Annotated in this window: 143 protein-coding genes (1 of these 143 cut by a window edge); 78 read left to right on the top strand and 65 right to left on the bottom strand. The window is 70.4% G+C overall.

Annotated features, from left to right (window positions below):
- Both ACIBCK_RS25725 and ACIBCK_RS25720 read left to right on the top strand, forming a co-directional pair.
- A partial coding sequence (locus ACIBCK_RS25725; protein ID WP_399393908.1) for a type I polyketide synthase occupies positions 1–5,687 on the top strand: 5,687 nt, incomplete at its 5' end.
- 68 nt (positions 5,688–5,755) lie between these two features.
- On the top strand, positions 5,756–8,878 hold the full coding sequence (locus tag ACIBCK_RS25720; RefSeq protein ID WP_399393906.1) for an amino acid adenylation domain-containing protein: 3,123 nt from the start codon (positions 5,756–5,758) through the stop codon (positions 8,876–8,878).
- A gap of 20 nt (positions 8,879–8,898) precedes the next feature.
- Here the strand turns inward: ACIBCK_RS25720 and ACIBCK_RS25715 are convergent, their stop codons facing one another.
- The 5 genes from ACIBCK_RS25715 to ACIBCK_RS25695 all read right to left on the bottom strand — a co-directional run bounded on the left by ACIBCK_RS25715 (position 8,899) and on the right by ACIBCK_RS25695 (position 13,438).
- Positions 8,899–9,591 carry an ABC transporter ATP-binding protein gene (locus tag ACIBCK_RS25715; RefSeq protein ID WP_399393904.1) on the bottom strand — a complete coding sequence of 231 codons (693 nt, stop codon included), beginning with the start codon at positions 9,589–9,591 and terminating at the stop codon, positions 8,899–8,901.
- Between the two features lie 132 nt (positions 9,592–9,723).
- Positions 9,724–10,386, bottom strand: coding sequence for a LuxR C-terminal-related transcriptional regulator (locus ACIBCK_RS25710; RefSeq protein ID WP_399393902.1), 663 nt, complete (start codon positions 10,384–10,386; stop codon positions 9,724–9,726).
- A complete protein-coding gene (locus ACIBCK_RS25705; protein ID WP_399393900.1) occupies positions 10,371–11,696 on the bottom strand; it encodes a sensor histidine kinase in 1,326 nt (441 codons plus the stop codon). Before ACIBCK_RS25705 ends, ACIBCK_RS25710 begins: the two co-directional genes overlap by 16 nt.
- Before the next feature lie 186 nt (positions 11,697–11,882).
- Positions 11,883–12,563, bottom strand: coding sequence for a 4'-phosphopantetheinyl transferase (locus ACIBCK_RS25700; RefSeq protein ID WP_399393898.1), 681 nt, complete (start codon positions 12,561–12,563; stop codon positions 11,883–11,885).
- On the bottom strand, positions 12,560–13,438 hold the full coding sequence (locus tag ACIBCK_RS25695; protein ID WP_399393896.1) for a metallophosphoesterase family protein: 879 nt from the start codon (positions 13,436–13,438) through the stop codon (positions 12,560–12,562). The genes ACIBCK_RS25700 and ACIBCK_RS25695 overlap by 4 nt, the downstream gene beginning before the upstream one ends.
- A 244-nt stretch (positions 13,439–13,682) precedes the next feature.
- Between ACIBCK_RS25695 and ACIBCK_RS25690 the strand changes: the two genes are divergently transcribed.
- A complete protein-coding gene (locus ACIBCK_RS25690) occupies positions 13,683–13,997 on the top strand; it encodes a hypothetical protein (protein WP_399393894.1) in 315 nt (104 codons plus the stop codon).
- 114 nt (positions 13,998–14,111) lie between these two features.
- Here ACIBCK_RS25690 and ACIBCK_RS25685 read toward each other — a convergent pair whose 3' ends face one another.
- The 4 genes from ACIBCK_RS25685 to ACIBCK_RS25670 form a co-directional block, all read right to left on the bottom strand.
- On the bottom strand, positions 14,112–16,307 hold the full coding sequence (locus ACIBCK_RS25685; protein WP_399393892.1) for an MMPL family transporter: 2,196 nt from the start codon (positions 16,305–16,307) through the stop codon (positions 14,112–14,114).
- Positions 16,308–16,416: 109 nt separating this feature from the next.
- Positions 16,417–16,857: a hypothetical protein gene (locus ACIBCK_RS25680; protein WP_399393890.1), complete on the bottom strand. Its 441-nt coding sequence runs from the start codon at positions 16,855–16,857 to the stop codon at positions 16,417–16,419.
- A 431-nt stretch (positions 16,858–17,288) separates the two neighbouring features.
- The gene (locus ACIBCK_RS25675) at positions 17,289–17,678 is read right to left on the bottom strand and encodes an integrase core domain-containing protein (RefSeq protein WP_399393889.1); all 390 of its coding nucleotides are present in this window, start codon (positions 17,676–17,678) and stop codon (positions 17,289–17,291) included.
- A 357-nt stretch (positions 17,679–18,035) separates the two neighbouring features.
- Positions 18,036–18,653: an SHOCT domain-containing protein gene (locus ACIBCK_RS25670; RefSeq protein ID WP_399393887.1), complete on the bottom strand. Its 618-nt coding sequence runs from the start codon at positions 18,651–18,653 to the stop codon at positions 18,036–18,038.
- Positions 18,654–19,461: 808 nt separating this feature from the next.
- On the opposite strand from ACIBCK_RS25670, the gene ACIBCK_RS25665 reads away from it, so the two are divergent.
- Positions 19,462–20,133 carry a hypothetical protein gene (locus ACIBCK_RS25665; protein WP_399393885.1) on the top strand — a complete coding sequence of 224 codons (672 nt, stop codon included), beginning with the start codon at positions 19,462–19,464 and terminating at the stop codon, positions 20,131–20,133.
- Positions 20,134–20,268: 135 nt separating this feature from the next.
- Complete coding sequence (locus ACIBCK_RS25660) at positions 20,269–20,943, top strand: phosphatase PAP2 family protein (RefSeq protein WP_399393883.1); 675 nt, start codon at positions 20,269–20,271, stop codon at positions 20,941–20,943.
- Between the two features lie 29 nt (positions 20,944–20,972).
- On the opposite strand, the gene ACIBCK_RS25655 is transcribed toward ACIBCK_RS25660, so the two are convergent.
- From ACIBCK_RS25655 to ACIBCK_RS25540, 24 genes are all read right to left on the bottom strand, one after another.
- Positions 20,973–22,301, bottom strand: a complete 1,329-nt coding sequence (locus ACIBCK_RS25655; RefSeq protein ID WP_399393882.1) for a glutamate-1-semialdehyde 2,1-aminomutase — start codon at positions 22,299–22,301, stop codon at positions 20,973–20,975.
- 7 nt (positions 22,302–22,308) lie between these two features.
- On the bottom strand, positions 22,309–22,860 hold the full coding sequence (locus ACIBCK_RS25650; RefSeq protein WP_399393880.1) for a dTDP-4-dehydrorhamnose 3,5-epimerase family protein: 552 nt from the start codon (positions 22,858–22,860) through the stop codon (positions 22,309–22,311).
- Positions 22,857–24,083, bottom strand: coding sequence for a polysaccharide pyruvyl transferase family protein (locus tag ACIBCK_RS25645; protein ID WP_399393878.1), 1,227 nt, complete (start codon positions 24,081–24,083; stop codon positions 22,857–22,859). The genes ACIBCK_RS25650 and ACIBCK_RS25645 overlap by 4 nt, the downstream gene beginning before the upstream one ends.
- A complete protein-coding gene (locus ACIBCK_RS25640) occupies positions 24,080–25,027 on the bottom strand; it encodes a glycosyltransferase family 2 protein (protein ID WP_399393877.1) in 948 nt (315 codons plus the stop codon). The genes ACIBCK_RS25645 and ACIBCK_RS25640 overlap by 4 nt, the downstream gene beginning before the upstream one ends.
- Positions 25,024–26,316, bottom strand: a complete 1,293-nt coding sequence (locus ACIBCK_RS25635) for a hypothetical protein (RefSeq protein ID WP_399393875.1) — start codon at positions 26,314–26,316, stop codon at positions 25,024–25,026. The genes ACIBCK_RS25640 and ACIBCK_RS25635 overlap by 4 nt, the downstream gene beginning before the upstream one ends.
- Before the next feature lie 5 nt (positions 26,317–26,321).
- Entirely contained in the window at positions 26,322–27,596 is a 1,275-nt protein-coding gene (locus tag ACIBCK_RS25630; RefSeq protein ID WP_399393873.1) for a DUF4910 domain-containing protein, read from the bottom strand.
- Positions 27,593–28,618 (bottom strand): NAD-dependent epimerase/dehydratase family protein, encoded by a 1,026-nt coding sequence (locus ACIBCK_RS25625; RefSeq protein ID WP_399393871.1) that lies wholly within the window; start codon positions 28,616–28,618, stop codon positions 27,593–27,595. The genes ACIBCK_RS25630 and ACIBCK_RS25625 overlap by 4 nt, the downstream gene beginning before the upstream one ends.
- Before the next feature lie 3 nt (positions 28,619–28,621).
- Positions 28,622–29,284 carry a PIG-L deacetylase family protein gene (locus ACIBCK_RS25620; protein WP_399393869.1) on the bottom strand — a complete coding sequence of 221 codons (663 nt, stop codon included), beginning with the start codon at positions 29,282–29,284 and terminating at the stop codon, positions 28,622–28,624.
- Positions 29,281–30,075: a glucose-1-phosphate cytidylyltransferase gene (locus ACIBCK_RS25615; RefSeq protein ID WP_399393867.1), complete on the bottom strand. Its 795-nt coding sequence runs from the start codon at positions 30,073–30,075 to the stop codon at positions 29,281–29,283. The genes ACIBCK_RS25620 and ACIBCK_RS25615 overlap by 4 nt, the downstream gene beginning before the upstream one ends.
- A complete protein-coding gene (locus tag ACIBCK_RS25610) occupies positions 30,072–31,322 on the bottom strand; it encodes a class I SAM-dependent methyltransferase (RefSeq protein ID WP_399393866.1) in 1,251 nt (416 codons plus the stop codon). Before ACIBCK_RS25610 ends, ACIBCK_RS25615 begins: the two co-directional genes overlap by 4 nt.
- A complete protein-coding gene (locus ACIBCK_RS25605) occupies positions 31,319–32,530 on the bottom strand; it encodes a glycosyltransferase (protein WP_399393973.1) in 1,212 nt (403 codons plus the stop codon). The genes ACIBCK_RS25610 and ACIBCK_RS25605 overlap by 4 nt, the downstream gene beginning before the upstream one ends.
- Before the next feature lie 2 nt (positions 32,531–32,532).
- The gene (locus tag ACIBCK_RS25600; protein ID WP_399393863.1) at positions 32,533–33,834 is read right to left on the bottom strand and encodes an O-antigen ligase domain-containing protein; all 1,302 of its coding nucleotides are present in this window, start codon (positions 33,832–33,834) and stop codon (positions 32,533–32,535) included.
- Position 33,835: 1 nt separating this feature from the next.
- Positions 33,836–35,356, bottom strand: a complete 1,521-nt coding sequence (locus ACIBCK_RS25595) for a right-handed parallel beta-helix repeat-containing protein (RefSeq protein WP_399393862.1) — start codon at positions 35,354–35,356, stop codon at positions 33,836–33,838.
- Positions 35,353–37,338: an alginate lyase family protein gene (locus ACIBCK_RS25590; RefSeq protein WP_399393860.1), complete on the bottom strand. Its 1,986-nt coding sequence runs from the start codon at positions 37,336–37,338 to the stop codon at positions 35,353–35,355. The genes ACIBCK_RS25595 and ACIBCK_RS25590 overlap by 4 nt, the downstream gene beginning before the upstream one ends.
- On the bottom strand, positions 37,335–39,524 hold the full coding sequence (locus ACIBCK_RS25585) for a bi-domain-containing oxidoreductase (RefSeq protein WP_399393858.1): 2,190 nt from the start codon (positions 39,522–39,524) through the stop codon (positions 37,335–37,337). Before ACIBCK_RS25585 ends, ACIBCK_RS25590 begins: the two co-directional genes overlap by 4 nt.
- A 47-nt stretch (positions 39,525–39,571) precedes the next feature.
- The gene (asnB, locus tag ACIBCK_RS25580; RefSeq protein WP_399393855.1) at positions 39,572–41,500 is read right to left on the bottom strand and encodes an asparagine synthase (glutamine-hydrolyzing); all 1,929 of its coding nucleotides are present in this window, start codon (positions 41,498–41,500) and stop codon (positions 39,572–39,574) included.
- 3 nt (positions 41,501–41,503) lie between these two features.
- The gene (locus ACIBCK_RS25575) at positions 41,504–43,063 is read right to left on the bottom strand and encodes a Wzz/FepE/Etk N-terminal domain-containing protein (RefSeq protein WP_399393852.1); all 1,560 of its coding nucleotides are present in this window, start codon (positions 43,061–43,063) and stop codon (positions 41,504–41,506) included.
- Positions 43,060–44,430: a polysaccharide biosynthesis protein gene (locus ACIBCK_RS25570; protein WP_399393851.1), complete on the bottom strand. Its 1,371-nt coding sequence runs from the start codon at positions 44,428–44,430 to the stop codon at positions 43,060–43,062. The genes ACIBCK_RS25575 and ACIBCK_RS25570 overlap by 4 nt, the downstream gene beginning before the upstream one ends.
- The gene (locus ACIBCK_RS25565; RefSeq protein WP_399393848.1) at positions 44,427–45,704 is read right to left on the bottom strand and encodes a glycosyltransferase family 4 protein; all 1,278 of its coding nucleotides are present in this window, start codon (positions 45,702–45,704) and stop codon (positions 44,427–44,429) included. Before ACIBCK_RS25565 ends, ACIBCK_RS25570 begins: the two co-directional genes overlap by 4 nt.
- Positions 45,694–47,013: a nucleotide sugar dehydrogenase gene (locus ACIBCK_RS25560; RefSeq protein WP_399393846.1), complete on the bottom strand. Its 1,320-nt coding sequence runs from the start codon at positions 47,011–47,013 to the stop codon at positions 45,694–45,696. The genes ACIBCK_RS25565 and ACIBCK_RS25560 overlap by 11 nt, the downstream gene beginning before the upstream one ends.
- A gap of 82 nt (positions 47,014–47,095) precedes the next feature.
- Positions 47,096–48,589, bottom strand: coding sequence for a sugar transferase (locus ACIBCK_RS25555; protein WP_399393845.1), 1,494 nt, complete (start codon positions 48,587–48,589; stop codon positions 47,096–47,098).
- Positions 48,590–48,995: 406 nt separating this feature from the next.
- Complete coding sequence (locus ACIBCK_RS25550; RefSeq protein ID WP_399393842.1) at positions 48,996–49,280, bottom strand: hypothetical protein; 285 nt, start codon at positions 49,278–49,280, stop codon at positions 48,996–48,998.
- 179 nt (positions 49,281–49,459) lie between these two features.
- Positions 49,460–50,140 (bottom strand): alpha/beta fold hydrolase, encoded by a 681-nt coding sequence (locus tag ACIBCK_RS25545; protein WP_399393839.1) that lies wholly within the window; start codon positions 50,138–50,140, stop codon positions 49,460–49,462.
- A gap of 94 nt (positions 50,141–50,234) precedes the next feature.
- Positions 50,235–52,208, bottom strand: a complete 1,974-nt coding sequence (locus tag ACIBCK_RS25540) for a hypothetical protein (protein ID WP_399393836.1) — start codon at positions 52,206–52,208, stop codon at positions 50,235–50,237.
- A gap of 618 nt (positions 52,209–52,826) precedes the next feature.
- Here ACIBCK_RS25540 and ACIBCK_RS25535 point away from each other — a divergent pair.
- The 16 genes from ACIBCK_RS25535 (at position 52,827) to ACIBCK_RS25460 (ending at position 68,980) form a co-directional block, all read left to right on the top strand.
- Positions 52,827–54,986: a hypothetical protein gene (locus tag ACIBCK_RS25535; protein ID WP_399393834.1), complete on the top strand. Its 2,160-nt coding sequence runs from the start codon at positions 52,827–52,829 to the stop codon at positions 54,984–54,986.
- Between the two features lie 228 nt (positions 54,987–55,214).
- Positions 55,215–56,750 carry a GT4 family glycosyltransferase PelF gene (gene pelF / locus ACIBCK_RS25530; protein ID WP_399393832.1) on the top strand — a complete coding sequence of 512 codons (1,536 nt, stop codon included), beginning with the start codon at positions 55,215–55,217 and terminating at the stop codon, positions 56,748–56,750.
- Positions 56,747–58,165: a hypothetical protein gene (locus ACIBCK_RS25525; RefSeq protein WP_399393830.1), complete on the top strand. Its 1,419-nt coding sequence runs from the start codon at positions 56,747–56,749 to the stop codon at positions 58,163–58,165. Before pelF ends, ACIBCK_RS25525 begins: the two co-directional genes overlap by 4 nt.
- An 84-nt stretch (positions 58,166–58,249) precedes the next feature.
- Positions 58,250–59,251, top strand: a complete 1,002-nt coding sequence (locus tag ACIBCK_RS25520) for a GDP-mannose 4,6-dehydratase (protein ID WP_399393828.1) — start codon at positions 58,250–58,252, stop codon at positions 59,249–59,251.
- A 101-nt stretch (positions 59,252–59,352) separates the two neighbouring features.
- Positions 59,353–60,066, top strand: coding sequence for an NDP-sugar synthase (locus tag ACIBCK_RS25515; RefSeq protein ID WP_399393826.1), 714 nt, complete (start codon positions 59,353–59,355; stop codon positions 60,064–60,066).
- Positions 60,067–60,073: 7 nt separating this feature from the next.
- Positions 60,074–61,036: an NAD-dependent epimerase/dehydratase family protein gene (locus ACIBCK_RS25510; RefSeq protein ID WP_399393823.1), complete on the top strand. Its 963-nt coding sequence runs from the start codon at positions 60,074–60,076 to the stop codon at positions 61,034–61,036.
- Positions 61,033–61,695: a spherulation-specific family 4 protein gene (locus ACIBCK_RS25505; protein ID WP_399393821.1), complete on the top strand. Its 663-nt coding sequence runs from the start codon at positions 61,033–61,035 to the stop codon at positions 61,693–61,695. The genes ACIBCK_RS25510 and ACIBCK_RS25505 overlap by 4 nt, the downstream gene beginning before the upstream one ends.
- A complete protein-coding gene (locus ACIBCK_RS25500; RefSeq protein ID WP_399393819.1) occupies positions 61,692–62,480 on the top strand; it encodes an endo alpha-1,4 polygalactosaminidase in 789 nt (262 codons plus the stop codon). The genes ACIBCK_RS25505 and ACIBCK_RS25500 overlap by 4 nt, the downstream gene beginning before the upstream one ends.
- Positions 62,481–62,579: 99 nt before the next feature.
- Positions 62,580–62,966: a hypothetical protein gene (locus tag ACIBCK_RS25495; RefSeq protein ID WP_399393817.1), complete on the top strand. Its 387-nt coding sequence runs from the start codon at positions 62,580–62,582 to the stop codon at positions 62,964–62,966.
- 81 nt (positions 62,967–63,047) lie between these two features.
- Positions 63,048–64,247, top strand: coding sequence for a sensor histidine kinase (locus tag ACIBCK_RS25490; RefSeq protein ID WP_399393815.1), 1,200 nt, complete (start codon positions 63,048–63,050; stop codon positions 64,245–64,247).
- Between the two features lie 2 nt (positions 64,248–64,249).
- Positions 64,250–64,924 carry a response regulator gene (locus ACIBCK_RS25485; protein WP_399393813.1) on the top strand — a complete coding sequence of 225 codons (675 nt, stop codon included), beginning with the start codon at positions 64,250–64,252 and terminating at the stop codon, positions 64,922–64,924.
- Positions 64,925–65,009: 85 nt separating this feature from the next.
- The gene (locus ACIBCK_RS25480; RefSeq protein WP_399393812.1) at positions 65,010–65,969 is read left to right on the top strand and encodes an ATP-binding cassette domain-containing protein; all 960 of its coding nucleotides are present in this window, start codon (positions 65,010–65,012) and stop codon (positions 65,967–65,969) included.
- On the top strand, positions 65,966–66,778 hold the full coding sequence (locus ACIBCK_RS25475; RefSeq protein ID WP_399393810.1) for an ABC transporter permease: 813 nt from the start codon (positions 65,966–65,968) through the stop codon (positions 66,776–66,778). Before ACIBCK_RS25480 ends, ACIBCK_RS25475 begins: the two co-directional genes overlap by 4 nt.
- 104 nt (positions 66,779–66,882) lie before the next feature.
- Positions 66,883–67,290: an N-acetyltransferase gene (locus ACIBCK_RS25470; protein WP_399393809.1), complete on the top strand. Its 408-nt coding sequence runs from the start codon at positions 66,883–66,885 to the stop codon at positions 67,288–67,290.
- Positions 67,291–67,364: 74 nt separating this feature from the next.
- On the top strand, positions 67,365–68,045 hold the full coding sequence (locus tag ACIBCK_RS25465) for a hypothetical protein (RefSeq protein ID WP_399393807.1): 681 nt from the start codon (positions 67,365–67,367) through the stop codon (positions 68,043–68,045).
- Positions 68,046–68,146: 101 nt separating this feature from the next.
- Entirely contained in the window at positions 68,147–68,980 is an 834-nt protein-coding gene (locus ACIBCK_RS25460) for a DUF1206 domain-containing protein (RefSeq protein ID WP_399393805.1), read from the top strand.
- A gap of 31 nt (positions 68,981–69,011) precedes the next feature.
- Here ACIBCK_RS25460 and ACIBCK_RS25455 read toward each other — a convergent pair whose 3' ends face one another.
- The 5 genes from ACIBCK_RS25455 to ACIBCK_RS25435 form a co-directional block, all read right to left on the bottom strand.
- Positions 69,012–69,800 (bottom strand): VOC family protein, encoded by a 789-nt coding sequence (locus tag ACIBCK_RS25455; protein ID WP_399393803.1) that lies wholly within the window; start codon positions 69,798–69,800, stop codon positions 69,012–69,014.
- 104 nt (positions 69,801–69,904) lie between these two features.
- On the bottom strand, positions 69,905–71,494 hold the full coding sequence (locus tag ACIBCK_RS25450) for a sigma-70 family RNA polymerase sigma factor (RefSeq protein WP_399393801.1): 1,590 nt from the start codon (positions 71,492–71,494) through the stop codon (positions 69,905–69,907).
- A 240-nt stretch (positions 71,495–71,734) separates the two neighbouring features.
- Positions 71,735–72,883 carry a serine hydrolase domain-containing protein gene (locus ACIBCK_RS25445; RefSeq protein WP_399393799.1) on the bottom strand — a complete coding sequence of 383 codons (1,149 nt, stop codon included), beginning with the start codon at positions 72,881–72,883 and terminating at the stop codon, positions 71,735–71,737.
- Positions 72,884–73,186: 303 nt separating this feature from the next.
- The gene (locus tag ACIBCK_RS25440) at positions 73,187–74,149 is read right to left on the bottom strand and encodes an electron transfer flavoprotein subunit alpha/FixB family protein (protein ID WP_399393797.1); all 963 of its coding nucleotides are present in this window, start codon (positions 74,147–74,149) and stop codon (positions 73,187–73,189) included.
- Between the two features lie 38 nt (positions 74,150–74,187).
- The gene (locus ACIBCK_RS25435; protein WP_399393795.1) at positions 74,188–74,973 is read right to left on the bottom strand and encodes an electron transfer flavoprotein subunit beta/FixA family protein; all 786 of its coding nucleotides are present in this window, start codon (positions 74,971–74,973) and stop codon (positions 74,188–74,190) included.
- 108 nt (positions 74,974–75,081) lie between these two features.
- On the opposite strand from ACIBCK_RS25435, the gene ACIBCK_RS25430 reads away from it, so the two are divergent.
- Together ACIBCK_RS25430 and ACIBCK_RS25425 are read left to right on the top strand one after the other, a co-directional pair.
- A complete protein-coding gene (locus tag ACIBCK_RS25430) occupies positions 75,082–75,816 on the top strand; it encodes a TetR family transcriptional regulator (protein ID WP_399393792.1) in 735 nt (244 codons plus the stop codon).
- Between the two features lie 175 nt (positions 75,817–75,991).
- Positions 75,992–76,321: a Zn-ribbon domain-containing OB-fold protein gene (locus ACIBCK_RS25425; protein ID WP_399393971.1), complete on the top strand. Its 330-nt coding sequence runs from the start codon at positions 75,992–75,994 to the stop codon at positions 76,319–76,321.
- 9 nt (positions 76,322–76,330) lie between these two features.
- On the opposite strand, the gene ACIBCK_RS25420 is transcribed toward ACIBCK_RS25425, so the two are convergent.
- The 3 genes from ACIBCK_RS25420 to ACIBCK_RS25410 form a co-directional block, all read right to left on the bottom strand.
- Positions 76,331–77,866, bottom strand: coding sequence for an AMP-binding protein (locus tag ACIBCK_RS25420; RefSeq protein ID WP_399393790.1), 1,536 nt, complete (start codon positions 77,864–77,866; stop codon positions 76,331–76,333).
- 74 nt (positions 77,867–77,940) lie between these two features.
- Positions 77,941–79,257, bottom strand: coding sequence for a SufS family cysteine desulfurase (locus ACIBCK_RS25415; RefSeq protein ID WP_399393788.1), 1,317 nt, complete (start codon positions 79,255–79,257; stop codon positions 77,941–77,943).
- Positions 79,244–80,632: a family 2B encapsulin nanocompartment shell protein gene (locus ACIBCK_RS25410; RefSeq protein WP_399393786.1), complete on the bottom strand. Its 1,389-nt coding sequence runs from the start codon at positions 80,630–80,632 to the stop codon at positions 79,244–79,246. The genes ACIBCK_RS25415 and ACIBCK_RS25410 overlap by 14 nt, the downstream gene beginning before the upstream one ends.
- Positions 80,633–80,984: 352 nt before the next feature.
- Here ACIBCK_RS25410 and ACIBCK_RS25405 point away from each other — a divergent pair, with 352 nt between their 5' ends.
- A complete protein-coding gene (locus ACIBCK_RS25405) occupies positions 80,985–81,842 on the top strand; it encodes a GNAT family N-acetyltransferase (protein ID WP_399393784.1) in 858 nt (285 codons plus the stop codon).
- Between the two features lie 84 nt (positions 81,843–81,926).
- Here ACIBCK_RS25405 and ACIBCK_RS25400 read toward each other — a convergent pair whose 3' ends face one another.
- Entirely contained in the window at positions 81,927–84,092 is a 2,166-nt protein-coding gene (locus ACIBCK_RS25400) for a glycoside hydrolase family 3 N-terminal domain-containing protein (protein ID WP_399393969.1), read from the bottom strand.
- 343 nt (positions 84,093–84,435) lie between these two features.
- On the opposite strand from ACIBCK_RS25400, the gene ACIBCK_RS25395 reads away from it, so the two are divergent.
- Positions 84,436–86,316: an ABC transporter ATP-binding protein gene (locus ACIBCK_RS25395; RefSeq protein WP_399393782.1), complete on the top strand. Its 1,881-nt coding sequence runs from the start codon at positions 84,436–84,438 to the stop codon at positions 86,314–86,316.
- 267 nt (positions 86,317–86,583) lie between these two features.
- Complete coding sequence (locus tag ACIBCK_RS25390) at positions 86,584–86,931, top strand: hypothetical protein (protein ID WP_399393967.1); 348 nt, start codon at positions 86,584–86,586, stop codon at positions 86,929–86,931.
- Between the two features lie 51 nt (positions 86,932–86,982).
- Here the strand turns inward: ACIBCK_RS25390 and ACIBCK_RS25385 are convergent, their stop codons facing one another.
- From ACIBCK_RS25385 to ACIBCK_RS25375, 3 genes are all read right to left on the bottom strand, one after another.
- Positions 86,983–87,381 (bottom strand): DUF5994 family protein, encoded by a 399-nt coding sequence (locus ACIBCK_RS25385; RefSeq protein WP_399393780.1) that lies wholly within the window; start codon positions 87,379–87,381, stop codon positions 86,983–86,985.
- Between the two features lie 477 nt (positions 87,382–87,858).
- Complete coding sequence (locus ACIBCK_RS25380; protein ID WP_399393778.1) at positions 87,859–88,278, bottom strand: hypothetical protein; 420 nt, start codon at positions 88,276–88,278, stop codon at positions 87,859–87,861.
- On the bottom strand, positions 88,275–88,901 hold the full coding sequence (locus tag ACIBCK_RS25375) for a hypothetical protein (RefSeq protein WP_399393777.1): 627 nt from the start codon (positions 88,899–88,901) through the stop codon (positions 88,275–88,277). The genes ACIBCK_RS25380 and ACIBCK_RS25375 overlap by 4 nt, the downstream gene beginning before the upstream one ends.
- A 675-nt stretch (positions 88,902–89,576) precedes the next feature.
- Here ACIBCK_RS25375 and ACIBCK_RS25370 point away from each other — a divergent pair.
- Positions 89,577–89,846 (top strand): hypothetical protein, encoded by a 270-nt coding sequence (locus ACIBCK_RS25370; protein WP_399393775.1) that lies wholly within the window; start codon positions 89,577–89,579, stop codon positions 89,844–89,846.
- A 554-nt stretch (positions 89,847–90,400) separates the two neighbouring features.
- Positions 90,401–91,453: a fatty acid desaturase family protein gene (locus ACIBCK_RS25365; protein WP_399393773.1), complete on the top strand. Its 1,053-nt coding sequence runs from the start codon at positions 90,401–90,403 to the stop codon at positions 91,451–91,453.
- 61 nt (positions 91,454–91,514) lie between these two features.
- Here ACIBCK_RS25365 and ACIBCK_RS25360 read toward each other — a convergent pair whose 3' ends face one another.
- Together ACIBCK_RS25360 and ACIBCK_RS25355 are read right to left on the bottom strand one after the other, a co-directional pair.
- Entirely contained in the window at positions 91,515–92,243 is a 729-nt protein-coding gene (locus ACIBCK_RS25360) for an ANTAR domain-containing protein (protein ID WP_399393771.1), read from the bottom strand.
- A 5-nt stretch (positions 92,244–92,248) separates the two neighbouring features.
- Entirely contained in the window at positions 92,249–92,965 is a 717-nt protein-coding gene (locus tag ACIBCK_RS25355; RefSeq protein WP_399393769.1) for a GAF and ANTAR domain-containing protein, read from the bottom strand.
- A gap of 271 nt (positions 92,966–93,236) precedes the next feature.
- Here ACIBCK_RS25355 and ACIBCK_RS25350 point away from each other — a divergent pair, with 271 nt between their 5' ends.
- From ACIBCK_RS25350 to ACIBCK_RS25315, 8 genes are all read left to right on the top strand, one after another.
- Positions 93,237–94,022 (top strand): ABC transporter substrate-binding protein, encoded by a 786-nt coding sequence (locus tag ACIBCK_RS25350; RefSeq protein ID WP_399393767.1) that lies wholly within the window; start codon positions 93,237–93,239, stop codon positions 94,020–94,022.
- A 41-nt stretch (positions 94,023–94,063) separates the two neighbouring features.
- A complete protein-coding gene (locus tag ACIBCK_RS25345) occupies positions 94,064–94,849 on the top strand; it encodes an amino acid ABC transporter permease (RefSeq protein ID WP_399393765.1) in 786 nt (261 codons plus the stop codon).
- Between the two features lie 11 nt (positions 94,850–94,860).
- Complete coding sequence (locus ACIBCK_RS25340; protein ID WP_399393965.1) at positions 94,861–95,673, top strand: amino acid ABC transporter ATP-binding protein; 813 nt, start codon at positions 94,861–94,863, stop codon at positions 95,671–95,673.
- A 109-nt stretch (positions 95,674–95,782) separates the two neighbouring features.
- The gene (gene panD / locus ACIBCK_RS25335; RefSeq protein ID WP_399393763.1) at positions 95,783–96,223 is read left to right on the top strand and encodes an aspartate 1-decarboxylase; all 441 of its coding nucleotides are present in this window, start codon (positions 95,783–95,785) and stop codon (positions 96,221–96,223) included.
- A complete protein-coding gene (locus ACIBCK_RS25330) occupies positions 96,220–96,567 on the top strand; it encodes a GNAT family N-acetyltransferase (RefSeq protein ID WP_399393761.1) in 348 nt (115 codons plus the stop codon). The genes panD and ACIBCK_RS25330 overlap by 4 nt, the downstream gene beginning before the upstream one ends.
- Positions 96,561–97,220, top strand: coding sequence for an aspartate/glutamate racemase family protein (locus tag ACIBCK_RS25325; protein ID WP_399393759.1), 660 nt, complete (start codon positions 96,561–96,563; stop codon positions 97,218–97,220). Before ACIBCK_RS25330 ends, ACIBCK_RS25325 begins: the two co-directional genes overlap by 7 nt.
- A gap of 72 nt (positions 97,221–97,292) precedes the next feature.
- Positions 97,293–97,739 carry a nitroreductase family deazaflavin-dependent oxidoreductase gene (locus ACIBCK_RS25320; protein ID WP_399393757.1) on the top strand — a complete coding sequence of 149 codons (447 nt, stop codon included), beginning with the start codon at positions 97,293–97,295 and terminating at the stop codon, positions 97,737–97,739.
- A 96-nt stretch (positions 97,740–97,835) separates the two neighbouring features.
- Positions 97,836–98,030, top strand: coding sequence for a hypothetical protein (locus ACIBCK_RS25315; RefSeq protein ID WP_399393755.1), 195 nt, complete (start codon positions 97,836–97,838; stop codon positions 98,028–98,030).
- 99 nt (positions 98,031–98,129) lie between these two features.
- Here the strand turns inward: ACIBCK_RS25315 and gndA are convergent, their stop codons facing one another.
- Positions 98,130–99,572 carry an NADP-dependent phosphogluconate dehydrogenase gene (gene gndA / locus ACIBCK_RS25310; RefSeq protein WP_399393753.1) on the bottom strand — a complete coding sequence of 481 codons (1,443 nt, stop codon included), beginning with the start codon at positions 99,570–99,572 and terminating at the stop codon, positions 98,130–98,132.
- 99 nt (positions 99,573–99,671) lie between these two features.
- Between gndA and ACIBCK_RS25305 the strand changes: the two genes are divergently transcribed.
- Both ACIBCK_RS25305 and ACIBCK_RS25300 read left to right on the top strand, forming a co-directional pair.
- Complete coding sequence (locus ACIBCK_RS25305; RefSeq protein WP_399393751.1) at positions 99,672–100,643, top strand: acetylxylan esterase; 972 nt, start codon at positions 99,672–99,674, stop codon at positions 100,641–100,643.
- Between the two features lie 115 nt (positions 100,644–100,758).
- The gene (locus ACIBCK_RS25300) at positions 100,759–101,973 is read left to right on the top strand and encodes a transglycosylase family protein (RefSeq protein WP_399393749.1); all 1,215 of its coding nucleotides are present in this window, start codon (positions 100,759–100,761) and stop codon (positions 101,971–101,973) included.
- 76 nt (positions 101,974–102,049) lie between these two features.
- On the opposite strand, the gene ACIBCK_RS25295 is transcribed toward ACIBCK_RS25300, so the two are convergent.
- The gene (locus ACIBCK_RS25295; protein WP_399393747.1) at positions 102,050–103,060 is read right to left on the bottom strand and encodes a DMT family transporter; all 1,011 of its coding nucleotides are present in this window, start codon (positions 103,058–103,060) and stop codon (positions 102,050–102,052) included.
- A 353-nt stretch (positions 103,061–103,413) separates the two neighbouring features.
- Here ACIBCK_RS25295 and ACIBCK_RS25290 point away from each other — a divergent pair, with 353 nt between their 5' ends.
- From ACIBCK_RS25290 to glgC, 4 genes are read left to right on the top strand one after another with little or no spacing between them, the layout of a single operon-like run.
- Positions 103,414–104,151, top strand: coding sequence for a class I SAM-dependent methyltransferase (locus ACIBCK_RS25290; protein WP_399393745.1), 738 nt, complete (start codon positions 103,414–103,416; stop codon positions 104,149–104,151).
- Between the two features lie 11 nt (positions 104,152–104,162).
- Positions 104,163–104,903, top strand: coding sequence for a (2Fe-2S)-binding protein (locus tag ACIBCK_RS25285; protein ID WP_399393743.1), 741 nt, complete (start codon positions 104,163–104,165; stop codon positions 104,901–104,903).
- A 52-nt stretch (positions 104,904–104,955) separates the two neighbouring features.
- On the top strand, positions 104,956–106,122 hold the full coding sequence (glgA, locus tag ACIBCK_RS25280) for a glycogen synthase (RefSeq protein ID WP_399393741.1): 1,167 nt from the start codon (positions 104,956–104,958) through the stop codon (positions 106,120–106,122).
- A gap of 22 nt (positions 106,123–106,144) precedes the next feature.
- Positions 106,145–107,365 carry a glucose-1-phosphate adenylyltransferase gene (gene glgC / locus ACIBCK_RS25275; protein WP_399393739.1) on the top strand — a complete coding sequence of 407 codons (1,221 nt, stop codon included), beginning with the start codon at positions 106,145–106,147 and terminating at the stop codon, positions 107,363–107,365.
- A 28-nt stretch (positions 107,366–107,393) separates the two neighbouring features.
- On the opposite strand, the gene ACIBCK_RS25270 is transcribed toward glgC, so the two are convergent.
- The 5 genes from ACIBCK_RS25270 to ACIBCK_RS25250 form a co-directional block, all read right to left on the bottom strand.
- Positions 107,394–108,383: an ABC transporter permease gene (locus tag ACIBCK_RS25270; RefSeq protein ID WP_399393963.1), complete on the bottom strand. Its 990-nt coding sequence runs from the start codon at positions 108,381–108,383 to the stop codon at positions 107,394–107,396.
- Between the two features lie 29 nt (positions 108,384–108,412).
- A complete protein-coding gene (locus tag ACIBCK_RS25265; protein ID WP_399393737.1) occupies positions 108,413–109,375 on the bottom strand; it encodes an ABC transporter permease in 963 nt (320 codons plus the stop codon).
- A 260-nt stretch (positions 109,376–109,635) separates the two neighbouring features.
- Positions 109,636–111,156 carry a sugar ABC transporter ATP-binding protein gene (locus tag ACIBCK_RS25260; RefSeq protein ID WP_399393735.1) on the bottom strand — a complete coding sequence of 507 codons (1,521 nt, stop codon included), beginning with the start codon at positions 111,154–111,156 and terminating at the stop codon, positions 109,636–109,638.
- A 1-nt stretch (position 111,157) separates the two neighbouring features.
- Complete coding sequence (locus ACIBCK_RS25255) at positions 111,158–112,255, bottom strand: ABC transporter substrate-binding protein (RefSeq protein ID WP_399393733.1); 1,098 nt, start codon at positions 112,253–112,255, stop codon at positions 111,158–111,160.
- Between the two features lie 144 nt (positions 112,256–112,399).
- Positions 112,400–113,413, bottom strand: coding sequence for a LacI family DNA-binding transcriptional regulator (locus ACIBCK_RS25250; RefSeq protein ID WP_399393731.1), 1,014 nt, complete (start codon positions 113,411–113,413; stop codon positions 112,400–112,402).
- 226 nt (positions 113,414–113,639) lie between these two features.
- On the opposite strand from ACIBCK_RS25250, the gene ACIBCK_RS25245 reads away from it, so the two are divergent.
- The 5 genes from ACIBCK_RS25245 (at position 113,640) to ACIBCK_RS25225 (ending at position 122,684) form a co-directional block, all read left to right on the top strand.
- Positions 113,640–116,249, top strand: coding sequence for a PA14 domain-containing protein (locus ACIBCK_RS25245; protein WP_399393961.1), 2,610 nt, complete (start codon positions 113,640–113,642; stop codon positions 116,247–116,249).
- An 81-nt stretch (positions 116,250–116,330) separates the two neighbouring features.
- Positions 116,331–117,041: a hypothetical protein gene (locus ACIBCK_RS25240; RefSeq protein ID WP_399393730.1), complete on the top strand. Its 711-nt coding sequence runs from the start codon at positions 116,331–116,333 to the stop codon at positions 117,039–117,041.
- Positions 117,042–117,151: 110 nt separating this feature from the next.
- Positions 117,152–119,521 carry a GH92 family glycosyl hydrolase gene (locus ACIBCK_RS25235; RefSeq protein WP_399393728.1) on the top strand — a complete coding sequence of 790 codons (2,370 nt, stop codon included), beginning with the start codon at positions 117,152–117,154 and terminating at the stop codon, positions 119,519–119,521.
- Positions 119,522–119,716: 195 nt separating this feature from the next.
- Positions 119,717–121,099 carry a wax ester/triacylglycerol synthase family O-acyltransferase gene (locus tag ACIBCK_RS25230; RefSeq protein ID WP_399393727.1) on the top strand — a complete coding sequence of 461 codons (1,383 nt, stop codon included), beginning with the start codon at positions 119,717–119,719 and terminating at the stop codon, positions 121,097–121,099.
- A gap of 70 nt (positions 121,100–121,169) precedes the next feature.
- Positions 121,170–122,684 (top strand): SDR family NAD(P)-dependent oxidoreductase, encoded by a 1,515-nt coding sequence (locus ACIBCK_RS25225; RefSeq protein ID WP_399393726.1) that lies wholly within the window; start codon positions 121,170–121,172, stop codon positions 122,682–122,684.
- Between the two features lie 16 nt (positions 122,685–122,700).
- On the opposite strand, the gene ACIBCK_RS25220 is transcribed toward ACIBCK_RS25225, so the two are convergent.
- Positions 122,701–123,531 (bottom strand): SDR family oxidoreductase, encoded by an 831-nt coding sequence (locus ACIBCK_RS25220; RefSeq protein WP_399393724.1) that lies wholly within the window; start codon positions 123,529–123,531, stop codon positions 122,701–122,703.
- Positions 123,532–123,836: 305 nt separating this feature from the next.
- On the opposite strand from ACIBCK_RS25220, the gene ACIBCK_RS25215 reads away from it, so the two are divergent.
- The 8 genes from ACIBCK_RS25215 (at position 123,837) to ACIBCK_RS25180 (ending at position 130,607) form a co-directional block, all read left to right on the top strand.
- On the top strand, positions 123,837–124,010 hold the full coding sequence (locus tag ACIBCK_RS25215; protein WP_344526424.1) for a hypothetical protein: 174 nt from the start codon (positions 123,837–123,839) through the stop codon (positions 124,008–124,010).
- A gap of 105 nt (positions 124,011–124,115) precedes the next feature.
- Complete coding sequence (locus tag ACIBCK_RS25210; RefSeq protein WP_399393722.1) at positions 124,116–125,099, top strand: YihY/virulence factor BrkB family protein; 984 nt, start codon at positions 124,116–124,118, stop codon at positions 125,097–125,099.
- 96 nt (positions 125,100–125,195) lie between these two features.
- Positions 125,196–125,636 (top strand): phage holin family protein, encoded by a 441-nt coding sequence (locus ACIBCK_RS25205; protein WP_399393720.1) that lies wholly within the window; start codon positions 125,196–125,198, stop codon positions 125,634–125,636.
- Positions 125,633–126,070, top strand: a complete 438-nt coding sequence (locus tag ACIBCK_RS25200; RefSeq protein WP_399393718.1) for a DUF3618 domain-containing protein — start codon at positions 125,633–125,635, stop codon at positions 126,068–126,070. Before ACIBCK_RS25205 ends, ACIBCK_RS25200 begins: the two co-directional genes overlap by 4 nt.
- Entirely contained in the window at positions 126,067–126,333 is a 267-nt protein-coding gene (locus ACIBCK_RS25195; protein WP_399393717.1) for a DUF4235 domain-containing protein, read from the top strand. The genes ACIBCK_RS25200 and ACIBCK_RS25195 overlap by 4 nt, the downstream gene beginning before the upstream one ends.
- Positions 126,334–126,503: 170 nt before the next feature.
- Positions 126,504–128,402 (top strand): family 20 glycosylhydrolase, encoded by a 1,899-nt coding sequence (locus ACIBCK_RS25190; protein WP_399393959.1) that lies wholly within the window; start codon positions 126,504–126,506, stop codon positions 128,400–128,402.
- Between the two features lie 58 nt (positions 128,403–128,460).
- Positions 128,461–130,101: an alpha-L-fucosidase gene (locus ACIBCK_RS25185; protein WP_399393715.1), complete on the top strand. Its 1,641-nt coding sequence runs from the start codon at positions 128,461–128,463 to the stop codon at positions 130,099–130,101.
- A 107-nt stretch (positions 130,102–130,208) separates the two neighbouring features.
- Entirely contained in the window at positions 130,209–130,607 is a 399-nt protein-coding gene (locus tag ACIBCK_RS25180) for a DUF4440 domain-containing protein (RefSeq protein WP_399393714.1), read from the top strand.
- 70 nt (positions 130,608–130,677) lie between these two features.
- Here the strand turns inward: ACIBCK_RS25180 and ACIBCK_RS25175 are convergent, their stop codons facing one another.
- Positions 130,678–131,694: a LacI family DNA-binding transcriptional regulator gene (locus tag ACIBCK_RS25175; RefSeq protein WP_399393711.1), complete on the bottom strand. Its 1,017-nt coding sequence runs from the start codon at positions 131,692–131,694 to the stop codon at positions 130,678–130,680.
- A gap of 256 nt (positions 131,695–131,950) precedes the next feature.
- Between ACIBCK_RS25175 and ACIBCK_RS25170 the strand changes: the two genes are divergently transcribed.
- The 5 genes from ACIBCK_RS25170 (at position 131,951) to ACIBCK_RS25150 (ending at position 139,794) form a co-directional block, all read left to right on the top strand.
- Complete coding sequence (locus ACIBCK_RS25170) at positions 131,951–133,252, top strand: extracellular solute-binding protein (protein ID WP_399393957.1); 1,302 nt, start codon at positions 131,951–131,953, stop codon at positions 133,250–133,252.
- A 23-nt stretch (positions 133,253–133,275) separates the two neighbouring features.
- Positions 133,276–134,226: a carbohydrate ABC transporter permease gene (locus ACIBCK_RS25165; RefSeq protein WP_399393709.1), complete on the top strand. Its 951-nt coding sequence runs from the start codon at positions 133,276–133,278 to the stop codon at positions 134,224–134,226.
- 138 nt (positions 134,227–134,364) lie between these two features.
- Entirely contained in the window at positions 134,365–135,186 is an 822-nt protein-coding gene (locus tag ACIBCK_RS25160) for a carbohydrate ABC transporter permease (protein ID WP_399393955.1), read from the top strand.
- Positions 135,187–135,291: 105 nt separating this feature from the next.
- Positions 135,292–136,551, top strand: coding sequence for a glycosyl hydrolase (locus ACIBCK_RS25155; protein WP_399393708.1), 1,260 nt, complete (start codon positions 135,292–135,294; stop codon positions 136,549–136,551).
- A gap of 213 nt (positions 136,552–136,764) precedes the next feature.
- Positions 136,765–139,794: an alpha-mannosidase gene (locus ACIBCK_RS25150; protein ID WP_399393707.1), complete on the top strand. Its 3,030-nt coding sequence runs from the start codon at positions 136,765–136,767 to the stop codon at positions 139,792–139,794.
- Positions 139,795–139,902: 108 nt separating this feature from the next.
- On the opposite strand, the gene ACIBCK_RS25145 is transcribed toward ACIBCK_RS25150, so the two are convergent.
- The 3 genes from ACIBCK_RS25145 to ACIBCK_RS25135 all read right to left on the bottom strand — a co-directional run bounded on the left by ACIBCK_RS25145 (position 139,903) and on the right by ACIBCK_RS25135 (position 142,430).
- A complete protein-coding gene (locus ACIBCK_RS25145; protein WP_399393705.1) occupies positions 139,903–140,907 on the bottom strand; it encodes a HEAT repeat domain-containing protein in 1,005 nt (334 codons plus the stop codon).
- 43 nt (positions 140,908–140,950) lie between these two features.
- Complete coding sequence (locus ACIBCK_RS25140) at positions 140,951–141,622, bottom strand: HEAT repeat domain-containing protein (protein WP_399393703.1); 672 nt, start codon at positions 141,620–141,622, stop codon at positions 140,951–140,953.
- Between the two features lie 106 nt (positions 141,623–141,728).
- Entirely contained in the window at positions 141,729–142,430 is a 702-nt protein-coding gene (locus ACIBCK_RS25135) for a FadR/GntR family transcriptional regulator (RefSeq protein WP_399393702.1), read from the bottom strand.
- 178 nt (positions 142,431–142,608) lie between these two features.
- On the opposite strand from ACIBCK_RS25135, the gene ACIBCK_RS25130 reads away from it, so the two are divergent.
- Genes ACIBCK_RS25130 through ACIBCK_RS25095 form a run of 8 tightly spaced genes read left to right on the top strand, consistent with a single transcriptional unit; the run spans position 142,609 to position 150,708 of the window.
- Entirely contained in the window at positions 142,609–143,694 is a 1,086-nt protein-coding gene (locus ACIBCK_RS25130) for a sugar ABC transporter substrate-binding protein (RefSeq protein WP_399393701.1), read from the top strand.
- Positions 143,695–143,702: 8 nt separating this feature from the next.
- Positions 143,703–145,307, top strand: a complete 1,605-nt coding sequence (locus ACIBCK_RS25125) for a sugar ABC transporter ATP-binding protein (RefSeq protein ID WP_399393699.1) — start codon at positions 143,703–143,705, stop codon at positions 145,305–145,307.
- Positions 145,300–146,337, top strand: coding sequence for an ABC transporter permease (locus tag ACIBCK_RS25120; RefSeq protein ID WP_399393697.1), 1,038 nt, complete (start codon positions 145,300–145,302; stop codon positions 146,335–146,337). The genes ACIBCK_RS25125 and ACIBCK_RS25120 overlap by 8 nt, the downstream gene beginning before the upstream one ends.
- Before the next feature lie 49 nt (positions 146,338–146,386).
- Positions 146,387–147,727, top strand: a complete 1,341-nt coding sequence (locus tag ACIBCK_RS25115) for an L-fuconate dehydratase (RefSeq protein WP_399393695.1) — start codon at positions 146,387–146,389, stop codon at positions 147,725–147,727.
- Entirely contained in the window at positions 147,724–148,515 is a 792-nt protein-coding gene (locus ACIBCK_RS25110) for an SDR family NAD(P)-dependent oxidoreductase (RefSeq protein WP_399393693.1), read from the top strand. Before ACIBCK_RS25115 ends, ACIBCK_RS25110 begins: the two co-directional genes overlap by 4 nt.
- A gap of 5 nt (positions 148,516–148,520) precedes the next feature.
- Positions 148,521–149,534: an aldo/keto reductase gene (locus ACIBCK_RS25105; RefSeq protein WP_399393691.1), complete on the top strand. Its 1,014-nt coding sequence runs from the start codon at positions 148,521–148,523 to the stop codon at positions 149,532–149,534.
- Entirely contained in the window at positions 149,531–149,845 is a 315-nt protein-coding gene (locus tag ACIBCK_RS25100) for an L-rhamnose mutarotase (RefSeq protein WP_399393688.1), read from the top strand. The genes ACIBCK_RS25105 and ACIBCK_RS25100 overlap by 4 nt, the downstream gene beginning before the upstream one ends.
- The gene (locus ACIBCK_RS25095) at positions 149,842–150,708 is read left to right on the top strand and encodes an amidohydrolase family protein (RefSeq protein ID WP_399393687.1); all 867 of its coding nucleotides are present in this window, start codon (positions 149,842–149,844) and stop codon (positions 150,706–150,708) included. The genes ACIBCK_RS25100 and ACIBCK_RS25095 overlap by 4 nt, the downstream gene beginning before the upstream one ends.
- Before the next feature lies 1 nt (position 150,709).
- Here ACIBCK_RS25095 and ACIBCK_RS25090 read toward each other — a convergent pair whose 3' ends face one another.
- Complete coding sequence (locus tag ACIBCK_RS25090; RefSeq protein ID WP_399393685.1) at positions 150,710–152,131, bottom strand: lipase maturation factor family protein; 1,422 nt, start codon at positions 152,129–152,131, stop codon at positions 150,710–150,712.
- A 494-nt stretch (positions 152,132–152,625) separates the two neighbouring features.
- Here ACIBCK_RS25090 and ACIBCK_RS25085 point away from each other — a divergent pair, with 494 nt between their 5' ends.
- From ACIBCK_RS25085 to ACIBCK_RS25075, 3 genes are read left to right on the top strand one after another with little or no spacing between them, the layout of a single operon-like run.
- The gene (locus tag ACIBCK_RS25085; protein WP_399393683.1) at positions 152,626–153,699 is read left to right on the top strand and encodes a DUF6777 domain-containing protein; all 1,074 of its coding nucleotides are present in this window, start codon (positions 152,626–152,628) and stop codon (positions 153,697–153,699) included.
- A gap of 42 nt (positions 153,700–153,741) precedes the next feature.
- Positions 153,742–155,811, top strand: a complete 2,070-nt coding sequence (locus ACIBCK_RS25080; protein WP_399393681.1) for a SpoIIE family protein phosphatase — start codon at positions 153,742–153,744, stop codon at positions 155,809–155,811.
- A 10-nt stretch (positions 155,812–155,821) separates the two neighbouring features.
- On the top strand, positions 155,822–156,682 hold the full coding sequence (locus ACIBCK_RS25075) for an Fpg/Nei family DNA glycosylase (RefSeq protein ID WP_399393679.1): 861 nt from the start codon (positions 155,822–155,824) through the stop codon (positions 156,680–156,682).
- 37 nt (positions 156,683–156,719) lie between these two features.
- On the opposite strand, the gene ACIBCK_RS25070 is transcribed toward ACIBCK_RS25075, so the two are convergent.
- Together ACIBCK_RS25070 and ACIBCK_RS25065 are read right to left on the bottom strand one after the other, a co-directional pair.
- A complete protein-coding gene (locus tag ACIBCK_RS25070; RefSeq protein WP_399393677.1) occupies positions 156,720–157,373 on the bottom strand; it encodes a zf-HC2 domain-containing protein in 654 nt (217 codons plus the stop codon).
- A 178-nt stretch (positions 157,374–157,551) separates the two neighbouring features.
- Complete coding sequence (locus tag ACIBCK_RS25065; protein WP_399393675.1) at positions 157,552–158,067, bottom strand: hypothetical protein; 516 nt, start codon at positions 158,065–158,067, stop codon at positions 157,552–157,554.
- Between the two features lie 289 nt (positions 158,068–158,356).
- Between ACIBCK_RS25065 and ACIBCK_RS25060 the strand changes: the two genes are divergently transcribed.
- Positions 158,357–159,601, top strand: coding sequence for a CapA family protein (locus tag ACIBCK_RS25060; protein WP_399393673.1), 1,245 nt, complete (start codon positions 158,357–158,359; stop codon positions 159,599–159,601).
- 92 nt (positions 159,602–159,693) lie between these two features.
- Here ACIBCK_RS25060 and ACIBCK_RS25055 read toward each other — a convergent pair whose 3' ends face one another.
- Positions 159,694–162,618 carry a glycoside hydrolase domain-containing protein gene (locus ACIBCK_RS25055; protein ID WP_399393671.1) on the bottom strand — a complete coding sequence of 975 codons (2,925 nt, stop codon included), beginning with the start codon at positions 162,616–162,618 and terminating at the stop codon, positions 159,694–159,696.
- A gap of 110 nt (positions 162,619–162,728) precedes the next feature.
- Between ACIBCK_RS25055 and ACIBCK_RS25050 the strand changes: the two genes are divergently transcribed.
- The 4 genes from ACIBCK_RS25050 (at position 162,729) to ACIBCK_RS25035 (ending at position 167,639) form a co-directional block, all read left to right on the top strand.
- The gene (locus ACIBCK_RS25050; RefSeq protein WP_399393669.1) at positions 162,729–163,856 is read left to right on the top strand and encodes an ROK family protein; all 1,128 of its coding nucleotides are present in this window, start codon (positions 162,729–162,731) and stop codon (positions 163,854–163,856) included.
- 152 nt (positions 163,857–164,008) lie between these two features.
- A complete protein-coding gene (locus ACIBCK_RS25045; RefSeq protein WP_399393667.1) occupies positions 164,009–165,010 on the top strand; it encodes an ABC transporter permease in 1,002 nt (333 codons plus the stop codon).
- Positions 165,007–165,945 carry a carbohydrate ABC transporter permease gene (locus ACIBCK_RS25040; RefSeq protein ID WP_399393664.1) on the top strand — a complete coding sequence of 313 codons (939 nt, stop codon included), beginning with the start codon at positions 165,007–165,009 and terminating at the stop codon, positions 165,943–165,945. The genes ACIBCK_RS25045 and ACIBCK_RS25040 overlap by 4 nt, the downstream gene beginning before the upstream one ends.
- 62 nt (positions 165,946–166,007) lie before the next feature.
- Entirely contained in the window at positions 166,008–167,639 is a 1,632-nt protein-coding gene (locus ACIBCK_RS25035; RefSeq protein ID WP_399393662.1) for an extracellular solute-binding protein, read from the top strand.
- Between the two features lie 4 nt (positions 167,640–167,643).
- On the opposite strand, the gene ACIBCK_RS25030 is transcribed toward ACIBCK_RS25035, so the two are convergent.
- Together ACIBCK_RS25030 and ACIBCK_RS25025 are read right to left on the bottom strand one after the other, a co-directional pair.
- Entirely contained in the window at positions 167,644–169,077 is a 1,434-nt protein-coding gene (locus ACIBCK_RS25030) for an amino acid permease (RefSeq protein ID WP_399393953.1), read from the bottom strand.
- Positions 169,078–169,200: 123 nt separating this feature from the next.
- Positions 169,201–169,662 carry a universal stress protein gene (locus tag ACIBCK_RS25025; protein ID WP_367047186.1) on the bottom strand — a complete coding sequence of 154 codons (462 nt, stop codon included), beginning with the start codon at positions 169,660–169,662 and terminating at the stop codon, positions 169,201–169,203.
- Between the two features lie 108 nt (positions 169,663–169,770).
- Here ACIBCK_RS25025 and lysX point away from each other — a divergent pair, with 108 nt between their 5' ends.
- The gene (gene lysX, locus ACIBCK_RS25020; protein WP_399393660.1) at positions 169,771–173,073 is read left to right on the top strand and encodes a bifunctional lysylphosphatidylglycerol synthetase/lysine--tRNA ligase LysX; all 3,303 of its coding nucleotides are present in this window, start codon (positions 169,771–169,773) and stop codon (positions 173,071–173,073) included.
- 105 nt (positions 173,074–173,178) lie between these two features.
- A protein-coding gene (locus tag ACIBCK_RS25015; RefSeq protein ID WP_399393658.1) for a polysaccharide deacetylase family protein crosses the window boundary here: on the top strand, positions 173,179–173,384 show its start. The gene runs 640 nt beyond the window's last position; 206 of the gene's 846 nt are visible here — the first part of the coding sequence; the start codon lies at positions 173,179–173,181; its stop codon lies beyond the right edge, outside the window.

Here is a 173,384-nt window from a genome sequence, read left to right as displayed (position 1 = left end):
GGCATGGGACGGGTACGCGGTTGGGTGACCCGATCGAGGCGCAGGCGCTGCTTGCGACGTATGGGCAGGGCAGGGCTGAGGACCGCCCGTTGCTGCTGGGTTCGGTGAAGTCCAACATCGGGCACGCGCAGGCGGCGGCTGGTGTTGCGGGGGTCATCAAGATGGTGGCCGCGATGCGGCACGGGATGGTGCCTGCGACGTTGCATGTGAATGCGCCGTCGCCGCATGTGGACTGGGATGCGGGTGCGGTGCGGTTGGTGACCGAGGCGACGCCCTGGCCCGAGGCGGGTGGGCGTCCCCGGCGGGCGGGTGTGTCGTCGTTCGGCTTCTCCGGCACCAACGCGCACGTGATCATCGAGCAGGCCCCTGATGACGAAGCGACCGCACCTGATGGTGCGGGTGGTGTGGTGTTGCCGGTGGTGCCGTGGGTGGTGTCGGGTCGTTCGGCGGCCGGGCTGGCAGGGCAGGCGGATCGTCTTGCCGAGTTCATCGAGCAGCGTCCGGAAGCGGACGTGACCGACGTGGGCTGGTCGCTGGCGACGTCGCGAGGGGCACTGGAGCACCGTGCGGTGGTGCTGGGCGGCGACCGAGACGAACTGGCGGCAGGGCTCCGGGCGTTGGCCGTAGGCCGTGAGGTTTTGGGTGTGGTGTCCGGCGCGGTCGACCGCGCCGGCAAGGTCGGGTTTGTGTTCACTGGCCAGGGTGCTCAGCGGGTGGGCATGGGGCAGGGGTTGTATGCGGCGTTCCCGGTGTTTGCCGAGGCCTTCGACGCGGTGTGTGCGGGGTTGGCCGAGCATGTGGACGGCTCGCTGGGAGCGGTGATCCGGGGTGAGGGCAAGGAGTCCTGGCCGGGCGGGGGACGGATCGGCGAGACCGTATGGGCGCAGGCGGGCCTCTTTGCAGTTGAGGTGGCGTTGTTCCGGTTGCTGGAGTCGTGGGGTGTGGGCCCGCAGGTGGTGGCGGGGCATTCGATCGGTGAGTTGGCGGCGGCGCATGTGGCGGGGGTGTGGTCGCTGGCGGATGCGTGCGCGGTGGTGGCCGCGCGTGGTCGGCTGATGCAGCAACTGCCCTCCGGTGGCGCGATGGTGGCGGTCGAGGCGGACGAGCAGCAGGTCCTTGCGGTGATCGCTGATCGTGCGGGTGTGGGGATCGCGGCGGTGAACGGCCCCAGGGCGGTGGTGATCTCGGGCGTCGAGGACGAAGTCCTGGCCGCGGCGGAAGCCCTCGCCCAGAGCGGCGCGCGCACCCGTCGCTTGCGGGTCTCCCACGCGTTCCACTCACCCCTGATGGAGCCGATGCTCGAGGAGTTCGCCCAGGTCGTCGGCTCCGTCGATTCCCGGACGCCCCGCCTGACCCTCGTCTCAGCCCTCACCGGCCAGCTGGTGAGCGCCGAGGTGACCGATCCCTCGTACTGGGTACGGCACGTCCGCGAGGCAGTCCGTTTCGCGGACGCGGCCTCCGCACTACGCGACCACGGCGTGCGTACGTTCATTGAGATCGGCCCGGACGGCGTGTTGTCGGGCATGGGCCCGCAGACCCGCACCGGCCCCGAGGACGAAGAGGCCACAGCCGAGACATGGCTGCCCGTACTGCGGCGCGGTCGTGACGAGCCCCGCGCCCTGCTCACGGCACTGGCGAAGGTGTTCGTACGCGGAGTGGCCGTCGACTGGGACAAGGTCTACGCAGCTACCGGTGCGAAGCGCATCGCCCTTCCCACCTACGCCTTCCAGCGGCAGCGCTACTGGCTGACCTCGAGCGCAGGAAGCCGTGCAGAGGACCTCGGTCTGCAGAGCCCGGGGCACCCGCTTCTCGGGGCGGCCGTCGAACTGCCCGCGACCGGAGGCGTGGTGCTGACCGGACAGCTCGGCGTACCGACGCAACCGTGGCTGGCCCAGTCGCTTGTGACGGGGCGCATGGTGGTACCCGCCACGGCGTTGATGGACATGGCGGTACGCGCCGGTGACGAGACCGACTGCGGCGTGGTCGAGGAACTTGCCGTCGAGGCGCCCTTGGTGCTGCCCGAGCGAGGCGACGTACGGGTGCAGGTAACCGTCGGGGAGGCCGGTCCTGCCGGGCGGCGGGAAGTCACCGTGTTCGCACGGGCCGCCGAGGGGGAGTGGGTGCGCCATGCGTCCGGCACCCTGGCTCCGGCCGAAGGGGACGGTGGCGTCGGCGCGGATACGGCGGCCTGGAGCACGCAGTGGCCACCGGCGGGTGCCGTGGCGGCGGACACGGACGGGCTGTACGAGGGGCTGGCAGGCGAGGGGCTCGAGTACGGGCCGGTGTTCCAGGGGGTGCGGGCGGCCTGGCGGCGCGACGACGAGGTGTTCGTGGAGATCGCACTGCCGGAGGACGTGAACGCGACCGGCTTCGGGGTGCATCCGGCGCTGCTCGACGCCGCGTTGCATGTCGCGGGTCTGGAGCAGGCGGGCGAGACGGGTGCGATGGGTGAGCTGGGTGCGGCGGGTGAGCTGGGTGTGATGAACGAGACCGGGCCATTGCTTCCCCTCTTCTGGAGTGACGTGCGCGTGCACGCCTCGGGCGCGACAGCGGCCCGCGTGCGGGTGGCGCCGTCGCTCTCGGGTGAGGGCATGTCCGTGACGCTCGCCGACGCGGCTGGACAGCCGATCGCCTCGGTGGGAGCGGTGACGCTTGGGCCGCAGGCCATCGGCGCTCTCGACCGGACCGCGGGATCGGCCCACGAGGGTCTCTTCCGGGTCGAGTGGGTCCCGGCCGCGGCGGCGGAGGGAGCCGGGGATCCGGGCCGTACATGGGCGGTGCTCGGCGAGGACGGCCGACTGGGCGTGCCGGGCGCGGCGGTGTACGCGGATGTCGCGGAGATGGTCGCGGCGGTCGAGGCGGGCGCCGCGGTGCCCGACACCGTGGCGACCTGCTGCGTCCCCGTCCCCGTCCCCGTTCCCGTCCCCGCTCCCACCCCCGGCCTCGGACGCGGCCGTGTCGAAGACGCGGCACAAGCCGCCGTACTCCGCGTGCTCGGCGTCGTACGGGAGTGGCTCGACGCGGGCGTGCTCGACGGGTCGCGGCTCGTGGTGGTCACGGAGCGCGGCGTGGACACGGGACCGGGCGTGGGCGTGCGGATGGACAGCGCGGGCGTCACGGGACTGGTGCGCGCGGCGGCGGGTGAACATCCGGAGCGGATCGTGCTTGCGGACGTGGAGGCGCTCGAAGGCTCAGGACCGCTGGTCGTGGCCGGAACGGCCCTCGGCGAGCCCGAGTTCGCGGTGCGGGACGCACAGGTACAGGTGCGTCGCCTCGCGCGCGCCTCCGGGGACGGCCTGCCGGTGCCGGACGGGACGGACTGGCGGCTCGGGATCTCCGAGCGCGGGGCGGTCGAGAACCTGGTGCTCGCGGAGTACGCGGACGGGCGGCGGCCCCTGGAGGGCAACGAGGTGCGGGTGGCGGTGCGCGCGGCAGGCGTGAACCCTCGCGACGTACGGAACGTGCTGAACGTACCGAACACGCAGGACACACAGACGCAGAACATGTATCCCGCTGAGCCAACGGCAGCCCTGCTCGGCCTCGAAGGCACCGGCATAGTGCTTGAGACCGGGCCCGACGTGGTCGAGCCCGCGGTCGGGGACGCGGTGATGGGGCTGTTCCCGGGGGCGTTCGGGCCCCTGGCGGTGGCTGACGCGCGCACCGTGACGCGGGTGCCCGCGGGCTGGTCGTCGGCGCAAGCGGCCGCCGCACCTATGGCGTTCCTGACCGCCTATCACGCGCTGACAGAGCTGGCCGGGCTGCGGCGCGGCGAGCGGGTGCTGATCCACGCCGCTGCGGGTGGTGTGGGGATGGCCGCCGTGCAGGTGGCCAGGCACCTGGGCGCTGAGGTGTACGCGACGGCTTCGCCGTCGAAATGGCGAGCGTTGCGCGAACTCGGCCTAGATGACAGCCACTTGGCGTCGTCGCGGACGACGGAGTTCGAGGAGGCGTTCCGGACGGAGTCCGGTGGGCGCGGGATGGATGTGGTACTGAACTCCCTGACGGGGGAGCCCGTGGACGCGTCGCTACGGTTGACCCGTCCCGGCGGGCGATTCGTCGAGCTGGGAGAGCTGGGAGAGCTGGGAGAGTCGGGCGAGTTCGGCAAGGCCGACGTACGCGACCCCAGCCAGGTCGAGCGGGACCATAGGGCCGTCGCCTATCGGACGTGCGATCTGCCGCTGAAGGTGCTGAACGACCCGGGTGCGATCGACGGGACGCTGTCGTCGCTGTCAGGGCTGTTCGCGCAGGGCGCGCTGACGCCGTTGCCGGTGACCTGCTGGGACGTACGGCGAGCGGTGGAGGCCTTCCGGTTCCTGAGCGGGGCCCAGCACATCGGCAAGGTCGTCCTGACCGTTCCCGCGCTTCCGGCTCACGTCGGCCGCGAGGGAACCGTGCTCGTGACGGGCGCGTCAGGCGCGCTCGGCGGCCTCGTCGCCCGGCATCTGGCGTCGACCGGGCGGGCCCGGCGCGTGCTGCTCGCCTCGCGGCGCGGCATGGGCGCATCCAGGATGTCGGAACTGGTCGCCGATCTTGCGGGCTCCGGCACGAGCGTGCAGGTGGTGGCCTGTGACGTGGCGGACCGGGAGCAGTTGGCAGAGGTGATCGCCGGGGTGCCGTCGGTGGCACCGCTGACCGGGGTCATCCACACGGCGGGTGTTCTTGACGACGGTGTCGTCGGAACACTCACCCCGGACCGGGTACGGCACGTCATGCGGCCGAAGTCCGACGCGGCGTGGCACCTGCACGAGTTGACCCGCCACCTCGACCTCGACACCTTCACCCTCTTCTCCTCGGTTGCCGGAGTCTGGGGCACCCCGGGCCAGGCCAACTACGCGGCGGGGAACACCTTCCTGGACGCCCTCGCCGCCCACCGGCGTCACCAGGGGCTGCCCGCCGTGTCGTTGGCGTGGGGGCCCTGGGAGCAGGGTATGGCCGGTGAACTGACGGACGCCGACCGGCAGCGCATGGGCAGGCAGGGGCTGCGGCCCCTTGCCACACCCGACGGGCTCGCCCTGCTCGACGCGGCAGCAGGCCAGACGGACCCGCTCCTCGTGACGGCCCGCCTCGACCTGCCCGCGCTGCGCCGTCTGGGAAGCGCCGTCCCAGCCCTGGTGACCGGCCTCGTCCGGCCCGGCCGGCGCACCGCGGCGGCGGCGGCGGGTCCGGAGGTGAGCAAGAGCCTGGCGAACCAGTGGGCCGCGCTGCCGCCCGAGCAGCTCGACGGCGCGCTCCTTGACCTGGTCCTGACTCAGGCGGCCCTCGTACTCGGCAGGCCGGGACCGGAATCCATCGAGTCCGCCCGGTACTTCCGTCAGCTCGGCTTCGACTCACTGACCGCGTTGCAGTTCCGCAACCGGATCAGCGGCGCGATCGGCCTGCGGCTGCCCGCCGCCGTGGTCTTCGACTACCCCACGCCTGTCGAGCTCGCCGGATATCTCAGGGAAAGGATCGCCGATCTTGAAATCGACTACGAGCCGGTGCTCGGCGAACTCGACAAGCTCAAGGTCCTTCTCTCCGCGATAGCTCAGCGAGGCGGAAAGAAGGCGAAGATCATGAGCCGCCTCGAGGTCATCGTGGAGGACTTCCGCGGCGGCGGGGATGCGGACGGCGCGTTCATCGACGAGGACATCAGCGGGGCGACGGACGACGAGATATTCGATCTCATCGAAAAAGAGCTGGACATTTAGGTGGTCGGGCGGTCGGGCGTTCAGGGGAAATCCCGGCGGATTCAACGGACTTGTGAAGGAGCGACGTGATGAATTCCGCGAACGCGAAGGGGATTGCTCCCGCGGAAGGGGGCGACGGCAACGGCAACGTGTCCGTGGCGTTCGCCGTCGACGGCCACCTGGACCCGTCCCGGCTCGGCGCGGCCCTCGCCATGGTGCTGCGGCGTCATGACGCGCTGCGCACCGTCTACCGCGCCGACGGCGCCCGGCTGGTCGAGCGCGTGGTCGACCCGGACGAGTTCCGGCTCGACGTGGAGCGCGTCGAAGTGCCGGACGAGCCGGGCGATGACGACCTCACCACCGTGGCCGCCGCCCCGTTCGGCCCGGACGGCGGGCCGATGCTGAGGGCGGTGCTCTTCCGCGCCCCGGATACGGACGTCTTCTGTGTCACGGCGCACCACCTGATCTTCGACGAGGTGTCCTCCCCGGTCTTCCAAGAAGAGCTGGTGTCCGCGTACGAGCATGTGGGCGGAGCCCCTCAGGAGGTTCAGGAGATTCAGGAGGCTCTGCCCCCTGTGCCCCACTGGACCGAGGCGCCCCCGAGCCAGGAGAGCCTCGCCTTCTGGCGCGAGGAGTTGGCCGGCGCGGACACCGGCGCCCAGGAGTTGTCGTGCGCCGCGCCCGGTCCGGACCGGGCGACATCGGCGCCACCGTACCCGGCGGTCGACCAGATCGACCGCGTACTGCCGCCGCGTACGGTGGCCGCGGTCCGGCGCCTCGCCGATGAGCTCGCCGTGGCGGAATCCGCGGTCCTGCTCGCCGCGTACTACGTGCTGTTGGAGGCGCACGGTGCCGGGCCCGACCTCATCGTCGGCTCCCCGGTCGGCGTACGGCCGGAGTACGCCGCTCGTACGATCGGACACCACGTCACCCACGTGCCGCTGCGGCTGCGCGTCGACCGGCGGGAGAGTGTCCGTGGCCTGGTGCGCCGCAGTGGCGAGCGACTCCTGACGGCCGTGGCGCACGCCGACGCGGCAGTGGAGGCGCACCCCTCACTGCCGTTCCGGCACGGGTTCGACCATCAAGAGGTGGATGACACACGCGAGTTCACCCTGGACGGCCTCAAGGCCAAAGCCAGAAGAATCCCCGCCACGAACGGCTCCGGCGGTGGCGGCCGGTACGACCTCCACCTCCGTGCCACATCCACGGACGACGGCGTCTCGGCAGTGCGGGCCGTCTACCGCACCGACCTCTTCGAGCGGTCCGGCGCCGAACTGCTCCTGTCGCGCTACGAGTCGGTGCTGTCCTCGTTCACCGACGACCCCGGACGCGCGGTGGGCGACGTCCATTGGTGGAGCGACCGCGACCACGAGATCATCGCGACGGCGAACGACACGGACGGGCCCGTCGAGCCCGCCTCGGTTCTCGACGCCGTCCACACGCACGCCCTGCGGTCGCCCGATGCCGTCGCCGTCGTGGACGGTGAACGGTCGGTCGGCTACGGTCAGTTGTGGAGTGCCGCCCACGCCATGAGCGTCCTCATCGGGGGCGCGGGCATCCGGTCGGGTGACGTGGTGGCGATCGCCCTGCCGCGTGGACCCGAGCTGGTCGCGGCGGTGCTCGGGACCTGGCTGGCCGGCGCCGCGTACCTGCCCGTCGACGCGGCGCACCCCGAGGAGCGGATCCGTTACCAGCTCTCCGACTCGGCCGCGAAGGTGCTTGTGGCGACCGAGGATCTCGCGCACTTCGCCGACGATGGCATCGAGGTCCTGACCGCGTCGGCGGCCGACACCGCACCGCCCCTGAAACCGGCCGACGCCCCGCCCATGACGGTGGACCCGGCATCCTGCGCCTACCTGATCTACACCTCGGGATCGACAGGGCGGCCGAAGGGAACCCTGATCACGCACGAGGCCCTGGCCAACGTGGCCGCGCACTTCACCGAGCAGCTCGCGGCTTCGCCCGGCGACACGATGCTGTGGACGACGACGTTCGCGTTCGACATGTCCGGCATCGAACTGCACGTGTCGCTCGTCTCTGGCTGCCGCCTGGTGGCCGCCCCCGATGCGGCAAGGAGCGACGGGCGGGTCCTGCGGGACCTTGTGGAGCGGTACGGGGTGCGGTTCGTCGAGGCGACACCGACGACCTGGCGCCTTGTCATCGACCGGATGGAGGGCTGCCTGCGGGGGCTCGGCGTCATCGTCGGCGGTGAGCCCGTGCCGGTGCCCCTGGCCCGGCGGCTCGTGGCCGCGGGCTGCGTGCTGCACCATGCCTACGGGCCCACGGAGACGACCATCTGGTCGACATCACGCGTCGTGACGGATGAGCCCGGGGCCCGCCTCGACGTCGGTCGGCCGATCCGCAACACCCAGGTCCACGTGGTCGATCCGCGCGGTCGCGAACTGCCCGTCGGCGTCCGGGGGGAACTTTGCATCTCGGGCATCGGCGTGGCGATCGGCTACCACGGACGGCCGGAGCTCAACGCGGAGCGCTTCGGGGAACACCGTGAGTACGGCCGCTTCTACCGTACGGGCGACCTCGCCTGCTGGCGTGCGGACGGAAGTCTCGACCTGTTCGGCCGGAGCGACCGGCAGGTCAAGCTCCGGGGGAACCGTATCGAGCTCGGCGAGATCGAGTCGACGCTCCTCGCGCACCCCCAAGTCGGCGCTGCCGCAGTGATCATGGTCGGTGACCCGACGTCGGACGCCGTGCTCATCGGCTGCCTGGAGCCGTCCGAGCGATCCGAGCGGTCCGGTCCTTGCGCCGACTCGCTCGACATCTCGGCCGTCTGGACGCACGCCCGTGCCCGGCTGTCCCGGTCGATGCTTCCCGGCGACCTCATCACGGTCGACCCGATGCCGATCAACGCCAGCGGAAAGGTCGACTACCCCGCCCTGGAGCGGATGTTCGCCGACCGCCGAGCGGACCTCGCGTCGGTGCGAACGCTGCTGCCCCACCAGGACCTGGCAGACCTGACGGTTCGACTGACCGAGTTGTGGCGCACCCTCCTCCAGCGCGACGACGTCGACGCCGACACGGACTTCTTCGCGCACGGGGGCAACTCCATGCTGGCCGCTCTGGCGATGCAGGAGCTCCAGGACATGAGCGGCGTGTCGCTCAGCCTCACCGAGGTGTTCGAGCGGCGCACCCCGCGCGAACTGGCTGCCCGCGTACGAGAGATGGAGGAACACGCGGAACCGGCCGCCGGTTGAGCCACCGCGACCCGAGAAGCTCAACGGCGCCGGTTCGACGCGGGCTGCCGCTTCCGCTCGATCAGTCCGGACGGTGTGCCGACCCTCGCCACATGGCCCTCGCTGATCAGGGCGATCCGGTCGCACAGCTGCTCGGCCTCCCCTATGAAGGGCGTGGCCAGCAGGATGGTGACCCCGCTGGCGCGGACCGTCTCGATCAGCTCCCATGTGTCGCGCCGGGACTGTGGGTCTAGGCCGGTGGTGAGCTCGTCGAAGACCGCCACCTGCGGATTGCCGACCAGTTCCAGCGCGTCCAAGAGACGCTGCTCCTGGCTCTCGGGCGATACGGCTGAGGGGGCGTCGGCCTCGCCGGGCGGCACGAGTGACTCCATGAGGCGGCTCCAGTCGGCGGGGTCGCGGTAGAAGGAGCTGTAGAGGGACAGCGCCTCTGCGACCCGCAGTCGGTCGGGCGGCGCGTTGTGCCCGAGCCGCCCCTCGAGCCGCCGGGTGATCTCGGCGCGCTGTGCGCGAGGGTCGCGGCCAAGGACGCGGATCTCCCCGCCGTCGCGCTCGCGCAGCCCTTCGATGCATTCCAGGGACGTGGTCTTGCCCGAGCCGCCCGGACCGACGATCCCGAAGATCTCGCCTTCCTCGACGGTGAAGGAGACGTCGTCGACCGCCACCAGGCCGCCGTAGTTCTTCTGGAGATGCTGGACTTCGATCACTGCGGACATGTGGTCGCCTTCCGTGTTTTGATCACTCGATGTCATGAACAACTCGCTGTAAGTAACCAAGCGAGGTATGCGGGAGCCTTCCGGCCTCGTGCTCAGGAATCGGCACGTGCCGGGTCTGGTGGGTCAGTGCTCTTAGTCGTCGGAGAGTGAGTCGGCGCCAAGATAGGCGAGGACTGCCCGGACCCGGCGGTTGGTGTCGTCGTCGGTGGCGAGGCCGAGCTTGGCGAAGATCGTGGTCGTGTACTTGCTGATGGCGCCTTCGCTCAGGAACAGCTGAGCCGCGATCGCCGTGTTGGAGAGGCCTTCGGCCATCAGCGCGAGGACCGAGCGCTCCCGCTCGGTGAGCGTGCCGAGCGGATCGGCCCGCATGGGCCGGCCGAGGAGTTTCGCCACGACCGTCGGGTCGAGCGCCGTACCGCCGTCGGCGACGCGGCCGAGGGCGTCCATGAACTGACCGGCGTCGAGGACGCGGTCCTTGAGCTGGTAGCCGACGCCGCCGTGCCCATCGGCGAGCAGCTCGCGCGCGTACAGCTGTTCCACGTGCTGCGAGAGGATGAGCACGGGCAGTCCCGGAATCTCACGGCGGGCGGCGAGGGCGGCCTGAAGCCCTTCGTCGGAGAACGTCGGCGGCAGTCGGACGTCCACGATCGCGGCGTCCGGCTTCAGGGTGAGCAGCGCGTCGAGCGTGGCGGGCCCCGTGTCGACCGCCGCGACCACCGTATGCCCGTGGGCCTCGACGATGCGGACCATCCCGTCGCGAAGCAGGTAGAGGTCTTCGGCTACGACAACGCGCATGGCACCGCCACAGTGATGTGAGTAGGACCCCCGGTGGGGCTGACGATCTCCAGGCGGCCACTGAAAGCCGCCATCCGACGCTCGATTCCGCGCAGCCCCGAGCCCGCCGACGCGACGGCTCCGCCGACTCCGTCGTCGGTCACCACCACGGAGAGCGTCTGCTGCGTATACGTGAATGCGACCGTCACCCGAGCGGCCTCGGCGTGCTTGGCGACATTCGCCATCAGTTCGGCGACGGCGAAGTAGACGGCCGACTCGACGGGACGCTCGACTCTGGAGGGCACCGTGCTGTGCACGGTGATCTTGACGGGAGCGTCGAGTGCCAGGGCCCGTACGGCGTCCACCAGGCCGCGCTCGGCGAGTACGGGCGGATTGATGCCGCGGACCAGCGAGCGCAGCTCGGCGAGCGCGGTCGCCGAGGCGCCACGAGCCTCGGCCAGGAGTGCCTTCGCCGCTGCGGGATCGGTGTCGACGAGTTGCTCGGCGGCCCCCACAGACATGCCCATGGCGAGCAGCCGGGCCTGGGTGCCGTCGTGCAAGTCCCGCTCGATGCGCTCCAGTTCGGCTGCCTGGGTCTGGGTCAGGTCCGCCTGGATGGCCTCAAGTTCCTTCACTCGCCTGCCGATCCATGAGCGCGGGATCGGTCCGAGGAACCGATGCGCCGCGGGCCGGAAGATCCGCCAGGCGAACGGGGCTGCGGCCAGACCGGCGACGATCAGTGCGATTCCGTATCCGAGGAGATCCGGCGTCAGGACCATGTACACGCCGCCGGCGAGCCCGAGCAGCGGCAGGGCGGCGACCGGCAGCACGGTCACACCGGCGACCAGGCCCCACAGTCCGTCCCAGTGCAGTTGCGGGTCGTGGAACCGGGCGTGCACCCTTGCCCGGCGGCGGGCCTCACGCTCGGACCTGTGGTACTCGTGGCCGTCCCACCAGTAGCCCGTCGACATGCGACTGACCTGGGGAACGGCGCGGTAGGTCACCTCGAGCCGCTCGCCGAGCCAGCGTTCGGCGCAGCGGCGCGCGGCCTTGGCGAGCGGGCGGCTGGTCGCCGGGTGCACGACCCAGGCGGCCACGACGATCCACAGCGTCACCATCAACGTCTGGCCGAGTCCCACCAGCACCCGGACGGCCAGAGGGGCGCTCAGTCCTTCGGACCATGAGCGGACCACCTGGGCGCCGCCGATCCCGACGGTCAGGCACACCGCGGGCATCAACCAGGTCAATGCAGTCAGTACCGCGGACCGGTACAGCCCACGTACGATCTCGACCGCCCAGCGCAGTGGGCCGCTTACCGCAAGCAGCCTCATCCGTCTGATCCTTTCGCCACGACGCCATTCTGTCAGCCGGGAATGGATGTACCCGACCACTACTGAAAAACGTATGGCCGGGCAGCTCGTGGAGGTATCCCGTTACGCCCCGTCGGCGGTGGGGCTAGCCCCACCCGGCCCCGCCTTCCGGGCGCGGCGCCAGCGGGAGAACGCGCGGGAGTGCGATCAGGGGTGGGGCACCGTCAGCGCGCTGATGACCAAGCCGTCAAGGGCGATCCACCGTCCCTCGAAGTGCCCGAGGCGTCGTCCGCCCACCAGCGGTCCGGGGACGAGCAGTTCGGCACGGAAGCGGCCGTGCGGCGCCGTTCCGGGGTCCTGGTGGATCTCGATGTCCGCGTCCTCGAAGCCAAGCCACTTCCCGGTCAGCGGGAACCACGCCTTGTAGACGGACTCCTTGGCGCTGAACAGCAGCCGGTCCCAGTGGACGGCGGGCTGCCCGGCGGCGAGGAAGGCCAGGCGCTGCCGCTCGGCGGGGAGCGCGACGGAGTGCAGGATGCCGCGCGGGAGCGGGCCGTGCGGTTCGGCGTCGATGCCGAGGGAGGCCAGGTCAGTGGCGCGGACGAGGGCGGCGGCGCGGTAGCCGTCGCAGTGGGTCATGCTGCCGAGCAGGCCGTCCGGCCAGCGCGGGGCACCGCGTTCACCGGGCAGGACGGGCTGCGGCGGGACGCCGAGCTTCTCCATGGCCTGGCGGGCGCAGGCGCGCACCGCGGTGAACTCCCGGCGCCGCTTGTCCACCGCCCGTGCCACCACCGCCTCTTCTTCGGGGTGTAGCAGGGCATGGTCGGCCTCGTCGTCCCCTCGGCTCTCCATGGCCACCACCGAGTCCGGGAGCAGTTCCTCGATCACCGGCTGCGCACTCCCGTCGGCCTCGATGTCCTTGTCGGGGCCGTCGGCAGGATGCGGCGCAATCTGCCGGGCGCCCCCGGGCGGCTACGCCACTCACGCGGATAACCCACCGACACCTCTTCGAAGCGGACGCCTTCGTGCCAGGTGGTCCGGGGGATGTGGAGATGGCCGTAGACCATGGCGGCCACCCGGAATCTGCGGTGCCAGTCGGCGGTCAGCCGGGTGCCGCACCACATGGCGAACTCGGGGTACCACAGGACGTCCGTGGGGTGGCGGTCCAACGGGTAATGATTGACGAGAACCGTGGGCAGGTCCTCGGGAAGCTCCGCAAGCCGGCGCTCGGTCTCGGCTACCCGGTCCCGGCACCAGGCCTCACGGGTCCGATAGGGGTCGGGGTGCAGCAGGTACTCGTCGTTGCAGATGACGCCGGTCTTGTGGGCGTAGGCGAGCCCCTCCTCCTTGGTGGCGCAGCCGGACGGCAGGAAGCTGTAGTCGTACAGCAGGAACAGGGGCGCGACGGCGACCGGGCCGCCGGGGCCGTCCCAGACCGGGTAGGGGTCCTCCGGGGTGGTCACGCCCAGGTCGCGGCAGAGTTCGACGAGGTGCTCGTAGCGGGCGGTGCCGCGCAGGGTGACGGTGTCCTTCGGGTGTGTCCACAGTTCGTGGTTGCCAGGAGCCCAGACGACCTTGCGGAAGCGGCTCGCCAGTGTTTCGAGGGCCCATTGGATGTCGGCCACCGTCTCGGCGACGTCGCCGGCCACGAGCAGCCAGTCGTCGTCGGAGGCGGGCGCCATCTCCTCTACCAGGGCACGGTTCTCGGGGTGACTGATGTGCAGGTCGCTGATGGCCAGCAGCTGCCCGGTACCGTCGGCCATCGATGTCCCCTTCGTTCCGTGCACGTGATCGCATCCACGACAACACGCCTCACGGCAGTCGGGCAAGCGTTCAAGTGCCGCACAGCGCCGGTGTGATGGCGCTACGGGGAAGCGGGAACGGGGAGTGGGGCTGGACCCACCCGTGGAGGGGCTTAGCGGGATATCAGGCGTGGGCCCGGAGGCCTTAGGTTCTGCGGCGACTGAGCGAACCAAGCGTCCAAGCGCCAGACGTCAGGAGATCTCAATGCCCCGCTCCGCACGTGCCGTTGCCTACGTCCTCGTGCTTGCTTCTCCGCTGCTCGTGATGACCGGCTGCACCCCTGAGGAAGCCGATGCGCACTGTGGGAAAGGCTCATGCACCGTTCACGCGCGTTCAGGGACGTCGATCGAGGTCCAGAACCTCGCCCTTGACGTCAAAGAGGTGAGCGAAAGCTATGTGAAGCTCAGTTCACATGGCGTGAGCCTGAAACTGGCCAAGGAGCTCGACCTTCACCTGGGGAGCCACCGGCTCCACCTGGTCGGTACGCAGGACGGAACGGCGAACATCCGGATCGAGTAGAACGCGGCCGAGTCGCGTACGACGTGGCTCTCACGACCGACAGCCGTCCTGCCCGGTGGTAAGTACCCGGGGCGGGACGGCTGTCGGCGTGGCGCGGCGTGAGCCGGGGGAACTCTAGCCGCGCGTTCGGGATGGATCGTGTGTGAACTGATCCTCGTTCTGGCTTTGGCTATGGCTTTGGTTCTCGCTCTCCGCGACCGTGTTGCCGGCCGCAGGCTCCACCGCGCGGTCCCCGTGCCCCGGCCACCACGCCGCGTGGCCGATCAGGGCGGTGAGGCTCGGAGTGAAGAACATCGACATGACGAAGGCGGCGATCGCGATGCCGAACGAGACGGCGAAGCCCATCTCCGTGAGCAGTGCGTTGCCCGCCAGCATCATCGTGGCGAACGTCGCCGCCAGGATGAAGCCGGCCGCGGCCACGGTCGGCCCGGCGTGCCGCAGCGCCATTCCGGCCGCCTCGCGCGGACTGCGGCCCTCCCGGGCCTCCTCGCGGAGCCGGGCGATCATCAGGATGTTGTAGTCCGTGCCGATGGCGACCACGAAGAGATACATGATCACCGGGAGCATGAACATCAGACCCGAGTGACCCTGCCACGTCTGGAAGACCCACACCGTGGCGCCGAGGGTCGCGCCGAAGCCGAGGCCCACCGAGGCCATCAGGTACCACGGGGCGACGACGCTGCGAAGGAGCAGCCCCAGGATGACCATGATGAGGAGAGCGGCCACGGGGAACACGGTCCGGTAGTCATGGGCGACCGCCGTGTCGATGTCCTTGAAGATCGAGGACATTCCTCCGACGACGGCCTCGGTTCCCTCCGGAGCGTTGGCATGCGCGACCTCACGTACCTTGCCGACACGGTCGATCGCCTCGTCCGACGCCGCCTCGTACTTGAGCGTGACGGTGAAGTCGGCGGTGGTGCCTGCCTTGTTCACCAGTGACATGCGGGCGTTCGCGACCCCGTCCACGGCGTTGAGCTTCTTCGTGTACGCGGCGAAGAGTGCCTTGTCCAGGGGCTTGCCGTCAGTGCTGGACAAGTAGACGTCGGTCGGAGCGGCGGCGCCCGCCGAGTACGCCGTCTTCATCCTGTCCTGGACGACCATGGACTCCTTGGTCTTGGGCATGGAGCCCGACGACAAGTCGAACGTGGCGTTGAAGCCGAAGAGGCCGAGCGAAAGCGCGACGAGGACGAGACCCGAGAGCGAGGCGGCAAGCGCCGGGCGACGCTGCACCCCGCGGCCGAGGGCTGCGAACCGGGCACCGTCCGGTTCCTGCTTCCAGGACTTGGAGGGCCAGAAGACCTTCGGTCCGATGAGGGAGACCACGGCCGGGATCAGGGTCAGGCCCGCGAGCAGAGTGGCGGCGACCGCGATGGCGAGCGCCGGGCCCATTTGCCGCAGGAAGCCGAGCGTGGAGAGCACCAGCGCGAGGAAGGCGATGATGACGGCTCCGGCGGCGCAGGCGATGGCCTCGCCGACCCGGCCCACCGCGTTGATCATGGCCTGTTTCGGTTCGTCACCCGCGCGCAGACATTCTCGGTATCGGAACATGAGGAAGAGGAAGTAGTCCGTGCCGACACCGAACAGCACGACGATGAGAATCGACGAGATCGAGCTGTTGGCCTGCAGGCCGAACAGCTTCGTCGCATACGCGATCAGCCCGTTGGCCACTGCAGAGACGATGCCGATGAGGACCAGCGGGAGTACGGCCAGGATCGGCGCCCGGAAGATGATCAGCAGGGTCACCAGGATGATGGCGAAGGTGCCGATGCCGATCAGTGCCTCGCCGCGCTCGGACGACTCCTGCTGGTCGAGGGCCTCCGCGGCGGGGCCGCCGAGCCGGGCTTCGAGCCGCGTGCCCTTGGTCAGCCTCTTGACGTCATCGCGCAACACCTGGGCCGCGTCGGCCTGTTCCGGCTGGCCGGCGCTCTCGTCGTTCATCTGGACGAGGGTCATCGCGTACTTGCCGTCCTTGGACGGCGGCCCGGGGACGACCTTCTGCACCTGGTCGATCTTCTTCGTGCCCAGCGCGGCGGTGATCCGTGCGACGTCCTTCTTGTCGGCGGCGGTCAACTTGCCTTCGTCGCCGCGCTGGTAGAGCGCGGTCGCGGTCGGCGTGAAGGAGTCGGGGAACGCCTCGTCCTGGATGCCCGCAGCTTTGATGGACTCGTAGCTCTTGGGCAGGAAACTGCTCTCGTCGCTGTTCGAGGGCAGCCCCGGTGCGGTGGCGACGATGGCGACCGCCGCGATCAGCCATGCCACGATCGTCCAAACAGGGTGTCGGACGACAGTGGTCCCTATGCGTCGAAACATGCGGAAGGGTCCTCCTGGTGGGAACGTGCTCGCCTGCTCGCCTCAGGGGCATTGCTCCCGCCTGCGCCCTGCGACCTCGCAGGGGGAAGCGATGCCCCGAGGGCTCCGCTCAAGCGGTCTTGGGGAACGTGGCGCGCAGGGCCGCACCCCGGGTGACGACCGCGCCGAGGACGAGGGCCAGGGCGGACACGCCCTGCATTACGGCGAACCACGCCGGGCAGAGGCCGGGGATCAGGTCGACGCCGATGATGGCGATCGGCAGGATGACGGTGAGGGCGCTCAAGCGCTCGTACGCCCGTCGCGATCCCTTCGAGACGTCGACGGCCATCTTGTGGATCAGCGCGGTGACCGCGAGGAGGAGTGCGGACCGCACCCACATGAACGAGGACACCGAGTGCCCGCTGATCGCCATCACGGCGACCGTGGCGAGAATGATGGCACTGATGGTGCCGTAGAGCACGATGCTCTTCTTCAACGTATCGACGGCTTCCTGGACCTGCGGCGTGCCGAGCTGTGCTTCCTCGACCCTGGACTCGGTGGTCTTTCCCATGACGTTCTCCTCCGTCTCGTGGTGACGATGAAGACGCTACGGAGGGCGCGAACGGCGCGGTATGGGTCTGAACGTACGGGTGGGTGGGTCCAGCCCCACCCTTGCCGGCCATGCCCTTTCCCGTCGGCATCGCCGCACGATACGAGTGGGCTGGGGGGCAAGGGGTCGCAGGTTCAAATCCTGTCGTCCCGACGAAACGTCGCAGGTAGGGGCCATCTTCGAGTGGCCCCTACTTCGTGTTTGGAGCGGTTTTGGGAGCAGGGATCCGCTCCCTGTGCTCCCAGGGAGCGGAAGCCTGGGAGCGACGTCAACCGGCGGTCGACCCGGGATCCCCCGATCCGGTCGCTCCCACGGAACATCTTCGCTGCACAGCCCGGTGTATGAGGTAAGGGGTCGCGACGTTCGCCTGGGGTGCCCGAAACTCGGCCGCCCTATGCGACCTGCGTGTATTCGTGGATCACGCCACCGAGTAGATCTCGACGGATGACCTTGCCGTCCCTGTCGACCGGGTCGGGGAGCGGCCGCCGGGGTGCTGCTTGACGGAGGGCTCGGTGTGGGCGGTGGGTGTTGAAGTGCGTTTCAACCGCGGCCAGCACGTTGCGCAGGTGCCGTTCGTTGATGATCAGTGTGCGGTCGAGGAGTTCGCGGCGGCATCCGCCGATCCAGCGCTCGATGTACGCGTTCGCCTGAGGTGCTCGGACCGGAGTGAGCAGGACCTGTACGGCCTGGGACGCGAGGACGGCGTCGAAGGCGTCGGTGAACTTCGCGTCCCTGTCCCTGATCAGGAACCTGACTCGGTCGACGCGGTTGTCCAGTGCCATGAGGAGCTCACGTGCCTGCTGGACTGCCCAACTGCCGGTCGGAGTGATCGAAGGTGCCGAGAGAGGGCTGTGACGAGTAGGGCCCGGTCATGGTTGCCCCGGCCGGAAATGAATGCGGCCTTTAAGTCTGCGATGGACTCGCCGAACCGCCCGGGTGGGCCCTGCGGCCCGCCGCCTGGCGGGCCAGCTGGTGTATAGCGGCTCGACGGTTCGTCGTGGGTTCGGGTGTCTACGCCCGACAGTGCTTGCAAAGCGCCTTCGAGCTTGCCCAAGCTTCATACCTTGCGGGCCTCAGCGTCGGCATCACGATCGCAGTAAGCGACGGGCGCTTATGGGAAGGGGCTACTGGCTGAGGTCCTAGGGTCCGAGTAATCGCGCCTTCTGTTGGTCGAACTCCTCCTGTGTGAGAACCCCTTGGTCGACAAGTGCCTTGAGTTTCCCGAGTTCGTCGGCCACTGACTGGGGCTGTGGTTGAACTGCCTCGGACGGCTGGGTAGAGCCTTCCTCGTTCGCCAACTGCGCAGCGAGCGTGTTGAATGCATTCACATACTGGTTGGCCGCTCGCAGGTTTGTGGAGTCGGGCGTCACGCTGTACGTCTGCGCAGCCCCGTTGCCGAAGGTCAGGTTAATGACCGCCGCGCCCTTGTTCTTGCGTCCCGCCAAGGCGGACAGACCACCTGTTGCGACGCCGCCGGCGAGCCTTGTGGCCGTCCACGCCTTATGAGCGCCGGCATCCACGAACTCGGCTTGGCCGCCGAGCACTGGTCCTTGCCCGGTCAGGCCGAACTTCGACGAGGGCCACAGATGCATCATCGCTGCGGTGTTCATCGTCTTCTCAGCAGGGTGCAGCTTGCGCCAGTCCTTCAAGGCTTCTTTGTCCGCATGCCGTTTGTCCGCTGCCTCCGTCCGGGCGCGCTGCTTTTCCTCGCGCTCAGCGGCTCTCTGCACAGATTTCTCCGGGTCGCGCTTGAACATGATCCTCATCAGCCCCCTTGGAGGATGGGAGTGGCCCCGTACCTCGGTCCACTATCCCGCAGAAGGGGAGACGGGCCCAGGCTGATGACGGCGACTTACCTCCGCCCGTGCGGAGGAGCTCAGCCGAAACCCATCGAGTCGATGGTGCTTTCGATTACTTGCAGTGGCGCGGGGCGACGAGTTGCTCCCACTTGGTGGAGCTCGTAACCGACTCGAAGGTTACGAACGAGGCCCGCGCTTTGCTGGTGGCGCGGTATTGGCGGATGGCACCGACGCGGGTTCCCACCCTTCCCGTACGCCGTGAGGCGATAGCCCCACCGCGCTGATAGACCCGGATCGAGGAGGATCCAGCGGGACCGATACAAGTGGACATGCCTGGTTCGCCAGCGAAACCGCAGGTGAGGCGCGTCAATGGAGGGGGTGCGAGTCCCCTATCTTAACTCCATGAGGCCTACGAGCTGCCGCGAAGTGCAGCAGCAGGAGATCGCCGCCGGTAAGGGCCAGCGGCGCCGTACTTCGCGTATGGCGTCGTACGGCCGTCAACAGGGCTTCAGAACTCCGAACCGGAATTGAGCACTTGACTGGGGGTCAAGGGGTCGCAGGTTCAAATCCTGTCGTCCCGACGGAAACGTCGCAGGTAGGGGTCACCTTCGGGTGGCCCCTATTTCGTGTTTCCGCGCCCAGGTGAGGCTGCTGGGCCCTGCGTGATGGGTGGGGCAGGTGAGACGAATGGGCTTCCTGCGCGTACGTGACGGCACACGGAAATCCATCCGGCGGTGGCGTACAGCGCCGGGGACAGGAGTCGCACGTGTCGCGCAAGAAGACCCTCAGCCGTAAGAAGAAGGTCGCCCTCATGGTGGGCGCCGCCGCGCTGGTGGCGGGGACCGCGGTGGTGATGACCGGTACGAGCCAGGCCTCGCCGGCGTGTGACGGGCTGGCCACCGCGCTGAGCAACAACGAGAAGTTCATCGCGGGTCAGCGAGCGAATCCCGACGCGCAGTCCGCGGCGCGGATCGCCAATCGGGAAGCCGTCATCGAGGAGATCAGGCGGAAGCAGGCGGCGTCGGGATGTGACGCGGCTGGAGGAGAGGGAGCGGGAGAGGGAGAGGGTGCCGGCGCGGGGGAGGGTGCGGGTGACGGGGCGGGTGCTACCGCCACTGCTACCGCCACCGCCACCGCCTCTGCCACTCCGCCGCCGCCCGACGACGGTGGAGACGCGGGGGCGGAGGAGGGTGAGGTCGTCTGTGACGGGGCCACCGTCACGTTGTCCGGTGAGGGCGGCGCGCCCGCCGCATCCAGCAACGAGTTCCCGGTCGGTACGCAGCTGAAGGTGACGAACCTGGACAACTCCAAGTCCACCACGGTGGAGGTCACTTCGACGTCGGGCAGCTGTGTTCTGCTCAACAATGCGGCGTTCGAGGAGGTGCGCGAGGCCGGGAAGTCCCTCATCCGCGAGGCGCGGATCGAGCGCGTCGGGTAGTCGTTAAGGTGGCGGAGTGGCCTGGCGGTTCCGGGCCGCTCCGGACGGCACGGCCGCTCCGGACGGTGGCTCCTGCGCGGGCCAAGTGCTTACGGCGGGGGCCAAGTGGCCTACGGCGAGGGGGTGTTGGGCTTGGTGGAGTGCTTGGATCGGCCCCCGGCGCCGCCCCCGTCGTTGCCCCCGTCACTGCGCGCGCCGCTCGGGTTCATCGCCGTCCTCGCCGCGCTGGTGGTCGTCACGCTCGGGGTCCTGTACGCCGGTCACGGTCGGTCCGGCTCCGTGGACAGGTGGTTCATCCAGCCCACGGACGACAGCGTGCGGCCACCATGGCGCGGCCTCGCCCTGGCCACGGACTTCTTGGCGGAGCCCGCCGGAGCGGCGATGCTGCTCGTGCTTGCCGTGACGGGCTGTCTGCTGCTTCGGTGGCCCCGCGCAGCGGTGCTCGTCGTGGCCGGGGTCGTCGTGACCGTGGGGGCGACGACACTGGTCAAACCCCTGGTGGGGCGCACCATCCACGGCGACGGCAACCTGTCCTATCCGAGCGGGCACACCGCCTTCCTCACCGCGCTCGCCCTCATGGTGGCGCTGCTCGCGGCCGGGCGGCTCGGCCTCGGCAGGGCGGCCGGCGTGCTGCTCGTGCTCGGAGCGGCGCTGGTCACCGGCGCCGCCATGGGCTGGGCGCAGGTCTCCCTGGGCGCGCACTACCCGACCGACGTACTCGGCGGCTGGTGCACCGCGCTGGCCGTCGTACCGGCGACGGCGTGGCTGGTCGACCTGGCGGCCGACGCCCTTCGGCGCAAGCGCCGCTGACGGCGCTTCACGTCACCTCGCACGCCACCTCACGCCAAGCGGCGGAACACCGGCTTCACCGGCCGCCCGCCCAGCCACGGCGTGGGGTCACCGGCGTCAAGTGCCTTCCGGTACACCGCACATGCCTGGGCCACCACGTCCACGGTGTGGTCGATGTCGGCGTCGCTGAGCGCGCTGCTCACCACGAACGACGGGGCGAGGACCCCGCCCGCGAGCAGTCGGCGCAGGAACAGGGTGCGGTACGGCTGCGACGGCCGGCCGTTCTCGTCGAGGGTGGCGAAGACCAGGTTGCTGGCCCGGCCCCGGACGACGACGTGGTCGCCGACGCCCATGCCGGCCGCTGCCTCGCGGACCCCGGTCGCCAACCGGGCTCCTAGAGTGTGTAGTTGGGAGGTGATGCCCTCCTCGGCGTAAGTGGACTGCACGGCCATCGCGGCGGCCAGCGAGTGTGTTTCCGCGCCGTGCGTGGTGGACAGCAGGAACACCCGGTCGCCGGAGTGCCGCAGCCCGCCCCGCTCCATCAGTTCGCGCCGCCCGGCGAGCGCGGAGACGGCGAAGCCGTTGCCCAGCGCCTTGCCGAACGTGGAGAGGTCGGGGGTGACGCCGTACAGGCCCTGGGCGCCCGCCTCGGACCAGCGGAAGCCGGTGATCATCTCGTCGAAGACCAGTACGCAGCCGTGCCGGTCTGCCAGTTCGCGCAGGCCCGCGAGGTACCCGGACGGCGGCTCGGTGTGGGTGGTGGCCGGTTCGAGGATCAGGCAGGCGATCTCGTCCCGAAAGCGGGTGAGGAGCTCTTCCGTCGCGGCCAGGTCCCCGTACGGGAAGGAGACCGTGAGATCGGTGGTCGCCGCGGGAATGCCGGCGGACATCGGCGTCGTACCGATGAACCAGTCGTCGACGGAGAAGAACGGATGGTCGCCGCAGATGGCCACGCGCGGGCGTCCCGTGGCGGCGCGGGCGAGGCGCACCGCGGCGGTGGTGGCGTCGGAGCCGTTCTTCGCGAACTTCACCATCTCGGCGGTCGGCACGGTGGCCAGGAAGTGTTCCGCGGCCTCCGCCTCCACGAGGGAAGGCCGGACAAAGTTGCTGCCACGGTCGAGTTCGCGCCGCACCGCTTCGATCACGCGCGGATGGGCGTGGCCGAGGCTGACCGACCGCAGACCGGAGCCGTACTCGATGTAGCGGTTGCCGTCGACGTCCCACACGTGGGCACCGTGGCCGTGGCTGATGACCGGGGCCAGGTTCTCGGGGTACTGGTCGTCGCCCTTGGCGTACGTGTGCGCGCCTCCGGGGATCGCGGCGTGCAGCCGCTCGTTCGCAAGACGCGACTTGGGCAGATGCAACTCTTCGGTGTCCACGGCGACTTCAGCTCTCCTTCTGCTTCAGGGCCGCGGCGAGGCCCGGCGCCTCCCGGTCCCGCTGAGACATCGACGTGACCGGCAGCGGCCACGGTATGGCGAGCTCCGGGTCGTCGAAGGCGATCGTCACGTCCTCGGCCGGGTCGTGCGGGCGGTCGATGCGGTACGAGGTGTCGGCGGTCTCGGTCAGCGCCTGGAAGCCGTGCGCGCACCCCGCCGGGATGTACAGGGTCGTCTGCGTCTCGCCGGACAGCTCGAAGAAGGCCCGGCCCAGATAGGTCGGCGAGTCCGGCCGCAGGTCCACGACGACGTCGAAGACCCTCCCGTACGAGCAGCGCACCAGCTTGGCCTCGCCGGCACCGGAGCGCAGGTGCAGGCCGCGCACCACGCCCCGGACCGAACGGGACAGGCTGTCCTGGACGAAGGCGCCCGGGTCGATGCCCACCGAGCGCACCACGTCGACGTCGAAGGTGCGGCAGAAGAAGCCTCGTTCGTCGGCGTACGGCGTCGGCTCGAAGAGGTACGCGCCCTCGACCGCCGGGACTTCGGTCGCCTTCATTTTGCCTCCCGCAGGGTGTGGTCGCTCGCCGGGAACAGGGCCGCGGACAAGGCGTTGAACTGGTCCTCCAGGCGTCGGGCGGCGAGCAGGTTCTGCTCGGTGAGGGACCGCCGTACCTCGGCCGAACTCCTCTCCAGCGCCCGGAACTTCTTGAGTAGCCGGTCGGCGTCCGCCTCGCGGGCCGGGTGGCAGTACGCGCCGAGACCCATCCGGGCCATGAGCGCGTCGCTCTTCGCCGAGTAGCTGACGGCGAGTGTCGGCGTGCCGACCTTCAGCGCGCAGATCAGGTTGTGGTACCGGGTCGCCACGACGGTGTCGGCGGCCGCCATCTCCTTCATCAGGTCGTCGAGGGAGGCCGTCTCGGCGGCGGTAACCAGGGGTGAGTCCACCGCGTCGAGGATCGCGTCGACCACCGGCCGGTCGAGTTCGTCGCCGGTGACAAGGCGGACCGGCCTGCCGTCCTCGACCAGCGCGCGCACGAACGCGGTCGTCCCGTCGAGGTAGCGCCGGTTGATCCGCGCGGCCCTCGCGCGTTCGTCGTTGTTGCCGTGGAAGTCCATGACGCCGACGCAGACCGGGCCCGGTGGCCCCGACGGCACGCTCGCCTGTGGCGTCGGCAGGGCGAACACGAGGTCCTCGTAGACCTCGTCGCGCGCGGTGTCCACGTCCATCGCCCGCATCGCATCGCGTGACTGGTCGTCGCGGTACGACCGGTAGGCGGCAAGCCGGGCCGACCAGCGCACCAGGGCCCGGGTCGGCCGGTTGCCGATCGGGCCCGCGCCGACGCTGACCAGCGCGACCCGGGTGCCGGTCAGCCGGCCTGCCGCGCAGAGCAGGAACAAGGAGTAGGGGAAGCCCCACGGCCGCAGCGGCAGCGTGGTCTCCAGGACACCTGTGCCCGGCACGATCACCACGTCGTGCCGGCGTACCCAAGTGGCGGTGCGGACGGCGTCGACGAGTTTGCCCAGACCCTTGGCGGCGATCGCGCCCGCACGCGACGCGGTCCGGTACTCCCCGCGGTACCAGTTCAACCGCGTCGCGGGGACCCGGTACCGGGCCGTGACGTCCTCGGGCCCGCCGCACATCGCGTCCACGAGCGCGTCCGGGTGCTCGGCGCGGAGATACCCGAGGACGGCTTCGAGCGACCCGTTGTTGCCGACGTTGCCGGACCCGAGCAGCCCGAACAGCCCGATACGCGGCGCCTTTTCGCCTCCGGAGGTCATGTCCGCCGCCCTTCTCGGCCGGCGACGAGGGCGTCGACGGAGACGGTGATCAGGGCCGGATCGACCGGGGCGCGGTCCTCGACCCGCTCGCCCGCGTCCGGCCGTACCCGGCTCGCCATCCATGCGGCCAGGTGGCGGTGGCACGCGCGCCGGTCGGCGGCGGACAACGGCGCCCGCTGGATCGCCGCGACGAAGCCCCAGACGTACTCGGCGAGGAGCCGGGGTGTCGGGTGCAGGGGACCCGCACGGCGCGGGTCAAGGTTGACGCACCTCGACCGCTTGGACGGGTTCGCCCGCTCGGCGCGGGTGGGGTGGTCGCGGCGGAAGTACAGCAGCTCCGGCACCTGGTGGAAGGGCCCGTGCAGGGCGATCTCGGCGACGAACGTGCGGTCCGCGTGGTGATAGCTGTCGTGCGGCTTCACCCGGCGCAGCACGTCGGCCCGCATCACACCGTAGAAGTCGTCGCCGCCGGGCTCGAACAGCATGCTGCGGAAGCGCTCCGGTGCGCGGGGCGAGTCGGTGGCGAGCGTGTACTCGTAGGGGACCGTCACTTTGCCGTCGCCGTCGATGACCGCCTGGTCGGCGTGGGCGAGGATCACGTCAGGGCGTTCGTCGAGCGCCTCGACGCAGCGCCGCAGCAGGTCCCGGGCGTACAGGTCGTCGTGCGAGGCCCACTTGAACAGCTCGCCGCGGCACTGGGTGAAGACGTAGTTGTGGTTCGGCGCGGCGCCGATGTTCCGCAGCAGCCGGATGTACCGGATGCGCGAGTCCCGCGCGGCGTACTCGCGGCAGATGTCCTGGGTCTTGTCGGTCGAGGCGTTGTCGGTGATGACCAGCTCGAAGTCCTCGTAGGTCTGGCCCAGCAGGGCGTCGAGGGACTCGGCGAGGTACTCCTCGCCGTTGTAGACGGGCAGGCCGATGCTCAACCGGGGATGGGCGGTCATTGCGTCCTCACTTCGGGGATGGGGTTCTGGCGGCGCTCGCGCAGAGCGGACCGCAGTTGCAGCCACCACACGGCAGAGCTGCAGGCAGCCGCGGCGGCGACGCCCCAGGCCGAGCCGACCGTGCCGGCCACGACGGCCCCGCCGAGCCCGCCGCTCACGTAGAAGGTCGAGGCGTACAGCTGGCAGCGCAGGCTGCGCCGGGCCGCGGCGAGCGCGCGAAGCCCGGCCGCCGCGCCGGTGCCGAGGCCGGCGCCCGCGACGCCGAGCGTGACCGGCACGATGATCTCCGCGGCGGAGCTCCAGACGTCACCGAGGACGAGCTCGCCGAGCCGGTCCGGCATCAGGAGCAGCACCGAGCCCCAGAGCAGTGCGCCGACGGCCTGTCCGCCGCCGAGGAAGAGGCAGAACCTGCCGAGCCGGTGCGGGGCCTGGCGCAGCATCCGTGCCGCCTCCGCGACGGTGACCAGCGTCAGCCCCATCAGCACGGCGAGAAACGGGCCGAGCAGCAGCTCGGCGCCCCGGATCACACCCACCGCGCCGACCCCGACGATCGCGCCGAGCCCGTACGCGCGCAGCTGGCTCGCGCCGCTGACGCCGACGTTCTCGACCAGATACCGGTAGCTGAGATCGCGGTGCTCGTGCAGCCACGCGCGCCCGCCGGTGAGCCGGGGCCGGATGCCGGACTGGAAGCAGCCGTACACCGCGGCCACCGCGGCGGACGCGCCCCAGGCGAGCACGAAGGCGGTCACGGTGCCCACGCGGGCCGCCACCACCATGGCAGGAACGAGCGCGACGCCCCACACGACGTCGTTCACGAACGCCTTGCGGCCGTTGCCCGCGGCGAAGAACGAGTACCGCCAGGCGTCCTGCAACAGCAGCCCCGGCAGCATCAGACCGAGCCCGGCGAACGCGGGCCCCACCCGGCCGCCGAGAGCGAGGCCGATCACCAGACACGCGGCGCCGATGACGGCACCGACGCCGAGCGCGGTGCCCGACGAACGGGCCACCGCCCCGCGCCAGGACGTGTCGGACACGCCGCTGAAGCGCACCACGAGCGGATCGGTGGCCAGGCCGCGGGAGACGCTGAGCACCACTCCGTAGGTCACCCAGGCCAGGCTGAACACGCCGAACGCGGTCAGGCCAAGGGAGCGGGCTACGTAGATCCCCACCGCGAAGTTGGAGAGGCTGGAGGCCGCCTGGTCGGCGAGGCCCCAGGACAGCCGGCCGAGGATGGCCCGCCTGGCGGTGGGCCGGGCCGTCCTCTCCTCCCCGGTGTCCCCGGTGGTCATCGGCGTCACGCTTTGATCAGCCCGGCGCCGAGCAGGGCGTCGGCCGCGACGGCGACGGTGTCGAAGGGCAGCCCCGACCGTTCGGCGACGTCGAGCAGACTGTGCTCGCCGTCGGAGAGGTTGAGCACCCAGAGCATGGCCATCTGGGCCTGCTTGGTGTCGCTGCGTCCGCCGAGCGCGTCGTACAACCCGCGGCGGCCCAACTGCGGTTCGCCGTAAGGGCTGAGGTTGAGGTAGGTCCGGTTGCGGTCGAGGACGGCGAACGCCTCGCGGCAGACGGCGAGCGTGTCCGCCATCGCCTGCGGCGACACGAAGTCCGGGTTGTCCGCCGAGGTGTGGTACTCGGGATATCCGGCGTACGGGGTCCGGCTGAGCGAGCCCACGCCGAGGTTGAACCCGGGGGAGCAGTACTGCCGCTCGTCGTAGCCGTACGGAGTGAACTCGGTGACGCTGTGCGGGCGTTCGGAGGCGGCCAGGACGTGCCGCAGCACGCGGTCGATCTCCGCGTCGCCGCGCCTGCTCTGTTTGTACGTCAATTGGCCCGAGTCGCCGGCGCAGGCGAGCACGAGGCCGTGCTCGACCTGCTCCATCCGCTCCTTGTTGCGGGCCAGCCAGGTGATGGCCCCGACGGTGCCGGGCGCGTAGATGAACCGGTAGGTGTAGTACGGCGTCGTCGTGGCCAACTCCCTTGCCAGGTACGTCGCCACCGCGATGCCTGCCAGGTTGTCGTTGGCCAGCGAGGGATGGCAGACGTGGCAGGAGACGATCACCTCGTCGGGCACCTGGCCGGGGACCACGTGCTCGGCGTAGGTGAGATGGCCGTCGGCGAGCGTCGAGTCGATGCGGACCTCGTACTCACCGTCCGGCATCGCGTCCAGGGTCTTTTGAGCCAGGCAGAAGCCCCACTCCGGCTTGTAGTAACTCGTGCGGTACGGCACCCAGCTCGGGTGGTCCGGGAGGGTGTGCAGGTGTTCACGCAGCTCGGACAGCGGCATGGTCCGCGACACCGGCACGCTGTAACCGAGCACGTGCAGGCTGGACTCGGCGAAGTCGACGACCCGCCGGCCCTCGGCGTCGGCGATGTACGCGTCCCGGATGTTCCACTCCTGCGGCACCGTCCAGTCGAGCACCTGCGTCCCGGTCGGCACCTCGTGCACCTGCAACGGGACGTACTCGCCGACGATGTCCAGGGTGGCGCGCACCCCGTCCCCGGTGATGCTCCGGCAGAGCGGGTACAACCGCTCCACCAAAGCGTGCATCTCCTCACCAGTCTGCGTCATCGGCGCCGCCGCAGGGTGTCGTCGACCGCGCCGGCCTCGGACGCCGCGCGCAATACGGCGAGGCGGGTGAAACGCTGCTCGAAGTCCTCCCGGGTCAGGTCGAACTTGCGGTAGGCGTCGGCGAGTTCCAGCGAGCCCTGCTTCACCGTCCACTCGCAGTCGAAGCCGGGAATCGCGGCGCGGAAGCGGGAGAAGTCCACCCGGTAGGACCGCGGGTCGGCGCCGTTCTCGCCGGTGATCCGCACCTTCGCACCGGACACCGCATCGGCGACCTGCTCGGCGATCTCGGCGACCGTGACGTTGTTGACCTCGCTGCCGATGTTGAACGCCCGGTCGTGCACCGCCTCTTGAGGCGCGTCGAGCGCGGCGGTGAAGGCCCGCGCGATGTCGGCGGCGTGCACCAGCGGGCGCCAAGGCGTGCCGTCGGAGAGCACCAACACCTCGCCCGACAGGAGCGCGTGACCCACCAGGTTGTTCAGGACGATGTCGGCGCGCAGCCTGGGGGAGTAGCCGAAGGCGGTGGCGTTGCGCATGAACACCGGGCTGAAGTCGCCGTCCGCCAGCGCGTGCAGATCGTCCTCCACCCGGACCTTGGACTCCGCGTACGGCGTCACCGGGCGCAGCGGGGCGTCCTCGCCCACCAGATCCCCGCCGCCCGCCGCGCCGTAGACGGAGCAGGTCGACGCGTACAGAAAGCGCCGCACTCCCGCGTCGCGGGCGAGCCGGGCAAGGCGTACCGACGCGTGGTGGTTGATGTCGTAGGTGAGCTCCGGCGCGAGCGATCCCAGCGGGTCGTTGGAGAGCGCGGCCAGGTGGATCACGGCGTCCACGCCCGCGACGTGTTCGGCCGTGACGTCGCGCAAATCCACCCGGTGCCCCTGCGGGTCCGCGGGCGGTGGGCCGAGCACGCAGTCGGCGAACAGACCGGCGTCGAGGCCGACGACTTCGTGTCCGGCGGCCGTGAGTACCGGGGCCATCACGGTGCCCAAGTAGCCCTGGTGTCCGGTGAGCAGTACGCGCAAGGTTCATTCCCCCAGATCGCAAGTGCCGAGATCGAGCGTGAGTTTGGTGACGGCGAACGCCTCGGCGTACCGCGCGTGGCATTCGATGCCGCGGATCCGCGCGAGACCGAGGAAGGCCTCGCGGTCGTACCAGGGCCGGTGCCGCTGCGAGGGGTAGTGCTCCTGCAGCAGCCGCACCTTGTGTTCGGCGGTCTCCGTGGACAGCGGCTGGTACGCGGCCATGCGGCCGAGGTCGCCGTCCCACTTGACGATCTCGTAGCCGAGCACGAGGTGGTCGCGGAAGGCGGTGGGCATCAGCCGCGCCAGGCCGCGGTGGTCCTGGTGCGCGTCGTCCGTACGCGGGGCAAGGACCAGATCCGGCTCGGTCTGCCCGCGCAGTTCCTCGACCGCGGCCTTGGCCTCGTCCCAGTGCACGGGCATCCGGCCGTCCGGCAGCTTGAGCACGGTGAGCCGCAGGTCGGCCCCCGGGCAGAAGGCGGCGAGCGCGGCCCGCTCCTCCTGCTCACGCTCGCTGCCACCGCCGGAGAGCACCAGCGCGTCGACACGGACACCCGGCCGCGCGAGACACATCGTGAGGAGCGTGCCGCCCGCGCCGATCGCGATGTCGTCACAGTGCGCGCCGACCGCGACGATCCGCTCCAGGCGCCCGGACCCGAGCCGGATCATGCGCCCACCCTGGCGGAGTCCCGCTCCCACACGGCCCACGGGCGGTCGCCCCGTGCGTAGGCGGAGTCGAGCGCGGCCCGCTCCTTCACGGTGTCGGTCGGCTTCCAGAAACCGCGGTGCTGGTGCGCGACGAGGCGTCCCTGCTTGGCCAGTTGGGCGCACCCGTCGGCGACCAGGTCGCCGTTCTCCGGTATGTGGTCGAAGACTTCCCTACGGAGCACGAAGTAGCCGCCGTTCTCCCACAGCGGCAGGTCGCTCACCGCGGTGATGCCCCCTACGAGGCCGTCCTCGCCCAGCTCCACGCAGTGGAACGAGGACTGCGGCGGCACGACCATCATCGACGCGCCGGCGTCACGCCGGGCGAACCGGTCGATCATCTGCGGCAGCGGGGCGTCGGTGAGCACGTCGGCGTAGTTGGCGAGGAACATCTCGTCGCCGTCCAAGTGGTGCCGCACCCGGCGAAGCCGCTCGCCGATCGGCGACTCGATGCCGGTCTGCGCGAACGTGATCGTCCAGTCCGATATGTCGGTGGAGAGGAGTTCGGTGCGCCCGCCGCGCAGCACGAAGTCGTTGGACGTCGTCTCCTCGTAGTTGAGGAAGAAGTTCTTGATGTGGTGCGCCCCATATCCGAGGCACAGGATGAACTCCGTGTGCCCGAAGTGCGCGTAGTAGCGCATGACATGCCAGATCAGCGGCCTGGGGCCGACCATCGCCATCGGCTTGGGCACGTCGTCGGCGGCGCCGCTGCGCATCCGCATCCCGTAACCGCCGCAGAACAGTACGACCTTCATGCTGTGGCCTTTCCAGACGGGGCCTCGACGATGCTGAGTTCCGGGATCGGGAAGACCAGACGGCCGCCCCAGTCGTGTACGTAGGACAGCTGCTCGACGAGCTCGGCCCGCAGGTTCCAGGGCAGGACGAGGACGTAGTCCGGCCGGTCGGCGGCTATCTGCTCGGGCGTGAGGATCGGGACGCGGGTGCCCGGCGTGAACCGGCCGTGCTTGTACGGATTGCGGTCGACCGTGTACGCGAGCAGGTCGGGCCGGATGCCGCAGTGGTTGAGCAGGGTGTTGCCCTTGCCCGGCGCGCCGTAGCCGACGACCGTCTCACCGCGCTCGGCCGCCGTGATGAGGAACTTGAGCAGATCGCGGCGCACCTTGGCCACCCGGGCGGAGAACTCGGTGTAGCCCGACAACTCCTGCAGTCCGGCGGCCTTCTCCCGCGCCAGCACGTCGGTCACTCGCTGCGTGGGCTCGCCGGCCACCTCGGCGGGCCGCGCCCAGAGCCGGATGGAACCGCCGTGCGTGGGCAGCAACTCGACGTCCACGAGGGCGAGTCCGCCGCTCGCGAGCGCCCGGATCGCGGACGCCACCGTGTAGTACTGGAAGTGCTCGTGGTAGATCGTGTCGTACTGGTTCTCCTCGATCAGGGTCAGCAGGTGCTGCACCTCGATGGAGACCCAGCCGTCGTCGGCGACCAGCGAGCGCAGACCCTGGGTGAACCCGACGACGTCGGGGATGTGCGCGTACACGTTGTTGGCCACGACCAGGTCCGCCGGGCCGTGTTCGGCGCGGACGGCCGATGCGGTGTCCGGGCTCAGGAACTCCGTGAGCGTGGGCACGCCCGCCTCGCGCGCGGCGGCGCCGACGTTCACCGACGGCTCGATGCCCAGGCAGCGGATTCCCCGGTCCACCACGTGCTTCAGCAGATATCCGTCGTTGCTCGCGACCTCGACCACGAAGGCGTCGGGACCGAGACCCACCCGCTGTACGGCGTCGGCGACGAACGTACGCGCGTGCTCCACCCAGGAGGTCGAGAAGGAGGAGAAGTACGCGTACTCGCTGAACGTCTCCTCCGGAGTGATCAGCGGCGGTATCTGCGCGAGCCAGCACTCCGTGCAGACCCGCAGATGCAGCGGGTACGCCGGCTCAGGACCGTCCAGTTGGTCCGCGGCGAGAAAGCTCTCGCACGGCGGCGTCGCCCCCAGATCGACGACGCTCTCCAGCGCCGCCGAGCCGCAGAGTCGGCAACGTGTCATTTACTGCCCCCCATTGATTCCGTCCGGCCCGCGATCGCGGAGCGGTACCCCTCCACCAGGCGCTCAAGGCCGACGGCAGGGCTGAACCCCTGCTCGTACCGGCGCCTGGCCGCCCGGCCCATCTCCTGGTTGCGGGCCGCGTCGACCGTGACCCGGCGCACGCAGTTGGCGAGCGATGTGGCATCGCCCGGCCGGTGCAGCAGCCCGCTCACGCCGTCCTCGACCAGCTCGACGAAGGCGCCGTGCCCCGCGGCGACGGTCGGGACCCCCGCCGCCATCGCCTCCACGACCACCAGACCGAACGCCTCCAGCCACGTCGACGGGGCCACCACGGCCACCGCCCGCGCGATGGCCTTCTGGCTCTCCGCCGTGTCGCACAGGCCGACGCAGCGCACGTCGTCCCGGCCCGCGGCCCAGGCCCTCACCTCCCGCTCCAGCGGCCCCGCGCCGGCGATGACGAGCGGCACACCCACACCGCCGTCCGCGGCGATCTCGTCCCAGGCGGCCATGAGAACCCGCACGCCCTTGGCCTCCGCGAGCCGGCCGAGATACAGCAGATGCTCGCCCGCGCCCTCGCGGCGGATCTCCGGCTCGGGCACGAAGTTGTGCTTCACCGCGAGGCGTTCGGCCGGCATGCCGGACCCCACCAGGACGTCGCGCTGCGCGGCGGAGATGCAGAAGAACCGCTCCACGCCGGACCACCACCGCCGCCGGTTGACCGAGAGGCTCAGCGCCAGCGGCACCGTCGCGAGCCGGGAGCCGCGGTAGCAGCCGTGCCGCACGGCGGGCAGCGGCGCCGCAGCCCCGACGCACTCGGTGCACGGCCTGCCGTCCCGCTGCAGTGTGCCGGGCGGGCAGACCTGGGTGTAGTTGTGCAGCGTGGCGACGGCGGGCACGCCCGCGTCGGCGCAGGCGGCGAGGACCGCGGGGGACAGGAGCGGGAAGACGTTGTGCACGTGGACGACGTCCGGCCGCTCGGCGCGGAGCCGAGCCGTGAGCTCCTTACGGACCGCCGGGTTCCACGGCACGAGCAGCGGCACCGCTGCCTTGGAGGGGAGGGAGCGGGCGGCGATGTCGTCGCTGCGCCGCTCGAACACCTCGACCCGGTGGCCGGCCGCGCGCAGCAGCGCCACCTCCTGGTCGACGACCTTGTTCTCGCCGCTCGGCTGCGCCGAGGCGTAGCGGTTGTGCACCACCAGGACGTGCATGCTCACAGTCGCCTCCGATCTTGGGCCCAGCGCGGGATACGTCGCCGTGGCACCGCGGGCTTCGCCGCGGGAGTGGCCGCGGCAGGTGTCGCGAGGAGCGAGGCGGCCAGGGCCAGATGCAGCAGATACGGCGAGGCGTCGCCGAGACCCGCCTCGGTGTACGACGCGATCGCGCAGTAACTGATCAGGAAGATCGCGCACGCCCTCGCAAGCGACGGCGGTCGCAGCAACGCGACGCCGCCGAGGATGGTGATGAACGCCGACACGAGGGTGACACCCGCCCAGCCCTGCTCGTGGTAGACGGCCAGCCAGCTGTTGTCGATCGGCAACCCGCCGAACGACTTGTCGCCGAGTCCCATGCCGAACAGCTTCTCGGCGGTCGTCCGGGGCGCGGCGAGGAGGGCGTCCCAGACCTTGGCCCTGCCGGTGAGGCTGGTGAGGTACTCCTGGCTCTGCCCGCGCAGGAACCACGCCCGCAGCAGTGGGGCGAACCCCACCGCGGCCACCGTGGCGACGACCACCGCCCAGGTGAAGAACCGGCGGGCGGCGGCGCTGGTCAGGACGAGCGAGCCGATCGCCAGCACGAGACCGATGAGCATGCCGAGCGTGGCCGTCCGGGTATGGGTCAGCGCGAGCAGGACGAGCGAGGGCACGATGATGACCGCGGCGCTGACCCTGTCGGTCCTGCGCCCCAGCAGGAGCAGCACCGTGAGCCCGATGATCACCGCGGCGTACTGGCCGATCTGCGGCGGGGTGAGCGGCCACAACGCGCCGACCAGCCGCCCGCCGTAGACCTCCGGCAGGGCCGCGCCCGGCGAGATGACCGCGCCGGCGGCGACCGACCCGAGCACCGCGAAGTACATGCGGATGTGGTGCCGGACGAACGTGTCGCTGCCGTCCCACCAGCGGCTGAGCAGCCACAGCGTGCCGATGAAGAGAGCGAGGCGGGTGCAGCGGAACAACGCGCCGAAGCCGGACGCCAGTTGCAGGCTGGAGATCACGCTCGGCACGAGCAGCAGGGTGAGCAGCAGCAGGAAGGCGCTTGCGTGGATGCGCAGCCGCAGGTTGAGCGCGAGCGCCAGCGTGAACGCACCGACCAGCGCGCCCATCGTGACCAGCTGGATGAGGGAGCGGGGCAGCGGGATGATGGTCTCGGCCCCGGCGGAGCCGAGCGTGTTGAGGACCAGCAACCCCCAGGCGGCACCGACGAGTTTGGGTGTGCCGGGGCGCGGTCCGAGGTCGGGCCGCGTGCCCGCCGCGTCCGCCGGGCCCGGCAGCCCACCGCGCCGCAGGTCCTGACTCATCTCAATCACCGGCCCGTACACGGAGGGTGCTGCTCGCGTCCTGCTCGTACGGCGCGCCCTGCCACTGCCTGAAGTCGAGCACCCGGCTTGGGTCGTGGGCCACGAACTTCCACGGGCCGATGTAGACGTTGTCGCGCCAGCGGTTGCCCTGCTTGTGGGTGATGGCGTCCGCCACCCGCTCACCCTTGTACGGCGACCACTTCGGATAGGTGCCGTAGTTGGAGAGGACCGCCATGCGGTCACACATCGACGTGCACTTGAGGACGGACTTGTCCAGCACGAACCGGTTGGTGTGGATGTCCACCCGCTGGGTCTTCCACCGGCAGTCGGCGTAGAGCGGCTTGGTGGCGATCTTCGGCTGCGCGCAGCGGTCGGTGTTCTTCTCCAGCAGTGTGCAGTCACCGGAGGAGGTGTTGGCGGGGCTGTTGCAGAACCGGTCGGCGTTCTCCCACAGGGTGATCCCGGACCAGTTGTTCTCCAGGAGGTTCCGGTAGACCTCGATCTTGTCCGTGCGGGCCCGGACCCGTGGTTCGCCGCCGGACTCGGACAGATAGAGGGTGGCGAAGGGGAAGTTGTCGCCGCCGGAGGCCCCCTTGCGGCCCTCGACCCAGTTGTTCCGCCGGATCGTGTTCTTCCGGATGACCGCGTTGTAGCTGGTCTCATAGATCAGTGCGGCACCGTCGTTGGCCTCGAGCACGTTGTCCTCGATGCGGAAGTCGTTGTTGTTGGTGTCCGCCCACAGCCCGGTCCCGCGGTTGTCGTGCACCCAGTTGCCCCGGATGTCGGCGCCGTCGACCGCCCAGAACTTGACGCCCCCGGTGCAGCCGCAGCCCTCCCGCCGCCGCTCCCAGTCGCCGGTGTTGTTGCCCACGATCTCGTTGCCCTCAAGGAGCAGATCGCGGAGCGGTCCTGTGCCCTTGTACGCGTTCATGCCGTACTGCCCGTTCTCGCGCAGGCAGTTGGCGCGGACCTGCTGGCGGGCGCCTGCCATCAGCCCGGCCCCTGAGTTGTACTGGATCTTCGCGTGCTCGATCACCCAGCCGTCGGCCGAGTCGTGGTTGACCACGCCCTGGTCGTGCGGCGCGACGAAACGCTGCACGGTCAGATGGCGGATGGTGACGTCACGGGCGTCGCCGCCGAACGCGTACTGGTTCTTCTTCCGGCCGTCGAGCACCGCGCCCGGCGCGCCGAGGTAACGGTTGCCCTCCTTGGGGATGACCTGGGCGTGGCGGTCCGGTTCGAGCGTGTGCTTGCCGGGACGGAGCCAGAACGTGGTGTTCGCAGGGCTGCTCTTGGTCTTCGCTGCCAGGTCGTTGACCACCTTGGGGTCGACCGTCACCGCGCCCGCCGGCGCCTTCGCCGGCCCGGCTGCGGGCTTGGCACACACCCGGGCCACGGATCGCGCCCCGGACTTCGCCGGCGCGGGCGTCTGCTCCGCCCGCTCGCCCGGCGAGCTCTCACAGCCGGTCGCCACCAGCACGGCCAGCGCCGCCACCGGCAGAGCCCAGTTCCGCCACCTCATCCCGCCGCCCCCTGGCCCCGGAACCTGAGCACGGTCGTGAACCCCTGCGTGCCGTTGGCGAAGCCGGTGCCGACCAGGGTGGTGGCGGGTTCCTTGCGCCCGAAGCCGGCGGAGTACCAGCCGAGCGGTGGGTCGCTCTCGCCGTGGTGCGCGCGCCAGGACAGCTGTTCGGGCAGGTCGAGCACCGCGAAACGGTCCTCGCCGTCCCGGGTCCAGGTGAGCACCGCCCAGTTCCCCACCAGGTCAGCGGCGATCGCGGGGCCGAGGTGGAACGCGAGGCGCACGGCCGCCCGGCCCCTGCCGCGCACCTCGTCGACCACCCGCAGCTCCTGGCTCGCGGCGGTCAGCTCCACCCGGCGGCGGTGCACGGAACGCTGGTATCCGTCGTGCTCGGCGCACCAGTGGGCCACACCCTCGGGGGATGTGCCCACGTCCAGGACGCGGCTGCGGGCGTGCCGGGTCCAGAGGAACGGGCCGCCGGAGACGGACTGGTCGGCGCCGTTCAGTTCCAGGGTGTTGTGGCCGAGGGTCGAGCGGAAGTACTGCCGCCACTCGGGCTGTCCGTGGTAGCAGAACGTCCCCGGGTCGGCGAGCACATCGACCCCGTCCTGCCGGACCTCCACGGACAGCGCGTCCGCGTGGGCGTGCGCGGCGATGGACAGGAAGCCGTGCGGGCCGCCGTCGCAGCGGCACCAGATCTCGTCCGGACCGCGCAGGAGGGTCATGCCCGCGTCCGCGAAGTGCCCCGGTTTGGTGGAGGGGCGGGCCACGGCCGGTGCGGTCCCGCCCTTCGCGTACGGGCGGATGAGCGCGGCGAGCAGCGGGGTGCGCACGTCGGTTCCGGCCACCTCCGGCCACCAGGCGAGGCGGCCGAACACCGCGTCCCCGGTGGCGAGCAGCGAGGCCCAGCGGTCGGTGCCCGCGCCGTCCACGATCAGGCCGTGTCCGTCGTCCGCGTCCCCCTGGCGTGGCGGCCGCAGCCGGTTGTCCACGACGGCCGCGAGCGCGTCGGTCATCCGCAGCAGCACCAGGCGCAGCGTCGCTGGGACCGTTACGTCGGCGGCGTCCGCCTCGGCCACCGCGGCAAGGCCGAGTTCCAGGACGAGCCCGTGGTACTCGCTCGCCAGCTCGCGGTTGAGACCGGAGAGGAAGGTGTTGCCGCGCAGCTGGCGATCCAGCGACCGCAGGGCGTCGCCGCGCCAACGCTCCGACGAGGGGAACCAGTTGAACGCGCACGCCGCGGCGAACTGCCCGGCGGCCTCGGCGATGATGTGGTTGTTCGCAGAAGAGCCCCGGCTGGGGAAGCCGGCCAGCCAGCGCTGGTGGTGCCAGATCTGGTTCAGCGCCACCGGGTTGTCCTCGAAGAGACCGGCCGCGCCCGGCCAGCCGTCGAGCAGCCTGCGGACCCACACCCAGGAGAGCAGCCGGATGCCGAGCTCGATGCCGCTGATCCAGTGCACGCCGCGCAGCGGCGGGTTGGCCGCCCACCACGACCGCAGGTGCTCGGCCACGCGCTCGGCGTACCGCTCGTCCCCGGTGACCGCGTAGGCGGCGGCCAGCACGGTGAGGTACTGATGCCGGGACAGCTCCCAGATCTGCTTGATGTCCCCGACCGCGTCCTCGTTGCGGTACGGCAGGTCGAAGGCATAGCCCCACGGAGCATGGCGCCCGGTCTTCGGGTCGTACCACCAGTCCGGGTCGGCCAGGTCGTCGCGGGCCACCCCGAAATACTCGGCGTGCCCGGCCATCAGCCGCTCCGCCGCGTCGACCAGCCGCTTCGCGGCGTCCGGCGCCACCGCGGCGAGCGCCGCGGCGGGCAGCACCGCGGTGAACCGCGCGCCGCTCACGCGCGGGCACTCGGGCCGCGCCGAGCGCCACCGGCGCCTGCGCACCGTGTCGCCCACCCGGCCCGCGACCTCGCGCGGGCCCATGCGGGACAGCCGCCGCAGGTACCAGAGCGGATGCCCCGAGTTCACGGTCATCGCGCCCCCGTCAGCGCCACCGGCGCGCCGCACGCCAGGCCTGCCTGTACGGCGAGGGTGGCCGCCGTGGTGGCGACGAGGGACTCCAGCGGCACCGGCATCGGCCCGCCGGTCCGCACGGCCCTGACGAATGCGGCCAGTTCGGCGTTCTGCCCCTTGTCCCTGGCCTTGGGCAGCCGCGAACTGACCCACCGCCGGGGGCCGTGGACCGAGGCACGGACGAAGTCGTCGAGCCGCAGCACCTTGCCGTCCCCGACGAGGTCCAGCGTCTCCTTGGGAAAGCCGGGCGCACCGGTGGTGACGTAACTGATGGTGGCGGTGGACCCGTCCGGGTAGCGCAGCACGACCTGGAGGTCCTCGTTGCCGGAGGTGGCGACCGCGTATACCGAGACCGGGTCGGCCCCGAGCAGCCAGCTCGCCGTGTCGATGAAGTGCCCGCCCTCGCCGACGAACCGCGAGCCCTCGGCGCCCTGTTGGAGGTACCAGCTGCCGTGTTGCAAGCGGCCCGCGTTGACCAGATAGCGCAGGTTCGCCGGACCGCTCCGGGCGCCGAACCGCTTCTTGGCTTCCTGGAGCAGCGGCGAGAAGCGGCGGTTGAAGCCCACCTGGAGCCGGTCGTTGCCGGACTCCTCCACCGCCGCGAGCACGCCCGTCAGCTCGTCCTCGGAGAGCGCGAGGGGCTTCTCCACGAACACCGACTTGCCGGCGAGCAGCGCCCTTCGGGTCAGGTCGGCGTGCGAGCTGTGCCGGGTGACTACGAACACCGCGTCGATGGACGTGTCGCCGAGCACGGCGTCGAGATCGGTCGTCGCGTCGGCGAAGCCGAACTTCCGCTTGGCGTTGGCCGCGGACAGTGCCGTCGTGGTGACGACGGTGGACAACTCGACGCCCTCGCGCCCCGCCAGGTGCGGCAGCAGCATCGACGTCGCGTAGTTGCCCGCGCCGACGAACGCGAGGCGTACGGGTGACTTGGTGGCCCGGGGCGCGGCCGATGCCTGGCCGCTCCCTCGCTTCACCTCGGGCACGGCCACCGCCGGGGCCTCCGCTTGTGTTTCCCCCGTCCGCCCGGGGTAGCGGAACAGCACGGCGACGGCCTTCAACTCGCCGTCCTTCAGGCCCTGGTAGGTCTCCACGGCGTCATCGAAGGCGGCGATGTGGGAGATCAAGGGCTCCACGTCGACGCGGCCCCGGGCGGCGAGATCGAGGAAGCACGCGAGGTTGCGGCGCTCGGTCCAGCGCACATAGCCGATCGGGTAGTCCCGGCCCTCCAGTTCGTACGCGGGGTCGTAGCGCCCCGGGCCGTAGCTGCGGGAGAACCGGACGTCGAGCTCCTTCTCGTAGTACGCGTTCCACGGCAGGTCGAGGCTGCACTTGCCGATGTCGACGACCCGCCCGCGGTCGCGGCTCAGGTGGGCGGCCAGCTCGACGGGCTGGTTGCTGCCGCCGCCGGCGGCCAGATACACCTGGTCGACGCCATACCCCTCGGTGAGCTCGGCGACGGCGGCCTCCACGGCGGCGGACGCGGGGTCGCCGCAGGCCGCGGCGCCCGAGCGCTCGGCGAGTTCGCAGCGCGCCGGATCGGGATCGACCCCGACGACACGGACCCCCGACGCGGTGAGGAGCTGCACCACCAACTGCCCGATGAGGCCAAGGCCGATGACAAGGGCCACGTCGCCGAGCTGCGGCTCGCCCCGGCGGACGCCCTGCATCGCGATCGACCCGACGGTGCCGAAGGCCGCGTGCCGCGGCGCGAGACCGGCGGGCACCGGGGCGTAGAGGTTCTTCGGCACCCAGTTCAACTCGGCGTGCAGCGCGTGCTCGTTGCCGGCACAGGCCACCAGGTCGCCGGCCTTCACGTCGTCGATCCCGGCGCCGACCTGCTCGACCACGCCGCACAGCGAATAGCCGAGCGGGGTGTAGGAGTCCAGCTTGCCCATCACCTTGCGATAGGTGGCGGGCACCCCGTTGGTGGCCACGCTCTGCATGACCTTGGCCACCTGGTCGGGACGGGAGCGGGCCTTGCCCACCATCGACATGCCGGCCTCGGACACCTTCATGAGCTCGGTACCGGTGGATATCAGCGAGTAGGCGCTGCGGACCAGCACACCGTCCGGCTTGCACCCCGGAACCGGCACGTCGAGCAGCGCGAGCTCACCACTCTTGTAGTTCTGTACGACCTGCTTCACCCGAGCTCCTCTTGATTCACCGTCAACGCCGTCAATTCCCAACGCCGTCAAACCACTTGTCGCTGGCCGGAGCCAGAGGTCGCGCCGCGGTACCAGTACTCGAGGGTCAGCACATGCCACAGATGCTTGGAGAAGTCCCGCTGCCCCGCGGCGTCCTCGGCGACCATCCGCTCCAGCGCGTCACGGCGCAGGATCCCGGAATTGACGAGCACTCCGTCGTTGACCACCTCGCGCACCAGCGGTGCCAGATCCCGGCTCATCCAGGCCCGCAGCGGGGCGCTGAACAGACCCTTGGGCCGGTACGCGATCTCCCTCGGCAGGACCGAGAGGGCCGCTTCCTTGAGGACGGCCTTGCTCTGCCGTCCGACGATCTTGCGGTCACCGGGCACGGCGAACGCCGCCTTGACCACCTCGACGTCCACGTACGGCACCCGCACCTCGGTCGACGCGGCCATGCTCGAACGGTCCGTGTAGGCGAGGTTCAGACCCGGCAGGAACATCCGCGCGTCGCCCAGGCACATGCGGTTGACGAAGTCGTCGAGTGCGTTGTCCTGGTAGATGTCCGCGTGCTCGGTCAGCACGTCGTCGACCGTCCCTGCCAGGTCCGGATTGACCAGGGCGAGCAGCTCGTCCTGGTCGTACATGGTGTAGCTGCGGCGGAACGCGGCCTCCTCCGACAGATCGGCGAAGGAGAGGAACCGCTTCGCGAACCGCACCGAGCGGAACCCCCGGCGGGACGTGGCGACCGGCAGCCGGTCCACGGCCCGGGACAGGCCGCGCCGCAGGGGCCGAGGGACGCGCTGGTAGCGGACCGCGAGCAGGTTGGCCAGGTGCTTGCGGTAACCGGCGAACAGCTCGTCGGCGCCCATCCCCGAGAGCATCACCTTGACCCCGGCCTCCCGGGCGGCCGAGCAGATCAGGAAGGTGTTGATCGCGGCGGGGTCGCCGATCGGCTCGTCCAAGTGGTGCGTCATCTGCGGCAGCAGGTCGAGCACGTTCGGGGCGATCTCGATCTCGTGCAGGTCGACACCGAATTGCCCGGCCACCTGCCGGGCATAGCGCAGGTCGTCCGGCATCGCCTCGAACTTGGCGTCCTCGGCGCGGAATCCGATCGTGTACGCGGAGATCCCGGGCCGGTCGCGGGCCGCCAGCGCGGTCAGATAGCTGGAGTCGAGACCGCCGGAGAGGAAGGTCGCCACCGGCACGTCGGAGAGCAGGTGCTGCCGGGTCGACTCCTCGACGACGGCGGCCAGGTCCGGCAGTTCGCCGCTGCGGGCCCGCTCCTGTCCCTCGGCTGCGACATCACGCAGGTTCCAGTACTGACCGCGCTCCACCCGGCCGTCGGGCCGGCACCTGAGCCAGCTCCCCGGCGGCAGCTTCTCCGCCTCGCGGAACGCGCACCGCGAGTCCGGAACCCAGTAGTAGAGCAGCGAGGCCACCAGCGCCGCGTCGTCCACCCGTAGCGATCCGCCGGTCACCGCGGCGAGCGCCTTGAGCTCGGAGGCGAAGACCAGGCCCTCACCGCGCCGCAGCAGGAACAGCGGCTTGATGCCGAGCTGGTCGCGGGCGAGGACCAGTTCACCCGTCCGCTCGTCGAAGATCCCGAACGCGAACATGCCGCGCAGCCGGGGCAGACAGTCGGTGCCCCAGCGCCGCCAGGCCTCAAGGAGCACCTCGGTGTCGGACGTACCGCGAAACCGCACGCCGGAGGCCGCCAGCTCGGCTCGCAGCTCGGGCGCGTTGTAGAGCTCGCCGTTGTACGTGAGGGACAGGTCGTCCTTGACCATCGGCTGGGCGCCCGTCTCGGACAAGTCGATGATGGACAGCCTGCGGTGCCCGAGCTGCACTTCACCGTCACCGGCGCGATGGCCGTACCGGCCCGCCCCGTCCGGTCCACGGTGGGCGAGGACATCGGTGAGCCGGTCGGTCACGGCCTTCCCGTCCGGCCATCGGTAGGTGCCTGCGATGCCACACATGTCTTACCGCGCCTCCTGGTCGCTGTCCGGGACTCGTACGGCCCATGAGGGCTGCTCGGCCGGCTGCCGGCCGTCCCCCACTGCCTCGACGGTGTGGGAGGCACCCCCGCCGTTCCGCCGGGCGAGGCGTGCGTCGTGGCCGCGCAGCGCGGTGTGCAGGCCGTCCCACAGGGTGCCGTCCGTCCGGTCCCGCGGATCGGGGTCGATCAGGACCACACCGATCACCGGGATGAGCAGATCCGCGAGCTGCCGCGCCACGGTGTGCAGCCATGCGGCGCTGCCGTGCCCGGCACGCACGACGAGGACGGTCTGCGAACCGAGGTCCTGCAAGCCGGTCCACGCCGTGCCGGGCGCGACCGAGCCGACACCGATCCTGCGCGTCTGACGCGGCACGGCCGCGGCACGGTCACCGCTGACCACGGCCGGGCCGCCCGGCTCCTGGCCCCGGCCGGCGCGCTCCAGGGCCGGCAGGCCGTCGATGACGACCACCGGCTCCTGGGCCGACAGTGCCTTCGCCAGGTCCAGGGCGAGCACGCTCGTGCTGTGCGCACAGCCGAGCTCCAGGAGCGACACCGATTCCCCGGAGTCACGCACGGTGCGGGCCAGGGTCGATATGAGCCGGTCGCGCGCCGCACGGGTCCGCCGTCGCTGCCGGAGCGCGACCGGACGGCGGGGCACGCGCCGCAGCTCCGCGATGACCGACGCCCCCAGGTTCGCCGCGATCTCCCGGCGCAGCACCGGACGGTCCGCCACCACCGAACCGACCGCGGCCACCGCGAGCCCGATGACGAGCCCGAGGACGAGTCCGATCGCGGAGTTGGTGGCGGCGGCCAGCGGCAGGGAGTGGCGCACCGCGCGCGGTGCGTCCACGATCTGCGTGCCGGAGATGATCCGGGGCGTCCCCATCCGCGCCTCCTCGGCGCGCTGGTCGAAGTCGGCGATCCGGGAGGTGAGTTCGGCCCGGCGGGCGAAGAGTGACTCCATGCTCGCCGACGACTCCGGATCGCTCGACGGCGTCCTGCCCCCGATCGACTCGTTGACCTGGGCGAGCTCGGTCCGCATGCGGTCGCGCTGGTCGCGCAGGGCCTTTGCCTCGGCCTTCGCGGCGTCCTGCATCCGCTTCACGTGGTCGGCGACGAACGCGTCCGCCAACGCCTTGGCCCTGGCCACCGCCTGTGCGTCGCTGTCACCCGTCACATCGATCTGCAACAGGTTGTTGGTCACGCCGGTGCCCCGGTAGTCCCGCATGAAGTCCGCCGGTTTCACCGGGGACTTGAGGGACTTCAGGGCCTTGTCGGCGATCCGCGTGGTCTGCAGCACCTCCACGTCGGTGCGGATCAGCGTTCCGGTGTCGTTCGGCTGATCCTCCTGATGCGCGACGAGCACCTTGGCCACCGCGGCCGGCGGCGGCGGTCGCAGGACCGCCACCGCCGCGCCGAACAGCAGGCCGAGGAGTGCCAGGGAGCACCAGAGACGGCGGCGCCTGCGCACCGCGACCACCAGCGCCTGAAGGTTGAGCAGCGGAGCGGCTGTCGACGGCTCCGAGGCCGTGTGCGTCGTCACGCCGAACCTCCCGTCGCATGTCCGCGCGCCGCGAGCGCCGGAGCGGCGTTCTCCGGAGGGTGCTCGGCAGGCCGCGTGGCACGGGCGCGGACCGGACCGGCGACGACGAAGCCGACGACCTCATGCCCGCCGTCCGCACACGCCCCGGCGACCCCGGCGAGCTCACCCGCCGTCCAACTGCCCGCGCTGAGCACGACCAGGGCGCCGGACTCGGCGTCACGGTCCTGCACCATCGGCCGGGACACCGAGACGGCCACCACCCGCAGCTGCGGATCGTTCCTGGCCTCGGCGGCGAGCTGCTCCGCTGCCCGGCGGCCGATCTCGTCGCCGTCCGGTACGACGACCAAGAGCCGCCGGGAGCCCGGCAGTTGGATTCGGAGGCGCGCGCACACCCGCCGGTAGCGGAGCTGTCTGCCGGCCTCGTCGCCGGACGCCGGCGGGGTCGGCAGCTCCCACCGGGTGTCGACGCCGAGGAAACGGCGGATCCAGGCTCGCGGGCCGCCGCCTTTCGGCCCGTGCGCGGTCCGCTCGCCGGGCACCTCGACGGTGCCGATGAGCGTCGAGCCCAGCGCCGCGGCGATCTCCGCCTCGGTGCGGAGCCGGTTGTTCGACCGTGCCGCGGTGAGATGGGCGATGACGGAGACCAGGAGGAACAGCAGCGCCCCGCCGGCCACCAGCTGCGTCCTCGTCGGCGGTGCCTCGCCGGTCGGCAGGGCCGCGGGCCCCATGACGACCATGCCGGCCTTGCCGGTCGCCGGGTCGGCCTCTTCCAGTTTCTTCATGGCCTCCTCCAGCGAGGTGCGCAGCTTCTCGAGCGAGGTGCGGGCCTGCACGCTCTCCACGGTCTGCCCCGGATCCGCCGCCTCGGCCAGCTCGGAGATGCGGCGGTTGGTCTCGGCGACCTTCTTCCGCAGCGCCTCCGGTCCGCCGGCCGTCGCGGGGTCGGCGGTGCCGCCCGCGAGCCGCGTGGCGAAGGTGACGAATTCCTTGGCCACACGGTCGGACAGCTGCTGCGCGCGCTCCGGGGTGTCGGCCGTACCGGAAATCGTGATGATGTTCCCGTCGGCGGCCTTGGCGCTCACCCGGTCGATGAGCTCGTCGCCGTCGCCGCCCGTCCAGTCGAGCGCGTCGGCGGCCCGGTCGACCACCGACGAACTGGTCGCCACGTTCACCTGTGTCAGCAGCTCGCGTTCCTCCCACTGCCCCGGCAGCAGTACCGACGCCGATGCCGTGTAGCGCGGCGGGAACAGCACCACCGAGGCGCCGTAGCCGACCAGGGCGCCCACCAGGGCGACGACGGCGAGCAGCCGCCCGCGCCTGCGGAAGATCCGCCCGACCGTGGCCAGACGTATGGTGTCCTCGCTCAACGTCGCCGCCTCCTCCCCTTCCGGATCGGGGCGCCACCGGCACGTCTGGGGTCGGGGCAGGCTGCGGCGTAGGCGGCGAGCAGCGATCTCTGTGAGTTCTGCCAGGACAGCTCTCCGCCGACCCGCTCCTGGCCGATCTTGCCCATGCGGGCCCGCTTCTCCGGATCGTCGAGCAACACCGCGACGAGCTCGGCGAATTCGGCCTCGTCGTCGGCGCGCGCGTAGACGGCGGCGTCACCGGCGGAGACGCGCGCCTCCTTGAGGTCGAACGAGACGATCGGCCGGCCCATCGCCATGTACTCCATGACCTTGTTCATCGTCGACACGTCGTTGAGCGGGTTGCGCGGGTCGGGGGAGAGGCACACGTCCGCGGTGGACAGATAGCGCACCAGGTCGGCATCGGGAACGCGCCCGGTGAACTGCACCTGCTCGGAGAGACCGAGCCGCCCGGACAGCTCCACCATCGCGTCGAACGCGTCACCGGCGCCGACGAACACCGCATGCCAGTCGGTCCGCCCGAGGTCGTCGCGCAGCTTCGCCAGGGACCGCAAGGCGTAGTCGACACCGTCCTGCGGGCCCATGACGCCCAGATAGCACAGCAGATGCTGCTTGCCGCGCTTCAACTCCGGTTCGGGCGGCACCGGTTGGAAGCGTTCGACCGCGGGCGCGCTGCGCACCACGAAGACGTCCTCCGGCCGCTGACGGCCACGGCGCACCGCGACGTCCCGGTAACTCTCGTTCGTGGCGATCACGACATCCGCGGCGCGGTAGGTCATCCGCTCAAGCGCGCACACGGCGCGGTAGAGCAGGTCCTCGCCGCGGCCGAACCGGGAGAGGTACAACTCGGGTACCAGGTCGTGCTGGTCGAAGACGAACCGCGCGCCGCGCCGCTTCATCCACAGCGCGGGCAGGAACAACAGGTCGGGCGGGTTGCAGGCGTGGACCACGTCGACCGGTCCGACCTTCCGGGCCAGGCGGAGCGTGTGCCACAACGCCGATCCGTACTCCCGCAGATAGCCCGCGGGACCTCCGGTGGCCGCGCGCAAGGGGTAGCGGTGGATCCGCACCCCGTCGACCACCGCCTCCGGTTCCGTGTCGCGCTTCTCGCCCCGGGGACAGATGACGTGCACCGTCCAGCCGGCGTCGCGCAGTGTCGTGCACTCCTGCCACACCCGCCGGTCGAACGGCACCGACAGGTTCTCCACCAGGATCAGCGCGCGCCGTTCGTGCCGGCGGGCGCCGGTCGTGTCACCAAACGATGTGTTACCAAGCAAGGCCTATGTACCCCGGTTCGGTCCGGCGCGTCGCGGCGTCGGGTAGGTGGATGAGGTCGACGATCACTGGTCCCTCGCCATGGGGCAGCGCCGAGAGGACGGCCGGGTCCTTGGTCCCGACCACGCACACGTCCGCGTGCTCGAGCACCTCGTCGACGGAGTCCGCCAGCAGGTGCGCGAGGTGCGGCAGCCGGTCCTCGATGTACTCGCGGTTGGCGCCGAGCAGCCGGGACATGCTGACGTTCGCGTCGTAGATCTTCAGGTCGTACCCCTTGCCGAAGAGCCGCTCGGCCAGCTCGACGAGCGGGCTCTCGCGCAGGTCGTCGGTGCCGGGTTTGAAGGACAGACCGAACAGCCCCGCCCGGCGCTTGCCGGTGCGTTCGATCAGCTCCACCGCGCGCTGCAGATGGTCGGAGTTGGAGGGCAGTACGTGGGACAGGATGGGCACCGAGACATCGGCCCGCCGCGCCGCGTGGACCAGGCTGCGCAGGTCCTTGGGCAGGCAGGAGCCGCCGAAGGCGAAGCCGGGCCGCAGATAGGCGGGGCTGATGTTCAGCTTGCGGTCGGCCAGGAACACGTCGATCACCTGGTGCGAGTCCACCCCGAGCGCCTGGCACACCGCGCCGAGTTCGTTCGCGAAGCCGATCTTGAGGCCGTGGAAGGCGTTGTCCGCGTACTTGATCGCCTCGGCCGTCGGGACCGGCACCCGGAAGGCTTCGCCGGGCAGACCGTCGTACAGCGCCGCCACGACATCGCCGCTCGCCGGGTCGAGTTCGCCGATGACGGTCTTGGGCGGGTCGTAGAAGTCCCGCACGCTCGTGCCCTCGCGCAGGAACTCCGGGTTGACCGCGACCCCGAAGTCCACCCCTGCCGTGCCGCCGACGTTCTTCTCCAGGATCGGGACCAGCAGGTTCAGACAGGTGCCCGGGAGCATCGTGCTGCGGAACACGACGGTGTGCCGTCCCCCGTCCCGCTCGGCGAGCGCGGAGCCGATCTGCGCTGCGACCCGCTCCAAGTACGTGGTGCACAGGCTGCCGTTGGGCTCCGACGGTGTGCCCACGCAGACCAGCGAGACGTCGCTGTTCATGATCGCCTCGCGGACGTCGGCGGTGGCGCGCAGCGCCCCGGTCCGCACGACCTCGGCGATGAGGTCGCCGATCCGCTCCTCGACCACGGGGGCCTTGCCGTCGTTGACCAGGTCGACCTTCACCTGGTTCACGTCCACGCCGACGACCTCGTGACCCATGCCGGCCAGGCACGCGGCCGACACACAGCCCACATAGCCGAGACCTAAGACACTGACTCTCACAACCCGTTCCTCCCCCCGGGCACGCCTTTCCGGCGTGCCTTCAGTGCGTCAGCCGGACAGCTGAGCCGTGAACCCCCGCACATCAGTAGGCCCCCTGCCCCTGGAGCACCGCACGCAGCGTCTTCCACAAGATCACCGTGTCCAGGGCGAGCGACCAGTCCTCCACGTACCGCAGGTCCAGGCGGACCGCCTCGTCCCACGGCAGATCGCTGCGTCCGCTGATCTGCCACAGCCCGGTGAGCCCTGGTTTGACGAGCAGCCGCCGCCGGATGTCCGGGCCGTACGCCGCTGACTCCTCCGGCAGTGGAGGCCGCGGACCGACCAGGGACATCGAGCCGAGGAGCACGTTGAAGAGCTGCGGGAGCTCGTCGAGCGAGTAGCGGCGAAGCACCGCGCCGACCCGGGTCACCCGCGGATCGCGGCGGAGCTTGAAGAGCAGCCCCGCCCCTTCGTTGCGGTCGGCGAGCTCCGCACGTGCCCCGTCGGCCCCGACGACCATGGTGCGGAACTTGAAGATGGTGAACTCGTGGCCGTCCTTGCCGACCCTGCGCTGGCGGTACAACGCCCCACCCCGGCTGTCGACGAGCACGAGCAGCCCGACGAGCACCATCAGCGGTGCGAAAAGCAGCAGCAGGAGCGCGGCGCCCGTCCGGTCGACGACCCCTTTGACCGCCCGGCGCCCCCCGGTGAAGGTCGGGATGCTGACCCGAAGGAGCGGGATGCCGAGCACCGCGTCGACGTGCAGCCGCGGTCCCGCCACCTCCATGAGGACGGGGGCCACGACCATCTCGGCGTCGCTGCCCTCGAGGTTCCAGGCGAGGCGCTGCAGCCGGTCCGGTGACCAGTGCGGGTCAGGTGTGACGGCGACGACGCGGTAGCCGTCGCGACGGACGTGGCCCGCGACGTCCGTCAGTGGGCCGACCACTGGAACCCCGTCCAGTCGGGCGCCGGCCACTCGGTCGCCGTCGAGCCCCAGACCGTCCTGCGTGCAGACCGCCTCCACCCGCCAGCCCAAGTGCGGGAACTTACGGGTCCGGGTGATCAGGTCGCGCACGGTGGCCGGGCTCCCGGCGGCGAGCACCGGACGCAGGCACCGTCCTTCCTTCCGCTGTTTGTGCAGCCAAAGACGGAGCAGATACCGCTCGGTCATGGTGACGAGCGCGATCGCCGGGATCGCGACGAAGATCCAGAGTTTGATGTTGCGCGAGGTCAGGGCGATACCGCCGAGCGACAGCACGACGACCGCCGTGAAGATCGAGCGGCCGAGCCGGCGGAATTCCTCCGCGCCCTGGCCGAGAACCGCCGGTGCCCATGCCCGGCTCACCGCCAACGCTCCCAATACGAGGAGCTCGGTGCCGAAAGCGAGAATTCCCCACTTCTCATGCCAGTTGGCGGCGTCGCGGGCTCCGAAGAAGCTGCCGATCGCCGCCACCACGAAAAACGTGGCGACGGTATCGCTGATGATCACGGTACGGCGGTACCGCTGCTCCCAGTCACTCGCGGGTCTTCTGATTGCCCCGTTCGTCAGACGCCCGCGCGCCGACGGAAACGGGCTGACTAATTCCCCCTGCTGCACAGGACCCCCCACAGGTCGCCAGTGGCTCGGCGCCTCGGCCGAACACTGTTCCCGCAGGAGGCACCCCCGCCCCCCCGCGCCGCGCTGTTCCTCCCCTCGGGAGGCCCCGCCTCCCGTACCTGACACTTCAGCTGTTCCCACGTCCCGAGGCGCGCGGAAACCCGTCGAAACCTTTGGGTGCTCCCCAGCACCCAAGGACCCCTGTGGACCGGCTTTCCGTAGCGTCGCGCCTGGAGATCATTAACGGTCGCTTCATGTCTGAACAGCTGAAGCACGGTCAATCTAGACCATTGGCGCCGGTATGAAGAGAGGATGTGTGGAATTTGTGGTCAAGCTTTGAATTTGGCTTTGTCGATCACTCGCCCGAGCGGTCCAGGCCTCTCGGGCGAGTGGGTGCCTGGAGCTTTCAGGCTCCGGGGATCCAGTAGTTGTGCACGGAGGACGACCCGGAATCGCCTCCGGGTCCTGACAGGCCGACCGACTCCGCCACGGGCCCGACCTTCTCGGAGAAGGCCTGCACGTGCCGCTCGGACTCCCAGAGGTCGTAGATGTCCAGACCGTCGCTGCCGGGTACGCAGACGTGGGCGATGCAGCCGTCGAAGATCTCGGGCGTTTCCTGGAGCTTGGCGTTGAGGGTGTCGTACTGATCGGTGGTGACACCCGGCAGGGAGACATGCATGAAGATCGCCATGGCGGACGCTCCTAGTGTCATGGGTGATGAGCGGGCGAGGAGAGTCGCCGCACGGCGGCCGGCGCCCTATGGCCAGCACAGCACGTGCCTGCACCGATGGCACCAGCAAGTAACGCGTGGCCCGGACAGGGTCGATCACTGGGCGGCCCTTGGGCGGTCATCCTCGCGGCACGGGCGCGTCATCCTGAGGGAGTGAACCGCTCGGCGATCACCGGCGGCAGGTCGGTGATGCCCAGAAGTCCTGCCACCGCCTGCCCCGTCAGGTCGTGCCACGCGGCGGCGCGGCGCAGCATGGCGTGGTCACCGCCCCGCATCAGCACGGTGGCCGCCTCGGCGCCCGCGGCGCGGGCCCGCGCCGCGAAGTCCTGGGAGGACCTCGGGTCGGTCGTACGGTCCTGGTCGCCGTGCAGCAGCACCACGCGCCGGCCGCGCAGGTGCGCCACCGGCTCCCCGGCGGGACACCAGGGCGCGAGACCGACCACCCCTCGCACGAGCGGACTTCCGGCGGCGCGCAGCGCGGCGCGGGCCCCCATCGAATGCCCCACCAGGACGGTCGGCGCGCCGCCGGTGAGCAACTCCAGCTCGTCCAGGGCCCGCTGGGCGTCCCGCGCCGCGTCCGCACGCTCGCCGTTCCAGCCCCGGACGCGGTAGCGCACCCGCGCCATCAGCACCGCGTCTCGCGACGTCGACCTGCGGATCGCCCGCTCGAAGAGACGCAGCCGCACGCCCGGCAGATTCCACGCCGGGGGCGCGGCGGTCCCGAACTCGCGGCCGCCGTGCAGCAGAAGCACGGCGGCACGCGGCTCCTGGACGGGCCTGCTCAGCTCAAGGACCGGGCGGTGGCCATCGCGGAAGGGCACGTCGACTCCTCGACATCTCGGTGACCGCGGACGCGGACGGTGGCGGTTGCCTCCGCAAGGCTGCCATCGGCACCGTCCGGTCGCGGAACCGCCCTCAGCGCACGGGACGCCGTCCGACCTCGTCCAGCCTCTCACCGTCCGTGAGACGTGCCCGTACGGTCACGTCGGGGCTCCGGGGAGCCTTGACGGCCAGTGTGCGTCCTTCATCGGTCACGTCCACATCTCCGGTCACCTCGATCCCGTCGACCTCGCGGCTGCCCGCGGCGAGGAGGTAGTGGCGTCCGGAGCCCGCCGTCCAGGACGTACCGGCCACGACATGCTGGCCGAAACGGCTGCAGGCCGCGGTGGAGTGCGCACGCCCCACGACCTTCGCCGGTGCCGTGGCCGACTCCGCGGACGTGCGGAACTGCACGAGGACGCTGCCGGGGCCGCGCCAGGTGGACGCACGGGTGCAGGACCACACCGCCCGGCCGCCCCGCTCGGGCAGCTCCTGCTCGGCGAAGTCCCACTGGTTCACGGACCGCACACCGCTCTGCCGCAGCTCGGGCAGCCGGCACGCGGTCCGCGCCCAGCTGCGCAGCGCCGCATCGCTCGTCGCCTCGCGAGGCTGCCGGGCCGGGGCGCCGGTGCCGGGCAGCGGGGTGTAGCTGAGATGCGCGGGAGTGAGGCCGCCCAGGTCGGCGACGAGGAAGGCGTGCTTCTCCACGATCTTGCCGGAGGAGCGCAGTTGCAGCACCGGCAGGCTGTCGCAGGCCCCTGTGCCCGATGGCTCGCCGACGGCGTCGGTGACCCCTTCGTCCGACACGTCCAGCGGTCGGCCGGGGGAGTTGGGGGGCAGCAGGTCACGCGTCTGCGCCTCGGCGATCCAAGGGGCGGTCAGATAGCGGAGCTTGCCCGCCGAGCGGCTGACGACGAGCGCGGCAGCCGTTGTCACGTCGGCTTCGTCGGAACGGGAGATGTCCAGCGACGCGGCGCCCGGTGAGGCGGCGGGTTCCGCGTAGCGCACGACGCGCCGACCGTCGTGGAACAGCACGACCGCGTCCCGGCCGACGTCACCCGCGTACAGCAACTGGGTGCCGCTGGGCGGAGGTTCGGCACTGGTGGCCTTCGCGACGCCGACCCGGGTGCCGGACGGCGGATCGGTCCAGACGCCGAGCGCGCGACTGATCAGCGCGTCGTCGTCGGTACGTGCGCCTCGGGCGGGCCACGCGGTGAAGTCCACCCGCGAGGTGTCGGCCCAGGCGTCTCGGGGAGTGCGGAGCAGCTCCGCGGGGGAGATCGCGGGGCGGGCGTCCGCATTCCGGGAGGACGTGCCCGCGGGCCCGCCCGCGACGCCGGTCAGCAGCGCGGCGCAGACGAGGGCGATGATCCCGATGGCCGACCAGGTGAGGTGGTACCGGCGCCTGCGGCGCAGCAGATCGGTCGGGCGGGTCTGTACGGAACAGGCGTCGAACTCCCGCGAACGCAGCAGCGCTTCAGCCGCCGCGCCCTTGGCGTCCCCCATGTCGCGGGCGGTGCGCAGTGCCTGCTCCGGCCGGGGCGCACCGGCGGCGGTGAGCAGCTCGACGACCTCGGAGCGGGGCAGGCCCTCCAGCTGGAGCAGCACGAACGCCGCACGCGCGGGTGCGGAGGCCTCGGAGAGGACCTGGCCCAGCGCGACCTCCTCGTCGCCGCCCGCGCGGGGGAACAGCCGCAGCCCCCACACCACGGGGAGCATCGGCAGCAGCGTACGAGGAGGGGGCAGGAAGCCCGGCCAGCCGCGGGGACGGCGGTCGTGGGCGAGCGCGGAGCGCAGCACGCGCGCCCGCACGTGGGCCGCCGCGGGGTGGGGTATGCCCCTGCGCTGCTCGGGCACACGGGGCGCCGCACGCCCGACGCGGAACCCGGGCAACGCGCGCTGTACCAGCGCGTGGGCGACGAGGACCCGCCTGTGCCTCCCGAGGTCGTGCGGGAGGGTGAGGTAGGCGAGGCGTACGAGCCGGGTGTACTGGTCGACGATGACGGCCTCGGCCTGGTCAAGTGCCACCCGCCCGGATCCTCTGGCCGCGGGTCGCTGCGATGTGCTCATCGATCAAGAAGCCTTCCAAAGGCTGACGACGTTGCGTCCTGACCACGTTCAAACGAGTGAATCGTGCGATGGTCACAGCCGGGTCCTCGGAGGATGCGAACACGTGCCCGAAATGCAAGAGCGCCCCCCTGTACGCCCCCCATCACGCCCTGAATTGCGCCCCCTCATGTTCATGGAACGCGCTTGCCGTGCAGGTCAGAACGCGCTTTCCGGGAGAAGGTGCCGCGCGGCGTGCCCGGCCCGGTTGGCTGATTTGGCGCGGTTCGGCGCGACCTTGATTCCTGCGCCCGCCGAGCGGGCCGTGAGGCGGCACGTGTAACCGACACCTATGAGTGATCCGGGGATCTTCCACCCCGCTGAGCGGCCACGGTGTCCCGGAGCGCCTGATTCCGCCGTGTCACCTCCCGCCCCCTCTTGCTCATTTCGTACCGCTAAGGGTTCGCCATCTTTTTTCCGCCAGGTTTCACAGAATCCGCACAGACCCCACAGGTGGACCGCACTATGTGACGCGTCAGAGCGAGACGGACACACGCTGCGACGTGTGACCGTCTCGTTGGGGGGCGGGCCGTGGGGTGGAGACATGCCATCGGTCCGACCGTGGAGGGGACCACTCACCGCATGAATCGCACCGCACGAGCGGCGGCTCTCGGCGCCGGCGCTCTGCTTCTCGCGCTCTCGCTGCCCGGCACTCCGGCCTCGGCGGCCGGGCTGCCACGCATCGACCTGCGCGTCCTGGTGGTGACCGACGGGGGTCCCGCCACCGCCGCGCTCACCGCCGAACTCGACGTCCAGGGCACGCCGTACACGACTGTCGACCTGCGGCAGAGCGGACGGCCCGTGATCAATGCCGCGTTCCTCGCGGACACCGTCGACGGCAGGGCGCGCGCCAAGTACCAGGCCGTCGTACTGCCCAACGACAACCCGTTCGGCGCCGGTTCGGCCGAGATGGCCGCCCTCGCCTCGTACGAGCGGACCTACGCCGTCCCGCAGGTCGACGCCTACACCTACGCCAGGCCCGAAGCGGGCCTGCGGACACCCGAGTTCAGCGGCTCGCTCGACGGCGTGCGGGCCCAGGTGACCGCATCGGGCAAGAGCGGCCCCTTCGGATACCTCGCCGGGCAGGTGCCCTTCGAGGACAACGCGCCGGACATCGGCGAGAGTTACGGCTTCCTGGCGAAGCCGGCGCCGGGCGCGGACTTCACGAGTTACGTGGACGCGCCGATCCCGGGCGCCGAGGGCCGCGGCTCGCTCGTGGGGGAGTACCGCCACGACGGCCGGCGCGAGCTGGTGGTGACGTTCGTCTACAACCAGCACCAGCAGCAGTTCCGGCTGCTCGCCCGCGGCATCGTCGACTGGATGACCCAGGGCGTCCAACTCGGCTCGTCCCGCAACTACTTCGCCGTGCACGTCGACGACGTCTTCGGGGCCGACGACCGCTGGGACAGCGAACTCAACTGCACCCCGGGCGACGTGGACTGCCCGCCGGGTGAGGGGACCCCCGACCCGATCCGTATGACGGCGGACGACGCGGCCTACGCGGCCCAGTGGTCCAAGGGCCGTAAGTTCCCGCTCGACATGGCCTTCAACGGCGGCGGCAGTGAACTGCACCGTGAGGAGAACGGCGGTGCGGACCCCCTCGCGGACCGGCTGATCGCCGACCGTGGCGAGCACCGCTGGCTCAACCACACGTACAACCACCCCTTCCTCGGCTGTGTCCAGGACGTCAGCACCGTGCCGTGGACCTGTGCGAAGAACACCGACGGCAGCACGCGCTACGTCTCCCGCACGGAGATATCCCGGCAGATCTCCGACAACCGCAATTGGGGCCGACGGGCCGGACTGCCGCTCCAGGACGGCGAGTTGGTCACCGGTGAGCACTCCGGGCTCAAGGTTCTGCCGCAGCAGCCGGACGACAACCCGAACTTGAGCACCGCCCTGCGGGACAACGGCGTGACCTGGCTCGGCTCGGACAACTCCCGCGACCGGGGACAGCGCCCGGTGGGTTCGGTGCTCACCGTGCCGCGCTACCCGATGAACGTCTTCTACAACGCGGGCCGCACCAGCGAGCAGATCGACGAGTACAACTGGATCTACACGCGCAAGGCGGACGGCGGCAGCGGTGTCTGCGAGAACTCCTCCGTCGCCACCTGCCTGGAGAGCCCTCTCGACGCCACCACCGGCTACCAGGACCACATCGTGCCGGTGGAGTCGACGATCGCGATGGGGCACGTCCTGGCGAACGACCCACGCCCGCACTTCATCCACCAGTCGAACCTCGCCGAGGACCGCATCGCGTACCCCGTGCTCGGCTCCATCCTCGACACGTACGGCGCGCTGTTCGCGGACAACGCCCCCGTGGTCAACCTGCGGATGGCCGACATCGGCGGCGAGCTGCGCTCCCGCGCGGCCTGGGACACGGCGGTCAAGGCGGGCAAGGTCACCGCCTACCGCATCGGCGACAAGGTGACCGTCCAGGCGCCCTCCGGCGTGGCCGCCCGCGCCACCATGCCCACCGGCACGGTACGGCAACTCCTCCTGGGTTCGGACCCGTTCGGGTCCGCCTACGCGGGAAGAACCTCCGGCTGGGTGTCCCCGGGGCTCCTCCAGAGCCGCGTCACGCTCGACCTGCCGTCCGCCCCGGCCGCGGGCAGTGCGACGGCCGAGCAGCCCGGCGTCACGAAGGCCGCCAAGAAGCTGCCCGTCCCGCCCGGCGCCACCACATACGTGAAGCCCGGCACCGACGGCCACACACCACGCGCGCTGCCCACCCGGCGCTGACCCACCCGGTCGCTCCCGGTGGCCGGCCGGCCCCTCCCGGCCGGCCGCCGGACCCATGACGGGCGCCGTCCACGCCCGCCCCCGGCAGTCCAGAGGCATCGCGCCACCGTCCCCCCGCGCCCGTACGTCCCGCATCCCGCCGTTCACGGAACTCGCCCACCCCGGCCCACCGGGGCGGGCGCCGCCGTCGGCTCCCTCGCGTTCGTATCTCACCCGCGGAGCCCCACCATGTCCGACTCACCCTCGCCCGTGCCGATACCGGCACCCTTCTCCAGGCCGTCGTCCCGCGCCGCACGGACCCGCGTCACCCTGCTGACCGAAGGCACCTACCCGCACAGCCATGGTGGCGTCAGCGTCTGGTGCGACCAACTCGTGCGCGGCATGCCCGACGTCGACTTCGGCGTGCTCGCCGTCACCGGCACCGGCCGCGAGAGCCTCGCCTGGGAGCTGCCGCCGCACGTCGACGAGCCCGTCTGTCTGCCCATGTGGGGCCCGCCCCCGCCCGGACATGCCCCGCGCGGCCGCCGCAGGCGCCAACTCCTCGGCTCCTACGAGCAGTTCCTCACCGCACTGCTCGATCCGGCCGCCGAGGACGGCTTCGCCCCCGCACTCCACGACCTCGCCCGGCACGCCCGCGACGGCGCCCTGGCACCCACACTGCGCACCGACCGCGCGGTCCAGGTCCTGACGTCCGTCTGGAACGCCCCCGGGCGGGCGACCGCCGAAGCGCGGCCGACCCTGCACGACGCGGTCACCGCCACCAGCCTGCTCGAACACGCGCTGCGCCCCCTGGCCGCCCGGCCGCCCGAGCGCGGCGTGGCGCACGCGGTCAGCGGCGGCATCGCGACCCTGCCCGGCCTGGTGGCACACCAACTCCACGGTGTACCCCTGCTGTTGACCGAGCACGGCGTGTACCTGCGAGAGCGTTACCTCGGCTACCGCACGGGCCCGTACAGCTGGCCCGTGAAGGCCGTGCTGCTCGGTTTCTTCCGGTTGCTCGCCGAAGAGACGTACCGCAAGGCCGCCCTGATCACCCCGGGCAACCGCTACAACCGCCTCTGGGAGGAGCGCGGCGGCGCGGAGCCGGCCCTCATCCGGACCGTCTACAACGGCGTGGACCCCGAGGCCTTCCCGCCCGCGGGACCCGAACCGCGCACCCCCACCCTCAGCTGGGCGGGCCGGGTCGACCCGATCAAGGACCTGGAGACCCTGATCCGCAGCTTCGCCCTGGTCAGGCAGGAGATCCCGGACGCCCAACTGCGCCTGTTCGGTGGCACGCCCCGGGGCGGCGAGGCCTACCGCGAGCGCTGTGAGGCACTTGCCGCCCAACTCGGTGTCGGTGACGCGGTGGTGTTCGAGGGCCGCGTCGAGCACATCAAGGACGCCTACTCGGCGGGCAACGTGGTGATGCTCTCCAGTATCAGCGAGGGCTTCCCCTTCACCCTGATCGAGGCCATGTCCTGCGGGCGTGCCACGGTCTCCACGGATGTCGGCGGGGTGCGCGAGGCCGTGGGTCCCACCGGCCTGGTGGTGCCGCCGCGCGCACCGGAGGCCATGGCGTGGGCCGTCGTCGAACTGCTCCGCGACCCCGCCCGCCGCACCGCGATGGGCGAGGCCGCCCGGCTGCGGGTGATCGAGCAGTTCACGCTCCGGCAGACGGTCGACGCGTTCCGTTCGATCTACGAGGAGTTGGCCGCCACCGGTCAACCGGCCGACCGCACACTGGAGTTCGCGATCCAGCACCTCGGCGAGGTGGCGGGATGAGCGGCCCGCTCCCTCTCAGACCGCGCGGCGTACATGCCCGCCGCGCGGACCCCGGCCAGGCCGCGAACACGGACGACACCCTCGCCCTGCGCCTCGCGCGCCCGCCCCGGCCCCGCATCCGGGCCGGTGTCGCGCTGCGCCCCGCCCGTACCGACGACCCCGTCGACCTGCTCGCCGCCGAACTCGCCGAGGAGGCGGGCGCGGCCGTGCACCCCTACGAGGTCGCCGCGCTCCTGGAGTCGCAGGGCCTGACCGGCGACAGGATCCAGGAGACCTATGGGCACCCCGATCTGTTCTCGCTTGCCGACGCCGTCTTCCGGCGGGTGCCCCGCAGCCACCCGAAACCGCCTGTGCCGCCGGACCCCTGGCGGCCCGACCACCTGCGCTGCGCCTTGCGGGGACTCCTCTTCGCGCTTCCCGGTACGGCATATGTACTGGCGCAGGGCGTTTGGGGGTCGGCCTCCGGGCTGTACGGTCTCATCGCCGCGGCCCTGGTGTCCTGGGCCTGGTCCCAGGCGCTGAGCCACCGTGCGTACAGCAGGCTCGCGACCGGGCGCCACGAGGCAGGGCGCACCCTGCTGACCGGCGCGCCGCTCGGCGTCGTGGCCGCTTCGGCCACCGGCCTGCTGGTCGCGGGCCCCGGCCCCGCCGCGCTGTTCGCCCTCGGGCAGTCCTGCTATCTCGCCGCGGCCGGGCTGCTGCTGGTGCTCGGCCACGAGAAGATCCTCGCGGCGGCGCTCCTGCCGGTCGTGGTGGCCGCCGCGGCTACGCCGTGGTGGCAGCCGCCGGAACTCCTGCGCACCGGACTGCCGTTGCTCACCGTCCTGCTCGCGGTGGCCGCCGCGGGGCACGCGCTGCGCTCGGCGCTTCGGGTGACCCCGGTGCCCGGCCCCGTGCCGCCGCTGGTGCGCTCGCTGCCGTACGGCCTGTTCGGTCTCGCGGCCGGTGCGCTCACCGCGGTGGCGGGACAGCAGGAGCCGTACGCCGTCATCGTGCTGACGCTGAGCATGGGCCCGGCCGAGTGGCTGCTCTACCGCTACCGCGGTCTCGCCGTGGCCGCCCTGCACGCCTCGACCACCCCCAGAGGCTTCAGGCTGCGCGCCGTGCGTGCGCTCATCGTGTGCGGCGCGGCCTACCTCGTGCCGCTCGCCCTGGGCGCCGTGCTCGTCGGCGCGAGCGCGATCCGGCTTCTCCTGCTCGGCGCCGTGCTGTGGACCGCCCTGCTCCTCCAGGCGTTCGGCGCGGGCTGGTCGTCCGCGGCGCCCTGCCTGGCCGCCGCGGCCCTCGTGACGGCACTTCCGTTCACCGGCACCGTTTCGACGCCCACCGCTCAACTCGTCGGCTGTACCGCAGCCGCAACGGCGCTCCTCGTGGTCGCCGTCCACCGTCTCGGCAGGCCCACGGCGCACGCCTGAGATGGGCCGGGCCGCGCCACCCGCACCTGCACCTTCAGCTGCGCTTTCACCTTCCTCTTCACCGTCCCAGCACCAGGAGCATCCATGGCATCCGCACCGCTCGTCGCCGTCACCGGAGCCGAAGGCTTCATCGGCTCCCACCTCACCGAGGCGCTCGTCGCATCGGGCCACCGGGTCCGCGCGATGGCCCAGTACAACTCCTTCTCTTCCTACGGCTGGCTGGAGACCCTCGCGCCCGACGTGCTCTCCGAGGTCGAGATCGTCCTCGGAGACGTGCGCGACCCGGGTTCGGTCCGCGGCCTGGTCACCGGCGCCGAGACCGTCTACCACCTGGCCGCCCTCATCGCCATCCCGTACTCCTACCAGGCCCCGCACAGCTACGTGGACACGAACGTGACCGGCACGCTCAACGTCCTCGAAGCCGTACGGCAGTTGGAGATCCCGCGCCTGGTGCACACCTCCACCAGCGAGACGTACGGCACCGCGCAGACCGTGCCGATCACCGAGGACCACCCCATCAACACCCAGTCCCCGTACGCCGCTTCGAAGGCGGGCGGCGACCGGCTGGCCGACAGCTACCACGCGAGCTTCGAGACGCCCGTGGTCACCCTGCGTCCCTTCAACACCTTCGGGCCGCGCCAGTCGATGCGAGCCGTCATCCCGACCGTCATCGGCCAAGTCGCCGCGGGGTCACGGGAGATCACCCTCGGCGACCTGCGGCCGACCCGTGACTTCACCTTCGTCGCCGACACCGCGCAGGCCTTCCTGGCCGTCGGCACCGCGCCCGCGGACGCCGTCGTGGGCCGCACCTTCAACGCGGGCACCGGCGGCGAGATCTCCGTCGGTGACCTGGTGCGGCTCATCGGCAAGGTGATGGAGGCCGACCTCGACGTGCGCGAGGACGAACAGCGCATCCGCCCCGCGGCCTCCGAGGTGATGCGTCTGGTCGCCGACGCGAGCAGGCTGCGCGCGGCCACCGGCTGGGCGCCCGGTCACGACCTGGAGCAAGGCCTGGCCCGCACCGTCGAGTTCTTCCGTGACCCGGCCAACCTGGCCCGCTACAAGACGGACATCTACAACATCTGAGCCGCCCGGCCGAACCGGCCAGTTCCGACCGCTGACCACTTCTGACCGCTGACCACTTCTGGCCGCCTGACCACTTCTGGGCACTCACAGGGGAGAAGATCATGCACGCAGTCATCCTTGCCGGCGGCAAGGGCGTCCGGCTCCGGCCGTACACCACCGCGCTGCCCAAGCCGCTGGTCCCGATCGGCGACCAGCACGCGATCCTGGAGATCGTCCTGCGCCAGCTGGCGAGCGCGGGCTTCACCAGCTGCACCATCGCGATCGGTCACCTCGGCCACATCATCCGCGCGTACGTCGGCAACGGCGCCCGCTGGGGACTGCGCGTCGGCTACTCCACGGAGGACAGCCCGCTCGGCACCATGGGCCCTCTCCTGACGATGATGGACCGGCTGCCCGAGCACTTCCTCGTGATGAACGGCGACATCCTCACCGACCTCGACTACGCGGACGTCCTGAACAGCCACCGCACGTCCGGGGCGCCGCTGACGATCGCGACGTACGCGCGCCAGGTGCGCATCGACTTCGGCGTGCTCACCACCGACTCGGACCGCGTGGTCGCCTTCACGGAGAAGCCGAGCGTGGACTACCGCGTCTCCATGGGGGTCTACGGACTCTCGCGCGACACGCTCGCCTCTTACACGCCGGGCCTGCCCCTCGGATTCGACGAACTCGTGCTGGACCTCCTGAAGACCGAGACGCCGCCGCACGCCTACAACTTCGACGGCTACTGGCTCGACATCGGACGCCCGGACGACTACGACCGGGCGAACGCGGAGTTCACCTCGCACCGCTCCCTCCTCCTCAAGGGAGCGTGAACCCGCCGTGCGCATCCTCGTCCTCGGCTCCACCGGCTACCTGGGCGGTCACATCGCCGAGCGGCTGCACGCCCTGCCGGACGTGCGGCTGCTCCGCGGCGGCCGTGCCCCCTCCGACGACCTCCGGATCGACCTCGCCCGGATGTCCCCTGCCGCACTCGCCGAGCAGCTCACCCGGGCCGAACCCGACGCCGTGGTCAACTGCGTCGGCGCGGTCGGCGGCAGCACACTGGCCCTCGCCGAGGTCAACTCCCGCGGCCCGGCCGCCCTCTGCGAGGCCCTGCGGACGGCGGCGCCCACCGCGCGCCTTGTGCACATCGGCTCGGCGGCCGAGTACGGGCCGACCGGCATCGGTGAGCGGACCACGGAGGAGGCAGGCGCCTGCCCGGTCGCCCCGTACGGAGCCACGAAACTGGCCGGCACCCTGGCCGTCCTCGAAGCGGAGCTCGACGCGCTCGTGCTGCGGGTCACGAACCCGGTGGGGCCAAGGGCTCCCCGGGCCGGACTGCCGGGGCGGCTCACCGCGGAGCTCGGCCGTGCGGTGGCCCGGACTCCGCACGCCACCGTGCGGGTCGGCGACCTGTCCGCGTACCGCGACTTCGTCGACGTACGCGATGTGGCGCACGCCGTCGCGCTCGCGGTGACCTCGCCGAAGCGGCTGCCGGGCCTGCTCAACATCGGCAGCGGCCGTGGCGTGCCGGTGCGCGACCTGGTGCACGGCCTGGTCCGGGCCGCGGGTTTCACCGGGCGCGTGGAGGAGTCGCTCGGCAAGGTGGGCCGGTCGGTCGCCGTGCCCTGGCAGTGCGCCGACATCGGCGCCGCGGCACGGGAGTTGGGCTGGACGCCGGCGCACTCCCTGCGGGATTCGGTGACCGCGCTGTGGGCCGCCGACGGCGCGGCGCGAAGCCGCCCGGAAGGCACGGGCGCCGGCGCGCCGTGTCTCTCGCCCGCCGGCGGGGACCCGCGATGACCCTGCTGGTGCCGCTCTACGTCCACCCGGCCGCGGACCCCGCGGCCTGGCAGGCGCTCGTGGCCGCCGCGCCCCAGCTGTACGGCGTCGTCCTGAACGTCGCCGACGGTCCGGGCGCGGCCCCCGACCCGGCCTTCGCCGACGCCTCGCGGACCCTGCGCGATGCGGGGGTGCGGGTGCTCGGGTACGTCGACACGGCGTACGGGGAGCGGCCGCTCGGCGCCGTCACCGACGACCTGGACCGGCACCGGGCCTGGTACGGCGTGGACGGCTGCTTCCTCGACCAGGTCGCGCCCGGCCGCCGCGAGCTGCGGCAATGCCGGCGCATGGTCCGCGCCCTGCGGGGGCGTGGCGCGGACACGGTGGTCCTCAACCCGGGCGTGCACCCTGCGCCCGGGTACGCCCGCGCCGCCGACCTGCTCGTCACGTTCGAGGGGCACTGGACGACGTATCTGGGCTCGTTCGCCGCCCCGTCCTGGACGGCCAGGCACCCTCCCGAGCACTTCTGCCACCTCGTCTACGGAGTGCCGCCCGCGCTGGCCCGCCTCGCCGGGCGCACCGCCGTGCAGCGGAGGGCGGGGGTGCACTGCGCCGTGCCCGGCGCGGGGCCCAATCCGTGGACACAGCCGCCGCCTGCCACGGCCGGGAGCATGACGTGAGGCTCCGCGCCGGGCTCGGCCCGTTCCTCGTCACCGTCCTGCTGCTGGCCGGCTGCGCGTCGGCGGAGCGGGACGGCGGCTCCACGGACCGCTGGCGGCCGCGGCCGGGCACCACCTGGCAGTGGCAGCTTGACGGCCGCGTCGACCCGAGCGCGGACGTCCCCGTCTACGACATCGACGGGTTCGAGAACCGCGCGTCCGACGTGGCCCGGCTGCACCGAGCCGGACGCCATGTCATCTGTTACGTCAACGCCGGTGCCTGGGAGGCCTTCCGTCCCGACAGCGACGACTACCCCGCGTCCCTCCTCGGCCGCGCCAACGGCTGGAAGGGAGAGCGCTGGCTCGACATCCGCCGCCTCGACGTACTGCGTCCGCTCCTCGCCGCGCGCTTCGACATGTGCCGGAGCAAGGGCTTCGACGCGGTCGAGCCGGACCTGCTCGACAGCTATCTGAACCGCACCGGATTCCCCCTGACCGCACGCCACCAACTGGCCTTCAACCGCATGGTCGCCCGCCTCGCCCATGACCGCGGCCTCTCCGTCGGCCTGAAGAACGATCTCCCCCAGATCCCTCAGCTCGTGCGTGACTTCGACTTCGCCGTCAACGAGGAGTGCGCCCAGTACGACGAGTGCGCCTCCCTCACGCCCTTCATCAAGGCCGGCAAGGCGGTGCTGCACGTCGAGTACGCCGTGCCCAATGAGGAGTTCTGCGCCCAGTCGCGTCGCCTCGGCCTGTCCTCCATGCGCAAGAAACTGGACCTGGGGGAGTGGCGCAGGCCCTGCTGACGCCCGGCCGTCCGCGTAACTGATGATCTTGCCCTCGCGTTGGTAGGCCGGGACCCGGCACGGAGGCCGGGTCATGACGAAGGTCGAGGGGCACGCATCATGCACGACATCACCAGGAAGATCGTCGCCGGGATCGGCACCATGGCCGCCGCGCTCGGCTGTGTCATCGTCAGCGGGCCGTCCGCGGCGGCCGATGGCGAATGGTGCAACCACTCGGTCTGCATCAGGACCTACGACAGCGGCACCTACCTCGGCAGGGTCGAGGTATCGGTCACCAACACCAACCAGCCGAACCGCATCCGCGCGCGCGTGTGGACCACGAACGGCTGGAGCGCCCACACCAAGACGGAGGACGTAGCCAAGTTCCGCACGTACCGGGACCAGGCCTACCCGCAACGCCACTTCCCCGCGGGCACCAGACTCTGCGCGGAAGGCTTCCGGGGCGGCAGCAGCGTGGGCCTTCCCTGCGTCACGATCACCGGCTGACCGGCCAGGACGGACCGGCCGGGGCCAGGGGTACTCCCGTCGGCGTACGCGTCGGCCGTGAACTGCTCCTATCGTGATTCCGTGACCACCTCCCGCCTCTCGCCGTGGCGCGTCCAGCGGCCTGTGCCTGCGCAGCTCATGGACGTGGGCGTCGCCGTGGTCGTCGGGCTGCTCACGGGTCTGGACGCGGCGGTCAACGGTCCCGGGCACCGGCAGGCCGACTGGCTGACGTGGACGCTGTTCGCCGTGTCCGTCGCGGCGCTCCTGGTGCGCAGCCGGTGGCCGGTCGCCGTCACCGTGGTCACCGGTGCGGCCTGCGCTGGCTGGGCGCTCTACGGGCACATCGGGGAGCTGCTCAATCTGCCGGTGATGGTCGCGCTGTACGCCCTCGCCGTGGAGGGGAACCGGCGCCGCACGCTGCGTGCCGCCGGGGTCGCCGCCCTCCTCTCGGGGGCGGTTTCGGTCGTCGCGGGCAAAGACGTGGCACAGCCCCAGGGCGCGCCTCTGCTGGAGATGCTCTGGCCTCTCGTACCGCTGCTCCTCGGTGAAGTGGTGCGCGGACGACGGGAGTTGTTGAAGGAGTACGCCGACCGGGCCGAGCGCGCGGAGGCCGACCGGGAGCGCGAGGCCCGGCGCAAGGTCGACCAGGAGAGGGTGCGCGTCGCGCGCGAACTGCACGACGTCATCGCCCACACCGTGTCGGCGATGACCGTGCAGGCGGGCCTCGCCCTGGACGCGCTCGACAGCAGACCCGAGGTGGCGCGGACGGCGATGCGGCAGGTGCGGACGTCCGGCAAGGAGGCGGTACGCGAACTGCGGGCCACGGTGGGCGTGCTGCGCGAGGGACGGCGTACGGCCTCCGTCGACCCGGCGCCCCGCCTCGCGCAGCTCGACGAACTGGTGGAGACGGCGCGCGGCGCCGGCCTGCGGGTCTCACTCCACGCCGACACGGATGGCCGTGAGCTGCCGCGGCTGGTGGAGTTGGCGGCGTACCGCATCGTCCAGGAGGCGCTGACCAACGTGATCAAGCACGCGAGCGCCCGGCACGTGGCGGTGTCGGTGGCCGTGACGGGCCAGTGCCTCGCCGTGGAGATCACGGACGACGGACCCGGCACCTCCGGGGGCGCGGGCGAGGGATACGGCCTGATCGGCATGCGGGAGCGGGCCGCCGCGATGGGCGGCAGTCTCGAAGCGGGCCCGCTGCCGGGCGGCGGGTGGCGGGTGCGCGGCATGCTGCCCTTGGAAGGCGGCATGCCGCCCGTTGCGGGAGGAGCGGCGTGAGCGTGAGCGACCGGATCAGAGTGCTGCTCGCCGACGACCAGACCGTCGTACGCGCGGGTTTCCGCGCCCTGCTCGACCTCACCGGCGACCTCGTCGTGGTCGGTGAGGCGGCGGACGGCGTCGCGGCGGTGGAACTGACCCGCACCACCCGCCCCGACGTCGTCCTGATGGACATCCGCATGCCGCGCGCCGACGGCCTCGAAGCCACGCGCCGCATCGTCGCCGACCGCACCCTCGACGCCGTACGCGTCCTGGTCCTGACCACCTTCGAAGCCGACGAGTACGTCTTCGATGCGCTGCGCGCGGGAGCCGCGGGCTTCCTGCTCAAGGACATCGAACCGGACGACCTGCGCACCGCGATCCGTACCGTCGCCGCCGGGCAGAGCCTCCTGGCGCCCGCGGTCACCCGCCGAGTCATCGAGGAGTTCGCGCGGCTCAAGGCGCCCGAGGCCGAGGCGCTACGGAGCCTCGATCCGCTGACCGACCGGGAGCGCGAGGTGCTCGCGCTGGTCGGCCGCGGCCTGGCGAACGACGAGATCGGCGCCCGCCTCCTCATGTCGCCGCTCACCGCGAAGACGCACGTCAGCCGGGCGATGACCAAGCTCGGGGCGCGGGACAGGGCACAGCTGGTCGTGCTCGCGTACGAGACGGGCCTGGTGCGCGCCGGCGAGAGCTGACCCGGCGCCCGCTACTCCCGGTGGAGTAGTCACCGACTCCCGGCGGCAGATGTCCGGGGCGCACGCTCTCCGTAGCGTCGACGGCATGATCGAAGCACGGGAACTCACCAAGAATTTCGGCGGCAAGACGGCCGTGGACCGGCTCACCTTCACCGTCCGCCCCGGCCGTGTGACCGGTTTCCTCGGCCCGAACGGCGCCGGAAAGTCGACCACCATGCGCATGATCCTCGGCCTCGACGCGCCGAGCGGCGGCACGGTCACGATCGACGGACGGCGCTACGACCGCCTGGCGGCGCCCCTGCGGGAGGTCGGCTCGCTCCTGGACGCCAGGGCGGTGCACGGCGGACGCACCGCGCGACAGCACCTCGTCGGCCTGGCCCGCAGCAACGGCATCGGCGCCGGCCGGGTCGACGAGGTCCTCGACGCGGTGGGCCTCACGAGCGTGGCCGCCCGGCGGGCGAAGGGGCTCTCGCTGGGCATGGGCCAGCGCCTGGGCATCGCTGCCGCGCTGCTCGGCGACCCCGGGGTGCTGATCCTCGACGAGCCGGTCAACGGCCTGGACACCGAGGGCATCCGCTGGATCCGCGACCTGCTCAAGTCCCTTGCCCTGGACGGCAGGACGGTGTTCCTCTCCAGTCACCTCATGAGCGAGATGGAACTGACCGCCGACCACCTGATCGTGATCGGCCGCGGCCGGCTCCTCGCGGACACGGACATGAGGGACTTCATCGAGAGCAACTCCCAGGGCGCCACCCTGCTGCGTACGCCCGACTCCGAGGCACAGCGGATGCGGGCCCTGCTGGAGACGGCCGGCGCGTCCGTGCGCCTGGACGCGCGCGGCGGTTGGCGGGTGGCCGGCCTGCGGCCCGCCGAGATCGGCGAGCTGGCTCGCACACAAGGCCTGGCCATTCATGAACTCACCCCGGCCTTCTCCACCTTGGAGGAGATCTACACCGACATGACGCGGACCTCGGTGGAGTACCGGGGCACCGCCACGACAACGTACGAAGCCGAGACGCCCGAGGCGAAGGAGCCGGTCCGATGACGACGCCAGCGACCAGGACCCCGACCACAACCCCGACCACAACCCCGACCAAGACCCCGGCCGTTCCCGGCTTCCGCGAAGCCCTGGCCTTCGAGTGGACCAAGTTCGCCTCCCTGCGCTCCACCCGGTGGACGCTCCTGACGACCGGTCTGCTGACCGTCGTCGGCGCGGTGTTCGTCGGCCTGAGCGGCAGCCTCCAGCCCGACGACACGGTGCTCGGCGGCAGCCTCACCCTCAGCGTCGTCTCGCTGATGGTCGCCGGCACGGTGGGCGCGCTGACCGTGTGCGGCGAGTACGCGAGCGGCACCGTCACCGCCACCCTCACCGCCGTACCGCGCCGCGGCCGGGTGCTCGCCGCGAAGGCGACCCTGCTGGTCTGCCTGCTGTACGCCACCGGGCTCGTCTCCTGCACGGTGGCCTATCTGCTCGGCGGTGCGGTCCTGGAGGACGGCAAGTACGCCCAAGGGGAGCCGCTGCCGGCCCTGTTCGGCATCGCGGGGCTCTTCGCGCTCGTCGGACTCATCGGCCTCGCGGTCGGCACCCTCCTGAAGCACACGGCCGGAGCCGTCGTCACGGTGGTCGGTGTCCTGCTGCTGCCGTCCCTGTTCGGCCCGCTGCTCGGTGACCTCCGGCGCTGGGTCGCGGGAGCGACGCCGACGGCCGCCCTGGAGAAGCTCACGCAGACCTCGGACGCGAGCGCGGAGACGGTCGGCAGCCTCGGCGCCTGGCCCTCGCTCGGTGTCGTCGCCGCCTACACCCTGCTGCTCCTGGTGATGGCCTGGCGGCGGCTGCGCCTGAGGGACGCATGAGGGGCGACGGCCGCAACCGTACGCCCGATGTGCACCCCCTGGCATGAAAAGCCACCCGGTACGGGGATATACGAAGGTCGATACCTATGACTAGTGTGCTCGCAATGTCTTTCCGAAGACGGCCTCCTCCCAGCCCGCGGGCAGTCACGTACCGATGCGCCCCGGCGACGGTGGCGGCGGGCCGCCACGTCATCACGCTCCAGGACGGTGACGGGCGGCACATCGGGCACCTCGACTACCAGGTGTGCCATCCCTGCGGCGCCGCCCACGTCAACACCATCGCGATCGCGGGCCATTGGCAGGGCATGGGCCTGGGGCGCGAGGCTCTCCACCGCGCCACCGACCCCTGGCCCGCCTACGCGTGGACCACGTCACGGCAGTCCGCCGACGGCCGGAAGTTCTTCGCCGCGATGGCGGAGGAGACCGGCCTCGATTTCGCGCCGGGAGCCGTGGAGTGCCCGCACATCACCGCTCCGCCACGTGGGCTCGGGCCCGGCAGCGCGCTGCTCTGAGGCGCCTTCCGGCCGGCGGGCGCTGCTCTGAGGCCCCTTCCGGCCGGCGATCCGCACGCGATAGCGTCGCCGCCGTGACGATCAACACGCGTGGCACCACCCCTGACTCCGCCGGGCACGCGGGGGTGACCGCCGGACAAGGGCGGACCGCCCGACGCGTCGCCGACCTCGTCGTTCTGCTGTCCCCGCCCCTGATGCTCCTCGTGCCCGCGCTGCTGATACGGGCACGGTTGATCGACGACGGCTACCTCTTCCTCAACCTCGTCTCGCTCGGCGTCAGCGGTCTCGTGGCGGCCTATTCCTCCATGGGCTGGCACGCCCGCCCGCACGGCGACGACCTGCTGTCCGCCCGCACGCTGAGCGGGCGGCGCACCGTCGACCTCGCCCGGCTCACCAAGGTCGGCCGCCTAGAGGTGCCGGGACAGGCCCGCACCGACGACCGGCTGATCCTCACCGACGCGCACGGCGTGCGCCTCATCCTCGACAAGCTCGCGGGCGGCGACGAAACGGTCGACGCCCTGGTGCGCAGGGCCCTGCGCACCAGGCCGCCCGGCGCGGGCGTGGTCGTATCGGACCGGGCCGCCGAACGCCTCGGCCTGCGTACGGAGGTCAGCCGCCCGCAAGGCCGCCTCAAGCCGGGCCGCACCATCCCCGAAGGGCTCGTCGGATGGATTCCCATCCTGTCGTTCCTCGTGTTCGCGCCGGTGAGCTTCGGGCTGCTGATCGCGGGCTTCCTGCTCTCCGGCCTCATCTGACGGCCCCGGGACACGACGGGCCGTCAGGCATGGCCGGGCACTGACGGGGGCACTCGGAGACCGGGCGTGTACGGCGCGCCCACGTTTCTGGGGAGGACACGATGACGCTGTCTCGATTGCACATGCGAGGCCGGAGCAAGAAGGCCGCCCGCCGCTCGGCGGAGAGGGAATCGCTGACGGCGGCGGGCCGCGCGGGCTTCGTCGCACGCGGTGTCGTCTACGTCCTCATCGGTGTGCTGGCTCTTCACATCGCCCTTGGCAGCGGCGGTGAACAGGCGGACAGGGAGGGCGCCTTGGCCCAGGTCGCCCAGCAGCCCTTCGGCGAGGAGATGCTGTGGGCGCTGGTCGTCGGATTCGGCTGCATGGCGCTGTGGCGGGGCGCTCGCGCGGTGGGGCGCCACGGGCCGCGACGGAAGGCACCGTCGCGGGCCCTCGACGGCGGCAGGGCCGTCTTCTACGGCTTCGTCTGCTGGGCGACCGCCGTGTACGCCGCCGGGCAGCGCAAGGGTTCCAGTGGCGACGCCAAGTCGCAGGACTGGACGAAGTCCGCGCTGGAACTTCCCTACGGCCGCTATCTGGTGGGCGCCGGGGGCTGCGTGCTGATCGGCGTCGGGGTGGTGCTCGCCGTGCGGGCGATGATGCGCCGCTTCCTGCGGCAGCTGGACCTCGGCTCCCTCAAGGGCCGCTCGCGCCAGGTCGTCACGGCCCTGGGCGTGACCGGCGGTGTCGCACGCGGTGCCGTGTTCGCCGCGGCCGGCATCTTCATCGTGACGGCGGCCGTCCAGTTCGACCCCGACGAGGCCAAGGGCGTGGACGCGACGCTCCGTAGCTTCGCGCACACCCCCGTGGGGCCCTGGCTGCTGGCCGCGGTGGCGGCGGGCCTCGTCCTCTTCGGCGTCTTCTCCTTCGCCTCCGCCCGCTGGCGGAGGCTGTGAGCCGGGCGCTCTGTGAGCGGCTTCGAGTGCTCTAGGAGAACGAGGGCATCTCGCCCCCCGTGGTCGTCAGGTCGATGACGCTGAAGGTGGCGCCCTGCTGGTCGGCGAGCGTGGCGAAGCGACCGAAGGGGCTGTCTATCGGGCCGAAGAGCAGCTGGCCGCCGAGCTTGGTGACGGTGGCGATCGCGGCGTCACAGTTGTCCACGGCGAAGTGCACGTTGACGAACGGCGGCACGTCCGGCGGGAACTCCTCGGTCATCTTGAGGCGGCCGAGGACCGTCTGGCCGTCGACCTCGAAGACGCTGAAGTCGGCGTCGTCGACGTCCATCCTCTTCGTCGTGTAGGGAAAGACCGAGGGCAGGAACGTGTCCGTGGCCACCGGGTCCCGTGTGGTGAGCTCCGCCCAGCAGTAGGCGCCCGCCTCGCCGGTCTTCTCGAAGCCCTGGTGGGTGCCCGGCTGCCAGACGCTGAAGTACGCGCCGCTGGGCTCCTGGGCCGTGGCCATGGTGCCGAAATCACCGAGCTCCATCGGCTCCATGGCGAGGGTCCCGCCGTTGTCACGGATCTTCGCGGCCGTCGCGGCGGCGTCCGGCGTCGCGAAGTAGAGGTTCCAGGCCGGGGGCCCGTCCATGCCCTGCGTCTGCGGCATGACGGCGGCCACGGCCTTGCCGTCCGAGCGCGCCTGGGTGTAGCCGCCGTACTCTTCCGAGCCGGCGTCGAACGTCCAGCCGAGCACTTCGCCGTAGAAGCTTTTCGCGGCCTCCACGTCGGGGAATATCGCGTCCGCCCAGCAGGGCGTGCCTTCCGGGTACGCAGCCATCGCGAGGGCCTCCAGTTCCGGCAGTTTCCTGTGGATTTCACGCTATTCGAACGAGCACGCCCGCGCCCGTCGAATCCCGCATCCACAGGCCCCACGGGCCCAGGTCACCGCGCGCCGAAGTTCTGCGTCCACCAGGGGCCACCGCTGCCCTGCCGGTAGCCGATGCCGATCTCCTTGAACGAGCAGTTGAGGATGTTGGCGCGGTGGCCCGAGCTGTTCATCCAGGAGTCCATCACGGCGGACGGGGTGCGCTGGCCGGCCGCGATGTTCTCGCCGTAGGTGCTCCACTTGTAGCCCGCCGCGGTGACCCGGTCGCCGGGGTCCTCGCCGTCGGGGTTCGTGTGGTCGAAGAAGTCGCGCTCGGCCATGTCGTCGGAGTGGCCCTGCGCCGCATCGCCCAGCTTGCTGTTGAGGGTCAGCGGCCCGCAGCCGCTCTTGGCGCGCTCGGCGTTGGCGAGCCGAGTGACCTCCTGGCTGTAGGAGTTGCCGGCCGGGGCCTGCGGAGCCTGGGGTGCGCTGCTGGTGTGGGTGGGCTCGGGCTTCGTGGGCGCCTTCGGCTTCGGCGTCCTGGTCTTCGACGGCGTGGGCTCGGGGGACGCTTTGCGCGTCTTGCTGGGGGTGGCGGAGGGGGATTTGCTCGGCTTGGAGGCCGTGGGGGAGGGGGCCGCCGGGGAGGGCGGCTGCGAGGCGGTGAGCGGCTGTGCCTCCGTCGGCTCGTCGTCCGATGGGCGCGTGGCCGAGTAGATGACCCCGGTCGCGATGACGAGCACGGCGACGCCCACGGCCACCGTCCGGCCCTTGCGCGGCATCCGGTGGCGCTTGGCGGCATGTCTCGCCGGAGCACTCCGGGAGCCGGCTATCTCGTACGTGTCGGCCGCCAGGTGGTGTACGTCGGCCGCGCTCGCCGCGCGGATCGCGCCGGGGGCCGCCAGCGCGGCGGACACCGGCACCAGGGCGAGGCCCACCAGCAGGCGCTCGGCGAGTACGAGCCCCGTGCCGTGGCCCGAGCACATCGCGCAGTCGCGGACATGCCGGGCCAGGCGCTTGCGCCAGAGGGCGGAGGGCGTGCCGTCCCAGGGGGCCACGACTTCGCTCAGGTACGCGCACCGGGGTGCGGCGGCCAGGGCGCGGACCACGACCCTGGCCGTCTCCAGCTGCGTCTTCATCCGCTGTACGCGGACCGTGGCGTGCTGCGTGGGCAGCTCGAGGGCGGCGGCGACCTCCGGCCGGGTGAGCTCGCCGGAGACCTCGAGCCACCACAGCGACAGGAGCGCGCGGTCGTCGGTGTCCAGCCACCGGGTGGCCTCGGCCACCTCCCGGCGCTGGCCCACCAGGCCGAGCCGGATGATCGTCAGGTCGACGAAGTCGGCGCCCGGATCCGCGACGTCGTGTGCCTCGTGCAGCGGGCTCGGGCTCTTCTGGCCGGACGCGCGCTGCTGCCAGTGCCTGCGGATCTCGTTCATGGCGATGGCCACGAGCCAGGACCGGAAGCTCGCCGGGTCGCGGAGCGACGCGAGCCCCGCCAGCGCCCGCAGCATGGTCTCCTGCACGACGTCGTCGACGTCGGCATGGCCGTCGAGCGCACGCCCGACGATGTTGTAGACCAGCGGCAGATACCCGGCCACCAGCTCGTCCTGCGCATGCTGGTCCCCGGTCTGCGCCGCCGTCACCAGAGGATCGTGTTCACCGATCATGGAATGCCTCACTCGCTTTCTTCGTCGGCACGTTCTGGCCTTACACCTGGGAGATCGCGTGAGCGTTCGGAGATAACAGAAAACCGCGAACAGAAAACCGCGAACAGGATTCCGGTTCGAGTCGGTGAGCATACGCACCGGCCGCCGCCGGAACGCCTGGCTCCCTTACCGGCATATCGGACATCGACCGGTTCCGCACGGCCGGCGGGGCTGAATGCGGGGCGGCGGTCGGCCAGTGGTTCACGCCCCCGTCAGGCACTCCTTGACCGCCCCGATGAGCCGCGCGGACCGTGCGTCGCCGTGGCCGATCATCCGGTTCGCGGTGTAGCCGAAGCCCACGCCGAACTCGTCGTCCCCGAAGGCGAATTGACCGCCCGCCCCGTCGTTGCCGAAGCTCCGCGCGCCCAGCATCGGGCGGAACCGAGGGGCATCGAGCAGAAAGCCCGAACCCCAGCGGGCGCCAAGATCGGGGAAGCCGGACCAGGACGGCCCCGCCGTGAGTTCGCGCACAGCGTCCGTCACGGTGTCCCGGGTGAGCAGCCGTGGCGAGCCGTCGACCCCCGTCGCCGCGGCCGCGTACAGCGTCGCCAGGGACCGGGCCGACGACACCGCGCCCGCCCCGGGGATCTCGGCGCGCAGCAGGGCCGGGTCGTTCCAGCCGTGCGGTGCGTCGAGACCGGGGAAGGCGAAGGCGCCGTTCATCGTCACGATCCGCATCACCAGGGACTCGGGGTCGGGGTTCCCCGGCCTGCCGTCGGCCTCGACGAGCCGGGCCAGGTGGGCGACCTCGTCGTCGGGCAGGCCGATCCAGGTCCGCAGTCCGATGCGGTCTCCGATGGCCTCGCGGAAGTACGTCCCCGGGGTCAGGCCGGTGACCCGGCGGATCAGCTCGCCGAGGACGAAGCCGAAGGTGTGCCCGTGGTACTCGTGGGCGGCTCCCGGCTCCCAGAGCGGCTTCTGCTCCTCGATCGCGCGGACCACCGGCGCCCACGCGGTGATCTCGTCGAAGCTCAGGGTGCGGTCAAGGGCGGGGAGCCCGGCGCGGTGCGCGAGGATCATGCGCGGCGTGATCGCCTCCTTGCCGCCGTGTGCGAACTCCGGCCAGTAATGGGCCACCGGAGCGTCGAGATCCAGTCGGCCCTCCTGGGCGAGGAGATGGACACAGACGCTGACGACGCCCTTGGCGCAGGAGAACACCGGGACGACCGTGTCCTCGTCCCAGCGGCGCCCGGTCCGCTCATCCGCGATGCCGCCCCACAGATCCACGACCTGGCGCCCGTCGACGAACACGGCGACAGAGGCGCCGAGTTCACCGGACTCGTCGAAGCTACGCGAGAAGGCGTCCGCGACCGCCCCGAACCGCTCGTCGGCCCATCCGCTGTGCTCCATTGCGACTTCCCCATCTCGTGTCCGTTGTCGATCAACAAGACCGTTGATCGACCGGGGAACGCTATGCGGCAGGACCCAGGGCCTCCAACGCATTTACGGGGAAGCAGATATGCACAGCGGAAGTCCGCGGATCTCCTGACGGAGCGTCACGAGCTGGCCCTGCCTCCCAAGGCCGCCGCGACGAAGTGGCAAGGGCACTGCGCGCCCACACCGAACTGGCCCCGGCTGCGACGGAGTTGGCGGGAGGCCGAGCGCAGCCCGGCGGCGCTGATGCCGCGCGGCCGGGCTGCGGTAAGAACAGGGTTAGCCCTTGCGGGTGTTGACCTCTTCGGTGAGGGCGGGGACGACGTCGAAGAGGTCGCCGACCACGCCGTAGTCGACCAGGTCGAAGATCGGGGCCTCGGCGTCCTTGTTGATCGCCACGATCGTCTTGGAGGTCTGCATGCCCGCCCGGTGCTGGATCGCGCCCGAGATACCCGAAGCGATGTACAGCTGCGGCGAGACGGACTTGCCCGTCTGGCCGACCTGGTTGGAGTGCGGGTACCAGCCCGCGTCCACCGCCGCGCGCGAGGCGCCGACCGCGGCACCGAGCGAGTCGGCCAGCGACTCGATGAGGTGGAAGTTGTCCGCGCCGTTCACCCCGCGGCCGCCGGAGACCACGATCGCGGCCTCGGTCAGCTCCGGACGGCCGGTGGACTCACGCGGCGTACGCGCGGTGACCTTGGTGCCGGTGGCCTGCTCCGAGAAGGACACGGCCAGGGCCTCGACGGCGCCCGCGGCGGGCGCGGCCTCCACCGCGGCCGAGTTCGGCTTCACCGTGATGACCGGAGTGCCGGTGGAGACCCGGGACTTGGTGGTGTACGAGGCGGCGAACGCGGACTGCGTGGCCACCACACCCTCTCCGTCGGCCTCCAGGTCGACGGCGTCGGTGATGATGCCGCCCTTGACCCGCAGCGCGAGGCGGGCGGCGATCTCCTTGCCCTCGGCGGACGAGGGCACCAGCACGGCGGCCGGGGACACCGCCTCGTAGGCGGCCTGCAACGCGTCCACCTTCGGCACGACCAGGTAGTCGGCGAACTCCGGGGCATCGGCGGTCAGGACCTTGACCGCGCCGTGCTCGGCCAGCGCGGCAGCGGTGTCGCCCGCGCCGTTGCCCAGCGCGACGGCGACGGGCTCACCGATCCGGCGGGCCAGCGTCAAAAGCTCCAGGGTGGGCTTGCGGACGGCACCGTCCACGTGATCGACATAGACGAGAACTTCAGCCATGACTCTTCCAATTTCCGTGACGTGTCAGCGAATCGGGACTAGATGAACTTCTGGCCCGCGAGGAACTCAGCGAGCTGCTTGCCGCCCTCGCCCTCGTCCTTGACGATCGTGCCCGCGGTACGCGCGGGACGCTCGGTGGCGGATTCGACCTTCGTCCAGGCACCCTCAAGACCCACCTGCTCGGCCTCCAGCTCCAGATCGGAGAGGTCCCAGGCCTGAACCGGCTTCTTCTTCGCCGCCATGATCCCCTTGAACGAGGGGTAACGCGCCTCGCCCGACTGGTCGGTCACCGACACCACCGCCGGCAGCGACGCCTCCAGCTGCTCGGACGCGGCATCACCGTCCCGGCGGCCCTTGACCACACCGTCCTGGACGGACACCTCGGACAGCAGCGTCACCTGCGGCACACCCAGACGCTCGGCCAGCAGCGCCGGCACCACACCCATGGTCCCGTCCGTGGACGCCATACCCGAGATCACCAGGTCATAGCCGGCCTTCTCGATCGCTTTCGCCAGGACCAGCGAGGTACCCAGCGCATCCGTACCGTGCAGGTCGTCGTCCTCGACATGGACCGCCTTGTCGGCGCCCATCGACAGCGCCTTGCGCAACGCGTCCTTGGCGTCCTCCGGACCCACCGTCAGCACGGTGATCTCCGCGTCATCCGCCTCGTCGGCGATCTGCAGGGCCTGCTCGACCGCGTACTCGTCGAGCTCCGACAGCAGGCCGTCCACGTCATCCCGGTCGACGGTCAGGTCATCGGCGAAGTGCCGGTCGCCGGTGGCGTCAGGCACGTACTTCACGGTGACAACGATCCTCAAGCTCACGCCGGCTCTCCTACCTGGTGTGGTTCGTTATGGCGACGGTATGGCACTCAGTACCCCCTGTAAAGGTACGTAGTGCCAGATTGGCCCTCACGATGCTACGTTCCCCGCATGACTGAGGCGCGCGGACCAGCGAAGAAGGCCCCCATGCGGGAGGTGAAGGCCCCCATGCGGGAGGTGCTCGCCACGGCGGCGTTCCAGCTGTTCCTCGAGCGGGGCTTCGAGCAGACCACGGTGGACGACATCGTGGCGCGGGCCGGGGTGGGGCGCCGCTCCTTCTTCCGGTACTTCCCGTCCAAGGAGGACGCGGTCTTCCCCGACCACGAGAGCTGCCTCGCCGACATGACGGCTTTCCTCGAAGCGGCCGTCGACGTCGATCCCGTGGACGCCGTGTGCGACGCGGCCCGCATCGTGCTGCGCATGTACGCCACGAACCCCGAGTTCTCCGTGCAGCGCTACCGCCTCACGCAGGAGGTCCCGGGCCTTCGTACGTACGAACTCTCCGTGGTGCGCCGCTATGAACGCACCATGGCCGGTTACCTCCGCGGCCGTTACGCCGACGCCGAGGACGGCTCCCTGCGCGCCGAGGTGATCGCCGCCGCCGTGGTCGCCGCGCACAACAACGCCCTGCGCTCCTGGCTGCGTTCGGGCGGCGACGGTGATGCCGAGGCGGCGGTGGACCACGCGCTCGAGCTGGTGCGCAACGGGTGGGGGAGCGGCACCGTGAGCGGGGAGGCAGCCGCTGACGTCGATGACGAGGTCGTCGTCATGGTGGTCTCGAAGCGAGCTCCCATGTGGCGCGTGGTGCAGCGCGTCGAGTCCGCCCTCGGTCAGGAATCCGACTGAGTAGCACTCAGTACCTTTACCTCTTGGCACTCAGTGCCATATGGTGCGGATGCGTCGGCGCCCAGCGCGGCGCGACCGAGCCGACATCCGAGCCGAGTGCAGGTCCAATGCAGGGGGTCGAGACGTGTCCCAGCAGGAATTGAGCATCGCGCCGACAGAGCACGAGCGAACCGGCATGATCTACCAGCGCTGCCGATGGTGCGGCACCGCGTCCTTCCGGCGCATGCTGTGTCCGGTGTGCGCCTCCAGTGATCTGGAGTCCGAGCGGAGCGACGGCGAGGGCGTCGTTGTCCAGTCCAGCGTGGTCAACCGCTACACCGGCACCGCGCGCAACGAGTCCCTCGTCCGCTTTCCCGAGGGCTTCGTGTTCCGTTGCCGCGTCGTGGGCGCCTCGCCGCACCTCGTGTGGGTCGGCGCGCGCGTGCGGCCCGTGGCCGGGTCCGATCCGGAGACCGGGGAGGCCGTCTTCGAGCTCTGCGAGACGCACACGAGCGCCGACTGGTAGGGCTGCGGATCAGTTGACGCCGCGCTCGCGACCTTCCCAATACGGCCCGCGCAGCTTGTACTTCTGGAGTTTCCCGGTGGCCGTGCGGGCCAGCTCCCCGCGGAACTCCACCGAGGTCGGCGCCTTGAACCCGGCGAGGTTGTCCTTGCAGTGCCGGATGAGCTCCTCTTCCGTGGCCTGCGCGCCGGGGGCCAGGACGACCAGAGCCTTGATGGTCTCGCCCCACTTCTCGTCGGGCACCCCGATGACCGCGACCTCGGCGACCGCGGCATGGCTGAACAGCACGTCCTCCACCTCGATCGACGAGACGTTCTCACCGCCGGTGATGATGACGTCCTTCTTTCGGTCACTGATCGACAGATGGCCGTCCGCGCCGATCGACCCGCCGTCGCCCGTGTGGAACCAGCCGCCCTCCAGTGCCTGAGCGGTCTCCTCCGGCCGCTCCCAGTACCCCTCGAGGATCACGTTCGAGCGGGCCAGCACCTCGCCATCGTCCGACGTGCGCAGCGTCACGCCGAGCGCGGGTGCCCCGGCCTGGACCAGCTTCTCCGCGCGCTGCTGCGAGGTGAGAGCGTCCCATTCGGCGCGGGTGCGGTTGATGGTGAGCAGGGGAGAGGTCTCGGTGAGCCCGTAGATCTGGATGAACTCCCAGCCGAGCTCGGACTCGACCCGCTCCACCGTCCGGGTCGGCGGCGGAGCCCCGGCCACGATGATGCGCACCCGGTCCCGCCCCGGGATCTCCCCCTCCCACGACTGCGCGGCGGCAAGGACGGCGTTGACCACGGCGGGCGCCGCGCACATCACCGTGACCCCGTGCTCGGCCACCCGGCGCAGGATCTCCGCGCCGTCCACCTTGCGCAGCACGATCTGACGGGCGCCCATGCCCGCCATCGCGAACGGCATGCCCCAGCCGTTCGCGTGGAACATCGGCAGGGTGTGCAGATAGACGTCCCGGTCCGTGACCCCGGCGTGCAGCGCGAACGTCAGGGCGTTCACCCAGATGTTGCGGTGCGTGATCTGAACGCCCTTGGGGCGCGCGGTCGTTCCGCTGGTGAAGTTGATGGTCGCGGTGGCGTTCTCGTCGTGCTCCCAGGGCTCGGGCTCGGTGCCGAACCGGTACAGCTCCGCGTCGGCCCGCGCCCCGAGGGTGAAGCGGTGCTTGCAGGTCACCTCCGAGAGGCGGTCCTCGAGCTCGGGGTCGACCAGCAGCACGCTCGCCCCCGACTGCGCGACGATGTAGCTCACTTCGTCGGGCGAGAGACGGAAGTTGACCGGCACGAGGACCCGGCCGTGGCCGCTGACGCCGAAGAACGACGTCAGCAGCCGTGCGCTGTTGTGCGAGACCACCGCGACCCGTGCACCGTGCGGCACCCCCAGCGCGTCGAGACCGGCGGCCTGGGCCCGCGCCAGCTCGCCCACGCGTCGATACGTGAGCCCTTCCCAGGGCTCGGCCGGCTGATCGGGCTCGTCGACGATGCCGACCCGTTCCCCGTAGACGGCCGTGGCGCGGTCCAGAAAATCAAGGGCCCCGAACGGGACGAACATCCTGGCCTCCCGAAGCTCAGTCGATGTACGCCGCCTATCCGACCATGCCCCACGGGAAACCGGACACCCCGACGCTAGGCCGCTTGCAGCCGCCGCAAGGACGCCACCAGTTGATCCACCTCCTCCGACGTGTTGTAGAGCGCGAGCGAGGCGCGGGCGGCCGACTCCAGGCCGTAGTGGGCGAGCGCGGGCTGGGCACAGTGGTGGCCCGCACGGATGGCGATCCCGTCGCGGTCGAGCCACTGGGCGATGTCTGCCGGGTCATGGCCGGCGAGGGTGAACGTGAGCACCGCGATCCGCTCGGGCGCCGACCCCAGGACCTCCAGGCCCGGCACCGTGGACAGAGCCTGCTGCGCGTACGTCATGAGCGAGGTCTCGTACGCGGCGACGGCGTCCCGGTCGAAGGACGTGAACCAGTTCAGCGCGGCAAGGAGCCCGACGACGCCCGCGATGTGGCCCGTGCCGGCTTCCAGGCGGTGCGGGACCGGCGCGAACGTGGTCCGCGTGAAGTCGACCGACTCGATCATGTTGCCGCCGCCCTGCCACGGCCGCATGGCCTCCAGGATCTCCGGCTTGGCGTAGAGCGCGCCGATGCCGGTCGGGGCGAACAGCTTGTGCCCCGAGAAGGCGTAGCAGTCGGCGTCCAGATCCCGCACGTCGACCGGGAAGTGTGCGACGGCCTGCGCCCCGTCCACCAGGACCTTGGCGCCGTAGCGGTGGGCGAGGGCGGTCATCTCCTTCACGGGCGGAACGGTGCCGAGCACGTTCGACGCGTGGCTGACGGCGACGAGTCGCGTGCGGTAGGAGAGGAGATCGGCGTACGCGTCCTGGTCGATCGCTCCCTCGGGGGTGAGGGGGATCGGGACGACCCGGGCGCGCGTCTCCTTCGCGATCAACTGCCAGGGGACGATGTCGGAGTGGTGCTCCAGGACGGCCACCAGAATGTCGTCCCCGGGCCCGAGGTTGGCCCGCCCCCAGCTCTGGGCCACGAGGTTGACGGCCTCGGTCGTGCCGCGTACGAAGACGATGTCGTCCGGCGACCCCGCCCCCAGGAACCGCGCGACCGCCGACCGCCCCGCCTCGTACATCTGGGTCGCCTCGCGCGCCATGGTGTGCGCGCCCCGGTGGATGTTGGAGTTCGCGGTGCCGTAGAAGGCGCCGAGTGCCTCGATGACCTGGCGCGGCTTCTGCGTGGTGGCGCCGTTGTCGAGCCAGACGAGGGGGTGTCCGTTGACGGTGCGGTGCAGGATCGGGATGTCCTGGCGGGCCGACTCGGGGGAGAATCCCGGGGATTGGAGCTGCGGGAGCGCGCCCGCGTCCACGCCGGGGGTGGCGGACAGCGGGCCGGGCTGCGGGCCGGGTCCTCGCGTCGTGACGTCAGGAATAGTCATGGTAGGTGGACACCTCGACGTTCTGCAGGACGGCGATGGCGTCCTCGACCAGGACCGCGGCGTTGAAGTACGCCGTCATCAGGTACGACGTGATGCCCTTCTTGTCGACGCCCATGTTCCGCATGGACAGGCCCGGTTCGACCTCGTCCGGGACCCCGGCGGGACGCAGGCCCACCACGCCCTGCTCGGCCTCGCCCGTCCGCATCAGCAGGATCTCGGTCGTGCCGAGCCCGGCGCCCATGCCGCCCGAGAACCGCACCTTGTCCGACGGAAGCAGCGGCACACCCCGCCACGTCAGGAGCGGACTGCCGAAACGGTTGTCCGTCACCGGAGGCACACCGCGCCGCGTACATTCCCGGCCGAAGGCGGCGATCGCCCGGGGGTGGGCCAGGAAGAAGCCGGGCTGTTTCCATACCCGTGTCAGGAGCTCGTCCAGGTCGTCGGGGGTGGGGGCGCCGGTGCGTGCCTGGACGCGCTGCCCGGCGGTGACGTTGTGGAACAGGCCGTGCTCGGGGTGGTTCAGGAGCGAGGACTCCTGGCGTTCCCGCAGGGCCGCGATGGTGAGGTTGGACTGCGCGCGGGTCTGGTCGATGGGCCCGTTGTAGAGGTCGGCGACCCGTGTGTGCACGCGGAGCACCGTCTGCGCGAGCGTCATGTGGTACTCACGGGGTGCGTCCTCGTAGTCGACGAACGTCCCCGGCAGGTCCGGCTCCCCGACGTGCCCCGCGGTCAGATCCACCGGCACCTCGGTCCCGGGCGCCATGGTGTCGCCCTCGCAGTACGCGGTGACCGCGCCCCCCAGCGCCTCGTCCCGGTCGGCCATCCGCGCCAGCGCGTCGCGGTCCGCGCACAGCGCCATGCCCGGGGAGAGTGCCTTGACGCGGTAGGGCAGCTGCTCGGTGCGGGTCCAGGCACCGAGGTCGAAGAACTGGCCGTCGCCGATGACTTCGAGGAGCGCGTCCTCGCCGTACCGCCCGGTCACCCGCTTCTCGGCCCTGCCCCGCACGATCACCCACAGCCGGTCGGCGGTGTCGCCCTCCTGGGCGAGCACCTGTCCGGCCTCGAAGGGGACCTCGGTGAAGGAGCCGGCCAGCTCGGCGAGCAGCGCGTCATCGGCGTCGCGGAGGTAGGGAACCTCGCGTAAGTCACCGGGCACGACGCGCTGCGATCCGCTCTCCTCGTACGTGGTGATGCGGTCGTCGCCGAGCACGAAGGTCCGGCGCCGGTTCACCCGGTAGGAGCCCGATTCGACGTCCACCCAGGGCAGGGCGCGCAGCAGGTAGCGCGGGGTGATGCCGCGCATCTGGGGAGTGGTCTTGGTCGTCGTGGCCAGTTGCCGTGCGGCATCCGGTCCGAGTGCGAGTCGGTCGTTCACTGGAACCTCCTGGAAGAACGGTCGTTGTTGACTGCCGTGGCGGCATCGCTGTCGCGACGGCGTTCGGCGCCGATCGTCTTCTCGTCCGTTCCATGACCGCAAGTGGTCATTTCTGCGCGCTAATTGAGAAAAGGCCGGAAATGAACGGACAGTTGGCCTCGCACCCGCCGACCACCCTTCCAGGGCTCCGCCGGGAAATCCCCCCACAGCAGATATCGGGCTCAAACCATCCCAATACCGGAGCCAAGCCCCCCTGAAAGCTGCGCTTATGACTCGGGTAGTGGGGCGGGTAGTCGGGCAGGATGGTTCCGGTGCGGCCGGTGAGATCGGCCGCCGTACGAAGGGTGCAGCGATGACGGATTCGGCCCCTGGGCGGCTCACCATCTCGCGGGCGACGCTCGACGACTGGCAGGTCGTCAGCGGATGGGCGGCGGACGAGGGCTGGAATCCGGGTCTGCGGGACGGCCCGTCCTTCTTCGCGCAGGACCCCGACGGATTCTTCCTGGGCCGCATCGACGGCGAGCCCGTCTCCGCGATCTCGGTCGTGAACTACAGCGAGGTGTACGCCTTTCTGGGCTTCTACCTCGTCCGCCCCGACCTGCGCGGCCACGGCCACGGCATCGCCACCTGGCGCACGGCTCTCGCCCACGCGGGCAGGCGCACCGTCGGTCTCGACGGCGTGGTCGCCCAGCAGGACAACTACCGCCGTTCGGGCTTCGAGCTGGCCCACCGCACGATCCGTTACGTGGGCTCCGTGCCCGGAGACGCCACCAGAAGCGCGCGGATCCTGCCGGTCGAGGCCGCGGGCCTGCGGGCCATCACCGCATACGACGCCGCGAGTTACCCGGCCGACCGCCCGCGCTTCCTGGAGTCCTGGCTGACCGCTCCCGGACACCGCGCCCTCGCCCGGATCGTCGACGGCCGCGTCACCGGGTACGGCGTGCTCCGCCCGGCGCAGGGCGCCCTGCGGATCGGGCCCCTGTTCGCGGACACACGCGCCGACGCGGAGGAACTCTTCGACGCGCTGACGGCCGACGCCGGGGGCGCGCCCGTCATCATCGACGTCCCCGAGACCCAGCCGCACGCCGTGGCCCTCGCCGAGACGCGCGGCATGAAGCCCACGTTCCCCACTGCCCGTATGTACACGGGCCCGGTGCGGGAGCTCGCCGAGGAACGGGTCTTCGGCGTGACCACGCTCGAACTCGGCTGACCCGCGAGGGCCGGGCCCGTGGACATACGGGTCCCGGCCCTTACGTACGGGTCCCGGCCTTCCCGCATGACCTCCGCGGGGCCGCTACGTGATCGTCAGCCTCTTCTTCGCCTCGGCCTCGGAGCTGTTGCCGACGTAGAGGTCCACCGCACCCTCCTCGACACGGAACTCGCCGTTCTCCGCGTTCGTCCAGAACCCGAAGTCATCGGCGCCGAGCTGGAATCGGACGGTTTTCGACTTCCCGGGCCTCAGCGTCACCCTGCGAAAGCCCCGCAGCTTGCGCACCGGCTGAGCGATGCTCGCCGCGATGTCATGGACGTACAGCTGCACGACTTCGTCGCCCGTGCGCTCGCCCGTGTTGCGGACGGTGACCGCGACCTCCAGGGTGTCGCCCCCGCGCAGCGCCCGCGCCGAGACGTGGTCACGGCTCAGCCTCGGCTCGCCGATCTCGAAAGACGTGTAGGAGAGGCCGTGACCGAAGGCGAACTGCGGGCCCGGAGGCAGGTCGAGGTACTTGGACGTGTACTTGTTGTCCGCGTTGTACGGGCGGCCCGTCGACTCGTGGTTGTAGTGGACCGGGATCTGACCGACCGTCCGCGGGAACGAGACGGGCAGTTTGCCGCCCGGGTTCACCTCGCCGAACAGCACGTCGGCGATCGCGTTGCCCGCCTCGAGACCCGGGTGCCAGGCCTCCAGGACGGCGGGCGCCGACGTCAGCCAGCCGCCGAAGGTCAGCGGACGTCCGTTGACCAGGACCACCACGAACGGCTTGCCCGTCGCCGCGATCGCCTCGATCAGCTTCTCCTGCCCGCCCGGCAGGCTGATGTCACCGCGCGCCGCCGCCTCGCCGCTCATCGCCGGGGGCTCACCGACCACGACGACGGTGACGTCGGCCTTCTTCGCCGCGGAGACCGCCGCCGGGATGCCGCCGGTGTCCTTGCCCTCGGCGTCGACGCCCTTCGCGTACGTCACCTTCGCCCGCGGGGCGGCGGCCTTCACCGCCGCGAGGACCTTGCCCGAGGGGAAGTTCTTCGCCGCGCCGGGGAACGTCCACGTGCCGAGCAGGTCGTCGGAGTCGCCGAACGGGCCCACGACCGCGATCGACCCGGCGGACTTCTTCAGCGGAAGCGCCTTGCCGTCGTTCTTGAGGAGGACCATCGAGCGGGCGGCGGTCTCGCGGGCGGCCTTGCGGGCGTCGGCGGACGGCTCGTTGATCGCGTCGTCCTCGTCGACGTACGGGTGCTCGAAGAGTCCGAGCGCGAACTTCAGGCGCAGGATGCGTGCGACCGCTTCGTCGAGCCGCTGCTCGCTGATCCGGCCGTCGCTCAGCAGCTTCTTGCCGTGCTTGGCGAGGTCGGTGCTCGCCATCTCCATGTCGACGCCTGAGTTCAGCGCGAGCCTGGCCGCGTCGGCGCCGTCCTCGGCGAAGCCGTGGGCGACGAGTTCGTCGACGCCGTTCCAGTCGCTGACGACGAAGCCGTCGAAGCCCCACTCCTTGTAGAGGATGTCGGTGAGCGTGTGGGAGTTTCCGTGGGCCGGGACGCCGCTGATGGTGTTGAAGGAGGCCATCACCGTGGCCACGCCGGCGTCCAACGCGGCCTTGAACGGCGGCAGATAGTGGTTGCGAAGCCGCGACTCCGACACGTCGACCGTGTTGTAGTCCCGGCCGCCCTCGGCTCCGCCGTACGCGACGAAGTGCTTGGCGCACGCGGCGATGCGGTCCTTGGCGCCGAGCCCCGAACCCCGCTCGCCCTTACCGCCCTTTCTGTCCTTCCCCTCCCTCTCGCCCTGGTAGCCCTCCACCTTGGCCACCGCGAACGCCGTCGTGAGGTACGGGTCCTCGCCGCAGCCCTCGGCGATGCGGCCCCAGCGCGGCTCGTGCGTGACGTCCATCATCGGCGAGAACGTCCAGTGCACGCCGTTCGAGCGGGACTCCTTCGCCGACACCTCGGCGTCCCGCCTGGTGACCTCCGGGTCGAAGCTCGACGCCTGGGCGAGGGGGATCGGGAACGTGGTCCACAGGCCATGGATGACGTCGAGCCCGAAGAGCAGCGGAATGCCGAGCCGGGACTCCTCCACCGCGATGCGCTGCAGGGCGTTGCTGCTCCTGGCGCCGAAGATGTTCAGGACCGAACCCAGCCGTCCGGCGCGCGCCGCGTCCTCGACGTCCTTGGTCTCGCTGCCACCGGGGCCCGTGCTGACGGCCCAGGGGAGCTGCTGCAGCTGCCCCAGCTTCTCTTCGACAGTCATACGGTCGAGCAGCGTCTGGATCCTCGGGTCGAGGGGGCTCGTGGGGCTCGGGCGCCGCGCCGTGGCCTGGGCGATACCGGTGCCCGCCACGGTGAAGCCGCCCCCGGCGACGGCTGTGCCACCGATCGCGGACAGCAGAGTACGCCTTCGAAGCTCTCGCATGTGTTCGCCTTCTCGCATCAGGAAGTCGACAACCTCTGTGATGGCCACAAGAGTTGAAGCGAAAAGTACGTTCCTGCTACATGCGGGTCAAGGGATGACGCAGGGACGCGCGGGGGTCTCTTTTCGGTGTACTGCCCCCGATGCTTGACCTCAAGGAAACTTGAGGTTCTACCTTCTTCCCATGAGCATGGAAACGACAGCCTGGACCCAGCTGCACAGCGTCCTGAACGCCGAGCAGGACCGCCGTCCCTTCGCCCGCGCCACCTTGCGCCGCATCGGGACCTTCGCCCGCCCGCACAAACGCCGCATCGTCTACTTCGTTCTCCTGAGCATCGTCACCGCGATGCTCGCGGTGGCGACCCCCCTGCTCGCGGGCAGCGTCGTGGACACGATCGTCTCGGACGGGGATTCCTCGCTCGTCGTCCGGTACGCCCTGCTCATCGCCGCCATCGCCGTCGCCGAGGCCGGCTTCGGCCTGCTCGGCCGCTGGCTGTCGGCGAACCTGGGGGAGGGGCTCATCCTCGACCTGCGGACGGCCGTCTTCGACCACGTGCAGCGCATGCCCGTCGCCTTCTTCACCCGCACCCGCACCGGTGCGCTCGTCAGCCGCCTCAACAACGATGTGATCGGCGCCCAGCGCGCGTTCAGCAACACGCTCTCCGGCGTCGTCGGCAACGTGGTCATGCTGCTCCTGAGCCTGGCCATGATGCTGAGACTCTCCTGGCAGATCACGCTCCTCGCGCTCGTCCTGCTCCCCGTCTTCATCGTGCCCGCGCGCCGCATGGGCTCCCGGATGGCGAAGCTCCAGCGTGAGGCAGCGCACCACAACGCGGCGATGGGTACGCGCATGACCGAGCGCTTCTCCGCCCCGGGCGCCACGCTCATCAAGCTCTTCGGCCGACCGGGCGCCGAGTCGCAGGAGTTCGCCACACGGGCCGGCCGGGTGCGGGACATCGGTGTCCGCACGGCCATGGCACAGTCCACGTTCGTCACCGCGCTCACGCTGGTATCGGCGCTCGCCCTGGCCCTCGTCTACGGGCTCGGCGGCTACTTCGCCCTGAACGGCACCCTGGAAACGGGCGCGATCGTCTCCCTCGCCATGCTCCTGACCCGCCTCTACGCGCCGCTGACCTCCCTGGCGGGAGCGCGGGTCGAGGTCATGAGCGCGCTCGTCAGCTTCGAGCGCGTCTTCGAGGTGCTCGACCTGAAGCCGCTGATCGATGAGAAGCCGGACGCACGCGAGGTGCCGTCGGGCCCGGTGGCGGTGGAGTTCGACGACGTCCGCTTCGGCTACCCGGCCGCCGACAAGGTCTCCCTGGCCTCCCTCGAAGAGGTCGCGTCCCTCGACACCCGTGGTGGTGACGAGGTCCTGCACGGCCTCTCCTTCCGCGCCGAGCCCGGCCAGACCGTGGCGCTCGTCGGATCGTCCGGCGCGGGCAAGTCGACGATCGCGCAACTGCTGCCCCGCCTCTACGACACGGACGGCGGGGCCGTGCGGATCGGCGGGGTCGACGTCCGTGACCTCTCCGCGACGTCCATGCGCCAGACCCTCGGCATGGTCACCCAGGACGGTCACCTCTTCCACGAGTCGGTCCGCGCCAACCTGCTGCTCGCCCGCCCCGAAGCCACCGAGGACGACCTGTGGGACGTCCTGCGCAGGGCCCGCCTCGAAGACCTCGTACGCTCCCTGCCCGACGGCCTCGACACCGTGGTCGGCGAGCGCGGCTACCGCCTCTCCGGCGGTGAGCGCCAGCGGATGACCATCGCCCGGCTGCTGCTCGCCCAGCAGCGGGTGGTCATCCTCGACGAGGCCACGGCGCACCTCGACAACACATCCGAGGCCGCGGTCCAGGAGGCGCTCGCCGAGGCTCTGGAGGGCCGCACCGCGATCGTCATCGCACACCGGCTCTCGACGGTGCGGTCCGCAGACCAGATCCTCGTCGTCGAGGCCGGGCGGATCGTGGAGCGCGGCACGCACGAGGAGCTGCTCGCGGTGGACGGCAGGTACGCGGAGCTGTACCGCACGCAGTTCGCGGGGAAGCCGGTGCAGGTGGCCGCTTGAGTGCCGTACAGCACGGGCACGTCAGTCGCGTGCAGATCGAACAGGGGGCGGTTGCCCGGTTGAACGCCAGGGCATCGACGTGCAGCGGGTGTTCTCCGCGCCGCGCGACTACGCTGGCACCTACAACCGCCGCCTGTCCACGTGGCCAGCGCCTTCATCGGCGACTCCGAACCTCTCGCCGACCTGGGTTCCTGACCGGCCCACAGCTCTTCGGCCCGGCCGGTCCGTTCCCATTCCGCCGACACGACGCACAGGAAAGTGACCACGATGATGTACGACCAGGCACGTGCTCAGCTGCCGCCGGACAAACTCCGGGGTTCCACTGAACGCCGCGCCCCGGGACCGGAGCCGCTCCTCCCGACGGACGAACGAGACCGGCTCGCCCTGCGACTCCAAGAGGCCCTCAACAACTTCGCCGCCGGCCCGCTCGAGTCGCTGGAAGAGGCGGAGAGCATCCTCGATGAAGCCGCCGCCCAGCTCATCAGCTCCCTTGCGGAACAACGGCGTGCCCTCCACGAGGGGTGGCAGGGCCATGGCCCCGAAACGCAGCCGAACGAACTCCGGCACGCTATGAGGGCGTACCGAGAGATCACACAGCGACTGCTGCGCACCTGAGCAGGGCTCGCCGAGACGGTCGCGTCGCGGGGCCCGGAGCAAGCCGCACACTCAGGTGGGGGCACCCGCGGCGGCGGCCATGAGGGACTCGGCGGCGTCCAGCGGAGTCTCGGGCGCTACGACCAGCAGGTCCCAACGCCCCCGATTGGGGGCGAGCAGGCAGATCGTGTCCGGGGCGGACACGGCGGTGGACCTGCGTAGCCGCACCACCTGGTTGAGCACGAGCATCCGACCGGGTGTCACGGCCCACGTCGCCCCGTTGACCGTGACGCTTGTGATGTGACCCCAGGCCTGCGGCAGCCCGGCAAGCAGCCGCGGCAGTTCCGTCAGCAGGTCGTACGAGGAGGGCCACCACGCCCCGTCGATGGGGTGCGGCAGGGGGCCGGGGGGCGCGAGACGCAGGCGGAGAAGGGGCTGTGGGGGGAGCGAGGGCTGCAGAGTGGTGGCCATGAGAGTTCCTGCCGGTTGCCGTACGGAGTGGGGTCTGGGTTGATGCACACGCGGCGGGAAGCGACGCGATCGGGTGTTGGCCATTGCACGTCGTGCACCCGACAGGGCTGAACGGTGTTCGACGGTAGGCCCGGACCCCGACATGGCCGTACTCCGGCGATCCGATACCGACATCGGCGGGAAATGATGCGAATGAACGCTCGGTCATGGGGTGCGGAACCTGCCTCGGGCGCGACGCAGCCGGTGTCATGGTGGCAAGGCCGAACCACCTTCAGCGCCGGTACGCGAAAAGTCCCCGCTGCGGTCAGCGTACTCCTGCGTGCCCGGCGTACTTCTGCGTGCCCGAATACCGAACCGAGCAGCGCCTCCGTGAACGCACCATGGCCGCGTTTCCGTCCACCACAGCCGTACGGATCTCGAGAGAGTCCCGCCCGTCGCAGTCTGCCCGGACGGGACGTGTCGCGGCCTCGACGTGGTTCAGATGTGCAGCAGCCGTTCGGTGATCTCCTGGTACTGCTTGAGCGCGAGCCGGAGTTCTTCCGTCTGCGCTGAGGTGCCCATGTCCTGCCATCCGGCGCGCAGGGCGCGGTGTCGTTCGGTGAGGGTGCTGGTCAGGTGGGTGGCTGCGTCGTCGAAGACGCCGTCAGCTTCCCGGACTGCCCCGTGCGGGTCTTCGACGAAACTGTTGAGGGCCTGCTGGAGGCGCATGGTCATTTTGTCCCGGTCACCCTGCGGGATCAGCATCGGGTTCCCGGTCCGCCCCGCCGCTTCGTTGGTGGCGCCGGTCTGGAGCGGCGGATGGGTCGGCTCGGTGGGAGTCGCTTGCGCGGCGCGCCGTTTCGCGGATTTCGGGCCCAGGTTGGCGGGTTCCTGTGTGCGTTCCTGGTCGTACGTCATGATGTCCCACTTCCTTTGGCATGCCGCCTGCCGGATGTCCGCGGCGAGTGGCCGCGGCCGTCGGCGGTCTGTTGGTGGCGCTGGTCCGTGGCGGGCCGGGCCGTCACCAGCGCTTCGAAGAGGCTGCGGGCCTCGATCATGGCCTCTCGCATCTCCTCGGTGCTGCTGTGGCCGCGGGCAGCGACGTGCGTGCTGCGGTAGCCCCGCACGCAATGGCCGTGGTGGACGGAGAGTGCGGAGATCCGTTCCTCGAACTGCTCCCCGTCGGGGTAGCCCCGGTCCCTGGCAAGGTGTGCCAACAGCATGTCGGCCTCGGTGACCGCCTTCTGCGGCGATGAGACGAACTGCTCCTGGACTTCGGCCCACTGAGCCACGTAGTACTGGCGGCTCTCGGGCGACAGCGGCTTCTCCTGGAGTGAGCCGTACCGCCTCACGCGTTCGCTGAGTTCTCGTTCGGCTGCCATGACGTCGTCGTGGTGCTCGGTGACGGCGCGTTGGTACTCGGGTCCGAAACGATTTTGCAGGCCGCGCCTACCGCCTCCGGGCTTGCGCGTGCGTTTGACGTAGAGGAAGGCAGCAGTGGCTGCGATGACGGCCACGGCGATGATCACGATGATGAACATGGCTGCCCTCTCCGGCTCCGGCCTGGTGCGGGACTGCGGTTCATTCCCATCAACTTCTTTTGTCTGGTGTCTCGTTGGCGCCTGCCGGGTGGTATCCAGCCGAGGTGAGAACCACCCGCAGCGCTTTTGGGGTCAGCGTCGGAAGGCCTTCTTGACCTTGTCGCCGGACTGCTCCGCCCCTGGTCCGGCCGCCGCTGCTGTCGCACACGACGCATGGGACGAGCCAGGGTGATCGGCAGTGCCGCGGCTCTGTATCAGAGGATCTGGTGAGGCCGAAGCCGGAGATCAACAGGATCAGCGGAAAGGATCAGCAGAAGGAGAATTCACATGAAGATGGCCCAGCCTCCAGAAACGCGGAGAGGAACCTGGCTCCGCGGGGTCCGGGCGAAACGGGAAGGCGGAGTGCCTCGCCTGAAGGGAAAAGGCACGGTCCTACGCCGTGCCGTCAGTGAACGCCTGCTCCAGCCTGTTGTCAACGGCCGTAGAGCGGCGTGGGGTTGGGTGCGGGGCGTGGTGCCGCTGCGGCGTCAGATCCTGACAAACTGTCAAGTAGCCGTCCGAGTGCGGCGATACGCATGACATCGGTGCGTATCGCCTTCTCCCCGGCAGGGCTATGCTGTGAAGCGAGGCCCCTGTCCCCGGCAGCGATGATTCATTCCGCTCGGGAGGCGCCCCATGATCGTCTTGTCAGTCATCCTCGTTGTTGCTCTGCTCGGCCTCGGCTTCCTCAACCCCATGTGGTGGGTGGCCGGAGCCGTGCTGATCTTCGCAGCCGTCCACTACGGGCGTGGTGGTGTGGGGGGACGGGGCCGAGGTGGTCACTCCGAGTACCGCGACTATCGGGACCGCCGAGATCGTCAGGACCGCTGGGACCGTCGCTACCGACGCCAGCGCCGAGGGAGCTGGACGCGCCAGGACCACCGCAAGGGCGAGTACCGCAAGTGACCGAGGAGTGCCCGCCCGGGTCTTTCCGGACGGCGCCGACCAGACCGGACGCTCAACTCGCCTGTGAGGCAGAGCCGGTTCTCGTCGTCTCTTCCCTTACGTGATGTAAACGAGTCGCTGTGTAGTCTGAAAGCAGGATGCCCCAGCCCTTGGCTGCCCTTTCTGGATTCCGGGAAGACGTACTGGCGTCCGCACCTCGGCGCGACGCGGGCAGACGGAAGCGACGCGCCACGACCGTGCGGGCCCGATCTGTACGACACGTCGCCACGGCCGCGTGCCAGCTCACATCGCTACCGCCTGACCCGGATCTTCGTGCGACGGTCTCTCCTGACGTCTGCCCGCGCTGATCGGGCCCGTGGCGGGAAAAGAGGCATCATGCCGATCACCCTCCGCACTTCGACGACTCTTCATACATGCCCCGACCGGGACCGTGGGCGAGATCCCGGTCAGGCCCGGGGGAATACGGTGCACTGCGCCGCATGCACCGTCGGGCGCCCACGGAAGGCGCGCCGCCCGAGCCGAGAACGGTGCCCGGTGCGACGACAGGACCGCCGATGAGCACGCAAGCGCCGCAGCGCGCCGATACAGCCGTGGACACACCGGCACGAGGCAGTGACTTCGCTCGCCTGGCGAAGGAGATCAAGGACTCGGGGCTGATGCGCCGCCGCCCCCTCTACTACGGCGCGCGGATGGCCCTGGTGGCCGCGGCTTTCGCGGGCGGCTGCCTGGCCCTGGTGTCCGTCGGTGACAGCTGGTGGACGCTCGTCGTCGCGGCCTTCCTCGCTCTGGTCTTCGGCCAGATCGCACTCGTCACGCACGACGTCGGCCACCGTCAGGTGTTCCGCAGGACCCGGTCCAGCGCGCTGATCGGGCGTCTCGTCGGCAACCTGGGAATCGGCATGGGGTACGGCTGGTGGCAGGACAAGCACTCGCGCCACCATGCGAACCCCAATCACGAGGAACTCGATCCCGATGTGGCCCCCGACATCCTGGTCTGGACTCAGGCGCAGGCCCAGGCGGCAAGGGGCCTGCCTCGCCGGATCGGGAAGGCACAGGCCTATCTGTTCTTCCCTCTGCTGAGCTTGGAGGGCTTCAACCTTCACTTCGCGGGGATACGCGCCCTGGCGGACCGGTCCCTGAAGCAGCGGAAGCTGGAGGGGACGCTCCTGGCCGCACACTTCCTCCTCTACTTCGGAGCCTTGTTCTTGCTCCTCTCGCCGGGAAAGGCAGTGGTGTTCGTCGTCGTGCACCAGTGTCTGTTCGGGCTCTATCTGGGCGCCATCTTCGCCCCCAACCACAAGGGCATGCCCACGCTCACCGGCGGCGACCGGCCCGACTTCCTGCGCCGTCAGGTCCTCACCTCCCGCAACGTGCGCGGGGGCTGGTTCACCGACGTGGTGCTGGGCGGACTGAACTACCAGATCGAGCATCACCTGTTTCCCAGCATGCCTTCGCCGAACCTGCGCAAGGCCCAACTCCTGGTCCACCGCTACTGTGACGACCTGGGCGTGGACTACCTCCAGACCTCGCTCATCGCCTCCTACAGGCAGGCGATCCAGAGCCTGCACCAGGCAAGTCGCCCTCTGCGGCAGCCCCGATCGGTCTGACGCGGTCCGGCGCACGAGCCTCCTACGGGCGCTCATGGGCGCTCATGGCGATCACGGGCGCTTACGGGCGCGGGATCTGGTCGGTGTCCAGTTGCTGGTCGATGATCTGGCGGGCGCAGTCAGAGATGCGCAGGTGACGGGCGCGGGCGTAGGCGCGCAGGGCGCCGTAGGCGGCGTCGGGTTTGACCATCCAGCGTTCGGCGAGGATGCCTTTGGCCTGTTCGATGACGATGCGGCTCGACAGGGCTCGCTGCAGTTGGTTCTTCTCCATCTGCTCGTGCCCGAGGTCGCGTTGTTGCAGCAGGGCGATGCTGGCGACGTCCGCCAAGGCCTGCGCGAGCGAGGCGTCCTGCTCGCTCAGCGCCTGCCGACTGGTGTGGAAGAGATTCATCGCCCCTAGAGCGCGGGTGCGCAGCCGCAGCGGGAAGACGTGGCTGGTCTTGAAGCCGCTCTTGCGGGCTTGGCCGGCGAACGCGGGCCAGCTGCTGTTGGCCGTGTGATCGTGCAGGTCGATGTCGGTGCGGGAGGCGCGGGTCCGGTAGCACTCCAGGCAAGGACCCTGGTCGTGCTGTATGGCGAAGATCTCCAGCAGATGTGTGTTCTCGTCGGAGGCGGCGACCGTGTGCAACAGTCCTTTCTCGTTGGCGAGAAGGATGCCTGCTGCGGAGACATCGAGCAGGCTGACGCAGTGGGCGCACAACTCGTCGAGGAATTCGATGACATCGAAGTCGTCGATCAGGGAATCCGCGACCTGCACGAATACATCGGATACTTGCTGCTCACGGGACATGGGAGTCATCCCCTCGGCTCCTTGGGTGGGTCGGGTCGAGAACGGTCGTCGTCCAGGCGAAGGCGCCGGGACACCACGTCCTCGGCGGCAGCGGTGATGGGCCTGTCGCGGCTGAAGGCATAGGCGCGCAGTCGCAGCAGCGCCTCACTGAGCGGGAGCGCGAGCTGGACGCTGAGCATGCCGGTGGCCTGGTGGACGACGGCCCGGTGCAACTCGCCCCGTGGCAGCGTGTCTTCCTGGCCGTCGATGCGCTTTTCCGCCCCGCCGAGGGACTGGAGCGTCAAGGCGGCGGCGAGGCCCAGTGCGTCGTCCATTTCCTGGCCCGTCATGTGGCCCGGTGTGGAGCGCAGCCCGGTGAGGACACCGACCGTGATGCCGCCGAGGGCCAGCGGTAGGCAGAACACAGCCCGGATCGGCAGGTGGGCCATCGCCGCAATGAGGTTGGGCCACCTCGGCGGCCCTGTGGCAGCCACGTCGGGCGCGAAAGCGGCTTCTCTGCACCGGAGAGCGTCAGGTCCCGGGCCCTCACCCAGAGTGAACTGCAGGTCCTCGAAGGCGGAACCGGTCTTTCCGGACGACCACAGCTGCTCTGTGATCTGGCCGTTGACCGCCAGGGAGACCACAAGATCATCTATACCGAGCACCGACGCACAGTCGGCGCCCAGAGGCGGCCCGACGTCGTGCAGATCACGCAGGATCGCAGTCATCTCAGGGCTGAGCACCGGCGGCCACCTTTCGCTCCCCATACTACTGACAAGGCTGGAAGACGAACGCCGTTCCGCTGCATCGTGGAGGGTGTGATGCGGGAGAGATCGATTGTGTTACCCATACGCAATCCCGAGGGCGGGACAAGAGCCCTGGCCGGTGGCAGGATGCACCGCAGCTTGCGCAGCACACAGCGCTGTTGATCTCGCTCGCGCCCTGGTTCGAGCCTGCCCTGGAGGTCCTGTGTCCGCTCGTACCCCGAAGTCCGTTCGTTCCCCGGTGGCTGTCATGGCCCTGACCGCGGTCACCGGCCTGCTGATGGCGGGCTGCACCAGCACCAAGTCCGACAGTGACGGCGACAAGGGCGCCTCGGGGATCAAGCTCGTCTCGTCCGGCAAGATCAAGACCTGCACGCATCTGCCCTACCCGCCGTTCCAGTCGAAGAAGGACGGCAAGATCGTCGGCTTCGACGTGGACCTGGTCGACCTGGTCGCCAAGGAGCTGGGGGTCGAGCAGGAGATCGTCAACACACCCTTCGAGGGCATCGAAACCGGCCAGGACTTCAACATCCGCAAGTGCGACCTGGCCGCCGCGGGCATGACGATCACCGACGAGCGCGACAAGGTCATGGACTTCTCGGACCCCTACTTCAACGCCACCCAGGCGCTGATCACCAAGAAGGGGCAGCCCTACAAGACCTTCGAGGATCTCAAGGGCAAGAAGCTCGGCTACCAGAAGGCCACCACCGGCGGCATCTACGCCAAGAAGGAGAGCAAGGACCTCGACGTGGAGCTCGTGGAGTACGAGGACGTCGGCCTGCTGCTCACGGCGGTCAAGGCAGGCAAGGTCGACGCGGGCATCAACGACAACGGCGTGCTCTTCGAATACATCAAGGAGAACCCGGACACCGAGGTGACCGCGGAGTTCGACACCGGTGAGAAGTACGGAATCGGCTTCCGCACGGGCAACGACTCACTGCGCACGAAGGTCGACGAGGTCCTCAAGAAGGCCCGGACCGACGGCAGTTACGACAAGATCTACAAGAAGTGGTTCGGCACCACTCCGCAGAGCTGACCTCAAGCATTCAAACGGCTGACCAGAGGAGTTCTGCCCGTATGTCCATGTCCCGAAGGCGGCGGGCACGGCTGTTCCGCGGCGTCCAGTACGCCGTGCTGTTCATCGCCATAGCCGTGCTCGCGCTGGTGGCCGACTGGGGGACACTGCGCCAGGCGTTCTTCGACGTGGAGATCGCCAAGGCGCTGTTCCCCGAGGTGATCACCACCGCGCTGGTCAACACCGCCTACTACACGCTGCTCGGCTTCGGCTTCGGTCTGGGGCTCGGCATCGTCCTCGCACTGATGCGGCTGTCCACGGTGCCTCCGTACCGCTGGATCGCGATCGCCTATATCGAGTTCTTCCGCGGCATTCCCTCCCTCCTTGTGTTCATCGCGCTCGGCTTCGGTGTGCCGCTGGCCTTCGAGGTCGCGCTCGACATGGACATCACGGTGATGCTGTCCCTGGGCCTGGTGGGCGCCGCCTACATGGCCGAGACGATCCGCGCGGGCATCCTGGCGGTGCCCAAGGGGCAGACGGAGGCGGCCCGTTCGCTGGGCATGTCATCGGGGCGCGCGATGGTGTCGATCGTGATGCCGCAGGCGTTCCGGATCGTGCTGCCGCCGCTGACCAACGAGCTGATCCTGCTCACCAAGGATTCCTCACTGGTGTATCTGCTCGGCCTCTCGCTCGGCCAGTTCGAGCTCGCCAACTTCGGCCGGGACGCGCTGAACGAGCACAAGAGCCTGACCCCGATCCTGATCGCCGGACTGCTGTATCTCGTCATCACCCTCCCGCTCGGCCATCTGGTGCGGCGGCTCGAGGCCCGTACGGCGAAAGCCAGGTGAGCACCGTGAAGTTGGACAAGACACCCGACGCGCCCGCACCTTCGGGCCAGGCGATCGAGGTGCGCGAGCTGCGCAAGTCGTTCGGCGATCTGGAGGTGCTCAAGGGCATCGACCTCACGGTCGGGCGCGGTGACGTGGTCTGTGTCATCGGCCCTTCGGGCTCCGGCAAGTCGACCCTGCTGCGCTGCGTCAATCTCCTGGAAGAGCCCACGTCGGGCACGGTGACGGTGGCCGGCACTGAGGTCACCGACCCCGATGTGGACATCGATCGCGTACGCCGTCGGATCGGCATGGTCTTCCAGTCCTTCAACCTCTTCCCGCACCTCACGGCGCTGGAGAACCTGACCATCGCGCAGCGCCGTGTGCTGCGGCGCGGCAAGGAGGAGGCGGAGCGCGTCGCGCGGGCCAACCTCGCGCGGGTGGGCCTCGTCGACAAGGAGCGGTCCTATCCGGCGCAGCTCTCCGGCGGCCAGCAGCAGCGGGTCGCGATCGCTCGGGCGCTGTCCATGGACCCCGAGTTGATGCTCTTCGACGAGCCGACCTCCGCGCTCGACCCCGAACTGGTCGGGGACGTACTCGCGGTGATGCGCTCGCTCGCCCACGAGGGGATGACGATGCTGGTCGTCACCCATGAGATGAGCTTCGCGCGCGAGGTCGCCGACCGGGTGGTCTTCATGGACGACGGGGTGATCGTCGAGGAGGGCACCCCCGAACGCGTGGTGGGCGACCCGCAGCACGAGCGGACCCGCACGTTCCTGGCGCGCGTACTCGATCCCGCGGCGGCGGAGGTGGGCGAGGTCCCGGATACGGGACCGCGGCGTTGATCTGCTGGACGTCGGGGGAAGCCTTCGGGTCGAAGGCGTGCCGATGTACAGTGAACAACGCCCTTGACCTGCACAAAGCAGGCAGGGAGCCTACCTCCCGGAGTGCCTCATGATGCGCACCATGTTCAAGTCCAAGATCCACCGCGCCACGGTGACCCAGGCGGACCTGCACTACGTCGGATCCGTCACTATCGACGCCGACCTTCTCGACGCCGCCGACCTGCTGCCCGGCGAGCTCGTGCACATCGTCGACATCACCAACGGCGCCCGCCTGGAGACCTACACCATCGAGGGCGAGCGCGGCAGTGGTGTCATTGGTATCAACGGCGCGGCCGCCCACCTCGTGCACCCCGGCGACAGGGTGATCATCATCAGCTACGCTCAGGTCGACGACGCCGAGGCGCGCACCCTGCGGCCCAAGGTCGTGCACGTCGAGGGTGAGAACAACCGCATCGTGGCCCTCGGCGACGACGCGGCGGCGCCGGTGCCGGGCGCCGACGACATGGCCCGCAGCCCGCACGCGGTGCGAGACCTCCAGGAGAGCCGATGAGCAGTGGGATCGAGATGCGCGACGACCGGGCCCGCGGCGTCATCGAGGCGCGGGCGGACGGTGAAGTCGTCGGCCGGATCGTCTACTTCACGCTTGACGCACCCGAATCCGCCCTCGTGCCAGTCCATACCGAAGTGGTGCCCGCGCACGAGGGCGAGGGCATCGCGGGATCGCTGGCCAGGGAGCTCTACGCGATGGCGGCCCGGGAAGGCGTGGCCGTCGCGCCCCTGTGCCCGTACGTGGTGAAGTGGGCCGGGCGGCATCCCGATGAGGCGCCCGTAGCCTCCGGCGAGTTGGTCAGTGCCGCGCTGGCCAAGGTGAAGTCGGACCCGGCCGCATGGTGAGCGCGACGCTCGCCCTGCTGCACACCTCGCCCGTGCACGTCCCCGTCTTCGAGCGGCTGCGGGACGAGGACCACCCAGGGCTCGAGCTGCGCCATCTCGTCCACGAGGACCTGCTCGCGCGGGCCCGCGTCGAGGGTCCCGACGCGGTGGCCGACGACATCCAGGAACTTCTGGAGCAGGCCGTCGACCAGGGGGCCGACCTCGTCCTGTGCACCTGCTCGACCATCGGCGCCGTCACCGAGGCCCGCGCCGCTGCCGTCGGCGTGCCCCTCGTGCGGGTCGACCGGCCCATGGCGGCCGCCGCCGTGGCCGCGGGGCGGTCTGTTGCCGTCGTCGCCACGCTGGAGAGCACCCTGGCGCCGACCCGCGCACTGGTCGAGGAGGAGGCGGCCCGCGCCGGGCGGCCCGTCGACGTCACGACGGTCCTCGTGGAAGGCGCCTGGCAACGGTTCGAGGCCGGCGACAGGGAGGGCCACGTACGCCTGATCGCGGAGGCCGTCGATGCCCTGGAAGGCGTCGACTCCGTCGTCCTCGCCCAGGCTTCCATGGCGGGCGCGGCTGACATCGCCACCCTCCCCGTACCGGTCATCTCCAGCCCGCGCCCGGGGCTGCGTGCGGCCGTTCTCCGGTGCGAGGAGGAGAGCAAGTCGTAGGGTTGCGGCGGGAGTTGAGTGACCTCTCGGCTCCCGCGTACCCCTTCGACCGCACACTTCACAGGAGCGGACATGGCGCAGCAGGACGAAGAGGCCGTGATCAGTCCCACGGGCTGGGTGGCCAAGCAGGCCCGCCTGTACGAGGAGTCGGGCGGCACGAAGGGCACCGGCGTGCAGGGTGTTCCCTGCCTGCTGCTCGACTACCGCGGACGGCGCACGGGGCAGCTGCGCCGCACCGTCCTGATCTACGGCCGCGACGGCGACGACTACCTCATCGTGGCCTCGAACGGCGGTGCCGACGAGCACCCCCTGTGGTACCGCAACCTCGTCGACGAGCCCGACGTACGGCTCCGCGTGGGCACCGAGGAGCGGTTCGCCGCCCGCGCCGAGACCCTGTCGCCCGAGGACAAGGCCAGGGTCTGGCCGGGCCTCGTCGAGATCTTCGCCCCCTACGCGGACTATCAGGCCAAGACGGATCGCGACATCCCCGTCGTGCGGCTCAGGCGCACCGGGAACTGAGGTCCGACGGCTCAAGGACGCGTGGACTCGGCAGGCGTGGGCACGCGAGGCGGGAGAGAGTGGACACGACCGATCTCCGACCCCCATGGAGGAGACATGACCGTCCCGTACCCCGACCCCACGCCACCCAGCCCGATCCCCGACCCGGGCGGACCCAACCCGATGCCGGACCCCGAGCGCCCCACGCCGGGCCCTGGCCCCGGCCCCGTGCCGCGGCCCACGCCGGACCCGCCGCCGACCCCGCTCCCGCCGCCGGGACCTGAGCCCGAGACCGAGCCCAAGCCGGTCTGACGGCGGGGGAGACGGACGGGCAGGGAGACGGGACAGGCCCAGGCCTGCCGCAGGCCGCGGCAGGCCTGGGCCTGTACCTACTGGCAGGCCCTTCAGGCCCTAGGCCTGGACCTCCGAGCGGTCCCCGCCCCACAGCGTGTGGAACGACCCCTCGCGGTCCGTACGCCGATAGGTGTGCGCCCCGAAGTAGTCCCGCTGCCCCTGCGTGAGCGCGGCCGGAAGCCGGTCCGCGCGCAGCGCGTCGTAGTAGGCGAGGGCCGCAGAGAAGCCCGGCGTGGGGACCCCCTGCTGGGTGGCCGCGACCAGCACCGCCCGCCAGTCGTCCTGGGCCGCACCGATCTCCTGCGCGAACGTCTTGTCCGAGAGCAGGCTCGGCAGATCCGCGCGTGCGTCGTACGCGGCGCGGATGCGGTCAAGGAAGGCGGCCCGGATGATGCAGCCGCCGCGCCAGATGGCGGCGACCGCGCCCAGGTCGATGTCCCAGCCGTACTCCTCGCTGCCCGCGGCGACCTCGTGGAAGCCCTGCGTGTACGACACGATCTTCGAGGCGTACAGCGCCTGCTCGACCTGGTCGGCGAACGCCGCTGCCTCCGACCCGGTCAGCGTCCGGGCCTTCGGGCCCGCCAAGTCCTTTGACGCGGCCCGCAGTTCGGAGTGGCCCGACAGCGACCTTGCGAACACGGCCTCCGCGATGCCCGACACCGGAACGCCCAGGTCGAGGGCGATCTGCACGGTCCAGCGGCCGGTGCCCTTCTGCTCGGCCTGATCCTGGACCACGTCGACGAACGGCTCGCCCGTCGCGGCGTCCACGTGCTTGAGGACCTCCGCCGTGATCTCGATCAGGTAGGAATCGAGGCGACCGGTGTTCCAGGTGCGGAAGATGTCCGCGATCTGCGCGGGGGAGTAGCCCGCCACATCGCGCAGCAGCTGATAGGCCTCGGCGATCAGCTGCATGTCGGCGTACTCGATGCCGTTGTGCACCATCTTCACGAAGTGCCCCGCGCCGTCCGGGCCGACGTGCGTGACACACGGCGATCCGTCCTTCGCCTTCGCGGAGATCTTCTCCAGCATCGGACCGAGCGAGGCGTACGACTCCTCGGAGCCGCCCGGCATGATGCTCGGGCCGAGCAGCGCGCCCTCCTCGCCGCCCGATACGCCGGTGCCGACGAAGTGGATGTCCTGCTCGCGCAGTTCACGCTCGCGGCGCCGGGTGTCCGCGAAGTGCGCGTTGCCGCCGTCGATGATCATGTCGCCCGGCTCCATGAGCGGCGCGAACTCCTTGATCACGGCGTCCGTGGGCTCGCCCGCCTTCACCATGATGACCAGGCGGCGCGGGCGCTCCAGGGCCGCGACGAACTCCTTGGCGGTCTCGGTGGCGATGAAATCGCCCTCGTCGCCGAACTCCTCCACCAAGGCGTGGGTCTTGGCCGCCGTGCGGTTGTGCAGGGCGACGGTGTAGCCGTTGCGTGCGAAGTTTCGGGCCAGATTGCGCCCCATGACCGCGAGGCCAGTGACACCGATCTGGGCTGACGTGCTGCTCATGCCGTGGCTCCTGGAGGTGGAAGTGCCGGTGGTGTTCGCCAGTATCGCCCCGCGGCGTAGCGTGACATTCCGACACTGTGTCCGACGGAGGAGCCGCCCGTGCCCCATTTCGACATGCCGCTCGACGAACTGCGCCGCTACCGCCCCGACGTGACCGAGCCCCAGGACTTCGACGCGTTCTGGGAGAAGACCCTTTCGGCCGCACGCGAACACGACCTGGACGCCCGCTTCGTTCCCGTCGACGCGCACCTGAGCACGGTCGACGTATTCGACGTGACGTTCGCCGGGTTCGGCGGCCACCCCGTCAAGGGCTGGCTGAAACTGCCCGCGGGGACGACCGAACCGCTGCCCGTCGTCGTCGAGTACATCGGCTACGGAGGCGGCCGCGCCCTGCCGCACGAGCGCCTGCTGTGGTCGGCCGCGGGCTTCGCGCACTTCGTGATGGACACCCGGGGGCAGGGCGGCGGAGGTTCGGCGGGCGACACCCCCGACCCGGTCGGCAGCGGGCCCGCCTACCCCGGCTACATGACGCGCGGCATCGAGGATCCGCACGAGTACTACTACCGGCGCGTCTTCACCGATGCCGTACGGGCCGTCGAGGCGGCCCGCGCGCATCCGCTGGTGGACTCCTCGCGCGTCGCGGCGGTCGGGGGCAGCCAGGGCGGCGGGATCACGCTCGCCGTCGGCGGACTCGTCCACGACCTGGCGGCGATCGCGCCCGACGTGCCGTTCCTGTGCGACTTCCCGCGCGCCACGACCCTCACCGACCGGCCGCCCTACCGGGAGATCGCGCTCTACATGAAGGCGAAGCGCGGCGTCGAGGAGAGCGTCTTCCGTACGCTCTCCTACTTCGACGGGGTGCACTTCGCGGCGCGGGGCACGGCGCCCGCGCTCTTCTCGACGGCCCTGGAGGACATGACGTGCCCGCCGTCCACGGTATTCGCCGCGCACAACGCCTACACGGGGTCGGAACGTTCGATGGAGGTCTACTCCTTCAACGATCATGAGGGCGGCGGCCCCTACCAGCAGAGTGTCCAACTCCAGTGGATCCCGAAGCACTTGAAGCGCTGACGAGTCGGGCGCCCCCTCGGTCGCGCACTCTTGTCACGGCTCGGTCGGACCGGCTAACTTGCCGCCTTGTCGTGTGTCCGACGTGACTGTGCAGTGTGTGACTGAGGGAGCTCCCATGGCCTTACGCGGGCGGCACCGCCGGTATCAGCCGAACCGGATCAACCGTGCGTCGCTGACCGTCACGGCGGGCGGCGCCGGGATGGCGCTGCCGCTGATGGGCACGGGCACGGCGGAGGCTGCGGACGTCGACACCTGGAACAAGGTCGCGGCCTGCGAATCCACCAACAACTGGAGCATCAACTCCGGCAACGGCTACTACGGCGGCCTGCAGTTCAAGCAGTCCACCTGGGAGGCGTACGGCGGCACGGCCTACGCCCCGCGCGCCGACCGCGCCACCAAGGACCAGCAGATAGCCGTCGCCGAGAAGGTGCTCAAGGCGCAGGGCCCTCGGGCGTGGCCGGTCTGCGCGGAGCGGGCGGGCCTGACCCGGGGCGGTGACGCGCCCGACATCACGCCGGCGAGCGCGCCCAAGAAGACGGCGCCCAAGGCCCCCCAGCGCGAGGTCAAGGACGTCAAGCCGGACGTCACCCCGCAGTCCACCGCGGGCCGCGGCCAGATGTACACGGTCGTGCGCGGTGACACGCTCTCCCAGATCGCCGACGAGCGCCGGGTGAACGGCGGCTGGCAGCAGCTGTACGAGGCCAACCGCTCGACGATCGGCGGCGACCCCGACCTGATCACGCCGGGCCAGCGGCTCGCCTTGCAGGCCGCCCAGAAGAAGGCGGGACAGCCGCAGGCCGCGCCGAAGCAGCGCACGGAGCCGAAGCAGCGGGCCGAGCCGAAGCAGCGTGCGGAGCCCAAACCGAAGCCGAAGCCCGCGGCCGAGAAGGCCGAGCCGAACAAGGCGAAGCCCGCGCAGGCCGGGCAGGGCTTCGCCTCGCCGGTGGCCGCGTCGCCGAGCACCCCCTACCGCGCCGCGGGCGGCTCCTGGTCGAAGGGCTACCACACGGGGGTCGACTTCGCCGTGGCCACCGGCACCTCCGTGAAGGCCGTCGCGGCCGGCACCGTCGTCTCGTCCGGCTGGGGCGGCTCCTACGGCTACGAAGTGGTGATCCGCCACGCCGACGGCAAGTACTCCCAGTACGGCCATCTCTCGGCGCTCACCGTCAAGGCAGGGCAGAAGGTGGGCGCGGGGCAGCGCATCGCGCGCTCGGGGTCGACGGGCAACAGCACGGGCCCGCATCTGCACTTCGAGATCCGGACGGGCCCCGGCTTCGGCTCCGACGTCGATCCGCTCGCGTACCTGCGGGCCGGCGGCGTCCGGATCTGACCGCGGAAGAGCGCAGAACCGAAGCTCCTGGGGAACCCCCAGGAGCTTCAGGACGAGCCGCGAGCGGTGTCAGCCATCAGGAGCCGATGCGTTCACGGCCGTGGCCGTGGCGGAACAGCACCCGCCGGTGCGGCCCGGCCGCGGGCTGGGTGGGCAGTGCGGGCAGCTCGTGCGCCCGCGCCTTCGGCTCCACGGCCTCCGTCGCCGCGGGGCCGCCCTTTGCCACCGGCACCGTCGACGCCGCAGCACCCTGCGCCGCGCCGATCCGCTCCGTGGTCAGCAGGATCAGACCACCCGCCGCGACCACTCCGAAGCCCAGGGCCACGGCCGTACCCGCAGAGCCGTAGCGGAACGATTCGCCGAAGAGCGTGAGGCCCACCGCGGCTGCCACGACCGGGTTCACGACCGTCACCGTCGACAGCGGAGCCGCCAGGCCCGCCCCGCGGTACGAGGCCTGCGAGATCAGCACACCGGCCGACGCGAGGACCGCGATCACGGCGAGGCTCGGCAGCTGATGCGTCAGGGGTTCGCTCGCCTCCCAGTCCACCGCCACCGTCTTGGTGAACACCGAGGCGATACCGAAGGCGACGCCCGCCGCACTGGCGAGCAGCACGCTGCGCACCACCGGATGACGGTGCACCGCGTGCGCCACGACCATGAGCGCCACCACGGCGCCCGCCGTCACCAGAGCGACCATGACCCGCTCGGCGTCGTTCAGGGACTGCGCGTCGGCCGACTGCGTCAGCGAGAGCAGCCCGGCGAGACCCACGGTCGCCATGATCGCGCCGCGCCAGGCGGTGGCCCCTGCCTTGCGGCGCACGAAGAGGGCGGCCATCGGCAGGGCGAAGACGATGGTCAGGGCGCCCAGCGGCTGCACCACGCTCAGCGGCCCGTACGCCAGCGCCACCACGTGGAGCAGCGCGCCGAGGCCGTTCAGCGCGATCGCGACCCACCAGACGCCGCGGCGCAGCGGTGCGTACCGCCGCTCCGGCGTGCTGACGGCGACGCGCTCCTGCAGAATGGCCCCGCCCGCGTACGCCACGGCGGAGACGAGGGAGAGCAGCACGGCGACCGTGAGGGCACTCATGAGGTGCTCCACGGCTTGCGTTGCGCCCCCTGGTGGGCCCGGGGCGTCCGGCGCGGCGAACGGTCGGCTTCCATACTCACTACGATCTCGCGGATTTCGCTCCACGTCGTCGTACCTCAGCAGGCATTGAGTCCTACTGCCGATGGAGTACGACCCGGGAGATGTCCTCCCCCGGGTGGGTTACGCCGCGGTTCGGTGGATCATCCAGAATCTCGAACATCTTTGCGCCAACGGCCCGCCGCGCACTCTCTTCCAAGCTACCGGAAGGGTCGGGAGAGGCGGACAATATGGCTTCTGACCTGGTCTTTTATGGTGCTCGCCGGTATTCTTGACCTTCGTGGAAAGGGGTCCGGATGCACCGGAACATACGCACGGTCGACGACGTACTGAAGCTCATGGACGGCTTGTTCGCGCCGGAAGCCGACCGGTGGACCGCGGACGCGTCGAGCTGGTGGGACGGCTTCTACGACGACCGCTCACGGCCGGTGCCCTTCTTCGCGGCGAAACCGGACGAGAACCTGGCCTCGTACGTCGCCCGTGACCTGCTCACGCCCGGCCGAGCCCTCGATCTGGGCTGCGGGCCCGGCCGCAACTCCCTGTACCTGGCCTCCCTGGGGTTCCAGGTGGACGCCGTCGACCTCTCCCCGGCGGCCGTCGCCTGGGCCGAGGAGCGGGCCCGCGAAGCCGGGGCGGACATCCGCTTCCACCGCGGTGACGCCTTCGCGCTCACGGATACCGAACTGAGCGGCCCGTACGACCTGATCCACGACTCGGGCTGCTTCCACCACCTGCCGCCCCACCGCCGCGTCAGCTACCTCTCCCTGCTCGACCGTGCCCTCGCCCCCGGCGGCCACCTCGCCCTCACCGCCTTCGCCGCCGGAGAGGCAGGATCCGGCTCCGAGCTGCCCGACGCCGACTTCTACCGCGCTTCCGGGCTCCAGGGCGGCCTCGCCTACACACCGGAGTCGCTGCGCTGGATCTTCTCCGACCTCACGGAGATCGAGCTGCGCCGCATGCGTGACGAACCGGCCGACTCCGCGTACTTCGGCGAGCCCTTCCTGTGGACGGCCCTGTTCCGCAAGGACGCCTAGGCTCTGCTCTCGTGACCACCCCACTCGACCTGACCGAAGTCGGCTCCGTCGGCGGATTCTTCGCCCTGCGCACGGGGGCGCCGCCCGACGGTCCCCAAGTGACGTCCCTGGCAAGGGTGTACGCGGGGGAGAGCGGGCCCCTCGCGTTCCGCGTCGACAAGGTCGCCGCCCGGCTCGGAGCGCCGGACGCGCGCATCGCGGTGTCCGTGGCGCAGTTGGGGCTCGCGGCGCGGCTGTGGTCGGTGGCGCTCGGCTCGGCAGCGCTGCACGGCGTGGTGCCCGACCTCGATCCGGGTCTGCTGCACTGGGACGCGGACGGCAGCTCGCCCGACGACCTGTGGCTGACGGACGTGCGGACGCGGCCGGGCGACGCCGCGAACATCCGGGACATCGTGCAGCACGGCCATCTGGCGCCCCTGGCCGACGCCTTGCGCACACGCCACCGGATCTCGGCGCCGCTGCTGTGGGGCAACGCGGGCTCCGCGCTCGCCGGCGCCGCACGCGAGCTGGACACCTGGGCCCGCCGCGGCGGACGTACCGACGTGGGGGAGCGCGCACGGGCCCTTGCCGCCGAACTCTTCGACCACCCCGACCTGCGCGGCACCGGCACACGGACCGGCACCGCGTTCCGCCGCCGCAGCTGCTGCCTCTACTACCGCTGCCCGAACGGCGGTCTGTGCGGCGACTGTTGCTTCGACCGGCCGCCCCAGAGGTCGGTGCGGGCCTCTTCCCCGCCGGACGCTTCTGGGTGACCATGAGGGGGCGGGCGACCGACGGCTGAGGCGGACGGACGGAGGATTCTGCGTGCGAGTGGGACTGCTCACGCGGGAGTATCCGCCGGACGTCTACGGCGGCGCCGGAGTCCATGTCGAGTTCCTCGCACGGGAGTTAGCGGCGCTGGTAGACGTCGACGTGCACTGCTGGGGGAGCGGCGATTCCGCCCGCGGGCCCGTACGGCACCAGGCGTGGGACTCCCTCGACGGCGCCAACGACGCCCTGCGCACCTTCTCCGTGGACCTGTCCATGGCGGCCGCCCTCACCGGGTGCGACCTCGTCCACTCCCATACCTGGTACGCCAACCTCGCGGGCCACTTCGGCAAGCTCCTGCACGGCATCCCGCACGTCATGACCGCCCACTCGCTGGAGCCGCTGCGCCCCTGGAAGGCCGAGCAGCTCGGCGGTGGTTACGCCCTCTCCAGCTGGGCCGAGCGCACCGCCGTCGAGGCCGCCGACGCCGTGATCGCCGTATCGCGCGGCATGCGGGCCGACATTCTCGGCTGCTACCCCGGCATCGACCCGGCGAAGGTGCGCGTCGTCCACAACGGCATCGACACCGGCCTGTACCGCCCCGACCCCGGCACGGACGTCCTCGAACAGCTGGGGATCGACCCCGAGCGGCCCTACGTGCTGTTCGTCGGCCGCATCACCCGGCAGAAGGGCGTACCCCATCTGCTGCGCGCCGCCAAGGAATTGGACCCATCCGCCCAGCTCGTGCTCTGCGCCGGAGCCCCCGACACCCCACAGATCGACGCCGAGTTCCACACCCTCTTCGAGGAGCTGAGCCGTGCCCGCGCGGGAGTCCACTGGATCCCGGAGATGCTGCCGCGCCCGCAGGTCATCCAACTCCTCACGCACGCCCGGGTGTTCGTCTGCCCTTCCGTCTACGAACCGCTCGGCATCGTCAACCTGGAGGCGATGGCCTGCGGCACCCCAGTGGTGGCATCGGACGTCGGAGGCATCCCCGAGGTCGTCGCCGACACACGTACGGGGCTCCTCGTCCCGTACGAGGAGAAGGAGCCGGCGGCCTTCGAGGCGCGGCTCGCGCAGGCCCTGAACGAACTGGTCACCGATCCGCGCACCGCGAGCCGTATGGGCGAGGCCGGACGCGACAGGGCCGTCAGGGAGTTCGGCTGGGACGCGGTCGCGCGACGCACGACCGATGTGTACGCGGAGTTACTCGAGTCCAAGTGATCCCAGTTAAGGGGGCGGCGCGATGCGCGGTGGACCTTCGGTGCTCGGAATCGTCCTGGCGGGCGGTGAGGGCAAACGCCTGCAGCCCCTCACGGCCGACCGGGCCAAACCAGCGGTCACGTTCGGCGGCACGTACCGCCTCGTCGACTTCGTCCTCTCCAATCTCGTCAACGGCGACATCCTGCGGATCTGCGTGCTCACCCAGTACAAGTCGCACTCCCTGGACCGGCACGTCACCACCACCTGGCGGATGTCGAGCCTCCTCGGCAACTACGTCACTCCGGTCCCCGCCCAGCAACGCCTGGGCCCGCGCTGGTATTCGGGCAGCGCGGACGCGATCCTGCAGTCCCTCAACCTCGTCCACGACGAACAGCCCGACTACATCGCGGTGTTCGGCGCGGACCACGTCTACCGCATGGACCCCCGGCAGATGCTCGGCCAGCACTTCGAGAGCGGCGCCGGGGTGACGGTGGCCGGAATCCGCGTGCCGCGCTCGGAGGCGTCGTCCTTCGGCATCATCACACCCGCACGTGACGGCCTGCGCGTCGACCGCTTCCTGGAGAAGCCCAGCGACCCGCCGGGCCTGCCCGGATCGCCGAACGAGGTCTTCGCCTCCATGGGCAACTACGTCTTCACGACGAAGACCCTCGTCGACGCGCTCCAGCAGGACGCCGAGGACGCCAACTCCAAGCACGACATGGGCGGTTCGATCCTGCCCATGCTCACCGAGCGCGGCCTTGCCCAGGTGTACGACTTCGACGACAACCACGTGCCGGGGGAGACCGCGCGCGACCACGGCTACTGGCGTGACGTCGGCACGCTCGACGCGTACTACGAAGCGCACATGGACCTGATCTCCGACCAGCCGGTCTTCAACCTGGACAACCGGCGCTGGCCCATCTACACCCACCCGGGCGGCCTGCCGCCCGCCAAGTTCTGCGCGGCGGGCATCGCCAGCGAGTCCATCGTCAGCCCCGGATGCGTCATCCGGGGGCAGGTCACACGCTCCGTGCTCTCGCCCGGTGTGACGATCGAGGACGGGGCGGTCGTCCAGGGATCGGTGCTTCACGACAACGTCCGCGTCGGCAGGGGAGCGGTGGTGCGGGGCGCCGTCCTCGACAAGAACGTGGACGTCCCGCCCGGGGCGACGATCGGCGTCAACCCCGAGCGGGACGAAGAGCTCTACACGGTGTCCAAGGGCGGAGTGATCGCGCTGGGGAAGGGACAGATCGTCCCCATGTAGCGCCCGGCGCAGACGTCGGGTGGGCCGGCTACAGCACCCGCCGTCTGCGCCCCAGCCATGTCTGCGCGATCACCACGAGCGCCAGGAAGGCGCCGCTGACCACCTGTTGGTAGGCGGAGTCGAGCGAACCGATCTGGTTGATGACGTTCTGGATGACCTTCAGGAGCAGTACGCCGACGAGTGATCCGCTGATGAAGCCGAACCCGCCGGTCAGCAGCGTGCCGCCGATGACGACCGCGGAGATCGCCTCCAGCTCCATGCCCGAGCCGAGGATGGTGACGCCCGAGACGAGCCAGGCCGCGTTGAGCGCTCCCGCCAGGCCCGCGCACAGGCCGGAGAGGGTGTACACGGTGACCTTCGTGCGGGCCACCGGCGCGCCCATGAGGGCCGCCGCGTCCTCGTTGCCGCCGACCGCGTACACGTACTGGCCGAAGCGGCTGCGGCGCAGGACCACGGCGCCGGCGACGAAGAGGGCGAGGGTGATCCAGACCGGGGCCCCGACGCCGAGGACCTTGCCCTGGCCGAGCGTCGCGAAGAACGAGTCCTTGTCGACGAGGTAGGTCTTGGAGCCCTCGTCGGTGATGGACAGCAGGATGCCGCGCGCGCCCAGCATCGCGGCCAGCGTCACGATGAAGGGGGCGAGGCGTGAGCGGGCGATGAGCAGGCCGTTGACGAGGCCGATGAGTCCGCAGACGGCCAGGGGGAGGAGGAGGGCCACCGCTGTTCCGTACTGGGAACCCCAGGCCGCGAGGACCCCGCCGAGGGCGAAGAGCGAGCCCACGGAGAGGTCGATGCCCCCGGTGATGATCACGAACGTCATGCCGAGCGCCACGACCGCGAGGAACGCGGAGGACACCGCCATGTTCTCCAGGTTGTCGCCGGTCAGGAACGTGTCGAAGCTGAGCGACGCGACGATGACGGCGACCACCAGGGTGACCAGGGCGCCGTGCTGCTGGGCGAGTGCGCTGACGCGCTCGGAGCGGCTCGCGCCGGTCGGCTCGTCCTCTGGCTTCTTCATGGGCTTGGCCTCGGATAGGACGGTGCCGGTCACCGCTTGCCCCTCTCCCGTGCCGCGTAGACGGCGAGAATGATCACTACGGCCTGGGCGATCTGCGTCCAGGAGGGCGGCAGATCGTGCTTGATGAGCGTGGCGGTGAGCAGCTGGATCAGTACGGCGCCCGCGACCGTGCCGCCGATCCGTACGCGTCCGCCGCTGAGCGGGGTGCCGCCGACCACGACCGCGGTGATCGCGGACAGTTCCATCAGGTTGCCCAGTGAGGTCGGGTCGCTCGCGGTGAGGCGGGCTGTCGCCAGGACGCCCGCGATGGCCGCCAGTGCTCCGGAGCAGACGTAGACCAGGATCAGGACGCGGCGTACGGGGAGTCCCGCGAGGCGGGCTGCGGGGCGGCTGTCGCCGATGGCGAGTAGCTGGCGGCCGAAGGTGGTGCGGCGGACGACGAAGGCGACCAGGAGCGCGAGCGCTGCCGCGATCAGGACGAGGTAGGGGATGCCGAGGACGGCGCCGGACCCGAGCGATGCCATCGTCGGGTCGCGTACGTCCTTGAGCTGGGGGAGGAGTACGAGGGCGAGGCCGCGGCCCGCGACCATCAACGCCAGTGTGGCGACGATGGGTTGGACGCCGATGAAGGCGATGAGGGAGCCGTTGGCGATGCCTATGGCTGCGCCGCCTATCACCGCGACGATGAGGGCGATCCACGTTCCGTAGCCGAGGTAGAGGGAGAGGAGGGACGTGGAGAGGGCCATGACCGAGCCCACGGAGAGGTCCACGCCTTCGCTGCCGATGGCCAGTGCCATGCCGAGGGCGACGATGAGGACCGGGGCTACCTGTACTGCCTGGGTGCGGAAGTTCTCGGCGGAGAGGAAGTGGGGGGTGAGGGCGATGTTGAGCAGGAGCAGGACGGCTACGCCTGCGTAGACGCCGTAGTCCTGGAGGAGGCGGAGGTATCGCTCGCGGTCTGCCGCTGAGCGGCCCAGGGCGAGGTCAGTCATGGGTACTCCGGGTGCTTCGTGTGCTTCGTGTGCTTCGTGTGCTCCGTGTACTTCGTGTGCTCCGGGTCAGCTGTCGGGTGCGGGCTTTCGCCTCTGGTCCGGTTGTGGGGCGGGGCCGCGCCGGTATGTCCGTCCTCGCTATCGTCCGGTGGCCGTCTTGGTGCTTCGGCACCGGAGCGCAGCGAACCGTGCTCCGGGCAGACATACCGGCACGTCCCCTCAGGTCGGAATGGCGGCGGCAGGCCGTCACCGGGTGTCGGTCACTCACCGGGGACCCCTGTGGTCGCTATCGCTCGCATCAGGGCGTCCTCTGTGACCTGGGTGCCTGTCAGTTCTTCGATCGCCGTGCCGTCCTTGAGGACTATGACTCGGTCTGAGCCCTCTATGAGTTCCTCCATGTCGGAGGAGATGAGGAGGACCGCAAGGCCGTCGTTGGCCAGTTCGTCTATGAGTTTTTGGACTTCGGCCTTTGCGCCTATGTCGATGCCCCTGGTGGGTTCGTCCAGGAGAAGGACCTTGGGGTTCATCGCGAGCCAGCGGGCCAGGAGGACCTTCTGCTGGTTGCCGCCCGAGAGTTCGCCCACCTTCTGGTGGGGGCCCGACGCCTTGATGCGCAGGCGTTTCATGAAGGTGTCCACGATGGAGTCGATCGCGGCCTCGTTCACCAGGCCGAGGCGGGACAGGCGGGGGAGCGCCGCGAGGGCGATGTTCTCGCGGACCGAGAGGCCGGGCACTATGCCCTCGGCCTTGCGGTCCTCGGGGAGGAGGCTGATCCCGGCTCGGATCGCCGCCGGGGGTGAGCCGGTGCGCACGGGGCGGCTAGCTATCTGTACGGTTCCGGAGTCCGGTTGCAGCGCTCCCGCTATCGCCTTCGCCGTCTCGCTGCGGCCCGATCCGAGCAGGCCGCCCAGGCCCACCACTTCGCCGGGCCGGATCTCGACGGAGACACCGTGCAGGTGGTGGCGCATCGTCAGATTGCTTGCACGGAGGACTGGTTCGGTCTCCGGGGCGTGCTCTCCCGAGAACTTGGTCACGCCCTCTTCGCGGACCTCGCCGACCTCGCGGCCCAGCATGAGCGAGACCAGGCGTAGTCGGTCGAGTTCCGCGATGGGGCCCGTGTGCACCAGCTTGCCGTCGCGCAGGACGGTGACCGTGTCGCACACCTCGTAGAGCTCCTCCAGGCGGTGGCTGACGTAGATCACCGCGATGCCGCGGTCCCGCAGCATGCGGATCACGCCGAACAGGGTCTGGACCTCGCGGGGTTCGAGGGACGACGTCGGCTCGTCCATGATGACGACCTGCGCGTCGACCGAGACCGCTCGGGCCAGCGCCACCATCTGCTGGGTGCCGACGCCGAGTTCGCGAAGCGGGCGGCGTACGTCGACGCTGATGCCGAGTCGCTTGAGGGCCTCATCCGCCTCGCGGTGCATGCGGCGGAAGTCGATGAGGCCCAGTCGGCCGCGTGGCTCGCGGCCGAGGAAGAGGTTGCGGGCCACGCTCATCAGGGGGACGAGGTTGACCTCCTGGTAGATGGTGGAGATGCCCGCGTGCTGGGCCTCGAGCGGGGTGGCGAAGGTGATGTGGCGGTTGTTGTACGTCAGCTTGCCGGTGTCCGGGGCGTACACGCCGGTGAGGACCTTGATGAGCGTGGACTTGCCCGCGCCGTTCTCGCCGATCAGGGCGTGCACCTCGCCGGCGCGCGCGGTGAAGTCGACCGAGTCGAGAGCGCGTACGCCGGGGAACGTCTTGGTGAGGGCCGACACCGAGAGGACGTCCGACATGTCAGTACGCCTTGCCGAGGTCCGCCTCGGCGTTGCTCTTCGTGTAGGCGCTGTCCTTGATGACGATGTCCTGCGAGACCTTCGTGCCCTTGGTGAAGGTGTCCAGGGTCTGGAAGGCGAGCGGGCCGAAGCGCGGGTTCGACTCGATGACGCCGTCGATCCAGCCGTCGACGATGCCCTGCACGGCGTTGCGCGTACCGTCGACCGTCACGATCTTCACGTCACCGGCCTTCTTGCCCGCGCCCTTGAGGGCGTTGACGGCGCCGAGGCCCATCTCGTCGTTCTCGGCGTAGATCCCCTTGATGTCCGGCTTGGACTGGATGAGGTTCTCGGTGACCGACTGGCCCTTCTCGCGGGCGAACTCGCCCGTCTGCTTGAAGACGACCTTCAGGTCGGGGGCCTTCTCCTTGATGCGGTCCTCGAAGCCCTTGGTGCGCTCGGTGGTGACGTTGTTGCCCGCCGTGCCGAGGAGGATCGCGACCTTGCCCTTGCCGCCGGTCGATTTGATCATCTGGTCGGCCGCGCGCTTGCCCTGCTCGACGAAGTCCGAGCCGATGAAGCTGACGTAGTCCTTGCAGGCCTTGGCGTTGATCTTGCGGTCGATGGTGATGATCGGGATGTGCTTGGCGGAGGCCGAGCGCAGCACCGGCTCCCAGCCGTCGGAGTTCAGCGGCGCGATGACCAGGAGGTCGGCGCCCTTGGCGATGAGGTCCTGGACGTCGCTGATCTGCTTGGAGAACTGCGACTGGGCGTTGGCGGTGAGCAGCTTGACGCCGCGCTTCTTCGCCTCGGCCTTGATGGACGCCGTCTCCGCGATGCGGAAGGGGTTGGCCTCCTTCTCGGACTGGGAGAAGCCGACGGTGGCGCTCTTGAGGTCGAGCTTCTTGCCGCCGTAGGCGTCTATCGCGCAGGTCGGGCCGCTGCCCTCGCTCGGTTCCGAGACGACCTGCCCCGAGTCGCCCTGGTCCTGGGACGCGGAGCTCTTGTCGCCGTCGTCCTCGGACTTGGCGCACCCGGTGGCGAGCGCGAGGCTCGCGGCGATGCCGGCGGCGAGGAGGGTCCTGGCTGAGGTGCGGCTAAGGCGTGTGGTCGGCATCATGGAGTCCCCAAAACGGCGCGGCCCCGGCGCTGAGAGCGCTCACGGGAGGATCGGCTCTTACGGTCAACTCGGCGGTACGGGGAGCTTTTTACATCGTTGGAAGGAGGCTGTAAACCCTCCGCGCAAGGGGAGCCCGTCCGCAGATCAGCGTCGGCCCAGCGTGCTCTCGCGCTCCACCAGGCGGAATTCCGCAGCGAGTTCCCGTCCGGCGATCTCTCCCGAGCCCTCCAGACTCCGCAGCAGCGAAGCCACCGCGAGGCGCGCGATGGCCTGCTTGTCCGGCGAGACCGTGGTCAGCGTGACCGCCCCGAACTGCCCCTCGGCGATGTCGTCGAAGCCGACCACCGCCACGTCCCACGGCACGCGCAGACCCCGCTCGTGCAGTACGCGCATCGCGCCGATCGCCACCAGGTCGTTGTACGCGAACACCGCGTCGGGCCGCACCCCCGCGTCCAGCATCCGCGCCATCGCCTTCGCGCCGTCCCAGCGGTTCCAGCCGCCGACCGGGCCCACCAGATTGTCCGGCGCGGCGATCCCCGCCTGCGTCAACTCCTCGCGCCAGCCCTGGAGTCGGAGGTTCGCCGGCTGGTTCGCGGAGTCCGTGCGGGCGCCGAGGTACGCGATGCGTGAGCGGCCGCGGCCGATGAGATGACGCACCGCCGTGCGCGCCGCGGCGACGTTGTCGATCGCGATGTGGTCGTAGGGCAGGTCGTACTGGCGCTCGCCGAGCAGGACCAGCGGCACGTCGTCCTCGCGGCCGAGCAGGTCGGCCGATTCGAGCTCCAGCGGGCTCAGGATGAGGCCGTCGATGACCCGGGCCCGGAAACCCTGGCTGACCAGGACCTCCTGCTCGCGTTCGCCGCGGGTGTGGTCGAGCAGGACGGTGAAGTCGTGCTCGGCCGCCGCGTCGATGACCGCGCCGGCCAGCTCGGCGAAGTACGGGTTGCCGAGCTCGGGAACGGCGAGCGCGATGATCCCCGTACGGCCCTTGCGCAGGTGACGTGCCGTCAAGTTCGGTCGGTAGCCCAGCTCGTCGATGGCCTCCTGTACGCGCGCCCGCATCGCCGGGGTGACGTGCTGATACTTGTTCACCACGTTCGAGACGGTCTTGATGGAGACGCCCGCGCGCTCCGCGACGTCCTTGAGGCTAACCCGCACGTGCAGCTCCCTGAGTCAAGGTGCACCCCTGTCCTGGGGTGTTTGTCATGGCCCTGGACAGCGCGCCGGAGAGCGTGCTGTCATGCCAACTGCCGTTCCTTCCAACGTTGTACAGATTCGTTGTACAGACTGCGGCGCCGGGCCGCCACCCCCTTCCCCGGCCTTCCGTCACCCCCTTCCTCAGCCTTCAAGCACCGCTTCGAGCTACGGAGGATCTGTGCGCCCCATCCGAGCCAGACGCGTCAGGCAGCGACTGATTTTGCTGCTCACCGTCGCCCTCACCTTCGCCGGACTCACCGCGGTCCCCGCCGCGACAGCCGCCGACGAACCCCCCGAGATCCACGGCCTGAAGGGCGAGTACTACACCCAGTCCGCCCCCGGAGCCTTCGACTTCCACGAGCTCAAGGCCACCGGCTTCGACCAGAAGATCGACTTCGACAACCTCGACCCCCGTCTGACCTTCGCCACCGGAAAGGCCGACGACGCCACCGTCCGCTGGACCGGCAAGGTCGTCCCGGAGAAGACCGGCTCCCACACCTTCTCCATGGTCGGCGACAACGGCTTCCGGCTCTGGGTCGACGGCAAGCTCGCCATCGACCACTGGGTCGACGACTGGGACAAGGAACAGACCGCGCAGCCGGTCGAGTTGACGGCCGGCAAGGCCTACGACATCAAGGTCGAGTACTTCGAGCACTACGGCGGCTCGAACCTGCACCTGCGCTGGACCGAGCCCGGCGGCAGCAAGGAAGCCGTCCCGCAGTCGGCCTTCCGCCTCCCCGACGGCTTCGAGTACGACGGGGCCACCGCCGCCACGGTCCTCAAGGACGGCCGCACTCTGAAGCTCGACTTCGCGCAGGAGATCGGCGCGCCCCCGGCGGACCTCGCGGGCCACATCGAAGCCGTCATCGGCGGCGCCAAGTGGCCGATCAGCACGGTCAAGGCCGACCCCGATGACCCGCGCGCGCTCATCGTCGGCCTCAAGGAGCCGGTGGTCGGCAACAAGGAGGGCAACGCCAAGGGCACCGCCGACCTCCGCTACGACGGCAAGGGCGGCCTGACCGGCGACAACGGCAAGGAGGTGGCCGCGTTCTGGACCAGCGGCCCCAACCACTCCACGCACGAGCTGCGCACCAAGTGGGCCGACGAGGTGGGTCCCGGCAACGCGCACCCCGAGTACCCGCGCCCCCAGCTGACACGCGACGCCTGGCGCAACCTCAACGGCTCCTGGCAGTTCGCATCGGCCAAGGCCGGCGAGAAGCCCCCGTTCGGCAAGAACCTCGACGAGAAGATCCTCGTCCCCTACCCCGTGGAGTCCCAGCTCTCCGGCCTGGAACGGCACGAGGACCGCATGTGGTACCGCAGGACCTTCACCGTCCCCCAGGGCTGGAAGGTCGGCGACGGCAAACGCCTCAAGCTCAACTTCGGCGCCGTCGACTGGCACTCCGAGGTCTTCGTGAACGGCAAGAAGGTCACCGAACACAAGGGCGGCTACGACAAGTTCAGCGCCGACATCACCGACGCGCTGAAGCCGGGCAAGACGCAGGAGCTGATCGTCGGCGTCTATGACCCGACCGACTCCAAGGACGGCGAGAACCCGCCCGTCGGCAAGCAGCGCCTCGACCCCAGCGGCATCTGGTACACCCCGTCGTCCGGCATCTGGCAGACGGTCTGGATGGAGCCGGTCGCGACCGACCACGCCGACTCGCTGAAGATCACGCCCGACGTGGCCACCAAGCAGGTCACCGTCGAGCCCAAGGGCGTGCGCGACGGCGTGCCGGTCAGGGCGGTCGCGTACGAGGGCAAGAAGAAGGTCGCGGAGGCGAGTGGACGCACGGGCAGCCCACTCAAGCTGAAGATCGCCGACCCGCACCTCTGGTCGCCCGACGATCCCTTCCTCTACGACCTGAAGGTCACCGTCGGCCGCGACAACGTCAAGAGCTACTTCGGGATGCGCACCATCGCGGTCGAGAAGGTGAACGGCACGCCGCGCACCATGCTCAACGGCAAGCCGCAGTTCCTGATGGCCACCCTCGACCAGGGCTTCTGGCCGGACGGCCTGCACACGGCGCCGACCGACGAGGCGCTCGCGTACGACCTGAAGATGCACAAGGAGATGGGCTTCAACTCGGTGCGCAAGCACATCAAGGTGGAGCCCGACCGCTGGTTCTACTGGGCGGACAAGCTGGGCCTCATGGTCTGGCAGGACATGCCGTCGATGGACGCGGGCCGCAACCCGGGCACGGCTGCCCGCGCCCAGTACGAGTCCGAGATGAAGCAGATGATCGACGAGCACGCGAACCACCCGTCGATCGTCATGTGGGTCACCTTCAACGAGGGCTGGGGCCAGTACGACGAGGGCCGCATCGCCACCCAGGCCAAGTCCTGGGACCCGACCCGCCTGGTCAACGGCATGTCGGGCCTCAACCTCGGGCGCGACGGCGGCACCGGCGACATCATGGACGAACACGGCTACCCGAGCCCGGCACTCCCGCCCAAGCCCGACGGTGAACGGGCCCTGATCAACGGGGAGTACGGCGGCCTCGGACTCGCGGTGCCCGGCCACGCGTGGTCCGTCCAGCAGAGTTACGTCGACGTGGACCCGGCGACGTACACGGACGACTACCTCACCAAGCTGGACGAGGTGCGCGCGCTCGCCTGCAAGGGCGGCAACGGCGCCGTCTACACCCAAATCTCGGATGTGGAGGGCGAGTTGAACGGTCTGCTGACGTACGACCGCAGGGTCGTCAAGCCCGACGTGAAGCGGCTCAAGGCGGCACATGAAGCCTTGATCAGCGACGCGTCGCGGCCGGACCCGGCGGGATGCCCGGCTTCCTGACGCGGTGAAGGCGCTCCGGCCCGGTGGGCCGGAGCGCCTTATCCCGTGGACGGCGTCCCGCTTGCTTGGCACCATCAGCCCGTGATCAGCGAGAGCGAAAGCAAGAGCGAGTGGGTGCGGGCCGCGGCCCGCAACAACGCCGAGTGGTGCGACGCGGTGTGTCGCGCGCACGGGGTGCCGGGGGAGTTCGGGGCCGGGGTCTGGAGCAGCGCGCGGCGCACCCCGCCGCTGTATCCCGATGCCGTCTCGCTCACCCCCGAGGCGTCGGCGGCCGACCTGGTGGCCCGGATCGACACCGCGTCACCGGGCTGCTCCGTCAAGGACAGCTTCGCCTGCCTCGACCTGGAGCCGCTGGGCTTCGAGGTGCTGTTCGAGGCCCGGTGGATCCGCCGGGAAGTGGGAGCACCAGCCGGTGCGCACCTCGGTTGGGAGCCGCTCAAGAGTGCCGAGTCCCTGCCCGCGTGGGAGACCGCGTGGAACGACGGCGACGCGAGCACGGGCCTGTTCCGCCCCGGGCTGCTCTGCGACGACACGAAATTCCTGGCGGCCTACGCCGAGGGACGGATCGTCGCGGGCGCCGTCGCCAACCGCGCCGCGTCGGTGGTGGGTGTTTCCAACCTCTTCACATCGGCCGACGAGGAGTCCGCCTGGGCCGGCTGTCTGGCGGAGGTCGCCCGGCTCTGGCCCGGCCTGCCCGTCGTCGGCTACGAGAGCGGCGAGAGCCTGGCTGCCGCGGTCGGTCAGGGCTTCACTCCGATCGGGTCGCTGAGGGTGTGGCTGCACACCGGCTGAGAGCCGTCGTCGTCTCCCCGCCTCCCACCCCTTGACGCACGCGACGCGACCCCCGAAGAATGATCGCGTTCCGCGCTCTGACAACGTTGTCCAAGGAGGCGTTCCCACCCATGAGATGGACCCAACGGCTACGCGGTACGGGGGTGGCGGTGGCCGCGGCCACGCTCCTCGGGGGAGCCCTCGCCATCCCGGCGGCGCAGGCCGCCCCTGCTGCGGACACAGCGGAAGCAGCGAGCGGCCGACTGACCGACCTGGTCAACCCGTTCATCGGCACGGAGAACGAGGGCAACACCTACCCCGGAGCGGCCGTGCCCTTCGGCATGGTCCAGTTCTCGCCCGACACCGGGCACAACACCGGCTACGACCACTCCGACACCCACATCCGCGGCTTCTCGACCGTCCATCTGTCGGGCGTGGGCTGCGGGTTGGGCGGCGACCTGCCGGTGCTTCCCACCACGGGCGACCTCAAGGAGACGGACTACGCGAAGTACGCGGCGGAGTTCAGCCACGACGACGAGAAGGCGCGCCCCGGCTCCTACGAGGTGGGCCTCAAGTCCGGTATCGACGCCGAGCTGACCGCCACCAAGCGCACCGGCGTGCAGCGCTACACCTTCCCCGCCACCGACAAGGCCAACGTCCTGCTCAACGCGGGCCAGTCGCTGCACAAGACGGGCAGCACCAAGGTCGAGATCCTCGACAGCCGCACGGTCCGCACGGCGATCACCGGCAGCGGCTTCTGCCAGGACACCAAGCCGTACACCGTCTACACGATCACGCGCTTCGACCGGCCCTTCACGACGTCGGGCACCTGGAAGGGCGACACCGTCACCGCCGGCTCCAAGAAGTCGTCGGCGGGCGAGGAGCGCAACGGCGCGTACGTCCGCTTCGACACCTCCAAGGACCGCACGGTCGAGGCGACCACCGCACTGTCGTACGTCGATGCCAAGGGCGCCGCACTCAACCTCCGCGCGGAGGGCGGGCGTTCGTACGACCGTGTCGCGAAGGCCGCTGACTCCGCGTGGGAGGACCGGCTCGACGACGTGCGGGCGCAGGGCGGCAGCGAGACCGTGCGCCGCACGTTCTACTCGTCCCTCTACCGTTCGTTCCTCGCGCCGAACATCGGCAGCGACGTCGACGGCCGGTACACGGGCTGGGACCAGAAGATCCACCGGGCCACTGATGACGGGGGATTCACGTACTACCAGAACTGGTCCCTGTGGGACACCTACCGCACCCAGGCCCAGCTCCTCGCCCTGCTCGCGCCGCACGAGTCGCGTGACATGGCGCTCTCCGTCCTGAAGATCGACGAGGAGAGCGGCTGGCTGCCCAAGTGGGGCTACGGCACGGTCGAGACGAACATCATGACCGGCGACCCCGTCACCCCCTTCCTCACCAACGCCTACCAGCAGGGCCTGCTCAAGGGGCACGAGGAGGAGGCGTACCGCGCGCTGAAGAAGAACGCGGACGGCGTGCCGCCCGCCGACTCCGCGCCCGTGGGCCGCGAGGCCAACAAAGAATACCTGAGCGAGGGCTTCGCGCCGTACATCAAGGGCCGCCCGCACGCCAAGCCCGGCGACTCGGACTACGACCACGGTGCTTCCGCGACGCTGGAGTACGCGCTCTCGGACGCGATGCTCGGTCAGATGGCCGACGACCTGGGGCACAAGGCCGATGCCGAGCGGTACGCGGACCGTGCGCAGAACTACCGGAAGATCTTTGACGGTTCGACCGGATTCTTCCGCGCGCGGGACGCCGAAGGCGCCTTCACCGGACCCGCGGACCCGGCCAAGAGCGAGGGCTTCCACGAGGGCACGTCCTGGCAGTACCAGTGGCTCGTCCCGCAGGACCTGCCCGGCATGGTCGACCTCATCGGCGGCAAGCAGGCCACCAACGACCGTCTCGACTCCTTCTTCGCCTACGAGCAGCTCCTGAAGGACCCGGCGAAGACCGCGCGCGAGGTGTGGGTCAACGGCCCGTACGACTACTACAACGCGGACAAGTACAACCCGCAGAACGAGCCCGACCTCATCGCCCCGTACACGTATCTGTCCACGGGGCAGCCGTGGAAGACCACCGACGTCGTGCACGCCGCGCTCACCCTCTTCACGGATGCCCCGACGGGCATGACGGGGAACGACGACCTCGGCACCATGTCCGCCTGGAACGTGCTCTCCTCGATCGGTATCTTCCCGGTCCAGCCCGGCACGGACACCTGGGGTCTGTCGACGCCCGTCTTCGAGCGTGTCGACCTGAAGCTGGATCGCCGCTACTACCCGAAGGGCCGTCTCACGGTGAAGGCGCCGGGCACGTCGGACACCGACCGGTACATCCAGTCGGCGCGCACGGACGGCGCCGACTACGGCAAGACATATCTGACGACCGACGACATCCGCGACACCCGCGAACTCTCCTTCACGGTGGGCGACAAGCCCTCGGAGTGGGGCACGTCGCAGGATGCCGCGCCGCCCGCGCTGAAGTGACACGGCTCGTACATCGCTGAAGTGACGTAGTCCATACGTCACTTGCACACCACAAGGCCCGCCTCTCCCGGAGAGGCGGGCCTTAATCTGTTGTTAACTGTGCGTAGCTTGATCGTACTTGACCGTAGTCGTGCAACGGCGATTGACTGCACGTTCACGCCACCCCCGCATCGTCCTCGACGCGAGAGCAGCCCGTTGACCCCGTTGAAAGCGCAGACCGCTGACTCCTCCGACCTGCTCGCACCCCTCGACCTCGCCTTCTGGAACATCGAGTCCGCAAAGCACCCCATGCACCTGGGGGCCCTCGGCGTCTTCGATGCCGACTCGCCGGACGCGGCCGAGCGCGCCGCCCAGCTGCTCGCCGCGCGTGCGGTCACCGTGCCAGGACTGCGCCTGCTGATCCGTTCCGTGTGGCTGCCGGTCGGCGGGGCCGTCCGCGCCGCCGCGCCCGCCTTCGACCCGCTGGACCACGTGCGCCTCGCCGAGCCCACGGGGGACTTCCACGCCGTGGCGGGCGCGCTCATGCAGCGGCCCCTGGAGCGCGGCAGGCCGCCGTGGGAGGCGCATGTGCTGCCGGGGGACGACGGCAGCTCCTTCGCCGTGCTCTTCAAGTTCCACCACGCCCTCGCCGACGGGCTGCGTGCCCTGATGCTCGCCGCCGCGGTCATGGACCCCACCGAGCTGCCCGCCGCGCGTCCGGCGCCCGCCGGGCCCGAGCCCTCACGGTGGTCCTGGCTGACGGACCCGCGCAAGCTCCCGGAACTGGTCCGCGCCACCGTCAGCGACGTGGGACAGGCCCTGGACATCGGCTCCTCCGTCGCCCGCGCCACCTGGGGCGTACGGTCATCGGCCGCCCTCACGTCCCGGGCCACCGGTACGCGGCGCACCGCGGGAGTGCTGCTCGACCTGGACGACGTGCACCGCGTGCGCAAGAGCGTCGGCGGCACCGTCAACGACGTACTGATCGCCGTGGTCGCGGGAGCCCTGCGCCGCTGGCTCGACGAGAGGGGCGACGGCAGCGAGGGAGTGGAGCCGCGCGCCCTGGTCCCCGTCTCCCGGCGCAGGCCGCGCACCGCGCAGCCGCCGGGCAACCGGCTCTCCGGGTATCTGGTCCGTCTTCCGGTGGGTGATCCGGACCCGGTGGGGCGGCTGCGGGCGGTGCGGGCCGCCATGGACCGCAACAAGGACGCGGGGCCCGGCCGCGGCGCGGGCGCCGTCGCCCTGCTCGCCGATCATGTGCCGCCGCTCGGCCACCGCATCGGCGGACCCGTCGTCGCACAGGCCGCGCGGCTGCTCTTCGACATCCTCGTGACCAGCGTCCCGCTGCCCAGCCTGGGTCTGAGGCTCGGGGGCTGCCCGCTCACCGCCGTGTACCCCTTCGCGCCGCTGGCCCAGGGACAGGCGCTCGCGGTCGCGGTGTCGACCTACCGGGGCCGGGTGCACTTCGGTCTGGTCGCGGACGCGGCCGCCGTGCCGGACCTGGATGTTCTGGCGCGCAGTGTGCGGGAGGAGCTCGCGGGGCTCGTCGAAGCGTGCGTGAACCGTCCGCGTTTGGTAGAGGGGCCCGTCGCTACGTAAAGTTCTCTTCTTTGGAGCTTCCGCGGTCACCCAGACGAGCCGCGGCATGAGTGACGCGAGGACAGCGGCGATGACGGTGACAGAGGACAACCTGGGGGCTGCCGGTTCGGCCGAGCCCCAGGAGGCCGAGGCCTCCTTCGGTCCCGGCATCGACCCCGACCGGCTCGCCGTCTGCCTCGCGGTGCTCGACGAACTCGACAAGCTGGATGTCGACCACCCCGACGCGATCGCGGTGCGCCGGGCCACGGCCGGGATCTACCGCACGGTGAAGCAGCGCCGCCGTCAGGACCGCCGGGCCGCCAAGACCGCGCACGACAAGGCCGTCACCGAGGCCACCGCCACCGGCTCCGCCGAGCGCATCGACGACGAGACCGAGGGTCTGCTGCCCTCGTCGCAGACCGAGGAGGGCCGGATCGCGGGGATACTCCAGCGCCCGCGCTCCTGCTACACCTGCAAGACCCGGTACGTGGAAGTCGACTACTTCTACCACCAGCTCTGTCCTGACTGCGCCCGCCTGAACCGCTCCAAGCGCGACGCCCGCACCGACCTCACCGGCAAGCGCGCACTGCTCACCGGCGGCCGGGCCAAGATCGGCATGTACATCGCGCTGCGCCTCCTGCGCGACGGCGCCCACACCACGATCACGACGCGCTTCCCCAAGGACGCCATCCGCCGCTTCAAGGCGATGGACGACTCGGCGGACTGGCTGCACCGCCTGGAGGTCGTCGGCATCGACCTGCGCGACCCGGCCCAGTCCGTCGCGCTCGCCGAGCGGGTCGCCGCCGCGGGACCGCTCGACATCCTGATCAACAACGCGACGCAGACCGTACGCCGCCTGCCCTCCGCGTACGCCGCCCTGGTCGACGGCGAGGGCGCGCCGCTGCCCGCGGGGGAACTGCCCGCCCACTCCGTCATCGGCGCCTTCAACTCCGGCGCGGTGGACGGCCTGGCCGCGCTGCCCCTCGGCACCAGCGGCCTGGACGCGCAGCAGGTCGCCGACCTCGCGCTCGTCGCGGGCAACGCCAGCGTCGCCCGGCACCTCGACGGCACCGCCATCGACGCCGGCGGCCTGGTTCCGGACGTCGTCGACAGCAACACCTGGGTGCAGACCATCGAGCAGATCTCCCCGGTGGAGCTCCTCGAGACCCAGCTGTGCAACTACACCTCGCCGTTCATCCTGATCAGCGCCCTGCGGTCGGCGATGGCCGACGCCGCGAAGAAGGCCTCCAGCGGCCGCTCCTACGTCGTCAACGTCTCCGCGATGGAGGGCGTCTTCGGCCGCGGGTACAAGGGCGCGGGCCACCCGAACACGAACGCCGCCAAGGCCGCGATGAACATGGTGACGCGGACCAGCGCCCAGGAGATGTTCCAGACCGACGGCATCCTCATGACGTCGATCGACACCGGCTGGATCACCGACGAGCGCCCGCACTACGACAAGCTGCGCCTTGCCGACGAAGGCTTCCACGCCCCGCTCGACCTGATCGACGGCGCGGCCCGCGTCTACGACCCCGTCGTGCGCGGCGAGGCGGGCGAGGACCTGTTCGGCGTCTTCCTGAAGGACTACGCACCCGGCAAGTGGTAGCTGCGGGACGGCGGCGTCAGGCCTGGCCGGTGGCTCCGCCCGCCGCCCGCAGCCGTTCGTGCACGGCGTACGGGGACGTCGTCCCGGCGGCGGCCCGCACCCGCGTACCACCGTCCACCAGGAGATCGGCGCCCGTCACCCATTCGGCCGCGTCCGAGACAAGCCACGCCACGGCCCGCGCCACGTCCTCCGGTTCGCCGATGCGGCCGAGCGGCAGGCTCTCGGCGAGCCGCTCCTCGGCGCCGTCCCACACGAAGCGGGCCATCTCGGTGCGGACGAGGCCGGGGGACACGGAATTGACCCGTACCAAGGGCGCCAGTTCGCCCGCGAGTTGGGCGGTCAGGTGCAGGAGCGCCGCCTTGCTGGTTCCGTATGCGCCCACGTTCGGGCCGACATGCGACGCGCCCTCGGTGCAGATGTTGACCACCGCGCCGCCGTGCTCGCCCATCCAGGCCCGCCAGGCGAGCTGCGTCAGGCGCAGCGCGGCCTCGACGTTCACGGTGAAGGCGGCGCGCCACACCGTGAGGTCGACGTCCATCAGCGGGCCGTAAGGGGCGTTCGTCGCGGCGTTGTTCACCAGGACGTCGAGCCGCCCGAACTCGTGGAGCGCGAGAGCCACGCTCGCCTCCGCCCGACCGGAATCGGCCACGCCGCCCGCGCAGCCGACGGCCCGGGCGCCGTCCGCGCGCAGTCCGGCCACCGCCGCCTCCAGCGCGTCAGGATCGCGGGCGGTCACGACAAGGCGATGTCCGGACTCGGCGAGGGCCCGCGCGACGGCGAGCCCGATCCCTCGCGAGGCTCCGGTCACCAGGGCCACCGCGCCGTCCCGTGCCTGGGCAGAAGTCATCCCCGTACGGTCCCATGGAGGTCTGGAAAGGCCCATGGGTTCGCATCGGTGGGAAGTTCCTGGCCCGCAGGCCGCCCCCACACCATGACCAAGTGTCCGAAATCCACTCCATCGGCGGACCCCATAGAGCGCGGGCGCGCTCATTTGGTTAGTGTGAGGCGAACGGACGGTCTCCAGGGATCCACAAGCACCCCTGGACCGCCCCGGGACAGGCTCGCCACCATGGCCGCGCTCCCGCCTGAACAACGGCGCCACCGCGACCGACAGCCCATGTCCTTCCGTTACGCGACACAAAGGAGTGCGCGGTGACACCAGATCTGACGAAGCAGGAAAAGCGACCGGCGGAACGCAGCAGCGAGCGGGCCGGCAGACCACGCAAGCTCAGCAACCTGGACTCGTGGGCGAAAGCTGCCCCGATCCGCCTTGCGGGCTACGAGGACGACCTCGCGGAGCCGCACATCCTCCCCGGTATCGACTGATTCCCTCCGCTTCGCCGCGCGCCCCCCGCCGATCCCGGCCGGGGGGCGCGCGGCGTTTCGGGTCACTCGCGCATGGTCCGGCGGTTGCGGGTTACTCCGGGACGTATGGACGGAACAACGGATACCGGCAGCGTGGACCGCGCGCCGAAGGAACCGACACAGTTGCCCAAGCGGTCCTGGCGGGCAGTGGTCACCGGCGTGGTCAAAGAGTTCCAGGACGACGAGCTGGCGGACCGCGCGGCGGCGCTGACCTACTACGGAGTGCTCTCGCTCTTCCCGACGATCCTGGTCCTCGTCTCGCTGCTCGGCGTGGTCGGGAAATCGGCGATCGACTGGCTCCTCAAGAATCTCAAGGAGCTCGCGCCCGGCTCGGCACGGGACATCATCAGCGACGCCGTGCGGCAGCTGGCGGGCCAGGGCGGCGTCGGCTCCCTGATGGCGGTGGTCGGCATCGTGCTCGCGGTGTGGGCGTCGTCCGGGTACGTCGGGGCGTTCATCCGCACCGCCAACGCCGTTTACGACATGCCCGAGGGCCGGCCCATTTGGAAGGTGTTGCCGGTCAGGGTGGGCGTGACCGTGGTGCTGCTCCTGCTCGCTGTCGTCAGCGCGCTCATCGTGGTGTTCACCGGCGGTCTGGCCAGCACCGTGGGCTCGGCCCTGGGGTTCGGCGACGCGGCCCTGACGGTGTGGGCGATCGCGAAATGGCCGGTCCTGGTCGTCCTGGTGACCTTCATGATCGCGTTGCTGTTCTGGGCGACGCCGAACGTGAAGGGCCGGGGCTTCAGGTGGATCACGCCCGGCAGCGTCATCGCCCTGGTGATCTGGCTGATCGCCTCCGCCGGGTTCGCCTTCTACGTAGGCAACTTCAGTTCCTACAACAAGACCTACGGTGCGCTGGCCGGAGTGATCATTTTCCTGGTGTGGCTGTGGATCAGCAACATCGCGATCCTGCTCGGCCTGGAGTTCGACGCGGAGCTGTCCCGGCAGCGTGCCATCGCCGGAGGTATGCCCCCGGAGGAGGAGCCCTTCGTACCGCCCCGCGACACCCGGGCCTGGGACGACCAGGACCGTCGCCGCGTGGACGAGTGACACCGCCCGCCGCGACCGCGGCCCGTAACCGGTGACCATGTGCGGATGCCGTAGATCGGGGTACTCGGTCGCCCAACAGACAGGAGGTTGATGACGATGGCCCAGACAGGCCCGCACGCCACCGGCCGCGACAGCGCCGGACACGGCGCCCCCCACAACGAGCCGGTGGGCGAGTTGGTGCAGCGCGCCTCACAGCAGCTGACGGAGCTGGTGCGCGGCGAGATGCGCCTGGCGCAGGCGGAGATGAAGGAGAAGACCAAGCGCTACGGCAAAGGCAGCGGGTTGTTCGGTGGAGCCGGTCTCGTCGGCTTCCTGACCCTGCAGGCCCTCGTCGCCACCGCGATCGCGGCGCTCGCCGTGCCGCTTCCGGTATGGGCCGCGGGTCTGATCGTCACCGCCGTCCTCGGTCTGATCGCCGCGGTACTGGCGCTGACCGGCAAGAAGGAAGTCGGCCGGGCGGCCCCGCCGATCCCCGAACAGGCCATCGACGGCGTGAAGGCCGACGTCGCAGAGATCAAGGAGAGTGCACAGCGATGAACCAGCCCCACGACAAGGACACCGCGGGCGCCGGGGAACTGCGCGCGAAGGTCGAGCAGACCCGTCAGGACCTGGGAGAGACGGTCGAGGCCCTGGCGGCCAAGACGGACGTCAAGGCGCGCGCCCAGGAGAAGGCGGTCGCCATCAAGGGCCAGACGGCCACGAAGGCCGCGGAGCTGGGCGAGCAGGCCAGGGCGAAGGCCACCGAGGCCGCGCATGTGCTGCAGGACAAGGTGCCCGACCAGGTCAAGGACAAGGCCGCCGCCGCCACCGGGCAGGTGAAGGCCGCGGCAGGTCAGGCCACGGAGGTGTGGCAGGACAAGGCGCCCGAGCAGGTCAAGAACCGCCGCACCGGCTTCATCGCGGGTGGCGCGGCGCTGGTGGTCGCATACGTGCTGGTGCGGCGCAAGAGGAAGTACGGGAGCGCGGTGTGAAGGCGTCGAAGATCGCGTACAAGCCGGTCGGGATGGCGCTCGGCGCGCTCGCGGGTGTGGCCGCCGGAGGGCTGTTCAAGCAGGCGTGGAAGATGGCCGGGCATGACGAGGACGCGCCCGACGCGACGGACGAGGACCGCAGCTGGGGCGAGATCCTGCTTGCGGCCACGTTGCAGGGCGCGATCTTCGCCGTGGTCAAGGCGGCCGTCGACCGCGGTGGCGCGGTCGCGACGCGCCGGCTGACGGGCACCTGGCCGGGCTGATGGGTGTCCGGCCGGGTTGACAGGTGTGCGGCCGAGCTCGGTGGAGGTGGGTCGTGATTCATCCGATGGGTCGGCGACGGGCTACGTAAATGTCCAAGTCCCCGCTGCGGCCGATGCATTGACACCCTCCAGGGGCGCTTGAATCATCGGATGTCATGACTGACATGCGCATGATTCGCGCGCCCCGCGCGCGGCTACGCCGGCTGAGAGGCGCCGCGGTGGCCCTGCTGCTGCTCGCGGCGCCCGTCCCGGCGGCTCAGGCCGCCGGGACGTCGCAGCCCGCCGCGGGCAGGCAGTCCGCCGCCCAAACGCCCCGCACGGTCCCGGCGCTCGCCGACTGGGCGCCGGGGAAGGGGAGTTACGCCTACGGCCCCGGCACCCGGATCGTCGCCCGTGGGCAGGCAGCACGCGAAGTGGCCCGCACTCTCGCGGACGATCTGCGCGCCGCGGGCGAGGGCAGGGTGCCGGTCACCGGCGGCTCCCCGCGTGACGGTGACATCGTGATCGGCGTCGCGCCCGCGCGAAAGCAGCTGGGCGCCGAAGGATACGAACTCCGCGCCGATGACCGCCTGGAGATCACCGGAGCGACCGAGGCCGGAGCCTTCTACGGCACCCGCACCCTCCTTCAACTCCTTGCCCGCAGCGAGCGCGTACCGGCCGGGCGGACGGTCGACATACCCCAGTACAAGGAGCGCGGGGTAGGCGTCTGCGCCTGCTACATCCACGTCTCGACGCCCTGGCTGGAGAACCTCGTACGCGACATGGCGTACAACAAGCAGAACCAACTGCTCCTCGAACTCAAGGTGAAGAGCGACAAGCACCCCGAGGCCAACAGCTGGGGCTACTACACCAAGAGTGAGATACGGCGCCTCGTCGCCCTCGGCGAGAAGTACCACGTCACCATCATTCCGGAGATCAACTCGCCCGGCCACATGGACCCCTGGCTGGAGAAGCGGACCGACCTCCAGCTCACGGACTCCGACGGGAAGCCGCAGCCGTCGCGCCTCGACATCACCAAGGACGAGGCCTTCGCCTACTACACGAGCCTCATCGACGAGTACGCCGAGGTGTTCCCCGCGAAGTCCTGGCACATGGGCGCCGACGAATACATGCTCGGCTCCGACTTCGCCAAGTACCCCCACATCCTCGAATTCGCGAAGAAGAAATACGGCGACAGGGCGACCCCGCAGGACGCCTTCGTCGACTTCATCAACCGCGTGCACGCGTACGCGACCGGCAAGGGCAAGCGGCTGCGCATCTGGAACGACGGCCTGACCGGTGCGAACACGGTGCCGGTCGCGGCGGGGACGAGCGTGGAGCACTGGCTCGACGTGAAGACCAAGCCCAGCCAACTCATCGCCCAGGGCCAACCGTTGCAGAACGCCGCCTACGCCCTCTACCTCGTCCGCGGCGGCTTCCACACCGACACCAAGGCGCTGTACGACAAGGCGTGGGACCCGCGCAGCTTCGAGGGCGAGAAGCTCGCCTCGCGCGAAGGCATCACCGGGGCGAAGATCAGCCTGTGGCCGGACAACGGCCGGGGAGAGACCGAGAACGAGGTCGCGGCCTCCATGGAGATGCCGCTCAGCCATGTCGCCCAGGTCACCTGGGGCGCCGCGCACCCGGACCCGACGTACGCCGACTTCACCGCGCGCGCCAAGTCCGTCGGGCACGCGCCGGGTGGGCGGGACCTGACGAGGGTGCCGGTGGCGGATGGCACGTACACCGTGCGGGACACCAAGGGGCACGCGGACCCCGCCGACTACGAGATCAAGCGCACCCCCGACGGCTACGTCGCGCTGAAGTCCACGGCGGACGGCACCTGCCTGGAGACCCGCAGCGGAAAGCTCACGCTCAACGTGCCGCTCGAACCGGGTAGTGCGGTCACGCGGGAGAAGTGCGACGCGGCGAACACCTTGCAGCGCTGGCAGCTGACGAAGGCCTCCGACGGCTTCCGGCTGACGAACGCGATCACGCGGATGGACGTGTACGTGGGTGATGACGGGGGGCTCCAGCAGTACCCGTCAGATCAACGGACCCCAGCCACATGGACGTTGACCGCCGACTGACCCCACCCCCTTGCCCCGCGTCCTGAGATCCGAGCCCCGACAGGGAGACCCGCACCCCATGACTGTCAGCAGACGCCTCTTCGTGACCGCCGCCGTCACCACGGCAGTCGCCGCGTCGAGCAGTTCCCTCGCGCTCGCCGCTCCGGGCCCAGCCGGGGCCTCCGCTGCTCCCGAGCCGCCCTACCGCATCCCGATCAGCCCCAACGACTCCCCGGACGAAGTCGTCACCAAGGCATCCCAAGTCCGCCCGACGGAACGCCAGATCGCCTGGCAACGCCTGGAGCAGACCGCCTTCCTGCACTTCGGGGTGAACACCTTCACCGGCCTCGAATGGGGCACGGGCGACGAGGACCCCGACGTGTTCCAGCCGTCGGGACTCGACACCGACCAGTGGGCGCGGGCCCTGCGCGACGGCGGATTCAAGCTCGCCATCCTCACGGTCAAGCATCACGACGGCTTCGTGCTCTATCCGTCCCGCTACACCAAGCACAGTGTGGTGAGCAGCAGTTGGCAGGCCGGAAAGGGTGACGTGCTGCGCTCGTTCGCCGACTCGCTGCGCCGGTACGGGCTCAAGGTGGGCGTCTACATCTCGCCCGCCGACGAGAACCAGTACCTGCACGGCGTCTACGCCAACGGCAGCGCGCGCTCCAAGCGCACGATCCCCACGCCGGTCGAGGGCGACGACAGGGCGGACGCCGCGGCCGTACGGTCGTTCACGCTGGACGCGACCGACTACGGCGCGCACATGCTCAACCAGCTGTACGAGGTGCTCACCGAGTACGGGCCCGTCGACGAGGTGTGGTTCGACGGGGCGCAGGGGCGGATCCCGCCGGAGAAGGTCGAGACGTACGACTGGGACAGCTGGTACGCGGTCATCCGCGCCCTGGCTCCGGACGCGACGGTCGCCGTGCGCGGCCCCGACGTCCGGTGGGTCGGCAACGAGGGCGGACTCGCGCGCGAGAACGAGTGGAGCGTCGTCCCGGTCAAGGACTCGGGGAACGGTAGCGTCGACTACGCCCTGAAGTACGACGCGCCCGACCAGGGAAGCCGGGAGGCGCTCGCGGAAGCGAGGGCGGTCGCCCAGTACGTGCAGTGGTGGCCGGCGGAGTGTGACGTCTCGATCAGGCCCGGCTGGTTCTACCACGGGGACGAACAGCCCAAGTCCGTCGAGCAGTTGACGGACATCTGGTTCCGTTCGGTGGGCCGCAACTCCGTGCTGCTCCTGAACATTCCGCCGGACAAGAGGGGCCTGCTCCCGGAGGCGGACGTGGCACGGCTACGGGAGTTCCACGAGCGGATCGGGCGCGAACTGCCCGAGGACTTCGCGCGGGGTGCACGGGCCCGTGGCGACGGCCGCCGCCCGGCGCACGCGGTCGACGGTGACCCGGACACGGCGTGGGCGTGCCCGGCCCCTTCCCGGGGGACGCTCACGATCGACCTCGGCAAGGCGCGCGAGGTCGACCGGATCCGGCTGGGGGAGGACATCCGGCGTGGACAGCAGCTGGAGCACGCGGTGATCGAGGCACGGGTCTCCGGCACGTCCGGATGGACTCCCGTGACCGAGGTGGACACGGTCGGCGCGAGCCGGGTCCTCGCGCTGCCCGCGCCGGTGCGGGCACGGGAGTGGCGGCTTCGGGTGACGGGGTCGCGCGGGGCGGTACGCCTTGCGGAGTTCGGCCTCTACCGGTCGCGGGTGTAGGAGGCGCGCGGGCCGTCCCTGGCGGGGCGGCCCCGCTCGGGGAGCCGCGGGCGCGGCTCCCCGAGCCCCGAAGTCCCCCTGACTTGCGCGGTGTTACGGTCTCGGCCATGTCAAAGAGTGAGATCGACGCCGTGACCGCCGAGTTCTTCGGCGCCTTCGACAACGTGGGCGGCAAGGCCGCCGACGTGGCCCGCATCCGCCGGTTGATGCTCCCGGGCGGCGTGATCGTCGTCACCGGACCGCAGTTCACGGTCTACACGGTGGAGGAGTTCATCGAACCCCGCGAGCGGCTCCTGAGCGAGGGCCGACTGGTGGAGTTCTCCGAGTGGGAGACCTCCGAACGGACGGACATCGAGGGCGGCATCGCCTCGCGGTTCGGCACGTACAGCAAGTCCGGGATTCTGGACGGCGCCCCGTTCGAGGGAAGCGGCACGAAGACCATCCAGTTCGTCCGTACCCCGGAGGGCTGGAGGATCGCGGCGTTCTCCTGGTACGACAAGCCCTGACCGCCGGGAGCGGCTCAGCAAGCCCTGACCGCCGGGAGCGGCTCAGCAAGCCCTGACCGCCGGGAGCGCCTCATCCCCCGCTCGCCCGCCCCGTGCTCTCCCGCTCGATGAGGGTCGGCAGCGGTACCTGGACCGTGGCCGCGGGGCCGTCGTCCAGGAGGGACAGGAGTTCGCGGGCCGCCGTGCGGCCGAAGGACACCGTGTCGCGGGACAGTGCCGTCAGCCAGGGGTGGACCATTCGGCACAGGGCCGAGTCCTCCCATGCGATCACCGACACGTCCCCGGGCACGGCGAAGCCGAGCGAGGCCGCGGCGGCGACCCCGGCCACGGCCATCACGTCGTTGTCGTACACGAGAGCCGTCGGCGGTGACGCCGCGGACAGGACGCGCCGGGTCACCGCCGCGCCCTCGGCGTCCGAGTAGTCCGTGGTCACCGAGCGGACCCCGGAGAGGTCACGCCGCTCCGCCTCGGCCCGCAGCGTCCGGATCCGCCGCTCCGTGTGGGCAAGGCCGGGCAGCCCCGCGATGTGCACGATGCGGCGGTGGCCGAGAGCGTGCAGATGGTCCACGACCGCGGCCATCGCACCCGCGTCGTCCGCCCAGACCGTGGAGAGGCCGGGATGGCCGGCGTCCGGGTCCGGTACGCCGCCCGTCAGCACCGCGGGCAGCCCAAGATCGTCGAGGAGCGCGGGACGGGGGTCGTCGGTGCGCGGGTCCACGACCAGGACGCCGTCCACCCGGCGCTCCGCCCACCACCGTTGGTAGACCGCGCACTCGGCGGCCACATCCTCCACCACCTGGAAGAGCAGACCGAGTTGACGCTCCGCCAGGACCTCCTGGATGCCCGAGATCAGCTGCAGGAAGAACGAGTCGACGCCCAGCGTCCCGGCGGGCCGCGCCACCACCAGGCCCACCGTCGCCGAGCCCTCACCGGACAGCGCGCGTGCCGCGGTGCTCGGGTGCCAGCCCAGCTGCTCGGCGACCCTGCGCACCCGGTCACGGGTGACCTCGGAGACTCCCGGCCGGTCGTTGAGCGCGAAGGACACGGCGCTCTCGGAGACTCCGGCGCGGCGTGCGATGTCCTTCATGGTCGGCCGGCGTGCCGGGGACCGCTTGCCTTGCACCGGTGTTGCCCCTTTCCTGTGAAGCGCATACTAATGCGCTTGAGCCAGCACACTCTAAAGCGCATTAGTCGATCCCCGCAAGAAGTTCAACAGACCCCGCTGACCTGCGCAGTTGGTGCGGCGGACAGGATTATTCAACGAATCCATTGACTTTTTACCGGCGCGCCATGCAGGGTCTGCCTCACGCTGGGCCGAGCAAAGGAGCCGTTTCACCGTGCGCATCTCCCACCACCCCCGCATCCCCAGAAGGGCAGTCACCGCTGCCGCCGTCCTCGCCGTGCTCCTGCCGCTGAGCGCCTGCGGCGACGGAGGCGACGGCGGCGGCTCGACCGACGCGTCCGGCAAGATCGAGGGCGAGATCACCTTCCAGACCTGGAACCTGAAGGCGAACTTCAAGTCGTACTTCGAGGGGGTCGTCGACGGCTTCGAGAAGAAGTACCCGGGCACGAAGGTGAACTGGGTCGACCAGCCCGGCGAGGGCTACGCCGACAAGATCAGCGCCGACGCCGCGGCCGGCACCCTCCCCGACGTCGTCAACGTCTCGCCCGACCTGGTGGCCCCGCTCGCCAAGGCCGGTCTGGCACTCGACCTCGACAAGGCCGCGGGGAAGTACGAGAAGGAGTATCTGCCGGGGGCGTGGAAGAGCCACCAGATACCGGGCACGGAGGGGACGTACGCCTTCCCCTGGTATCTGAACACCGGTCCGCTCTTCTACAACAAGCGGATCTTCAAGGAGGCGGGGCTCGACGCCGACAAGCCCCCGAAGACGTACGACCAACTCTTCGACAGCGCCCTGCAGTTGTCCAAGAAGACCAAGGGCAGGACCGCCACGCTCGCCAACATCCCCAGCATCGAGGACTTCGGGCGCTACGGCGTCCCGCTGATGGACAAGGAGGGGACCAGGTTCACCTTCAACGGCGCCAAGGGCGTCGAACTCCTCACCCAGTACAAGAAGTTGTACGACGCGAAGGCCCTGGACGGTCAGGCGCTCAACGCCACGCCCGAGTCGACGGGCAAGAAGTTCCTCACCGAGGCCGTCGCGATGAACCCCGGAAGCGCCCTGGATCTCGGCAAGTTCAAGAAGGAGGCGCCCGGCCTCTACAAGAACATCGGGATCACCCCGCAGATCACCAATACCGGCAAGGACAACATGTACGTGATGGGGGTGATGGTGAACACCCGCACCAAGCAGACGCCCGCCGCCGTTGCCTTCGCCCACTACGTGACGGACGCGCAGCGCCAGATGTCCTTCGCCAAGAAGGTGGCGATCTTCCCGAGCACGGAAGGTTCGCTCGACGACCCGTACTTCACCAAGCAGGACGGCACCGACGACACGCGCGTGCGGGTCGCCGCTGCCAAGTCCATCAAGACCGCGGTGAATTACATACCCGCGCTCTTCAGTGAGCAGATGAAGATCGAGCTGCGCAACGCCGTCGGCCGTGCGCTGCAAGGCAAGGAGAGCCCCGAGGAAGCGCTTGACAACGCTGTCAAGGCCTGCGACCGGCTGCTGAAGCAGAGCTGAGAAGACAACACGGGACCACCACCATGAAAAGCTCCAGCACCGCCACCGTTCCCCGCGCCTCCGACACCACCTCCCACGCCGGGGACGACCACGGGCCCCGCCGCCGCATCAGGCGTCAACTCCCCACGAGCCCCTGGCTCTTCGCGGCACCCGGGCTGCTGATCGTCGGCATCTTCATCCTCTACCCGTTCGTCAGCACGCTCATCAACTCCTTCACCGACAAACGCACCCTGATCCCGGGGGAGTACGTCGGCCTGGACAACTTCCGGGAGCTGCTGCACGACGACATGTTCTGGATCGGCCTTCGCAACTCGACGCTCTACATCGTCGGCGTCGTGCCCGCGCTCGTCCTGCTTCCGCTGCTCCTCGCGATGCTGGTCCAGAAGCACGTCCCCGGCATGACCTTCTTCCGGTCCGCCTTCTACACGCCGGTGGTCGCCTCCATCGTCGTGGTGGGCCTGATCTGGGTGTGGATGCTGGACGAACGGGGCCTGGTCAACGCGGTGCTGGAAGCGGTGGGCGTCGGCTCGGTCGGCTTCCTCAGCGACCAGTGGCTGCTCCTGTCGAGCGCCATGGCCGTCACGGTCTGGAAGGGCCTCGGCTACTACATGATCATTTACCTGGCGGCGCTCGCCAACGTGCCCCGCGAACTGCACGAGGCCGCGTCGGTGGACGGCGCGGGCGCGGTGCGCCGCTTCTTCACGGTCACCGTGCCCGCCGTGCGCTCCACGATGGTGCTGGTCGCCGCGCTGTCCTCGGTCGCCGCCTTCAAGGTGTTCTCCGAGGTCTACCTGATGGCCGGGCCCAACGGCGGCCCGGCCGGCGAGGACACCACCCTCGTGATGCTGGTGCAGCGCGTGGGCACCGGCCTGACCGGCCGCGTCGGGTACGCGTCGGCCATCTCGGTCGTCGTCTTCGTCGTCACCGTCGCGCTGATGCTGCTCGTGCTGCGCGCGGACCGGAAGGAGGACTGACTCGTGAGCATCACGACCGACACGCACAAGAGCGAGCAGACGGGCAAGGCGGGGCAGGCGGAGCAGGCGCAGTCGAAGGCCCGCAAGGCCCGCGCCCGGAGGCACGGCCGCCGGTTCACGGACGAGAACGGCCGCCGGATGCCCGCGTGGGAGATCGTCCTGCGCTACGTACTCCTGCTCGCCGTACTGGCGTTGATGATCGGGCCGTTCCTGTGGCAGCTGTCCACATCCCTGAAGGGACCGCACGAGAACATCTTCAGCTCCCCGCCCGAGTTCCTGCCGAGCAGCCCGACCTTCCACAACTACGAGCGGGTCGCCGACACCATCCCCGTCTGGGACTACGCGCTCAACTCCCTCAAGGTGGCGGCCGCCAACGTCGTGACCAACTGCGTGGGCGCCACCCTCGCCGGCTACGCCCTGGCGCGCCTGCGTTACCGGGGCCGCAGGGCGGCGACGATCGTCTTCATCCTCGCCATGCTGGTGCCCGTGGAAGGCATCATCATCGCCCAGTTCACGACCATGCGGGAGCTCGGTCTGAACAACACCCTCATCGGTGTGCTGCTGCCCGGCTGCGTCTCCGCGCTCAACGTCCTGCTGATGCGCAACGCCTTCCTGAACCTGCCGTACGAGATCGAGGAAGCCGCGTACGTCGACGGCGCGAACGTCTGGCAGCGATTCCTGCGTATCGCCCTGCCCGCGGTCAAAGGCACGCTCGCCGTGGTGGCGATCTTCGCGTTCATGGGCGCCTGGGACGACTTCCTGTGGCCGCTGATCGTGCTGAGCGACCCCGACCGGTTCACCCTGACCATCGGCCTGAACTACCTGCACGGCACCTTCGCCAACGACGAACGGCTCGTCGCCGCGGGCACGGTCATCGCCGTGCTGCCGCTGATCGTGCTCTTCGCCTGCCTCCAGCGGTACTTCTTCCGCGGGGTGGGCGAGGGAGCGGTCAAGGGCTGAGGCCCGGCCCGCCGCGGGGCGAGGGAACGGTCAAGGACTGAGGCCCGCCGCCCCGCCCGTCCCCGTACGCAAGACAGCCCCACACTTCCGAGAACCGGGACCCGCATGCCTTCCGTGCCTTCCACCCCTTCTGCCGCGCCGCGCTTCGGCGCGAACTACACCCCGAGCAAGGGGTGGTTCCACCACTGGCTCGACTTCGACATCGACGCCGTGCGCGCCGACCTCGACGCGATCGCCGGACTCGGCCTCGACCACATCCGGGTCTTCCCGATCTGGCCGTACTTCCAGCCCAACCGCACCCTGATCAGGCCGCGCGCCGTGGAGCAGCTCGTCGCTCTCGCGGACGCCGCCGCCGAGCGCGGGCTCGACGTCAACGTCGACGGACTGCAGGGGCATCTGTCGAGCTTCGACTTCCTGCCCGCCTGGACGCAGACGTGGCACCGGCGGAACATCTTCACCGACCCCGACGTGGTGGAGGGCGAGGTCACGTACCTGCGGACGCTCGCCGCCGCGCTCGCCGACCGGCCGAACTTCATCGGCATGACCATCGGCAACGAGGTCAACCAGTTCTCGGCGGGCCCGCATCCCGATCCGGACCGCATCACGCAGGACCAGGCGGGGGAGTGGCTGCGACGTGTCCTCGCAGCCTGCGAGGAGGGCGCTCCGGGGAAGCTGCACCTGCACGCCGAGTACGACGCCGCCTGGTACCAGGACGACCAGCCCTTCACGCCGGCCCAGGCCGCGCGGCTCGGCGGGGCGACCGCCGTGCACTCCTGGGTGTTCAACGGCACGGCCCAGCGGCACGGGCGGGGCGGGGTCGCCACCGCTCACCACGCGGCGTACATGATCGAGCTGTCCAAGGCGTGGGCGGAGGACCCACACCGCCCGGTCTGGCTCCAGGAGGTGGGTGCGCCGGCCCCTCTCATACCCGCGGAACACGCGGCTGCCTTCACCGAGGCGACGGTGGAGGCGGCGCTGGACTGTGCCGATGTATGGGGGGTGACGTGGTGGTGTTCGCACGATGTGTCGCGGACGCTGGCGGACTTCCCTGAACTTGAGTACAGCCTTGGTCTGTTGACCAATGAGGGGCAGGTCAAACCGGGGGGTGAGGTGCTGGCGCGGATCGCGAAGGAGTGGCGGGGGCGGGAGTATGCGCCTGCCGTGCGGTGCACTGCCGTGGTGGTCGAGGACTCGCCTTCGGAGCGGTCCGTGTGTGCTCCTGGGGGAGCGGTTTTCGAGGCGTTCATGCGGCTCGCCGCGGACGGGGTGCGGCCCACCACGGTGTTGGCCTCCCGGGCTGGAGACGCCGCGCACTTGGCTGCGCGGGGCATCACGGAGGTCGTGCGGCCGGGGGAGGTCGGCTAGGCCGAAACGATTGATTCCCCAACCCCGCCCCTTCCCGAAAACCGTGCCTGCGCCCCGGGCCTACCTGGGGCTCCGCCCCAGACCCCGCTCCTCAATCGCCGGAGGGGCTGAAAATCAGCCCGTCCGGCGTTTGCGGACGAACTCGGCGGAGCCGGTGATGACAGCACGCAAAGCTCCCGGCAGAGTCCCCCCGTTCCAACCCTCGGAGAGAACATGCACGACGACCGCACCCTCATAGAGGCCCGCCTCAAGCGCGTCCTGGACGAGCGCATCCGCCCGGCCGTCTACCCCGAATCCGTACCCCTGGACGTCGCCGTGTGGACGGCTCCGGGCGAGCCCGTGCCCGTCGAAGAGGGACTCGCGGCGCACCCCGAGCCGACCGAGGTCGGCGCGCGGTGGGGTGCCCCCTGGGCCACCAGCTGGTTCCAGGTGACCGGCACCGTGCCCACGGAGTGGGCGGGAAGGACCGTCGAGGCCATCCTCGACCTCGGCTTCGACGAGAACATGCCCGGCTTCCAGTGCGAGGGCCTGGTCTACCGCCCCGACGGCACCCCGGTGAAGGGCCTCAACCCCCGCAACCAGTGGGTACGGATCGCCGCCCCGGCGACCGGCGGCGAAGATGTCCACCTGCACATCGAGGCCGCCTCCAACCCCGTCATCCTCGACTACCACCCCTTCCTGCCGACCCAACTCGGCGACAAGGAGACGGCCGGCAACGAGCCCCAGTACAAGCTGGCCCGCATGGACCTCGCCGTCTTCGACGAGACCGTGTGGCAGCTCGTCATCGACCTCGAAGTGCTCGGTGAGCTCATGCAGGAGCTTCCCGAGGACTCCGGGCGCCGTTACGCGATCGTGCGTGCCATCGGCCGCGCCCTGGACGCCGTCGACCTCCAGGACGTCAACGGCAGCGCACCCGCCGCCCGCGCCGAGCTCGAAGGCGTCCTCACCACCCCCGCCGAGCCCTCGGCCCACCGCATCAGCGCGGTCGGCCACGCGCACATCGACTCCGCGTGGCTGTGGCCGCTGCGCGAGACGGTGCGCAAGGTCGCGCGTACGACGTCGAACATGACCGCGCTCATCGAGGACGAGCCGGACTTCGTCTTCGCCATGTCGCAGGCGCAGCAGTGGGCGTGGGTCAAGGAGCACCGGCCCGAGGTGTGGGTGAAGGTCAAGAAGGCGGTCGCCGACGGGCGGTTCGTGCCCGCGGGCGGCATGTGGGTCGAGTCCGACACGAACATGCCGGGCTCGGAGGCGATGGCCCGTCAGTTCGTGCACGGCAAGCGGTTCTTCATCGACGAGTTCGGCGTCGAGAACGATGAGGCGTGGCTGCCCGACACCTTCGGCTTCGCCGCCGGCCTGCCGCAGATCATCAAGGCGGCCGGTTCGAAGTGGCTGCTCACGCAGAAGATCTCCTGGTCGCAGACCAACCGCTTCCCGCACCACACCTTCAACTGGGAAGGCATCGACGGCACTCGCATCTTCACGCACTTCCCGCCCGTCGACACCTACAACTGCTCGATGAAGGGCAGCGAGATCGCCCACGCGGCGAAGAACTTCAAGGACAAGGGAGTGGCCCGGCACTCGCTCGCTCCGACGGGCTGGGGCGACGGTGGCGGTGGTACGACCCGCGAGATGATCGCGAAGGCGGGGCGGCTCCGCGACCTGGAGGGCTCGGCGACCGTCGAGTGGGAGACTCCCGCTGCCTTCTTCGAGAAGGCCGAGGCGGAGTACCCCAACGCCCCTGTCTGGGTCGGTGAGTTGTACCTGGAGCTCCACCGCGCCACCCTCACCAGCCAGGCGGGCACCAAGCAGGGCAACCGCCGCAGCGAGCACCTGCTGAGGGAGGCCGAGCTGTGGGCGGCGACGGCTGCCGTCCGCTCGCCGGAATTCTCGTACCCCTACGAGGAGTTGGACCGCATCTGGAAGACGGTGCTGCTCCACCAGTTCCACGACATCCTGCCCGGCTCGTCCATCGCCTGGGTGCACAGGGAGGCGCGCGCGACGTACGCCAAGGTCGCCGAGGAGCTGAACGGCATCATCGACGCGGCTCAGCGGGCGCTCGCGGGGGAGGACGGAGGCTCGGGCACTCTCGTCTTCAACTCCACCCCGCACACCCGGCACGGGGTTCCCGCCGGAGGCGCCCGACTGGCCGCGATCGACGGTCAGTCGGCGATAGCCTCGCGCGCCGAAGGCGGATTCGTCCTGGACAACGGCCTGCTGCGGGTCGAGATCGACGCGCGCGGCCTCGTCGTGTCGGCGTACGACATCGTGGCCGACCGGGAGACCGTCGCACCCGGCCAGGCGGCGAACCTGCCGCAGATCCACGCGGACTTCCCGAACATGTGGGACGCGTGGGACGTCGACGAGTTCTACCGCAACACGGTCACCGACCTCACGGAGGCGGAAGCGGTCGAACCCGCGGAGGACGGCGCCTCGGTCCGTGTCGTACGAACCTTCGGCGCCTCACGCCTGACACAGGTCCTGACTCTGACGCCCGGCTCGCCGCGCCTGGACATCGACACTGAGGTCGACTGGCACGAGACGGAGAAGTTCCTGAAGCTGGCGTTCCCGCTGGACATCCACGCGGAGCGGTACGCGTCGGAGACGCAGTTCGGCCACTTCTACCGGGCCACGCACACCAACACGAGCTGGGAGGCCGCCAAGTTCGAGGCGTGCAACCACCGCTTCGTGCACGTGGAGGAGCCCGGCTGGGGCGTCGCCCTGGTCACCGACTCGACGTACGGCCACGACGTGACCCGCACGGTCCGCACCTCGGACTCCGGTACGACCACGACGGTGCGCGCCTCGCTGCTGCGCGCCCCGCGCTTCCCCGACCCCGAGACGGACCAGGGCGTCCACCGCTTCCGGCACGCGCTGGTCCCGGGCGCGGGGATCGGCGACGCGGTGCGTGAGGGCTACCGGATCAACCTGCCCGAGCGGCAGATCGCGGGCGGCGGTGCCGAGGTGGCGCCGCTGGTGACGGTCGACAACGACGCCGTCGTCGTCACGGCGGTCAAGCTCGCCGACGACGGCAGCGGCGACGTGGTCGTCCGCTTCCACGAGTCGCGGGGAGGCCGCGCGAAGGCGACGCTGGCCGCGGGCTTCCCGGTCGGCTCCGTGAGTGTGACGGACCTGTTGGAGCGACCCCTCGCGGACACCGCGGCACCGGACCACGCGGCCGACGGCATCACCCTGACGCTGCGTCCGTTCGAGCTGATGACACTACGGCTGACGCGAGCGTGACGGCGCTGCCCCGCTGAGGGCTCCGGGATTCCCCTTCCTGACCAGGCGTCACACACCGCGGCACGCGACTGCGGTGGGCGCCAGGGGGCCCCGGGGCCAAGCGGGCCGTCACTCTTCGTCCCGTAGCCGCAGCAGGTACGTCGCTGTCAGCGCTACGGCGCGGTCCGTGTCCTGGGTGAGTTCGGTGAGCGCGGTTGACGCCCTCGGTCCGGGGATGCCTGCCAGTGCCTGGGTCAGGCGTCCGCGAGCGGGCGCTTCGGTGCTGGCGCGGGTGAGGCGGTCGACGAGCCTGGTCGCGATCCGGTCCGCACGCGCGGTGTCGCTCGCCAGCACGCTGAGCGCATCGGCCGCGTCCGTGTCGTTCCTGCCCGCCACGATCATGTCGACGAGCGTCGGGATCGCCTCGGCCGTTCCGCGGGCCCCGAGCGCCAGCGCCGCATGCCCCCGGACCACGACGTCGGGGTTCGCGAGAGCATCCCGCAGCCGCGCCGTGGCCTCGTCACCGGACAGCTCCGCGAGGGCCTGAACGGCACGTTCCCGCACCGCGGCCACTGGTGAGTCGAGGCCCTGCGCCAGGAGTCCCAGGCCGCCGTCGCCCGACCGGGCCAGTGCCCAGCGAAGGGCCCCTGCGACGTTCGGCTCCGTCTCGCTCAGGGCCGCCTCGACCAGGGCCTCCACCGGAACCGGCACCTCGTCGCCCGAGGACAGAGCCGCGCGCTGACGCGTGTCGGCGCTCTTCGAGCCCAGAGCCTGGAGGAGCGCGACGACCTGGAGGACGTCCTCCCAGCCGGAGGGACCCGCGGCATCGATCCGGCGCAGCCGCGTGAGCAACTCCGTCTCGGCCGCGATGCGTTCGCGCGTCTGAAGGATGAGGTCACCGACGAGCGCCGAGGGCGTGAATCCGGGATCGTCCAGCGCGCGTCCGATTTCACGGAGCGACAGACCGAGCGACCGCAGGCTCTCGACATGGAAGATCCGCCGGATGTCCTCCCCGGCATACTCCCGGTAGCCGGAGCCGGTACGTCCCGAAGGCCGCACCAGGCCGAGGGACTCGTAATGCCGGAGCATGCGGGCGCTGACCCCGGACCTCCGCGCCACCTCACCGATCAACACGCTTTCATGCCCCTCTTGTCAGTCTCCTTCGTGCTCCCTCGTGTCAGTGTCCCTCCTGGTCGGAGCCACCCAGTGCCACGATGCGTTTCGCCTCGTCGACCGCGAACTCGAATCCGGCGTCCGGGTCGCGCAGCAGCCGCTCCGTGGCGATCGCGTGCGTCCGCACACGTGGGTCGGGGCCTGTGGTCGCGGCACGCAGCGCCGGCACGATCACTTCCCCCAGCGCGACCAGCGCCCGGCTGAGACTCAGCTGCGTCTCGCGCTCGCCACGCCCGAGCTGTGTCGCGAGGACCGTGGCCAGTGCGGGCTCCTCACCTTCCGGCACGAGTACGACCGCGGTCCGCCAGGCGCTCCGTGCCACCTCGTCGTCGGCGTCGGACAGGAGCGTCCGGGTGATGGCCGGCCACGCCTGCCGGTCGCCGATCTTGGACAGCGTGTGCAGCGCCTGGCTCCGCGCCTGCGCACGCTGCGAGCGGACTTCGCGGAGCAGCGCGGGGAGTGTCACGTATACCGGGTGGCGGGTGAGGGCCCAGGTCAGCATGTCGCGGACGAAGAACTCGGGCTCGACGGCGCAGCGCTCGACGAGCTTGTCGACGAAGCGCGGGTCGGGCGCCGTGCCGACGGTGAGAGCGGCCCGCAGCCGTACGGACGCATTGCCGTCCTCCAGCCCGTGGAGTGCTCGGGTCGCGTCTGTGTCCTGTCTCGTGATCGTCACTGGTGACCACCTCCTGGTCGCCAGTGAAGACCTTGTCACCGTGTCAAGGTCAACCCGTCACAAGTCACAGCCCGCCCCCCCCCGACCAGGCCTGGTCGCCCCGGGCCTATTCGTCCAGCTGCGTCCGCAGCCACTCCTCCACCTCGCCCACGTGCGCCGCCGCCGCGGCCCTCGCCGCCTCCGGGTCCCTGGCCACCAGGGCCCGGTGGATGCGCGCGTGCTCCCGGCGGGTGCGCTCGAAGGCGCCCTCTTCCTGGTAGCCGCGCCACACCCGGGCGCGGAACGTGCGCGAGGAAAGGCCCTCCAGGATCGCCGCCATCGTGTCGTTGCCCGCCGCGAACGCGATCGCGCGGTGGAAGGCGAGGTCGTGGGAGAGGATCTCCTCCGGGTCGTCCGTGGCGTTCATCGCCTCCAAGTGCTTCTCGACGTCCGCAAGTTGATCCGCCGAGATGCGCGCCGCCGCCAACGCCGTCGCCGTGGACTCAAGGATCCGGCGTACCTCTAGGAGCTCCACGAGCCGTGGTCCTCTGGAGAGGTCCGCCACGACGCCGAAGGTCTCCAGGAGGTCCCCGGCCTCCAGTTGCGTGACGTAGATGCCCGAGCCGTGCCGGGCCTCAAGGACCCCCATCACCGTGAGGGCGCGGATCGCCTCCCGCATGGAGCTGCGCGAGATGCCCAGCTGAGTGGCCAAGTCCCTTTCCGTGGGCAGCCGTTGCCCCGGTTCGAGACGGCCCTCGCCGATCATCGCCTTGATCTGCTCGATGGCCCGCCCGGTCACGGTGCCCTTCTGCGGGGCGGTCTGGTCCACGTAACGCTCCTCCACTGGCCGGGTGCGCCGCAGTCTAACCAGAGATGTGGTCGGACCACTACGGCCTGAAAGCAGGAAAACTTGGCGCCAAGGGGTGTTGTGAGCGCCAAGTGGTCTGATAAATATTCGCCCATCAGTCGCTAGGACTCCCGATCCACCCTCGATGAGGAGCCGTCAGATGGCCGGCAGAACAGTGCGCAACAGGTCCAGCAGGGCGGGGATTTCGCGGACGGCGCGAATCGCCGCCGCGGCGGCCTGCGCGTCCCTCGTGCTCGCGGCATGCGGCAGTACGAAGGACAGCGCGGCGCCCGCGGGCGGTGAAGGCGGCGGCGAGGGCAAGGTCGGAGTGATCCTGCCCCTGCTGACCTCGCCGTTCTGGCAGTCGTACAACGACTACGTGCCGAAGATGGCGAAGTCAGAGGACGTCGACGCGATGAAGACCGTCAACTCCAACAGCGACCCCTCGCAGCAGATCACCGACATCAACAACCAGCTCAACCAGGGCATCAAGGGGCTCGTCGTCGCCCCCCTCGACAGCGCTGCCATCTCCGCGGGCCTCGACCAGGCCGAGCGCAAGGGCGTTCCCGTGGTCGCCGTCGATGTCGCCCCCGAGAAGGGCAAGGTCGCGATGGTGGTGCGGGCCAACAACGTCGCCTACGGCGAGAAGGCCTGCGACTACCTCGGCGAGCAGGTCAAGACCGGCAAGGTCGTCCAGATCATGGGAGACCTCGCCTCCGTCAACGGCCGTGAGCGCTCCGAGGCGTTCCGCACCTGTGTGAAGAAGAAGTACCCCAAGCTCAAGGTCCTGGAGATCCCCGCCAAGTGGGAGTCCGACACGGCCGCGTCGAAGCTGGACACGCTCCTCAACTCCAACCCCGACATCAAGGGCATCTACCTGCAGGCGGGCGGCGTCTATCTCGCGCCCACCCTGCAGACCCTGAAGTCCAAGGGATTGCTGAAGAAGGCGGGCGAGAAGGGGCACATCACCGTCATCTCGAACGACGGCATCCCGCAGGAGTTCGACGCCATCCGCAAGGGCCAGATCGACGCCACCGTCTCGCAGCCCGCCGACGCGTACGCCAAGTACGGGATGTACTACATCAAGGCCGCGATGAACGGGAAGAAGTTCAAGCCCGGCAAGACCGACCACGACTCCACCATCGTGAAGCTGCCCAGCGGCATCCTGGAAGACCAGCTGCCCGCGCCACTCGTCACCAAGGAGAACGTCGACGACTCCAAGCTGTGGGGCAACACGGTCACATGAGTACGCCGATGACCAAGCCCACGGCACACGGTCCTGCGCTCGTCGAAGCGACCGGAATCGTCAAGCGGTACGGACCCACCGTCGCCCTGCAGGACGGACAACTGACCGTCCTGCCCGGTGAGTCCCACGCCCTCGTCGGCCGCAACGGCGCGGGCAAGTCCACCCTCGTCACCATCCTCACCGGGCTCCAGGCCCCGGACGCGGGCACCGTCCTCTTCGACGGCGAGCCCGCACCGCCGCTCACCGACCGCGACGCCTGGCGCCGCAAGGTGGCCTGCGTCTACCAGAAGCCAACGGTCGTGCCCGACCTGACCGTTGCCGAGAACCTCTTCATCAACCGGCAGCCCGAAGGGCGCGGCGGCTTCATCAGCTGGCGCAGGCTGCGCGCCCAGGCGGCCGAGGTGCTCGACACGTGGGACGTACGGGTCGACCCGGACGCGCGAACCGCCGACCTCAAGGTCGAGGACCGGCAGATGGTCGAGATCGCGCGGGCGCTCAGCTTCGGGGCGCGCTTCATCGTCCTGGACGAGCCCACCGCGCAGCTCGACAACCGTGAGATCGAGCGGCTCTTCACGCGCATGCGGGCGCTCCAGGAGTCCGGCGTCACCTTCCTCTTCATCTCGCACCACCTCCAGGAGGTGTACGAGGTGTGCCAGACCGTCACGGTCCTGCGCGACGCCCGCTGGATCACCACCGCGCCCGTGGCCGATCTGCCGCGGGCCGCCCTGGTCGAGGCGATGGCGGGCGAGGCCCTGCGGGAGAAGGAGGCCGCGGAGGAGTCCGTCGCTCGGACCGAGGTCCCCGCCGACGCCCCGGTGATGCTCGACGTCAAGGGCCTCACCAGCGCGTCGTACGCGGGCATCGACCTGACCGTCCGCAAGGGAGAGGTCGTCGGCCTCGCCGGATCGAGCGGCAGCGGCAAGATCAACCTCGCGGAGACCATCGCGGGACTGCACATGCCGACCGGCGGCAGCGCCCAACTGGACGGCAGTCGCCTGCCGTTCGGTGACGTCACCGCCACGCTGCGGGCCGGCGTCGGCTGCGTCCCGCGCGACCGGCACGACCAGGGCCTGGTGTTCGGGATGACGATCGGCGACAACGCCACGATGACCGTCCTCGACCGGCTCGGGAAGTACGGCTTCGTCCGCACCGAACGCAAACGGAGCTTCGCCGAGGACCTGATCGACCGCCTCGACATCCACGCCGAGGGACCCGACCAGCCGGTGTCGGACCTCTCCGGCGGGAACGCCCAGAAGGTCGTCATGGCGCGCGCCCTCGCCTCCGACCCGCGACTCCTCGTCCTCATCAACCCCACCGCGGGCGTGGACGTGAAGTCCAAGGAGTCCCTGCTGGCCCGGATGGACCACGCACGCGAGGACGGCACCGCCGTCCTCGTCGTCTCCGACGAGCTGGACGACCTGCGGCGCTGCGACCGCGTCCTGGTCCTCTTCCACGGCAGGATCGTCGCCGAGCACGAGGCGGGCTTCACCGACCACGACCTGATCGCCTCGATCGAGGGGGTGGGCACGACGGGCCCCGACAGGGGCGCGGGGAACTGCGCGGCCAGCCACAACGGGCCCGCAGCCGAAATTCAAGGAGACCACAGTGGCTGATACCAAGGCCCCGGCCGCACAAGCTGCCCCCGCAAGGAAAAGCACCGCCGAAAGCCGCGCAGCGAAGAGCATTCTCCTGCGACGTGCACGCGAACTCGCCCTGGTTCCAGCACTGTTGCTTCTCATGATCCTGGGAGCCCTGCTCAATGACTCCTTCCTGACGGAGCGAAATCTCATCTCGATCCTCGGCGCCTCTGCCGCCCTCGCGATGGTCGTCCTCGCCGAGTCCCTCGTGCTGATCACGGGTAAATTCGACCTGTCCTTGGAGTCCGTCGTCGGCATCGCGCCGGCCGTCGGTGCGCTCCTCGTCCTGCCCGCCGCCCAGGCCGGGTTCGGCACGGACATGCCCGTGGCTGCCGGGCTCCTCGCGATCCTGCTCGTCGGCGGAGCCATCGGCGCCTTCAACGGCATCCTCGTGGTGAAGCTCAAGCTCAACGCCTTCATCGTCACGCTCGCCATGCTGATCGTGCTGCGCGGACTGCTCGTCGGCGCGACCGAGGGCAAGACGCTCTTCGGCATGCCCGACGCCTTCTACACCCTCGCCACCACGACGTTCCTGACCATCCCGCTCTCCGTGTGGCTGGCCGCCGTCTCCTTCGGCGTCGCGGGCTTCGTCCTGAAGTACCACCGTGTGGGACGTTCCCTGTACGCGATCGGCGGCAACGCCGACGCGGCACGCGCCGCCGGCATCCGCGTCGAGCGCGTGATGCTCGGCGTGTTCATCGTCGCCGGGTGCCTCGCCGCCGTCGGCGGACTCATGCAGACCGGCTACGTCGGCGCGATCAACGCCAATCAGGGCCAGAACATGATCTTCACCGTGTTCGCCGCCGCGGTCATCGGCGGCATCAGCCTCGACGGCGGCAAGGGCACCATGTTCGGCGCACTCACCGGCGTCCTGCTGCTCGGCGTCGTACAGAACTTGCTCACTCTCGCCCAGGTGCCGTCCTTCTGGATCCAGGCCATCTACGGCGGAATCATCCTGGTCGCCCTGATGATCGCGCGCGTCACCACCGGCCGCGCACAGGACTGACCCCGTTCCGGGTTCCCCGTCTTCCTGCCCCTTTCCGGAAAGGCCTCCTGTGTCCCCGACTTCCGCCCGCATCACCGCGGTTGACACCCATGACGTACGGTTCCCGACCTCACGGGATCTTGACGGATCCGACGCGATGAACCCGGACCCCGACTACTCCGCCGCCTATGTCATCCTGCGTACCGACGCGGACGACGGCCTGGAGGGGCACGGCTTCACGTTCACCATCGGGCGCGGCAACGACGTACAGGTCGCCGCGATCGAGTCGCTGCGCCACCATGTGCTCGGGCGTTCCGTCGAGGAACTCTGCGCCGATCCCGGGACGTTGAACCGCGACCTCGTCGGGGACAGTCAGCTGCGCTGGCTCGGCCCGGAGAAGGGCGTGATGCACATGGCCATCGGCGCCGTCGTCAACGCGCTGTGGGACCTGGCGGCCAAGCGGGCGGGCAAGCCGCTGTGGCGGTTCCTCGCGGACGCCGAACCCCAGTGGCTCGTCTCCCAGATCGACTTCCGCTACATCGCCGACGCCCTCACTCCTCAAGAGGCCCTGGACATACTCCAGTTGGGCAGACACGGAGCCGCGGAGCGTGAAGTCCTGCTGCGAGAGCGCGGCTACCCCGGCTACACGACGTCGCCGGGCTGGCTCGGCTACAGCGACGAGAAGCTGACCCGTCTCGCCCGCCAAGCCGTCGCCGACGGCTTCACCCAGATCAAGCTGAAGGTCGGCGCGGACCTGGCGGACGACGTACGCCGCTGCCGTACCGCCCGCGAGGCGATCGGCCCCGGCATCCGGATGGCGATCGACGCCAACCAGCGCTGGAACGTCGGTGAGGCCGTCGAATGGACTCGGGCCCTCGCGGAGTTCGACCCGTACTGGGTCGAGGAGCCCACGAGCCCCGACGACGTCCTCGGTCACGCGGCGATCCGCAAGGCGGTCGCCCCGGTCAAGGTCGCCACCGGTGAGCACGTGCAGAATCGCATCGTCTTCAAGCAGCTCCTCCAGGCGGGCGCCATCGACGTGCTCCAGATCGACGCGGCCCGCGTCGGCGGCGTCAACGAGAACCTCGCGATCCTGCTGCTCGCCGCCAAGTTCGGCGTCCCCGTCTGCCCGCACGCCGGTGGCGTGGGCCTGTGCGAGCTCGTCCAGCACCTGTCGATGTTCGACTACGTGGCGCTGTCCGGCACCACCGAGAACCGCGTCATCGAGTACGTCGACCATCTCCACGCCCACTTCATCGACCCGGTCGTGGTGCGCGACGGCCACTACCTGGCGCCCACCGCGCCCGGCTTCTCGGCCACCATGCGGGCCGAGTCGCTCGCCGAGTTCACCTATCCGGACGGCGCCTTCTGGGCCGCCGACCTCGCTCAGGGCAAAGGAGCAGCCGCATGACGGACGCCAAGGACGCCAAGGACGCCAAGGACGCCAAGGACTTCGAGGGTCTGAAGGCTCTGGTCACCGGCGGAGCCTCCGGTATCGGACGGGCCACCGCCGAGCTGCTCGCCGCGCGCGGGGCCCAGGTCGCCGTGCTCGACCTCGACCCCAGCACCGTGGAGAAGCCGCTCACCGGCCACCGCGCCGACGTCTCGGACGACGCCTCGGTGCGCGAAGCCGTCGCCGCCGCGGTGGCCGACCTCGGCGGACTGGACGTCCTCGTCAACAACGCGGGCATCGGCGCCCAGGGCACCGTCGAGGACAACGACGACGACCAGTGGCACAAGGTGCTCGACGTGAACGTCCTCGGGATCGTGCGCACCACCCGCGCCGCCCTGCCACACCTGCGGGTCTCCCGCCACGCGGCGATCGTCAACACCTGCTCGATCGCCGCCACCGCGGGCCTCCCGCAGCGCGCCCTGTACTCGGCGTCCAAGGGCGCGGTGCTCTCCCTGACCCTCGCCATGGCCGCGGACCACGTACGCGAAGGGGTGCGCGTCAACTGCGTCAACCCCGGCACCGTCGACACCCCCTGGGTCGGCCGTCTCCTGGACGCCGCGCCCGATCCCGTGGCCGAGCGTGCCGCACTCGAAGCCCGGCAGCCGACCGGCCGACTCGTGAGCGCGGACGAAGTCGCGGGCGCCATCGCCTACTTGGCGAGCCCGCTCTCCGGAGCGACCACCGGCACGGCGCTCGCCGTCGACGGCGGCATGCAGGGCCTGCGCCTGCGCCCGGCGGCCCGGTGAGCGGCATGACCCGGCGCGCCATCGGACCCGGCGGCGTCGAGGTGACCGAGTTGTCCTTCGGCGCCGCCGCCCTCGGCAACCTCTACGCCCCGATCACCGACGAGGAGGCCGCCGGGGCGATCGACGCCGCGTGGGACGCGGGCATCCGCTATTTCGACACGGCGCCGCACTACGGCATCGGCCTGTCCGAGCGCCGCCTTGGCGAGGCAATGCGGGCCCGGCCCCGCGAGACGTACACGCTCTCGACGAAGGCAGGCCGGCTCCTCGAACCGGTGGAGGCCCCCGAGGGCGACGACCTCGCCCACGGCTTCGCCGTGCCCGCCACGCACCGCCGTGTCTGGGACTTCAGCGCGGACGGCATCCGCCGCTCCCTGGAGGCGAGCCTCACCCGCCTCGGGCTCGACCACGTCGACATCGTCTACCTCCACGACCCGGACGACCACGCGGAACAGGCCTTCCGTGAGGGGTACCCGGCCCTGGAGCGGCTGCGTTCCGAAGGCGTCGTCGGCGCGATCGGCGTGGGCATGAACCAGACGGCGATGCTCACCCGTTTCGTCCGCGAAACCGACGTCGACGCCGTGCTGTGCGCGGGCCGCTACACGCTCCTGGACCAGAGCGCCCTGGCCGACCTCCTGCCTGCCGCGCACGAGCACGGCACGGCGGTGGTGATCGGCGGCGTCTTCAACTCGGGCCTGCTCGCCGACCCCCGCCCCGGCGCGACCTACGACTACACCACCGCACCCCGCGCCCTCGTCGACCGGGCCCTGCGTCTGAAGGCGACGGCCGAGCGGCACGGCACCACGCTGCGCGCCGCCGCCCTGGCCTTCCCCCTGGCCCACCCGGCGGTGACCACCGTCCTCGTCGGCGCCCGCTCGCCGTACGAAGTCCGGGACGCGACAGCGCAGTTCGCGACCGCCGTCCCCGACGACTTCTGGAAGGAAGCCCGCGCGGAAGGCCTGCTGCCGGCCAACGTCCCCGTACCCGCATCCGTCCCCGCCCCCGGAGAGGACCCCGCGTGAGAATCGCCCTGCACACCAAGGTCCGCGCCGACCGCGTCGCCGAGTACGACGCCGCGCACCGCGAAGTGCCCGCCGAACTGGTCGCCGCCATCCGCGCGGCGGGCGCCACCTCCTGGACGATCTGGCGCAGCGGCACCGACCTCTTCCATGTCCTGGAGTGCGCGGACTACGCCCGCATGCTCGCCGAGCTGGACAAGCTGCCGGTCAACATCGCCTGGCAGGCACGCATGGCCGAGCTGCTCGACGTCGTCCACGACTACTCGGCCGACGGCGCGGACGCCGGGCTGCCCGTCGTCTGGGAGCTGCCGTGACAGCGCGCCTCATCGACGCCCACCACCACGTGTGGGACCTCTCCGTACGTGACCAGGAATGGATCACCGGCGAGGCGCTCGCCCCGATCCGCAGGAACTTCTCCCTGGCCGATCTTCTGCCCGAGACCCGCGCGGCCGGTGTCGCGGCGACCGTGCTCGTCCAGACGGTCACCGTCGCCGATGAGACCCCCGAGTTCCTCGCCCTGGCGGCGGGCAGTGATCTGGTGGCGGGCGGTGACCTGGTGGCGGGTGTGGTCGGTTGGACCGACCTCACCCGCCCGGACGCCGGTGACGCGCTCGCGAAGCTGCGTAAACTCCCGGGCGGTCAGCGCCTCGTGGGCATCCGGCATCAGGTGCAGGGCGAGCCCGACCCGCAGTGGCTGCTGCGGCCCGACGTGCGCCGGGGTCTTGCCGCGGTCGGCGCGGCCGGCCTCGCCTACGACCTCGTGGTGCTGCCTCACCAGCTGCCGGCCTGCGTCAAGGCGGCCCAGGAACACCCCGGCCTCACCTTCGTCCTGGACCACTTGGGCAAGCCGCCCATCGCATCCGGCGCACTCGAACCCTGGGCCACCGCGATCCGCGCGCTCGCGGAGCTCCCGAACACCGTCTGCAAACTCTCCGGCCTGGTGACCGAAGCCGACCCGAAGACCTGGACGGTGGATGGCCTGCGACCGTACGCGGACACGGTCCTGGATGCCTTCGGGCCCGACCGGCTGATGTTCGGCTCGGACTGGCCCGTCTGCACTCTGGCGGCGACATACGCCGAAGTCCTCGACTCGGCACGCGAGTTGACAGACTCGCTGAGTGGGAGCGAACGAGCCGCCGTGTTCGCCGGTACCGCGACCCGCGTCTACGGCCTCTGACTCACCGGGGCGATGACACCCGCGTCGGCGGCAGGAACTCCCGGACGTATGTCCGCTCCCAGTAGGCGCCCGTCTCCCGCAGCTCGCGCCAAGTCGTGTAGCGGTAGCGGTAGAGCCGGGCGCGGATGTACGCGGGAGGCGCGTCCTGCGGGAACGGGACGTGCCGCAGCAGCCGCAGCGTGTCCCGGTCGCCGTCCAGGAGCCGCTCCACCAGTGGGCCGAACCACGAGCGCGCGTAGGCGGGGGAGAGTGCCGCGAACCACATCATCCAGTCGAGCCGCAGATGGTAGGGGGCGAACTGCCGCGGTCGGCGGCGCACATCGCCCGGCTTGCCCCTGAACCCGTACTCCTGCCACTCCGACTCCTGGCGTGGCGTCGTGTCCGCAGTGCCCTCGATGACGACCTCCTGCCGGACGCGGCTGACGCTGCCGAACGCGCCGTACGCGTTGACGAGATGGAGCGGGTCGAAGGAGTAGTTCATGATCTGCCCGCGCGTGAAGAGATTGCGCGCCGGACGGTAACTCAGCCCCAGGATCAGTGCGGTCACCGCGATGACGACCACCTCGTACCAGAGCGGGGGAGCGGGCGTGGCCGTGGACGGCGCTCCCGCGCCGCCGAAGTCCACGACGGACACGGCGAGCACGATCGTCAGCCAGTTCAGCCAGGCGAAGTTGCCGGACAGGACGAGCCACAGCTGGGTGGCGATCATCAGGCAGGCGGCGGCCGTCGCGATCGGCTGCGGGGTGAACAGCAGGACGGGTACGACGAGTTGGGTGAAGTGGTTCGCCGCGACCTCCGCCCGGTGGACGGGTTTGGGCAGATGGTGGAAGAACCAGCTCAGCGGGCCCGGCATCGGCTGTGTCTCGTGGTGGAAGTACAGGCAGGTGAGCTTGCGCCAGCAGGCGTCGCCGCGCATCTTGATCAGCCCGGCGCCGAACTCGACGCGGAACAGCACCCAGCGCAGCAGCAGGAGGATGAGCACCGGCGGCGCCGTGTCGCCATTGCCAAGGAAGACGGCGAGAAAGCCGACCTCCAGGAGCAGCGACTCCCAGCCGAAGCCGTACCAGGTCTGTCCCACGTTCACGATCGAGAGGTAGAGGACCCACGGCACGAGCCAGAGCAGCATGCCGCCCCACAGGGGCAGGAGCCCGTCGACGCCCGCGAGCAGCGCGAGGGCGCAGGCGCAGCCGGACCACGCGACGAGCGCGAAGAAGCGGTCCGAGTAGTGCAGCTGGAAGAGGCTCGGCGCCCGGCGGAACGGCACACGCTCGACGTAGCGCGGCACGGGCAGCATGCCGCGCTCCCCGATCAGCGCACGGAACTGCAGCGCGGCGCCCAGGAACGCGACGAGATAGAGCGCGGCGAGGCCCCGCTGAAACACGAGGCGCCCGAGCCAGTACTGATCCCCTGAGAACCAATCCACAAGCCCATCTTGCGCCCAACCCAGCCACGCTCCCTCCCCGGCTCGCGAGGGTGCCCGCACGGGGCCGCGCTTCCCGGCCAGCGCTGCGGACACCCCGGCTGCCTCCCGCCTCGCGCCCCGGACGCACAGGCGGTCGCCCCGTTCGTGCCCAAACGGGCCAGGCTCCCTTCCCGGTTTGCGCAGCGGGTGCGCGGGCCGTCTCCCGGCTCGGGCCGCGGACAGACGCGCCGCTTCCGGGCCGCGCCCCCAACCGGCTCCCCCCGGGTTTGCTGCTTGGACGCTCAAGGCCGTTTCCCGATCTGCCCCGGGGACTCACGGGCCATCTCCCAGCTCACGCCCCGGCCGCCCTTCCCTGCTCGCTCCCCGGACGCACCGGCACTCTCCCGCCTTGCGCACCCGCTCCGGCTGGCTCAGAGAATGGGGCGGAAGCGCCCGACGACAGGCGGGAGAGCGCTGTGCGTGTGCCTATCAGGCTCGCCAGGAACCATGCGGCGGTGTTCGCGATATCCGTGGCCGTCGCCGTCGCGGGATGCTCCGGCGGTGGCGGGGAGGACACCGCTGACGGTGGCTCCGAGCTGTTCATGCAGCCGGTTGCCGCACAGGGGCCCGATCCGTTCACCGACTCCACTGCTACAGCCACGGCGAGCCCCTCGCCCGTCACCCGTTCGCCGCAGCCCTCGCCGACCGGAACCTCATCGCCCACGGCCCAAGGCGTGCGCTCCCTCTCGGGCGGTACGCCAGGCCTGTACGGCGGCACGCGTTCCCTCGCCAGCTGCGACGTCGACGCCCAGGTCCGTTTCCTCAGCGCCGACCAGGGCAAGAGCCGCGCCTTCGCCCAGGTCTCGGGCGTCTCCCAGGCCGGCATCCCCGGCTTCCTGCGCGGCCTGACGCCTGTCGCGCTGCGGGCCGACACCCGCGTCACCAACCACGGCTATCGCGACGGCGGCGCCACCAGCTACCAGTCCGTGCTGCAGACCGGCACCGCGGTCCTCGTCGACAACCGAGGGCTGCCGCGCGTGCGGTGCGCCTGCGGAAACCCGCTGAAGCCGCCGGTCGCGCTCAAGGGCACCCCGAGCCACCAGGGCAAGCAGTGGTCCGGCTACCGCCCGGCGCAGGTCGTGGTGGTGACTCCGGCCCCGAAGATCATCGTGAACATCACCATCGTGAACATCGTCGACAACACCTGGATCGAGCGGAAGGTCGGGGACAAGCACGGCCGCCATGACCACACCGTGCCCCCTCCGACACCGACCCCGACCACGCCGACCCCCAGCACGCCCACCCCGAGCACGCCGACCCCCAGCACGCCCACTCCGAGTACGCCCACCCCGAGCACGTCGTCCCCGAGCGACCCCGACGACAGTGACTCGCCCAGCGACAGCGACTCGCCCAGTGACAGTGACACTCCGAGCGACAGCGACACCCCGAGTGACAGCGACTCGCCCAGCGACCGGGACGCCACCTCCACGGACTGCCCCACGCTCCCTCCCGTCACCGGCGCGGAGCCGCCCACCGGCGTCCCGACGGACATCCCGCCGGGCTGCCCCACGCCCGTGCCGAGCGGCTGAGCGTGCGCGCTCGGGCCCGACAGCGAAGAATCATGAAGTGTCATGACGCCCACGTCACTGCCGGACGACTGGCCAGCGCATCCACGGTCGATCCTGGCCCTCAACCACACAGGCTGCTTCGACTGGGACCTCGACAGCGGCCTGATGCACCTCGACGCCTCCGGCCAGGAGGTCTTCGACCTGCGGGCCGGTGAGTACGACGGCCACCCGACGAGCCTCGCCGTCCGCGTCCCACCGGTGGAGTCGCACCGCCTCGACGCCTACGTCTCGCACGCCCTCAAGGACGGCAGCCGGACCTACGGCATCTACTTCCGCATCCGGCTGCGCGACGGCGGACTCCGCTGGACCCATACCCAAGGATTCATCCAGCGTGACGCAACGGGCCGGCCGCGCCGCATCGTGGGCATCGTCCGCGACGCCACCCAGGAACTGGGCGACAGCACGGCCCGGCATCAGCGCGCCGACGAGGAGGAGGACAGGCGCCGCCGTACGAGCATCGTGCAGGGCACCACGGCGGCCCTCGCGCACGCGCGCACCGTCCGTGACGTCATCGACGTACTCAAGGACACCAACGGCCTCGCGCACCTGGGCGCGTCGAACCTGGTCATGGGCCTGGTCGAGGCCGGGCGGATCCGGCTGGTCGCGGAAGGGCCCGTGGGCAGCTTCGTGCCGGGCACCAAGTTCACACGGATCGACGAGCGGTTTCCGATGAGCGACGCCGTGCGCACGCTCTCGCCGCGCTTCATCGAGACGGCGGCCGAGTTCGCGGCCTCGTACCCGGAGCTGTGGCCGCACATAGACGAGCTTGGCATCACGGCGGCCGCGTATCTGCCGCTGATCGCGCAGGCCAGGCCGATCGGTGTGCTCGGCCTGCTCTACCAGGACAAGACCGGCTTCACCGAGGAGGAACGCAACGTCCTCGTCGCGCTCGGCAGCGGCATCGCGCAGAGCCTCCAGCGCGCCATGTTCTACGAGCAGGAGAAGGACCTCGCCCAGGGCCTCCAGCAGGCGATGCTGCCGCGCACCATCCCCGGCGTACCCGGCGCCGACATCGCGGTCCGCTACCGTTCGGCGGCGCTCGGCCGGGACATCGGCGGCGACTGGTACGACGTGATCCCGCTGCCGGGTGGCCGGGTCGGGGCGGTCATCGGCGACGTACAGGGCCATGACACCCACGCGGCGGCCGTCATGGGCCAGTTGCGCATCGTGCTGCGCGCCTACGCCGCCGAGGGGCACACGCCCGCCACCGTCATGGCCCGCGCCTCGGGCTTCCTGCACGAGCTGGACACCGAACGCTTCGCCACCTGCCTCTATGCCGAGGCCGACCTGACGTCGGGCGTGGTCCAACTGGTGCGGGCCGGTCACATCGACCCGCTCCTCCAGCAAACCGACGGAAGCTGCCGCAGGGTGCCGGTCGACGGAGGGCTCCCGCTGGGCCTCTCGGCCGAGTTCGGCCGGCTCGAATACCCGGTCACCACCTTCGAACTCGACGCGGGCCAGACCCTGTTGCTCTTCACCGACGGCCTCGTCGAGGAGCCGGGCGTCGACCTCGACGACGGCCTGCGGGCCCTGGGCGAACTCGCCTGCTCGGGGCCGAGCGACCTTCAGCAACTCGCGGACCGGCTCTGCGAGATCGCGGACGAGCGCGGCGGCGAGGACGACGCGGCGCTGCTCCTCCTGCGCCGCCGCCCGGTCGACGCCCCCCGGTCCGGCGGCCGCCTCCAGCAGCATGTGGGCCCCGGCGACCCGGAGGCCCTCGCCGAGGCCCGGCACATGATCCGGGCCGCGGTGCGCGCCTGGGGCGCCCGGGACCGCGCCGACGACATCGAGCTGGTGGCGGACGAGGTGATCACCAACGCGCTGATGCACACCGACGGCGCGGCGGTCGTGACCCTGCGGGTGGTCAGCGGCACCGACCGGCGGCTGCGCGTGGAGGTCGAGGACTCGTCGAGCGCACTGCCGCGCCGCCGCGAGGCGGGGGAATCGGGAGTATCGGGCCGGGGGTTGATGCTGGTGGACATGCTCGCGGACGGGTGGGGTGTCGAGTCGCGCGGCGGCGGCAAGAGCGTGTGGTGCGAGTTCATCGTGCCCGCGCGGGAAAGCCAGGGTTAGGAGCGAGTGGATGCCGGAACTCCCCGAGGTCGAGGCGCTGCGCGCCTTCCTCACCGATCACCTCGTCGGCCACGAGATCGTCCGGGTGCTGCCCGTGGCGATCAGCGTCCTCAAGACGTACGACCCGCCGCTCGGTGCCCTCGAAGGGCGCACCGTCACGGCTGTCGCGCGCCACGGCAAGTTCCTGGACCTCGACGCCGACGGCCTGCATCTGGTCACCCACCTCGCCCGCGCGGGCTGGCTGCACTGGAAGGACCACCTCCCCGACGGCACGCCACGCCCCGGCAAGGGCCCCCTCGCGCTGCGCGTCGCCCTGGAGACCGGGGAGGGATTCGACCTGACGGAGGCGGGCACACAGAAACGCCTCGCGGTGTACGTGACGGACGCACCGCAGGAGATCCCGGGCATCGCCCGCCTCGGCCCCGATCCGCTGGCCGCGGACTTCGACGAGGACCGTTTCGCCGGTCTCCTGTCGGACGAACGCAGGCAGATCAAGGGGGCGTTGCGGGACCAGACCCTGATCGCGGGCGTCGGGAACGCGTACAGCGACGAGATCCTGCACGCGGCCCGCATGTCCCCGTTCAAGCTCACGTCGAGCCTCACGAAGAAGGAGGTCCATGGGCTGTACGCGGCGCTGCGGGCCACGCTGACCGAGGCCGTGGAGCGCTCGCACGGTGTGGCGGCGGGCCGTCTCAAGGCGGAGAAGAAGAGCGGCCTGCGCGTCCACGGCCGCGCCGGCGAACCGTGCCCCGTGTGCGGCGACACCATCCGCGAGGTCTCCTTCAGCGACTCCTCGCTGCAGTACTGCCCCACCTGCCAGACGGGCGGGAAGCCGCTGGCGGACCGGCGGATGTCGCGACTGCTGAAGTAGCCGGGAGCGTACGGGAGTTCACGGCGCGTGGGGCTGCTCAGGGGCGCCGCAAGGTCAGCAGTCGCCGTCCGTCCGTCGTGCGCACCTCGTAGCGGGCGATGTCGTCGCGGGGCAGCGCCGCGCCGCCCCGGGTGGACAGCTCGGCGGACGCCTCGCCCGCGGGCACCTTCCACGTCGTCACCGTCTGCTCGGAGCCGTCGGTGCCGACGGCGACGAGCTCGCAGACGTGGGCGCCCTCCGGGTCGCGGATACGGAGCCCGATGTCCGTGCCCCAGTCGCGGCCCCGCGCGGTCAGGGTCGCCGAGACGCCCGTACGGCCGTCGCGGGCGGAGAGCTGTTCCGGCCCCGGCCCGTCGGCCCGCAGAAACGCCGTGGCGGGCGCCGCGAGCGCCAGTGCGACGCTTGCCGCGACCGCGCACAGCCACCGCCTGCGCCCGGCCCTGCGCAGCCGCCCGGCGTCGGCGAGCAACCGGCCCGCGAGACCCGGACTCGGCACGGCCAGCGGTTCGACGTGCGACGGCGTGAGTCGGTCATAGGCGGCCAACTGCTGGGCTGTCGGGCCGAGTTCCGCGACCAGGGCCCGGCAGTCGGGGCAGTCCATGAGGTGGTCGTCAAAGCGGAAGGTGTCCGCCGCGTCGAGCACACCGAGCGCGTAGGCGCCGGCGTCGCGATGCCGCTCCAGGGACCTCATGGCGTTCCTTGCGTGACGATTCGGGCAGGGGCGAGTCCGGCGGGGGAGAGCCGAACGGGGGTGGTTCCTGCCCTCCCGTACGCAGCGGACCGCCGAAACACTCAAGACGCCGGACGCGAACACGCGCGCGGTCCTTCAAACGCCTCGGCCGCGCTGCCGGAGCGTCCCTGCCGTGGCGTCAGAACAGATGGATCGCCAGATGTCCGAGTGGCAGCCCCAGGCGCCAGGCCGCCGTCCACACCTTGGGCCCGTCGTCCTCACCGCACGGTGCCCCCCCGCCGGGCACCGCGTCGAGATCGGGCGCGAGCAGCTCCGTCTCCTCGAGCCATCGCCATGCCTGGTCGGCGAGCGCCAGGTCGGGCGCGGGTTCGCCGGAGGTGAGCGCGTCCGCCGTGAGTGTGGCCATCCGCTCGCCGACCCAGTCCTGCCACGGCTGGTCGTACGCGGTCAGGGACAGCCAGGTCTCCAGCTGGGAGACGACCCGGATGCCCGACAGCTCGCCCTTGGTGTCGGAAAGGAAAATGGTCAGGGCCAGAGCGTCACGCCCCGCGCGGTATTCGAAAGATGTCGGCGGCATCAAATCGCCGGTGCGCAGTAATTCGTCCGCGATGTACTCGGCGTACAACCACGCCATCGGCACGGCCAGTTCGCCATCACTCGGGCCCTCCGCGTTTCCTCGGCTCTCGTGCAGCATCCCGTCTCGCCTTCCTCCGATCCGTGCGCGTCGCCGGCCTCTGGCCCCCAATCCGGAACACGGATGAGGACAGCCGATTACCCGGAGGGGTACCTGAGCAAGGCGCTTTACGGAGGCTTGACCCAGGCTCCGGTTTCGTCGCAGGTCGGAGCCGGTGTGTTCTTCGTGTCACATGGCCGGATGATTTAAGTCCTTTTCGGGGACTATGACGGCATTGCTGCTTGACTCGACAGTCTGTCCGAATGTGGATTCGTTTCGCCGAATATCCCCCATTCATGGAGCCTGGTCGATGACGCAGCGCACCCCGCAGAGAAAAGCCGTGCTGGCCGCGGTAATGATCGGAGCCACTCTCGCCGCGACCGCCGCCTGCACGGCGAATACGGAGCCCGGACAGGAACGGAAACCACAGCATCCGGGCGAAAGACACCAAGAAGGCGCCCGGGACGGTCAGCGGGACGCTCCGCCCCCGGCACCGTCGGCGGCCGGCGGCGGCCAAGACGCTCAGCGCCCCTTCACGCTCGTCGCCTCGGGGGACGTGCTCCCGCACTCCTCGATCATCGACAGGGCCAGCGCCGACGCGGGCGGCGACGGCTACGACTTCGTGCCGATGCTCAAGGGGGTCGAACCCGTCGTGTCCAAGGCGGACCTGGCGATCTGTCACATGGAGACGGTCTACGGCGAGGACGGCGACTACACCGGCTACCCCAGCTTCAAGTCGCCGCCCCACATCGCCCGCGCCCTCAAGGCCACCGGCTACGACTCCTGCTCCACCGCCTCCAACCACACACTCGACGACGGCGAAGCGGGGGTCAGCCGGACGCTGGGCGCGCTCGACAAGGCAGGCGTCAAGCACGCCGGCTCCGGCCGGACGTCCGCCGAGGGCAAGTCCCCCGCCTGGCTGAGCGCGGGCGGCGCGAAAGTGGCGCAGCTCGCGTACACGTACGGCACGAACGGCTATCCGCTGCCCAAGGACAAGCCCTGGACGGTCAACCTCATGGAGCGCGAGCGGATCATCGCGGACGCGCGCGACGCGCGGAAGGCGGGCGCGGACGTGGTCGTCGTCTCGGTCCACTGGGGCACGGAGTGGCAGGACGAGCCGGACAGCCGCCAGCTGAGCCTCGGCAAGCAGCTGACGGCGTCCCGCACGCACGGCCGCCCCGACATCGACCTCATCCTGGGCACCCACGCGCACGTCCCGCAGGCGTACGAGAAGGTCAACGGGACCTGGGTCATCTACGGCATGGGCGACCAGATCGCCGGCGACATGATCAACCACGAGGGCGCGAACGACCCGCGCGGCAACCAGGGCACGATCGGCCGCTTCACCTTCGCCCCGCCCGCGGCGTCCGGCGGACGCTGGAAGGTCGACAAGGCCGAGTTCATCCCCCAGTGGTTCAACACGGGCACGGGACGCGTGACCAACCTCAACACGGCGCTGGACAACGGCGAGGACGTCGCCGACATCCGCGACCGGATCCGCCGGATCGTCCTGAGCCGGGGCGCGGAGAAGGACGGCCTGGTGATGGGCAAGTAACACGGGCTTCGCCGACCGGCCACACCCGCAGGCGGAGCCCGCCGGGTGTGGCCGGCCCGAGGACGGAACCGGCCACACCCCCTCAGGCCGTCTCACCCGATCCGCACCAGCCACCCCCGCCCCGGCTCCACCCGCACCGCCTCACCCGCGGCGAATGCCCGCTCCGGCTGGAATCCCTCGATCGCGGGCGCGTACGCGGCGACGGGCCCCGAGGCCGCGGTGAGGACGACGTCCACGGGCTCGGAAGACCACGAGGCGAGCGCCGTCACGGTCCCTCCGGGCCCCTCCCACGTGGTGGCGAGGACATCGTCACGCCCGGTCCGTACCGGCGGCGCGACCGTGGCCCACCAGCCCGTCATCTCCGCCTCCGGGAGCCGGAGTCGGTCGAAGGCCCGCCACAAGGGCCGTACGTCCGTCATGGGCGCCCGCGCGGTCATCCCGAAGACGAGACCGCGCCAGGGATTCCCGCCGCCCTCCAGCATCTCGCCCATCAGACCGAAGGGAATGCCCGAGATCTCGACGAGCCAGTACGCGGGATCGGCGCCGGCTGACCCGTCCGCGCCGTCGTAGTCGAAGAGCTCCCCCAGCCAGAGCCGGTCGACGTAGGGCAGCAGCTCCGCGTAGAGATTGGCACTGGAGGCGAAACCGTCCGGCTCGCGGTACTGGTTGCAGGAGTGCAGGTCGACCAGCGGCGGCGTCTCACCGGATGCGGAGAGGGCCTTCCTGACCCGCTTCATGGTCGTCCGGTCGTACGCCACGTCGTCGAGGTAGAGCCCGTCGACGCCGACGACCCGCCGCAGCCGCTCGATGCCGCTCACATAGGAGTTGTGCCACCGCGAGTCGCCGGAGGTGACCACCGCGACGTCTCCCACGTCGGGAGCCACCCACCCGGGCACGTAGTCCCGGCCCAGATGCTCCCGCAGCCACGCGTGCCCGCCCCCGGGCCCGGACGCGAAGATCTCGTCGCCCAGCGCGGCGAGCACCGGCAACTCCGGTGTGTGGCGCGTCAGTTCGCGCACCGTGTCGTACACCTTGACCTGGATGCCGAGCCGGTGCGCCTCCTCGGTGTAGGAGCGCAGGGCGTCCGCGCCGAGGAGCGGGTCGTTGATGTACGGGTTGGGGGGCGTGGCGTGGTGCAGATTGGCGACGTTCGCGCCGTACTCGGCGATCTCCGTCGGCGATGCGTACGCGTGGAAGTAGCGCTCGGACAGTTGCCGCGCCGGGTCGAGCGGCTTGAACGGGGTCAGGAGCAGCCGGAACTCGAAGCAGCGGCTCTCGCCCGCGCGCAGCGCGAGCGGCCCGCTGAAGGCGCGGAGGCGACGCACCCCCTCGCTCGTCCGCAGCCGCACCCCGCCCGCCCCGTCCCCCGCCCAGGAGCGCGGGGTGCGCAGGGGCTTCTCGCGGTAGTAGTTGGTGTTGAGCGGCCGTGCGTAATGCTCGTCACGCAGACTCAGCTGAAGTCCCGCCGCCGGGTCGCCGAGCCAGAACGCGTCCTGGTTGCGGGTGGGCGTGTCCCACTCCCAGTCGAACGCCGCCGGACACGATCGGCCCGTCAGACCGAGCCCCATCGCGTACCGCGCGACCTCCTCGCGGACCGGCACGTCCAGCGTCACGTCGAGCTCGGTGTCGGCCGTCGCCTCGACGGTGGCGCGCACGACGAGGAATCCGTCGGCCTCCAACTCGCCCTCGGTACGCAGGAGTACGTCATCTCCCGCGGCCCGCGCCGACCAGCGCACCCGCGCCGGGCCCGGCCGTTCCATGCTGAGCGGCCCGTGTTCCAGTGGGCGGCCGATGTCCAGGGTGACGGGTGCGGCGAGCAGGTCGCGGGGCGGTCCGTCGGCGCGCGTGACGGTCGGCGTGAAGGTGGAGACCAGCCGCCGGGGGAGTCCTTCCGGGCCGAGCTCGACCGTGCGCCCGAGCAGCGTCAGGTGCTGCCCGCCCGCTTCGGCCGCCGCCGTCTCGACCGCGGTGAACGGCGCCACCGGTTCGTCGTCCTGCGCGAGCGTCGAGTCCAGCCACCCGAGGCGCGCGAGCCGCCACGGTTCACCGGCTCCGCGGTCGGTGACGACGTCCTGCCCGACGGTGAGGCGCAGCGGCAGTACGCGCTCCGGGACACCTGAAGCGCGGACGGCGATCTCCCCTTCGTACAGGCCGGATTGAGCGTCCTCGGGAATCTCCACGCCGAACCACAGCGCCCCCGCGCACCCTTCGCTGACCGAGACGTGCCGCTCGAAGGCCTGCCCGCGCGCGTCGACGCCGCCCGTGCTGAGGCACCGTACGGCGAAGGGAAGCCCACGGATCTCGGCGCGTAGGTCCGCCAGCTCCTGGAGCGCGTACACGCCGGCCTGCACCGCGTAGAACTCCCCGCGGTCGGCCGTGACGTCGAGCGGAGCGAAGGGGGTGGCCAGGGCCCAGCGGGCCGGGAGGTGTTCGTAGCGGCCGAGCGGATGGGCGCGGTCCTCGCCGAAGAGGAGGAAATGCTCGTCGCCGTGCGCCTGTTGAACACGGCAGCGCTCGTCGTCCGTCGCCGCGAAGCCGAGCGGCGCGAAGGAGTCGACCGCGCTCGCCGCCTCGTAGCCGAAGGCCTCGGCGCGCGGCAGCTTCTCCCACCCGAAGGCTTCGTGCAGGCCGCAGCGGTGCACCCAGCCGGGGTCCGCCGTCCGCGTCGGGGGCCGGTAGGCGGCCTGCGGATAGTAGGGCTTGCCCGTATGCGCGTACGGGAGATAGTGCACGGCGTAGGCTCCGGGGCCGTCCACCGGCTCGAAGGCGATGCGCCCCGCCGCGGCCGTGACCTCCACGGCGAGGGTGTTGCGCACGCGCTCCCCGGAGGGCCCGACCACGATCACGTCCACCGCCGCGGGGTCCGGGTCCTGGCGCCGCCACGGCAGTTCGGCCGCCACGGCCGGGGCCGTGCTGTCGGTGGCGGCGGCTCGTACGAGAATGCGGTGGTTGCCGTAGACATCGCTGTCCCAGGAGCCGATCCCGCATGCCAGCTCCGGATGACCGGTCTCACCCATCTGTGCTCCCCCAAGGGCGCTATTTATTAGGTAAGTTTCTCAATCGCTCCGGGTCACACTGGAGATCAACCGATCGCGCTGTCAAGGGGGACGCCTTGAATCGGGGAGACATGAGCGGGGACCCGTCACTGCTGCGCCGCCTGAACGCGGCCGCCGCCCTGCGCGTGCTGCGCGAGCGGGATGAGATGACCGTGCCCGAACTGGCCACGCTCATCGGGGTGTCACGGCCCACGGCCCAGGACCTCACGGCCCAGCTCCTGCGCGAGGGCCGCCTGGTGGAGCTGACGCCGGGCAGCGGCAGCGTGGGCAGGCCGGCCCGCAGGTTCCGCTTCCGGGCCGAGGCCGCCCACGTCCTCGGCGTGGACATCGGCGCGCACAAGATCCTGGTGCACGCCGCCGACCTGCTCGGCCGCACCGTGGCCACCCAGCGCGTCGCCGTCACGCCCGGACTCCCGGCGGACCGGCGCCTGGACGCCGTCCGCGAGGCGATCGCGGGCTGCCTCGCGCAACCCGCCGCGGCGGATGTGCGCCCGCTGGCGACCGGCGTCGGCACCAGCGGCATGGTGGATGCCGCGGGCCGGGTGGTGGAGAGCGACTCGCTGCCCCAGTGGACGGGCGTCGACCTGACCCGCGAACTCGCCGACCCGGCCCACGGACCCGTCGTCGTGGGCAACGACATCCAGCTCGCGACCCTCGCCGAGTGCACCGGGGGAGTGTCGGTGGGAGCGGGCGACTGCGTGTACCTCTACGTCGGCAACCGCCTCGGCATCGGCCTGTGGCTCCGCGGCACGCTGCACCGCGGACACAACGGCGCGGCGGGCGAGATGGTCGCAGGGGACGGCTGGGCGCGGTGCTACCAGCGGCTTCTCGACTGGTTCGCGGGGCACGACGGCGCGGACAGGCCGACCCGCGAGAACGCCGCCCGCGCCGTGGTGACCGCCGCCGCGGCGGGCGACGGCGGCGCCAGGTACACCCTGCGTGCCTTCGCCGAAGGTCTCGCCGACAGCCTGGCCCGCCACGTCGCCGTGCTCGACCCGCAGTCGGTCGTGCTCGGCGGCGGCATCTCCCGCGCGGGCGCCCTGCTCAGCGAGCCGTTCGCGGCTCGGCTCGGCGAGCTCTGCCCCTACCGGCCGACCGTCCAAACCTCCGTACTCGGCGAGGAATCCACCGCAATCGGGGCAGCTCGTCTCGCACTGGAACACATCGACCACGCCGATCGGAAAAGTCCAACTCTCTAGGACCGGCAGGTGGTTGACGAGCGCGAGTCACGCTTCGATGATGTGGCTCTCTTTCGGCAAGTTGGCTTCTTAATCGGCCGGCTCTCGACGGCCGTCCCGGCTGTCGGCTGCCGTTTTACTGTTCCGTCGTGCCGCCAGGCCAGGGAGTACGTGTGACATCCCCAGCAACGCAACGCAGGCCACGAGCCGCGTCGCCGCCACCGTCCGTGTCGGATCCCAAGTCCCCGAACCCGCCGCGCCACCGGCGCGTACCGCTCCGCGTCCGACTGCGGAACAACTGGGTGATGCTCGCCCTCATGGCCCCGGGCCTGCTCTTCTTCCTGTTCTTCTTCTACGTTCCGATGCTCGGCAACGTCATCGCCTTCCAGGACTACCAGCCCTTCATCGGCTTCAAGGACAGCCCGCTGGTCGGTCTCGCCAACTTCCAGGAGCTCTTCGCGGACCCGGCGTTCTGGGAAGCGGTCCGCAACACCCTCGCCTTCGCCGCGCTCCAGCTGATCTTCTTCTTCCCGGCGCCACTCGCCCTCGCCCTGCTCATCAACAGCCTGGTCAGCCCGCGCATCAAGAAGTTCGTGCAGAGCGTCGTCTATCTGCCGCACTTCATCTCCTGGGTCCTTGTCGTCGCGCTCTTCCAGCAAGTACTGGGCGGCGCGGGACTGTTCAGCAACTACCTGCGCGACCACGGCATGTCCGCCCTGGACGTCATGACCGACCCCAGCACTTTCTCCCTCCTCATCACCGGCCAGGTGATCTGGAAGGACATCGGCTGGGGCATGATCATCTACCTGGCGGCCCTCGCGAGCGTCGACCAGAGCCTGTACGAGTCGGCGGCCGTCGACGGCGCCGGACGCTGGCGCCGCATGTGGCACGTCACCCTGCCCGCCGTGCGCGGCGTCACGATCATGCTCCTGGTGCTGCGCCTCGGTGACGTCCTGTCCGTCGGCTTCGAGCAGTTCCTGCTCCAACGCGATGCGGTCGGGGCCCGCGCCTCGGAAGTCCTCGACACGTACATCTACTACCACGGCGTCGTCTACGGCGACTGGGGCGTCGGCGCCGCCGCGGGCCTGGTCAAGGGCGTCGTCGGGGCCCTGATGATCTACGGCGCCAACAAGGTCGCCCACGCCTTCGGAGAGCACGGGGTGTACAGCAAATGAGCAGCTTCGGATTCCCCCTGCGTTCCCCGCGGCCCCGCGGGCAACGGCCCCGCGAGGAGCGGCCCGCCTGGGAAGAGCCGCCGACAAAGATCGGCTCGACCGCCAAGGCCATCGTCATCACCGTCATCTGCGCCGTGATGATCCTGCCCTTCCTCACGGTCCTCTCCACGAGCCTCGCCTCCCGCGAGGAGATCACCGAAGCGGGCGGCTTCGTGCTCTTCCCCACGGACCCGACCCTGGAGGCGTACGAGACGATCCTCTCCGGCGGCATCGTCTCCCGAGCCGTCGTCGTCAGCGTCCTGATCACGCTCGTCGGCACGGCACTCTCGCTCCTGACGACGATCGCGCTCGCGTACGGCCTCAGCAAACGCGGCGTCCCCGGCAGCAAGCCGATCCTCCTGATGGTGCTCTTCACCCTCCTCTTCGTGCCGGGCATGGTGCCCATGTACGTGGTGGTCAAGGAGCTCGGACTCCTCGACTCCTACTGGTCGTTGATCCTCCCGGTCATGATCAACGCCTTCAACCTCGTCGTCCTGCGCGCGTTCTTCATGAACATCCCCGAGGAGCTCTACCAGGCGGCACGGATCGACGGCGCGGGCGACTGGCGGATCCTGACCCGTATCGTCCTTCCGCTCTCCAAGGGCGTCGTAGCCGTCGTCGGCCTCTTCTACGCGGTGACGTACTGGAACGCGTTCTTCAACGCCATGCTCTACCTCAACGACTCAGGCAAGTGGCCCATCCAGCTGGTCCTGCGCACGTACGTCGTCCAGGGCAAGTCCATCTCGGGCGACCAGCTGGGCGTCAGCCACATGCCGCCGCAGCAGTCGATCTCGATGGCCGTCGTCATGATCGCGCTCATCCCGATCCTGCTGCTCTACCCGTTCCTGCAGAAGTACTTCACCAAGGGCGTGCTCACCGGCGCCATCAAGGGCTGAACTCCCTTTTCCCGGAAACTTCTCGCTCCCTGACACCCTTTGCGGAGATTCCCATGACAGGCATGTCCCGACGCACTTTCCTCAGCCTCTCGACCGCGGTCGCGGCGGGCGCGGCGGCCACCTCCCTGACGGGCTGCGGCTCGGGTGCGAAGAAGACGGGCGAGGCGGCGTCGTCGAAGGTGAAGCTGCCTTCGTACGTCCCCTTCAGCAAGGTCAAGCCCGATCTGCCGCCGAACGCGAAGGGGTTGTCGGCGGGGTTCCTCTCGTACCCCAAGGAGCTGGTGCGCAGCGTCCCGAAGACTCCCGGCGACGGCTCGAAGATCACGATGCTGACGGAGATCTGGACTCAGCCGCCGCTGCCCAAGGACTCCAACGCGTACTGGAAGAAGGTCAACAAGGAGCTCGGCGTCGACCTCACGGCGATCCTGGGCACCGACCCTGGCTACGAGGAGAAATTCTCCGCGACCATCGCAGGCGGCAACCTGCCCGACCTGCTCTGGATACCACCCAACCAGGGCATCCAGCACATCGCCGAGCTGCTTGAGGCCAAGTGCGCGGACATCACCGAGTACGTCTCGGGTGACGCGGTGAAGAAGTACCCGAACCTCGCCGCGATGACTCCCGCGCACTGGAAGACGGCTGTCGTCAACGGCAAGATCTGGGGTGCGCCCGTCCCGTACCCCGCGTTCGGCCAGGTCTACGCGGGCAACCCCAAGGTCTGGGAGAAAGCCGACGGGATCCAGGCGACAAGCCCGGAGGAGTTCCTCGCCAAGTGCAAGGAGGTCACCGGCGGCAAGGTCTGGGCCCTGGAGCCGATCTACGTCAACGCGGCCAGCGTCCTGAGCCAGTGCTTCGGCGCCCCCAACAAGTGGCGGCAGAACAAGGACGGTTCGCTGACCTGGTTCCAGGAGACCGACGAGTACGAGGAAGCGCTCAACTTCGTGCTCAAGCTGAAGAAGGCGGGCGTCTTCTATCCCGGCAACCCCAAGATGGCCGACGCGTACATCAAGATGGCGCAGGGCTCCATCGGCGCCACTGTCCACGCCAACCCCTACAACGCGCGCCAGGAGATCCGTGTCCAGGACCCGTCACTGGCTGCCGAGATCATGATCCCGTTCGCCGCGGGAGGCAACAAGCCCAACCACCACTACCACCTCGGCACCATCGGCTACACCGCCATCAAGAAGGGCGACGAGAAGCGGGTGCGCATGCTGCTGGAGGTGCTCAACTACCTGGCGGCGCCGTTCGGCAGCAAGGAGCGCGAGTTCCTCGAGTACGGCACCGAGGGCGAGGACTTCACGTTCGACGAGAACGGCTTCCCGGATCGTACGAAGACGGGCAAGCAACAGGTCGAGGGCCTCTACAGCGGTCTGCAGACCTCGACGACCTCGCCTTTCGCGCTCATCGCCTCCAGCTTTCCCGGAAGCGACCGTGCGCAGGACGTCAAGGACGTGTATGCCGCCGAGCAGAAGCTCATCGAGACCGCTATCCGCAACCCCGTGGTCGGCCACTACTCGGACGCGTACACGCAGCATTACGGCCGCATGGACACCGAGTCACGGGACCTCGTCAACGACATCGTCAGCGGCCGCAAGAAGCTCAGCGAATGGAAGCCTTTCTGGGCGGAGTGGCGGAACAGGGGAGTGGAACAGATGGCACGAGAGTTCCAGAAGTCGATCGAGCAGAGCGCTTGATCCGCTAGGGCGCGGTGTCGCGCACGTCGGTCTTCGCCAACTCCGACTTCCGATACGAGTAAGCGAAGTAGATGACAAGACCGACCGCGAACCACACCGCGAACCGCGCCCACGTCTGCCACTGCAGGAACGTGATCAGCCAGATGGAGAAGACGACCCCGATGGCGGGTACCACCGGCATCCAGGGACAGCGGAACGAACGCGGCAGGTCGGGCTGCTTGTAGCGCAGCACGATCACCGCCACGCACACCACGATGAACGCCAACAGGATGCCGATGTTGGTCAGTTCGGCCGCCTCGCCGATCGGCAGGAAACCGGCGATGGCGGCCGATGCGAACCCGACGATCCACGTCACCCGGGTCGGCACGTGCCGGGTCTTGTGCGTCTTGGCGAACCACTTCGGCAGCAGCCCGTCACGCGACATGCTGAACCAGACGCGCGTGACGCCCAGCATGAAGGTGAACATCACGGTGAGGATGCCGATGATCGCGCCGACCGCGATGACATCGGCGAGGCCGCCGAGGCCCACCGACTTGAACGCGGTGGAGAACCCGCTCTCCGGGTCGATGTCCTTGTAACCCTGCATGCCCGTGAGGACGAGACAGGCGAGGACGTACAGGACCATCGAGATCGCGAGCGAGTAGAGGATCGCCTTCGGCATGTGGCGCTGTGCGTCCTTGGACTCCTCGGCGGCCGTGCTCATGGCGTCGTAGCCGAACACGGCGAAGAAGACCGTGGCCGCGCCCGTGAACGCCCCGCTGACGCCGAAGGGGAAGAACGGCTCGTAGTTGCCGGTGTTGATGTGGAAGAACCCGACCGCGATCACCACGAGGACGACGATGACCTTGAGGACGACCACGACCATCTCGAAGCGTGCGGCGTTCTTGATGCCGAGCGTCAGCAGATAGGCGATGAGCAGGCACAGCACCGCGGCGAACAGGTCCACCTTGTGGCCGTCGCCGGTGCCCGGCGCGCCCAGCATCCAGTTGGGCAACGAGGCGCCCATGTCCTCCAGCAGGAAGTTGAAATAGCCGGAGATGCCGATCGCGACCACCGCCACGATCGCCGTGTACTCCAGGAGCAGGTCCCAGCCGATGAACCAGCCCGTGAGCTCGCCGAGCACCACATAGCCGTAGGTGTACGCCGACCCCGCCTTCGGGATCAGGCCCGCGAACTCGGCGTACGAGAAGGCCGCCGCCGCGCTCGCGATTCCGGCGATGAGGAAGGAGATGAGGACGGCGGGTCCGGCCGTGCCGTTGGCCACCGTCCCGGCGAGGGTGAAGATGCCGGCGCCGATGATGCCGCCGACGCCGATCGCGGTGAGCTGCCAGAGGCCGAGCGAGCGGGACAGCCCACCCTCCGCTCCGGCCTCTGTCTCGTCGATGTGTTCGATGGGCTTGCGGCGCATGACGCCGTGCCCCATCCGGAGTCCCGCCATGAGCTCCACCTTCTCGCGGACGTCGGTCGGCTGATGGCGGATCATGATGGCGCAGGCGTGAGCATGACGGAAGACGCCACACCCCTCGAAGGCGTGACGGTTCAGCAGTCTGGCGGCTGTGGGCTACGGAACCACGGTGACGGGCCAGCGGCCCGCCTTGACGAGGCGTACGGCGACCGAGCCGACGATCCGGTGGCCCGCCTGCTCGGAGGCGCCGACGACCACGGCGTCCGCCTTGAGGTCGTCCGCCGCGGTGACCAGACCGCTGTACGGGTCGCCGCGGAAGGTGTGGAACTCCCAGCGGACGTCGAATATGTCCTTCACCCGCTCGGCCGCGTCTCTGATCTCGGTGATCAGAGACTCGGCGATCTCGTCGGTCGCCTCGGCCACCGGGGCGCCCAGCGCGGCGCCCGCGGCCATCACCGGCTGGATGTAGACGACGGCGAGCAGGGCACGCTGTCGCCGGGCAAGGCCTCCGGCATATGCCGCGGCCCTGAGCGAGGAGTCCGAGCCATCGACTCCGACGACGATCACCTTCGGGCCGTCGGTGCCGCGTTCGAACTGGTGGGAGTGGTCTTCAGTCACAGCCGAGAGGTTAACGGAGAGCGCTGTTCCCGTTGAGGGCGCCCACGGCCGGGGCGGCACGCTCCCGCTCGACGGGCGGCACCGGCCGACCCTTCCTAGGGTCGATCCATGAGCACCAGCGTGGAGAGCCCGAGGACCGCGCAGCCGCAGCGCGCGAGCGACCGCTTCCTCAGACGGGTGCCGGAAGGGTTCGCCGCCTTCTTCGGCGCCCTCGGCCTCTTCTGCGCGATCCTCGCGGTCATCGCCCCGCTGCGCCACCTCCTGCGCCCGGTGGTCCACGTCCTTGGCCTGCTCACGGTCCCGGTCAGCCCCAACCTCGCGTACGCCGTCTTCCTCTTCCTTCTCGCCGCGGCCACAGCGGCCCGCAAGAAGGTCGCATGGTGGCTGGTCATCGTCTATCTGGGGCTGCTCCTCGCCTTCGACGTGCTCGGCATCGCCCTCGGCTACTGGGCGGACTCGCTCCCCTCGCTGATCGTCTGCGGCGTCGCCTTCGCCCTCCTGGTCCTGGCCCGCAAGGAGTTCTCCGCGGACTCCCGCCGCGGCGCCGTCCGGCGGGCCGTCCTCGTGCTCGTCGCGGGCCTCGCCGTGGCGATCCTGGTCGGCTGGGGGCTCGTCGCGCTCTTCCCGGGTACGCTGCCGCGCGGCGAGGCCCTGCCGTGGGCGGCGAACCGTGTCTGCGGCGGGCTCTTCACCGGCCACGACTACTTCGACGGGAGGCCCCCGCACACCCTGCACTTCTGGTTCGGCCTCTTCGGCGCCCTCGCCCTCCTGAACGCCGCCGCCACGCTCTTCCGCTCCCAGCGCATGGAAGCCGCCCTGCACGGCGACGAGGAACCCCGCATCCGCGCACTCCTCGGCACGTACGGCGCCCAGGACTCCCTCGGCTACTTCGCCACCCGGCGGGACAAGGCCGTCGTCTTCTCACCCAGCGGCAAGGCCGCCGTCACCTACCGCGTCGAGGCCGGCGTCTGTCTGGCCAGCGGCGACCCCGTGGGCGACCGCGAGGCCTGGCCGCACGCCATCGGTGCCTGGCTGGACGTGGCCCGGCAGTACGCCTGGGCGCCCGCCGTCATGGGTGCGTCCGAGGAGGGCGCCACCGCGTACGCCCGCTCCGGGCTCGGCGCGCTCCAGCTCGGCGACGAGGCGATCCTGCACGTCGCGGGCTTCGATCTGGACGGCCGTGACATGCGCGTCACGCGGCAGGCGGTGAACCGCGTCCGCCGTACCGGCGCCACCACCCGCATCCGCCGCCACTCCACCCTCACCGACGAGGAGATGGAGGCGATCGTCGACAAGGCGGACGCCTGGCGGGACACCGAGACCGAGCGCGGCTTCTCCATGGCGCTCGACCGCCTCGGCGACCCCGAGGACGGCGACTGCCTGCTCGTCGAGGCCCTCGACGCCGACGGGCGGCTCATCGCCCTGCTCTCCCTCGTCCCCTGGGGCAAGGACGGCATCTCCCTGGATCTGATGCGCCGCGACCGGGCCACCGCGCCCAACGGCGTCATGGAGTTCATGGTCGCCGAACTCTGCGCGGGTGCGGGCAAGTTCGGGGTGCGCCGCATCTCCCTGAACTTCGCCGTGTTCCGCTCGGTCTTCGAGGAAGGCGCCCGCATCGGAGCAGGGCCCGTCCTGCGGCTGTGGCGCAAGCTGCTGCTCTTCTTCTCCAAGTGGTGGCAGCTCGAAGCGCTCTACCGCTCCAACGCGAAGTACCACCCCGAGTGGTATCCGCGCTTCATCTGTTACGGGGACGCGGGCGCACTCGCCCGGATCAGCCTCGCGTCGGGCATCGCCGAAGGCTTCGTCTCCGTGCCCTCGCTGCGCAAGCTCTGGGGCAAGGGCCGACGCTCCAAGGGCGTCACCAAGCCCACCAGTACGGCGGGCCTGCCGCCGATCTCCGCCCTCGGCCTCGCGGGCCACGGGGATGCCACGGACGCCGACCCCTTGGCAGCACTCTCCGACCAGGTCCGCATCCGTCACCGCAAGCTCGACGGGCTGCGCGCCGACGGCGTCGACCCCTACCCCGTGGGCATCCCGCCGCGCACCCACACCCTCGCCGACGTGACACCCGCCCTGGCGGGGGAGGAGGTCACGGTCGCGGGCCGCGTCATGCTCGTACGCGACTTCGGCGGGGTCGTCTTCGCCGTCCTGCGCGACTGGTCGGGCGACCGCCAACTCGCCCTGACCCGGGACCGGTCGGGACCCGGCGTCCTGGACCGCTTCGCCTCCGGAACCGACATCGGCGACCACATCACCGCCACCGGCACGGTCGGCGCCAGCGACAAGGGCGAGCTCACCGTCTTCGTCACCGGCTGGCAGCTCACCGGCAAGTGCCTGCGCCCGCTGCCCGACAAACGCCGCGGCCTCGCCGACCCCGAGGCCAAGGTCCGCCGCCGCTACCTCGACCTGGTCGCGAGCCCCGGCGCCCGCGACGTCGTCCGGGCCCGCTCCACCGCCGTACAGGCCCTGCGCCAGGGGCTTTTGGACCGCGGCTATCTGGAGGTCGAGACCCCGATGCTCCAGCAGATCCACGGCGGCGCCAACGCCCGCCCCTTCACCACCCACATCAACGCCTACGACCTCGACCTCTATCTGCGCATCGCGCCCGAGCTGTATCTGAAGCGGCTCTGCGTCGGCGGCATGGAGAAGGTCTTCGAGATGGGCCGCACCTTCCGCAACGAAGGCGTCTCCTACAAACACAACCCCGAGTTCACGATGCTGGAGGCCTACCAGGCGTTCGCCGACTACGACGTGATGCTCGACCTCACCCGCGAGCTCATCCAGGGCGCCGCCACCGCCGCCTTCGGCGCGCCCATCGCCCGCAAGGCGGACGCGGAAGGCCGGCTCACCGAGCACGACATCTCAGGGCCCTGGCCGGTCAAGACCGTCTACGGCGCGATCTCCGAAGCCCTCGGCGACGAGGTCGACGCGGGCACCCCGCTCCCTGCGCTGCACCGGCTCTGCGACCGCGCGGACGTCCCGTACAAGCCCGAGGACGGCCGGGGTGACGTCGTCCTGGAGATGTATGAGCGCCTCGTCGAGGAGAAGACGCAGCTGCCCACCTTCTACAAGGACTTCCCGACCGACGTCTCCCCGCTGACCCGGCAGCACCGCACCGATCCGCGCCTGGCCGAACGCTGGGACCTGGTCGCCTTCGGGACCGAACTGGGCACTGCCTACTCGGAGTTGACCGACCCCGTCGAGCAGCGCCGCCGCCTCACCGCGCAGTCGCTGCTCGCCGCCGGGGGAGACCCGGAGGCGATGGAGCTTGACGAGGACTTCCTCGACGCCCTGGAGTACGCGATGCCGCCCACCGGCGGGCTCGGCATCGGCGTCGACCGTCTCGTCATGTTCCTCACCGGCCTGACGATCCGGGAGACGCTGCCCTTCCCGCTCGTACGGCGCCGCTGATCTCCTCCCGTCCCTCCTCGGTTCTGCTGGTCCCATCGGGTGCTTTCGAGGCCCGCCGAGGTGTTGCTGGTCCTCCCTGGCCTTCCGCCATGCGACGGATTAGTAATGAAAAAGGATCAGATGACTCCAGGGCGGCGCGCACTCCTGCGCGGCGCCGCTGTCTTCGGTCTGGCCGCGGCCGCGGGGTGTTCCGGCACGGAGCGGCCGACGACCCCAGGGCCCACGGCTCCCAGTGGTGCGGCGGCCGGTGGCCCGCCCGCCGCACGTGCCCTCAAGCCCTCCGCGTACCGCCTGCAGCCCATGGCGGGCCA

This window comes from Streptomyces sp. NPDC051218 (assembly GCF_044455475.1).
GTDB lineage: Bacteria > Actinomycetota > Actinomycetes > Streptomycetales > Streptomycetaceae > Streptomyces.
The sequence above is the reverse complement of the archived record's forward strand: the minus strand, read 5'-3'. Positions and strand labels throughout refer to the sequence as shown.

What these genes read in the sequence shown, in the direction of transcription:
- ACIBCK_RS25720 (WP_399393906.1), top strand. Translation starts at nt 5,756, where the DNA reads ATGAATTCCGCGAACGCGAAGGGGATTGCTCCCGCGGAAGGGGGCGAC.
- ACIBCK_RS25715 (WP_399393904.1), bottom strand. Translation starts at nt 9,591, where the DNA reads ATGTCCGCAGTGATCGAAGTCCAGCATCTCCAGAAGAACTACGGCGGC.
- ACIBCK_RS25710 (WP_399393902.1), bottom strand. Translation starts at nt 10,386, where the DNA reads ATGCGCGTTGTCGTAGCCGAAGACCTCTACCTGCTTCGCGACGGGATG.
- ACIBCK_RS25705 (WP_399393900.1), bottom strand. Translation starts at nt 11,696, where the DNA reads ATGAGGCTGCTTGCGGTAAGCGGCCCACTGCGCTGGGCGGTCGAGATC.
- ACIBCK_RS25695 (WP_399393896.1), bottom strand. Translation starts at nt 13,438, where the DNA reads ATGGCCGACGGTACCGGGCAGCTGCTGGCCATCAGCGACCTGCACATC.
- ACIBCK_RS25690 (WP_399393894.1), top strand. Translation starts at nt 13,683, where the DNA reads ATGCCCCGCTCCGCACGTGCCGTTGCCTACGTCCTCGTGCTTGCTTCT.
- ACIBCK_RS25685 (WP_399393892.1), bottom strand. Translation starts at nt 16,307, where the DNA reads ATGTTTCGACGCATAGGGACCACTGTCGTCCGACACCCTGTTTGGACG.
- ACIBCK_RS25680 (WP_399393890.1), bottom strand. Translation starts at nt 16,857, where the DNA reads ATGGGAAAGACCACCGAGTCCAGGGTCGAGGAAGCACAGCTCGGCACG.
- ACIBCK_RS25675 (WP_399393889.1), bottom strand. Translation starts at nt 17,678, where the DNA reads ATGGCACTGGACAACCGCGTCGACCGAGTCAGGTTCCTGATCAGGGAC.
- ACIBCK_RS25670 (WP_399393887.1), bottom strand. Translation starts at nt 18,653, where the DNA reads ATGTTCAAGCGCGACCCGGAGAAATCTGTGCAGAGAGCCGCTGAGCGC.
- ACIBCK_RS25650 (WP_399393880.1), bottom strand. Translation starts at nt 22,860, where the DNA reads ATGAAGGCGACCGAAGTCCCGGCGGTCGAGGGCGCGTACCTCTTCGAG.
- ACIBCK_RS25645 (WP_399393878.1), bottom strand. Translation starts at nt 24,083, where the DNA reads ATGACCTCCGGAGGCGAAAAGGCGCCGCGTATCGGGCTGTTCGGGCTG.
- ACIBCK_RS25640 (WP_399393877.1), bottom strand. Translation starts at nt 25,027, where the DNA reads ATGACCGCCCATCCCCGGTTGAGCATCGGCCTGCCCGTCTACAACGGC.
- ACIBCK_RS25635 (WP_399393875.1), bottom strand. Translation starts at nt 26,316, where the DNA reads ATGACCACCGGGGACACCGGGGAGGAGAGGACGGCCCGGCCCACCGCC.
- ACIBCK_RS25630 (WP_399393873.1), bottom strand. Translation starts at nt 27,596, where the DNA reads ATGACGCAGACTGGTGAGGAGATGCACGCTTTGGTGGAGCGGTTGTAC.
- ACIBCK_RS25620 (WP_399393869.1), bottom strand. Translation starts at nt 29,284, where the DNA reads ATGATCCGGCTCGGGTCCGGGCGCCTGGAGCGGATCGTCGCGGTCGGC.
- ACIBCK_RS25615 (WP_399393867.1), bottom strand. Translation starts at nt 30,075, where the DNA reads ATGAAGGTCGTACTGTTCTGCGGCGGTTACGGGATGCGGATGCGCAGC.
- ACIBCK_RS25610 (WP_399393866.1), bottom strand. Translation starts at nt 31,322, where the DNA reads ATGACACGTTGCCGACTCTGCGGCTCGGCGGCGCTGGAGAGCGTCGTC.
- ACIBCK_RS25605 (WP_399393973.1), bottom strand. Translation starts at nt 32,530, where the DNA reads ATGCACGTCCTGGTGGTGCACAACCGCTACGCCTCGGCGCAGCCGAGC.
- ACIBCK_RS25600 (WP_399393863.1), bottom strand. Translation starts at nt 33,834, where the DNA reads ATGAGTCAGGACCTGCGGCGCGGTGGGCTGCCGGGCCCGGCGGACGCG.
- ACIBCK_RS25595 (WP_399393862.1), bottom strand. Translation starts at nt 35,356, where the DNA reads ATGAGGTGGCGGAACTGGGCTCTGCCGGTGGCGGCGCTGGCCGTGCTG.
- ACIBCK_RS25590 (WP_399393860.1), bottom strand. Translation starts at nt 37,338, where the DNA reads ATGACCGTGAACTCGGGGCATCCGCTCTGGTACCTGCGGCGGCTGTCC.
- asnB (WP_399393855.1), bottom strand. Translation starts at nt 41,500, where the DNA reads ATGTGTGGCATCGCAGGCACCTACCGATGGCCGGACGGGAAGGCCGTG.
- ACIBCK_RS25550 (WP_399393842.1), bottom strand. Translation starts at nt 49,280, where the DNA reads ATGGCGATCTTCATGCATGTCTCCCTGCCGGGTGTCACCACCGATCAG.
- ACIBCK_RS25540 (WP_399393836.1), bottom strand. Translation starts at nt 52,208, where the DNA reads ATGAGCACATCGCAGCGACCCGCGGCCAGAGGATCCGGGCGGGTGGCA.
- ACIBCK_RS25535 (WP_399393834.1), top strand. Translation starts at nt 52,827, where the DNA reads ATGAATCGCACCGCACGAGCGGCGGCTCTCGGCGCCGGCGCTCTGCTT.
- pelF (WP_399393832.1), top strand. Translation starts at nt 55,215, where the DNA reads ATGTCCGACTCACCCTCGCCCGTGCCGATACCGGCACCCTTCTCCAGG.
- ACIBCK_RS25525 (WP_399393830.1), top strand. Translation starts at nt 56,747, where the DNA reads ATGAGCGGCCCGCTCCCTCTCAGACCGCGCGGCGTACATGCCCGCCGC.
- ACIBCK_RS25520 (WP_399393828.1), top strand. Translation starts at nt 58,250, where the DNA reads ATGGCATCCGCACCGCTCGTCGCCGTCACCGGAGCCGAAGGCTTCATC.
- ACIBCK_RS25515 (WP_399393826.1), top strand. Translation starts at nt 59,353, where the DNA reads ATGCACGCAGTCATCCTTGCCGGCGGCAAGGGCGTCCGGCTCCGGCCG.
- ACIBCK_RS25505 (WP_399393821.1), top strand. Translation starts at nt 61,033, where the DNA reads ATGACCCTGCTGGTGCCGCTCTACGTCCACCCGGCCGCGGACCCCGCG.
- ACIBCK_RS25495 (WP_399393817.1), top strand. Translation starts at nt 62,580, where the DNA reads ATGCACGACATCACCAGGAAGATCGTCGCCGGGATCGGCACCATGGCC.
- ACIBCK_RS25480 (WP_399393812.1), top strand. Translation starts at nt 65,010, where the DNA reads ATGATCGAAGCACGGGAACTCACCAAGAATTTCGGCGGCAAGACGGCC.
- ACIBCK_RS25475 (WP_399393810.1), top strand. Translation starts at nt 65,966, where the DNA reads ATGACGACGCCAGCGACCAGGACCCCGACCACAACCCCGACCACAACC.
- ACIBCK_RS25470 (WP_399393809.1), top strand. Translation starts at nt 66,883, where the DNA reads ATGTCTTTCCGAAGACGGCCTCCTCCCAGCCCGCGGGCAGTCACGTAC.
- ACIBCK_RS25460 (WP_399393805.1), top strand. Translation starts at nt 68,147, where the DNA reads ATGACGCTGTCTCGATTGCACATGCGAGGCCGGAGCAAGAAGGCCGCC.
- ACIBCK_RS25455 (WP_399393803.1), bottom strand. Translation starts at nt 69,800, where the DNA reads ATGGCTGCGTACCCGGAAGGCACGCCCTGCTGGGCGGACGCGATATTC.
- ACIBCK_RS25450 (WP_399393801.1), bottom strand. Translation starts at nt 71,494, where the DNA reads ATGATCGGTGAACACGATCCTCTGGTGACGGCGGCGCAGACCGGGGAC.
- ACIBCK_RS25445 (WP_399393799.1), bottom strand. Translation starts at nt 72,883, where the DNA reads ATGGAGCACAGCGGATGGGCCGACGAGCGGTTCGGGGCGGTCGCGGAC.
- ACIBCK_RS25440 (WP_399393797.1), bottom strand. Translation starts at nt 74,149, where the DNA reads ATGGCTGAAGTTCTCGTCTATGTCGATCACGTGGACGGTGCCGTCCGC.
- ACIBCK_RS25430 (WP_399393792.1), top strand. Translation starts at nt 75,082, where the DNA reads ATGACTGAGGCGCGCGGACCAGCGAAGAAGGCCCCCATGCGGGAGGTG.
- ACIBCK_RS25425 (WP_399393971.1), top strand. Translation starts at nt 75,992, where the DNA reads ATGATCTACCAGCGCTGCCGATGGTGCGGCACCGCGTCCTTCCGGCGC.
- ACIBCK_RS25420 (WP_399393790.1), bottom strand. Translation starts at nt 77,866, where the DNA reads ATGTTCGTCCCGTTCGGGGCCCTTGATTTTCTGGACCGCGCCACGGCC.
- ACIBCK_RS25415 (WP_399393788.1), bottom strand. Translation starts at nt 79,257, where the DNA reads ATGACTATTCCTGACGTCACGACGCGAGGACCCGGCCCGCAGCCCGGC.
- ACIBCK_RS25405 (WP_399393784.1), top strand. Translation starts at nt 80,985, where the DNA reads ATGACGGATTCGGCCCCTGGGCGGCTCACCATCTCGCGGGCGACGCTC.
- ACIBCK_RS25400 (WP_399393969.1), bottom strand. Translation starts at nt 84,092, where the DNA reads ATGACTGTCGAAGAGAAGCTGGGGCAGCTGCAGCAGCTCCCCTGGGCC.
- ACIBCK_RS25395 (WP_399393782.1), top strand. Translation starts at nt 84,436, where the DNA reads ATGAGCATGGAAACGACAGCCTGGACCCAGCTGCACAGCGTCCTGAAC.
- ACIBCK_RS25390 (WP_399393967.1), top strand. Translation starts at nt 86,584, where the DNA reads ATGATGTACGACCAGGCACGTGCTCAGCTGCCGCCGGACAAACTCCGG.
- ACIBCK_RS25385 (WP_399393780.1), bottom strand. Translation starts at nt 87,381, where the DNA reads ATGGCCACCACTCTGCAGCCCTCGCTCCCCCCACAGCCCCTTCTCCGC.
- ACIBCK_RS25380 (WP_399393778.1), bottom strand. Translation starts at nt 88,278, where the DNA reads ATGACGTACGACCAGGAACGCACACAGGAACCCGCCAACCTGGGCCCG.
- ACIBCK_RS25375 (WP_399393777.1), bottom strand. Translation starts at nt 88,901, where the DNA reads ATGTTCATCATCGTGATCATCGCCGTGGCCGTCATCGCAGCCACTGCT.
- ACIBCK_RS25370 (WP_399393775.1), top strand. Translation starts at nt 89,577, where the DNA reads ATGATCGTCTTGTCAGTCATCCTCGTTGTTGCTCTGCTCGGCCTCGGC.
- ACIBCK_RS25365 (WP_399393773.1), top strand. Translation starts at nt 90,401, where the DNA reads ATGAGCACGCAAGCGCCGCAGCGCGCCGATACAGCCGTGGACACACCG.
- ACIBCK_RS25360 (WP_399393771.1), bottom strand. Translation starts at nt 92,243, where the DNA reads ATGTCCCGTGAGCAGCAAGTATCCGATGTATTCGTGCAGGTCGCGGAT.
- ACIBCK_RS25350 (WP_399393767.1), top strand. Translation starts at nt 93,237, where the DNA reads ATGGCCCTGACCGCGGTCACCGGCCTGCTGATGGCGGGCTGCACCAGC.
- ACIBCK_RS25345 (WP_399393765.1), top strand. Translation starts at nt 94,064, where the DNA reads ATGTCCATGTCCCGAAGGCGGCGGGCACGGCTGTTCCGCGGCGTCCAG.
- panD (WP_399393763.1), top strand. Translation starts at nt 95,783, where the DNA reads ATGATGCGCACCATGTTCAAGTCCAAGATCCACCGCGCCACGGTGACC.
- ACIBCK_RS25330 (WP_399393761.1), top strand. Translation starts at nt 96,220, where the DNA reads ATGAGCAGTGGGATCGAGATGCGCGACGACCGGGCCCGCGGCGTCATC.
- ACIBCK_RS25325 (WP_399393759.1), top strand. Translation starts at nt 96,561, where the DNA reads ATGGTGAGCGCGACGCTCGCCCTGCTGCACACCTCGCCCGTGCACGTC.
- ACIBCK_RS25320 (WP_399393757.1), top strand. Translation starts at nt 97,293, where the DNA reads ATGGCGCAGCAGGACGAAGAGGCCGTGATCAGTCCCACGGGCTGGGTG.
- ACIBCK_RS25315 (WP_399393755.1), top strand. Translation starts at nt 97,836, where the DNA reads ATGACCGTCCCGTACCCCGACCCCACGCCACCCAGCCCGATCCCCGAC.
- gndA (WP_399393753.1), bottom strand. Translation starts at nt 99,572, where the DNA reads ATGAGCAGCACGTCAGCCCAGATCGGTGTCACTGGCCTCGCGGTCATG.
- ACIBCK_RS25300 (WP_399393749.1), top strand. Translation starts at nt 100,759, where the DNA reads ATGGCCTTACGCGGGCGGCACCGCCGGTATCAGCCGAACCGGATCAAC.
- ACIBCK_RS25295 (WP_399393747.1), bottom strand. Translation starts at nt 103,060, where the DNA reads ATGAGTGCCCTCACGGTCGCCGTGCTGCTCTCCCTCGTCTCCGCCGTG.
- ACIBCK_RS25290 (WP_399393745.1), top strand. Translation starts at nt 103,414, where the DNA reads ATGCACCGGAACATACGCACGGTCGACGACGTACTGAAGCTCATGGAC.
- glgC (WP_399393739.1), top strand. Translation starts at nt 106,145, where the DNA reads ATGCGCGGTGGACCTTCGGTGCTCGGAATCGTCCTGGCGGGCGGTGAG.
- ACIBCK_RS25270 (WP_399393963.1), bottom strand. Translation starts at nt 108,383, where the DNA reads ATGAAGAAGCCAGAGGACGAGCCGACCGGCGCGAGCCGCTCCGAGCGC.
- ACIBCK_RS25265 (WP_399393737.1), bottom strand. Translation starts at nt 109,375, where the DNA reads ATGACTGACCTCGCCCTGGGCCGCTCAGCGGCAGACCGCGAGCGATAC.
- ACIBCK_RS25260 (WP_399393735.1), bottom strand. Translation starts at nt 111,156, where the DNA reads ATGTCGGACGTCCTCTCGGTGTCGGCCCTCACCAAGACGTTCCCCGGC.
- ACIBCK_RS25255 (WP_399393733.1), bottom strand. Translation starts at nt 112,255, where the DNA reads ATGATGCCGACCACACGCCTTAGCCGCACCTCAGCCAGGACCCTCCTC.
- ACIBCK_RS25235 (WP_399393728.1), top strand. Translation starts at nt 117,152, where the DNA reads ATGAGATGGACCCAACGGCTACGCGGTACGGGGGTGGCGGTGGCCGCG.
- ACIBCK_RS25225 (WP_399393726.1), top strand. Translation starts at nt 121,170, where the DNA reads ATGACGGTGACAGAGGACAACCTGGGGGCTGCCGGTTCGGCCGAGCCC.
- ACIBCK_RS25220 (WP_399393724.1), bottom strand. Translation starts at nt 123,531, where the DNA reads ATGACTTCTGCCCAGGCACGGGACGGCGCGGTGGCCCTGGTGACCGGA.
- ACIBCK_RS25210 (WP_399393722.1), top strand. Translation starts at nt 124,116, where the DNA reads ATGGACGGAACAACGGATACCGGCAGCGTGGACCGCGCGCCGAAGGAA.
- ACIBCK_RS25205 (WP_399393720.1), top strand. Translation starts at nt 125,196, where the DNA reads ATGGCCCAGACAGGCCCGCACGCCACCGGCCGCGACAGCGCCGGACAC.
- ACIBCK_RS25200 (WP_399393718.1), top strand. Translation starts at nt 125,633, where the DNA reads ATGAACCAGCCCCACGACAAGGACACCGCGGGCGCCGGGGAACTGCGC.
- ACIBCK_RS25190 (WP_399393959.1), top strand. Translation starts at nt 126,504, where the DNA reads ATGATTCGCGCGCCCCGCGCGCGGCTACGCCGGCTGAGAGGCGCCGCG.
- ACIBCK_RS25185 (WP_399393715.1), top strand. Translation starts at nt 128,461, where the DNA reads ATGACTGTCAGCAGACGCCTCTTCGTGACCGCCGCCGTCACCACGGCA.
- ACIBCK_RS25180 (WP_399393714.1), top strand. Translation starts at nt 130,209, where the DNA reads ATGTCAAAGAGTGAGATCGACGCCGTGACCGCCGAGTTCTTCGGCGCC.
- ACIBCK_RS25175 (WP_399393711.1), bottom strand. Translation starts at nt 131,694, where the DNA reads ATGAAGGACATCGCACGCCGCGCCGGAGTCTCCGAGAGCGCCGTGTCC.
- ACIBCK_RS25165 (WP_399393709.1), top strand. Translation starts at nt 133,276, where the DNA reads ATGAAAAGCTCCAGCACCGCCACCGTTCCCCGCGCCTCCGACACCACC.
- ACIBCK_RS25160 (WP_399393955.1), top strand. Translation starts at nt 134,365, where the DNA reads ATGCCCGCGTGGGAGATCGTCCTGCGCTACGTACTCCTGCTCGCCGTA.
- ACIBCK_RS25155 (WP_399393708.1), top strand. Translation starts at nt 135,292, where the DNA reads ATGCCTTCCGTGCCTTCCACCCCTTCTGCCGCGCCGCGCTTCGGCGCG.
- ACIBCK_RS25150 (WP_399393707.1), top strand. Translation starts at nt 136,765, where the DNA reads ATGCACGACGACCGCACCCTCATAGAGGCCCGCCTCAAGCGCGTCCTG.
- ACIBCK_RS25130 (WP_399393701.1), top strand. Translation starts at nt 142,609, where the DNA reads ATGGCCGGCAGAACAGTGCGCAACAGGTCCAGCAGGGCGGGGATTTCG.
- ACIBCK_RS25125 (WP_399393699.1), top strand. Translation starts at nt 143,703, where the DNA reads ATGACCAAGCCCACGGCACACGGTCCTGCGCTCGTCGAAGCGACCGGA.
- ACIBCK_RS25110 (WP_399393693.1), top strand. Translation starts at nt 147,724, where the DNA reads ATGACGGACGCCAAGGACGCCAAGGACGCCAAGGACGCCAAGGACTTC.
- ACIBCK_RS25105 (WP_399393691.1), top strand. Translation starts at nt 148,521, where the DNA reads ATGACCCGGCGCGCCATCGGACCCGGCGGCGTCGAGGTGACCGAGTTG.
- ACIBCK_RS25080 (WP_399393681.1), top strand. Translation starts at nt 153,742, where the DNA reads ATGACGCCCACGTCACTGCCGGACGACTGGCCAGCGCATCCACGGTCG.
- ACIBCK_RS25075 (WP_399393679.1), top strand. Translation starts at nt 155,822, where the DNA reads ATGCCGGAACTCCCCGAGGTCGAGGCGCTGCGCGCCTTCCTCACCGAT.
- ACIBCK_RS25070 (WP_399393677.1), bottom strand. Translation starts at nt 157,373, where the DNA reads ATGAGGTCCCTGGAGCGGCATCGCGACGCCGGCGCCTACGCGCTCGGT.
- ACIBCK_RS25065 (WP_399393675.1), bottom strand. Translation starts at nt 158,067, where the DNA reads ATGCTGCACGAGAGCCGAGGAAACGCGGAGGGCCCGAGTGATGGCGAA.
- ACIBCK_RS25060 (WP_399393673.1), top strand. Translation starts at nt 158,357, where the DNA reads ATGACGCAGCGCACCCCGCAGAGAAAAGCCGTGCTGGCCGCGGTAATG.
- ACIBCK_RS25055 (WP_399393671.1), bottom strand. Translation starts at nt 162,618, where the DNA reads ATGGGTGAGACCGGTCATCCGGAGCTGGCATGCGGGATCGGCTCCTGG.
- ACIBCK_RS25050 (WP_399393669.1), top strand. Translation starts at nt 162,729, where the DNA reads ATGAGCGGGGACCCGTCACTGCTGCGCCGCCTGAACGCGGCCGCCGCC.
- ACIBCK_RS25040 (WP_399393664.1), top strand. Translation starts at nt 165,007, where the DNA reads ATGAGCAGCTTCGGATTCCCCCTGCGTTCCCCGCGGCCCCGCGGGCAA.
- ACIBCK_RS25035 (WP_399393662.1), top strand. Translation starts at nt 166,008, where the DNA reads ATGTCCCGACGCACTTTCCTCAGCCTCTCGACCGCGGTCGCGGCGGGC.
- ACIBCK_RS25030 (WP_399393953.1), bottom strand. Translation starts at nt 169,077, where the DNA reads ATGGCGGGACTCCGGATGGGGCACGGCGTCATGCGCCGCAAGCCCATC.
- lysX (WP_399393660.1), top strand. Translation starts at nt 169,771, where the DNA reads ATGAGCACCAGCGTGGAGAGCCCGAGGACCGCGCAGCCGCAGCGCGCG.